A 230,686-nucleotide genomic window follows, 5' to 3' on the forward strand; every position below is an offset into this window, starting at 1 on the left:
GTTGACCCTCACCGGCGGCTGCGGCGGCATGGGCGGCGCCCAGCCGCTGGCCGTTACCCTCAACGGCGGCGCCTGCCTGATCATCGACGTGTCCGAGGAACGCCTGCGCCGCCGCCTGGGCAAGCGCTACCTGGACGACGTCGAGCTGGACCTGGACGCAGCGATCGCCAAGGTCACCGCCGCCAAGAACGAGAAGCGCGCCCTGTCCGTGGGCTACGTCGGCAACGCCGCCGAGGTCTTCCCGGAACTGCTGCGCCGCCAGAAGGCCGGGCAGATCGACATCGACATCGTCACCGACCAGACCTCCGCGCACGACCCGCTGTCCTACCTGCCGGTTGAATTCACCGTCGAGAACTGGGACGCCGAGGCCAAGACCGACGAAGCCGGCTTCACCCTCAAGGCACAGGCTGCCATGGCCGCACACGTGAAGGCCATGGTCGAGTTCCAGGACATCGGCGCCGAGGTCTTCGACTACGGCAACTCGATCCGCGACGAGGCCCGCAAGGGCGGCTACGACCGCGCCTTCGAATTCCCGGGCTTCGTCCCGGCCTACATCCGCCCGCTGTTCTGCGAGGGCCTGGGCCCGTTCCGCTGGGTGGCGCTTTCAGGGGACCCGGAAGACATCCGCGTCACCGACGAGGCACTGAAGAACCTGTTCCCGGAGAACGAGCACCTGCACCGCTGGTTGGATGCAGCCCAGGAGCACGTCGAATTCGAGGGCCTGCCGGCACGCATCTGCTGGCTCGGCTACGGCGAACGCCAGAAGGCCGGACTGCTGTTCAACCAGCTCGTCGCCGAGGGCAAGGTTTCGGCGCCGATCGTGATCGGCCGCGACCACCTGGACTCCGGTTCGGTGGCCTCCCCGTACCGCGAGACCGAGGCCATGGCCGACGGTTCGGACGCCATCGCCGACTGGCCGCTGCTCAACGCCCTGACCGCCACCAGCTCCGGTGCCACCTGGGTCTCGATCCACCACGGCGGCGGTGTCGGCATCGGCCGTTCCATCCACGCCGGGCAGGTCTCGCTGGCCGACGGCACCGAGCTGGCAGCGGCCAAGCTCGAGGCGCTGCTGACCAACGACCCGGGCATGGGCGTGATCCGCCACGTGGATGCCGGTTACCAGCGTGCCGTGGATGTGGCTGCCGAGCGCGGCGTTCGCATCCCGATGGCAAAGTAGGGCGCACCACACTATGGACGGCACTCTCGGAACACTCATTGAACCGGCCAAGACGGCCGAGAAGACCAAGGGGTTGTGGCGATTCTTCGTCTACAGCCTGATCGGGATCTTCATGTTCTTCATCCCCATCAACATCGGCGGGAAAGAGACCATCCCGCTGGACCACCTGGTCAGCGCGATCACCACGGCACTGGGCCCGGTGGTCAAGTACCTGATCCTCGGGCTGATCCTGGCTGGAACGATCTTCCCCTTCGCCTCCGGGCGTTGGCGTGAGTCGCGGATCAAGACGCTGTTCGCGTTCCTGAACATCCTGGGCCTGGCAACGGGCACCATGATGGTGTTCAACGTGGGACCGGCACTGCTCTTCGAACCGGACCTCGGACCGTTCCTGTTCAACAAGCTGGTGGTTCCGGTGGGAATGATAGTGCCCGTGGGTGCCGTCTTCCTGGCCCTGCTCGTGGGCTACGGACTCATGGAATTCGTCGGGGTGCTCGTGCAGCCGGTCATGCGACCGATCTGGCGCACCCCCGGCCGCTCCGCCATCGACGCCGTGGCGTCGTTCGTGGGCAGCTACTCGCTGGGCCTGCTGATCACCGACCGGATGTACCAGTCCGGCCGCTACACCGGCCGCGAATCGGCGATCATCGCCACCGGCTTCTCCACCGTCTCGGTCACCTTCATGCTGATCGTGGCCAAGACGCTGGATATCATGCACCTCTGGCTTCCCTACTTCTTCCTCACCTTCGGCGTGACGTTCCTGGTCACCGCCATCGTGGTGCGGATCCCGCCGCTGAGCCGGGTCGAAGACGAGTACTTCCCGGCTGCCACCGCGCAGCCGGAGGAGAAGGTCACTTCGCGCCGGTTCGCCACCGCCTGGGGCGAGGCCATGGGCATGCTGAGCACCGCACCGAAGCTGGGCGCCAACGTCTGGGTCAACTTCAAGGACGGGCTGCTGATGTCGATGGCGATCCTGCCCTCGATCCTCTCGGTCGGCCTGATCGGCCTGCTGCTGGCCCGCTTCACCCCGGTCTTCGACTGGCTTGGATTCATCTTCCTGCCGATCACCTGGGCCGTAGGCCTGCCTGACCCGATGCTCGCAGCCAAGGCCTCGGCCGTCGGCATCGCCGAGATGTTCCTGCCGGCCACCGTGGTCGCCGGGCACGAATCGGAGCAGCTGCGCCTGGTCATCGCCGTGGTTTGCGTGTCGGCGATCATCTTCTTCTCCGCCCTGGTGCCCTGCATCCTGGCCACCCGGATTCCGGTCAAGGTCTGGCAGCTGTTCGTCATCTGGGCCCAGCGCGTCGCGCTGACCCTGCTGATCACCACCCCGATCGCCTTCCTGATGGTGGGCAACTAGGACAATGAGCGTGCAAACATCAACAGTTAATTCACTGCTGGCGGCCATCGCCGACGTCGGCCGCGACCAGAAGCGCGGGGGCTACTCCCGTGCCGTGTACTCGGACGCCGAGCTGAGCCTGCGCGAATGGTTCATCGCCGAGGCGACCACCCGCGGCCTGGAGGTCTCCACCGATGCCAACGGCATCATCTGGGCCTGGTGGGACCTGCCCGGCGCCACGGACGTCGCAGCATCGCGCCGCGGCGCGCTGGTCACCGGATCGCACCTGGACTCGGTTCCCGGCGGCGGCGCGTTCGACGGCCCGCTGGGCGTGGCCAGCTCGCTGGCGGCCTATGACGTGCTCGCCGCCCGCGAGGCCTCCGGTGCTCTTCTGCGCAACCGCGCCATGGCCATCTCGGTCTTCCCCGAGGAGGAGGGCTCGCGCTTCGGCGTGGCCTGCCTGGGCTCGCGCCTGCTCACCGGCGCCATCGACCCGGTGCGTGCGCTGAACCTGCGCGACGCGGCCGGCAACACGTTCGCCGACGTGGCCAAGGCCAACGGCATGGACCCGGCGGGCTTCGGCCGCGACGAGTCGACGCTGGGGTTGATCGGCGACTTCATCGAGCTGCACGTGGAGCAGGGCAAGGGCCTGAACTCCGAGGCGTTCACCGACGCGGCGGGCCGCGGTCCGGCGCTGGCAGTGGGCGACACCATCCTGGGCCACGGCCGCTGGAAGCTGAGCTTCACCGGCCAAGGCAACCACGCCGGCACTACGCTGATGTCCGACCGCTCCGACCCGATGCTCGCCGCCGCGCAGTGCGTGGTGGCGGTGCGCCAGACCGGTGCCGCGCAGGACAATGCGCGGGCCACGGTGGGCCGGCTGGAGCCGGTGCCCGGCGGCACGAACGTCATCGCCTCGCGCGTGGACCTCTGGCTGGACGTGCGCCACCCGGACGACGCGATCACCGCGATGCTGGTCGAGAAGATCCACGGCCAGGCGCAGCGGATCGCGGCCCTGGAGGGATGCTCCGTGTTGCTGACCGAGGAGTCCTTCTCCAACACGGTTCACTTCGACCCGGCGCTGGCCAAGGCACTGTCGGTCTCGGTGCGCCGCACCGTCGCCGACGCGCCGCTGCTGCCCACCGGCGCCGGCCACGACGCCGGGGTGCTCGCCTCCGAGGTCCCCACCGGGATGCTCTACGTGCGCAACCCCTCGGGCATCAGCCATTCGCCGGAGGAATACGTCGAAAACGACGATGCCCACGCCGGGGTGCTGGCCCTGGCCGACGTCTTGGAGGACCTGCTGTGAGCACCGAGAACCTCGTGACCGTCCCGGGGCCGGTCAATGCGCATTCACATGCGTTCCACCGGATCCTGCGCGGTCGTACCCACGAGGGCGCCGACGGCGGCGCCGGTACGTTCTGGACCTGGCGCGACCAGATGTATGCCGCAGCGGCGGGCCTGACCCCGGCCGGCTACCAGCAGCTGGCCACGGCGACGTTCGCCGAAATGGCGGTCACCGGCTGGACCGCGGTGGGGGAGTTCCACTACCTGCACCACGATGTCGACGGCACCCCCTATGGTGCCGCCGGAACCGGTGAAACCCACGCCATGGAGCGGGCCCTGGCCCGCGCCGCAAAGGCAGCCGGCATCCGCCTAGTGCTGCTGGACACCTGCTACCTGCAGGGCGGACTGGGTGCCGACGGAGCGGCGCTGGAACTCAACGAGACCCAGGTCCGCTTCTCCGACGGCGACGTCGCCGGCTGGCTGGCCCGCCACGACTCGCTGGCCGCCGCGCTGGCGCAGGAGGACGCGGGCGAGGGACTGGTGAGCCTGGGGGCGGCCATCCACTCGGTCCGCGCCGTCTCCCCGGAGGCGCTCGCACAGATAGCTGCCGGGCTTGACCCGACGCTGCCGCTGCACGTGCACCTGTCCGAGCAGCCCGCCGAAAACGAGGCCTGCCTGGCCGCGTACGGACTGAGTCCGACCGGGCTGCTGGAACGGGCCGGACTGCTGGGGGCCCGGCTCTCGGCCGTGCACGCCACGCACCTGAGCGAGGCGGACATTGCGGCGCTGGGTGCGGCGGGCGCCGGCATCGTGATGTGCCCGACCACCGAGGCCGACCTCGGCGACGGCATCGGCCCGGCCCGCGAGCTTGCGGACGCCGGGGCCGTCATCAGCCTGGGCACCGACCAGCACGCGGTGGTGGACCCGTACCTGGAACAGCGCGCGCTGGAACATGGGGAACGGCTGCGCAGCGGGGTCCGCGGGCGCTTCAGCCCCACGGAAATCGCCGCCGCGGCCCGCGCCGGCGGCCTGCGCTCGCTGGGCCTGGCCGAGAACGAGGACCACCTGGTGGTCCGCGCCGACACGATGCGCACCATCGGTTCGCGTGCCGCGCAGCTGCCGCTGACCGCCACGGCGGCGGACATCGCCGAGGTGCACATCAACGGGGTGCTCGTCGCGAAGGACGGCATTCACACGACATTGGGGGACCCGGCAGCACTGTTCGCCGCGTTCCTCGCCGAACACGGGGAGTTTTCATGAGCACCACGCTGATCACCAATATCTCGGAGCTGTTCACCTCCGACGCCGCCGCCGGCATCATCACCGACGCCGCGATCCTCTTCGAGGGTGAAACCATTGCCTGGCTCGGTGCCGCCACCGATGCCCCGGCCGCGGACACGGTACTTGACGCCGGGGGGCGCGCCGCCCTGCCGGGCTGGGTCGACTCGCACTCGCACCTGGTTTTCGCCGGGGACCGCAGCCGCGAATTCGTGGCCCGCATGGCCGGTCAGGACTACGCGGCCGGCGGCATCGCGGTGACCACTGCGGCCACCACCGCGGCATCGGATTACGAACTGACCCGCCTGGTCATGGGCCGGGTCGCCGAGGCGCTGGCCAACGGCACCACCTTCATCGAGACGAAGACCGGATACGGTCTGAGCGTCGAGGAGGAGGCCCGCCACGCGCGGATCGCCTCCACGGTGGTGGACCGGGTCACCTACCTGGGTGCGCACCTGGTTCCGGCGGGCATGGATGCGCAGGAGTACACGGACCTGGTCTGCGGGGAGATGCTCACGCGCGTGCTGCCGTACGTGCAGTTCGCCGACGTGTTCTGCGAACAGGGAGCCTTCAACGAGGCCCAGTCCCGCCAGGTGCTCACTGCCGCGCGCGAGGCGGGCCTTGGCCTGCGCGTGCACGGCAACCAGCTGAACCCCGGCCCCGGGACCAAGCTCGCCGTGGAGTTCGGTGCCGCTTCGGTGGACCACGTGAACCACATCGACGCCTCGGACATCACCGCGCTGGCCGGTTCCTGGAAGAGCTGGGACGCTGTAACGCGCACCGGAACGCCGGGCACCGTGGCCACCTGCCTGCCGGCCTGCGACCTGTCCACCCGGCAGCCGTTGGCCCCGGGCCGGGAGCTGATCGACGCCGGCGTGCAGATAGCGCTGGCATCGAACTGCAACCCGGGCACCAGCTACACCTCCTCGATGGCATTCTGCGTCTCCACCGCCGTGCTGCAGATGAAGCTGAGCATCGAGGAAGCCGTCACGGCAGCCACCTACGGCGGCGCCCTGGCCCTGGGCGTGCAGGATTTGGTCGGTTCGCTGGAGGTTGGCAAGCGCGCCGACCTGCAGCTGCTGAACGCACCGTCCATTGCGCACCTGGCCTACCGTCCGGGCATGAACATGTCCGGCCCGGTCTTCCGCGCCGGCGCATTGGTGGCCGGCTCGCTCTAGGGACACACGTCACTGCACCAGCCACGCGGCGCTCCCGGTTCACATCGGGGGCGCCGCTTCGTGCTCGGGGGTGCAGTCGTGATAGACAGATATGCATGGCTATCACCGCATTCAAAGGCACCCCCGTCCAGACCGTCGGCGAACTTCCCGCCCTCGGCACCACCGCCCCTTCCTTCACGCTGACCGGCGCGGACCTGGGCGATGTCAGCAGCACGGCGCTGGCGGGACGCCGCGTCGTGCTGAACATCTTCCCGAGCGTCGACACCGGCACCTGCGCCGCCTCGGTGCGCCGCTTCAACGAGCTGGCAGCCGGACTGGAGAACACCACGGTGGTCTGTGCTTCCGCCGACCTCCCCTTCGCACTGGGCCGCTTCTGCGGTGCCGAGGGCCTGCAAAACGTGGTTCCGGCCTCCAGCTTCCGCTCGGACTTCGGCGCCGTCTACGGCCTGACCCAGGCCGAGGGACCGCTGCGCGGCCTGCTGGCCCGCGCCGTCGTGGTGCTCGATGAGAGCGGCTCAGTCGTGCACGCCCAGGTCGTCCCGGAAATCACCACCGAACCGGACTACGACGCGGCCATCGCGGCCCTGAACTAACCAGCGCCCAGCGACTGGAACCTTCCGGCCGCCGGCATCGTCCCCACACACCGGGCCGACGCCGGCGGCCGTTTCGTTGCGGGGCGGCGCCCATCTGCGGGTGCCGGCCGTTAGGATCGGGAACATGAGCCGCATACCCCCACCCAGCGACGCCTCCTCACCCGCGCCCCCGGCGATCGGAGCCCGCCCCTCGGCGCGCACGGCGCTGGCCATCGAGCTGCTGCTGGTCCTGGGGCTGTCGCTGGGCCAGTCCGGCGTCTATTCGATCGTGAGCCTGATCAACAAGCTCACCTTGGGGCCGCTCTCGGGCCAGACCACGGCGTTGAACACCCCGCTCAGCCCGCGCCCCGGATTCGACCTGACCTACCAGCTGCTGGACATCTTCTTCGACCTGGTCCCGGTAGCTTTGGTGTTCTACCTGCTGTGGCGGCTGCCCGGCGGGAACCCGTTCCGGCGCCTGGGCTTCGATCGGCGCCGGCCCGGGCGCGATGCCGGCTGGGGGGCCGGGCTGTTCGTGGCCATGGGGCTGGGCACGCTCGGGGTCTACGCACTGGGCCGGACCCTGGGGCTGACCACGATCCTGGTCCCGGCGGCGCTGGATCCGTACTGGTGGACGATCCCGGTGCTGGTGCTTTCCGGGATCCGCCATGGCATCCTCGAGGAAGTCATCGTGGTGGGCTATCTTTTCGAGCGGCTGCGGGCCCTGGGCTGGGGCCGCTGGCAGATCCTGCTTTCCAGCGCCCTGCTGCGCGGCAGCTACCACCTCTACCAAGGGATCGGACCGTTCTTCGGCAACGTGGCCATGGGGCTGGTCTTTGGCTGGTTCTATGAAAAGAAAGGCCGGGTCATGCCGCTGGTCATTGCGCACGCGCTGCTGGATGTCACCGGCTTTGTCGGCTTTGCGTTGATTAGCGGGTTCGTCGGCTTCGGGAAGTAAACGGTTCGTCGGACTGCCACTGCACGGCGCGTCGCCGCGATGCGGTTCAAGCCGTGGCTGCCTCGAAAACCTGATGCAGGAGTCCTCCTGGTGTGATGCCCAAGCGGACAGCTGCCTTCCGGGCGTGATGGCATCAGCCATCCTCCGGGAAGACGGCCGCCAGCGTCCTCGGAGGTTCCTGCCACACATCCACCTGCCTCAGGTGATCTGTCCGCGCGGGTCCCGAAGGTTCCTGCTGCCGCGCGACGCGGTGGGTTTCCTTTACTCTCGCGTCAGCGTCGGGGCCAAACGGGGGACGGGGAATGACCAGAGGAAGACCGGCACGATGCCTTTTCCGGTGCAGCGGAAGCTTCCGGGTTACTCCGCAACGACATCCACGGTCCTGAACCGGCTGGAATATCGGCCGTGGTGGACTCGCCGGGCAGCAAAGCCCTGGTCGACCGGCAGGTCAACGGCTTCATGGGGTTTCAGGGGCAGGCAAGGGGCTCGCCGGACGAGGACGCCGTAGATGCCGTGGCGGGCTGCTGCTTCCGATAGCTTGGTGCCCCAAGCCCCGCTGTTGCCGGCATTCTTGTTTCCCGCATGATTGGATCCGATGGATCCCCGATGGCTGCCCGGACGAAGGATGCCCGGTGCCTGTGTGCAGATCGCTGTCATTTGTGCCAAGAACCCGGCAATGCGGTCCGAGGAGGGCACCGTTACCGTTCGAGCGGTTCGAGCCGGATTTGCTTCGCCAGCGCGTAAGCGGCCGGAAGATCGGCGTCGCTCTCGACGAAGACTCGGCCGATGACAAGCGCCGACTCGGTCGGCGCTGCTATGTGGTTCATGCCTGGGGGCATCGTGCCCCTCCAGCCCGGTCCACTGAGTACGTAGTCGCCGGCGCCCGTTCCCGTCGTGCGTGTGCCGACGTAGGCAAAATTTGCACTGTCCGAGGGTCCAGTAAATTGCACGCTGTAGTAGCGGCCATCCATGTCAGGAGTATGCAGGATTTGAGGGCCTTTCCTCAGGTCGAGCCAGCCACCGATATAGAGCAGGTCGGTGGACCCGGTTGCCATCAAGCCCACGCCCGGGGCCGTGGGCGAAGCAGTCTCGGGCACCGCGTACAGGGTGTTGACGGGGATCGGACCGCCACCGAACCCCCTTTTGAGGAGGGCCCTTTTATAGCCGCTAACGATCATGCGCGGCCAGAAGTAAATGAAGGCCGGGACGCCGAGCGCCCACACGAGGACCGCAGCCACCGCGAGGGGCATGAGCTCGCTCCATCCGAGCGAAATCCGCCGGTAAATCACCCAGGCGAAAATCGCCAAGACCAGCAGTGTCAGGGGAGCTCCATATTTCAAAATAAGGTGATTCATCGTTGCTGTGCCCTCACTGCCGGGGGCGGGCTGTAGCTGCCATCTAGAATTGCCGGGCCGGGCAGGTAGACCCGAAGCATCAGCTTGAAGGTTCCGGCTGGGATCGGGAGCCAGTTCTGTTCGTGTTCCTTCGGCGCCGACTGCTGGAGATAAATATCTGTTGAGCCGTCGGCATTCCCTAAAAGGTGGGACCGGTCGCTCACATCAGGGCGGGGGGACGCGCCGGAGACCATGTATCCGACGATATCGGTCGGAGTCAGGGACCAGAAGGCATCATGTGGCGGGAATTGGCGGGCCGGAATATGGATGACGTACTCAAATTTTCCGTTGAGCTTGAGCCCGGATCCATCCACTGTGGCGACCCAATAGGCAGCCTCTTCAAGAACATTCACGACAGGTAAGGCTTTAGCGCATGCGGCCCGCACGAGGATCCCATTTTCGGGCTTGCCGCAAAGTGGAATGGAACTCCAGCCGTTGACTGTCGTGGTGATGTTTCTGGCTGCTGCATTCAAGATAAAAATCGTCGTCAAGAAGGCGCAAAAGGCCCCGATGATCACGCCTTGTACAACGCCAGATTGTGCGATCCAAGCCAGCACATTCGTCATGACCGAACACTAACATCGTTCACATCGGTGATCGAGTACTAACTTCGCTCAGCTGCAGCCCGTGGCCCCGTAGCCAAGCGTGCTCGGTTCCGGTCAGCACGGCCAGGGCGGATGGGCCGCTGAAGGCAAAAGCCCGCCGGGCTCTTCGCCAAGCGATGCCAGGCAACTGGAGTGACGGACTGGGCGATCCTGAAGGGACCCCGTAACGGAGCGCGGAACAAAGTAGGGGGCTGCCCACGCGCAATGGCGTGGGCAGCCCCTTGTTGCGTAATGGAATGCCTAGAGCGTGACCGGACCGGACGGGGTGTCGAAGGTGACCGAGAGGATGCCCGGCGTGCCGCTGGGGGCCTGCCAATCGACCTCGACGTTGCCGAGCGGTGACTGCTCGGGAGAGCCGAGCCATTCACGGACGCGGTCGCGGGAACCGGCGATGCTGATCGCCGAGATGCTTCCCTTGCCGGCCAGGGCCTTGGAGGGGTGCAGGTCGGCCGTTCCGTCGTCCCAGCGCAGCATGTAGGGAACCTGCGGGTCGGCAATCAGCCCGTGGATGCCGATCTGGCGCCACGTCAGTTCCTGTCCATCGGGGAACTTGCGGTTGCCGGGGACCGACTCGCGGCCCAAGCGTTCCTCGAACGGGGCCAGGTCGTCAACGGCGACGCACCAGCCCATCCAGCCCCCGCCCATTTCGGAGCGGGCGCGAACGGCCTGCCCGAACGGCGCCTTGTCGGACGCCGGGTGGTTCAGGACTTCGACCACTTCCAGGTACTGATCATTCTGCAGCGGGAAAATCACGTTGCGCGTACCAAAGCGCGGGTGTATGCCACCTTTCACAGAATCAAGTCCAAGGGTCTCGCCGATCCGGGCAGCGGTCGCTGCCAGTCCGTCGGGCCCACAAGCATAAGAAACATGGTCAAGCCTCATCATGTGCCCATGATTGCACTTTGTGATCCAGCTCTCGACTTAGGTTTGCCTAACTGGCGAACGAGCTGCCCGGGGTGAATGAGGTCGACACGTCAAATGCCTGTCATATTTCCCCGCGGCTTGCGTGTCGGCGCTTTTCTGGGCCAGACTATCCTCCAAGGTCATGAGTTCCAGCGACAAGCCCCGGCTCGTTGGACGGCAACCCTCCACCGCGGTGGGGTGCCCCGGGTGAAGACCAGGCCCCGCGTCACACAGGCGCGGGACAAGCGCGGGTCATGCACCCTGGAACGCAAATGTGGAGGTCTCCGACTTTCCGCAGGGCTTCCACGGACATACCCCATGACACCCAAGGGGTACAGCACATGTCCAATAACTGGTCCTTCGAAACCCGGCAGATCCACGTCGGCCAGGAGCCGGATGCCGCCACCGGCGCCCGCGCGTTGCCGATCTACCAGACCACTGCCTTCGTCTTCCCGAGCGCGGAGAACGCGGCGGCGCGCTTCGCCCTGCAGACGCTGGAACCGATCTACACCCGCATCGGCAACCCGACCCAGGAAGCCGTCGAGCAGCGCATCGCCTCCCTCGAGGGCGGTGTCGGGGCCCTGTTGCTGGCCTCCGGACAGTCGGCTGCCGCCTTCTCCATCATGAACATCGCCGAGGCCGGGGACCACATCGTGGCCAGCCCCAGCCTCTACGGCGGAACCCAGAACCTGCTCAAGCACACGCTGCGCAAGTTCGGCCTCCAGGTCACCTTCGTCTCTGATCCGGATGACCTCGACGCATGGAAGGCTGCCGTGCGGCCAAACACCAAGGCGTTCTTCGCTGAGGTCGTCTCCAACCCGCGCCAGGACGTGCTGGACATCGAGGGCGTCAGCGGGATCGCCCACGAGGCCGGTGTGCCGCTGATCGTCGACAACACCCTCGCCACCCCGTTCCTGGTCCGCCCGATCGAGTGGGGTGCCGATATCGTGATCCACTCGGCCACGAAGTACCTCGGCGGCCATGGCACGGCGATGGCCGGTGTCATCGTGGATTCGGGCAACTTCGACTTCGCCGCCGACCCGGAGCGCTTCCCTGGACTGAACACCCCGGACGAGTCCTACAATGGGCTGGTCTTCGCCCGCGACCTGGGTGTCAACGGCGTGCTCGGCGCCAACCTGGCCTACGTGCTCAAGGCCCGCGTGCAGTTGCTGCGCGACTTCGGTGCGGCGGTCTCCCCGTTCAACGCCTTCCTGATCGCCCAGGGCCTGGAAACGCTGTCGTTGCGGATGGAGCGCCACGTCTCCAACGCGGTGGCGGTGGCCACCTGGCTCGAATCCCACCCGCAGGTCAGTGGCGTGAAGTATGCCGGGCTGCCCTCCAGCCCGTGGTTCGAGCGCGGCGCCAAATACAGCTCCAAGGGCATCGGCGCCATCGTCTCGTTCGAGATCAACGGCGACCTGGCTGCCGGCCAGGGGTTCGTCGACGCGCTGGAACTGCACTCGCACGTGGCGAACCTCGGCGACGTGCGCTCGCTGGTGGTGCACCCGGCCTCGACCACCCACTCCCAGCTCACCGCGGAGGAGCAGTTGGCGGCCGGTGTCACCCCGGGCCTGGTGCGCCTCTCCGTGGGCATCGAGCACATCGATGACATCATCGCCGACCTTGACGCCGGATTCCGCGCCGTGGCCTCCCTGGGCCGGACGGAACTCCAGGGCGCCCTGTGAGCATAGAGTCCGACGTGTCAGCCCAGGAAGCGCAGTGGTCCGAGTTCGTCGGCAATCATGCCGGCGACGGGATCCTGCACGCCCTGCGCACCGGACCGTATTCATTTGAGACCGGCGGCTTCCTGCCCGAGGTCGTCATCGGCTACGAAACGTGGGGAACCCTGGACGAGCAGGGGTCCAACGCCGTCCTGATCCAGCATGCGCTGACCGGAGACTCCCACGTCTCCAGCGGCGATTCGGCAGAGGCCGGCTGGTGGGAGGGCTTCGTGGGCCCGGGCAAGACGGTGGACACCGAGCGGTTCTTCGTGGTCTGCGTGAACATGCTCGGCGGCTGCTACGGCAGCTCCGGACCATCCAGCCTGGACCCGGAGGGCGTGCCCTGGGGCTCGCGTTTCCCGTTCACCACCGTCAAGGACTCGGTGCGGATCGAGGCCCGACTGGCAGATGAGCTGGGCGTCGATGTCTGGCATACCGTGCTGGGCGGCTCCATGGGCGGGGCCCGGGCCCTTGAGTGGGCCGTCGAATTCCCGCAGCGGGTCGAACGTGCCGTGGTGGTGGCCGCCACCACGGCGTCCTCCGCCGAACAGATAGCCTTTGCCCAGGCCCAATGCGCGGCGATCCGGCTGGATCCGGCGTTCGCCGACGGCGACTACTACGCCGCGCAGGCCCCGGGGCCCGTCGCCGGGCTGGGCATTGCCCGGCGCATCGCGCACATCACCTACCGTTCCGAGCCCGAAATGGAGGTGCGCTTCGGCCGCGCACACCAGCTCGGGGAGAATCCCCTGGGGTCGCCGGCGCGCGATCGCGGACGTTACCAGGTGGAAAGCTATCTGGACCACCAGGCCTCCAAACTGGTGTCGCGGTTCGATGCGAACAGCTACCTGGTACTCACCGAGGCGCTGATGAGCCACGATGTGGGCCGCGGCTACGGCTCGGTTGACGCGGCGCTGGCCCGGACCGCCGGCGTGCGCTTCCTGGTGGCAGCCGTGGACAGCGACCGGCTCTACTGGCCCGAACAGTCCGAGCGGCTGGCCGCGTCTCTGCCGGTTCCGGTTCCGGTCAACTACATCACCTCGCCGATTGGGCACGACGGCTTCCTGACCGACATCGATCAGCTGTCCCCGGTGCTTGAAAGCGATTTCCTGAGCCCTGAGCACTGAGCCCTGAGCCCTGGTGCTCGGCAACGCAGGAGGCCGGCGGGGCTATCGGCCGCCGAGGATCTCCATACGCGCCGTCTCGTGTTCGGCTGCGGAGATCACGCTGCGGACCAGCAGGTCGTCGAGCTCGGCGAGCCGGGCCTCCTTGGAGGGGGCCGGTGCCAGCAGTCCACTGTTCATGACCTTGGCCGCCAGATCCGTCTGCATGGTCGCTGGATTCATCCCGGCGCGGCGGGCGGCCTTGATGTTGCGCAGGATCATGAAGAAGACGCTGAGGACGCCCAATGCGAGGACTGCCGCCACTGCGAGGAAAGCGGCGTCGAAGTTGTTTGCCAGCGTATCCAGGAACGAGTTCCCGGGGGAATCGACGTAGCCGAAGTCCAGCACATCGTCGGTGGATTCTGCCAAGGATGTTGCGGGCAGGTGCATGAGGTCCTCGTTCTGGGTGCGTGCTGAAGGGCTGCCCCGGCGGGACGCTTCGCTAGCTGGTCAGGTTATCAGGCGGACCGGGGGTTTCCGGGAGGTCTGTGGTGAAGGGCGCGGCCATCGGGCGCTTGGCGATGATTCCGTCGCCGCTTGACTGGTGCCGCAATCGGCGCAGTACCCACGGAGCCAAGTGGGAGCGTGCCCAGACGAGGTCCTGGCCGCGGGCCTGGCGCCAGGTCTTGGGATCCAGCGGCTCCGGAACCAGCGGCTTGAGTCCGTGTTCGATGTTCAGCGCCTCCAGCGCCATGATGGCTATGGTGTGGTGGCCCAGCGGCGAGAAATGCAACCGGTCCGGGGCCCACATCTGCTGGGCGTGCAGTTCGCGCAGGGCCCACATGTCAGCTATCACCGCGTCGTGGCGGGCACCCAGCGTGCGCAGGTTCTCGTTGTAGATGGCCACGCGTCCGCGCACGCTGCCCAGTACCGGTGTGTCGCGGATGTCCGGGCCGGTGAACAACAAGATGGTGGCCCCGGTGGTGGAGAGGATCCGCAGCAGCGAGTCCATCTTGTCGGCCAGCACATCAGGGTCCCCTCCGGGGCGGATCACGTCGTTGCCGCCCGCGCAGAGGCTGATCAAATCCGGATGCAGTTCAAGCGCGGCTCCCGCCTGCTCGTCGAGGATCTGGGCCAGCAGCCGGCCGCGAATGGCCAGGTTCGCGTAGGCGAAGTCCTCGGTGCCGTGGCTCAGTTCCTCGGCCACGCGGTCCGCCCAGCCACGGTAGCCGCCGGGGCTCTGCGGATCGGGATCGCCGATGCCCTCGGTGAAGGAATCGCCCAGCGCCACATAGCGGGTCCAAGGATGGTGTCCGTTGCCCGGCGTGGTCGTGGTGTGCACCAGTGGCTTCCCTGTCGGATGCATGCTCATTGCTTCATTCTTACCCCGGTGACCCCGCGGGCGCTAGCGTGGGCGGTCATGGTTGAATGGCCCGATGAACGAAACACCCTGGACTCCCACTGTCATCTGGTCCAAGCCCGAGGCCGAACGTGCCGGCACCCCGCTGCTGGTGCTGTTGCATGGCTACCTCTCCAACGAACAGGACCTGATCGGCCTGGCCCGGCTGCTGCCTGAAGAATTCACCCTCGCCTCGGTGCGGGCCCCGCACGCGCTGGGCCCGGGGTACACCTGGTTCCCGCTGATGCAGGATGCCGACTATTCCTTCGGTGCCGTGAAGGCGGCCGTCGCTGAGCTGTGGTCCTGGCTGGAGCCGGTGGGGAAGAACCACACGTCCGTCTCGCTGCTGGGCTTCTCCATGGGCATGGCGATGGCCACCTCGGTGCTGCGCCATCAGCCGGCGGCCATTACGGCGGTGGTGGGCCTCTCCGGCTTCGCCGTTCCGAACCACGGGGACGCCTTCTTCGACGACGCGGCGGTGAAGGCCGTACAGACCCCGCTGTTCTGGGGCCGGGACCAAGCGGACCCGGTGATCACCCACGACAAGATCGAATACACCCATGCCTGGGCCACCGGGCATGTGGCGCTGACCAAGGTGCTCTACACGGACATGCTGCACTCGGTCAGCGAGCAGGAGATGGCCCACGTGCACGAGTTCCTGACCCATGTGCTGCTTAACGCGGCGTCATCCGGGACGTGATGAGCCCCACCTCCCTTGTGTCATTCGATTGACACAAGGGAGGTGGGGCTGCTTGTATTACTTGAGTTGATACAAGTATTGATCGGAAGAGGACCAGCAGATGATGTCGCTCCTGCCCGTTGCCATGATCATCCTGGTGCCGCTGTGTGCCATCGTCCTGATCGCCGGGTTGTTCGCACGCCCCCGCGCCCGGGTGACCGCCACCGAGGCGGCTGGGTTGCTGCCTCCCGAACGCGAGGCCGAACTGGCCGCCAAGCGCCGCCGCCAGGTGCTGGCCATGGCGGCGGCGATGATCGCCGGCTTCGTCGTCTGCGGCGCAGTGGCATCCCGTGGCCCGGTCGACACCGGGCTGATGGGCCTGCCCTTCGCATTGGCGATCCCGCTGGGAGCCATCGCCGGCCTGCTGGTTTTCGCCTTGATCTGGCGGCTGCGCTGGAACGACGGCGAGGCGCCGCGGCGCAGCGCCGAGCTTCAAACCCGCGAACCGTGGAGCTTCTCCACCCGCGCCCTGCTGCTGACGCCGCTGCTCGGCGGCGGAATACTGATTGCCGCGCTGCTGCTGGCCGGGCTGGCATCGGTGACCGACGAGAGCGGCAAGCACATTGGCCTGCCCGGCATCTCCCTCGCCGGCTGGGCCGAGGAGGACGGGCGGATCTTCGACGTGCAGTACCGCGAGGATGTCTTCGCTCCCTTCCCCGGCTGGTACTACGGGGTGCCGCTGATCATCTGCGTCGTGGTGCTGCTGGCCGGGCTCTACCTGCTCCTGCGCCGCATCGCCGGGGCCCCGCGCCCTCCGGAATCAGGGCTGTTGGCTGCCGACACCTTGCTGCGCCAGGGGGCATCGGAATTCGTCATGCTCTGGGTCGGGATGGCGTTCATCGCCCAGATGGCCGGCCTGGCCATCATCAGCGCGATCGCGTTCCAATCGATGTACCGGCGATCGGTGCCGCACCTGGATCTCGAGGGGATGCCACCGCAGGAAATCCTGCAGCCGGGCTACGGGCTGGGCATCGTGTTGGTATGCCTGGGGTTGGCGCTGCTGGTCGCCGCAGCCGTGCTGCTGGTGCGCCAGATCGTGCAGCTGGCAGCGGCCACCAGGGCCATCCGGTCCACGTCGGGGATGGAAGCCGCCCGGTGATCGTGCTGGATGAGTCCGATGCCCACGGGCCGGCGGAACAGATCCGGGCGCAAATCGCCGCGCTGATCCGCGCGGGGGAGCTGGCCGCCGAGTCCCGGCTGCCCCCGGTGCGCCAGCTGGCGGGGGATCTGCGGGTGGCGCCGGGCACGGTGGCCAAGGCGTACAAGGAACTCGAGGCGGCGGGGATGGTCCGGGCAGGACGTGCCGCCGGAACCCGGGTGAATCCCGGGCAGGTGATTGCCGCCCCGGCGCTCACCGAGGCGGTGGCCTTTGGCCGGGCTGCCCGGGATGCCGGGCTGTCGCTGGCCGAGGCCCAGTCCCTGCTGGCCGCCGGCTGGAACGCCTGAGCCCGCAGGACCCGGGGTTTAGCCGGCTGACTCGATCTGGACCGCTTCACCGTTGACCTCGACCACGTCGCCGGCACGCAGCTGGCGGCCGCGGCGGGTCTCGATGTCGCCGTTGACCTTGACCAGGCCGTGTTCGATCAGTTCCTTGGCCTGGAGGCCATCCTCGGCCAGGGACGCCAGCTTCAGCAGCTGGCCCAGGCGGATGGATTCGTCACGGATCTCTATGGGCTGTGCCTTGGGGGTTCTCATGAAACCATTTTCTGTCACGCTGTCCGCCTGCACCTAATTGCAGTGCCGGTGAGCGGCTGGGTAGATTGTCCGGTGGACGACCACCAGAAGGAGCCGGCCGGTGGCCCGCAGCGCCGACCCGTCGACAGTCCTGCCGCTGGGCCTTGCCGCCGGTGCTGGGCGGCTTCCAGCTGGCTGCTGTCCTCCGGGACGGCACTGGGGCTGATGCTGACCGTTTGGCTGGTGTTCAAGCCCGCGCGGGTCGGCTGGAAACGGGTCCGGACGCTGTGGAGGGAGCGCACCCTTCCGCGTTGGTATCTTGCTGCCGGGCTCATTGGGGCCATCGTACCGTCCATCGGCGCCTCCATCGCGGCGCTGGGCGCGGGGGAACGTGCCCAGATGCAGCCCGGGGCCTGGTGGGGTTTTGCCGCTGCCATCCTCGCCGGGCCGCTGGATATCCTGTTCCTGGGCACCATGCAACTGGTCGGCTCGCTGCTGATGGACCTGGTCCCTGCCCCCGCCAGCGTGGGCCCGGCCGAGGTGATCGGTACGCTGGTGACGCTATGCGCCGTCATTGTCACCTGCTGGCTGCCCAGTTACCGCTTCCACCCCTTTCCGAAAGCTCAGCCGAACCATGCCTGAAACGTCGAACACCGCACCCTTCGCCGCCGGAGCGCGCGGTCAGCTACCGGCGGCCCTCGGGCTCGCCATCGCCTTGGCCGCCGGGGTCCTGATGCCCATCCAGGGCAGGATCAACGGCGCCCTGGGCCGCGAACTCGGCGACCCGGTCGCCGCCGCGCTGGTGAGCTTCGGCACCGGTTTCATCCTGCTGCTCGCCGGCTCACTGGGGCTGCCCGCCGGGCGGGCCGGACTGGCCGGGATCCGCCGGTCGATCAAAACCCGGGCCTTCCCGCTGTGGTACCTGGGTGCCGGCGCCGTGGGCGCGTTCGTGGTCTATGGGCAGGCGCTCGCCGTTCCGCTGGTCGGCGTGGCGCTTTTTACCGTCGCCATCGTCACCGGCCAGACCCTGGGGTCGCTCTTCGTGGACCGGATCGGCTTCGGCACCGGGCGCAAACGGCCGATCACCGGGCTGCGCGCCATCGGTTCGGTCCTCACCGTTGCCGCCGTGCTCTGGGCGGTCTCGCCGCGGCTGGGCGCGGCGCAGGGAGAGGGGCCCGCGCTAATGCTCACGCTGCTGGTCCCGGCCGTGGGCGGCGTGTTCATGGGCTTCCAGGCGGCGATGAACGGGGTACAGGCAATGAACTACGGCACCCCGGTCGCCGCGACATTCGTGAACTTCGCCGTCGGCGGGGCGTTGCTGGGCGTGATCCTGCTGGTCTCGCTGCCGTTCACCGGGGCCCCTAACCCGCTGCCGGGCTCCTGGTGGTACTACGCCGGCGGCCCGTTGGGCTGCGTGGTGATCGGGGTCAGCGCGCTGCTGGTGCGCCATCTGGGCGTGCTGCTGACCGGGTTGGGCATGATCGCCGGGCAGCTGCTGGGATCGCTCGGCATCGACCTGCTCTTCCCCGCACCGGGGGCGATAGTGAACCTGGCGACCATCGGCGGCACGGTGCTGACACTGGCGGCCGTCGCGCTGGCATCGATGCCGTTCAGGTCGGTGAAGACCCGCCGCTGAGCGGGGTCTGGGCATGCCCGGACCCCGGCGCCGGCACGTTAGGCTAGGAGGCGTATGTTTTTCCCTAGCGGACCGCAACCAGCGGCCTCGTGAACCATTGGAGTTGTTATGGCGCCCCAGTCCAAGCTCGATCAAGTCATCTCCCTCGCCAAACGGCGCGGATTCGTTTTCCAGGCCGGTGAAATCTACGGCGGTTCGCGTTCGGCCTGGGATTACGGGCCCCTCGGCGTGGAGCTGAAGGAAAACATCAAGCGCGAATGGTGGCAGACCTTCGTCCGCGGGCGCGAGGACATGGTGGGGCTGGACTCCTCCATCATCCTGCCCAAGGCCGTCTGGGAGGCCTCGGGCCACGTGGCGACATTCACCGACCCGCTGGTCGAGTGCACCTCCTGCCATAAGCGCCACCGCCAGGACCACCTCATCGAGGCCTTCGTCGCGAAGAAGAACCGCCAGCCGGTCGACGGCATGAGCGAAATCGCCTGCCCCGACTGCGGCACCAAGGGCGAGTTCACCGAACCGCAGCTGTTCTCCGGCCTGGTCAAGACGTTCCTGGGCCCGGTCGACAACGAGGCCGGCCTGCACTACATGCGCCCCGAAACAGCGCAGGGCATCTTCGTGAACTTCAACAACGTGCTCACCGCCTCGCGCAAGAAGCCGCCGTTCGGGATCGGCCAGATCGGCAAGGCCTTCCGCAACGAGATCACACCCGGAAACTTCATCTTCCGCACCCGTGAATTCGAACAGATGGAAATCGAGTTCTTCACCTCCCCCGAGGACGCCGGCGCGTTCTTCGATCAATGGGTAGAGGACTGCTGGGCCTGGTTCATCGACCTGGGCATCACCGAGGAAAACCTGCGCCGCTTCGACGTTCCGGATACCGAGCGCGCCCACTACTCGGCCGGGACCATCGATTTCGAGTACCGCTTCGGTTTCAAGGGCTCCGAATGGGGCGAGCTCATGGGCGTCGCCAACCGCACCGATTACGACCTGGGCTCGCACTCCAAGGCCTCGGGCACCGAGCTGAGCTACTTCAACCAGGCCACCGGCGAGCGCTTCACCCCGTACGTGATCGAGCCCTCCTTCGGCCTGACCCGTTCGATGATGGCCTTCCTGGTCGACGCCTACGTCGAAGACGAGGCCCCGAACGCCAAGGGCGGCGTGGACAAGCGCACCGTGCTGCGTCTGGACCCGCGCCTGGCCCCGGTCAAGGCCGCCGTGCTGCCGCTCTCGCGCAACGAGGACCTCTCCCCGAAGGCCAAGGCCCTGGCAGCTCAGCTGCGCAAGGAATGGAACATCGACTTCGACGACGCCGGTGCCATTGGCCGCCGGTACCGCCGCCAGGATGAGATCGGCACCCCGTTCTGCATCACCGTGGACTTCGACACGCTGGAGGACAACGCGGTGACGATCCGTGAGCGCGACACCATGAGCCAGGAACGCGTTGCCCTGGATCAGGTCCGCGACTACCTGGCCAAGCGCCTGCGCGGAGCCTAACCCGATGTCATCGTTGAGCTACCGCCCCTGGACGGAGGGCGACGACCTGGCGCTGCTGCAGGTCTGGGGGGATCCGGCAAGCCCGCATGCCCATCAGGACCGCACCATGTTCCGCCCGTCCACCGATAGGCCCTGGTCCCGCTGCATCGTCGGCGAGGACCAGGGGGTACCGGTGGCCGCGGCCGTGGTCTTCGAATCCTCGCTGCACCCCGACCGGTTGTGGCTGCACGTGGAGGTCGCGCGCGATCACCGCCGGCAGGGCATCGCCACCGAAATGGTGGGCCTGCTGCGCGCCGAGGTGCCGCCCTCGGGCGTCACCGCGCTGAAGTCTCGCTACACCACCGGACCGGTGGACAAGGGGAGCGCAGCGGCCGGGTTCGCCGCCTCCATCGGGCAGCACGAGATCCAGCGTTCGCGCGACGTCGTGGTGGAGCCGGGCGGGCTGAAGCTTCCGTTGTTCAACGACGACGGACTCACGCTCGATGACGCGGCCACCGGTTCGGTCGAACTGACGCAGCTGGTGACGGCGTTCTACAACGCGACCCACGAGTGGGACCGGGCCGCGATGACACTGGGCATGGCGCAGAAGATGCTGCTCAACGACGCCACCGGCGCCAAGGGCGTCGTGATGCTGCGGGACAAGCCGAAGGAAGGCGGCGGGAAGATCCTCTCGTTCGCCATCAGCTACGAGCCGACCCGCATCGACGCCCCGGCCGACGTGTTGCTGGGCTGGGATCCGGAACTGGCCGATGCAGATGCCGCCGAGGCGATCCGCGGACTGCTGGCGATGATCGTGCACCAGTACCCGGTGAAGCTCGAGGTCGATGATTCGATGGTGCTGCTCTCCGGGCTCGTCGACGCGCTGATCGGTGCCGGACATGCCACGGTGATCTCCGAAACGCACATCATGGCCACCGCGTAACCCGCCCGGTTATCGCCAAAGCGGCGCCGCGCTGTTCCCCTTCGATGGGGGAGCGGTGCGGCGCCGTTTTGCGTGGAGGCGGGTTTCAGCGCGAGCTCTGCTCCAGCTCGATGATCCGGAGTTCCGTCGGCCCGTCGATGAGCAACATGACCCGGCGAGCCGCGGGGCCGATGCCAGCCAACGCCGATGCCAGGGCGGCCTCATCCGGGGGCGGCACGCCCGGGACCCCGGCGACGGCCATGACCTCAACCCGGGCACCGGTCAACCGGACCAGCAGCTGCCGCAGGCCAGCGGTGTCCCCACCGGCAACCAAAACCAGCGATTCCAGCGTCCCGGGGTGCTCGGAGATCTCGGTGTCCAGTACTGCACGATCGCCGCCCCAGATGATGAAGTGGTAGCCGGCGGCCAGTACCGTGGCGACGAGCAGGCCCAAGGGAGCCCGGACCGACTCGAGGAGTCCGCTATCGGCATTGGCCGCATCGAAGAGATGCTCGAAGATCCGGAAACCGATGACCAGCAGGGCAACCAGGGCCACGGCGGCGCTGATGCCGAACACGGCAACCAGGTAGACCCGCCGTCCACGCGGATCGGCAGCACGGTCCGGACGCCAGGCCGGCACCCACAGTGCCGCACCGAGTACCAGTGAGACGAGCCCCGCCAGCAACAGGTCGCCCGCGGTATAGCCCGACAGCTGCCGGGAGGAACCGGCGAGGGCTGCATTGATAACTATGCCCAGGCCCGACGCCGCGGCCGCGAGCCCGATGCCCGAGAGCACCAGCCGTGCGGCGGTACGCACTGGTGCCAGCGATTCGCGCAGTACCTTGTGGTGGAAGGCCCAGACGAGGGCGCCGCTCAGCGCGGTGGCCAGCGCGGCGGGAATCACCTGCAAGGCGGGCATCCCGGAACCGAAGGCGAACCTCAACAGCGCATGAATGGTGACGCCGCATCCGCCGAGGGTAGCTGCGGCTGCCACGAGGACCCCGCCCACCACCAGCGCCACGTCGGCGAATCCGCCGCGCAGGACACCGACGCGTTCGCGCGCGAAATGCCACCACCAGATGAGCAACCCGCCGGCCAGCCAGGGCAGCTGGGCCAGCGGAGCGGTGAACCACGGCGTGCCGAACGCAGCGGCCGAGGCCAGGGAGGCAATGGCTGCGGTGAAAAGCGAAGCCAAGGCGGCCGCCAGAGCGCCCCACGCCAGAGCCAGGCCGTACCAGTTGCCCAAGATCCCGGGCAGCGTGGCCAGCGTCTGAGGTGCACGTCGAGGGTGGTGCCAGAGGCGGGCCTGCCACCACCAGACGGCGCCCCAAGCGAGGGCCAGCCCGACCCGCTCCTGCCAAGGGCCGGGATGCCCGGTAATCACATCGGCCAGCACGGAGAGCAGTGAGATGCTGGCGACGATGAGTGCCGCGGTGTACAGGGCGGCCACGTACAGGCCCCAGGCCGGGGCGGTATGCTCCGCAGGTTCCAGCAGGCGTTTGGCCAGCGAGCGCCAGAGCAGCCAGCTCAGTGGCCCGGCGACCAGCACGAAGGCAAGGGATTGCGCCAGCGCGCTACCGCGGTTCTCCGTTGAACCGCCCAGGACGATGGCGATGAGTCCGGAGGTCCCCGCCGCAGTGAGTGAGACCAAGGCGAAGAGCAGCACATAGACGGTGATTCGGCGGACGGTAGGCAGGGCGCCGCCGGTGCGCTGCACCGTGGTGGCGGACATTTACTTCACCTCCGCGCCGCTGCAGGCCAGCAACGGCCAGGGCGTGCTGACGATGGACCAGGAACCATAGGCCCCCTGCAGCTCGAAGGCGTCGGACGAAGTGTATTCGCCGGTCCCGAAAGGGCCGCTAGCCGAGCCCTGGGCCAGAGTGACCGAGACGGTGGACCGGGGACCGTCGATGAGCGTTGAGCCCAGGGTGATCCGCAGATCGGCAGCGCGCCGTTCGGTATCGGCGTACTGGCAGTCCTGCCTAGCCGTGGAGGTCTGATCCAGGAGCGCCGCGGCGCCCGCGTCGTCGCCCGCGAGCAGTGCCTGGGTGTAGCGCTGCACTGTGCCCTCGGGAGTTGCGGGATCCGGTGGCGGGGTGGTGCCCCGGGACAGGACGACGACGATGGAAAGTCCCACCAGGGTGCCGACCACCCCCATCAGCGAATACATAAGCCCATTTTGTGACTTTAGACGAGTGACCATGAGCTCATTCTCCGTCAGCGGGGCACCGGGTCAGTGGCCCGGCGCGCCCAAGAGCTGAGGGCACCCTGCCTATCCATGGTTCGGAACACCTTGGAGGTGATCTTCGCCAGACGGTCCGATAATCGACGCACAGCTGGCTTAGCAGCAGGCGTGCCCATTTTCTCTCGGACAACGTGGCTGTCTTAGTACGAAGTCGCAGCCATGAACCGTGCACTTGGATGCGGCAAGGATGTGAGCCTTGTTGAGCACCGCCCGTCTTCCCAGAGGACATTCTGGGAAGACGGGTGGATGTGCTGGACACATGACATCCTGCCGGCTGGCCGAGCAAATCGAAACCAGTGTGCCGATGGCGCTAGGGCACCCAGCCCAAGGCGGTGCGGCCCTTGAGCCGGATGACGGCCAGCGGCGTAGAGTCTGCACCCTCGGCCTCCAACGGAACCGAGAAGGGGTCATCGCCCTCCAGGATCAGCGCATCGAGCCGGCCCAGCTGGTGTCGTCCCTCGACCAGCAGTCCGGGGCCTCCGGAAAGCAGCACCATGATCTCCTGGGGCTGGCGCTTGAGTTCGGAGCGGGCCCCTACCTGGTGGATTTCCACCGAGGGCACCGCGGCGTGGGGAGAGCTGCGCACCATCACCTGTAGCACGCCGCCATCGGAGAGTTTCAGTTCACCGCTGGCACCCAGCGCCTCGTCCGGGGCTGGCCGGGTCAGCGGTTCCCGGGTGTCCGGGGCCAGACGCACATCCCACTGCCAGCGTTCTCGGCCGTGGGTGTCGGGGGATGCCGCAATTTCCGTCTCTCCTGAGGGTTCTACGCGGTGTGCGTTGGCGCGCAGCAGCAGCCTCACGGTGCCGCTACCTTCTCGGGCACGGCGGCCGCGGCCTTGGCTTCGGCCGAAAGCAGCTGCTTCATCATCCGTCGTGCCTTGGCCACACCGGCATCCTGCGCAATCAACACGTCGGGCAGGTTCGACGGACGGCACTCCATCTTGACCTGCTGCAGCGCCAGGGCATCGGAGTCCTCGGTCAGTACCCCGCCGAGGCTCTCGGTGAGCAGCTCGTTCATCGCCTCATCGCCGACGGCGAAGTCGCGGCAGAAGGCGTAGAAGTACCATGCGGTGTTTTCGGTGATCGGGGTGATGGCGTTGAGTACGCGCAGCAGGTGCCCGTCCTCGCGCTTGCCCCCGACCTCGACCACGCCGGCGTGGATCACGTGCAGCGAGGGCAGCTGGAAGACGGTGGTGTGCCAGCGGTCGACCCGCGTCATGCCGGTGGCCTTTTCAAAGAGCGGGGAGGGGTGGCATTCGGGCATCCACCGGTCCACCGAGACGGTGTTGCCATCGACCTCGACGGTGACCCCGTTTTCGTAGACGGCCTCGTCTCCGATGGTCGACTCGTGCAGGAAGCCCTCGTGGGTCAAATCCAGCAGGTTGTCGTGGATCAGGTCGGCGCTGCATTCGAACACGCGCTCATGGGTGACCCGGTCCCAAGCCGGATCGGTCATCCAGTGCGTGTCGGGTACCTCGGTGGTTTCGGCCAGCGCCGGATCGCCCATCCAGACCCATACCCAGCGGTGGGATTCAACGACCGGGTAGGACTTGACCAGGGCGCGTTCTGGAATGCGTGCCTGGGCCGGGACCCTGACGCACACCCCGGCGCAGTTGTATTCGAAGCCGTGGTATCCGCATTGGATATTGTCCCCGACGATCCGGCCTTCCGAGAGCGGATAGGCGCGGTGGGCGCAACGGTCATCGAGCACCGCGATGGAGTCGTCCTTCTTGCGGAACAGGACGATGTCCTCGCCCAGTGCGGTGCGTTTGAGCGGCTCGCGGGTGACTTCTTCGGACAGGGCGATGACATACCAAGCATTGCGTACGAACATGGGTGGTTCTCCTTTAGCTGTGGTCGCTGGTTTCGAGGTGGTTCAGGGGAAGCAAGTGGTGCAGCGCATCGGCAAGCAGGCCGAGCCCGGCCTCGGTGGGCACGGAAATGCGCACGGTTCCCGGTGCGCCCAGTGCCGATCCGGGCCGGACCGAGACCCCGTGGGCCTGCAAGGCGGCAACGAAGCCGGCCTCGTCGGGAACCGGCACCAGGACGAAGTTTGCCTGGGAGTCGACGGCATGCAGCCGGTGGGATGCCAGTAGTGCGCTCAGTTCGGCGCGCAGCCGCAGCGTGTGTTCACGGACCGCATCGCGGTGGTTGGAATCATTCAGGGCATTGAGGGCGGCGGCCTGGGCCAGGGTTCCCACGGAGAAGGGGGCGCGGACCTTGCGCAGGGTGGCGATGACCTCCCGGGAGGCCACCAGGTAGCCGATGCGCAGTCCGGCCAGCCCATGGATCTTGGAGAAGGTGCGCAGCACGGCTATGCGACCACCCTCGATCAGTGGAATGGCGGTCATGGCATCAGGGTCGTCGGTGAAGTCGATATAGGCCTCGTCGACGACGACCAGTGCCGCGGGGCTTCGTGCGGCGAATTCCTGAATCTCCGCCCTGGACCGGATGGTACCGGTGGGGTTGTGCGGGTTGACGACATAGGCGATGTCGGCTCGAACACGTGCCATGGCGGCCAGATCGTGCTTCCACTCGGTCAAGGGAACGCGGGTGACGCGCGCATTGACCGAAACCGCGCTGATCGCGTCGATTTGGTAGGCCGGGTCTGCGCAGACGGCATGACCGCCCTGTGCCAAGAAGGCGGTGGCCAGCAGGAAGATCAGCTCATCGGACCCGTTGCCGACCAGGATCTGTTCGGGGTCCACGCCGTGCAGTACGGCTAGTTCGGAGCGCAGGTTACCCGCCAGCGGGTCGGGGTAGCGGTGCAGTCCGGAGATGGCATCGGCAAGGGCCTGGCCCAGGTGTGCGCTGGCCCCGAGCGGGGATTCGTTGGCTGCCATGGAACCGTCTTCGGATCCCGAACCGGCTCCGGGCCGGTAGGCCTGGATCTCGTCCACCCAGGGGCGGGGTGCAATGGTCATTCCCGGTACTCCTTCGACTGCGGTATTTTTCGTGGCGGCGTTTCTTCTGAGAGGGTGCCGAATGTGCTGGCATTCCACTGTTCGTTCACATATGTGAATGAAGTACACGTATGCGAACACGCTAGGAGTTGGCGGACTCGCTGTCAACAGGTGTTCCCGAGTGGAAGAAACATTGCGTCCAAAGTGGGAATGGGCGTTGACAGTGAGTTGAGACACACCTAATGTGATTCGACATGTGGCACACCGTTCACATATGTGAATGAACTGATTGCACTCGTCGCCACCAAACACCGGAGGATTACAAATGCGTTCTACCCCGAAGTCACGCAACCCCCGCAAGGCCGCACTGCTCGCCCTGCCGATGGTGGCAGGGCTCCTGCTCGCAGGATGCTCATCATCCGATGCCCCGAAGGAGGACGTGCAGGCCGAGGCCGCAACCAACTCGGCGCCGCTGTTCGCAGAGCTGCCCGAGGCAGTCCAGAAGGCCGGGACCATCCAGATCGGTTCGGCGATCGATTACCCGCCGTTCGAGTACTACGAGGAAAACGGGGACCTGGCAGGGTTCGAGTACGAGCTTTCCAAGGAACTGGAAAAGCAGCTCGGGGTCAGCTTCAAGTGGAACAACGCCAGCTTCGATACGCTGCTGCCGGCGCTGACCACCAAGCGCTATGACATCATCTTCGGCGCTGTCAACGACACCAAGGAGCGCGAGGAAAGTTTCGACATGATTTCCTACCTGCAGTCCTCCCAGGGCCTGGTATCCAAAGCCGGCGTCGATACCGGCATCAAGACGGTTGAAGATCTCTGCGGCAAATCCATTGCGGCGGTCCGCGGCGGCATCCAGCCCCAGTACCTGGAGGAGCGTTCCAAGGTATGCGTCACCGATGGCATGAAGCCCATTGAGGTGTTGACCTTCGACGGCAACTCGCAGGAGCAGCTGGCCGTGAAGCAAGGCCGCGCAGTGGCAATGCTTGAGAACTACCCGACCGCCGCCTACTTCGCAAAGAACTCCGAAGGTTCGCTGGAAGTCGTTCCCGATCTTCAGGTTGAAAAGCGCTTCTTCTCCATGGTGCTCAGCAAGGAGCAGACGGAGCTGCGCGACGTCCTGCAGAAGGGCTGGCAGGCCATCATCGACGACGGCAGCTACGACGAAATCCTGAAGAAGTGGGACCTGGATGCCATCGGCATCAAGACCTCCGTCGTGAACCCGGTTTCAGAAGGCATCGAGCCGTAACCCATGTCGATCCACCCGCCAAGAGACCTGAACGAAACGGAGCACAGCGTGCTTGAAAAGGAAACCACAACGGAGCCGGCCAGGTTGGAGACTCCGGTCCCGGCCAAGAAATACACGGTCGTCCCGCTGCGCTACCCGTGGCGCTGGATTACCGCCGCCCTGGTCCTTGGCGGGCTGGGCCTCGTCGGCCGCGCCTTCCTGGCTGCCGACATCAATTACGACGTGGTCATCAAGTACCTGACCAACGCCGGAATCCTGACCGGGGTGCGCAACACGCTGGTCCTGCTGCTGGCGGCCATGGCCGTGGGCTTGGTCCTGGGCGTACTCACCGCGGTGATGCGCCAGTCCCCGAACCCGGTGCTGCGCTGGGTGGGCGGTGCCTACGTCTGGCTCTTCCGCGGCACCCCGCTGCTGGTGCAGCTGCTGATCTGGTTCAACCTCTCCATCATCTTCGAGACCTTCACCATCCCTGGCCTGTTCTCCATCCCCATGAACACCCTGATGACCCCGTTCGTTGCCGCGTTGCTGGGCCTGGGCATCAATGAAGGCGCCTACATTTCGGAAATCGTCCGCGGCGGCATCCTCGCCGTGGACCACGGTCAGCGCGAGGCAGCCTCTGCCATCGGCATGTCCCGGGCCAAGACCATGCGCCGGATCGTGCTGCCCCAGGCGATGCGGGTCATCGTCCCGCCGCTGGGCAACGAGTTCATTTCATGCCTGAAGTTCACTTCGCTGGCCTACACCATTTCCTACAGCGAACTGCTGCACTCGGCCAACAAGATCTACACGGCGAACTTCAAGGTGATCGAGCTGCTGTTCACCGCCGCCATCTGGTACATCGCATTGACCACCGTGTTCAGCCTCTTCCAGCAGCTGCTCGAAGACCGGTTGAGCCGCGGGGTTCCCGGGGCGCAAGTCGGGTTCATCGAACGCCTGCGCCGCAACCTATCCCTCAGGAGGGCCTCATGAGCACCGACGTCATCGTCCGCGCCGAACAAGTCACCAAGTCCTTCGGGGACCTGCAGATCCTCAACGGCATCGACTTGGAGGTCTCCCGCGGCCAGGTGCTCTGCATCATCGGGCCCTCGGGATCGGGAAAGTCCACGTTCCTGCGTTGCATCAACCACCTGGAAAAGATCGACGGCGGCCGCCTGATCGTCAACGGTTCCCTGGTGGGATACCGGGAGGTGGGGGACAAGCTCTACGAACTGCCGGACCGGGCAGTGTGCTCGGAGCGGGCCAATATCGGCATGGTCTTCCAGCACTTCAACCTGTTCGCCCACAAGACGGCCCTGGAGAATGTCATCGAGGGTCCGATCCAGGTCAAGGGAGTGTCCAAGAAGAAGGCCCTGGCCGATGGCCTGGCGTTGCTCGAACGCGTCGGGTTGGGCCACCGCGCCCACGCTTACCCGCGCTCGATGTCCGGAGGGCAGCAGCAACGCGTGGCCATTGCCCGGGCGTTGGCCATGGAGCCGAGCCTGATGCTCTTCGACGAGCCCACCTCGGCCTTGGATCCGGAGTTGGTCGGAGAGGTACTCGATGTCATGAAGGACCTGGCCGCGTCGGGCATGACCATGGTGGTCGTTACCCACGAAATGGGTTTTGCGCGTGAGGTTGCCGACGGCATAGTGTTCATTGACCAAGGTCGAGTTCTCGAATCGGGGACGCCGGCGGAGCTCTTGGGCAATCCCCGCGAGGAACGCACCAAGGCGTTCCTCAACGCGGTTCTGTAAGAAACAGGGAAAGAAGGAGACGGCCATGAGCACCTCGGTCGTACGGGCCATGCGGATCCTCGAGTCATTATCCGGCGCCAGCCGGCCCATGACGCTGACCGCAATCGCCGATGAACTGGAAATCCCGAAAAGCACGGCGCATTCGATCCTCAAGGCCCTGGCCAGTCGAGGTTTCTTGGACGTCGACGAATACCAGGGATACACGGTGGGGCTCAAGGCCTTCGAGGTGGGTGCTTCGCACCTGCGCTCCACCAATGCCGTGGAAGTAGTGGTTCCCCAGCTCGTCGAACTCACACGGGCGTTGGGCATCACGTCCCACTACGCGATTCTCGACGGTGCCGACGCTGTCTACCTCTGCAAGGAGGATCCCCCCGGGCTGGGCCTGAAACTGGCCAGCTCGGTGGGGGCCCGTCTTCCGGCGCATACGACGGCGGTGGGGAAAGCGGCGCTCGCCTGGCTGCCCGAAGCCAACCAGGAAGGCTATCTCGCGGCCCTTGGCGGCAGGAGGGCGGGCAAATTGGCGGTGGATCGCCTGCGCGGTGAACTGACCGCGGTCCGCGAACGCGGATACAGCAGTGATGACGGGGACACCGCACTGGGCGTGCGATGCGTCGCAGCCCCGGTCAGGTACCGCTCCGGTCCGCCGGGATCCATCGGTGTGAGCTATCTGGTCGGCTCCAAGGTCGAAGACCAGAAGGTCGTTGACGGGGTTGTTCAAGCGGCACGCCGGGCCAGCGAACTCCTCGCGCACCGGACGTAGGAGGGTTCCGGGCCTGGAAGGCCCGGAACCCTCCTACCGCCGCTGATCCCGGCAACGACCATCACGAACCACCGAACGAACGGGTACCGAAATACCATGAACCACACAGTGATGGCCCTGCTGGGCCCGACAGGTAGGACTACACCATGAAGCTTGTCGACGCGCTGGAACTCATCTCCCCACGGTTGCCCAGCGGAACGCTGCAGGAACGCCGGCTGCGCTCCTGCCACACCGTGGATGATCTGCGCCGAGCGGCAAAGCGGCTCCTGCCCCGTTCGGTTTTCGACTATGTGGACGGTGGGGCAGACCAAGAGCTGTCGCTTGCAGCCAATCCGACGGCCTTCACCGGATACCGGTACCATCCCAAAGTCATGCGGGACGTATCGAATCCGAATATCACAGGATCGTTTTTCGGACGCACAGCAGCGCTTCCGCTGGGGCTGGCACCCACCGGTTACACCCGGATGATGCATCCCGAGGGGGAGCCGGCCGTGGGTCGTGCAGCCAATACGCAGCGGATACCCTATGTGCTCTCCACCATGGCCAGTACCTCTATCGAAGACCTGGCCACGGCTGTCGGGCCCGACTCGGATTTGTGGTTCCAGCTCTACGTGTGGAAAGACCGGGAATTGACCCGGCAGATGATCCACCGTGCCCACGCCAGCGGCTACCGGGTGCTGGAAATAGCGGTTGACACCGCCGTATCGGGAAACCGGGTGCGCGATAGGCGCAACGGTTTGACGATCCCGCCGGCGCTGACATTGGGCAGCCTGCTGGACATCGGCATGAAGCCCAACTACTGGATGCGGATGCTGCGCGGGGAAAAGCTCGAGTTCGCCAATGTGCGTTCCGACGGACCCGGTGGCGGCCACACCATCGCGGGGATCTCCGAACAATTCGACCCGTCGGTCAACTGGGACGACCTGGCCTGGATTCGCGAGGCTTGGGTGGGCCCCATGGTACTGAAGGGACCGTTGGGCCCCGAGGACGCACTCCGTGCCAAAAGCCTGGGCATAGACGGGGTTCACCTGTCCAACCACGGGGGACGCCAGCTGGACCGCACCGTGGCCCCGGTGGAATTGATCGCCCCGGTGCGCGCAGCCGTCGGTGATGGCTTTGGCGTCTTCGTCGACTCGGGGATCCGCCACGGCTCGGACATCGCCACCGCCATCGCGCTGGGTGCCGATGCCGCCTTCGTCGGCCGGCCCTATCTGTGGGCGCTGGTTGCCGGGGGCGAAGACGGCGTCGAGCACCTGGTGAACACGCTGGCCGCCGAGTTCACCCGTACCCTGCAACTGCTCGGCGTAGGCTCGGTGGACGAACTGCGTGCTCATGGCCCCGAACTGCTCAGCGCCCTGAGCCCCGCCACCGCTGCGCTGCTGTAACTTCTAGCAATCCCACCCCGAAAGGATCCAGCAACCGATGGACATCGTTGAACAGCTGACCCGAGCACTTCCAGCCGGCACCGTGATCACCGATCCGGTGGCGCTCGACGCCTGCCGCACCGACCGCTCGGGACACCTCTCCTGCGGGCGCCCGCTGGCCCTGGTCGAGGCCCGCAGCATCGAAGACGTGCAGGAGGTCTGCCGGATCGCCACGGCCACCAATACCCCGGTGGTCTCCCGCGGTGCCGGAACCGGGCTGGCCGGTGGCGGAATCGCCGGCACCGGGGAAATCGTGCTTTCCACGCTGCACATGAACCGCATCTTGGAAGTATCCACCGCCAACCAGCTCGCTGTGGTTGAACCCGGAATCATCAACGGGGAGATGAACCGGGCGCTCTTCGAGCACGGCATGTGGTGGGCCCCGGACCCGGCCTCCAAGGACATCGCCACTGTCGGCGGGAACATCGCGATGAACGCCGGGGGATTGCTCTGCGCCAAGTACGGGGTCACCCGAGAAGCGGTCCTGGCTTTGAAGGTGGTACTGGCCGACGGCCGGCTGATCTCCGTGGGCCACCGCACCGTCAAGGGCGTGACCGGATACGACCTGTGCGCGCTGATGATCGGCTCCGAAGGGACGCTGGGCGTGATCGTGGAGGCAACGCTGAAGCTGCGTCCGCTCGTCACCGGGAACGTGGCCACGATCGCCGCCTACCTGGACTCAGTGGAAACCGGTGCCTCCATTGCGGCGCGGATCAGCGCTGCGGGACTGCAGCCGGCGATCATGGAATTGCTGGACCGGCGTTCGCTTGAGTGCCTGGACGCCTACACCGGGGGATCGCTGCTGAGCCGTGGCAACGCGTACCTGCTGATCCAGTGCGACGGGGCGGCGGCCGAGGCCGAGGCGGCTGCCATGCTGGCGATCATCCGCGAGGCCGGGGCACAGGCGGAGACCACCACCGATCCGGTCCTCGCCGACGAATGGGTCCATGTTCGCCGGCAGGTCTTCCCTTCATTGGAGGCACAGGGGACGCTGCTGGTCGAGGATGTGGCGGTGCCACGCGAGCAGATGCCGGCGATGTTCGCCAAGCTCGCGCAGTTGGAGGAAAAGTACGGGATTTCAATCCCCAGTAGTGCCCACGCCGGTGACGGGAACCTGCATCCCTGCTTCATCTTCCAGGGCGAGGACGTGCCGCAGATGATCTGGGACGCCGCAGGGGAGATGTTTGCCCACGCGCTGGAACTGGGCGGTACCCTGACGGGCGAACACGGCATCGGGGTGCTGAAGAAGCGCTGGCTCGGCGATGAGCTCGGCGATGTGCAGCTGATGTTGCAGCGTCAGATCAAGGCAGTGTTCGACCCCGCCGGGCTGCTGAACCCGGGTAAGGTGCTCGATCCGCTGGTGCAGGGGGCACCTGCCGTTTGCTGATCCTGCCGGAGGACCCGATGCCTGACGCGGGATAGGCGCAGGGCTCCGGAAACCGGCGGGTAAATCGCCGGTGGCCGGCAGCCATGCCCGCGGGCGGGGTCCTTCCCCGGGACCTCCGGGGGAGGACCCGGAGCGGTGAGCATTCTCATGGTGATTGATTTGTCCGGGTTTGAGATAATGGAGAAGTGACTGTTACCGCACCCGCCCCCGAAGAATCCGTACCGGCCCCCATTCGGCTGGAGCTGCCCCCGCTGAAGCTGGGCAAGCACACCATTGACGTTCCGGTGATCCTGGCCCCCATGGCGGGCATCACCAACCGCGCCTTCCGCCGGCTTTGCCGCGAGTACGGCGGTGGGGTGTACGTCACCGAGATGGTCACCTCCCGGGCCCTGGTGGAACGCAACGAGGAATCGATGCGCATCATCTCGCACGACCCGGACGAGGAACTGCGCTCGGTGCAGCTCTACGGAGTCGATCCCAAGACCGTCGGCGCAGCGGTGCGCATGATCGTGGAGGAAGACCGTGCCGACCACATCGATTTGAACTTCGGCTGCCCGGTGCCCAAGGTCACCCGCAAGGGTGGTGGCTCGGCGCTGCCGTGGAAGACGGACCTGTTTACCTCCATCATCAAGGCGGCAACCACCGAGGCGGCACGCGGCGAGGTTCCATTGACCATCAAGATGCGCAAGGGCATTAACGAGGACCACCTCACCTACATCGAATCGGGCAAGATCGCCCGCGACCACGGCGTCGCCGCCGTCGCCCTGCACGGTCGCACCGCCAGCCAGTACTACTCCGGCAAGGCCGACTGGGACGCCATCGCCAAGCTGCGCGAATCGTTGCCCGACGTCCCGGTGCTGGGCAACGGCGACATCTTCAGCGCAGAGGACGCGGTGGCCATGGTCGCGCAGACCGGAGTCGACGGCATCGTCGTGGGCCGCGGCTGCATGGGCCGGCCGTGGCTGTTCGGCGACCTGCAGGCCGCCTTCGAGGGCACGGACGTGCGCCACCGCCCGGGCATGGCCGAGGTGGCGGCATCCGTCTACCGCCACGCCGAACTGCTCGTGGACTACTTCGGCGACGAGGGCAAGGGCCTGCGCGACATGCGTAAGCACATGGCCTGGTACTTCAAGGGCTACCAGGCCGGCGGAGAACTGCGCGCCAGCCTGGCCCAGGTCTCCACGCTCGAGGAGTTGAGCGGGCTGCTGGCGCTGCTGGACATGTCCGTCGGCTACCCGGGCAAGGACGCCGAGGGCACCCGCGGCCGCGCCGGCTCGCCCAAGGCCACCAAGCTGCCCGACGGCTGGCTCGATAGCCGCGAAATGGATGAGAAGCACAAGGCCATGATCTCCGCGGCGGAACTGGACATTTCCGGTGGCTGAACCGGCGCTGGAGATCCCCGGCTACACGCCCGAAGACCAGGAGCGCTGGGTCCCGGAGCCGCCGAAGAAGTCCTATCGGACAGCCTTCGAACGCGACCGGGCCAGGGTCCTGCATTCCTCGGCACTGCGCCGACTCGGTGCCAAGACCCAGGTCGTGGCACCCTCCTCCGACGACTTCGTGCGCACTCGGCTCACCCACTCGCTCGAGGTCGCCCAGATCGGCCGCGAGCTCGGCGCCACGCTGGGCTGTGACCCGGACGTGGTCGACACCGCCTGCCTGTCCCACGACCTGGGCCATCCACCGTTCGGGCACAACGGGGAGAAGGCGCTTGACGCCCTCGCGAAGGATATCGGCGGCTTCGAGGGCAACGCGCAGACGCTGCGCCTGCTCTCGCGCCTGGAAACCAAGACGTTCCGGCACACCGGCGCTTCCGCCGGGTTGAACCTCACCCGGGCCTCGCTCGATGCGGCCTGCAAGTACCCGTGGCGGCGTGCCGACGCGCCGGAAAAGAACGGCAAGCAGAGCCGGAAGTTCGGGGTGTACCTCGATGACGGACCGGTGTTCGACTGGCTGCGTGCCGGTCCCGACGCCCCCGACCCGGGTGCCACCTGCATCGAGGCACAAGTCATGGACCTGGCCGATGACATCTCCTACTCGGTGCACGACGTCGAGGACGCGATCAACGCCGGACGCTTCCAGCTGCGCTGGATCAAGGACGCGGACCACCGGGCCCGGGTCATCGAATACACCCGCCGCTGGTACCTGCCCGGCACCGAGGACGCGGTCATCGACGCCGCGCTGTCGCGGCTGGAGGCCACGGCGGAATGGGTCCCGCATACCGACGGTTCGCGCCGCTCGATGGCGGCGCTGAAGGACATGACCAGCCAGTTCATTGGGCGCTTCTGCCAGGCGGCGTTCGATGCCACCCGTACCGAGTACGGACCCGGGCAGCTGACCCGCTACAACGCGAAGCTGATCGTGCCGGCGGACACCGAACACGAGATTGCGGCGATGAAGGGCCTGGCCACCGCATACGTGATGACCAGCGATGAACGCCAGCCGATCTACGCGCGCCAGCAGGAGACGCTCACCGAGTTGGTGCACCTGCTCAACGAGACGGGGGAGCGCTACCTGGAGCCGATGTTCGCCGCCGACTGGCGCGATGCCGGGGACGACGCCGACCGGCTGCGTGCCGTCATCGACCAGGTCGCCTCGCTCACCGACAGCTCGGCGATCGCATGGCACCGGCTCCTGGTGCGCGGCGAGACCTTCGAGGAACGGCTCTTCTAAACCGCGCCGGGCCCCGGCGCGACGTGACTACCCCGACACCCGTCCGCGGGCAGGGGTGAAGACTCACTAGACTGGGGCCCATGGCCGGCCTGATTAAAAGAGAAGACATCGACGAGGTGCGTTCGCGCACCGACATCAAGGAAGTGGTTGACGGCTACGTCACCCTGCGATCGGCCGGCATCGGCTCGTTCAAGGGGCTGTGCCCCTTCCACGACGAACGCAGCCCCAGCTTCCACGTGCGCCCGCAGGTCGGCACGTTCCACTGCTTCGGCTGCGGAGAATCCGGCGACGTCATCGCGTTCATCCAGAAAATGGACCACACCACGTTCTCGGAGACGGTGGAGCGACTGGCCGCCCGCATCGGGTTCGAGCTGCATTACGAGGACGGCGGGACCGGCCCGCGCCGCGAGGACGTGGGCAAGCGCCAGCGCCTGCTCGACGCGCACAAGGTCGCCGAGGAGTTCTTCCGCGACCAGCTCGCCACCCCCGGCGCAGCAACGGGCCAGGAGTTCCTCGCCGGCCGCGGATTCGACCAGGAAGCGGCGGCGCGCTTCGGCGTGGGCTACGCCCCGCAGGGCTGGGACGCGGCGCTGAAGCACCTGCGCGGGCGCGGCTTCCGCGACGAGGAGCTCAAGCTCACCGGCATCTTCTCCGAGGGCAACCGCGGCATCTACGACCGCTTCCGCGGCCGGCTGATCTGGCCCATCCGCGATTTGACCGGCGCCACCATCGGCTTCGGCGCGCGCAAGCTCTACGAGGACGATCAGGGACCCAAATACCTGAACACCCCGGAAACCATGCTCTACAAGAAGTCCCAGGTGCTCTACGGGGTGGACCTGGCCAAGCGCGAGATCACCAAGAACCGGCAGCTGGTCGTCGTCGAGGGGTATACCGACGTGATGGCCTGCCACCTCTCGGGCATCGGCACCGCGGTGGCCACCTGTGGCACCGCGTTCGGCGCCGACCACATCAAGATCGCCCGCCGGCTGCTGCAGGACGACGGCTCCGGCGGCGAGGTGGTCTTCACCTTCGATGGCGATGCCGCCGGCCAGAAGGCGGCGCTGCGCGCCTTCGAGGAGGACCAGCGCTTCATCGCGCAGACCTATGTCGCCGTCGAACCCACCGGCGCAGACCCATGCGACCTGCGCCAGACCCGCGGACCGGAGGCCGTGCGCGAACTCATCGCCTCCAAGCGCCCGCTGTTCGAATTCGCGATCAAGGCCGGGTTGCAGAAATTCAACCTGAACACCGTGGAGGGCCGGGTACAGGCACTGCGCGCCTCGGCGCCGATCGTCGCCGGCATCCGCGACGCGGCGATCCGCCCCGCCTACGCCCGCGAACTGGCGGGCTGGCTCGGCATGGACGTCGATGACGTGGTGCGGGCCGTGGGCGCGGCGGGGCGCCGCGCGAAGGAAACCAAGGGCGCGCCCGAACGGATCTTCGCCGCCCCGGTGGACGCCGTCCAGAGCGCCCCGGAGGCCGAGCAGGAACCAGCTGCCCAGGTCTTCAGCCGCCCAGATGCGCGCGATCCGGTCACCCGGATGGAACGCGAGTCGCTGGAGGTGGTGCTGCAGCAGCCGGCGCAGCTTACTGCTGCCCAATGGCAGGCCTTCTACGAGGCGCGCTTCCTGGCCCCGGCACACGCGGCCATCCACGATGCCGTGCGCGCCGCGGGCGCCAGCGGCGCGACGCCGGCCCAATGGGTGGAGCAGATCCGGCAGGAGGTTCCGGAACCGCTGCGCGGCTTCGTTTCCGAGCTCGCCGTCACGCCGCTGCCGGCCGGCAACGACGACGCGCTCGTGCGCTACTGCTCCGACATCATGAACCGGCTCTTCGAGCTGCAGATCACCCACGCGAAGGCGGAACTGATGGGCAGGCTCCAGCGCATGGACCCCGCATCGGACCCCGAGGGGTTCAATTCGCTGAACCGGCAATTGATGGAATTGGAGATCCAGCGCAGGGCCCTGCGCGCGGACTGAGCGGCCCGGCAGACACCTCGTTTTGCATCCTCGCAAAACCCTGTGTAAGCTTTTACCCGTTGCCTTCCTCCGTAGCTCAATTGGCAGAGCATTCGACTGTTAATCGAAGGGTTACTGGTTCAAGTCCAGTCGGAGGAGCCAAAACGGGAATCCCCGGACCGAAATGGTCCGGGGATTTTCCATTTAATGCATCCCGGTCCGGCCCGGGGAAACTACCATGGGGCCATGGAGTGGCTGGCGGCGAACGACTACGTGGCGGCGCGGGAAATCCTCCAGCGCGGGGTGGCCCTGATCTACCTGATCGCCTTCAGCTCGACGCTCAACCAGTTCCGGGCGCTGGCGGGGGAGCACGGCCTGTTGCCGGTTCCCGAGCTGCTGGCCGGGCGCGGACCCCGCGGCCCGACGCTGTTCAGTCGGATCGGCTATTCGGACAACAAACTGGTGGCAGTCTGCGCCGCCGGCATCGTGATTTCGGCCACGGTGATCGCCGGCCTGCCCCAGGCCGGACCGCCCTGGGGGCCACTGGCTGCGTTCCTGGCCCTGTGGGGGCTGTACCTGTCGGTGGTGAACGTGGGCCAGGTGTTCTACGGCTTCGGCTGGGAGATGCTGCTGCTGGAGGCCGGTTTCACCGTCGGGCTGCTCGGTTCGTACCGGGTCGCGCCGCCGGCCGCCATCTTGGCGCTGAACGTCTGGTTGCTCTTCCGGCTCGAATTCGGCGCGGGGATGATCAAGTGGCGCGGGGACCCGGCCTGGCGCAACCTTACGGCGTTGTACTACCACCACCAGACCCAGCCGATGCCCGGCCCGTTCAGCCGCAACGCGCACCTGGCCCCGAAATGGTGGCACCGGATCGAGGCGGCGGGAAACCACGTGGCCCAGCTGCTGGTCCCGTTCCTGCTCTTCGCCCCGCAGCCCGTGGCGTCCATCGCGGCGGGGGTGGTGATAGCCACCCAGCTCTGGCTCGTGGCGACCGGCAACTTCGCCTGGCTGAACGCGCTCACCATCATCCTGGCCGGCGGCAGGCTCAGCGATCCGGTGCTGCACCGGCTGCTGCCCCGGCTACCGGCTACCGGTGTGCCTGCCCCGGCCGCCCCGCCCTGGTGGGACGCCGTGGTGCTGGCCGGAACGCTGCTGCTGGTGGTGGCATCGCTCCCGGCACTGCGCAACCTGTTCTCCGCGCACCAGCTGATGAACGCCAGTTTCAACAGGTGGCAGCTGGGCAACGCATACGGCGCCTTTGGCACTGTCACCCGCGAACGGATCGAGATCGTCATCGAGGGGACGCTGAAAGCGGACCCGGATGCCGCCGGCTGGATCGAGTATGGGTTCAAGGGCAAGCCCGGGGACGTGTTCCGCCGGCCGCGGCAGTTTGCCCCCTACCATCTGCGCCTGGACTGGATGATGTGGTTCCTGCCGCTGGGCTCGGTGCACCAGCGCTGGTTCCACCGGCTCCTGGTCCGTCTGCTGGAGGCCGATGCGCCGACCCTTGACTTGCTGGACCACGACCCGTTCGCCGGTGCGCGCCCGCGTTTCGTGCGTGTGCTCTCCTACAGGTACCGCTTTGCCGGGAAGGCCCGGCACCGGCGCGACGGCGCGATCTGGGTGCGCGACCGGCGGCGCCTGGTGATCGGGCCGGTGGGCCGCGACGGGGGCGGGAGCGGCGGGCCTCGGTAGGATGGTGCAGTGGCTCATATCGATGTCTCAGACATTCACTACTTCCTTTCCGACGGCACCCAATTGCTCGGCGGCGTCACCTTCAAGGTGACCAGCGGCAGCAAGACGGCACTGATCGGCCCCAATGGCGCGGGCAAGACGACGCTGTTCAAGATCATCGCCGGTGACCTGAAGGCGGACGAGGGCGCCGTCTCGCGCTCCGGCTCCATGGGCATCATGCGCCAGTTCGTCGGCCAGGTCCGGGACGAATCCACGGTGCGCGACCTGCTGCTGAGCACCGCCAGCCCGGACTTGGCGGCAGCGGCGAAGGCCGTTGCCGACACCGAGACCGAGATGCTGGAGACCGGCGACGAGAAGTCGCAGATGCGTTACGCCCAGGCCATCGTCGACTGGGGGGACGCCGGCGGGTACGAGCTGGAAACCGCATGGGACAAGGTCTGCATGTCGGCACTCGGCGTCGAATTCGACCGCGCCCAGTACCGCCAGGCCGCCACGCTCTCCGGCGGCGAGCAGAAGCGCCTGGTGCTCGAAGCGCTCTTCGAGGGCCCCGATGAATTGCTGCTGCTCGATGAGCCGGATAACTACCTCGACGTGCCGGGCAAGCGTTGGCTCGAGGCCACGTTGAACGAATCGTCCAAGACGGTGCTGTTCATCAGCCACGACCGCGAGCTGCTGGACAACGCGGCGACCCGCATCGTCACCCTCGAGCCGGGACTCTCCGGGGCATCGGCCTGGATTCACGGCGGCGGTTTCGGTTCCTACGTCACTGCCCGCAAGGAGCGTAACGAGCGCTTCGAGGAACTGCGCAAGCGCTGGGACGAGGAACACACCAAGCTCAAGGAGCTGGTGAATATGTACAAGAACAAGGCGGCGTTCCGTTCCGACATGGCCACCCGCTACCAGGCTGCCCAGTCCCGGCTGGCCAGGTTCCTCGATGAGGGCCCGCCGCAGGCGATCCCGATGGAGCAGAACGTGCGCATGCGCCTGGCCGGCGGACGCACGGCCAAGCGTGCAGTGGTCATGGACAAGCTGGAACTCACCGGGCTGATGAAGCCGTTCAGCAACGAGATCTGGTTCGGTGACCGCGTTGCGGTGCTCGGTTCAAATGGTTCGGGCAAGTCCCACTTCCTGCGCCTGCTGGCAGCCGGCGGCACCGACCCCGAACGCGAGCACCTTCCGGTCTCCGACTTCGAGATTGCAGAGGTGCCGCATGCCGGCAGCGCCAAGCTCGGTGCCCGCATCCGGCCCGGCTTCTTCGCCCAGACGCGTAGCCGACCGGACCTGGTCGGGCGCACGCTGCTGACCATCCTGCACCGCGGTGACGAGCACCGCTCGGGCTTGGCCCGCGAGGCCGCCTCCGGCGCGCTGGATAACTACGGGCTGGCCGCCCAGGCCGAGCAGAAATACGATTCACTCTCCGGCGGACAGCAGGCCCGCTTCCAGATCCTGCTGCTGCAGCTCTCCGGTGCCACCTTGCTGCTGCTCGACGAGCCGACGGACAACCTGGACCTGCATTCGGGTGAGGCGTTGGAAAAAGCGATCGACGCGTTCGAGGGGACGGTCCTGGCTGTCACCCACGATCGCTGGTTCGCCCGTTCCTTCGACCGCTTCCTGGTGTTCGGATCCGACGGCAGGGTCTACGAATCCAAGGAACCGGTCTGGGACGAAACCCGGGTCCAGCGCGCCCGGTAGCTGTCAGTCGGGGGAGCCGGGCCGCGCCGATTTCACGTTTGCCCGGAACCCCTGATACTGTTTTGACTGCTTCATTCCTCCGTAGCTCAATTGGCAGAGCATTCGACTGTTAATCGAAGGGTTACTGGTTCAAGTCCAGTCGGAGGAGCGTATATAAAGAACCCCCGTCCTCGTCGAGGCCGGGGGTTCTTTGCTGGGTGCGGGAACTCATACCGTGGTAGTACGCCTTGTGGTTGAGTCCCTTCTCCCGGTGCTGGTGGTAGTTTTGGTTGCAATCGGTCAATTGGGGCCGAAGGGAAATGGAGTCATCATGACCGAAGCCGAGTCGACACCCCTGTCGGGAGACCGCACTGCGGCACCCACGACCATCAAGGGCCAGGTGAGCGGGCTAGGCAGGCTCGTTCCGCGGCAGCTCAGGGACGAGCTGAGCCTGGCACTCATCGCGTTGAAGGCCTCCGGCATCCGCCTTGGCATCGCGGCCGGTGCGGCGGTGGTGGCCATCGTCTTCCTGTGCTTCTTGCTGATCTCCCTGGTGGTCGCCGCGATCATGGGCCTGTCCACTGTCATGGCACCGTGGCTCGCAGCATTGATCGTCGGCGCTGCGTTCCTGCTGTTGGCCCTGGCGCTGGCAGGATTCGCCGTGTGGCGGGTCAAGCGCTCCATGCCGCTGGTCCCGGAGGAGGCTCTGCGCGGGCTGCGCCACGACGTGGGCATCCTGCGCGAGGGCAGCTCCTTCAACGAGGCCACGCTCGATGAACCGCGTGAACCGCGGCACAAGGACGAGGATCAGGTGGCGGCGAAGGAAGCCAAGGCTGCAGCACCGAAGCCCACCCATGACGAACTGCTCAAGCGCACCCGCGCCCGCCGCCACGAGATCGCGCTGCTGCGCGACGGACTGGGCTACAAGCTCGAGGCCCCGCGCAAGGCAGCCGAGACGGTCTCGAAGGCGGCGCACTCAGCTGGAGACGGCATCACCCGCATGGCCGAGGCCGCCCACACCACCTTGGTGGCTGCCGGCGAGAAGCTCGAGGCGGGCAAGGAAGCCGCCACGCAAAAACTTGCGGAGGCCTCAGGGCTCTCCGGCGAGAACGCCGGAACCGCCCTGCGCGAACGCTGGGCCCCGCTGGCCGTGATGACCGGATCGCTGATCGCGTTCGTGGTCCTCGTCCGCAAGCTCTTCGGCAAATAACACACCGGCCGTCCACCAGGACGGCCGCGCACTCGGCGCAGGATCAAACGGTAGACGGGCGAAAGGGGGGGGGGGGAGAAATATGCGCATCATCAACGCCGGAACGCGTGATGACCTTGAATGCCGCGTTCTCGATACCTTCTTCACCATCCCCAAGCTCATCACCGTTGGCCGATTCCTGCTGGTTCCGGTGGTTGCCGCCCAGGCTGTCGGCGCACATGACGGTTTGGCCACGCTGAACCTCGCCGTGCCAGGCGGCACCGACTGGATCGACGGCTCCCTGGCCCGGAAACCGGACCAGGTCTCCAGCGTCCGTGCCTGGCTGGACCCGGCCGCGGATCGGCTGGCCCCGATCGTTATCGCCGCGACCTTCGTCAGCACCGGCCTTGCCTTGTCCTGGCTGGTGTACTCCATCATCATCCCCGACGCCGTGTTGATCATCAACGCGCCGGTCATCTTCCGCGGGAGCCCCGGGCTGAAGGTCAGCAACGGCGGTAAGATGCGCACCGCGCTGCTTCTGGTGGCCAGCCCGATGCTGCCGCAGGGAAGCGCCGACCGGGGCGGGGAATCGGCGCTGATTCCGATCTCCACCGTCGTGCTGGCTGTTGCGTGCGTGCTGCACGTAGCCGTCGCCATCGACTACTTCATCCGCGTCCGGGCCAAGGCCGCCGCTCTGAAGAACGGCGTCGCATGGTCTGGGTAGCCGTCCTCTGCGCCGTGACCGCGGCCTTCTTCCTCGCGTTCGGCACCCAGTTCCAGAGCAGTGCGGTCCGCTCCAGCACCGGCGGCCTGAGCGTCTCCACCCAGGGCATACTCAAGCTGGGAACAAGCCCGCGCTGGCTGCTGGGATTGTTCCTGCTGGTCATCGGCATGGGACTGAACGTCTATGCGCTGGCCAGCGCGCCGCTGACCGTGGTGCAGCCGATCGGGGCCATTGCACTGGTGATTACCACCATCGTCAATGCCCGCGAGCAGGACATCAGGATCAACCGCCCGACCATCCTGGCCATCACCACCTGCATGGTCGGCTCGGTCGGGTTTGTGCTGCTGGCGATCAACGTCAGCGCCGAAAATCACGAGATCACCCGTCGTCAGGAACTCACCACCGTGTTGTTCCTGGCCATCGCCGTGGCCTTCTTCGGGACAGCGGTGCTGATGTTCAAACACCGGATCGGGGCCTTCTTCTACATCGTCGGGGCCGGGGTGCTGTTCGGTTTCGTGGCGGTGCTGGTGCGCACCATAGCAGTGGCCCTGATGGACCCCAACGGCAAGTTCCTGGGCAACCTGGCCTGGTATGTCGTGGTCGCAGTCGCAGTCGCCGGGCTCCTGGGCACCTACTTCGTGCAGAATGCCTACTCAAGCGGCCCGCCTGAACTGGTGATCGCCGGGCTGACGGTGATCGACCCGATGGTCGGCATCGCCGTCGGCATCGGCATCCTCGGTGAGCTTCGTCCCGATGTGCACGCCGCCGTGGCGTTGGCCATGGCCGTCTGCGCCCTGATTGCTATCGTGGGGGTCGTCGCCCTTTCGCGGCACCATCCAGACGTGCTGCAACGCCAGGAAGAGGCAAAGCGGCGGGCCAAGGCCGGTCCGCTACCGCAGGACCCCGGCGCAACATCCTGAGCACCATCGACCCCCTTTTCCATCCAAGTAACGACAAGCACGGCCCGCTGCGGCCGTTGAGGAGCCACATTCCCGTGACCGGTGACAAACCACTGAAAATCGTGATTGCCGCGGATACCTACGCACCGGATGTCAACGGGGCGGCGGTCTTCTGCTTCCGGCTGGCCACCGCCATGGCCGAACGCGGGCACGAGGTCCATGTCATTGCCGCCCGCGCGGATTCTGGCCCGACCATCACCGAGCTGCGGCCCGAGGCGACGGTACACCGGCTGAAGTCCTATGCGGTTCCGACGCACGAGACCTGGCGCCTATGCCTGCCCTGGGAGGCGAACAAGGAGCTGCGCCGGCTGCTGGCCGAGATCAAGCCCGACGTCGTCCATGTCCAGTGCCACTACATGATCGGCCAAGCGGCGCTGCAGGAAGCCCGGAAGCTCGGGGTACGCACCGTTGCCACCAACCATTTCATGCCGGAAAACCTGGATCCCTTCCTGCCGTTCCCGAAGTTCGTCAAGCGCATCATCGCGCGCAACTCCTGGCGCGACATGGGCAAGATCATGGGCAAGGCGAACGTCGTGACCACCCCGACGCCGCTTGCCGCCCACGCCATGCGCGAGCGGGGACGCCTGGAGATGGTGCTGCCGCTTTCCAACGGCATCGATTCGAGCCATTACGAGCTGGCCGCGGGCGAAACGGTCGAATCGCGCCCGTACCCGACGATCCTCTTCGCCGGCCGGCTGGCAGTGGAAAAAAATGTCAACGAGCTCATCGAGGCGCTGAACCTGATGAAGCACGTCCCCGACGCACACCTGGAGGTCGTCGGCGGCGGCGAACAGCGGGCACCGCTGGAGAAGCTGGCCCGCGATCAGGGCCTGGCTGACCGGGTGAGTTTCCTGGGCCACGTCGATGACGCCGAACTGCGCAGCGCCTACCTGCGCTGCGACGTGTTCTGCCAGCCCGGCACGGCCGAGCTGCAGTCCCTGGTGACGCTGGAGGCGCTCTCGGCGTCCAAGCCCGTCGTACTGGCCAATGCCATGGCCCTGCCGCACCTGGTCGACGACGGGGTCAACGGCTTCCTGTTCGAGCCGGGTAACCGCTCCGACTTGGCGGCCAAGCTCGACGCCGTCCTGGCCCAGGACGCGGCGGCACGCGCGGCGATGGGCGAGGCCGGACATGCCAAGGCAGCCATCCACAGCCACGCCAAGACCATGGATACCTTCGAGGCCCTGTACCGGGGCGCCAGCGCGGCCCAGTTTCTGCCCTGAGTCGTCAGGATTCCGGACTCGCCGGTCATCGGAACGGGTTCGGGCGCAAACATCCATTAGGATGACTGAGGATGTTCGGGCGTTGCCTTGCGCATCTTGTCGGGGCGGTAGCTCAGTTGGTCAGAGCAGGGGACTCATAATCCCTTGGTCGTGGGTTCAAGCCCCACCCGCCCTACGGCAATACTCCCGGTCGGCACCGGATCGCACCGGAGCCGGCCGGGATATTTTCTTTAATAGCTAGCCGAAACGCATTCGCTTCCGGAAAGGGCCCCATGCACGTCGCCATGTTCATCGATCAGCATCCCGATACCCTGGGCGGAATGCAGACCTCGGTGCGCTTGCAGCGCAGGTTCCTTGAACGTGCCGGACACCGGGTCAGCATCGTTTCCCCGAGGTTCCGGGGTGCCCATGCGGCGGACCCCGCGGTCATCGAGCTTCCATCGCTGCCGCTGGGGCCGGGGGAGTACTCCCTGTCGGTACCGGGACGGCACACCGACAAGGCGCTGCGTGTCGCCCTGGCATTGCGGGGACCGGTGGACCTGGTCCATGTCCAGGCGGATTTCTGGCAGGCGGTCATTGGCTACCGCTTCGCCAAGGCGAGTAACCTTCCCGTGGTGCACACCATGCACAACCGGCTGGACGTGGGCATGGCGGCCACCATGCCGTTCCCGGCAATGATCCAGCGCGGGTTCTCACTTGCCCAGAAGGCCTGGCTGCGCACGGGCGCCCCGGTCGCGGCCGATGCGTGGGAGTACCTGGCCCGCTTCGCCGACAGAGCCGACGCCATCACCGCCCCCTCCAGCCACTTTGCCCAGCTGCTCACCGAGAAGGGCGTCTTCCCCGAGGTCGAGGTGGTCCCCAACGGCATGGACGATGACATCGCCGAGGCGCTGCTCGCTGCCGGCCCCCTCCCGATGAACCCCCGGCCTCGACTGGTCTGGGTAGGACGATTCAGCGCCGAAAAGCGGTTGCTGCCGTTCCTGAAGGCGGTGGCCGAGTCGAATGTCGATGCCGTGATCCAGGTCTTTGGCGACGGCGCCGACCGGGCGAAGGCGGAGGCGCTTTGCCGGAGCATGGACCGCCCCGAAGTGGTGATCCGAGGCAAGGTGCCCTATGCGCAGATGCTTGACGAGCTGCGGCGGGCCGATGCCCTGGTCCAGACCTCGCAGGGTTTCGAGACCCAGGGCATGACCGTCTTTGAGGCGGCTGCGCTGGGCACGCCCTCGCTGCTTAGCGACCACCGGATCGCCGGAGATCTTCCGCTCGGAACCTACTGGCTGACCGGCGACGACACGGTTCAGGGCCTGGCCTCGGCACTGGTCCGGTGTGTCCAGGAGATATCCTCGGGCGTCGGACCGCTGACATCCGACTTCGACCCCGCTTCGTTCCTGCAGAGCCGGCAGACCGGACTGATGCTCGAGGTGTATGGCCGGGCCATGGACGCACACCGCGGCTAGCCGCCGAGCGGCAGCAGGATCGATGGCCTCCTGTCGCTGATCGTCAGCATCGGATCGATGTATTCGTTGTGCAGGCGAAGACCCCAATGCAGGCAGTGGCCATCGCAATGTCCGCCCGTGTCAATCGTCCCGACCCTGTCCCCGGCGGCAACCGCCGTTCCGGGGCGTGGAGTTCCGGCGACGGGTTCGAAGCTGGAGAGCAGTCCGTGGCCGTGGTCGATGACCAGGACCCGGCGATCCACCACCACCGCGGCGTAGGACACGATTCCCGGAGCCGGGGCCAGCAGTGCCTCGCCCCCGGCAGCACCCAGATCAAGGCCCCGGTGTCCGGGGGACCAGCGCTGCGCGGGTGGGTCGAAGAGGCGCAGAAGTTCCGGATGTCCGGCAAGCGGCCAGGACCATGCGCCGGGGTCGGCGGCGGGTGCCGCCAGATCATGGGCCGGTGCCGTGGTGGCCGCGGGCAGCGCGGTCAGGGCTCCGAGCAGGGTGAGGGTCACGAAGAGCCGTGTTTTTGCCATGGAACCAGCATGGAGTGGGCCGAACGCGCCCGATGGCCAAAGCTGCGCCGGTGTGAATAACCGCAAGAAACCCGCTCATGGTTGACGCCGGGCACGCGTCCTCGGGAGGGACAGGGCTGTAGTACACTTTAAACCGCGGTTCGTCGCGTCCTTTTTCCTGTCCGGAAACTGGTCGCCACAGACCGACTTCGCGCATCATGCATCCACCCATGACCCGTTTCTGCGGGTTCTGTCGTGGCCGCATCGCCTGCGGTCCGGAAATCCGGTGGGCGGTGGGGATTGGGTAACCAGTGGCTGAAGCCAGGGGCGATGTTCACCCTGAACATCGACCGTCAACCGAAAACCATGGCAGTTACCGCGGTCCAGCAATGGACCGGACAGCTACTGCCGGAAGGAGTTGCGACATGCCAGTCGTAACCATGCGCCAGCTGCTTGACAGCGGCGTTCACTTTGGCCACCAGACCCGTCGCTGGAACCCGAAGATGAAGCGATTCATCTTCACCGAGCGCAACGGCATCTACATCATCGACCTGCAGCAGTCGCTGTCGTACATCGACCGCGCCTACGAGTTCACCAAGCAGACCGTTGCCCACGGCGGCACCGTCCTGTTCGTTGGCACCAAGAAGCAGGCTCAGGAAGCAATTGCCGAGCAGGCTACCCGCGTTGGCCAGCCCTACGTCAACCAGCGCTGGCTCGGTGGCATGCTCACCAACTTCCAGACCGTTTCCAAGCGCATCTCGCGCATGAAGGAACTGGAAGAAATCAACTTCGAGGATGTTGCCGGTTCGGGCCACACCAAGAAGGAGCTGCTGCTGCTGAAGCGCGAGCTCACCAAGCTTCAGTCGAACCTCGGCGGCATCCGCAACCTGACCAAGGCCCCTTCGGTCCTGTGGGTTGTCGATACCAAGAAGGAACACCTGGCCATCGACGAAGCCCGCAAGCTGGGCATCCCCGTCGTTGCCATCCTCGACACCAACTGCGATCCGGATGAAGTCCAGTTCCCGATCCCGGGCAACGACGACGCCATCCGCTCCGTCAACCTGCTGACCCGCGTTGTTGCTGACGCAGTGGCCGAGGGCCTGATGGCCCGCCACAACAAGGCAACCGGCAACACCGAAGCCCCGGCCGAGCCGCTGGCCGAGTGGGAGCGCGAACTGCTGGAGACCGGCAACGCTGAAGCTGCTCCGGCCGCTGACGCTGCTCCGGCTGCTGAAGCTGCTCCGGCTGCTGAAGCTGCTCCGGCTGCTGAAGCTGCTCCGGCTGCTGACGCTGCTCCTGTAGCCGAAGCTGCTCCGGAAGCTTCCGCAGAGTAGTCAAGAACCAAACCGTGGTGCGCTCCCATCGGGGAGCGCACCGTGGAACAACCGCAGGGGCGGGCCACAACGGCCCGTCCTTCGGCGAAACAGCTCAAAAACCACTTATGAATGGGGTTGCACGTGGCAAACTACACCGCTGCTGACATTAAGGCACTGCGCGAGCGCACCGGCGCTGGCATGATGGACGTCAAGAAGGCCCTCGACGAGGCTAACGGCGACGCCGAGAAGGCCATGGAGCTCATCCGCATCAAGGGCCTCAAGGGCGCCACCAAGCGCGAAGGCCGTTCGACCTCGGAAGGCCTCGTTGCCGCCAAGGTCATCGACGGCACCGTCGGCGTCATGATCGAGCTCTCCTGCGAGACCGACTTCGTCGCCAAGAACGACAAGTTCATCTCACTGGCCGCCAAGGTCCTGGAAGTTGCCGTTTCCTCGGAAGCCGCCGACCTGGAGACCCTGCTGGCCGTTGACGTCGATGGCAAGACCCTTGTCGAATACGTCACCGAAGAGGGCGCAGTGCTGGGCGAGAAGGTTGTCGTCCGCCGGATCTCCCGCGTTGAGGGTGCATCGGTTGATGCGTACCTGCACAAGACCTCCAAGGACCTCCCGGCCCAGGTCGGCGTCCTCGTTGCAGTCAACGGTACCGGCGAAGCCGCAGCAACCGTTGCGCACGACGTGGCAGTCCACACCGCCGCCATGACCCCGAGCGTCCTCTCCCGCGAGGACATCCCGGCCGAGACGGTCGAGAGCGAGCGTCGTATCGCCATGGAGACCGCAGTTGCAGAGGGCAAGCCCGAAGCAGCACTGCCGAAGATCGTTGAAGGACGCCTCACCGGCTTCTTCAAGGAGCACGTGCTGGTCGACCAGGCTTTCGCCAAGGATGCCAAGAAGACCGTTGGAAAGGTCCTCGAAGAGGCCGGCGTGCAGGCTACCGCCTTCGCACGTTTCCGCGTAGGCTCCTAACGAAGCATTCCGGCGGTCGGGTATTCTCCGCCCGCCGACACAGGTAAAGGGGGTGGCCACCATACGGTGGCCGCCCCTTTTTCCTGCAACAGGGCATTTTGCCGCAGACGGTGAACCACACAGAGATCGATGACGGACCTTTGGTCCGCAGCAGGAGGCACCATGGAAACCAGTGAAATGACACCAGCAGAGCCCGCAGCCCAGGCGCCCGCCCGCAGGCGCCGCGTACTGCTCAAGCTCTCGGGCGAGGTCTTCGGCGGCGGTAAACTGGGCGTGGACCCGGTCACCGTGCAGGCCGTGGCTGAGCAGATCGCCCGCACCGTGGGAACCGTCGAGGTAGCCATCGTTGTCGGCGGCGGCAACTTCTTCCGTGGAGCCGAACTCTCCCAGTCGGGCATGGACCGCTCCCGTGCGGACTACATGGGCATGCTGGGCACCGTCATGAACTGCCTGGCGCTGCAGGACTTCCTGGAGCAGGCGGGCGTCGAAACCCGCGTGCAGTCGGCCATCTCCATGGCCCAGGTCGCCGAGGCCTACATCCCCCGCCGCGCCATCCGCCACATGGAAAAGAACCGCGTGGTCATCTTCGGCGCCGGCGCCGGTCTTCCCTACTTCTCCACCGACACCGTCGCTGCGCAGCGTGCGCTGGAAGTCGGGGCCGACGTGGTGCTGATGGCAAAGAGCGGGGTTGACGGCGTCTACACCGCCGACCCGAAGAAGGACCCGGCCGCGGTCAAATTGGAACACCTGACCTATGACGAAGCCCTGATCAAGGACATCCGCGTGATGGATCAGACCGCGATGACCATGTGCAAGGACAACGGCCTGGAAATGATGGTGTTCGGCATGGAGGGCGACGGAAACGTCACCCGCGCGATCCTCGGCGAGGAAATCGGCACCCGCGTCACCGTGTGAACAGCGGCCGCCACCGGCCGTGACATAGGATGAATGAAGAGTCCAGATACACCCCTGACCCGCCGATAGCGGCGTGCCAGACGCTAAGGAGAAAACGTGATTGAGGAAACCCTGCTCGAAGCAGCCGACAAGATGGATCGCACCGTCGAAGCCGCGAAGGAAGACTTCTCGTCGATCCGCACCGGCCGCGCGCACCCGGGCATGTACGCCAAAGTGATGGTGGACTACTATGGTTCGCCGACGCCGCTGCAGCAGCTGGCCTCGTTTGCCATCCCCGATGCGCGAACCATCATGATCACCCCCTACGACGTGACCGCGCTGCGCGAAATCGAAAAGGCACTGGGCGACTCCGAGGTCGGGGCCAACCCGTCGAACGACGGCAAGGCCATCCGTGTGATCATGCCGGTGCTGACCCAGGAACGCCGTAAGGAATACGTCAAGGTCGTGCGCGGTATGGGCGAAGACGCCAAGGTTGCCCTGCGTAACTTGCGCCGCAAAGCCAAGGACGGCATCGACAAGCTGGTCAAGGACGGCGAAGTCGGCGAGGACGACGGTACCCGCGGCGAAAAGGAGCTCGACGCGCTGACGAAGTCCCACTCGGACACGATAGACGAGATGCTCAAGCGCAAGGAAGCGGAGCTGCTGGAAGTCTAATGACCAACACCTCCGAGTCCAGCGAACCCAACCCGAAGCCTTCCGCAACGGAGGCCGAATCGGGTGTCGGTGCCCTGCGGGCCCGGCGGGAACGAAGCGCTGAACGGGGGAAGAAGTCCAAGGCCGGACGCGACCTGCCCGCAGCCATTGCTGTGGGCGTGCTGCTCATCGCCGTGGTCTTCACTGGACTGTTCTTCCTGCCGCTGGCCTTCGTAGCCATCGTCGCGGTGTTTGCCGTGGTCGGTTGCTGGGAGGTGGCGCGCGCGTTCACCCGGAGCGGCGTTGAGGTGCCGCTGGTGCCACTGGCGGTGGCCGGGGTGCTGATGCCCTTCGCAGGGTACTACGGCGGGGTCGAGGCCGTGGGTTTCGCCCTGACCGGCAGCGCGCTGCTGATCGTGCTCTGGCGCATCGCCGAGGGACCGGGCAAGGCCATGGCATCGATCATGGCCTCGCTGCTGATCCTGGGCTGGGTGCCGCTGCTGATCAGCTTCTCCATCCTGCTGTTCAACCAAGAGGGCGGGTCGCTGAAGCTGGCCACCATGCTGTTGCTGGTGGTCTCCAACGACACTTTCGGTTACCTGGTCGGCGCGTTCTTCGGCAAGCACCCGATGGCTCCGAAGATCAGCCCGAAGAAGTCCTGGGAGGGGTTCGCCGGCTCCGTCGGCGGCGCCATGATCGTGGGCATCCTGGCCGCAGTGTTCCTGCTGGATCAGCCGTGGTGGCTGGGCCTGGTGCTCGCCGTGGCGCTGGTCGGCGCGTCGACTGCCGGAGACCTGTCCGAATCGATGCTCAAGCGCGAGCTGGGCATCAAGGACATGAGTAATATCCTGCCCGGGCACGGTGGGGTCATGGATCGCCTGGACTCGGTGGTTTTCGCCGTCCCGGTGATGTATTTCCTCTCCATCCTGCTTTTCCAGGCAGTACCCGGCATGTAGTGCCAACGTCCCGGCCACAGGCTGGGGCATAATGGTTCCGGTGCGGCTCTGTGCCGTGCCGGAACCGCAAAACCATTGATGCCCCCGGCATCGGAACGAACCCGAGGACAACGCAGTGACCCAGGAAAAGGCCCAGCAGGGTAGCCCCTTCGAGCGTGTCGCCGAAAAGGACTACGGGTACAGCACCAAACAGGTCGACGTGTTCCTTTCCCGCGCCCGCGCCACCTTCAACGGCACCGGCGCCGACGACACGATCGTGACATCGCACCTGGTCCGCCGTACCGTCTTCGAACCGCAAAAGGGCGGTTACAACGCCCGCGAGGTTGATGGTGCGCTCGATCGCCTGGAAGACGTCTTTGCCCAGCGTGAACGCGACGCCTTGATCGAGACCGAGGGCGAGGACGCCTGGCTGCAGCAGGTTGGCCGGCTCTCGGCGATCCTGCGCGGACGCCTGCACCGCGACGCGGGGGAGCGTTTCCGCCGCCCGAGCCGTTCAAACGCCCCGAGCTACAACACCGAGGACGTCGACGCGCTGTGTGATCGTCTCATCGAGTACTTCGAGCAGGATGTGGCGCTCAGCGTCGATGTGGTGCGTCGGGTATCCTTCCGCCAGGCACACGGTCAGGACGGTTACGAGGAGAGCCAGGTCGACGCGTTCCTGGACCGCATCGTCGAACTGATGGCCTCCATCGACTGACAAGACCGTCACCTGCCCAAGGGGCATGGACCATGGCCGCCGCCCTCTTTACCGGGGACGGCGGCCGTTTCCGTTTATGGCTGCGTGGCCGGGCCGATCAGGGGGGCGGGGCGCGGAAGCGCAGAAGCGCGTGGAGGCCTCGCGCGGCGTTGACGCGCCTCGGGGCGGCCCGCCTCCCCAACGGGGCGGCATCGCCGAACCCGGGCAGTTACGTTGCCGGGCCGCGTGCTTGCTCCTAGGACAACTCAGGCACGTGCAGCCGGGCCATCACCGAGTCGGTGCCCGGGTGGCGGGATGAACGGGATGCGAGCGAGACGAGGATGGTGGTCAGGAACGCCAGCGGGACGCTCCAACCGGCGGGCTGGCTCACCAGCAGGTAGGCGGTTCCGATCCCCGGATCCAGCAGGGCCGCGGCAATCAATGCGCAACCGCAGGCCAGTGCCCCGGTGACCATGCCGGCTATGGCTCCGGCGGGGGTGAGCCCACGCCACCAGATGCCCAGCAAAAGCAACGGACAGATGGTCGATGCGGTGAACGCGAACACCGAGCCGATGGCTCCGGCCAGAGCGAAGGTGCTGGTGCCCAGGGCGAGTAGCAGCGGCACCGCGGTGGCCAGTACCGTGGCGATCCGGAAACCGCGCACAGTGCCCTGGAACAGGTCTTGGCTGATCACCCCGGCCAGCGAGACGACCAGCCCCGAGCTGGTGGACAGGAACGCGGCGAAGGCCCCGCCGATGATCAGTGCGCTGAGCATGTCCCCGGCCGCTCCGCCCACGATGCGCCCGGGCAGCAGCAGCACCGTGGCATCGGCATTGCCGGCTGCCGCCAGGTCCGGAGCATAGACACGGCCCAGGATGCCCAGCATCGTCGGGAAGAGGTAGAAGATCGAGAGCAGGCCCAGCACGATGGCCGTGGTCTTGCGGGCCGAGGGCCCGTCGGGGTTCGTGTAGAAGCGCACCAGTACGTGCGGCAGGCCCAACGTGCCGAAGAGCAGGGCTATCAACAGCGAGATGTTGTGATAAAGCCCGTGGTCGGCCGAGGCCGGGGCAGGCATGTCGAAAGCGGCGCCGCCGGCTGTGGGGGATTGGCCCTCCATGCCCAGGAACAGCAACAGGAACACTGTCGGGATGGCTAGTGCGGCCAGCTTCAGCCAGTACTGGAAGGCCTGGACGAAGGTGATCGAGCGCATGCCCCCGGAGAGGACAGTCACGCAGACGATGCCCATCACCAGCGTCGAACCCATCCAGCCGGGTAGTCCCGAGCTGATGCCCAGGGTGAGTGCCGCACCATGCAGCTGCGGGACGATATAGAGCCAGCCGACGATCACCACCAGCAGCGAGGTGATCCGCCGGGCGGTGCGCGAGCCGAGCCGGATCTGCGCAAAATCCGGAAGCGTGTAGGCCCCGGAGCGGCGCAGCGGGGCAGCGACGAAGAGCAGCAGCATCAGATAGCCTGCGGTGTAGCCGATCGGGAACCAGAGTGCGTCTTGCCCGCTGACGACTATCAGCCCGGCGATGCCCAGGAAACTGGCGGCGGAGAGGTATTCCCCGCCGATGGCCGAGGCATTCCACCACGGGCGCACGGTGCGTGATGCCACGTAGAAGTCTCCGGTAGTGCGGGAGATGCGCAGGCCGTGGATCGCGATGATGACGGTGGCGATGGACACGACGGCAATGGCGATCAGCGAAATGGTTGAGTTCATGGCCGGGCGATGCTCCGGTAGCGGTCTTCGATGCGGGTGGCCGCCCTGTTGTAGAGCGCGGCCGCAAGCAGGATCAGCGGGTAGACGCCGATGCCCAGCAGCAACCAGGACAGCGGAAAGGTGCCGATGCGGATGTCATGGATCTGTGGCCATGTCCCGACGATGACGGCCAGCCCCATCAGGATCAGCAGGAAGCCCAGCGCCACCGACAGGGCAATGCGCAACTGCGAGCGGATCAGCGAGCGCACGTAGAAGGCAGCGGCGGGATCAGGCGTTCCGCGCTTGGGCAGGTTGAGCACGGCGCCGGCCGGCGCCGTGACGCGCACCCGCCGGGGGATGGCTGGCGCGGATTCCGGTGGGGGAATCTCGTCGCCGGATTCGCTCACAGCGGGCGGACCCGGTTCGCCGCGAGGCGCTCGCGCAGGTAGGGCAGTGCGCGGCGGCTGACCGGAAGGTCGGTGCCGCCGACCATGACCGAGGCCTTGCCGGTCTGCAGTTTCACCTGGTCAACACGGTCCATCGCGACCAGGTAGGAACGGTGGATCCTGATGTAACCAGCCGGTGCCCACTGCTGTTCCAAGTCGTTGAGCGGGACCCGGATCAGGTAGCTGGCGTCGGCGGTATGCAGCCGGGCGTAGTCGCCCTGGGCCTGTACGTAGCGGATTTCGTCGCGGCGGATCATTTTGGTGATGCCGCCCTGATCGACGGTGACGACCTCCGGCTGGGAGGACTCCTCCTCCATCAGCTCCGAGACCCGGCGCACCGATTCGGCCAGGCGTTCGGGCCGGATCGGCTTGAGCACGTAGTCCACCGCCGCCAGTTCGAAGGCCTCCAGCGCCTGGGCCTCGTCGGCCGTCACGAAGACGACGGCCGGCGGCCTGGTGAACCGCGAGATGACCCGGGCGATGTCCAGTCCAGAGAGCGCCGGCATATGGATGTCGAGGAAAAGCGCATCGACCTGGAACTCCTCCAGGGCCTTCAAGGCCTCGGCACCGGAGTTCGCCCGGTGGATCTGGCCGACCCGTGAATCCAAGGACAACAGATAGGCCAGCTCTTCGACGGCGGGCAACTCGTCGTCCGCAACAACCACATTGATCATGACCCCAAGCTTAGCTGGCACTCCGAGCCCCGGTTTCGCCGCCGGGCCGGTCAGGCCCCGGAGGATGCGGGTGCATTGGCCTCCACGCCGGCGCGGAACTTGGGTACCCGGAGGGTGATCAGCGTCCCGGCGCCAGGTGCGGTATCGATGACCAGTCCATGGGCGTCTCCATAGACCTGGCGAAGGCGCACATCGACGTTGCGCAACCCCACGTGCACCGACTCGGTGGTCCCGGCCAGCACCTGGGCCAGTGCCACCGGGTCGATGCCCACACCGTCGTCCTCCACGGTGATTTCCGCGTACTGGCCGCTGTCCTGGGCCACCAGCGTGATCAGTCCGCCGCCGGGCTTGGACTCCAGCCCGTGGCGAACCGCGTTTTCGACCAGCGGTTGCAGCGAGAGGAACGGGATGACTGTGCTGAGCACCTCCGGGGCGATGGAGAGCGAGACCCGGATCCGTTCGCCGAAGCGCGCCTTTTCCAGCAGCAGGTAGCGGTCGATGGCCTGCAGCTCCTCGGCCAGCGTGGTGAAGTCACCGTGCCGGCGGAAGGAATACCGGGTGAAGTCGGCGAACTCGACCACCAGCTGGCGGGCGCGCTGCGGGTCGGTGTTGATGAACGAGGCGATCGCGTTGAGGCTGTTGTAGATGAAGTGCGGGCTGATCTGGGCGCGCAGGGCCCGGACCTCGGCTTCCATGAGCAGGGCCCGGGATTCGTCCAATTCGGCCAGCCCGACCTGTGCCGCCACCCAGGAGGCGACCTCGCTGACAGCACGCACCAGCCCGGCCCCGGCCTTGGGAGTGAAGGCACAGACGGTGCCCACGGCCACCTCGCGCACCATGACCGGCGAGCAGATCATGTCCCCCTGGGCGCCGCGGCGGACCTGGGTGCGCCGGGTGGAGAGCGTGATGGCGGCCAGCGAGAGCGTGTTTTCCTCGGAACCCGGTCCGCTGGGAATGGAACCGTCGGTGGCCAGCACCGAGGTGGTGTCGGTGATGGCCAGCCCGGCGCAGGAGAGCAGCTGGCGCAGGTGCCGCCCGGCCTTGGCGGCCCCCTCCGGCGTCAGCCCGTTGGCCAGGTGAGGGGCCGCGACCGAGACCTGGTGCAGGGTCTCGAACGTTGCCTTTTCGGCGTCGGTGCCCAGGTCCTGGGAGGAACGCATGATCCGGTAGCCGAGGTATGCCACGACGGCGACCGCCACCAAGACGATGGCGACGATGAGCGTGGTCTGCAATGCCGTGGACAACATGGTCCAAGCCTACGGGGCGCCGGAACCGGCTGACCGTTCACCGGATGCCGGTGCCATTGGGCGCAGGGCGGTTACCGCTCGACGGCACCGGGTCGTGATCCGCTTCACGCGGGAACGCCGGCCGGGTGAGAGTGGTCTGAGTCACAAGCGCCATTGGTGCCAGCCAACCCCCGCCCCACCGGGTCCGCGGGGTGGGGCGGGAGCCGCCGGCCAGGGCAATGCCCATCCCACTAGGAGGAATCATGAGCACCACCCACGATTCGGAGCTCGGCTCCGACATCGATTTCCGAAAGGAGCAGGACTCCCCGGAATTCCAGGAACTACGCAAGACGCATCGCAGCTTCGTCTTCCCGATGGCCATCGTCTTCCTGCTCTGGTACTTCGCCTACGTGCTGTTGGCGGACTACGCGCATGAGTTCATGTCGATCAAGGTCTGGGGCAACATCAACATGGGCATCCTGCTGGGCCTGGCCCAGTTCGTGACCACCTTCGGCATCACGGCCGCCTATGTTTCCTTCTCCAACAAGAAGTTTGACCCGAAATCGGCAGCCATCCGCACCCGCCTCGAGGCGCAGCAGGCAGGAGAAGGACAGTGAATTCCCTCTCCCTCATGACGGCCCTCCCGATGGTCGCCGCCGAATCGACCAAGGTCGGCAATCCCTGGGTCAACATCGGCATCTTCGGCCTGTTTGTCGGCGTCACCCTGATCGTGGTGCTCAAGGCCAGCGCCAACAACAAGACGGCGGCCGACTACTACGCCGGCGGCCGCTCCTTCACCGGCACCCAGAACGGCACCGCCATCGCCGGGGACTACCTCTCGGCCGCCTCCTTCCTGGGCATCGTCGGTGCCATCGCGGTCAACGGCTACGACGGCTTCCTGTACTCGATCGGCTTCCTGGTCGCCTGGCTGGTGGCACTGCTGCTCGTCGCCGAGCTGCTGCGCAACACCGGGAAGTTCACCATGGCCGACGTGCTCTCCTTCCGTCTGCGCCAGCGCCCGGTGCGGATCGCCGCCGCCGTCTCCACCCTGGCAGTGTGCGTGTTCTACCTGCTGGCCCAGATGGCCGGCGCCGGAGCCCTGGTATCGCTGCTGCTGGGCATCGACGACCGCCTGGGCCAGTCAATGGTCATCGTCGTGGTCGGCGCGCTGATGATCGTCTACGTGCTGATCGGCGGCATGAAGGGCACCACCTGGGTGCAGATCATCAAGGCCTGCCTGCTCATCGCCGGCGCGTTCATCATGACGATCTTGGTCCTGGCCATCTACGGCTTCAACTTCTCTGCCCTGCTCGGAGCCGCCGTTGAAAGCGCCGGCACCCCGGACATCCTGAACCCGGGCCTGGCCTACGGCAAGACCAATGCCTCCAAGCTGGACTTCATCTCCCTGGCCCTGGCCCTGGTGCTCGGCACCGCAGGCCTGCCGCACGTGCTGATGCGCTTTTACACCGTCCCGACGGCCAAGGAGGCCCGCAAGTCGGTGGTGTGGGCCATCTGGCTCATCGGCGGCTTCTACCTCTTCACCCTGGTGCTCGGCTACGGAGCCGGCGCACTGATCGGCAAGGAGAAGATCATGGCCGCCCCGGGCGGCGTGAACTCCGCTGCCCCGCTGCTGGCCTATGAACTGGGCGGCGCGCTGCTGCTGGGCATCATCTCCGCCGTTGCGTTCGCCACGATCCTGGCCGTGGTGGCCGGGCTGACCATCACCGCGGCAGCATCCTTCGCCCACGACGTCTACGCCTCGGTCATCGCCAAGGGCAAGAGCACCCCCGAAAAGGAAATGAAGGTCGCCCGCCGCACCGTCATCGTCATCGGCGTCTTCGCCATTCTCGGCGGCATCGGCGCCCAGGGGCAGAACGTGGCCTTCCTGGTGGCGCTCGCCTTCGCCGTCGCCGCCTCGGCGAACCTGCCGACGATCCTGTACTCGCTGTTCTGGAAGAAGTTCACCACCCAGGGCGCCGTCTGGTCCATGGTCGGCGGGCTCGGCTCGGCTGTCGTGCTGATCATCTTCTCCCCGGTGATGTCGGGACTGCCGACCTCCATGATCCAGGGCGTCGACTTCTCGTTCTTCCCGCTGGCCAACCCGGGCATCGTCTCGATCCCGCTGGCCTTCATCCTGGGCTGGCTCGGTTCGGTTCTGGACAAGAATTCCGAGGACCGCGACAAGGCCGCCGAAATGGAGGTCCGTTCGCTCACCGGTGTCGGCGCCGAGAAGGCGGTGGACCACTAGCGGCACCGCTTCACCCGCACTCGCTCCACCGCATGCACAGCAGGGTCCAGGCCGACCGGCCGGGGCCCTGCTGCCGTGTGTGGGGCGTGTATCGGCTCAGGGGGCTTGCCGTTCCCACCCGTGACGGAGCAGTGGCAACATCCGGTGTGGGATCAACTCGGCCATGGACAGTGAGGTGTCGGCGCGCTCGACCCCGTCGATGGCCAGGATCCGGCCGTTCACCCGGAAGAGCTCCTGAGCGCCGTCCGCCACCACCCGGGCCAGGATGTCGGCGGACCCGGTGAGGCCGTGCGCCTCGATGAGTTCCGGGATCTGGGACAGTGCCTCGACGATGTCCGCGAGCTGGCGCTGGCGGACGTGGATGTGCACGAACGCGGTGAGCGGGTAGCCCAGGGTCGCCGGATTGATGCGCCGCTCGAACGGCAGCAGCGCATCGGCCGATTCGAGCGCGGCCAGCCGGGCCTGGACCGTGTTACGGCTCAGGTGCAGATCATGGGCGAGCGCAACGGCCGTGGCCTTGGGCGTGGTGGCCAGGGCCTGCAGGATCCGCCGGTCGGTGTCGTCGATCTGATGCATACTGCGCACGTTAGCACCGTCGGATGGGCGCGGACAGTGCATTGTGCACGATCCGAAGGATGGGCATTGTGCCGATTGTTCGGCGTGAGTACGATCACATCAGGTGCCGGTGAGGATGCCGGACACCGATGGAGCGCACCGGCCCACCGGCCGGGCGGACCATCAGAGACCAACCGAAGGATGCCGATCGTGTCCCCGTTTGAAGCCCAGCACCAAGCGCACTCCGGTGCCGCCGAATACTTGCAGATGATCACCCCCGAGGGTGAACGCATCCTGTGTCCGGAGCTCGATGGCCACGTCGCCGACATCGACACCGAGGCGCTCGCCGAACTCTACGTCGACATGGTGGCCATCCGCCGGCTGGATGCCGAAGGCACGGCGCTGCAGCGCCAGGGCGAACTCGGGCTCTGGGCCCCGCTGCTGGGGCAGGAAGCCGCCCAAATCGGGGCGGGCCGGGCGCTCGCGACGGGCGACTACGTCTTTCCCTCCTACCGCGAACACGGCATCGGCTACTGCCGGGGAGTGGAGCCGGGGGACATGCTGCGGATGTGGCGGGGAGCGGCGCCCAGCGGCTGGGACCCGAACGAATTCAACATGGCGGACCAGCAGATAGTCATCGGCGCGCAGACCCTGCATGCTGCCGGCTATGCGATGGGGCTCAGGCTCGATGGGGCACCCGACGCGGCCATCACCTTCTTCGGCGACGGGGCGACCAGCCAGGGCGACGTGAACGAGGCGATGGTCTTCGCCACCAGCTTCGCCGCCCCGCTGGTGTTCTTCTGCCAGAACAACCAGTGGGCCATCTCGGTGCCGGTCGGAGTGCAGGCCCACGCCCCGCTGGCCCGGAGGGCCGCCGGGTTCGGCATGCCGGCGCTGCGGGTGGACGGAAACGACGTGCTGGTGGTGCTGGCGGCCACCCGGGCGGCGCTGGAGCACGCACGCAACGGCCAGGGCCCCTCGTTCATCGAGGCGGTGACCTACCGGATGGGCGCCCACACCACGGCCGATGACCCGTCCCGGTACCGCGACGAGCTGGAACTGGAGACCTGGCGGGCCAGGGACCCGATCGACCGGGTGGCCACGCTGCTGCGGTCCCTGGGAGCCGACCTGGATTCCGTCACCGCCCGCGCCGCAGCGGTCGCCGACGGCCTGGCCGCGGGCATGCGTGCCGCCATCGAGCGGATGCCAGATCCCGGCCCGGACGAACTCTTCGCCCACGTGTATGCCGAACCGCACCCGCTGCTTGAGCTCCAGCAACGGCGCTACGGGCGCTACCTCGATCAGTTCGCCGCGGCGCATGAACGGGGGGGCAGGGGCATGAGCACCATGACCATGGCCCGGGCATTGAATACCGGGCTGCGCGCCGCGCTGGACCATGATCCGAAGGTCGTGCTGATGGGCGAGGACATCGGGGTGCTCGGAGGGGTCTTCCGGATCACCGACGGGCTGCAGAAGGACTTCGGCGCCCACCGTGTCATCGACACCCCGCTGGCCGAGGCGGGGATCGTGGGCACAGCCATCGGGTTGGCCTTCCGCGGCTACCGGCCGGTGGTGGAAATACAGTTCGACGGCTTCGTCTACCCGGCGTTCGACCAGATCGTCTCCCAGCTGGCCAAGATGCACAACAGGACCCGGGGAAGGGTCAGGATGCCGGTGACCATCAGGATCCCGTTCGGCGGAGGCATCGGATCCCCCGAACACCACTCCGAATCGCCCGAGGCCTACTTCGCCCATACGGCCGGGCTGCGCGTGGTGGCCCCGTCGAACCCGCAGGACGCCTGCACCCTGTTGCGCCAGGCCATCGCGAGCGATGACCCGGTGATCTTCCTCGAACCCAAACGCCGCTACCACGAGAAGGGCGAGGTGGACCCCGAAGCCCCCGGCGACCCCTGGGGCAGTGCGGCGGTGGCGCGTCCCGGAACCGATGTGACACTGGTGGCCTACGGCCCGCTGGTGAAGACCGCGCTGGACGCGGCGACGGCGGCTGCGGGGGAGGGGATCTCCGTGGAGGTCATCGACCTGCGCTCGCTTTCCCCGGTCGATTACCCGCTGCTGGCGGCCTCCGTGCGCAAGACCGGGAAGCTGGTCATCACCCACGAAGCCGGGGCCTCGGGCGGGCTGGGCGCCGACATCGCGGCCTCCCTCACCGAGCGCTGCTTCAACTACCTGGAACATGCCCCGGTGCGGGTGACCGGGTTCGACGTGCCGTACCCGCCCTCCAAACTGGAATCGCACCACCTGCCGGACCTGGACCGGATCTTGGACGGCGTGGACCGGGTCATGGGCCGGGACAATTCACTCTCGGGAGAGCAGGAATAGGGAACATGGGCGCGAACAAGACATTCAACCTGCCGGACCTCGGTGAGGGGCTCACCGAATCGGAGATCCTCTCCTGGAGGGTCGCCGTGGGAGACAGCGTGGAACTGAACCAAGTCATTGCGGAGGTCGAGACAGCCAAGGCAGTGGTCGAGCTGCCCTCGCCGTTCAGCGGGGTGGTGACGGGCATCCATGCCGAACCCGGCACTGTGGCCGCCGTCGGGTCCGCGCTGATCAGCTTCGATGTCGGTCCTCCCGACGGATCGGGGGCAGGGGAGCCGGCCGGGCGCGAACCCACGCTGGTCGGATATGGTGCCGCTGTGGAACCGGACGGGCCCCCGGCACGCCGGGCCCGCAAGCCGGCGGCGGCGGCGGCGACTGCCGGGCCAACGGACCAGGTGGCAACCTCGGCGCCGGCTGGCTCCGTGAAGGTCCGCTCCACACCGCCTGTGCGCAAACATGCACGGGACTTAGGCATAGACATCTCCCGGCTGATTGGAAGCGGCCCGGAGGGGCTGATCATCCGGACCGATGTCGATGAGTTTGCCGCCGCCTCGAGGGTGCCCCCGGCACTTGCCGAGGCACCGACGCAACCCGGGGCTCGGGAAATCCGGACCCCGATTCGGGGGGTGCGCAAATACACGGCCGCCGCCGTCAGCTCCAGCGCCTTCACGGCACCGCACGTCACCGAGTTCCTCACGGTGGATGTCACCGAGGGCATGGAACTACTGGAGCGGTTGCGGCCGCTGACGCGGTTCGAGGGACTCAAGCTCACCCCGCTGACCCTGGTTGCCAAGGTGCTCTGCCTAGCCGTGGCCCGGTATCCGGAACTGAATTCGCATTGGGATGAGGCGGCGCAGGAAATCGTCACCTTCAACTATGTGAACCTGGGCATCGCCGCCGCCACCGGTCGCGGGCTGATGGTGCCCCATATCCCCGATGCGCACAAGCTGGGACTGGCCGGACTGGCCGCAGCGCTCACCGGGTTGAGGGAGCAGGCGCGGGCCGGGACGCTGAGTCCGGCCCAGCTGAGCGGAGGAACCATCACCATCACCAACATCGGGGTGTTCGGTGTCGATGCCGGGACCCCGATCCTGAACCCGGGAGAGGCGGCCATCCTCGCCATGGGCCAGGTGCGCTCCACACCCTGGGAGTACCAGGGGCGGATCGAGCTGCGGCAGGTGATGACCCTGTCGCTGTCCTTCGACCACCGGCTGGTGGACGGGGAAGGGGCATCGAGGTTCCTGGCCGAGATCGGCGGGGTGCTGCGGGACCCGGGGATCGCGCTCTCGCTGCTCTGAGCCCGGGCCTCGGACCCCGGACAAGGAGAAAGGGGGATCGCACCGCCATCGGTGCGACCCCCCTGGATCCGGGCGGCGGTGGGGCCTAGCCCAGTTCCATGATCTGTTCCTTGACCACGGTTGCGCGGGCGTTGGAGAAGCCGTTCACCTCGCCGACGACGGTGAAACCGCGGCGCTCAAGCACCTTGATCGAACCAATGTTGTCGGTGACCACACGGGCGCGGATCGGCCGGGTGGTGTACTCGGCGAGGAACGCATCGACTGCCGAAGTGGTGACACCCTGGCCCCAGTACTTGCGTGCCGTCCAATAGCTGATCTCCGGGTAGCCCTCATGGGGGTAGATCAACACCGAACCGGCCACCTCGCCCTCGTGTTCGATGGTGCGCACGATGACACTGGGATCATTGAGGATCATGCCCCAGTGAAGATCGAATACACCCCGGTCCGAGGGGTTGCGGGCGGTGAAGGCGGCCATGATGTTCGCCTCCGGATCCTGCTGGTGTTCGAAGAACCGATCCAGATCCGCGGGCTGCACGGGGCGTAGCTTCACGTTGTCTGCCTCTCTGTCATGCGCGATATACCTCACTAGCCTACCGGTGCCCGCCCTGACTTCCACGCCACCGCGGCCGGTGCCCCTCCGCCGGTGCCGGCTCTGGACAGGGAAGGGCAACGCCGCTAGCGTCGGAAACAGGCAGGGGCGGGTACCGCAAGAAGGAGGAAGCGATGGATTTCGAACTCTCCGAGGAACACGGCGACCTTCGCGCCACGGTCCGGGAATTCGCGAACGAGGTGGTGGCACCGGCTTCCGCCCGCCACGACGCCGAACACAGCTTCCCGTACGAGATAGTGGCGCAGATGGGGGAAATCGGCCTGTTCGGGCTGCCGTTCCCCGAGGAATACGGTGGCATGGGCGGGGACTACTTCGCCCTGGCGCTCGCGCTGGAGGAACTCGGCCGTGTTGACCAGTCGGTGGCCATCACGCTGGAGGCCGGCGTGTGCCTCGGCGCCATGCCGGTCTACCGCTTCGGGACCGAGACGCAGAAGCAGCGTTGGCTGCCCGGGCTCTGCGCGGGCACCGAGCTGGGCGCCTTCGGCCTCACCGAACCCGGCGCAGGCTCGGATGCCGCCGGTACCCGCACCACGGCCGTGCTCGATGACGGGCATTGGGTGCTGAACGGCAACAAGGAATTCATCACCAACTCCGGCACGGACATCACCACGCTGATCACCGTCACGGCCCGCACCGGGGGCGACGGCGCCATCTCCAGCTTCCTGGTTCCGGCACATGCCCCCGGCTTCACCGCCGAGAAGGCCTACGACAAGGTCGGCTGGAGGGCCTCGGACACCCACCCGCTGACGTTGCACAACGTGCGCATCCCCGAGGAGAACCTGCTCGGTGCGCCGGGGCGCGGCTATGCGAACTTCCTCTCCATCCTGGATGAGGGCCGCATCGCCATCGCCGCACTGGCCACCGGCGCCGCGCAGGGCTGCGTCGATGCATCGGTGGCCTACGCCAAGACCCGCACCGCCTTCGGCTCAGCGATCGGCACCAACCAGGGGATCTCCTTCAAGATCGCGCGCATGCAGGCCCGGGCCCATGCGGCCCGGCTCGCCTACTACGATGCCGCCGCCCGGATGCTGGCCGGGGCGCCCTTCAAGGCCCAGGCTTGCATCGCAAAGCTGGTCGCGGGGGAGGCGGCCATGGACAACGCCCGCGACGCCACCCAGGTGTTCGGCGGCTACGGGTTCATCAACGAGTCGCTGGTGGCCCGGCACTACCGGGACTCGAAGATCCTGGAGATCGGCGAGGGCACCACCGAGGTGCAACTGATGCTGATCGCCCGTTCGCTCGGGCTCTAGGTACTTCACCGCCGACACGAGCACCAGGGGAGAGACAGCCGATGACCAACGAGGGCACACCCGCTCCGCACCGGGTTGAACAGCGCGGACTGTACTTCGAGGAACTGGACCCGGAGGCGCTCTACGTGCACAACCCCGGGCGGACCATGACCGAGACCGACAACGTCCTGTTCACCACGCTGAGCATGAACCCGCAAGCGCTGCACCTGGACGCCGCGTTCAGTGCCGCCCAGCCCTTTGGGCGCCGGGTCATGAACTCGATGTTCACCCTGGCAACGCTCGTGGGCCAGTCGGTGGGACAGCTGACCCAGGGCACCATCATCGGGCAGCTGGGACTGGACGACGTGCGCTTCCCGCACCCGATGTACCCGGGGGACACCCTCTATACGGAGAGCAGGATCCGCGAGCTGCGGCCCTCCGCCTCCCGGCCCGGCCAGGGCGTGGCCACCTTCAGGCACGTGGGGCGCAACCAGGACGGCGTCATCGTCGCCGAAGCGACCCGCACCTGCCTGATGTGGACCCGGCAGGCGCACCTGGACAGCCTGCGCGGGCACTTCGAGGAGGACTGGACCTGAGCGTGCCGGGGAGGCTCCCCGGCACCTGCGTGTTCGACGCATCAGGGAAGACTGGGATACTGGGAAAGTGACTTCCCTACCGCACCCCTTCACAGCCCCCGATCCGCAGGCACTGCGCCGGGTCGTGCTGCTGGGCTCCACCGGATCCATCGGAACCCAGGCCATCGACGTGGCAGCCCAGGCACCGGACCGCTTCGCCATCGTCGCGCTCGCCGGGGGCTCGAACCTCACGCAGCTGGCCGCCCAGGCGGTGGCAACCCGGGCCGAAGCCGTCGGCAGCGCCGGACACGGCCTCGACGTCCTGCGTGCCGCCATCGACGATGCGGCACGCGCCGCCTCCGTGACCGGTTACGCGCCCGAACTCTTCTCCGGCCCCGATGCGGCCACTGCCATCGCCGCCTGGCCCGCCGCCGACGTGGTGCTCAACGGCATCACCGGATCCATCGGCCTGGCCCCGACGCTGGCGGCACTGAACGCCGGTCACCTGCTGGCCCTGGCCAACAAGGAATCGCTGATCGTTGGCGGCGAACTGGTTAAGCGGGCGGCGGCCCCCGGGCAGCTGGTCCCGGTCGACTCCGAACACTCGGCGCTGGCCCAGGCGCTGCGCTCCGGTACACCGGACGAGGTGCACCAGCTCATCCTTACTGCCTCCGGCGGTCCGTTCCGCGGGTGGAGCCGCGAGGCACTGCGCCAGGTCACTCCCGCCCAGGCGCTCGCGCACCCGACCTGGGCCATGGGCAAGGTGGTGACCACCAACTCGGCCACCATGGTGAACAAGGCGCTGGAGGTCATCGAGGCGCACCTGCTCTTCGACGTGCCGCTGGGCCGCATCGAGGCGGTGGTGCACCCGCAGTCCGTGGTGCATTCGATGGTCGAGTTCATCGACGGCTCCATCATCGCCCAGGCCTCGCCGCCGGACATGGCCCTGCCCATCGCCTTGGGCATGGGCTGGCCGGCGCGCGTTGCCGGCTCGGCAACAGCCTGCGACTTCTCCGCAGCCGCCGCCTGGACGTTCGAACCGCTGGACGCCGAGGCCTTCCCGGCCATCGAACTGGCCAAGGCCGCCGCCGCCGCCTCGCCCACCCACATGGCAGTCTTCAATGCGGCAAACGAGGAGGCCGTCGAGGCCTTCCACGCCGGGGCCATCGGATTCCTGGACATCGTTGACACGGTGCGCGTGGTGGTGGAGGAATACCAGCCGCAGGCGGCAGCCGGCGGCGAACTCGACATCGACATGGTGCTCGAGGCGGAGTCCTGGGCACGAAACCGGGCACACGATCGTTTGGGACTACTGTGAGCGTTCTACTTTTCATCGTCGGCATCCTGGTCATGGTCGTGGCCATCGCCGTATCCATCGGCCTGCACGAGGTCGGGCACCTGCTTCCGGCCAAGCTGTTCAAGGTCCGTGTCCCGCAATACATGATCGGCTTCGGCAAGACCATCTGGTCCTTCCGGCGCGGTGAGACCGAGTACGGTTTCAAGGCCATCCCGCTGGGCGGCTACATCTCCATGATCGGGATGTATCCGCCGGCGAAGGCCAAGAAAGGCGAGGAAGCCACCGACGCGGACGGTGCCCCGGTGCTGCGCCAGTCGAGCACCGGCATGTTCCAGCAGATGGCCGACGAGGCACGCCATGCGGCTGCCGAGCAGCTGCAGCCCGGTGATGGGAACCGGGTCTTCTACAAGCTGCCCGTCTACAAGCGCGTCATCATCATGCTCGGCGGGCCGCTCATGAACCTGCTCATCGGCACGGTGATGATCGGGATTCTGCTGGTCGGCTTCGGCGTTCCCGAACAGACAAACAAGGTCTCCGAGGTCTATCAATGCGTGGTCCCGCTGAGCCAGCAGCCAACCCGCGATACGGCGGCCAACGGCGGCTGCCTGCCCGGTGACCCGCAAGCCCCCGCCTACGCTGCCGGGCTGCGACCGGGTGACCTGATCACCTCCTTCGGCGGCGTGGCCATCGGGCAGACCCAGTGGCTGGAACTGATCACGTTGATCCGCGACGCAGCGGGCAAGCCCACCCCGGTTACCTTCGTGCGCGACGGCGTGGAGAAGACCGCAACGATCACGCCGCTGGCCACCGAGCGCCCGGCCCTGGACATCAACGGCCAGCCCCTGACAAACCCCGACGGTTCGCTCCAGACCGTCAAGGTCGGATTCATCGGCATGGGTTCCGAATCGGCGACCATCCGCCAGCCGCTGACGGCCGTTCCCGCCGCAGTGGGAGACCAGCTCAAAAGCGTTGCGGGCGTCGTGATCGACCTGCCGGCCCGCGTCGTCGCCGTGGCCCGAGCAGCGTTCTCGAGCGAACCGCGTGACCCCAACGGACCCATCTCCGTGGTCGGCGTGGGCCGGATCGCCGGTGAAATCAGCGCCACCAACCAGATCTCCGTCACTGACAAGGTGGCATCGCTGATCGGGCTGATCGGCGGGCTGAATATCGCGTTGTTCGTCTTCAACTTGATCCCGCTGCTGCCGTTGGACGGTGGACACGTGATCGGCGCGCTCTGGGAGGGCCTGCGCCGCACTGTTGCCAGGACCTTCAAGCGCAAGGACCCCGGCCCGGTGGACATCGCCAAAGCGCTGCCGCTGACCTACGTGGTGGCTTCCCTGATGCTGGTCATGGGCGCGATCCTGATCTACGCCGACATCGTCAAGCCGGTCAAGCTCTTCGGCTAGCCACCCGGTCCTTCACGCCACGACAGCCACAGCACGTTCAGTGCTGTGGCTGTCGTGGCGTGGCGTGTTTTCCGGGCCTCAGGGGCTGTGGTTCCGGCCGGGGTACCGGAACCCGCATTCGTAGGCGAGGACCACTCCCTGGACCCGGTCACGGAGCCCGAGCTTGGCCAGGATCCGGGTGACATGGGTCTTGACGGTGGTTTCGCCGAGATACAGTGCCGCACCGATCTCGGCGTTCGACAGGCCACCGGGCAGCTGGTCAAAGACCTCGAGCTCGCGGCCGGTCAGCCCGGTCAGGACCGCCGGGATGCCTGCCGGTGCCGGTGGCCGTGACACGAACGACTCGACGAGGCGCCGGGTGATTTCCGGGGCGAAGAGCGATCCGCCGGCGTGGCAGGCTCGGATGCCCTCGAGCAGTCGCGCCGCCGGCGTGGTCTTGAGCAGGAATCCGCTGGCACCGGCCCGCAGTGCTGCATAGACGTATTCATCGAGGTCGAACATGCTCAGCATCAGCACCCGGGTCCCGGAACCCGATGCGGCTATCTGTTCCAGCCCGTCGATCCCGCTGCTGCCGGGCATCTGGATATCCATCAGCACCACATCGGCCGCGTTGGCCGCTGCGGCTTCCGCCGCATCCAATCCGTTTGCCGCCTCGGCCGCCACGTCGATATCCGGTGCCGGACCCAGTATCGCCGCGAGTCCGGCCCGGATCAGGTCCTGGTCATCGGCCAACACGACCTTGATTGGACTCATGGGTCCTCCGTCGATGCCGGCCGCAGCCGGGGTGAGAGGATTCCGGTAGCCGGAACGAACACCTCGACCCGGAATCCGCCCCCGGGTGTCGGGCCGTGGTGCAGCGTGCCGCCGGCCAGTGCCGTTTCCTCGGCGAGGCCCAGCAGCCCGAATCCGGTCCCCGTCCCGGGGGCAGTGGTGCCGGGGCCGTTCTCCACCAGGACCCGGGCGCCCGGGACGTCGGATGCCAGCCGCACCCGCACCACGCTTCCCGGTGCATGCCGGGCCGCGTTGAACAGGGCCTCGGCCAGAGCCCGGAACAGCAGCGGCGGCAGCGCCGTGTCATAGGCCGCGGTGTTTTCCAGGTCCAGCACGAGCCCCGCGGCAGACAGGGTTTCCAGCAGCCGGGCCAGGGTGCCGTCATCGACCCGGGTGGCGCGCTCGGCGTCCTCCCGCAGCAGCGCATGGATGGTTTCACCGGATTCCAGCCCCACTGCATCGATGATGGAAAGGGCGCGGCGGGCGCCATCGGGATCGGTGTCGAGCAGCGCGGCAGCGGCATTCGCCTGGATCGCCATCGCCCCGATCGAATGGCTGGTGGCATCGTGCAGGGCCCGGGCCAAGACGAGCTTCTCCCCGGCCAGCGCTGCATCGAAGATGGCGCTGAATTCGGCTTCCAGGTCCCGGGCCACGGCAAGCGCGTCGAGTTCGTCGACCCGGTATCCGGACCAGGCCCGCGCGCAGAAGGCAGACAACGCGACGGTGCCGATGTTCACCGGCAGGTTGACCGGATCGCGCAGCAGCAAGGCGATCGCCAGCGCCGTGGTGAACAGCGCGAAGAGGATCCCCGCGCCCCGGCCCCCGCGCAGCATCAACTGCCAAGTGAGGCAGGCGTACATCGCGGCGATCGCCAGGCACTGGGGCAGCCCGGTGCCCGTCAACGGCACCAGGGCCAGGAAGCAGGCAGCGGCGGCTCCGGCGAGGAGCGGCAGATAGCGGCTCAGACAGGTGGCAAGCAGCAACAGCGCGGCGAGAAGCCGGACCCGGGCGTCCCAGCCCGGGTCGGTGAGCAGGTACTCGGCCACCAGCAGTGTGGCGAGCAGCGTCATGCCGATGACCCAGGGGCCTTCTCGCCGCGAGTTCGACGGCGGCATCGGCCCGGCGGCCGGGGCCGGGGCGGCATGCAGGAAGAGGAGTGCCTCGCGCAGCCGGGAAACTGCGGCCGCGCCGGTGCTCTGGACCGCGTCGATCTTCCCCCGGTCGAGGTCGGCTGCCGCCTCGGATGCCAGCTTCCGGATCAGGGCGACTGCAGCTTCGATATCGGTGACGAACCGCCGCTGCACCTCCTCGAGCCCGGAACCGGCCAGGGACAGGGCGTGCTTGCCCGATCGCGTTGCATCAGCGCCCTGGTCCCGGCCCAGGCCGATCGGGCGCCGTCGGCCCGGCGGCGCACCAGCCTCCCGAAACCGAAGGCGGCGAGGTAGAGCAGCGCGGCGAAGAAGGCGTCGGCCGCTGTGGCCCCCAGCTGCGGGATGGACAGCGTGGCAAGCAGCGGGGCCAGCGCGCAGACGGCAAACCGGTGCCGCAGGTTCCGTCCGCAGCCGAAGGCGATAATGAGCACCGGAATCATCGGGGCAGCGCTTGCGGTGGGGATCCCCAACAACGCCCCGGCCCCGAGCAACAGGGAGGCGCCCACGGCGGAGACCAGCGGTGTGCGGCGGTGCAGCAGCGCCACGGCGGCCCATCCGGCCGCCAGATACAGGTGTCCGTGGCCGTCGAAGGCCAGCAGTCCCGCGGCCCAGAGCCCCGAGCACAGTGCCACCGACCACTCGTCGCCGGAGAATCGGAGCCTGCCCATAGTCAGCAGGGTAGGGGGCTGCGTCGTGTTGCACGAGCGACCCGGGGATGACCCGGCATCCTCCGGGAGTAGGTGTCTGCTCGGTGCCCCGCGCCGGATCACGGGATCCGGGTCCCCGGGGCAGGGTGGCGGCAACGGAACCGCAGGGCCGGTTCCCCTGGACGAAGGCGGCAGGACATGAAAACACCATGCAGGGAACTCGATCCGGTACCCGCGGGAGCCATGGAGCGGTGGGGAGTGGCCTGCCTGCTGGCCGTCCCGCTGTTGGCCGCCGTGATGGACATGCTGCGCATGTGGTCCGAGGGCGATGGCGCGATCACCGGTGGGATCGGGGAGCCCGAGGCCGGGGCGAGGGCCCTGGCCTCGGTGGCGGCATGCCCCGGCCCCATGGCCGCCGCCACCATCCTGGCTTTCGCCACGGCCTTCGTGGCGATCCCGGCGCTGCCGGCGATCTGGAGGCTGACCCGTCCGGGGCTGCCGGTACTTGCCGTGGTGCTTGCCGCAGTGGGCTCCTGCTTCGTGCTGGGCCGCGTCATCCACACCTGCGTGTACTTCACCTGGACCCTGTTCATGGCCACCCGGCTGCCGCTGGAGCAGGCGGTGGGCATCGACTCGGAGATGAACGGATTCTGGCCGGTAAACATGGTCATCGTCCCGACCATCCTGGGCCTGGTGCTGTGGCTGCCCCTGTTGGCTGTTGCCCTCTACCGGGCCGGGCGGATCCCGCTGTGGGCGATGATCCTGATCCTGGTGGTCAATGTCGCGTTGATCGTCTTGGGAAGCTCCTACGCCACGGCTGTGGCCATGGGCCTGGGAACGCTCATCGGGTTGCTGCCACTGGCCCGCGGGGCACTGGATCCGTCACCGGCGGCTTCTCCGGACCGGCGGGCACCGGCGCGGCCCTCCCTTCCCTGAACCGGCGTCGACGCACTTGCCCGGGGGAGCGGCATGGTTCCGGCTTTGGCCGGGACCGCGCCATGTCACATCGCGACCCGAGTTCAGGTCGGTGGCAGCTACAGCGGTTAGGCTGGCCCCATGAGTGTTTTCGCAGTCGAATACGTATATGCAGCAGATTCCGAAGCGGTCCGGGACGAGCACCGCCCCACACACCGGGCCTTCCTGACCGGGCTGACCGCCGAAACCGGGGACGTCGCGTTGATCGCAGCCGGCCCCTACACCGATGGCAGCGGCGCCCTGCTGATGTTCTCCGCACCGGAGGAAGCAGTCCTGGCCGCCACGTTGAAAAACGATCCCTTTGCCGTCCACGGCACCATCAGTGCCCTGCGCATCACCGCGTGGGCGCCCGTGACTGGTGAGCTTAAGCACCACGCCTAAGGCTTCGGCCCCGCCGATGCGGGCGGGAGGCTGGAACCGGGTGGCAAAGACCGTGCCGATCCCGGCCTTTCTTGCCGCAGCGGGGTGGATAATGGATACAGCTTTGCAATAGTCCCCACCACACGGAGGAAACATTGACCTCGGTCAGCCTCGGAATGCCTTCGGCACCGCCACCAGTCCTTGCCCCGCGCCGTAAGACGCGCCAGATCAAGGTCGGATCGGTCGGGGTTGGTTCCGACTACCCGATCAGCATCCAGTCGATGACGACGACCCCGACCACCGACATCAACGCGACGCTGCAGCAAATCGCCGAACTGACGGCGACCGGCTGCGACATCGTGCGTGTTGCGTGCCCCTCGGCCGACGACGCGGCTGCCCTGCCGATCATCGCCAAGAAGTCGCAGATTCCGGTGATCGCCGACATCCACTTCCAGCCGAAGTACGTCTTCGCCGCGATCGAGGCCGGCTGCGCCGCCGTCCGCGTGAACCCGGGCAACATTCGCAAGTTCGATGACCAGATCAAGGAAATCGCCAAGGCCGCCACCGACCACGGCACCTCGATCCGCATCGGCGTCAACGCCGGTTCGTTGGATCCGCGCCTGCTGGCCAAGTACGGCAAGGCCACCCCGGAGGCGCTGGTCGAATCCGCCGTCTGGGAGGCCTCGCTGTTCGAAGAACACGGCTTCCACGACTTCAAGATCTCGGTCAAGCACAATGACCCGGTGGTCATGGTCCGCGCCTACGAGCTGCTCGCACAGCGCGGGGACTGGCCGTTGCACCTGGGCGTTACCGAGGCCGGACCGGCCTTCCAGGGCACCATCAAGTCGGCCACCGCCTTCGGCGCACTGCTGGCCCGGGGCATCGGCGACACCATCCGCGTCTCGCTCTCCGCCCCGCCCGTGGAGGAGATCAAGGTCGCCAACCAGATCCTGCAGTCGCTGAACCTGCGCCCGCGCAAGCTGGAAATCGTCTCCTGCCCCTCCTGCGGCCGCGCCCAAGTGGACGTCTACACGCTGGCCGAACAGGTCACCGCCGGACTCGAGGGCATGGATGTCCCGCTGCGCGTCGCCGTCATGGGCTGTGTCGTCAACGGACCGGGTGAGGCCCGCGAGGCCGACCTCGGCGTGGCCTCCGGCAACGGCAAGGGCCAGATCTTCGTCAAGGGCGAGGTCATCAAGACGGTGCCCGAGGACCAGATCGTCGAAACACTGATCGAAGAGGCTATGCGCCTCGCCGAGGAAATGGGAGGCCCGGATGGCGAGAATACTGTCCAGGGTGGCCCCGTGGTTTCCGTCAGCTAAAAGCCGGCGTACCCCCGGGGAACCCCTCACGGAGTCCATCCGCGTCCTAGCAGACGCCGACACTCCGGCCCTGCGCGCGCTCATCGCACGGGACCCGGTATCCAATATTTTCATGGACGCCCAGCTCGATGCCATCGGTGGCGCGGGGCCCGCTTCCTCGGGCTCCTTCGTCCTCGGACGCTTCGACGGCGGCCTGTTGATTTCAGCCTGCTGGGTGGGCGCCAATCTGGTGCCGATCCAGATGACCGGGGAGGACGCCGCCGAGTTCGCCCGGGTGCTGGTCCCCATGGGACGGCACTACGCCTCGATCTTCGGCCCTTCGGCCGCCGTCCTTGGACTGTGGCAGGGGCTGGGCGAGGGCACTCAGCGGGCCTTCGACGTGCGTGAGCACCAGCCCCTGATGGTGCTGGATGCAGCCCCGCAGGTGGCGCCGAACAAGGCCTTGCGGATCAGCCACGAGGGCGAGTTCGAGTTGCTGCTGCCGGCCTGTGCCGCCATGTTCGAGGAGGAACTGGGCTACTCGCCACTGGCGGCCGGTGGGTCCTACTACCGTTCGAGGGTGCGCAGCCTGATGCGCCAGGGGCACTCGATGGTTGACATCAGGGACGGAGAAATCAGGTTCAAGGCCGAACTGGGCACCGTCTCGGCCAGGGCAACCCAGATCCAGGGCGTCTGGATGAACCCGAAATACCGCGGCCAGGGTTCAGCGGCGGCCTACATGTCGGCCGTGGCCGGATACGCGTTGTCGCTGGCCCCGGTGACCAGCCTGTACGTCAACGACTACAACGCCCCCGCCCTGGCCACATATAAAAAGGTCGGATTCGAAGTGGTCGGGGAATTCGCCACCGTGCTGTTCTGAGCGGCGGGTGGCTTGTTGCCCGCTCGGGAGACCCCCGGGATTTCGAGAGCCGGCACGGGTAGAATGGCAACCCCATGACAGATTTCACCGCCCCCGTTTTCCTCCGCCCGGCTTTCAAGCGATCCCTCGGCATGTCCATGGCTGTTTCGGCGTTGGGGCTGGCCCTGCTGCTGTCCGGCTGTTCCTCGGGAAACCCTGTTCCGGATCCTTCGGGGGGTACCGGCACTGTGACCCCGCCGGCGGAACTCGGGAAACTCGACGCATCTGTGCTCGAGGACGTGGCACGGACTTTCGCCGCTGAGCATCCCGGTTCCAAGATGCTGGACGGGGCCCAGATCCGCGCCCAGATACCGGCGACCGAGAAGTGGCTCAAGACGGTGGTCATCGAACCCGAGCGCTGTGGCTACTATGGCGGGCAGAGCCTGACCGAGCAGCTTGCCGTGGCCGAGCTGGCGGTCGTGACGCTTCCGCGAGCCGAGGGGCAGCAATCCGCGCAAATCACCGTGTCCTCCTATCGGGAGGCCGAAACGCTGGTCGCCGACATCTCCACCCAGCAGTACCTGGACAAGGACTGCGGGACGTTCAGCGTGACCAGTGGCGGCCAGACGGTGAAGAACAGGATCGAGGCGGTCCCCGTTGATTCTTCCGCGCCGTACGGTTCGGGCATCCTGGCCACGGCGACCAGCGGGAAAAAGACCACCAGGAACCTGACGGTCAGGGCAGTCGATGGGAACGTCATGGTGACCTCCACCCGTGATGCCGGTTCCGATGTCGCCGCGGCCACCCAGGCGGCGCAGACCGACGTCGAGCGGATGCTCGAGCTCCTGCGCGCCCGCGGCTAGGAGTCCCCGGACGGCCGGAGGGTAGTTCTCCCCATTCAAAAGGTCGGGATGGTCGCCACCGGGCCTGTAGGGTTTAGCGCAAGAGGAAGTTAGGCCAATCAATCGCCTAAGTCCAGTCCCAGGAACTCCAGCACGAGGTAACGATCATCATGAAGAAGACAGCTTTCCTTGCCCTTCCCTTCGCAGCAACACTCGCACTGACCGGTTGCGGCGCTCTGGGCTTCCCGGCGGCGAGCCAGACCGCGACGACGCAGGCGGCCGCTCCCACTACCGAAGCCGCCGCGGCACCCTCGGCCGTGGTCCCGTCCCCGGCGCCGACCACCGGGGCTCCGTCCCCGACCCCTGCGGATCAGCAGCCCACGACCGAGGCGGCTCCCGAGGTGGCTGTGACACCGGACGCCGAGGCGCCCGCCACCGGCGCCTCAGAGCAGCCCACCGGAACGAGCTATGTCCCAGCCGCGGGCTCTGGCCAGCTCACCGACGCGCAGCTGGCCTCGGTCATGGATTACGTGAAGAGCAGTTTCCCGAGCAATGGCGCCGTCATCCTGGACAGCGCCACGATCAAGGATGCCCTGCCGATGGCCACTTCCCTGGCCGAGAGCATGGACGTCGAGCCGGCGTCATGCGGCGCGCTGGCCAGCACCAGCACCCCGGCAGGCTTTGAATCGCTGACCATGTCTGCCCTGTCCTGGCCGGGCGCACAGCTCGGCGCCGTGAACACCGTGGGCATCAACTCCTTCCCGAACGCCGCGGCGGCATCCGACGCCGCCCGGGAAAACAAGGCCTTGGTGGCCGCCTGCCCGAGCTTCACCATGAACATGGCGGGCATCAAGGTCAAGGCCACCACGAAGCCGGACAACGCCTTCACGGGCAAGGCCGGCTTCGTCGATGCCTGGGTCAAGGGCATCGAGGTGGACGGTGCTGTCGTGAACACCGCGTCGGTGACCTACCTCGTGGGCAACAACGTGGTGACGGCCACCGTTTCCGGCACCGGCGATGGCATCGAGCTGATGACCGACGCCGAGATGATGTCGGCTACGACCCTGAGCGGCCTCCAAGAGAACAGCTAATCGGCTGGCCCTTACCCGTCCTGGCAACCTCCCGGGATGCCCAGGCGGTGTCCCGGGCGGTGCGCGTTGGGTGCCGGGCCGGGGTACGGGTAAATTGGGTAGGTGCCCTACCGGGGCAGTCCCACCGATTAGCGGCTCCCGGGCCGCGGAAACGGATAGTTAGCGTGGTCCTTCGACTTTCCTCACTGTTCCTGCGCACGCTGCGCGAAGATCCCGTCGATGCCGAGGTCGCCAGCCATAAGCTGCTGGTTCGCGCCGGATACATCCGCCGTGCCGCCCCGGGCATCTACACCTGGCTGCCGATGGGCCTGCGCGTGCTGGCCAAGGTCGAGGCCATCGTCCGCGAGGAAATGAACTCCATCGGCGCCCAGGAAGTCCACTTCCCGGCACTGCTGCCGCGCGAACCCTACGAGGCGACCAACCGCTGGACCGAATACGGCGAGGGCCTGTTCCGCTTGCAGGACCGCAAGGGCGCCGACTACCTGCTGGCCCCGACCCACGAGGAGATGTTCACCCTCCTGGTCAAGGATCTGTACAACTCGTACAAGGACCTGCCGGCGTACCTGTACCAGATCCAGAACAAGTACCGCGACGAGGCCCGTCCGCGGGCAGGCCTGCTGCGCGGGCGCGAATTCATCATGAAGGACTCCTACTCCTTCGACATCGACGACGATGGACTGGAGGCCGCATACCAGGCACACCGGGCCGCGTACATCAAGATCTTCGCCCGTCTGGGCCTGGAGGTCCTGCCGGTGTTCGCCACGGCCGGTGCCATGGGCGGATCCAAGTCCGAGGAGTTCCTGCACCCGACCCCGGTCGGCGAGGACACCTTCGTGCGCTCGGCCGGGGGATACGCTGCCAACGTCGAGGCGGTGACCACCGTGGTGCCGGCGGACATCGACTTCACCGACGCCCCGGCGTTCGAGGTCATGGACACCCCCGACACCCCGACCATCGACACGCTGGTCGCCGTCGCGAACCAGATGGCGGCCCGCCCCGAAGGGCCTTGGGAAGCCATTGACACGCTCAAGAACGTGGTGCTGGCCGCCAAGCTTCCCACCGGTGAGCGCCAGCTGGTGGTCCTGGGCGTGCCCGGTGACCGCGCTGTCGACTTCAAGCGCGTCGAGGCGAACATCGCCTCGCACCTGGAGGTCGGCGGCGAGGTGGAAATCGAGGCGGCGACCGAGGCCGACCTGAAGAAGCACCCGACCCTGATCAAGGGCTACATCGGCCCGGGCAACGGCCTGGACCACGCAGTGCTCGGCTCCCAGGGCGCCAGCGGCATCCTCTTCCTGGTCGACCCGCGCGTGGTCTCCGGGACCAGCTGGATCACCGGCGCCAACGAGGCGGGCAAGCACGTCTTCGGCCTCGTCGCTGGCCGCGACTTCACCTGGGACGGCACCATCGAGGCCGTCGAGGTCCGCGCGGGTGACCCCGCACCGGACGGATCCGGTCCGCTGGAAACCGCCCGTGGCATCGAAATGGGCCACATCTTCCAGCTGGGGCGAAAGTACGCCGAGGCGCTGGACCTGAAGGTGCTGGACCAGAACGGCAAGCTCAAGGTCGTCACGATGGGCTCCTACGGCATCGGCGTCACCCGCGCCGTCGCAGCGCTGGCAGAGTCCAACCACGACGAGAACGGCCTGGTCTGGCCGCGCAACGTGGCACCGGCCGATGTGCATCTGGTCGTTACCGGTAAGCAGGCCGAACTGTTCGAGGCGGCCGAGAAGATCGCTACCGAGCTCGAGGCCCGCGGCATCGAGGTCATGTACGACGATCGTCCCAAGGTCTCGGCCGGTGTGAAGTTCTCCGACGCCGAACTGATCGGCGTGCCGACCATCGTGGTCATCGGCCGCGGCCTCGCGGAAGGCGTTGTCGAGGTCAAGGACCGTGCCACCGGCGAGGCGGCCAACGTCGCGGTGGACGAGGTAGTGGAACTGCTCGTGACTACGGTCAACGGCTAATAATTCCGATGCTCGACTGGGCGGTTTTTTTCGGGGGTTCCGGTCTGCAGGACATGCAGACCGGAACCCTCGTGCTCATTTTGCTGGCGGGTTTTGCCGCCGGCTGGATCGACGCGGTGGTCGGTGGCGGCGGTCTGCTGCAGCTGCCGGCGTTGCTGCTGGTTCCCGGGATCTCGCCGGTACAGGCGCTGGCCACCAACAAGTTGGGTTCCCTCTTCGGGACCACCACCAGCGCCATCACGTATTACCGGCGGGTGCATCCGGATCTGCGCACGGCGCTGCCGATGGCCGCCGTGGCACTGGCCGGCAGCTTCGGCGGGGCGATCCTGGCCACGCTCCTACCGGCCGAGGTGATCAAGCCCGTCATCATTGCCGCGTTGATCGCCGTCGGACTGTTTACGATGCTGCGGCCCACCGCCGGTGAACTCACGGCGCTGCGCTATTCCGGGGCCAGACACCACGCGACGGCTGCCGTTATTGGGCTGGTCATTGGCGGCTATGACGGGTTGATCGGCCCGGGCACCGGTTCCTTCCTGATCATCGCGATGGTCACGCTGCTGGGCTATGACTTCCTGGCTGCCAGCGCGAAGGCGAAGATCGTGAACATGGCCACCAACCTCGGCGCGCTGGCCTTCTTCGTGCCCACCGGGCACCTGCTGTGGGGGATCGGGCTCGTCCTCGGTATGGCGAATATGCTCGGCGGCTATCTGGGTGCGCGCATGGCGGTGAGCCGCGGCAGCAAATTCATCAGGATCGTGTTCCTCTGCGTCGTCGGCGTGCTGATAGTGCGCCTGGGCTACGACGTGTTGTTCCCGGAAGCCTAGGTCTCCCGGTCCGCCTTCGGCAGGTTCAGCCGGATGCCTCGCGGCTACTGGCTTGGAGCCGTGGGCGACCCCATGGTGGTTTCCGGGGACTCCTGTGTGCTTTGAACCCGCATGAAGTCCGGCACGATGCCGGTGACCTGGCGTGCCTGCAGGGCCTGGAACCAGGTGGTCCGGAGCAGGAAGCTGCGTGCCTCACCGCTTTGCGTGGCCGCGGCATCCCGCAAAAGCAGCGCAAGTTGGCCCTCGCCGCTGCGCGCGGCGTCCAGCGGATTTTGGCGCGCGTCGGCCGGCAGCTGATAGGCGGCCTGCCGCAGTGGTGCACAGTTCCATGAGGCATCGACTTGGCCTTCTAGGGTGCTGGCGAAACCCACCAAGACCTTTTCCCGGTCCCAAGCCGCTGTGCGCAGCGTCCCGGTTCTCCGGGCGCCGGCAACGTCGTAGGCGTATCCCATCGAATAGGCGGCATCAATGACTTGCCCGAGCAACAAGCCGGATTGGCCCGCAGCCGGGTCCAATGCTGCGTCGGAAGCCGACTGTTCGGTTGTCGGACAGGCACCGAAGGTGAGCTCGGGCAATCCTTCCTGCGCCGAGAGCCCGATGCTGGCTCCCGTCGAGGGCGCCTCTTCCCCGGCAACTGCCGAGGACTGCGCATCAACCGGCCAGTTGGTGGCGGGACTGGGCAGCCCGTCGATGTCTGCGGCGCTGGCCCCGGCCGCGGAAGCGATGTTTCGGGCTTGAAGGATCAGCTCGATGCCGGAGCCGGAAAGTCGCCGAGCTTCCTGCTCGGGGGCCTGAATGCCGGCCTTCAGCAGGTTGTTTCCCACCTTTGCCAGATTAGTGCTGAACGCGGAGACCGAGAGCGGGGGAAGGGCCGCAACGGGTGCATCGGTTGCCGGCGCGCTCCTCGGGTCCGCCTCGGCCGCGGCCGAGGCCCCGGGTGTGAGTAATTCGACATGCTTCTCCAACATCGCCACGCTGGCCTGCAATGCGGCCGTGGTCCGGGCGTTGGTCGAGGACTCCGGGTAGGCGATCATGTATCGCAGATCGGCGAGCAGCGGCCCGAGGTCATCGGTGGGCGCGGGATCCGGCACAACAACCGGCGTGTTGCCCCAAAAACGTTGCCATTCGGGGGTATCGCGCTGCAGGTACATGCCGCCACCGGTTACCGCCACGGCGCTCAGGAGCGCAACGAGGATCCCCGCCGTGAGCAGGGGAGCCCGGCCCTTGCGCCGTCGGGGTCGGGTAGTGCCGGGGGAGCTGGGATCATCGTGAATTGCCATCAACATGATCATCCCATGCCGCGTCGGGGAGGATCGAGGCATGCCGTGACGGGAGATAGCCGATACTCTTGGATGACAACATCATTACGTGGGAGGAAATGCCATGACCGGCACGCCGGCAGATACCCAGCTTGAGGCTAATCGCCTAAAGAAACTACTGGAGCCCACCGTTGCCTCCCACAGCCTGTACCTCGAGGACGTCGAGGTACGCAACGCGGGCGCCCAGCGCATCGTACACATCGTGGTCGACCTGCTTGAAGGCACCGGCGGAGTCCAGCTCGATACCATCGCCGAGGTTTCACGCTCGGTGTCCGACGTCCTTGACGCAGACCCGCTGGATGGGGCCACGCCCTACGACCTCGAGGTCTCCTCGCCGGGCGTATCGCGTCCGCTCACCGAGCTGCGCCACTGGCGCCGCAACGTGGGCCGCATGGTGAAGATCAACATGATCGGGGAGGAAAACCTCATGGGACGCGTCATGGCGGTCACCGAGGACTCCATCACCGTGGTCCCCGAGCTTGAGGTTAAAAAAGGCATGAAGGCCAAGCAGGGCCCGGAGCGGGTCCTGGAATTCAGCGGCATCCGCCGCGGCAACGTCGAAGTCGAATTCACGCATGTCGACGACGCGGACCTTGAAGAACTAGACATCGACGAAGAGACTGAGGAGGCCTGAGTTGGACATTGATATGAGCGCACTGCGCATGCTCGAGCGCGAACGGGAAATCCCGTTGGAAGTGCTGATCCCCACCATCGAGCAGGCCCTGTTGCTGGCTTACCACAAGTCACCCGGTGCAGTGCCGCAAGCTCGTGCCCAGGTCGACCGCAAGAGCGGCCGCGTGACGATCCTCGCCACCGAGATGGACGACGACGGCACCCCGATGCCCGAATTCGACGACACCCCGACCGGTTTCGGCCGCATCGCCGCCTCGACGGCCCGCCAAGTCATCCTGCAGCGCCTGCGCGATGCCGAGGATGACAACATCCTGGGCGAGTTCAAGGGCAAGGAAGGCGAACTCGTCTCCGGTCAGATCCAGCAGGGCAACAACCCGATCATGGTCCAGGTCAACCTGGGCGTCGTCGAAGGCCTGCTGCCGCCGCCGGAGCAGGTTCCGGGCGAGAAGTACGTCCACGGCAACCGCATCCGCGCCTACGTCGTCGACGTGCACAAGGGCCCTAAGGGCCCGTCGATCACGCTTTCGCGTTCACACCCGAACCTGGTCCGCCGGCTCTTCGAGATGGAGGTCCCGGAGATCGCCGACGGTGCCGTGGAAATCATGGCCCTGGCCCGCGAAGCCGGACACCGCACGAAGATCGCGGTGCGCGCCACTGCAGCGGGAGTCAATGCCAAGGGCGCCTGCATCGGCGAAATGGGTTCCCGCGTCCGTGCCGTCATGACCGAGCTGAACGACGAGAAGATCGACATCGTCGACTTCAACGAAGACCCGGCAAAGTTCATCGCCTCGGCGCTCTCGCCGTCCAAGGTGAACTCGGTGACCATCGTTGATCCGGCCACGCGGTCGGCCCGCGTCGTGGTTCCCGACTACCAGCTGTCGCTGGCGATCGGCAAGGAGGGGCAGAATGCCCGCCTCGCGGCCAAGCTCACCGGCTGGCGCATCGATATCGTTTCCGATGGGGTAGTGCGCTCCTAGCGCGCCGCGCCTTCCGGGCCGCCGCCCGCCATCCCTCCGGGGTGGCGGGCGGCGGCCTTTATCGGAGCGTGCGGTGCCGTAGTGGCCCACGGCACGCCACATCGTCCCGGGAAACGCGCTAGACTGGTCTGTGGCCCCGGGTGGGGGCGGTAATCGAATGCAGGAGTGAATCCGAACGTGAGTGCGCAACATACGCCGCAACGCACGTGCATTGGATGCCGTCAGACCCGGGACCAAGATCTGTTGATGCGCTGGGCCGTGGAACAGGGAGATGGCCGTAGCGTCGTCGTTCCCGATCCACGCCGGTGCATGTCCGGCAGGGGCGCATGGCTGCACCCCACGCCGGAATGTGCCGCTCTGGCCCTCAAGCGCCGGGCATTCCCACGGGCCTTCAAGAAGGCCGTGGACGATGCCGGTGTGCTCACGGCGATGGCTGCACATGATTCCTCAACCGGAGGAAACATCAACACGAGAATCCAACCTGAGAGCGGGTCAGCGAACTGATGGAAACCCGATGAGTTCCAAGCGATGAGCGCCTGAAAATGACTCGTCATTTAAGCGCCGAAGTGCCCATGTCGTCCGTCCCGGACGCCGGGCGAAACAAGCAAGAGTTGGCTCGTACTTAAGACTTTTTCACAAAGTGGTGGTGCGGGCCGAGACAGGAGAAATGTGGCCAAGGTCCGCGTACACGAGCTCGCCAAAGAGCTCGGAATCACTTCGAAGGATGCAGTGGCAAAGCTGCAGGAACTGGGCGAATTCGTCCGTTCGGCATCCTCCACCATCGAGGCACCCGTCGTGCGCAAGCTGCGCGACGCGTTCCCCGATGCGGTAGCACCCGCTGCCGCTCCCAAGGCACCCTCGGCTCCGAAGCCGGGCAACGCCGCCCCGAAGCCCGCAGCGGCAACCCCGGCCCCGGCCGTGGAAACCCCCGCTCCGGCACCCGCAGCAGCTCCGGCGGCAGCAGCCCCGGCCGCCGCTCCGGCAGCAGCAGCTCCGGAAGCTCCCGCGGCATCGGCTCCGGCCGCCGTTCCGGGCGCCCCGGCACCGAAGCCGGCAACGGCACGCACCGAGGCTCCGCGCCCCGGCGCCAAGCCGGGCGCTCCGCGTCCGGGCAACAACCCGTTTTCGTCCCAGCAGGGCATGCGTTCGGCAAACGACAACGACCGGGCAACCAGCGAGCGCCCCGGCGGCCCGCGTCCGGGTGGACCGCGCCCCGGTGGCCCGCGTCCGGGTAACAACCCGTTCTCATCCCAGCAGGGCATGCGTTCGGGCGGTGCTCCGCGTCAGGGTGGCGCCCCGGGTGCAGGTGGACCGCGTCCGGCAGGAGCCGGTGCGGCAGGTCCCCGCCCCGCAGGCGGAGCCAACGCCCGTCCGGGCGGTCCCCGTCCGGCCGGTGCCGGCGCAGCAGGCCCGCGCACGCCCGGTGGTGCTCGCGCTACTCCGGGCATGATGCCCAACCGTACCGAGCGTCCGGCTCCCGCAGCCGGCGCAGGTCGTCCGGGTGCAGGCGGCCGTGGCGGCGCAGCCCGTCCGGGTGGCGCTCCGGGTGCCGCAGGCGGCGCTCCGGGTGCAGGTGGCGGCTTCAAGGGCGGCGGCGGTCCGAACCGCGGTCGCGGTGGAACCCAGGGTGCTTTCGGTAAGGGCGGCGCCGGCCGCGGCAAGCAGCGCAAGTCGAAGCGTGCCAAGCGCCAGGAACTCGAGCAGATGAGTGCTCCGTCGCTGGGCGGCGTGAGCGTGCCCCGCGGCAGCGGCACCACGGAGATCCGTCTTCGTCGTGGCGCCTCGATCACCGACTTCGCCGATAAGATCGGTGCAAACCCGGCATCGCTGGTCACCGTGCTCTTCCACCTGGGCGAAATGGCAACAGCCACCCAGTCCCTGGATGAGGCGACCTTCGATATCCTCGGAGCCGAGCTCGGCTACAAGGTTCAGGTTGTTTCCCCGGAAGACGAAGAGCGCGAACTCTTCGAGTCCTTCTCGATCGACTTGGACGCCGAACTCGAGGCCGAAGGCGACGACGAGCTCGAAGCCCGCCCGCCGGTTGTCACCGTCATGGGCCACGTCGATCACGGTAAGACCCGTCTGCTCGATGCAATCCGTAAGACCAACGTCATCGAGGGCGAAGCCGGCGGCATCACCCAGCACATCGGTGCCTACCAGGTCCACCACGAACACGAAGGCATTGATCGCCCGATCACCTTCATCGATACTCCGGGCCACGAGGCGTTCACCGCCATGCGTGCCCGTGGTGCCAAGGTCACCGACATCGCCGTGCTCGTCGTGGCGGCGGATGACGGCGTCATGCCGCAGACGGTTGAGGCGCTTAACCACGCCCAGGCCGCAGGCGTGCCGATCGTGGTCGCGGTCAACAAGATCGACAAGCCGTCCGCCAACCCGGACAAGGTCAAGGGCCAGCTGGCCGAATACGGCCTGGTTCCTGAGGAGTACGGTGGCGACACCATGTTCATCCACGTCTCCGCTCTCAAGGGCGAAGGCGTCGACGACCTGCTCGACGCAGTGCTGCTGACCGCAGACGCCGCGTTGGACATGCGTGCCAACCCGAACAAGGATGCCCGCGGCATCGCGATCGAGGCCAATCTGGACAAGGGACGCGGTGCCGTGGCAACCGTCCTGGTCCAGTCCGGTACCTTGAACGTCGGCGACACCATCGTGGCCGGTACGGCACATGGCCGCGTGCGTGCCATGTTCACCGAAGACGGCACCACCGTCACCCATGCACTGCCCTCGCGCCCGGTCCAGGTCCTCGGCCTGTCCTCGGTTCCGCGTGCAGGCGACACGTTCCTGGTCACCGCCGACGAGCGCACCGCCCGCCAGATCGCCGAAAAGCGTGAAGCAGCGGACCGCAACGCCTCGCTGGCCAAGCGCCGCAAGCGCATCACCCTGGAGGACTTCGACCAGGCCGTCGCCGACGGCAAGATCGATACGCTCAACCTCATCCTCAAGGGCGACGTGTCCGGTGCCGTCGAGGCCCTGGAAGACTCGCTGCTCAAGATCGACGTGGGCGAGGGCGTGCAGCTGCGCGTCATCCACCGCGGCGTGGGTGCCATCACCCAGAACGACGTCAACCTGGCGACCGTCGACTCGGCCATCATCATCGGCTTCAACGTCAAGCCGGCCGAGCGTGTTGCCGAACTGGCCGACAAAGAAGGCGTCGACATGCGCTTCTACTCGGTCATCTACGGCGCCATCGACGACATCGAACTGGCACTCAAGGGCATGCTCAAGCCCGAGTACGAGGAAGTCGAACTGGGTACCGCGGAAATCCGCGAGGTATTCCGTTCCTCCAAGCACGGCAACATCGCCGGTTCCATCGTTCGGTCCGGTACCATCCGCCGTAACTCCAAGGCACGCGTCTTGCGCGCCGGCAAGATCATCGGTGAGAACCTCACCGTTGACTCGCTCAAGCGCTTCAAGGATGACGCAACCGAGGTCCGTACGGACTTCGAGTGTGGCATCGGCCTGGGTTCGTTCAACGACCTGCAGCCCGAGGACATCATCCAGACGTTCGAGATGCGCGAAAAGCCGCGCAACTAGTCCTTCGTGAGTAATGGCTGACGACGACGGAGCCCCACCCGCAACGGCGGGGCTCCGTCGTCGTTCACCCTTAACACTTCATCCGTAGCCAATCACACCAAGGAGCGATCATGGCTGATTCCGCACGCGCCGCCCGTTTGGCGCAACGCATCAAGGTGGTTGTCGCCCAAGCACTGGGCAAGGCCGTCAAGGACCCGCGCGTCGAGGCCATCACGGTCACCGACGCCCGCGTCACCAACGACCTGCAGCACGCCACCATCTACTACACCGTCTTCGGCGATGCGGAGGCCAAGGCGGACGCCGCGGCAGCCCTGGAGAAGTCCCGAGGGGTGCTGCGCAAGGAGGTCGGCCGCAACGTCACCGTTCGCCTGACCCCCACCCTGGAATTCGTCCCCGACGAGATCCCGGTCAACGCCTCCAACCTCGAGGCACTGCTGCGTTCCGCCAAGGAAAAGGATGCAGCAGTGGCTGCCCTTGCCGAGGGCGCGACGTTTGCAGGGGACGAAGATCCCTACAAGCGCGACGAGGAAGAGGACGAGCAGGCCTAGCCTGGCCGTCCCCGCAACGTGCATCGGACCGACCAGCCCCACCCCTTGCAGGGAGGGCCCGGTCGGCCCGATGTTTGTTTAAGCCCGGCAGTCCGTTCGACGGGACCCCAGGAGCTTCTACCAGCGGATCTTGGCGGTGACCAAAGATCCACCTTCAGGAGGATCGGCCATGACATTGGTCGTGACGGCCATCCTCTTGCCGCTGATGGCAACGTCGCCGGTCATGGGCGCCTTGAGTACCGTGATCTTTCGGCCACGGTCCAGTTTCACTACTCCATCTCCCATGAGCTGGCTGACGTACGCGCCTCCGGTGCCGGAGACGGCGATTCCGGTCGGTGCCGACAGCCCGGTGGCCAGCGTCTGGGTGTGGTGGGAGCGCAGATTCATCCGATAGGCCTTTCCCGTGGAAAGGCCTTCACCCGGAACCCCGGGAAGAACCGTGTAGTACAGCCAATCGCCCCGGACATCGACGTCGGTGGGCACTGCCTGTGCGTAGTAGGTGAGCCCGAGCATGCAGTTGGGGACCACCGCGCCCATCTCGGCGAAGGCGGCCGCCACAGCAGCGGTGATCTTGATCGGTTCCGCCGGCAGGGCCTTAACCAGCGAGACCTTCCCACGCTTGTTCACGTGAAGGATGGTGTTTGCCCCTGCATCGCCGACATAGAGCCCATTGCGGGTTGCGGTGGACGAATACGGGTGCGAGTAGACCTCTGCCGTATTCCCGAACTCCGGTGCTTGGGCCAGGCAAGCCTTTGAGGCCTTCCGCACCCCGTACACGGTCTTGCGGTCGGGGTTGTACTTCTTCTCGAAGACCGACAGGTCGGCCACGGTGCGTACCTTGCCGCGCTGGTCGATGGTCTTCAGCAGTGCCGGAAGCAGCTCGGTTGGCGGTTGCTCGGGGTTGTCCCCCTGTTCGTTGTCGAAGAAGTAGGTGGTGCCCGACCGGTACGAGACCCCGGCGATTTCATGGCCCGGAGCAGAGTACATGGTGCTCTTCTTGCCCGATGCGCTGATCCGGGTCAGCTTCCCGATGAACGACTCGGCCACCAGATAGCTGCCGTGGGGACCAAAGGCAACCTTCAGTGGTGAGGCCAGCCCGGAGGCCAAGGTCTTGACGTGCGAGACCGGTGGGTTGGGCGGATGCGGCTGCCGGTGGGCTTGGGCCGGAGCGGAGGTGAGGGTGACGGCCAGGGCCGCAGCGGCAATAGATGCCGCAATGGTGCGAGGTTTCATGAGAATCCCATCAAAGAGCTTCCCTGCTGTGCAGAGGCGCAAATGTGCAGGGCGCAAACGAAAAACACGGAATCCGTCACCGGGCCACGGGACCAGTGGTGCAAAAAGTGATGATTCTCGATTGGTGGTTCGGCATGGCTGGTGACGAGTGGGTGCCGCTATCGGCGATGGGGGAGAGCGCCAGCTCGCTGTCCCGGCACGTGCTGTGGCGCGGTGCGTGAGCCACATATGGCGCAACCATAGCCATCGGAAAAATGGGTGTCAACAGCAGGGGTCAGCCGATTGAGGAACAGAGGGGTGGCCGAGGGGACCGGAAAATGGCGAGGGTAGGCACCGGGGTGCTGCTCTTGAGGCGCAACGGGGGACTCGGCGGAATTGCCGCATCCGAAAGCCGCCTATACTGGAGTGCGTGAAAACAGGCCACGAGAACAACACCGACGGAATCGGCTCCGGATTGGTGATCATCGACAAACCGCAGGGTTGGACCAGCCACGATGTGGTGGGTCGTACCCGCCGTCTTGCGGGCACCCGCAAGGTCGGCCATGCCGGCACCTTGGACCCGATGGCCACCGGAGTGCTCGTGCTGGGCATCAACAAGGCCACGCGCCTGCTGACATACATCGTGGGCGCGTCCAAGACCTATACGGCCACCATCCGGCTCGGGGAATCAACGATTACCGACGATGCCGAGGGTGAGGTCATCGAGCGCCGCATCGCCGCAGCAGTCACCGAGGAGCAGATCCACGCGGGCATCGCCGCCCTGACGGGGGAGATCGAACAGGTGCCCTCATCGGTCAGCGCGATTAAGGTCAATGGCGAACGCTCCTACGCCCGCGTGCGTGCCGGCGAGGAAGTGAAGCTCAAGGCCCGCCCGGTCACGATCAAGCGCTTCGAGGTCCACGACATCCGCCGTGAACGCGGCGGCAAGGTGCTGGACATCGATGTGACGGTCGATTGCACTTCCGGCACCTACATCAGGGCACTGGCCCGAGACCTGGGCGCCGCACTGAACGTCGGCGGGCACCTGACCGCGCTGCGCCGCACGCAGGTCGGCCCCTACACGCTTGAGCAGGCCCACACGCTTGAGGAGCTGGCTAAGGAATTCAGCTACCTCGAGCTGGACGACGCCGCGGCTGCCCTCTTCCCACGCCGGGACCTGACCGAGGCCGAGCGCGTCGAGCTCTCCTACGGACGTCGCATTGCCGAATGCGATACGGACGAGATCACCGCCGCCTTCGCTCCCGACGGCTCGCTCGTTGCGCTGTTGAAGAACAAGGCCGGCCAGGCAAAGCCGGAACTGGTCTTCGCCACAGCCTGAGGTACCGCCCCACCCAACACCACCGAAAAGAGGACAGGTCCGCCGTGATTGTTGACGGATTCTTCATCGCTGGCGCCCTGATCTGTGCTGTCACAGTGCTGCTGGGAGTTATCGCCGCGATCGCCCGCGACTACCCGGATGACTTCACTCTGGTCTCCGTCGCCGTGCTCGAGCTGTTTTTGCTGGTCTATGGGGTCTCGGCGGCCATCAGGCAGGCCGGTGGGCAGGCGATCTCCGGTGAGTCCTGGGAGTTCTGGGGTTACCTCATCACGGCCCTGTTCGTGCCGGCGCTGGCCTTCATCTGGGCCGTGACCGACAAGTCGCGCTGGTCCAACCTGGTGCTGGCGGCCTCCGGCCTCACGGTCTTTGTCATGTTATTCAGGATGGAACAGATTTGGGATGGAGTGGTGGCAGCATGAGCACAGCAGGGGAAAACGGCGCATCTGCGCCGGCAAAGCGCTCACGTATCGTTGATGCGGCAGGAGCCAAGCGGCATCCCGGCAACGGGCGCAGCTCCGGGCTGGGACGGATCATCATCGCCGTCTACGGCATTCTGGCCCTCTCCGCCACGGTGCGGGCCGTCTACCAGATCCTGATGGATTTCCAGGGGGCGCCACTTGCCTACCTGCTCAGCGCCTTGGCGGGTGTCGTCTATATCGTTGCCACCCTTGCCCTGGCATCGCGGAAGCCGGGGTCCTGGAAGCTGGCCTGGTACGCGGTGCTGTTCGAGCTGGCTGGTGTGCTGGTCGTCGGAACGCTGAGCTTCGCGCTGCCGGCGCTCTTTGCGCACCCGGCCGTGTGGTCGCACTTCGGTGGCGGATACGGCTACGTCCCGTTGTTGCTGCCGCTGGTGGGCCTGTGGTGGTTGAACAAGCACCGCCCTCAGGCGCCGGCCGCCACGGCCTAAGCCTCCGATAGAGGGGACGCGGTCTCGGCTGATGACCGCTCGGCTCGGGGGTGTCTCGGGCCCGAACGTGCATGTCACGGTTCATGGACAGTGAACTTTTCGGCCATAATGGAAACGGCTGTCTTGAACCGGCTGGCCGCACCACCGATCAAAGGAATACCGTGCACTATTGGAAAGGCCTTGAAGCCGTCCCTGCTGGCTTCGGTCCATCTGTAGTCACGATCGGGAACTTCGACGGGGTCCACCGCGGCCACCGCGAGGTCCTGCAGGCAGTGGCGGAAACAGCCAAGCGCCATGCCGCCAGCGCCGTCGCGATCAGCTTCGACCCGCATCCGGCACAGGTCCACCGCCCCGAATCGGCGCCCGAACTGATCATGGGACTTGCCGACCGGATCGAGACGCTGGCGAACGAGGACCTCGATGCGCTGCTGATGATCCGCTACACGCTCGATTTCGCCCAGGCGAGCCCCGAGGAATTCGTCAAGTCCATCATCGTGGAACTCCTCGGCGCCTGTGCCGTGGTCGTCGGGCACGACGTGCGATTCGGCCATGGCAATGCCGGAGACTTCGCCACCATGTGCGAGCTGGGCGAGAAGTACGGCTTCGAGGTCATCGGCGTCGAGGACATCGGGGACCATCGCCGCTGGTCATCCACCTGGGTCCGCGAGGCCCTGAACAGGGGCGACGTGGAAACGGCGGCGCAGATCCTTGGCCGACCGCACCGAATGCGCGGCGAGGTGGTGCACGGTGCTGCCCGCGGTCGCGAACTGGGCTTCCCCACGGCGAACCTGGAAACCGCTGCCTCCGGCATCATCCCGGCCGACGGCGTCTATGCCGGTTGGCTGGTCGATGAGGCGGAGGTCCGCTGGCCCGCCGCGATTTCGGTGGGTTCCAACCCCACCTTCGAAGGCGTCAGCCGCCAGGTCGAAGCCCATGTGATCGACAGGCCCAGCGAGGGCGTCGAGGACTTCGACCTCTACGGCCAGCAGGTCGTTGTCGAATTCGTTGCGCACCTGCGCCCGATGGTCGCCTACCGAGGCGTCGAGGCGCTGATCGAGCAGATGCGCGAGGATGTCGAGCGCACCCGCGGCGTGCTCGTCAACGCCTGACCCGAATCCCCTGGAACACCATGTCTGACACACCCGAGATCCCGGCGTTGCCCGGACGCGCCTTCGAGCTGGACCCCGGCCGCCGCGAAACCCTGGCCGCCGCGTTCTCCGCCGGCGGCGACCACTACGACGCCGTACGCCCCGACTACCCCGAAGCCATAGTCGACTTCATGGTCCCCGCCGGGGCCCGCGCCGCGGCGGACGTGGGAGCCGGTACCGGGATCTTCACCCGGCACCTGATCGAGCGCGGCCTGGAGACCTGGGCCATCGACCCCTCGGTGGACATGCTTGCCGTGCTGGCCCGCAACCTGCCGGCCGCCCGGGTGCTCGAGGGCACGGCGGAGGCCACCGGGATCCCGCCGGCAAGCGTCAACGTGGTCTCCGTGGCCCAAGCCTGGCACTGGGTGGATCCGCTGGCAGCGAGCGCCGAAGCGGCACGGATCCTGCGCCCCGGAGGGCGTATCGCCCTGGTCTGGAACCAGCTGGACGTCTCGGTGCCGTGGGTGCACCGGCTGGCCCGCATCATGCATGCCGGGGATGTGCACCGCCCCGGCTTCGCCCCGCCGCTGGGCGCCGAGTTTGGGACACCGGTTTCCCACGAGGTCCGCTGGAACCAACCCGCAAGCACAAACGGCATCCTTGAACTGACCAAATCGCGCAGCTACTACCTACGCGCCTCGGCGGCAACCCGGGCCAAGGTCGAAGCGAACCTCGACTGGTACCTGCACGAGCACCTGGGTCATGGACGGGGCGCCGCATTGGAGCTTCCCTACCTGACCCACGCCTGGATCGCTGACCTGCGATAGCCGCCACATTCTGGGCCTGGCCCCGGATAACCGGTGTTAGACTGGTTGGCGGTGCCCGCTGCAGTCCGCGGTTGCGCGGTACCTTGCCGGAAACGGTGATTTTTTGAATCGCGGTACAACTCTAGGAGTTACTGTGGCACTTGACGCTGCTATCAAGACCGAAATCATGCAGGCCTACGCCACCAGCGAAGGCGACACGGGTTCACCGGAGGTACAGGTTGCTGTACTTTCCCGCCGTATCGCCGATCTGACGGAACACCTGAAGATGCACAAGCACGATCACCACACCCGCCGTGGCCTCATGGGCCTGGTTGGTCGTCGTCGTCGCATGCTCGGCTACCTGAAGAAGACCGACATTGCCCGCTACCGTGCGCTCATCGAGCGCCTCGGCCTGCGTCGCTAGGTTTGGTTGAGGGCGGTGCCGCCGGTACGGGAATTCCCGTACCGGAGGTACCGCCCTTAGTCTAGTAACAGGGTGTTTTGCACCCTGAACGCACCACCCCGATTATCAGGAGCAGCCAGACCACGGCATTCGCGGTCCTCGGTAGTGGTCTCCGGGATGCATACGGCATCCCGTGGGCCTCGATCGAAGACCGGGCGCCGGCGCACGGACCCATTCCGGGCATCAGGACAATGGCTGTCTCCGCACCAACAGAAATGGAGGTGACTCTCTTGGAGGGTCCCGAGATTCAGTTCGCCGAGGCAGTGATCGACAACGGTCGTCACGGCAAGCGCGTTATCCGCTTTGAAACCGGTCGCCTGGCCCAGCAGGCTGCTGGCGCCGCAATGGTCTACATCGACGAAGAGACCGCCCTGCTGTCGGCCACCACGGCCGGCAAGCACCCGCGTGAGGGCTTCGACTTCTTCCCGCTGACCGTGGACGTCGAGGAGCGCATGTACGCTGCCGGCCGCATCCCGGGCAGCTTCTTCCGCCGCGAAGGCCGTCCGTCAACGGAGGCCATCCTGGCTTGCCGCCTGATGGACCGCCCGCTGCGCCCGGCATTCGTCAAGGGCCTGCGCAACGAGGTCCAGATCGTCGTCACCGTACTGGCGATCAACCCGGACGAGCTCTACGACGTGGTGGCCATCAACGCCTCCTCGATGTCGACCCAGCTTTCGGGCCTGCCCTTCTCCGGCCCGATCGGCGGCGTCCGCGTTGCCCTGATCGACGATGGAAACGGCGCCCAGTGGGTTGCCTTCCCGAAGCACAGCCAGTTGGAAAACGCCGTGTTCAACATGGTCGTTGCCGGCCGTATCGCCGGCGATGACGTCGCGATCATGATGGTCGAGGCAGAAGCCACCGACAACTCCTGGAACCTCATCAAGGAACAGGGCCACACCGCCCCGACCGAAGAGGTCGTTGCAGAGGGCCTGGAAGCTGCAAAGCCGTTCATCAAGGCTCTGTGCGAGGCCCAGTCGGACTTGGCTGCCCGCGCCGCCAAGGAAACCGTCGAGTTCCCGGTCTTCCGCGACTACGAAGACGATGCCTTTGCAGCCGTCGAGGCAGCAGCGGGCACCAAGCTGGCCGGGATCTACACGATCGCCGGCAAGCAGGAGCGTGACAACGCAGCTTCGGCACTCAAGGACGAAGTAGTTTCCGCACTGATCGCCGAGGGCGCTGGGCTCGAAGGCCGTGCTTCCGAGGCCTCCAAGGCCTTCGGCGCAGTCACCAAGCAGGTCGTGCGCCAGCGCATCCTGCGCGACCAGGTCCGCATGGACGGCCGCGGGCTTTCGGACATCCGTAAGCTCACCGCCGAGGTCGAGGTCCTGCCGCGCGTCCACGGTTCGGCCATCTTCGAGCGTGGCGAAACCCAGATCATGGGCGTCACCACCTTGAACATGCTGAAGATGGAACAGCAGATCGACTCGTTGGGCCCGGTAACGCGCAAGCGCTACATGCACAACTACAACTTCCCGCCGTACTCCACCGGTGAGACCGGCCGCGTGGGTTCGCCCAAGCGCCGCGAAATCGGCCATGGTGCCCTCGCAGAGCGCGCCCTCATGCCGGTGTTGCCGTCGCGTGAGGAATTCCCGTACGCCATCCGCCAGGTCTCCGAGGCGCTGAGCTCCAACGGCTCCACCTCCATGGGCTCCGTTTGCGCATCGACCCTGTCGCTGCTCAACGCCGGTGTCCCGTTGAAGGCACCGGTTGCCGGCATCGCCATGGGCCTCGTCTCGGACGTCGTCGACGGTCAGACCCGCTACGCGGCACTGACCGACATCCTTGGTGCCGAAGATGCCATGGGCGACATGGACTTCAAGGTCGCCGGCACCGCCGAGTTCGTGACTGCCATCCAGCTTGATACCAAGCTCGACGGCATCCCGGCATCGGTTCTTGCAGCAGCCCTGAAGCAGGCACGCGAAGCGCGCCTGCACATCCTCTCGGTGCTCAACCAGGCTATCGACGCCCCGGACGAGCTCTCCACCTACGCGCCGCGCATCATCTCGGTGAAGATCCCGGTGGATAAGATCGGCGAGGTCATCGGCCCGAAGGGCAAGATGATCAACCAGATCCAGGAGGACACCGGCGCCGACATCTCGATCGAAGATGACGGAACGGTCCTCATCGGCGCGACCAACGGCGAATCCGCCGAGGCCGCCCGCTCGGCGATCAACGCGATCGCCAACCCGATGGTCCCCGAGGTCGGCGAACGCTACCTCGGCACCATCGTGAAGCTGACCACCTTCGGTGCGTTCGTTTCGCTGACCCCGGGCAAGGACGGCCTGCTGCACATCTCCGAGCTCCGTAAGCTCGCCGGTGGCAAGCGCGTCGATGACGTCGAAGACGTCGTTTCCGTGGGCCAGAAGCTCCAGGTAGAAATCACCAAGGTCGACGATCGTGGAAAGCTGTCGCTTGCCCCGGTCGTGGCAGAGGAAGAGCCTGCTGCCGAGGAAGAAGCGTAAGCTTCCTAGCTGGGTAAGACACCCCTTCGTCCGTTGAAAAACGGAGGAAGGGGTGTCTTGCTTTGTTAACCGGTACTGGTCAGCACGGGTGTGGTCACCGGGGCTGCCGGCCGACGCGGCAGTTTGAACACGCTATGGGATAATGGAAACCGTATGTTCGCGTCAGCGTAACTATGTTCAGACCTTCGTCGAATAAAGGACTTTCTCAGTGGTAATGATTCCGCTGCCGCTTGCCGGCTCCGGTGTACCCCCGGCTTCGCTGGGGGATACAGGCAACGGTGCCCCCGCTCCCATCGAAGCCGGGGACCCCACGATCCTGCACGGGGAGGCCGGCGGCGCACTAGTACGCCGCTCGGTCCTCCCCGGCGGGGTCCGGGTGCTCACCGAGGCAATGCCCGGCCAGCGCTCGGCCACGATCGGCTTCTGGGTCGGCGTCGGTTCACGCGACGAGGCCCCGGGCCAGCATGGTTCCACCCACTTCCTTGAGCACCTGCTGTTCAAGGGCACCAAGCGGCGCACGGCCATGGAGATCGCCTCGGCGTTCGACGAGGTAGGCGGCGAATCCAACGCCGCAACGGCGAAGGAAAGCACCTGCTACTTTGCCCGCGTGCTGGATAGCGACCTGGGCCTGGCCATCGACGTCATTGCCGACATGGTCACCTCGGCAGTGCTCGATCCGCATGAACTCGAGCAGGAGCGCGACGTCATCCTCGAGGAAATCGCGATGGATAACGACGATCCGGGCGACGTCGCACACGAGAAGTTCGTCGCGGCGGTCCTGGGCGACCACCCGCTGGGACGTCCCATCGGCGGCACGCCCGAGGCCATTCTGGCCGTTCCGCGAGAGTCCGTCTGGGAGCACTACCAGCGCTACTACAAGCCCGGTGAACTGGTCATTACGGCTGCCGGCTCGCTCGATCACGACGTGGTCTGCGAACAGATCATGGATGCGCTGCGCACCGCCGGCTGGGACCTGACCGAAGGGGTAGAACCCGAACCGCGCCGCAGCACCGCACCGGCCAAGATCGAGGGACAGCACACGATCGACGTTTTCCGCCGCCCGGTGGAACAGACGAACATCATCATGGGCTGCCCCGGCATCGTCGCCACCGACGAGCGCCGCCACCAGATGAGCGTGCTCAACGCCGTACTGGGCGGGGGCATGTCTTCGCGCCTGTTCCAGGAGATCCGTGAGAAACGGGGGTTGGTCTACTCGACCTACTCCTTCTCCGCGGCCTACTCGGATGCCGGATACTTCGGCATGTACGCGGGCTGCTCACCGGCGAAGACCAAGCAGGTCATCGACCTGCTTGCGGACGAGCTGGAGAAGCTGGCCGAGCACGGCATCACGGAGGAAGAACTGCGCAAGGCCATCGGCCAATTGTGCGGCGGAACCGTGCTGGCGCTCGAGGATCCGGGATCGCGCATGTCGCGCCTGGGTCGTGCTGAACTGGTGACCGGTGTCTTCCACGACATCGATGACACGCTCGGCCGTGTCAAGGCAGTGACCTGCGGGCAGGTCCAGGAGCTGGCCCGAGAGCTGGTCTCCCGCCCGCGCACGATCACCGTCGTGGGACCGTTCGATTCACCGGCCGACTTCGGCATGTGATTCGACCCCGGGTCCCGGGACTATCAGGACCGCTCCCGCATCCCCCCATGAGGGGTGAAGCGGGGGCGGTCCTTTTGTGTGGGCATATTAAGCGTCCTTCGACCGCTTATCGCCAGAAATGGACCGCTGATCGCCGCTCATGGCGCAGAGGGTGGCGATTGGCACATCGGGAGTCGCTGGATCGCGTAGAATGTTCTCTTTGTGACGAAAGTCACCGATACTCAATTCGCACCCTCTCGAGAAGGATTGGACCAGTCACATGGACGATCTCGCAACAACCCTCGGTGACATTTCGTCTGTCATCTGGGGGCCCTTCCTGTTGATCCCACTGCTTCTGGGCACCGGGCTCTACCTGACCATCCGCCTCGGCGGGCTGCAGTTCTTCAAGCTGGGCGTCGCACTGCGCCTGGGCCTGCTCAAGCGCAAGGACCCGGGATCTGTTGGTGACATCTCCCAGTTCCAGGCGCTGACCACCGCACTGGCGGCCACCGTCGGCACCGGCAATATCGTCGGCGTGGCAACTGCCATCGGCATCGGCGGTCCGGGTGCCCTCTTCTGGATGTGGGTGACCGGTCTGGTCGGCATGGCAGCCAAGTACTCCGAGGCGTTCCTCGGCGTGCGCTACCGCGCCACCGATACGGCCGGGGAGAAGTCCGGCGGCCCGCAGTACTACCTTGAACGCGGCATCAGGGGCCCGCTGGGCAAGGTCCTGGCATTGACCTTCGCCGTCTTCGCGACGCTGGCCTGCTTCGGCATCGGCAACATGACCCAGGGCAACTCGATCGCCGCAAACATGGAAAAGAGCTTCTCCGTGACCCCTTGGGTCACCGGCGCCGTGCTGACCGTGATGGCCATGGTTGTCCTGGTCGGTGGCATCAAGTCCATCGGCAAGGTCACCGCCGCATTCGTGCCGGTCATGATCATCTTCTACGTGGGCGCAGCCATTTACATCCTGATCGCCAACGTCGCAGCCGTCCCGGCGGCCTTCGGCCAGATCTACTCCGAAGCCTTCACCGGTACCTCGGCGGTCGGCGGATTCGCCGGCTCGGTCATCATCATCGCCGTACAGTTCGGTGTGGCCCGCGGCATCTTCTCCAACGAGTCCGGCATGGGCTCGGCAGCCATCGCCGCAGCAGCAGCCCAGACCTCGCACCCGGTGCGTCAGGGCTTGGTGTCCATGACACAGACCTTCATCGATACCATCATCGTGGTCACCTGCACCGGCCTGGTCATCGTGACCACCGGTGTATGGAACCTGCAGGTTGCTGATCCGGATAAGCCGGGATCGTTGATGCAGATCCCGGCGGCGCTGATGACCGGCGAGGCATTCACCAACGGTCTGCCCGGCCAGTGGGGCCACTGGATTGTGACCATTGGCCTGGTCATGTTCGCCTTCTCCACCATCCTGGGCTGGTGCTACTACGGTGAGCGCAACATCGAACGCCTGATCGGACGCCGTGCGGTGATGCCGTTCCGCGTGGCCTTCTCACTGGTCGTCTTCATTGGCTGCACGGTCAAGCTTGAGGTCGTCTGGAACTTCTCCGACATGATGAACGGCTTGATGGCGCTTCCGAACCTGATTGGCCTGCTGATCATGTCCGGACTCATCGTGCGCGAAACCCGCCACTACCTCAAACACGATCCAAAGCTCGAGGCCACGAAGGACGAGATCGAGGCCTTCATGGCAGACCAGGACAGCTGGGCCGAATGGAAGTCCGGCGATGTCGTCGGCTCCAGCCACGCTTACCGCAAGACCGGCAAGCTCTCCGAAGCTGCGGAGCGGCACTAGTTAGTTGCATTGCCAAGTAGTACAGTGACGAAGCCCGTCGCCTTCCCCGAGCAGGGTGGGCGGCGGGCTTCGCTGTTTCCGGCAGGGCGTGACTGTCCGCAACTCAAGGATTCCGGTCATTGATGTGCCTAGTGGCGACGGGGTTGGGCTCGGCGGGGTTGGGTTCGGCGGCGATGGCGTCCGGCCTGGGCCGCGATCACCGCACCGTCTTCCTGCCCGAGCGTAAACCCCTCCGCGGCGGCTGGTTTCCGAGCGCTGCGGGGCATAGGATTCCAGCGCGATGATCGACGGAGATCGTGGGCCCCGGGTCGGATGCAGTCATCGAAACAAGGAACAAGGAACAAGGAGCAAGCGCATGGCCAAATACCTGATTTCATTCCCCGGCAGTGCGATGGACGTCTCGGCCGAGGAGCTTCCCGCGGTTTCGGACGCGTCGCATGCCGTCATCCAGGAGGCCAAGGACGCCGGCGTGTACGACTTCGGCGGCGGGCTGGACGAGGACGCAGCACCCGTCCTGGTAGCGGGTGATGGGTCAGCCGCTCCGGGCGCGTACCCGCAGCACAGGGAGCTCAGCGGCGGCTTCACCGTCTTGGAGGTGGCAACCCGACCGGAGGCGCTGGGCTGGGCCGCGTAGATCGCGGCCGCCTGCCGCTGCGCGCAGGAGGTCCGGAAGTTCGGGTTCGACCCGATGTCCTGACCTCGGCGTCCGGGAGGGTTATCCGCCGGCGAACGGCGGCAGGACGTCGAGCACGTCGGAGTCGTGCAGCACTCGGGAGTGGTCCTGTTCGGAGACCTGGTTGACCAGGAAGCTGGAGCGGCGCAGCACGCCGGCCAGTGAGGGCGCCTTGCGCACCAGTGTGGAGCCCGGTGCCAGCGGCTGTGCCGGGGTTTCCGGATGGAGTTCCTCGGCGAGGTGCACGAGTACGTCGGCCAGAGTCGGGTGCTCCAAGCCCAGTGTGGAGAGCCCGAGTTCCTCCTCCTGACGTCCTGCTGCTGCGGCTGCCGCCGCGAAATACCTGATCTGCACTTATCCTCCGATGGCGCTCATGGAGCGGTCCGATTGTACGAAATCCTTGGAACCCAGCCCCACGTGGTCCATGCCGTGGGCCCGGGGCTTGCCCCACATGGCGGCGCGCCAGCGTTCGCCGACGGCCGTGTCGTCAGAACCGTCGCGCAGCAGCGCGCTCAGGTCCGTTTCCTCGCGGGAGAAGAGGCAGCTCATGACCTTGCCTTCCGCCGTGATGCGAGTGCGGCGGCAGTCGGAGCAGAACGGTTCTGAGACCGAGGCGATGATCCCCACCGCGCCGAGGATCACCTGCGGATCATCAGGGGTGGAGACCATGAAGCGTTCGGCCGGGGCCCCATCGCGCGGGCGCGTATCCGGGCTGAGCAGGAAGCGGGTTTCCAGGTAGCCGCGCAACTGGGCGGCGGTGACCATGTTGTCCTTGCGCCAGGTGTGGTCGGCGTCCAACGGCATCTGTTCGATGAAGCGCAGCTCCAGGCCGCGTTCCAGCGCCCAGGCGAGGAGCTCGGGCGCCTGCACGTCGTTGATCCCGCGCATCAGCACCGCATTGATCTTGACCGGGGCCAGACCGGCGGCCAGTGCCGCATCGATACCCTCGAAGACCGAATCGATGTGGTTGCGGCGGGTCAGCGTGGCGAAGGTTTCGGCATGCAGCGTATCGAGGGAAACATTGATGCGGCTGAGGCCGGCCTCGGCGAGGGCCGCTGCCTTTTTAGCCAGTCCCACGCCGTTGGTGGTCAGCGAGATGGGCAGGTCAGGGTGTTCGGCCCGGACTGCAGCGATGATCTGGGCCAGGTCGACGCGCACCAGTGGTTCCCCGCCGGTGAGGCGCAATTCGCGGATGCCGAGGTCGCGCACGCCGATGCGCACGATCCTCGTGACCTCCTCCAGAGTGAGCAGCTTCGACTTGGGCAGCCAGGCAAGACCATCGGCTGGCATGCAATAGGTGCAGCGGAGGTTGCACTTGTCGATCAGGGAGATGCGCAGATCGGTGGCCTGCCGGCCGAACTTATCGCCCAGCCCGGGGGAGTCGGCCGGGGCGGGTGCCAGGAAGGTGGGGATGCCGAGGCTGATCGGCGCGCGCGCGGCCGGGGTGGTTGGTGCTGTGGTAGGTCCCATTTGTTAAGGGTAGGCCACCGCGGGCAGAGTGATGGCCTCCCCGCTTGCCTGGTCGGCCGCAGGAGTGGATGGCGGGAATAGCGCTTCATGAAACAAATCAGGCGTGACATCTCATCTGCGTGTATATACCGTGTTTACATGACGCAATTGAGGATTTCTGAGGCGGCCCGCTTTCTGGGTGTCAGTGACGATACGGTCCGCAGGATGGTTGAGTCCGGGACGCTGAGTTCCCTGTCCGACTCGTCCGGGCGAGCCGTGATTGACGGCAGCGAGCTTGCCGCCGAACTACGCCGTGCTGCCAGCACTCCGGAAGACCCCGCACGGGTAGCCAGTTCCGCTCGCAACCGCTTCGTCGGGCTGGTCACGGAGGTCATCATGGACAAGGTCATGGCCCAGGTGGAGCTTCAATGCGGGCCGTTCCGCGTCGTGTCGCTAATGAGTAGCGAAGCCGTCAGGGCGCTGGACCTGAAACCGGGAGCCGTTGCCACAGCCGTCATCAAGTCAACAAACGTAATGGTCGAGACAGGAAAACCATGATTTCAAAGAAGGGCGCAACCGCTCTCCGGACCCGCCAGTGCATCGCTGTAGCGGTTCCGCTGCTCGTGGGCCTCGTGCTCGTGACCGGCTGCCAGAGCTCGGCTGCCGGCAACGACACCGGCGGCGCCACCGTGACCTTTTCTGCCGCCGCGTCGCTGACCGACCTGGGCCCGGAGCTGATCTCCGCCTATGGCACCGAAACCGGCAGCAAGGACAAGATCGTGTTGAACATCGGTTCCTCGGCGCAGCTGGTCCAGCAGGCGAACGCAGACAAGGCACCGGACGTGCTGGTCACTGCCGATACCCCGGCCATCGACGGCCTGGATCACTTGGATGAGTTCGACCGGATGGGCGACGTCGCTACCAACAAGCTGGTTCTTGCTGTCCCCGCAACCTCCTCCGTTGACTCCGCGGCCGAACTGCCCGCGGACGCCACGGTGGCGCTGTGTGCGCCGAGCGTCCCGTGTGGCCGTGCGGCAAACAGCTACCTGGAATCCAGGGGACTGAAACTGGCCAGATCCAGCGAGGAGGACAACGTCCGTGCGGTGCTCACCAAGCTCACCTCCGGACAGGTCGATGCCGGTTTCGTCTATGCCACGGATGCCGCGGCCGCGGGGGACAAGGTGAAGGCGATTATGCTGGACGGACTGGCACCGAACGTCTACCCGCTGCTGGTCGCCAAGACCGCTCCGGCCGGTGCCATGGAGTTCGCGCACTGGCTTGAGGGAGACAGCGCCGGGGCCCTGTTCGAGCAGGCCGGCTTCGAGCGGCCGTGACCGGCCGCGAACATTTCTCCCCGCGGCTGAGGAGGGCCACCACTCCCGGGTGGCTGTGGGTTCCGTCGCTGCTGGCTCTGGCTTTCCTCGCCGGACCGCTGATCGCCCTGGGTGCGGCAGCCGACTGGGGGCGGCTGGGCGGGCAGCTGACAGACCCGAGCACCCGCGAGGCGCTGTGGCTCTCACTGCGGACCTCCACCGTGTCCACCGGGCTCTGCCTGGCACTGGGAATACCGCTGTCGGTGTTGCTCTCGCGGCTGCACGGACCGCTGCTGCAATTGATGCGCGGAGTGCTGCTGATACCGCTGGTGCTCTCTCCCGTGGTCTCGGGCCTGGCCCTGCTGTATTTCTGGGGCCGGCGAGGCACGCTGGGTGGTTGGCTGGAATCCATGGGCTGGGGCGTCGGGTTCAGCCCAGCGGCCGTCGTGCTCGTGCAGGTGTTCGTGTCATTGCCCTTTTTCGTGGTCGCGGCGCTGAGCAGCATCGAATCGGTGGATGCCAACCTCGAGCTCTCGGCGGCCAATGCCGGGGCCAATGCGGCGCAGATCGTCCGCTACATCACACTTCCGCTAGCGGCACCGGGCATCATCGTGGGAACGCTGCTGGCGTTCGCCCGTTCGCTGGGCGAATACGGTGCCACGATCACGTTCGCCGGTTCGGTAGCCGGAGAAACCAGGACCCTGCCGCTGCAGATCGAATTGGCGCTGAATTCAAACGCTCCATCGTCCGCCGTCGGCATCTCGATCATGCTCGTCGGGCTCTACCTGCTGGTGCTCATCGCGGCCGGAGCCGGGGTGCAGCGGATCTTCGGCCGCCGCTCCTGAAACCAACCGATTCCCGCCCCGACGGGACCCCGGCTTTAGGATGGGAATCATGACCCCCAGTTTCCGGCGAACAGTCGCCGAACATCAAGAGGCAGTTTCGGCGTTGTTGGAGCCGGTCCTGACCGGGCTCGGGAGCGAAACGCTCATGCTAAGCCGGGCACTGCACCGCACCCTGGACGCCGACGTTGTCGCACCGCGCCAGCTCCCCCCGTTCGATAACTCGCAGATGGACGGCTACGCGGTCAGGACGGCGGACCTGGCAGCCGGCCTGCCGCTCGGGGTAGGGCGGCCGATCGCCGCTGGCAGCATGCCCGAGCCGCTCGAATCCGGACAGGCGGCACCGATCATGACCGGGGCGCCGATACCCGAGGGTGCCGACGCCGTGGTCCCGATCGAGGCCGCCGAGCCGTCGGCCTTCCCCGGTTTCGTCGGCGACCGGCAGCCCTACGTGCCGGGAACCACCGTGTTGCTCCCGGCCGTGGTTGCCCCCGGCAGCTACATCCGGACCCGTGGCAGCGACGTGCTGACCGGGCAGCCGCTGCTTCCTGCCGGAACCCGGCTGGGCCCGGCGCAACTGGGCCTGCTGGCGGGACTGGGCATCGAATCTGTCACCGTACGGGTCCGTCCCCGCGCGCTGCTGCTGTCCACCGGTGATGAACTGGCGGCCCCCGGAGCGGACCTTGCCCCCGGGCAGATCCATGATGCCAACACCACCATGCTTTCCGCCGCACTGCTGGAGGCCGGCTGGGACGTGGAGGGTACCGACATCGCCATCGATGATGCCCGGTCATTCACCGAAGCGCTGGCTCGGCGGCTCGCCGGGGCAGGGCAAGCGTCGGCGGAACGCCGGGGGACCCCCGATCTGGTCCTGACCAGCGGCGGCATCAGCCAAGGCGCCTTCGAGGTGGTCAAGCTGGCACTTGCCGCCCATGGCGTGGAATTCGGTTCGGTGGCGATGCAGCCCGGCGGCCCGCAGGGGGCCGGCCTGCTCGCGCTGCCCGGAACCGCTGAAGTGCCCCTGCTCGCGTTCCCCGGCAACCCGGTCAGCAGCTACGTCAGCTGGGAAGTGTTCCTGCGCCCGGCCTGCTGCGCATATCTGGGCCTGCCAGCCCGCCGCATGCTGTCCCTCCCGCTGGCTTCGGGGCTCGCCTCCCCGCACGGCCGCGAACAATACCGCCGGGCCACGCTCGTTGCCGATGCCGTGTCGCTGACCGGCGGTGAAAGTTCCCACTTGCTCGGGTCCCTGGCCCAATCCAATGCCCTGATCCGGATCCCCGCGCACACCACCTCCGTGGCGCCCGGGGAAATGATCGACGTTCTCTTGATCGGAGATGCCGCATGAACGTGCAAGATCCCGGAGCCCCGGCGCTCTCCCACGTCCGCGAGGACGGCAGCGCCCACATGGTCGATGTCTCGGCCAAAACCGAAACCAGCCGCCAGGCCACGGCCCAGGCCGTGCTGCGCACGCGACCGGAAATTATTGGTTTGATCACCGACGGAACCCTGCCCAAGGGGGACGCGCTGGCCGTGGCCCGGGTCGCGGGGATCATGGGTGCTAAGAAGACTCCCGAATTGATCCCGTTGTGCCACCCGCTGCCGATTTCCAAGGTCACCATCGACTTCGAGCCCGATGCCGTGGCCGGTACGGTGCGCATCCTCGCCACGGTGAAGACCCGTGGCGTCACCGGCGTCGAAATGGAGGCGCTCAGCGCCGCCAGCATCGCCGCGCTGACGCTGTACGACATGCTCAAGGCAGTGGACAAGCACGCCTCCATCGGAGGCATCCTGGTCCTGGCGAAATCCGGGGGCAAATCCGGTGACTGGTCCATTGAACCATCGACCGAAGGGGAAAATCGGTGAGCGCCTGCGAACCCGGCGCCGCGCCGCGCCGCGCCTGCATCCTGATTGCCTCGACTCGTGCCGCCACCGGCATCTACCAGGACGCCAGCGCGCCGGTGATCACCGACTGGCTGAACGAGCACGGCTTCGAGGTGGCCTCCTCGGTGGTCGTCCCCGACGGACCCGCCGTGGGGTCCACCCTGCGCGGCATGCTGCTCGGTGCCCCGGCCATGATCATCACCAGCGGGGGAACGGGGCTCAGCCACGACGACGTGACACCGGAGGAAACGCGGGTCCTGCTCGAACGCGAGATCCCCGGCATCATGGAGGCAATCCGTGCCGCCGGTGCCGCCAAGACCCCGATGGCGGCGCTCTCGCGCGGACATGCGGGTACCGTCGGTAAGACCTTTGTCATCAACCTGCCCGGCTCCCCGGGCGGGGTCATGGACGCCCTGGGCGTGCTGGACCCCATCATCACGCACCTGTGCGACCAGTTGGAGGGTGGACATGGCCACTGATCAGAACCCGGCAACCATCGTCCACGCGGCAGTCAGCAGCGTGCCCATCGACGCCGACACGGCCTGGACCGCGGTGGAGACGGACACCACCGGTGCGGTCGTGACCTTCGGGGGTGTGGTGCGCAACCACGATGGGGGGCGCGACGTCACCCGGCTGACCTACACCGCCCATCCCACGGCGAATGCCACGATGCGTGAGCTGGCCGAACAGGTAGCCTCCCGCCACCCCGGCACCCGGCTGTGGGTGGCCCACCGGATCGGCGAGCTCGCCATCGGCGACAGCGCGTTGATTGCGGCGGCGGCCAGCTCCCACCGGGGCGAGGCGTTCGACGCCTGCCGCGACCTGGTCGAAACCGTCAAGCACGGGATTCCGGTCTGGAAGGAGCAGTTCTTCGCCGACGGCGACACCGAATGGGTGGGGAGCGCCTGATCCCGATATCCTAGGAACCATGAGTGCACCACTGAAAGTCGCCGTCATCGGCGCGTCCGGACGAATGGGAGCCGAAGCCGTCAAGGCCGTCTCCGCCGCCACCGACATGGAACTGGTCGCGGCGCTGGGTCGCGGCGACAGCCTCGAGGCGATCCTCGAGGCGGGCGCCACGCACGTGGTGGACCTGAGCATTCCGGCCAGCACCGAGGCAAACGTCCGTTTTGCCGTCGAGCACGGGCTGCACGCAGTGGTCGGAACCACCGGGTGGGACGATGCCAAGCGCGATTCGCTGGGGGCGCTTCTTGCCGCCCATCAAGGCACCGGGGTGCTCATCGCGCCAAACTTCGCACTGGGCTCGGTGCTGGCCAGCGCCTTCGCCGCCTCGGCTGCACGCTACTTCGAATCGGTGGAGATCATCGAGCTGCACCATCCCAACAAGGTTGACGCCCCCTCCGGCACAGCCGTGCGCACCGCCGAACTGATAGCAGCGCAACGCGCCGCGGCCGGCGTGGCGCCGAGCCCCGACGCCACCGAAACCCAGCTCGAGGGAGCCCGTGGCGCCGTGGTCGATGGCATCCACGTGCACTCGGTGCGCCTGCGCGGCTTGGTTGCCCACCAGGAGGTCCTGCTCGGCGGGCCGGGTGAACAGCTCACGTTGCGACATGACTCCTACGACCGCGCCTCCTTCATGCCCGGCGTCCTGCTGGGTTTGCGCACCGTGGCATCGCGCCCCGGGTTGACCTACGGCCTTGACGGCTACCTCGAGTTGGGACGCTAAACGATCATGAAAACCAAGATCTGGGTCGGGGCCATTATTGCCCTGTTCGTGTTCTACATCGTCGCCTCCTTCTCCTCCTCGCTGCGCTTCCTGCAGGCTGAGGAGCCGATGGCGAAGGCCATCGGCGCCGCGGCACTCGTGTTGCCGATCATCGCCGTTTGGATTCTGATCCGCGAGGTGCTTTTCGGCACCCGCACCCAGCACATGGCCAAAATCCTGGAATCCGAGGGCCTGCTGCCCGAGGACAACCTTGAGCGCACCCCGTCGGGACGCATCGTGAAGGCTGCGGCCGATGCCGACTTCGTCCAGTACAAAGAAGAGGCCGAGGCCAACCCGGAGTCCTGGCGTTCCTGGCACCGCCTGGCCCTGGCCTATGACGCGTCCGGTGACCGTCGGCGAGCCCGTGAATCCATGCGCACGGCGATCGGTTTCTACCTGAAATCCAGCGACAAGTAGCGCACCAAGCGCCAGGAAAAGAAGCACCGGCACCCGGGGTCGCCTCAGTCGAGGCGGCCCCGTTGGCTTACGGCGGAGGGTGCCGAAGCCGCGGAACGCGCCACGGCATGGACCGCGGACTCGAGCGGTCCACGGCGCCCCAGCAGCCGCAGCAGCAACCCGAAGGCAAGTGCTGCCGCGACGTAGATGGCGAAATGCGTCGTGGCTGAAAGCCCGGATTCCCCGACGGGGACCAGGTGCAGCGCCAGCAGATGCGCCGAGTAAAGGGTTAGCGTCGCCGATCCGGCACCGGCCAGCGGCCACAACAGCACCATGGCCCTGCCCCGGCCCGTCGCGGAGAGGGCCATGGCCAGCAACTGGCAGGCCCCCAGCACGGCAACGGCGGTTCCGGCGACCAGCAGCACATCGAGCAGTGAGCCGGAATGGGGTGCGGCGATGGCTTGGAACCACTCGCTGTTCCCCACCCCACCGAGATGCTGGCCGGTGCGCAGATGGGTTGGCAGCGCCGCCGGATCCCCGTCGGTGGCCCGGGCCAGTGATCCCAACGCACCCGGAAGCCCGAGCAGCAGGTCCGAAGCCAGCCGGGCACCTGCTGCCAGCACCGTCCCGCAGCACAGCAGCAGGACCGCCGTTGCCGGGCGGTTCAGCCTGAGCCGGCCCAGGAACAGGCCCAACAAGATGAACCCGGTCCACAACAGCACCGGATAGAAGCCACCCAGCAGCAGGTCCCCGGCAAACGACGCCGGGTCGGCCAGGTCGGTGAAACCCGGCGATCCGTCCAACCGGCCGGGGGAGAGCAGCGTATCAAGGCCCGCCAGTAGCCACGGGGCAAGCAACAGCCAGCCGACGGCCCAGCGGGCCAGCGCCCGGGCTCCGAGGCCCAGGAACGGCAGCGTCACGATGAACAGTAAACCGTAGTGCGCCAGGATGATTGCCACCGGAACATCCAGCGCCGCCAGCCCCAGCCCCAGCACGGCGATGATTCCCGCGCGCGCGGCAACCGAGCGGCGAACCACCGCCAACCGGGCCCGGGCAAGTGGAACCGCACCCCCGGCCAGCAACCCCAAACCGGTGCCCGCCAGCACGGCGAAAAGAGTGGAGGCCTTGCCAGCAAACCACAGTGCGGCCCAAGTGGGTTCCGGCACCCCGCCGGGCCCCGGGCTCTCCAACGGCAGCAGGTGCACTGCGACCATGCCCAGCAGGGCCAGGCCCCGGGCCACGTCGATGCCCGGGATCCGGGCCCGCGGACCGGGATCTCGGCCCAGGACGGAAGTCGGTTCCGGGAGGGGTGATCTCATGCCATCCAGCGTATCGGGGAGTCGGTGCCGGGCCGGTCACGATGCGGGAGCCGCCGCGCCACCGGGTAACCTTGATCCCATGGCTGATTCTGCATTGAGCACCTCCGGAACCGAATACACGTTTGGAACGGTCCTCACCGCGATGGTGACCCCGTTCAAGGACAATGGCGACGTCGACTACGTCGCCGCGGCCGCACTGGCCACCAAGCTCGTCGACGACGGCTGCGACGGCCTGGTCGTCACCGGCACCACGGGTGAGACCTCCACGCTCACGGACGAGGAAAACCTCGGCATGTTCTCCGCCGTGCTCGACGCCGTCGGGGACCGTGCCAAGGTCATCGCCGGCACAGGCACCAACGACACCCGCCACTCCATCTCGCTGTCCACCCGCGCAGCGGCGCTGGGCGTGCACGGACTGCTGCTGGTCACCCCGTACTACAACAAGCCCTCGCAGGCCGGCGTCAAGGCCCACTTCGAGGCCATCGCTAACGCAGCGAAGCTGCCGGTCATGATCTACGACATCCCGGGACGTACCGGCATCGCCATCAGCACCGAGACGATCATCGAGCTTTCGGCCAACGAGTACATCGTGGCGCTGAAGGACGCGAAGGCCGACTTCATGGCTACCACCCGCGTGCTGGCCGAAACCGACCTGGACGTCTACTCGGGCGACGACGGGCTGACCCTGCCGCTGATGGCCGCGGGGGCCGTCGGCGTCGTCTCGGTAACGGCCCACGTCGCCACGGCCCAGTACCGCGCCATGGTCGATGCGATGCACGCCGGCGACCTGGCCACCGCCCGCCGGCTGCACTTCGAGCTGGACCCGATCCAGCGCGCCGTGATGACCCACATCCAGGGCGCCGTCGCCGCGAAGACCGTCCTGCACTGGCAGGGCGTGCTGACCAACAACGTCGTCCGCCTGCCGCTGGTCACCCCGACCGAAGCGGAACTCGAGCCCGTCCGCGCCGACCTGCGCGCCGCCGGGTGGGACCTCTAGGAAGGCTGTAGCCATCATGGGAGTTACTCCGGTGGACATCGCGGAGCCCTCGCTGCTGGGCCCGCCGCCGGCACTTGAGCGCGGAACGCTGCGCATCGTGCCACTTGGCGGCCTGGCGGAGATCGGCCGGAACATGGCCGTCTTCGAAATCGATTCGAAACTGTTGATCATCGACTGCGGGGTGCTCTTCCCGGAGGAGTTCCAACCCGGCGTGGATGTCATCCTGCCCGACTTCAGCTACATCAAGGACCGCCTCGACGACGTGCTCGGCGTCGTGCTCACGCATGGCCACGAGGACCACATCGGCGCCGTCCCGTACTTGCTGCGGCTCAAGAAGGACATCCCGCTGATCGGGTCCCGGCTCACCCTGGCACTGGTCGAGGCGAAGCTCGCCGAACACCGGATCACGCCCTTCACCCTCACCGTGAAGGAGGAACAGGTCGAGAAGATCGGCCCGTTCGAACTCGAATTCATCGCCGTGAACCACTCCATCCCCGACGCGCTGGCGGTGTTCATCAGAACCGCGGCCGGCACCGTGCTGCACACCGGCGACTTCAAGATGGACCAGCTGCCGCTGGATGGGCGCATCACCGACCTGCGCCACTTCGCCCGGCTCGGCGAGGAAGGCGTGGACCTGTTCATGCCCGACTCGACGAACGCCGACGTGCCCGGCTTCACCACGGCCGAAAAGGAAATCGGACCGGTGCTGCAGGGGCTCTTCGGCCACGCCGACAAGCGCATCATCGTCGCCTCCTTCTCCTCGCACATCCACCGGGTGCAGCAGGTGCTCGACGCGGCGCAGATGCATGGGCGCAAGGTGGCTTTCATCGGCCGCTCGATGGTGCGCAACATGGGCATCGCGGCGAAACTCGGCTATCTCAAGGTTCCCGAGGGCTTGGTGATCGACATCAAGGAAGCCGACGCGCTGCCCGACGAACAGGTCGTGCTGATGTCCACCGGTTCGCAGGGCGAGCCGATGGCGGCGCTCTCGCGCATGGCCACCGGTGACCACCGGATTCAGATCGGCACCGGGGACACAGTGATCCTCGCCTCATCGCTGATTCCCGGCAATGAGAACGCCGTCTTCCGGGTGATCAACGGGCTGATGCGCATGGGCGCCGAGGTGATCCACAAGGGCATGGCCAAGGTGCACGTCTCGGGCCACGCTGCCGCGGGCGAACTGCTCTACTGCTACAACATCCTCAAGCCGGCCAACGTGATGCCGGTGCATGGGGAAACCCGGCACCTGATCGCCAACGGCAAGCTTGCCGTCGAATCCGGAGTGCCCCGGCAGAACGTGCTGCTCACCGAGGACGGCTATGTCGTCGACCTCGTGGCCGGGACGGCGTCCATCGTCGGCCAGGTCGACTGCGGCTACGTCTATGTCGACGGCAATAAGGTCGGCACCATCACCGACGACGACCTCAAGGACCGGGTCACCCTGGGTGAGGAGGGTTTCATCTCGGTGATCTCCGTCGTCAACCGACGCACCGGCACCATCGTCTCGGGACCGGACATCCACGCCCGCGGCGTGGCGGAGGACGATTCGGTGTTCGAGGAGATCAAGCCGAAGATCGCCGAGGCCCTGGCCGAGGCGGTGCGGAACAATCCCGGACACACCACGCACCAGCTCCAGCAAGTAGTCAGGCGCGTGATCGGGGCCTGGGTGGCACGCAAGTTGCGCCGCCGCCCGATGATCGTCCCGGTGGTCCTGGAAGTCTGACCCGGCGCACCACGGCATGACCGGCGCCCGCTTTCCGGCTCCCGCCGGAGGGCGGGCTTCTTCGTGCGCCTCCACCTGCCTGTTGCCGCGTTCCGGTAACCTAGCGGGTATGGCCACCCGAACTTCCTCCGGCCAGTCGAAGTCCTCCGGACGTCCCACGACTGGCACCTCAGCGTCCCGATCCAAGGGCACAGGCACCTCCACGCCCCGAGGAAAGAAGCCCGTGGTGCCCGAAATCCCCGACGTGCCGCTGCCGCTGCGCATGGTGCGCGGAGCGTGGATGGGCATCGCCCGGGTCGTCGGTGGCGCCTTCCGGAAGATCGGGCACGACGTGCACCCGGAGTACGGGATCCGCCGCGACGGGACCGGGCTCTTCCTGGTCATCATCGCCGTGATCGTCGCCAGCGTCGAATGGTGGGGGCTGCGCGGGATCGGCTGGTACGGCGGCTTCGTGCACTCGGTCGCCGGCGGCACGTTCGGCTTCATGGCCACCGTGCTGCCGATCGTCCTGCTGCTCGGAGCCATCAGGCTCTTCCGCTGGCCCGAGGACTTCCGGGCCAACAACCGCATCGGCATCGGGCTGGCGCTGGGTACCGTGGCCGGTTCCGGCATAGCCGCCGTCGCCGGCGGAATGCCTCCAATCAACGCGCCCTTCGATGAGCTCTGGAACGCCGGCGGCGTGATCGGCTTCCTGGTCACCGCCCCGTTTGCCGCTCTGCTGAAGTACTGGGGCACGCTGATCCTGATGATCGGCCTGCTGTTCCTGGCGTTGATGATCACCACAGCAACGCCGTTCAGGCACATCGGTTCGCGACTGCGCGAGGCCTACGAGCGGCTTATGGGCCAGCGCTCGGACGCGCCGGCCGGATCGGTCACGGGAGAGCACGACCAGAGTTACCTCTATGACACCGAGGTCCCGGTGAAGAAGCCACGCCGCAAGCGGAGCCTCTTCGGCCGCGACAAGGACGCCGACGCCACCACGGCGCTCGATGAACTGGGCTACACCGGCGACCAGGCCTACGACACGGCCGTGATCGGCGACCACGACTACGCCGAAGCGGCCGACTACGAGCCCGAAGACATCGAGCCGGCGGAACCGGCAATCCGCCCCGGCGTGCGCCGTCCCACTAAGGCCGAACGCGACATGGCCGAGGTCATGGCAGCCGTCGGGCTGGGAGGGGAGGCCGAACCTGCCACCGAGGCCATGGCCGTCATCCCGGACCCCGACGCCACCACGGTGGTGCCGAGGATCCCCAACGTTGCCCCACGCATGCCCGAAACCCCGCTGCCCCCGATCCCGCAGCGCACCGAACAGCTCCAGCTCTCCGGAGACGTGACCTACACGCTGCCGCAGTCCGACTACCTGCCCGCCGGCCCGCCCTCGAAGGAACGTTCCGAGGCAAACGACGCCATCGTCGCTGCACTGACCGACACGCTGAACCAATTCAATGTCGACGCGCAGGTCACCGGCTTCAGCCGTGGGCCAACGGTCACCCGGTACGAGATCGAACTCTCCCCGGGCACCAAGGTCGAACGAGTCACCGCTCTCGCGAAGAACATCTCCTACGCCGTCGCCTCCTCCGACGTGCGCATCCTGTCCCCGATCCCGGGCAAGAGCGCCATCGGCATCGAAATCCCGAACGCCGACAAGGAAATCGTCGCCCTGGGCGATGTGTTGCGCAGCCACAACGCCCGCAAGACCGACCATCCGATGGTCATGGGGGTGGGCAAGGACGTCGAGGGCGGCTTCGTCGTGGCCAACCTGGCCAAGATGCCTCACCTGCTCGTGGCCGGTGCCACCGGTGCCGGCAAGTCCTCGTTCGTGAACTCGATGATCACCTCGATCCTGATGCGCGCCACGCCCGACGAGGTGCGCATGGTCATGGTCGACCCCAAGCGCGTGGAACTCACCGCCTACGAGGGTGTCCCGCACCTGATCACCCCCATCATCACCAACCCGAAGAAGGCGGCCGAGGCGCTGCAGTGGGTGGTGAAGGAGATGGACACCCGCTACGACGACCTGGCCAACTTCGGCTTCAAGCACGTGGACGACTTCAACAAGGCAGTCCGCGCCGGCAAGGTCATTCCGCCCGAGGGTTCCAAGCGGGTCATGAAGACCTACCCGTACCTGCTGGTCATCGTCGATGAGCTCGCCGACCTGATGATGGTCGCCCCGCGCGACGTCGAGGACTCGATCGTGCGCATCACCCAGCTCGCCCGTGCCGCGGGCATCCACCTGGTACTGGCCACCCAGCGTCCCTCCGTGGACGTGGTCACCGGACTGATCAAGGCCAACGTGCCCTCGCGCATGGCCTTCGCCACCTCATCGGTCACCGACTCCCGCGTGGTACTTGATCAGCCCGGCGCGGAGAAGCTGCTGGGCCAGGGTGACGCGCTCTTCCTGCCCATGGGCCAGTCCAAGCCAATGCGCGTGCAGGGCGCCTGGGTCACCGAATCGGAGATCCACCGCGTCGTCGAGCACGTCAAGGGCCAGCTCGCCGCCGAATACCGCTCAGACGTTGCAGTCGAGGCGCCGAAGAAGCAGATCGAAGACGACATCGGAGACGATCTTGAGCTGCTGCTCCAGGCCACGGAACTGGTTGTCACCACGCAATTCGGGTCCACCTCGATGCTCCAGCGCAAGCTGCGAGTGGGCTTCGCGAAGGCTGGCCGGCTGATGGACCTGCTCGAATCCCGAGGCGTCGTGGGGCCCTCCGAGGGTTCCAAGGCCCGCGACGTCCTGGTCAAACCCGATGACCTGCCGGCTGTGCTTGCCGCAATGCGCGGGGACGAGGCGGCCGCCGAGGACGTCGTCCCGACGGCCGTGGAGGCGGCCCTGGCGGAGAACGCCAACGCGAACCACTACGGAGTGGACTTGGTGGCGCAGGATCTGGACAACAGGGAACAGGCGGTCGACTACTTTGACGGGGACGACGAGGGCGGTAGCGAGGACGCCTGGAACCTCACCGGAAGGTAGCCTTGTCAGGTGACTGATCAAACCCCGGCTCCCGGCCAAGCGCCCGTGCCGAACCTCAATATCGCCAATGTGCTCACGACGCTGCGCATCATCATGGTGCCGTTCTTCGTCTGGGCGTTGCTGGCAGACGGGCAGGAGTACGGCTGGTTGCGCTGGGTGGCCTTCGGGCTGTTCGCGCTGGCCATCTATACCGACAAGCTCGACGGGGACCTGGCCCGCAGCCGGAATCTGATCACCAGCTTCGGCAAGATAGCTGACCCGATTGCGGACAAGTTGCTGACCGGCTCAGCGCTCGTAGTGCTCTCCTGGATAGGCGAGCTGCCCTGGTGGATCACCATTCTCATCCTGGTCCGCGAATGGGGCATCACGGCCCTGCGCTTCGCCGTGATCAGGTACGGGGTGATGGCCGCATCGCGCGGCGGCAAGCTCAAGACGGTGCTGCAGGCCATCGCCATCCTGCTCTACCTGCTGCCCTGGTCCCAGACGGTGCCGTGGCTGGGTGGCGTGGCATTTATCGTGATGCTCATTGCCTTGGCGGCCACGCTGGTTACCGGAGCAGACTACGTCGTCAAGGCGCTGGCGCTGCGATCGCGCACGCTGACCAAACGCAAGGGCACGGGAAACTAGCATGGTGGGCTCCCCGGTGAACGCGGCGCGGCCAGTAGATCCTGCACAGCGGATCGTGGAGGCTGCTGGTGCGCACGCACTGAGCGTGGCAACAGCCGAGTCGTTGACCGCCGGGTTGGTGGCGGCACGTATCGCCGACGTCCCGGGGGCCTCCGCCGTCCTGCGTGGGGGAGTGATCTCTTATGCGAACGAGGTCAAGGAACGGCTGCTGGGCGTCGACGCGGACCTGCTCGATCGAGCCGGTTCGGTGGATGGCGAGGTGGCACGGCAGATGGCCGTCGGGGCGCTGAGCGCCTGCGGTGCCGTGGTGGCGGTTTCCACCACGGGGGCCGCCGGCCCGAGCCCCCACGATGGCAAGCCCGTCGGCACGGTGTTCGTGGGTTACGCCGACGCGGCGGGCAGCGGGTTCACTGAATTCCATTTCGCCGGCGACCGCGTCTCGATCCGGAATCAAGCATGTGACGAGGCGTTGCGAATTCTCGCGGACCACCTTGAGGGTTAGGTCACATTCAGTGACAATTCAATGCACTTCCAGTGAGTTTGCCCTAAATAGCATCTCCGTGTGGCAATTCGGGGTCGGCTGTGGTTAGGGTGGTTCTGCGGGAACAAAATTGAAACCCCGTGAGTTGAAGAAGTAGACGGGCACAAAAAGCGGCCCGCACCAACCGCCCCACAAGGCACATGGACCGGAGAAACAAAGACAATGCACATGGTCAAGCAACCCGTATCGGTAAACGGTGTGGTCCGGTGGCGCGATGTGGGTCTGGCGAACGAGGTCCGACGCGAGCAGGAGGAGCGCAAAATGGTAGTCCTTCGACACGAGATTGGCGACGTCTTGCGAGACGTCCGCCAGCGCCAGGGTCGTACGCTGCGCGAGGTTTCACACAGCGCCCGCGTTTCCCTCGGGTATCTCTCAGAGGTCGAGCGCGGCCAGAAGGAGGCATCCTCCGAGTTGCTCTCCTCGATCTGCTCAGCCTTGGAGATCCCGATTTCCATCATGCTCCGCGAAGTCAGCGACCGCGTCGCCATCGCCGAGGGAATCATCATTCCCGACACGGTTCCGGTGGAACTGGCCAGCGAATTCGCCGGTGACATCCCCGTTGAGCTGCCGGCCTCGCTAGCGAGCCGCATGGCGCCGAGCCACTAGGCATATACCTACCCCCCCCGACGGGGAACCGGCCGGTGTCCGGTTCCCGTGGAAAACGGCCACCTCGCAGATGTCTTGATCTGCGCAGGTGGCCGTTTTCGCATCTACCCGAGGCTGCTCCCCTAGGCCTGCTGGTCCCGGTGGCCGCGATAGGATTCGTTGAGTTTGGTCAGCAGGCGGCCGAGGTCTGCCAACTCGGAGTCGTCCCATTCCTCGAGGATCCCGTGGAAGATCTCCCGCCGGGCGCCCTGGGCGGCGGTGAGCTTGTCGAGTCCCGAAGGTGTCAGCGAGAGGGCCTGGGCGCGGCCGTCCGATGGATCGGCCGTTTTGGACACCACGCCCAGCTTTTCCAGCATGCTGATCTGGCGGCTCAACGAGGGCTTCCCGACTCCGATCTCGGTGGCGAGTTCGGTCAGCCGCAGTTGGCCGCACCGCTGCAGGGTTGCCAAGAGGCCGTAGGCTCCCGGTTCGATGTCGGGGTGGACGCGGCGGGCTATCTGGTGCGCGTTGGAGCGCGACTGGCGCCAGAGGAGGCTCAGCTGGTCTTCCAGTACGCCGATGTCGTCGTTTCGATCAGCCGGGGGTGCCGGGTGGCGTAGTTCATTCATGGTTAAAGCTTATGCGCCGGGGGTGGGCTCGGAGGCGTATCGCCAAGGGCATAGCGCGAGTTGTTGGTTGTTGCAGTTGCCGCCTGCTGGGCATGGAAGAATTGAGCTGTGCGAAATAGTGAATTCTGGCGGCTCATGGAAGACGAATTCGGCCCAGGCTATGCCCGGGTGCTGGCCTCGAGCCTCGCCCTGACCAAGCTCGGCGGCGACACCGCTGAGGCGGCGCTGAGGCGCGGCATCCGTCCTAAGGCGATTTGGCTCGAGGTCTGCGAAATGCAGGACGTGCCAATGGAGCGGCGTTTGGGTCGAGATCTGCCGTTGAAGGAATGAATATACGAAGAAACACCCGAGCATATTCGAAGATCTGTTCGTAAGGGTGTATTCTCGTCACTAAGAGTTCGCGGAGTTTCGACTCCGGTTTTCCACAAGGTGCCTCTGGGCCCGGCAAAATGTCGGAGTGCTGGCATAACCTTCAGGGAAGAATGAATAACGGCCGCAAGGCTCCAAACAACCGAGGTGAATGATGGCTGCAGCAAACGACCGCGAGAAGGCCCTGGAAGCGGCGCTCGCCCAAATCGATAAGCAGTTCGGCAAGGGTTCGGTCATGCGTCTGGGTGACAAGGCCATCGTCCCGACTGCCGTGATTCCCACCGGCTCGGTTGCGCTGGACCTCGCCCTGGGCATCGGTGGACTGCCGCGAGGCCGCGTCGTCGAAATCTACGGACCGGAATCCTCGGGTAAGACGACCGTGGCGCTGCACGCGGTGGCTAACGCGCAGAAGCTGGGCGGCATTGCTGCGTTCATCGATGCCGAGCACGCGCTTGATCCGGAATATGCCAAGAAGCTGGGCGTCGATACCGACGCGCTGCTGGTCTCCCAGCCGGATACCGGCGAGCAGGCCCTGGAAATCATGGACATGCTGGTGGGCTCGGGCTCCATCGACATCGTCGTGATCGACTCCGTTGCCGCACTGGTACCTCGTGCCGAAATCGAAGGCGACATGGGCGATAGCCACGTCGGCCTGCAGGCGCGCCTGATGAGCCAGGCCCTGCGTAAGATCACCGGCCGCCTGGCCCAGACCAAGACCACGGCGATCTTCATCAACCAGCTGCGTGAAAAGATCGGCGTGTTCTTCGGCAGTCCGGAGACTACGACCGGCGGCAAGGCGCTGAAGTTCTACGCGTCGATCCGCATCGATGTCCGCCGCATCGAAACGCTGAAGGAAGGCACCAACGCCGTCGGTAACCGCACCCGTGCCAAGATCGTCAAGAACAAGATGGCCCCGCCCTTCAAGCAGGCCGAATTCGACATCATCTACGGCCAGGGCATTTCCCGTGAGGGTGGCCTGATCGACATGGGTGTCGAGCACGGCTTCGTGAAGAAGTCCGGCGCCTGGTTCACCTACGACGGAGACCAGCTGGGCCAGGGCAAGGAAAATGCGCGTAAGTTCCTGCGCGACAACCCGGATCTGACCGACGAGCTGGAACGCCAGATCAAGGACAAGCTGGGCATTGGTCCGAACTCCGGGATCATTGACGAGGGCGATGACTCGCTGCGCGTCGTGGGTACGGACTCCTGATTCCTTGAACGAATTGCACGCTCCGAAGCGGCCAACCGACACCCCGCAGGGTGCCGGTTGGCCGCTTTCGGCGTTTCCCGCCACCGGGGACGACAGCTGGGGCTCACCTGATCAAATTCCCGGCTGGGCCGATACTCCCGAAGCTCACCAAGCCCAGCCGCTGGAGCCGACTTCTGCACCGGAGTGGGCACCGCGGGGCACCGGCGGCCATCCGTCAGGGAAGAAGCGGGCCCGCACCTCCGGGTTTGGTTCCGGGCCGGCGGGTGGCCAGAGGCGCAAGACCGGCGGGGAGACGAGCGCCGAAACAGTGGAACGCCGCAGGACGCCCCAGTCCGAAATCGACCCCGCGTCCCAGGCCCGGGACATCGTGCTGCGTCAGCTCACGGCATCTGCCAAGAGCCGGGACCAGCTGCGCAGGAAGCTCGCCGAAAAGGAGATCCCCGAGGATATCGCCGAGCAGGTCCTTGACCGTTTCGAGGAAGTGAACCTGGTCGACGATACGGCTTTTGCCGACGCCTGGGTTCGTGGACGAGCCCGCAGCCGCGGACTGGCCCGCAGCGCGATCCGCCGCGAGCTGCGCCAAAAGGGGATCGACGACGAGCAGGCTGAGGAAGCGCTGGAGCAGCTTACCGACGAGGATGAGGCGCAAACGGCCAGGGAGCTGGTGGACAAGAAGCTGCGCTCTCCCTCCATGGGCGCGGACCGCGAGAGGGAAGTGCGACGGCTCGTGGGGATGCTGTGCCGCAAGGGATACGGCCCCGGGCTGGCGTTCAGGATCGTCGGCGAGGCCTGGGACGAAACGTATTCCGCACAGTACTAGGAAGACCGGGTCCTGACCCGTGATTGGGTAACCTTGAAAGGTGACTCATCCCAGCCCAGCCTCCGAGAAGCAAACCAACGCCAGCCCCCGCACCTACGAGGTGCGGACCTATGGTTGCCAAATGAACGTCCACGACTCCGAGCGGCTCTCCGGGCTGCTTGAGGCCGCCGGACTGGTAGCCAAAGACGAGAGGGAACCGATTGCCGACGTCGTGGTCTTCAACACCTGCGCAGTGCGGGAGAACGCGGACAACAAGCTCTACGGGAACCTGGGCCTGTTGGCCAAGGTCAAGGAAGCCCGCCCGGGCATGCAAATTGCCGTCGGCGGCTGCCTTGCGCAGAAGGACCGAGAGACCATCCTGAGAAAGGCCCCCTGGGTCGACGCCGTCTTTGGGACCCACAATGTTGGTGCCCTGCCTGCCTTGCTGGAACGTGCCCGGCACAACAACGAGGCACAATTGGAGATCCTCGAATCCTTGGAGGTCTTTCCCTCCACCCTGCCCACCAAACGCGAATCGGTGCATTCCGGCTGGGTCTCCATCTCCGTGGGCTGCAACAACACCTGTACCTTCTGCATCGTCCCCTCACTGCGTGGCAAGGAACGGGACCGCCGCCCCGGTGAGATCCTGGCCGAAATCGAGGCGCTTGTCTCCGACGGGGCCATCGAGGTCACTCTCCTCGGCCAGAACGTGAATTCCTATGGAGTCGAATTCGGGGACCGCCTCGCCTTCGGAAAGCTGCTGCGCGCCTGCGGGAAAATCGAGGGCCTGGAACGGGTGCGCTTCACCAGCCCCCACCCGGCTGCCTTCACGGACGATGTCATCGAGGCCATGGCACAGACACCGAACGTCATGCCGCAGCTTCACATGCCACTGCAGTCCGGATCGGACAAGGTGCTCAAGGACATGCGCCGCTCATACCGCTCGAAGAAGTTCCTCGGCATTCTGGATAAGGTGCGCGAACAGATTCCCGATGCCGCGATCAGCACGGATATCATTGTTGGCTTCCCCGGTGAAACCGAGCAGGATTTCCAGGCGACACTGGACGTGGTTGAACGCTCCCGCTTCGCCACGGCCTTCACCTTCCAGTACTCGAAGCGCCCCGGCACCCCGGCGGCCGAACTTGAGGAGCAACTTCCCAAGGCTGTCGTGCAGGAACGCTTCGAGCGGCTTACTGCGCTGCAGGACAGGATCTGTGCCGAGGAAAACGCGAAGAAGCTCGGTGCCCGGGTGGAGGTTCTTGTCACGGCCCACGCCGGCCGGAAGTCCTCCGAAACGCACCGGCTCTCGGGCCGTTCCAAAGACCAGCGGCTGGTGCACTTCTCGGTCCCCGAGGGCGCGGATACGCCTCGACCCGGAGACCTGGTCACCGTGACCATCACCGAGGCGGCGGCCTTCCACTTGGTCGCGGATCCGACCGGGGCTCAGGATTACGAACTGCGTCGCTCGCGGGCGGGCGACGCCTGGGACAGGGCGCAGGCCGATTCCTGCGGGGTTCCGGGACAGGGTAGCGTCGGCACGAAAGGTGGCGTGTTGCTGGGCATGCCGGCGCTGCCGGTGCGCGGTTAGCATGGAAACGATTCCGCTGATCGCCGTCGTCGGCCCCACCGGCACGGGAAAATCAGACCTATCCATAGCGTTGGCCCGCGAGCTGGGCGGGGAGATCGTCAATGCCGACGCGCTGCAGTTCTACCGTGGCATGGACATTGGTACGGCCAAGCTGCCCCCGGCCGAACGCGGGGGCATCGAGCACCACCTGCTCGACATCATGGACGTGCGTGAGGAGGCCTCGGTGGCGGACTTCCAGCTCCGTGCCCGCGAGACCTTCGAGCTGATCCGCGCCAAGGGGTCCGTGCCGATTCTGGTCGGAGGCTCCGGGCTCTATGTGCGCGCGGCGCTGGACGCGCTTCATTTCCCGCCCACCGACCCGGTTGTGCGCGCCTCGCTCGAGGCCCGTGCTGCGGCGGAGGGCATCGGCCCACTGCTCAACCGCCTGCGTGAGGTCGACCCGGCCTCGGCCGAGCGCAACCTCGATGATCGACGCGTGGTCAGGGCGCTGGAGGTGTACGAGATTAGCGGCAGGCCGTTCAGCGCCTACATGCCGCAGCGCGACTACGTGCAGCACACCGTGCAGCTGGGCTTGGACCTGGAGCGCAAGCAACTTCACGGACGGTTGGAGGCCAGGGTCCACGGGATGGTCGCCAAGGGGCTCGCCGATGAGGTGCGGGAACTGGCCGGGCGGGGCCTGCGAGAGGGGAAGACGGCCGGACGCGCAATCGGCTATTCCCAGTTCCTGGGTTTGATCGACGGAACTCTCGATGAAAAGACCGCCGTCGAGCAGACGGTCATCGCCACCCGCCAATTCGCCCGCCGGCAACTGACCTGGTTCCGTGCCGATCCGCGGGTGCACTGGCTGGATGCGGCAAGTGACGGCCTGGTTGCCCGGGCGCTGGCCGTGGTGCGCGAACAAGCATCGGCACGGGGCTGATGCAAATCGCCTGTGCCGCTGTGGCCGACCGTGCATCGTAGGCTTAATCCATGAACAAAGCAGTGCTGCGCGGCCAAGTGTCCACGATCGACCCAGTGGAGGTCCTCTCCGGGCTTTCCGGTTTGGCCTTTGCCAAGGCCCACGCCACCGGAAACGACTTCGTGCTCCTCGCTGATCCCCGGAACGACTTCGACCCGAGCCCCGAGCAGGTCGCGGCAATTTGCGACAGGCACCGGGGCGTCGGGGGAGACGGGCTGATCAGGGCGGTGCCCTCCTCGGCGATCGAGGAGGGACGCGACCTGCTGCTCGGTGATCCGAGCGCCTACTGGTTCATGGACTACCGCAATGCCGACGGGTCGTTGTCGGAAATGTGCGGCAACGGCGTTCGCGCTTTCGTGCATTTCCTGGTTACCGAGGGGTTCGTGGAGCTGCCCGCCGGCGCCAGCCTGAGTATCGCAACCCGTGCCGGGATCAAGACGGTCACCCGGTCCGTGAACGGATACGCGGTGGGCATGGGGCCGTGGGCCTTCGCATTCCCTGCCGAGGCACTGGCGAACGACCGGGACTCGGTGGTCGATGCCGAGGGGCTTAAGGCTCCGCTCCCGGGCCTCAGCATCGACATGGGCAACCCGCATACCGTCGTGACCGTGGCCACCGCCGGGCAGTTGGCCGGGCTCGGCCTGGTCCGTTCCCCCCGGGTGGATCCCCTGCCCGCGGCGGGAACCAATGTGGAGTTTGTGTTGCGGGCCGAGCCCCTGGTCCACGACGGCATCGGGGAGATCAGCATGCGCGTGCATGAGCGCGGCGTGGGCGAGACGCTGTCCTGCGGCACCGGCGCATGTGCCGCGGCATTGGCGACCCGGCACTGGGCCGGGGACGCGGGTATCGGCGAATGGAATGTTGCCGTGCCCGGCGGAGTGGTCAAGGTTCGCTTTACCGTGGACTCGGCGGGCGACGAGCAGGTCGAACTCAGCGGCCCCGCAGTGATGACGGGCCGCGGCGTGCTGGCCTAGGGGCTCAGGCTCCGGGGCGCTGGACCTTGAGGATTCGGAAGGCGTTGTCCGTGGAAACGCGATCGACGGACCAGTCGGAGGGGAGCTGGCCGATGATCCACTTCTGCAGGGAATCGGCACCCAGGTTCTTCTGCACCACGAGCCAGGCGTTGCCGCCCGGTGCCAGCCGCGGAAGCCACAGCATCAAGAGTTCATGCAGTGCCTCCTTGCCCACGCGGATGGGCGGGTTGGACCAGATGGTATCGAATTCAATCGCGGGGTCCACGGACTCCGGCATGCCGGCCCGGACATTGCCCAGGCGCAGCGAGGCTGCGTTGTCGCGGGTCAGGGCGATGCTGCGTTCGTTGACGTCGACGGCATGGACCGTGGCATCGGGTGAGGCGATGGCCATGCTCAAGGCCACCGGCCCCCAGCCGCAGCCGAGGTCCAAGAGATTCCCGGCCGGCGAGGGGGCGGGGACTCCGCCCAGCAGGATGGCAGTTCCCTTGTCTAAGCGGTCCGGGCTGAAGATCCCGCCGGAGGTCTGGACCTTGCGGGTGGCACCCCCGAGAGAGACCTGAATGGTCTTTCGCTTCTCCGGGGTTGACTGTTGCGTGCTGAAATAATGCTCCTGGCTCATTCAGACAGATTAACCGGATTTCGCGCACATCCCTATTCGTCGCAGTGCCGCTGGCGGCCGGGGATCCCAATCCGGGAAGTGATAGAGTTTTCCCTATGACTTACATCTAGTCCCCGCACCGGTGGACCGGGCCGCTTCGGCACCTCCCCAACCCGCCGCTCCGGAAGCCAAGCGCCAGCGCGCCGAGGATCCTTGGGGTGCTGGCGCCCCGGCGACAGGCCCGCCCTGCGCTCAGCTATGACGGCCGCGACCCCGGCACTTTTCCCGCACCCGCACCCGCACCCGGCCCTTCTCAAGCGGAACCCGGTGATTCGACGCATCCCAGGCAGGACCCCATGCATTCACAGACAGGCAATCCCTTCACCGAGGGCTCCGATGGCGGTGGCGGGCACTATTCTGGAAGACAGCGGCAGACGAAGGAGAACATGACCAGCTCACAGCAACCAGACCCACAGGACCACAACGGTGACGAGGCCGAAATCCAGGCCGTCATCCAGAGGATCCTGGCCAACGATAGGGCGGCGCAGGAAGCCACCGCGGTGGTGCCGGACGCCGGACTGCTTTCGGGCGGGCAAGCGCAAGCGCTTGACCGATCATCCCACGGGCACTCGGTCTTCGACGGGGCCCAGGAAGATCTGGCCGAACGCCGTGCTCTGGGTCGCGTATCGGCGAGCCACTCCACCGAGCTGGAGGATGTCACCGAGGTCGAGAACCGCCAGCTGCGACTCGAACGCGTGGTCCTGGCGGGGATCTGGACCGAGGGCACCTCTCAGGATGCTGAGAACTCGCTGCTTGAACTCTCCGCCTTGGCCGAGACAGCCGGTTCCGAGGTGCTGGACGGGCTCGTCCAGCGTCGTTCGAAGCCCGACCCGGCAACCTTCCTGGGCAAGGGCAAGGCCCAAGAGCTGCGCGATATCGTCGAGGCGACGGGCGCGGATACCGTGGTCATCGACTCCGAGCTGGCCCCTTCGCAGCGGCGTGCGCTGGAAGACATCGTGCGGGTCAAGGTCATCGACCGCACTGCGCTGATCTTGGACATCTTCGCCCAGCATGCCCAAAGCCGCGAGGGTAAGGCCCAGGTCGAACTGGCCCAGCTCGAATACCTCTTGCCGCGACTGCGTGGCTGGGGCGATTCGATGTCCCGCCAGGCCGGCGGCCGGGTCGGTGCCGCCGGTGGCGGCATCGGTTCGCGTGGTCCGGGTGAGACCAAGATCGAGCTGGACCGCCGGCGGATCCGCGACCGGATGGCGAAGCTGAAGAAGGAAATCAAGGCCATGAAGCCGGCCCGCGAGACGAAGCGGCTGAGCCGCAAGCGCAACGCTGTCCCTTCTGTCGCCATCGCCGGCTACACCAACGCCGGGAAGTCATCGTTGCTGAACTGGCTCACCGATGCCGGGGTGCTGGTGGAGAACGCGCTGTTCGCGACGTTGGACCCCACCGTCCGCAAGACCGAGACCTCCGACGGGCTGGGCTACACCCTGGCCGACACCGTCGGGTTCGTGCGCTCGTTGCCGACGCAGCTCGTCGAGGCTTTCCGCTCCACGCTGGAGGAGCTCTCCGACTCCGATCTGATCCTGCATGTGGTTGATGTCTCGCACCCGGATCCGGAAGGGCAGATCCATGCCGTTCGCGAGGTCCTTGGTGAGATCGATGCCCTGGGGATTCCGGAAATTATCGTGCTGAACAAGGCCGATGCGGCTGATCCGTTTGTGGTCGAGCGGCTGCGCCAACGCGAAGCCAACCACGTGGTGGTCTCGGCACGCACCGGCGAGGGCATCGCGGAGCTGTTGGAGCGGATCAGCGAGGCCATCCCGCGCCCCGATATCCAGCTAGAATTGTTGATTCCGTATGACCGCGGGGAGATGGTGAACCGGCTGCACAGCACCGCCGCGGAAATCCTGCTCACCGAACACCTGGAAACCGGTACGCGGTTCATCGTCAAGGTACGCGAGGGATTGGCCTCGGAATTGGAGCAGTTCAACATTAATGGCTGATGAAACCAAGGTCATCGAATTACTCGACACCGCAGTTGCCGCCATGGGCGGGCAATCCCGCCCGGGCCAGCATGAAATGACCCGCCAGGTCGTGCAGTCGCTCGAAAGCGGCAAGCACCTGCTGGTCCAGGCCGGCACCGGCACGGGCAAGTCGATGGCCTATCTGATTCCAGCGCTGGCGCATGCGTTGGAGTCGGAAAAACCGGTGATTATCTCCACCGCGACACTCGCGCTGCAGGCCCAGATCGTGGGCCGGGACGTGCCGCGGCTGTTGGAGACGCTCAAGAACGAGCTGCCCCGGCCGATGAAGGTCTCGCTGGTCAAAGGCCGGGCGAACTACGTGTGCAAGTACAAGCTCGGTGGCGGCTACCCGGACGAGGACGAGGGCGCGCTGTTCTCGCTCACCGATGAGGCCCCGATGCGCCTTCCCGGAGGAGACGGGCCCGGTTCGGCGCTCGGCCAGGAGATCGTGCGCGTGCGCGAGTGGGCCGAATACACCGACAGCGGGGACCGGGACGACCTGACCCCTGGGGTCAGTGACCGGGCCTGGCGCCAGGTCTCGGTCAGCGCCATGGACTGCCTAGGCGCACAGAAGTGCCCGATGGCGGCCGAGTGCTTCAGCGAATTGGCCCGCGCTCAGGCGGCCGACGCCGACGTGGTGATCACCAACCATGCGATGCTCGCTGTCTCGGCTTTCGAGGGCCTTGCAGTGCTTCCAGACTTCGACACCGTCATCATCGACGAGGCCCACGAGCTGCAGGACCGGGTGACCAGCTCAGTGACCCGCCCGCTGTCCGTCTCACTGGTGCAGACGGCGGCTTCGGCGGCCCGAAAGAACTGCGCCGTGGCCGTCGAACCGCTCAACCAGGCGGCCAAGGCCCTGGCCCGGTCCCTGGAGGGCGTCCCCACCGGCCTGCTGCCGCAGGGGCTCAATGAGGAGCAGTCGGCCGCCATCCAGCAGGTTGGCGAGGCCGCACGAGTGGCGCTCTCCGATTCCAAACCGGAGCCGAACAACGCCGTCGATGGCGGACGCCAGATGGCACGCTCGCAGCTGACCTATCTCGTCGAGCAGGCCAGCCGCTTGCTCGAGGCCCAGGATGCGCGCGAGGTCGTGTGGGCCTCGCGGCCAGGACAGTTCACCCCCGGACAGGGCTATGTCCAGCCTGATGAAACCACCCAGCCGACACTGAACGTCGCTCCGCTCTCGGTGGCCGGGCGCTTGCGTGAGGGACTCTTCGACGGGCGCACCGTCGTGCTGACATCGGCGACACTGGCCATTGGCTCGGCCTTCGAACCGGTTGCCGGGGCACTGGGCCTGCTCGGGGAGTCTGCGCCCGAATGGTCGGGGATCGATGTGGGCAGCCCGTTCAACTACGCCCAGCAGGGCATGCTCTACGTTGCGGGGCACCTGCCCAAGCCCGGACGGCAGATGGCGCCGGAGCTGCTCGATGAGATCGAGGACCTGATCCGGGCCTCCGGGGGCGGGGCGCTTGCCCTGTTCACCTCGCGCAGGGCCGCCGAGGAGGCTGCCGAGGCACTACGCCCGCGACTGGAATACGACATCCTCTGCCAGGGAGACTCAAGCATGAAGTCGCTGGTCGACCAGTTCTCGGCCGAACGCGATACCTGCCTGTTCGGAACGATGACGCTTTGGCAGGGCGTTGACGTTCCCGGGCCCTCGTGTCGGCTGGTGATCATCGACAAGATCCCGTTCCCGCGTCCGGACGACCCGTTGTCCTCGGCGCGGAGCCGGGACATCGCCCGCCATGGCGGAAACGGCTTCATGGCCGTTGCCGCGACATTCGCCGCGGTGCGCCTGGCCCAGGGTGCCGGCCGGCTGATCCGTGCCATGGACGACAGGGGAGTGGTGGCGGTGCTGGATCCCCGGCTGGCCACCGAACGCTACGGTTCGTTCCTGCGTTCCTCGCTGCCGCCGATGTGGAAGACCCAGGACAAGGCCACCGTGCTGGGCGCGCTCAAGCGCTTGGCCGGAACACCGGCGGCCTAGGCAAGAAACGACGAAGGCGTGGCATCTTCCCCCGGTGGGGTTGATGCCACGCCATCGTCATTTTCGGGACAATGTGCCGCGAGGTACTCCTAGATCGAGCGCATCACCGAAACGACCTTGCCCATGACGGTTGCCTTGTCGCCAAGGATCGGTTCGTAACGGCTGTTCTGCGGCAGTAGCCAAGTGTGGCCGTCGCGTTGGCGGAACGTTTTTACCGTGGCTTCCTCGTCGAGTAGCGCCGCAACGATGTCCCCGTTGGCGGCTGTCTGCTGGCGGCGGACCACGACCCAGTCCCCGTCGCAGATGGCGGCGTCGACCATCGAGTCACCGCTGACCTTCAGCATGAAGAGCTCACCGTGGCCCACCAGCTGCCGTGGAAGGGCGAAGACGTCTTCGACTGACTGGTCGGCCAAGATCGGGCCGCCAGCCGCGATGCGGCCGACCAGCGGGACCATGGCGGTATCCGCCGAGGTCGACAGTTCGGTGACTGCCATGCCGTTTGCCGCTTTCAGGTGCGGCTGGTTGGGCGAGACGTCCAACGTATGTGCTTCCTTGAGCTGCAGCGGCAACAGGATTTCCATCGCACGGGGGCGTCGGGGATCGCGCCGGATATAACCGAGTTTCTCCAGCTGGCTGAGCTGGTGGGTCACGCTCGAGAGGCTGGCAAGCCCCACCGAATCGCCGATTTCCCGCATCGAGGGCGGGTATCCGTTGTCGGTGACGGCACGCTGGATGGTTTCCAGAACCTTCTTCTGCCTGATCGTCAGGCTCTTGGCGTCGCGCCGTGGCGTTCGCTGTTCCGTGCTCATTTTCTGCCTCATCCCGATCGTTGCCGGTTGCCCGGGTTGTCCCATTTTGTCGGAGGGGACTGTTGAAATGATTCCAACCTTCCGCTGACTCCATGCTAGTTGAACCGAACCCATCTTTCAAAGATTTGTTCGAACCTGTCTGGACACGTGTCGGTGATGAATGCTACAAATGAAATGCGAACATCGAAGAGATGTTCGAAATATACTTTCGAACCGAGTGATTGTTCGATCCCTACTAGCCAGACGTCGAAACGACGAGGCAGGAAAGGCGAGATCATGGCAGACATGGCACTATCGGCCCCTATTTACATCAGCGCCGCAGCAGAAGCGGCAACACTTGCCGACCGTTTGGACCGGGCGGAAAGGGCAATCCTGCGGGACCTGCCCCCATTGCGGTTGACCCGCCGCGGCCGGTTCGTCCTGATCGGATTGCCGGTCATGTTGGTGACCACGGCACTTCTGCTGGTCGCCGGGATCTTCACGGCTCCGGTCATGGCAGCCGACCGGGAATCCGCGGGCGTAGAGAGCACCGAGGTGGCAGTGCTGGCAGGGGACAGCCTCTGGGGCCTTGCCGCGGAATTCGCGCCTAATGCCGATCGCCGAACCGTGATCAAGGAGATCATCGAGCTCAACAACCTCCGTGGCAAAGCCCTGCAGCCGGGCCAGATCATCAATATCCCAGTCCAGCGATAGGGTTCCGGGCCGCGCGAAAGCGAAGGCCCGAATCGAATGTTACCGCCCGCAGATCGCGTGATTCGGGGCCAAAGTCCCAAACGGACTAAACTTGAAGCGTGAACGAGCGGCTTGAACGACTGTCAAACCTTCCCCTGCGCGATAACCTCAAAGGCCTTGCGCCCTATGGGGCACCGCAAATAGATGTTCCGATTCAGTTGAACGTCAATGAGAACACCCATCCGCTTCCGGCGGAGGTGCTCGAAGCCATCGGCATCGAGGTGGCTGTTGCGGCAACCGGCCTTAACCGCTATCCGGACCGTGAATTCACCGAGCTGCGTACCCGCCTCGCCGGGTATCTCGGGCACGGACTGACTGCCGAGAACATCTGGGCCGGCAACGGCTCCAACGAGGTGCTGCAGCAGATCCTGCAGGCCTTTGGTGGTCCCGGCCGCACGGTGATGGGGTTCCCCCCCACCTATTCGATGTACCCGCTGCTGGCCAGCGGGACCGACACCACCTACGTCGCCGGCATCCGCGAGGCCGATTTCCAGCTCAGCGCCGCTGAAGCGGCCCGCCAGGTGCGAGAGGTGGGTCCTGATATCGTCTTCCTTTGCTCTCCGAACAATCCCACGGGCACCGCCCTGCGCCTTGATGTGGTCGAGGCCGTCTACGCTGCCGGCATGGCCAGCAACACCGTGGTCATCGTCGATGAGGCCTACGCCGAGTTTGCCCACAACGGCACCGCCTCGGCGCTGACCCTGCTGCCGGGCCGCGAAAGGCTGATCGTCTCGCGCACCATGAGCAAGGCCTTCGCGCTGGCAGGGGCACGCCTTGGCTACCTTGCCGCCGCTCCGGAGGTCACTGACGCGCTGCGCCTGGTCCGCCTGCCCTACCACCTCTCCGCCGTCACCCAGGCGACGGCCAACGCCGCGCTGAAGCACGTTGGCGCGCTGCTGGCCAACGTTGAGGCCATCAAGGGCCAGCGGGATCGGATCGTGGATGAACTGACCCGGATGGGACTCAAGCCGGCATCCAGCGATTCGAACTTCGTGTTCTTCGGCGGGTTGAAGGACCCGCAGGCGATCTGGTCCGGACTGCTCGAAGCCGGAGTCATCATCCGCGACGTCGGAATCCCCGGGCACCTGCGCGTCACGGCGGGTACCGAGCCGGAAACCACGGCCTTCCTCACCCGCCTCGAAGAACTCCTGGCCAGCGGCCTGTAGTCCACCCCGGCTAAACTTGACCCGGGGACCTCCTTCGGGGACCCACACCACCTGAATCCTAAGGAACGTGCATGTCTGCAGAATTGCTCACCGGTCGCCGTGCTCGACTCGAGCGCAATACCAGCGAGTCGTCTGTCTTTGTCGAACTGGACCTGGACGGAACCGGCAAGTCGGAAATCAGCACCGGGGTGCCGTTCTACGACCATATGCTCACGGCACTGTCCAAGCACTCGCTGATCGACCTCACGGTCCGGGCCACCGGCGACATCCAGATCGACGTCCACCACACCGTCGAGGACGTGGCCATCACCATCGGCGAGGTCCTGCGCACAGCGTTGGGCAACAAGGCCGGGATCACCCGGTTCGGCGAAGCCACCGTCCCGTTGGACGAGGCACTGGCGCACGCCGTCGTCGACATCTCCGGGCGCCCTTACCTGGTCCACGGTGGCGAGCCCGCCGGACAGGAATACCATCTGATCGGTGGCCACTTCACCGGTTCGCTGACCCGTCACGTCTTCGAATCGCTCACGCTGCACGCCCAGATCTGCCTGCACATGACGGTCCTGGGTGGGCGCGATCCCCACCACATCGTGGAGGCCCAGTTCAAGGCCTTGGCCCGGGCCCTGCGTCAGGCGGTCGAGCCCGACCTTCGCATCGGCAACGCCATTCCCTCCACCAAGGGTGCGCTGTAAATGAGTGAAGCGAAGAAAAAAGTCACGGTGCTGGACTACGGGTCGGGCAACATCCGCTCTGCCGTCCGCGCGCTGGAATATGCGGGTGCCGAGGTGACGCTCAGCGCGAAGGCCGCGAACGTGCTCGAATGCGACGGACTCTTTGTTCCGGGCGTCGGCGCCTTTGCCGCGGTCATGAAGGCCCTGCGGGAGGTCGGAGCGCTTCAGTGGATCGGCCGCCGCATTGCCGGAGGCCGTCCGGTCCTGGGCATCTGCGTGGGGCACCAGGTGCTCTTCGAAGAGGGTGTAGAGCATGGCATTCGCACCCGGGGCATGGGTGAATGGCCCGGCGTTGTCGAACTGCTCGACGCGCCAGTCGTCCCGCACATGGGTTGGAATACCGTCACCCCACCCGCCGACAGCAAGCTCTTTGCCGGCATCGAAAGCGAACGCTTCTACTTCGTGCATTCCTATGCCGTGCAGAAGTGGGAATTCGACGTTGCCCAGCCGAAGATGAAGCCACCGGCGGTGACCTGGTCCGAACACGGGGTTCCCTTTGTGGCGGGTGTGGAAAACGGCCCGCTCTCGGCGCTTCAGTTCCACCCGGAGAAGTCCGGCGAGGCCGGAGCGCAGTTGCTGCGCAACTGGCTGGCCACGCTGTGATCTATACCTTCCTGCTGCTGCTCCTGGGCGGAGTCCTGGCCGGCGGTGCCATTTCACTGCGCCAGCAGAAGGCACACGTCTCCTGGATCATTGCCTGCTGGATCCTGGCCGGGCTCTCGCTCCTCGCCGGATACCTGCTGACCTTCTAAACACCCGGGGTCCGCCCGGACGCGGATCCCCGCCAAAACAAAGGAACACCCGATGAGCATCACCGAAACATCGATTCTCGAACTGCTCCCCGCCGTCGACGTCGTGGACGGCCAGGCGGTCCGCCTAGTTCAGGGCGAAGCAGGCAGCGAAACTGGATACGGCGACCCGGTCGTCGCCGCTAAGGCCTGGGCTGACCAAGGCGCCGAGTGGGTACACCTGGTGGACCTGGACGCCGCCTTCGGCCGTGGTTCCAACACCGAGATCCTGCGCCGGGTTGCCACCGAACTGAACATCAAGGTGGAACTCTCGGGAGGCATCCGCGACGATGCCTCGCTGGAGCGGGCCCTTGAATTCGGTGCGGCCCGCGTGAATCTGGGCACTGCCGCCCTGGAAAACCCGGAATGGACCGCCCGCGCCATCGCCCGCCACGGCGACAAGATCGCCGTGGGGCTCGACGTGCGCGGCACCACGCTTGCCGGTCACGGCTGGACCAAGGAAGGCGGGGACATCTGGGAGGTCCTGGCTAGGCTGGAAGATGCCGGCTGCGCACGATACGTCGTCACCGACGTCACCAAGGACGGAACGCTGCGCGGACCGAATGTGGAGCTGCTGCGCGAAATGTGCTCCCGCACGTCCAAGCCGGTCGTCGCCTCCGGTGGCATCTCCAGCCTCGAGGACCTGCGCGTGCTGCGCCAACTGGTTCCCGCCGGCGTCGAGGGTGCCATCATCGGCAAGGCGCTGTACTCCGGCCAGTTCACGCTGCCCCAGGCGCTGGACGTGGCCGGCCGGCGCTAACTGCGGCCCCGATGGTGCGATTTCCGCCACGGACTTAGCCTGGAATCGGTGCATCACTCCAAGTCAGAGCCGTAACAATGGGCCGGTCTTCCCTGGGTGGAAGATCGGCCCTTCGCGTCCAGAGGATACGATTCTTGCATGACTGCTCACGACCACTCCGCTTCGCGCCCAGCAGGCACCGCGACGCCGAAACACTTGCCGGGGCACATTTCCGCGGCACTGGCCCGAGCAGGCGGAGGGACCGATTCCGCAGGACAGGACTGGGCCGGCCGGGATCTGTCAGGCGAGGGAAACCCGCTGCATAATTTCGATGCAGACGATGGACGGGCCGATTCCGGCTACCTTGCTGCCATCGGTGCGCTCATCGCCGGAACCGGCACCGAGCAGGAGGTTCACGCCGCACTCGCCACGGCCCGGGTCTTCATCGCCGTCGTCGCCCAGCTCGCGGAGGGTGGGCTCGGAGAACACGGCTTCACCGAGGACAAGGAGGCCGACATGGCACTGGTGACGCTCACTGCGCCCGACGGCCGCACCGCGCTTCCCGTGTTCACCACCGTCGAAAACCTCCAGTCCTGGCACGCCGAGGCCCGCCCCGTGGCGGTGTACGCACCACGGGCGGCACTTTCGGCCGTCAGCGAGGAGGCCCAGATGCTGGTCATCGATCCGGGTGCGGACTTCACTTTCGTCCTGCGCCGCCCCGGCATGTGGGCCCTGGCCCAGCAGCAGGACTGGCTGCCCAGCTACACCGACGAATCCCTGCTGGCGATCCTGCATGATCTGGCCGCCGGGGAATCGGCCATTGCCGGAATTTCGCTTGCGCCGGGCCACGGAGTGGGGAGCCGTACCGGCAGTGGACAAATCGTCCCAGGAGGAGGGCCGGGGCCCGAACTGCGCCTAGAAATCACGTTCCGGGCCGGAACCTTGGGCGAGGACGCCCGGGAATCTGCAACGCGGATCCAAGCGGCACTAGCCGGTAATGCGGTATTCGCCGAGGCCGTGGATTCGCTGGAGCTGGCACTGACGGCAGAGCCCGGGCGCGGCGGCAACGCCCAGTGAGCGGCGGACCCTACAGTACGCTCCTGAAGCAACGGGGGATCGCCAGACTGCTGGGCGTGGGCATGATCGCCCGGCTCCCGCACTCCGCGCTGGGCATGCTGCTGCTCCTGCACCTGGTCAACACCCTGGGCAAGGACTGGGGCTCGGCCGGGCTCGTCGTCGCGCTGATGACGGTGGGAATCGCGGTGGGCGCGCCTTGGCGGGGACACATGGTGGACAAGCACGGGCTACGCCGCGCGCTGGTACCCTCGATCATCGTCGAACTCGTCGTGTGGATGCTGGCGCCGCACGTGGGATTCACCCTGCTGATGCCGCTGGTATTCATCGGCGGGCTGTTCTCGCTACCGGTCTTCAGCGTGGTCCGTACCTCACTTGGCGTGATGACCACCGGGCAAAACCGCCGCTCGGCATTCGCCTTGGACGCGATCAGCACCGAAATGGTGTTTATTATCGGCCCCGCCGCGGCGGGCATCGTTGCCACGCAAATCAACACCTCGGTCGGCATGACGGCCATCGCCATTGCCGCATCGGGAAGCGGGCTGCTGCTCCTCTGGCTGAACCCGCCCACGAGCTCGGAGCATCCCGGTGCCGTGCGCGTCCGCGACGCCGACGCCGAATCGGCCGGGGCGGAAGTGGCCATGATCGCTTCCGCCCCGGCGCACCTGGCCATGGCCGAGGGCGAGCTGCTGACGGCCGGGCTCAAGTCCACCAAGGCCCGGGTTGCCCGGCGCGGCCGGTCCTTCAAGAGCCGCTTCGGTTGGGTGAGTGCCGGGGTGATCGCAGTGTTCATAGCCGCCTCGGGCGCCGGATTGGTGCTGTCGGGAAGCGAAGTCGGCATCGTTGCACTGCTCGATGAGCACGGCAACTCCGGCCAGTTGGGCATCGTGTTCTTCTTCTGGTGCTTCTCGTCCTTGATCGGCGGGCTGATCTACGGATCGCTGAAGCGCAGCATTTCCCCGATAGTGCTGCTGCTGGCGATGTCGGTCCTCACCATCCCGATGATGTTTGCCACCGACACCTGGACCCTGGCCATCCTGTCGATCTTCTCCGGCATGCTCTGCGCACCGGTGTTGTCGGCCGCCTCGGAACGGCTGACCGAGCTGGTCCCGGAGAAGCGTCGCGGGGAGGCCATGGGCTGGTACGGTTCGGCGCTGACCGGAGGCACGGCCCTGGGCTCGCCGCTGACGGGCATGACCATCGATGCCATGGGCCCCGGTGCGGGCTTTCTGGGCGTAGGAATCCTGGGGTCGGCCATCTGCCTGGCCGCCCTGTTCGTGCAAAGCCTGCGCCGCCGCCGGGCCATGGCCCGGGTCTTGGCCTCCCGGTAGTTCCGGGGATGCGCAAGGGGCGCCCGGTTCAAAGCCCTGCCGCCCCTTTGGCGTATTGCGGTGGACGCCGGTTAGCTGACCGGCCCGGTGAGCTTCTCGCCCGGGCCCTGACCCGGTGCATCTTCGATGACGGAGGCCTCACGGAAGGCCAGCTGCAGTGCGCGCAGTCCGTCGCGCAATGGACCGGCGTGCTGGCTGCCGACCTCGGGGGCAGCCGAGGTGATCAGGCCGGCAAGGGCGGTGATCAGCTTGCGTGCCTCGTCGAGGTCCTTGAGTTCTTCCGCGTCGTTGCCCTCGGCAAGGCCGCACTTCACTGCTGCGGCGCTCATCAGGTGCACGGCAGCGGTGGTGATGATTTCAACGGCTGCGACCTCGGCGATGTCGCGGATCTGCTGCTCTGGATTGTTGGAACGGGTTTCCGGATTGGTTTCGGGGGTACTCATACTGCTAAGCTTTCCATAGACCGACCGGATCTGTGTATTCGGTTGCCACTGTGCGGCTAGCCAATCAGTGGTGATCGACGATAGGATTCGGTATGCAAGTGGAGGCCACTCCCACCCGCAGCAGCCGAATCAGGCGGCCGGGTACTCATTCGGTGCAGATCCCGTCAGGGGTCTGTGAGCTTCGGCTCGCCGATCGAATTCCGAGGCCTCCGCCTGCACCGCAGCCGGAGGCCTTTTCTTGTCTGCGGTCGGCCTCGAACCACGACTTTCAGGAGCTACACATCAGCGATCCACGCATTAATGATCGAATCCGCGTCCCCGAGGTGCGGCTTGTCGGCCCGAACGGTGAACAGGTTGGCATCGTCCGCATCGAAGACGCCCTCCGCCTTGCTGTCGAGTCCGACCTTGATCTCGTTGAGGTGGCGCCCACGGCGAAGCCTCCCGTGTGCAAACTGATGGACTTCGGCAAGTACAAGTACGAGGCGGCCGTCAAGGCTCGTGAAGCGCGCAAGAACCAGACCAACACGATCCTGAAGGAAATTCGTTTCCGCCTCAAGATCGACACGCATGACTACGAGACGAAGGTCGGCCACGCGCTGCGCTTCCTCGGCGCCGGCGACAAGGTCAAGGCCATGATCCAGTTCCGAGGCCGCGAACAGCAGCGTCCGGAAATGGGTATCCGCCTCTTGGAGAAGTTTGCCGCTGCCGTTTCCGAGGTTGGCGTCATCGAGTCCAGCCCGCGCATCGATGGCCGCAACATGGTCATGGTCGTTGGCCCGTTGAAGAACAAGGCCGAAGCAAAGGCGGAAGCCCGACGCAACGAGCAGCGCGAAGCCGACAAGGCCCGTGGCAACGAGCCGAAGGAACGGATCGACACCTCGCAGGAGCAGGACAGCTTCACCCAGTCGCTGGGCGAATCCCTCGAGGCCGAGTTCCGAGCCAAGCTGGCAGCAGTCCAGGAACGCTCCGCGGCCGAGGCGCTCTTGCCGAAGGCTCCGGTCGTCGAAGCCAAGGCACCAGTCACGGCACCGGCCAAGGCTCCCGCAGCCAGCCGCCCGGTGACCAAGGCCCCGGCCACCAGCCGCCCGGCCGTTGCACGTCCCGCTGTCTCCCGGCCTGCCGCTACCGCGCCAGCCAAGCCAGCCGTTGCAGCCACTCCGGCCGTTCCGGCAGCCGCGCCGAAGCCGATGGCGGCTCCCAAGCCGGTCGCCATCCCGAAGCCGGCTCCGAAGCCCGCGGGCAAGCCAGGTCCCAAGCCTGCTGTCCGCGCAACCAAGCCCGGTCCGGCTGCCAAGTAGTCGACCTGGGCTGGTGCCCGCAAGGGCAACACCCGAACCACGGGCTTTCGACACCGGAAGCCCGCAAGATCCCCGGCCCGCAAGGGTAACGGGAGCACGTAAGGAGAACGGCGGATATGCCGAAGTTCAAGACTCACAGTGGCGCCAAGAAGCGTTTCAAGCTCACCGGCAGCGGCAAGCTGCGGCGCCAGCAGGCTAACCGCCGCCACTACCTGGAGCACAAGCCCTCCAGCCTCAAGCGCAAGCTCAAGGGCGATCTGATCGTGTCGAAGGCTGACACGCGTGTCATCAAGAAGATGCTCGGTCTCTAAGCTTTTCCCCCGGGAACCGCTTGGTTCCCAACCCCGAATTTAGATTTCCTCGTCGTTCCCGCATCGGGAGCAGGCCGGGCAGAAACAAAGGAGTACACACGTGGCACGTGTGAAGCGGGCGGTTAACGCCCACAAGAAGCGTCGCGTCGTTCTGGAACGCGCAAAGGGCTACCGCGGACAGCGTTCGCGTCTGTACCGCAAGGCGAAGGAGCAGCTGCTCCACTCGTTCGTCTACAGCTACGGCGACCGCCGCAAGCGCAAGGGCGACTTCCGTCGCCTGTGGATCCAGCGTATCAACGCTGCTTCCCGCGCCAACGGCCTGACCTACAACCGCCTGATCCAGGGCCTGAAGGCTGCTTCGGTCGAGGTTGACCGCCGTATGCTCGCCGAGCTGGCCGTCTCCGACGCCAACGCCTTCGCCACTCTGGTTGCCGTTGCCAAGGCCGCACTGCCGGCCGACGTCAACGCCCCGGTTGTCCGTGAAGCCCCGGTTGCACCAAAGTCGAACAAGGCTGCCGACAAGAAGGCCGCTGCCGCTGAAAAGGCTGTAGGCAAGAAGGCTGCCGAAGGCGCAGCCAACCCGGAAGGCTGGGTTGTCAAGGGCAACGCACAGTCGAACAAGTACCACGTCCCGGGCTCGACCTGGTACGACCAGACGGATGCCGAAGTTTGGTTCGAGACCACCGATGCAGCCAAGGCTGCAGGCTTCGAGCCGGCCGGTGGCGAATCTCGCCAGCAGATCAAGGACGCCTAGTTTCTAGGTTTTAGCCTGATCAGCCGTCAAGGACGGGATCCCCAAAGGGGGTTCCGTCCTTGACGCTTTTAAGCCCTGGGGTGGCGTTTGGCCGTGAAACCGGCTGTGCGGCTAGAGTCTTCTTTATGATTTCTGCCGGATTCTCCTCTGAAACGATGTCCAACCCGCGAGCCGAGCGCGTCCGCGAAGTCGCGCACCTTGCAACACGTGGCGGCCGTGCCAAACTGGACCAGTTTCTGGCCGAAGGCCCACAGGCCGTGCGCGAGGCGCTTAAGCTGCACGCCGCCCGTGCCGCAGCCGACCAGGACCCCGTGGTTGCCGCCGTCTACGCCACCGAACACGCGCTGGAACGGTACCCCGAGTTCATCGACCTTGTTGCGGCCATTCCGCACCTGTTCGCGCGGATCGTCACCGACGAGGTCCTGGCCGCCATGGCCGACACGGTAACCCCGCAGGGCATCGTCGCCGTCTGCTATCTGCCCCAGACCACCCTCGCCGAGGTCCTCGAACTTGAGCCCAAGCTCGTTGCCGTGCTGTGCAGGATCCAGGATCCCGGCAACGCCGGGACGATCCTGCGCGCGGCCGACGCGGCTGGAGCAGACGCGCTGATCCTCACCTCGGGAAGCGTTGACATCTACAACCCCAAGGCGGTGCGCTCCACCGTCGGCTCGCTCTTCCACCTGCCCATCGTCACCGGTGTCGACTTCGAGGAAGCCGTCGAATCGCTGCGTGCCGCGGGGCACAGCGTGTTGGCCGCCGACGGCTATGGCGACCGCAATCTGGATGACTTCCAAGATGCCAGCACCCGCCGCCGTCTGGGCGAGAGCACCGACCCGGATTCCGGTGCCGCGATCCGGCTGGAGGATCCCACCGCGTGGCTGTTCGGAAACGAGGGAGCCGGCCTGACCCCGGAGGAACTCTCCGCGGCCGACGAACGCGTGGCCGTTCCGCTCTACGGCGTGGCCGAATCGCTGAATGTGGGGACAGCGGCCACCGTGTGCATGTATGCCTCGGCGCGGGCGCAGCGCGGCAATCGGGACAAGTAGGACCGAGGATCCGGGGTCGGCGGCGCCGCCGGCCCCGGAACGCGCTAACGTAGTTTCCTGGTGAGCGTGGCGCAAGGCCGTCGCACCAGAATGAAAGGCATGGACGATGGCCGCATCCGGAGGAACCAAGGCGGTGGTCGCCGCGTTGGCGGCCAACCTGACCATTGCCGTATTCAAGTTTGTGGCCTGGGCGATCACACTGTCCTCTTCGATGCTCGCCGAGGCGATCCACTCGGTTGCCGATTCGGGAAACCAAGTGCTGCTGCTTGTCGGCGGCAAGCGGGCGGGGCGCAAGGCGGACCTCGAGCACCCCTTCGGCTATGGCCGTGAACGTTATGTCTACTCGTTCATTGTGTCCATCGTGCTCTTCAGCGTCGGCGGGCTCTTCGCCCTGTACGAGGCCTACCAGAAGTTCCAACATCCGCACGGCATCGAGGGCCCCTGGTGGTGGGTGCCGCTGGCTGTCCTGGGCGGGGCCATCGTCGCCGAGTCCTTCTCCTTCCGCACGGCGATCAAGGAATCGAACCACGTGCGTGGCAACCAGGACTGGGTGCGGTTCGTGCGCACGGCCAAGGCGCCCGAGCTTCCGGTGATCCTGCTCGAGGACCTGGGCGCCCTAGTGGGCCTGTTCTTCGCCCTGTGCGGCGTCACGCTGACGCTGATCACCGGCAACGGGATCTTCGACGCCGCGGGCACCGCGATGATCGGCCTGCTGCTGGTGAGCATCGCCGCCATCCTGGCCGTAGAGACCAAGTCGCTGCTGCTGGGGGAGTCGGCCACCGCGGACAATGTGCGGCACATCATCGCGGCCATCCGCGCCGATGGCACCCGCGTCATCCACCTCAAGACGCTGCACCTGGGTCCTGACGAGCTGCTTGTGGCAGCCAAGATCTCGGTCGAACGCGACGCCACCGGCGAACAGATCGCCGCGGCCATCGACCAGGTCGAGGCCAGGATCAGGGATGCAGTGCCGATTGCGAGGGTCATCTACCTGGAGCCCGACATTTACCGCCCGGGTACGGCCTCCGCGGGAGAAAACGCGTGAGCGGGCTGAAACAAATCGTCGGGGCGGCCATCGTCGACTCGCTGCACCGGCCCACCCGGCTGCTGGCGGCGCGCAGGACGCAGCCGGCTCACCTGGCCGGGCTCTGGGAATTCCCCGGCGGCAAGGTCGAACCGGGTGAGGAATGCACGCAGGCACTCACCCGCGAGGTCCGGGAGGAACTGGGGGTGGAATCGGTGCTTGGCGCCGAACTTCCCGGCCCGCTGGAGCAGGGGTGGGATCTGGGCAACGGAGCGGCCATGCGGGTCTGGCTGTGTGAAATCAGCTCCGGCACCCCGCAGCCGCTGGAGGACCACGACGCGCTGAGCTGGGTGGGTCTGGATCCGGTCGAACTCCACGCGCTGGAATGGATTCCCGCGGACCGGCCGATCGTCGATGCGCTGCTGGCGGCCATCATCGACCCGTTCGCCGGTCGATGATCCTCCTTACCGGTTTCGAGCCCTTCGACGGGGCAACAACGAACCCCTCCATCGATGCCGCACGCGCCGCGGCGACGTTGCTGAACGCCGCCGGGCACCATGCCGTGGCCATCGAGCTTCCCTGCGTCTTTGCCACGGCGCCTGCGGCCTTGGAGGCGGCCATCGACGCCCACGCCCCGGACCTGGTGCTGTGCGCCGGGTTGGCCGGGGGACGCGCCGCCGTCTCGCTCGAGCGTGTGGCGGTGAACCTGATCGATGCGCGGATCCCGGACAACGCCGGGGACCGTCCCGTCGATGTCCCGGTGGAGGCCGGGGGACCGGCAGCTCGGTGGACCACGCTGCCCCTCAAACGGGCGCTGTCCCGGTTGCGTGGCGAGGAGCTGGCTGCGGAACTGTCGCTGAGCGCCGGAACGTACGTCTGCAATCAGGTGTTCTACGCGCTGCTGGGGCTCCTGCCCGCCCATGGCGGTGTGCGCGGCGGATTCGTCCACCTGCCACCCGCCGGGGCCGGAGGCATCGGGACCGGCCAGGGAGCCAGGGCGTTGGAGCTCATCGCGCTGGCCTCGCTGGACCCGGCACCGGATGACAACTATGCGGCGGGAACCGTATACTAGCGCGCTAGATCAGTTCCCAGCGCACCGAGACTCCCGCCCCGACCTGCTTCTCCCCGGCCATCACAGGCATCGAGGCGAGCTTCATGTCGCGGCCGGCGGCCCGCAGCGGTGACACGGTGTTTTCCCCGATCTCCTCGATGACCACGGCGGCCCCGAGGGTACGGCCGGCCAGCTGGGCGAGTTGCCCGGCCTTGGCCCGGGCATCGGCAAAGGCGTCCTCGCGGGCGCCGTTGCGGGCCTCGTGCTCGTCGGCCAGCTCGTACTCCAGCGATTGGATCCGCACGTCATCCCCACCGGCCGCGACTGCTGCATGCAGCACGGCGGATGCCGCGTCGATGGGCAACCCGGAAACCAGCAGCGTCGAATCCGAGACGTACCCGGTCACCACCGTCTGCTCGTCGCGCCAGGCAGTTTCGGCCCGAAGCCCCACCCCGCGGGTGGTCAGCAGCGCCCCCGGTGCCGTTTCGCCGATGGCGGCCAGCACCCGGGCCGCTGCCGTTGCGGCTGCGTCGAAGGCACCCTGCGCGCCGGTGTGGCGGCATTCCACAGCCAAGGTGATGACTGCCAAGTCGGGAACGGCGGCGATTGTCGCGCTACCGATGGTGGTGACCGTGTGCTCGAGCTGATTCAAGGGGTGTCCTTTCGGGTTCTTGATGCGGTGGGTTTCGCGAGCCGCGCCAGCAGGCCTCCGGGACTCCGGGGGCCGTAGCCGCCGGCTTCGAGCCCGGCCCTGCGTTCGAAGGGGTTCAACGCTGCCGGATCCCCGCACAACAACAGTGAGGCGCCGGCGGTAGCGAAGTACAGGGGCAGGAACGGCAGCCCCAGGCACCAGGCGTATTGCCCGGCGTGTGATTCCTCATGTTCGAGAAGTCTCAGGTGCAGCGGGGGATCCGATATCGGGGGCCTGAAGAACAGGACGCTGCCCACGGTGAAGGCCCGCGCGTTCGGCAGCGCCTTGCCGTATTCAAGCGCGTAATGCAGGTAATGACGGCCGGGTTCAAGGCGGCACCCGGTGGCCCTGGCCAGCGCCAGGCCCAGCGGGGTGCTCAGGTTTACCCAGTTTGCCACGCTGCGGATCCGGTGCCGTGCTCTCATGCTGCCCAGTGTAGCGAGCGGCACCGGGGAGTTGTGCCCATGTGCTTGATGCCGCAGCTGATCCATCGTGCGGATAAAGTGGGGCGGGTCCGGCGCAGCAACTAACCGGTGCTGCCGCAGCCGCTCCCTGAAGGAAAAACATGAAGAAACCATTAGCCGTCATCGGACTCCTGCTGGGTCTGGTCATTGCCTTGACCGGCTGCGTGAAAATGAACATCGACATCGTGATCAAGGATCAGGACACCGCCGACATCTCGATGGTGATGGCATTCAAGCAGGAAGTACTCCAGGGCAAGAGCGTCGAAGAGTTCCTTGGCACGATGGGTGTCGATGACCCGTTCGCAGACATGCCGGCCGATGCGAAGCGCGAGGAGTACAACCAGGACGGCTTCCAGGGCTACCGCGTCGTGCTGAATGACCAGAAGCTGACCGACTCGGGTGTCCCGGGTGTCGATGGCATTACCCAGGATTCGGGGCTGGAATACGCCGATGGCAAGTACACGTTCCATGCCCCCATCGAATCGGGCAATGAGGCAGGCAAGGAAGCCATCACCGAATCGACAATGAGCATCACCTTCCCGGGCAAGGTGCTTGAGGCTTCCGAGGGTGCCATCATCGAGGGGAATAAGGTCAGCTTCGACATGTTGACGGCCTCGGGTACCGAGGTTTCTGCAGTGGCGGAAGGCAAGCCGGCCGGCATCGCCGGGCAGTTCTCCGGATCGTCAATGGGCTGGATCTGGTGGGTGCTCGGAGGACTTATCCTGGTCGCCGGCGCACTGGTGGCCTTCCTCGTCATCTATCAGCGCAGGAACGCGGTAGCCGCCGCAGCAGCATCCCCTGCCTACCCGGTTCCGACTGGTGATTCCGGGCAGGAAACCATGCGCTTCGCCGAGCCGGGATGGGCCGCCGGCCAGGCTCAAAGCCAGGCACCGATGCCGCCGATGCCGCCGATGCCGCCGGCGCCACCTGCTCCTCCGGCCTAAGCGGCCAAGGTCCCCGAAACACCACTGTGCCCCGGGCACATCCAGAGTTCAGCCTGGATGTGCCGGGGCACAGTGGTGTTTCGGGCAGGTGGAGCCGCCCCTACTTGGGCAGGCCCGTGAGGAATCCCTTGACCAGGGGTCCGGCGGTCTGCGCGCCGCCGCTGCCGTCCTTCACGAAGGCCGCCACGGCCAGGTCGCCCTGGGCTGCGATCACCCAGGCGTGGGCATTTCGCTCTGAGTCGTATTCGGCCGTGCCGCTCTTGCCGAAGACCGCCGGGCGCAGGGTCCGCAGGTCCTTGAGCGTGCCATGGTCTACGACCTCGGCCATCATCGATTTCAGTGCCTTCGCCTCGATGGCGGTCAGCGGCTTGGCCGGTGCCGTACCCGCCTTGGGCGCGGGGTCGGCGACCAGGTGCGGGGAGACGGTCTTGCCCGCTGCCACGGAGGCCGCCACGGTGGCCATGCCCAGCGCCGAGGCCTCCACGACACCCTGCCCGATGGCGTTTGCGGCGAGCTCGGTGCCGGTGGAGGTCGAGGGGACCGAACCCAGGAACGACGCGGCGCCGGTGGCCGCTTCCGCGGCCAACCCCAGGGCGCCGGCGGCATCGGTCAACTGCGCTGCCTTCATCGAGGTGGAAGCATTGACGAAGACCGTGTTGCAGGACTGGGCGATGGCCTCCGAGAGCGGGATGGTGCCCAGGGCCGCGGACGGGTAGCCGTTGTAGTTCTTGAAGGACTTGCCATCGACCGTCGTCGTGGCGGGACATTTGACCGTCGATGTCGGCGTCTTGCCGCCGCGCAGCATGGCCAGGGCCGTGATGACCTTGAAAGTGGACCCCGGGGCGAACTTACCGAGCATCGCTGTGTTCAGCCCGGCATCGGCCGGGCCGGAGGCGGCGGCGAGCACTGCCCCGTCCGAGGGGCGGATGGCCACCAGCGCCGCCGTGCCCCCGGCTCCGTCGACCATCTTCTGGGCCAGGTCCTGATACTCGAGGTCCATGGTCAGCTGCAGGTTCGCCCCGTCGACGGCGGGGGACTCGAACAGCTTCTCCACCGGCTTGCGGTCCGTGGAGTAGGTGGAGATCGTGTAGCCGTTGCTGCCCGCCAGCTCCTTCTGGTACTGGGCCTGCACACCCGATAGCCCGACCAGTGTCCCGGGCTTGATGGTGCCCTTCGACTGATCGACGATTTCGGCCGTCGCCTCGCCCACGACGCCCAGGATCGGCCGCGCGAACGAACGGGTCGGGGCCAGCGGAAGCACGTCGGGCTTCACGAGCGTACCGGGAATGGCTTCGACCGCCTCGTTGGTTACAGTGCGCTCGAAGTCATCGCGCAGCACGATGGCCTCCACGAAGGCCTTGTCGCCGGCGGCCCTGACCCGGGCCGCATAGACGGCCGGGTCGATATCCACCAGTTTGGCCAGCTTCATGGCCGAGTCCTCCAGTTTCCCGCCAGGCACCTCCGGCTTGTTGATGCCGATGCGCACCACGGCGCGGTTGGACACCAGCGCGGCGTTGTCCGCGCCGCGGATTTCCCCGCGGGCGGCCTTCGTGGTCTTGTACGCGACGTACTGGCCGGTCTCGAGCCCGGGGACCGACATCTCCGGGGTGAAGGGGACTGCCCAGGCATCGGCTTCGGCGTCGAAGGAGAGCCGCGCAGTGGTCTCGTACTCCCAGTCCTTGGCCGTGGAATCGATGTCCCATACGGTCTTCAGCACGGCGGTGGCCGAGGGTTGCTTCGCATCGACCGGCTCCGGATCCATGCTCACCGAGAGAAGCGTGGTGGTGCGGGGTATGTCCTTGAACGCTTCGAGCGCGGTGCCCAGCAGCGTCGCGGCGTCGGCTGCCCCGGTGCCAGTGACATGCACCGCGGAGAAGTCGTTGGTGGCCAGCGCGCCGGCCAAGGCCTCCGCGGCAGGCCGGGGATCCGGAACCGCTGCCGGGCTGCAGGCCGAAAGAGGGGCGATGGCCAGGGCCAGCAAGGCGCCGGTGAGGGCGTAACGCGGAACTCGTTGCATGGCTCCCAGTATTCCGATCAGGCGGCGTAAACCACAAGTCGGGCGGGTCCGGGTAGCATTCGGCCCGGTTCTTGGGGCCCGGGCGCAAGCAACTAGACTAGTGGCAGCAACCGGACAGCATAACAACAGTGAAAAGGGCCGTAGAACCCCATGTCTGAATCCACGTCACCGGAGGCCGGCGTCCATGACGCTCAAGCCCCGGCCGTACCGCATCCCACGGATGAGAACGCCATCGGCCGCGCCGTTGAGGCGGCCCTGGCCGCGTTCGAAGCCGCATCCAACCTCGACGAGCTGAAGGCCGCCCGCCTGGCACACACCGGGGAGAAATCCCCGCTGTCGCTGGCAAACCGCGAAATCGGCCGCCTGGACAAGGCCGAGAAGGCAGTGGCAGGCAAGCTCATGGGCGCCTCGCGCGGCCGCGTGAACAAGGCCCTGGCCGCCCGCACCAGCGTGCTCGAGGAAGCGGACGCGGCACGCATCCTGCTCGAGGAGACGGTCGATGTCACTGCCGCACCGCGCCGCCGCCGCGCCGGTGCCCGGCACCCGCTCTCGATGCTGCAGGAACGCGTATCGGACATCTTCGTGGGCATGGGCTGGGAAATCGCCGAGGGCCCCGAGCTCGAATCCGAGTGGTTCAACTTCGATGCGCTGAATTTCCCGCCGGACCACCCGGCGCGTGAAATGCAGGACACCTTCTTCGTCGACCCGCCCGAATCGCACCTGCTGCTGCGGACCCAGACCTCCCCGGTCCAGGTCCGCTCGATGCTCGAACGCGACGTGCCGCTGTATGTGCTGTGCCCGGGCAAGACCTTCCGCACCGACGAACTCGATGCGACCCACACCCCGGTCTTCCACCAGTTCGAGGGCCTGGCCATCGACAAGGGCCTGACCATGGCCGATTTGCGCGGCACGCTGGAGTACTTCGCCCGGCAGATGTTCGGCGCCGAGGCCGAGGTGCGCCTGCGCCCGAACTTCTTCCCGTTCACCGAACCGAGCGCCGAGCTGGATATCTGGCACGCCGGCGCCAAGGGCGGACCGCGCTGGATCGAGTGGGGCGGCTGCGGCATGGTGCACCCCAATGTGTTGCGCGTCGCCGGCATCGACCCCGGGCAATACTCGGGCTTTGCCTTCGGCATGGGCATCGAGCGCACGCTCATGTTCCGCAACGACGTCCCCGACATGCACGACATGATCGAAGGCGACGTCCGTTTCAGCGAGCACTTCGGGATGGAGATCTAGGACATGCGTATTCCCCTTTCATGGCTGCGTGAATTCGCGCAGGTACCGGCCGATGCAACGGCTGAAGACGTCATGGCCGACCTGGTCAAGGTCGGCCTCGAGGAAGAGGACGTGCACCGTCCCACCGAATCGATCACCGGGCCGATAGTTATCGGCCAGGTGCTCTCGATCGAGAAGGAAGCCCAGACCAACGGCAAGACCATCAACTGGTGCCAGGTCCGCGTCGTTCCCGAGGGTGCCATCCAGACCCTGAGCCACGAGGGCATCGACCCCTCGGGCGTACAGGGCATCATCTGCGGTGCGCACAACTTCGTGGTCGGTGACAAGGTGGTGGTGACGCTTCCGGGCGCCGTCCTGCCCGGCGACTTCCGGATCAGCGCCCGCAAGACCTATGGCCACCTCTCGGCCGGCATGATCGCCTCGGTGCGCGAACTAGGCATCGGCGATGACCACGACGGCATCCTGGTGCTCTCCACCCTCGGGCTGGACCCGGAGCTGGGCACCGATGCGATGGACCTGCTGGGCCTCTATGACCAGGCAGCTGAAATCAACGTCACCCCGGACCGCTCCTACGCGTTCTCGATCCGCGGCGTTGCCCGCGAATACGCCCACGCCACGGAAACGCCCTTCATCGACCCCGCCGCGGGGATCACTGTGGACGCCTCCACCGGTGCCGGCTACCCGGTGGTGCTGGCCGATGGCGCCGGGATCTACGGCAAGGACGGCTGTGACCGCTTCGTGGCCCGCACCGTCACCGGGATCGACGCCGCGGCGCCGACCCCGCCGTGGATGTCCTCGCGCCTGCGCCTGGCCGGGATGCGTTCGATCTCGCTGCCCGTGGACATCTCCAACTACGTGATGCTCGAACTCGGCCAGCCGCTGCACTTCTACGACGCCGACAAGCTCACTGGGACGATCACCGTCCGCCGTGCCAACGCCGGCGAGAAGCTGGCCACGCTCGATGCCAAGGAACGTGCGCTGGACACTGAGGATCTGCTGATCACCGACGGGTCCGGTCCCATCGGCATCGCCGGCGTCATGGGTGGGGCCTCCACCGAGGTCTCCGGCACCACGTCCACCGTGCTGATCGAGGCCGCGCACTTCGAGCCAGTCTCCATTGCCCGCTCGCGTCGTCGGCACAAGCTGCCCTCCGAGGCCTCGAAGCGCTTCGAGCGCGGCGTGGACTGGGAGGTCGCCGACAAGGCCGCCCAGCGCGCCGTGAACCTGCTGGTCGAGTTGGCTGGCGGCACGCCCGTCACGCTGATGACCGACATCGGTACCCGTCCGGCACCGGTGCTCATCGAGCTGCCGCGGGACTTCGCCTCGAAGCTGATCGGCATCGACTACACGGCCGAACAAGTCACCACGGCGCTGGAAGACATCGGAGCCGATGTCGTTGCCTCGGCCACCGGCTACACCGTCACCGTGCCGAGCTGGCGCCCGGACTTGAGCATCCCCGAGGACCTCACGGAGGAAATCGCGCGCCTGGTCGGTTACGACTTGATCCCCTCCACCCTCCCGGTGGCACCGGCTGGCCGTGGGCTGACCCGCGTGCAGGGCCAGCGCCGCCGAGCCGTCCAGGCGCTGGCAGATGCCGGCCTGACCGAGGTGCTGTCCTACCCGTTCGTCACCGCCGTGCAGAACAACACCTTCGGCGCTGCCGAGGCCGGTGAGGTCGCAGCGGTCAAGCTGCAGAACCCGCTCTCCTCCGAGTATGGCTTCCTGCGCACCTCGGTGCTGCCGGGCCTGCTGGGCATCGCCCGCCGCAACCACGGCCGGGGCTTCCGCGACCTGGCCCTGTACGAGGCCGGACTGGTCTTCCTGCCCGGCGACACGCTGGGCACGGCGGTGCTTCCGGCCGTTGCCACCCGCCCGGCGGAGGCCGAGCTGGATGCGCTGGATGAGGGCATGCCGGAGCAGCCGCAGCACATCGCCGCTGTGCTCACCGGCCATGATTCGCCGGTCGGCGCCGGGCACACCCCGCGCCAGTACGACTGGGCCGACGCGCTGGACGTGGCAAAGCTGGTTGCCGATGTGCTCGGCGTCGAACTGGTCATCGGGCAGGGCGCTCACCAGGCGTTCCACCCCGGACGCACGGCGGCGCTGAGCCTGCGTGATGGAACGGTAGTCGGTTACGCCGGCGAGCTGCACCCGAAGCTGCTGGCCGAGCTGGACTTGCCAGAGCGCACCGTCGCCATGGAAATCGACGCCGACATGCTCTTCGCCGCCGCCGCCGATGTCATCGTGGCCAAGTCGATCTCGACCTTCCCGATCTCCACCCAGGACGTCGCCCTCGTGGTCGACTCCGCCGTGGTGGCTGGTGAGGTGCTCGAGACGCTGCGCGAGGGAGCCGGTGAACTGCTCGAGGACATCGCGCTGTTCGACGTGTACACGGGCAAGGGCATCGAAGAGGGCAAGAAGTCGCTCGCCTTCGGGCTGCGCTTCCGCGCCGTCGACCGTACGCTGACTGCCGATGAGGTATCGGCCGCCCGCGCCGCTGCAGTGGAGCTGGCTGCAACCCGCCACGGTGCTGTGCAGCGCTAAGCGGGAACCCGATGAAACACCGCCGGCCGGTGGCACCGCTTCCCTGCAGGAAGTCGGAGCCACCGGCCGGCGGCGCATTCGCCCTCCACTGCCGGAGGGCGGCTGCTACTCGTCGTCGCCGACGTTGACCTCGATGAAGGCCGCAAGCGGCGAACGGACGACCGGCGGGACAATCAGGTCTTCCCCGGCCATGGCCAGGATCCCGGCGTCCCGTGCGGCCTTCAGGTAGGGCAGTGCAGCGCGCAGTTCCTCCACGGCCTCGGATTCCTGGCGCATCGCCTCATCGTCCCAGTCCATCTCCAGGGCCGTTGCCGGTGGCGGCTCCTCGCCAGCAGCAGCAGTGAGGAAGCCCAGCATGGTGTCACCGATGGTTTCCTCCAGTTCCTCATCGGCTGTTCCGTAAACCAGCATCGTGAGCTGGTCGATCAGCAGGTCGAAGCAGACCTGAGCGAATTCGGTGGCGTCCTCGCCGAGGATGGCCAGTCCCTTCGCGGTGGGGGTGGCACGGGTCCCCTCGACGGAGATCAGCTCCGTCTCCTCCAGGGACTCCCACAGCGTGGAAAGCGGCAGGATGCCGTCCGGATCGGGTGCCTCATCTCCCAGGGCAGCGGCAGCTTCCAGCAACTGTGCGGGGCTCAGGTCGCCGGCTTCCGAGACGTCGATTCCTGTCCCGATCCAACGGATCATGCCGATGGCGCGGCGCACGATCGGCAGCTCCCTAGCTTGGGCGCCAATCTCTTCCTCATCCAGTTCCGGAACATCGAAGCCCGGATCGGACATCGGGTTGGCGAGCATCGAATGGATGGCCTCGAAGTTCTCGTCGCCGCTGCCCCAGAGCCCTGAATCATCGAGGAAGTGCAGGTATCGGTCGAGCAGGAAGGAGACCTCGGCCAGGATCGTGCGGTTGTGCTCGGTAATGGATTCAAGCAGCTCGAAGACGGCGTCCGGGTCCAGCGCATCGATTGATCCGAAGCTGAACTCCTCGGAGTAGGCGGCCAGGACATCACCGATGCCGGAGAACTCCTGCGAGGCTTCGGCCGAGGCCGAGTCCTCGGAGGCCCACCGGATGAAGCGGGGTTCCAGCGCCCGCATCTGGGCCAGGCCGATGCTGCGCGCCGAGGACCCCGTGGCGCGGGCGTCCTTTGCCGACTTGGACCGGTTTTTGCTCTTTGACGTGTTCTTCTTGGACATGCGCGTCCCTCTCGATCCTGATGGTGTGGCTTCAAGCTTGGCATAGGGGCACCATAACGGGGAATACGGGGCGGTGCCGGCTAGGCCGGTTTCGGCCCGCGCAGGGTCTGCGAAGGCGGAAATCCGAAGTGCTGTCGGTAGGACTGGGAAAAACGGCCCAGGTGCCCGAACCCGCACACCTGGGCGATGGCGGCGACGCTGTCGGTGCGCACATCGGCAGCCAGCAGCAGTGCATGCGCGCGGCGCAGGCGTTCCTCACGCAGCAGCTGCGACGGGGTCGAGCCCAGATCGGCAGCCAGTGCCGCCTGTAGCGTGCGGATGGAGACGCCCAGCGCCTCGGCCAGATCCCTGACCCCGAGGTCCTCCCCGCTGTGCATCTGGAGCAGGCGGGTGAAGGCGGCAGTCAATGACGAACCGCGGGCTTCACCGGCGGGCAAGTCCCGGTCAGCTGGCCCCGAGTCCGCATTGGTCTTCGCCGCCAGGAGCCAGCGGGCCAGGACGGTTTCCTCCTGCAGATGCCGGGTGTAGGGAGCCGGTGCGCTCAGCGGGTCGTTGATCAGGTCGTGGTATTCGAAGACGGCCCGGACAAACGACCGGCCCTGCGGGGTGTCCACGTTCATGGAGTGCGCCATCCTCAGCGGCCCGTCGAGCCGGGCACCATAGAGCGACTTGGCCGCCGTGGCCAACATCTCGCGTGGTGCCGTCACTATCAGCTGGGGCGTTCCCTGTTGCCAGGTCATGGAGAAGTCCTGGTCGATCGGGGGAATCGAGGCCACGGTGGGCGTCGATTCGATGGTGGCAGCCGAACACCGTAATTGGGCCCGCCCGCTCAGCGGCAGCTGCACCATGTAGAACGAGCCCAGCGGACCCGGGTCGATCCGCACCGTTGTCCCGTAATCCAGCAGGTGGACACCGAAGCCGCCACCGCTGGAACGCAGGTTCAGCTTCACCGTGCCGCGCATGGAGAGCGGGCGCAGCGTGTGCTCGCAAAAAAGCCGGCTGATCCGTTCCTGGGCCTCGAGCGGGTCAGGGGTCCGCAGTGTCGGCAGTCCGTCGAGTACCTGATGCGCCTGTGGCACGGCGGGCTGCAGGGTCAACATTGCTCACGGACTCCTTCTGGCTGGTGGTCATACGTGAATCGGATAGGCGATGCGCAATGGGGATAGAGACAGGAAGCATGCGGGGGATAGGTTCTCAACAGACCACTTGATTATGACATGGATCACACGCCGTTCGGCGGGGAGGAAGCTGATGAAAATTCTTGAAGACCGCGTCGTGCTGTTGACCGGAGGCGCAACACTCGTGGGCGCCGGGGTCGCCGCCTCCCTGCTGGAGTCCGGTGCCCGGGTCGTGGTGGCCGACATCGACGAGTCCGGCGGCCGGGAACTGGTTCAACGCCACCCGGACGTGGACTTCCACGCTGTGGACGTCACCGACGACGCGGCGGTGGAAACACTGATCAACCACATCTCGAGCATCCACGGCCGGCTCGATGGCCTGGTGAACCTGGCCTGCAGCTACCTCGACGACGGCATCGCCTCACCCCGCGCCGACTGGCTGACCGCCCTGGACATCAACGTCGTGTCGGCAGTGATGCTTGCCCGTGCAGCACGCGGCCTGCTGGCTGAATCCGGCCACGGCGCCATCGTCAACTTCACCTCCATTTCAGCTGGCATCTCGCAGACCGGGCGCTGGCTCTACCCTGCAAGCAAGGCCGCGCTGGTGCAGGTCACCCGCTCCATGGCCGCGGACCTTGCCGCCGAGGGCATCCGGGTGAATTCGGTGAGCCCCGGCTGGACCTGGTCCAAGATCATGGACAACCTTTCCGGGGGCGACCTGGCCAAGACCGATTCGGTGGCTGCCCCCTTCCACCTGCTGGGTCGGGTCGGGCGTCCGGCGGAGGTCGGCAACGTGGTCTCCTTCCTGCTCTCGGAGCAGGCATCGTTCGTCACCGGTGCCGACTGGGCTGTCGACGGCGGCTACTCAACGCTCGGCCCCGAACGCAATGAACCGGCCATCACGCTGCTGGCGGAAAACTAGCAACACCCGTCGCACCACGCCCCCTCCCCATCCACCGTTTAGCGAGAACAAAGGAACCAAGACCATGGCAGCACGCAGCATCACCATCGTGGGAGCAGGGCAATCAGGCCTCCAGCTCGGCATCGGCCTGCTCGATGCCGGCTTCGAGGTCACCCTCGTGTCCAACCGGACGCCGGAGCAGATCCGCGATGGATCCATCGCCTCCAGCCAATGCATGTTCGACCAGGCGCTGGGCCACGAACGGGCACTGGGACTGGACCTGTGGCCCGACGCTCCTGTCGTTGAGGGCATCGGCTTCACCGTGGCACCACCGGAGGCACCCGGGGTGCAGGCCATGGGCTGGTCCCACCGCCTGGACTCCCCAGCGCAGTCCATCGACCAGCGGGTGAAATACCCGGCCTTCATGGAGGTGTTCGAAGCCCGCGGCGGCACGCTGCTGATCGAGGACGCCGGGGTAGCCGAGTTGGAGCGTTATGCGCAGGCCAGCGACCTGGTGATCGTCGCCGCCGGCAAGGGCGAGGTCGCCGGGCTCTTCACCCGCGATGATCAGCGCAGCCACTATGCCGCACCGCAGCGTGCGTTGGCCCTGACCTACGTGCATGGGATGAAGCCGCGCGAGGAATACTCCGCTGTAAACTTCAACCTGATTCCCGGCGTCGGAGAGTACTTCGTCTTCCCGGCGCTGACGCTCTCCGGTCCCTGCGAAATCATGGTGTTCGAGGGCCTGCCGGGTTCAGACATGGACTCCTGGAAGGGCCTGACGCCGCAGGAGCACCTGGAAAACTCGCTGCGCATCCTGAACAAGTACCTGCCCTGGGAGGCCGCGCGCTGCACCGACGTCAAGCTCACCGACACCCACGGAATACTGCAGGGGCGTTTCGCGCCGACGGTCCGCCACCCGCTGGCAACGCTGCCCTCGGGCCGGACGGTGCTGGGCATGGCCGATGTGGTGGTGCTCAACGACCCGATCACCGGGCAGGGTTCAAACAACGCGGCAAAGTGCGCCGCGGCCTACCTTGAGGGCATCATCGAGCACGGCGAAGCGGGTTACGACGACGCATTCAAGCAGGGATTGTTTGAGTCCTACTGGGATTACGCCCAGCATGTAGCCGGCTGGACCAATGCGATGCTCTCACCGCCACCGGAGCACGTGCTGCAGGTGCTCGGCGCGGCCCAGGAAAACCCGCAGATCGCCCAGCGCTTCGCCAACGGCTTCGACTACCCTCCGGATTTCGCGCAGTGGTTCATGACGCCGGATGCGGCGCAGGATTATCTCGGATCCTTCAACCCGGTACATTAGCCACACCCGGCCATCCGGCCTGCCACCGGCATCCACCACGCCTATCCATCACCTACTGGAGCATCACATGCGCACCATTGCCATCGTCGGGGCCGGAGAATCCGGTGCCCAACTTGCGCTGTCGCTGCAGCGTTCGGGACACAATGTCACCCTGTTCTCCGACCGTTCGGCCCAGCAGATCCGCAGCGGCTCGATCACTTCGAGCCAATGCGTCTTCTCCTCGGCGCTGCGTGTGCAGCAGCCGCTGGAGATTCCCGGGGCAGTTACCACGGAACTGGGCATCACCGGAATCCGGCTGAGCATCAAGGGGACCGACGGGCGTGAAGGGATCGACTGGCAGGGCACGCTGGATAACCCGGCGCTATCGGTGGACCAGCGGGTTAAATGTGCGCATTGGATCGAAACGTTCATCGGGCGCGGGGGAGACTTCCGCATCGAAAAGCTCTCGGTGCGCCGGCTCGAGGAGGTGGCGGCGCTCTTCGACCTCGTGGTGGTGGGAACGGGCAAGGGCGAACTGGGCCAGATCTTTGTCACCGACCGGGCCAAGTCGCCCTTCGACCGACCGCAGCGGGCGGTGGCAGTCACCTACGTCAGGCCCGCTCAGAGTGCCATCGAAGGCGCGGACCCCTCGCAGATCAGGATGAGCATGGTCCCCGGCGTCGGGGAGTTCTTCACGTTCCCCGGGCTGAGCACGCAGGGTCCGTGCCAGATGATGGTCTTCGAGGGGCTGCCCGGAGGCCCGATGGACTGCTGGGACACCATAGATTCGCCGGAAGGGCACCTGTCGACGTCCTTGGGGATCCTGAATGAGCACTTCCCCCACGAATACGTTCGGTTTGCCGGCTCTACATTGAATGACCCCGGGGCCGGCCTGCGCGGACGGATCACCCCCGTGGTCCGTTCGGCCGTCGGCACACTGCCCGGGGGACGGACCATCATGGGCATCGGGGACGCGATCATGCTCAACGACCCGCTCACCGGGCAGGGGTCGAACAACGCAACGCTCGCCGCAGACCACTACGCCCGCGCCATCGATGCGCGGGGTGATGAACCTTTCGACGATGCGTGGATGCTGCATACATTCGACGAGTTCTGGCGCGGGTGGGGACAGTTCTCGACTGTCTGGACCAATTCGATGCTGCGCGAACGCAAGGACTGGCAGCTGGAGTTGCTCGGGAAGGCGCAGCGCCACGATTCCCTGGCTACTGCACTGGCCAACGGGTTCGATGACCCGCGCATGCTCTTCCCCTGGTGGTTCGAGCCGGAGGAGGCAGCTGCCTTCTCCGAGCGTGCGGCAGCGGAGGAAGGAGCCGCCCTGGACCTGCGCGATTTCCGAGCGGCGCTGGGGCAGTTCGCCACCGGTGTCACCGTGGTCACTACCCGCACCCCGCAGGGCACCAAGGCGGGAATGACGGCCAACTCGTTTACCTCGGTTTCGATGGATCCGCCCCTGGTGCTCTGGTGCCCGAGCAGGTTCGCGCCCTCGCTGGAGGACTTCGAGGCCTCAACGCACTTTGCCATCAATGTGCTCGAGTCCTCCCAGCATGTGCTTTCGCGCCAGTTCGCCACCCCTGCCGATGACAAGTTCGCCGGTGTCGCCTACACCGATGGCATCGCCGGGCTCCCGCTGCTCGACGGAGCCATAGCCACCTTCGAATGCCGCACCGTGGCCAGGCACCAGGCAGGGGACCACGTCATCTACGTGGGCGAGGTCGAAAAGTACTCGCGCGGCGCGGGGGATCCGCTGGTCTTCCATGCAGGTGCGTACCACCGCACCGCACTGCACCCCGACTTCAGCTAGACGCCCCTACCAGACGGAGGAAACACATCTTGGACACCGACTACGTGGTGATCGGCTCGGGCATCAACGCGCTGGTGGCGGCCGTCGAACTGGCCCGCTCCGGAGCCAGCGTGACGCTGCTTGAGGAACGGGAGAAGCTCGGCGGCTTCATCGGCTCCGCGGAGCTGACGGTGCCGGGATTCATCCACGACACCTTCTCCTCCTGGCACCCGTTGTTCGTTGCCGGCGCCGCCTACGCTGAGCTGGGTGCCGAACTCCATGCCCGCGGGCTTCAATACCTGAACACCGAGGATACCGACACCCCCTGGGTTTGCGCGTCGGTGGGAACCGACAGCCGGGGAAACACCTCGGTGGTGCTGGCCCAGCGCGATCCCCAGGCTACCGCTGCAGCGTTCGGGCAGCAGGAAGACGGCGCCGCCTATGCCCGGATGCTCGATGATTTAGGCGCCCAGGCGCCCGTGGTCTTCGGAACGCTGGGTGGTGAGATGGATGTTCCCACGCTGTCGAGGCTCGGCCTGAAGACACTGCGGATGGGCCTGGTACGCGCCCAGGAACTGGCGCGCCAAGCACTGATGAGCGGAAGGAACCTGACCCGCAGCCGTTTCCGCGGCACCGAGGTGGACCAGCTGTGGGCCCCCTGGCTGCTGCATGCCGGTATCGGCCCCGAACAGGCAAGCGGCGGGGTGATGCTTCCCGTCATGGCGGCCACCATGCACCAATTCGGGCTGCCGGTGGTCAAGGGCGGGGCTGCGGGGTTTGTCACGGCCTTCGAATCACTGCTCCGGGACCATGGCGTGGTGATCCGCACCGGAACCCGCGCCGAGTCCATCGAGGTGCGTGAGGGCAGGGCGGTCGCGGTGAATACACCGGAGGGGAGCATCCGGGCCCGCAAGGGGATCCTCGCCTCCGTCTCGGTGCCCGAACTCTACGGAGAGCTGCTGAAGGCCCCGGACCTGGCCCCCGGGGTCGCCGAGCAAGCGGCGACCTACCGGCCCGGACGCGCCGCCATGCAAATCCACGTGGCGCTCGCCGGGCCAGTGCCCTGGACCGATCAGAGGTTGGCCCACACACCGTTGATCCATGTTTCATCCGGCTCCGATTCCACCGCCATCGCCTGCGCCCAGGCCGAGGCCGGACTGCTTCCGGGCAACCCCACCATCGTGGTGGGTCAGCAATGCGTACTCGATCCCTCCCGTGCGCCAGCTGGGCAGGCGACGCTCTGGCTGCAGCTCCAAGAGCTGCCCTACGAGCCCTCGGGTGATGCTGCGGGCTTCCTGGATACCTCCAAGGGTTGGGACGAGCAGCTGGTCTCCGACTATACGGACCGCGTGCTGGACAAGATCGAGGTCTACGCGCCGGGCCTACGCGCGTTGGTGCGGGGCATCAGGGCCATCAGTCCGTGGGAGCTGAGCAAGCTGAACCGCAATGCCGTGGGGGGAGATCCTTATGGCGGAGCGGTAGAGCTGTATCAGAACCTGTTGTGGCGTCCGCTGCCGCGCATGGGCAGGGGGCGCTCGCCGGTGAAGGACCTCTGGCATATCGGTGCGGCGACGCATCCTGGCCCGGGGTTGGGCGGTGGGTCCGGGCACCTGGTGGCCCAGCGCCTGATCCGTCGGGCCAAGCGCCCTGGATTGCGAAAATCCACCACGTGAGCAGGGGTTTTGTTCACCTTGCAGCACGAGTAAGTTAGCCACCATGTCCTGATGCGCGACATATCCATTTGAAGCCGAAAAACAGCTGCTGGGTCGCATATGCGACCCAGCCACACCATGGGAGAACCGATGAGTCCTGTACATGAAGTCCTGACCTCACTTGCCAGCGGCGCGGTCGTGATCCACGACCTGACAGCACCGCTATCGGCCGACACCCCGACGCTGGTGCTCCCCGAACCGTTCGCGAACTTGATTGATTTCAGTATCGAGCAGGTCTCCGCCTACAACGAGCCCGGCCCCTACTGGAAGCACCACAACATCCACACCGGGGAACACATCGGCACGCACATCGATGCCCCGATCCACTGGATCTCCGGGCGCGAGGGCAAGGACGTCTCGCAGCTGGACCCGGCCCGCCTCGTCGGCCCGGCAGTGGTGCTGGACTTCAGCGCCGAAGCGGCAGCGGATCCCGACTTCCTGATCGATATCGAACACCTGGTGACGTGGCAGGAGGAACACGGGGCCTTCCCCGCAAACTCGTGGCTGCTCTTCCGCACCGGATGGGACCAGCACGGGCATGACCAGCAGGCCTTCCTGAACCTCGACGAGAACGGTTCCCATACCCCGGGCTTCACGGCCGATTGCGCCAAGTGGATTGCCGAGGAACTGGATATCTCCGGCATCGGCGTGGAAACGGTGGGCATCGACGCGGGCAACGCCGGAGCACTGAACCCGCCGTTCCCGATGCACTACTTCCTGCTGGGTGCGGACAAGTACGGGATCACCTCGCTGAAGAACCTGGATAAGCTGCCCACCCACGGGGCGATGATCGTGGTCGCCCCGCTGCCCATCGTGGGTGGCACCGGTGCTCCGGCCCGCGTGCTGGCCATGGTTCAAAAGTAGGCCAGCATCCGAACCATGCCGGAAATTCCGGCCCGCAGTCCCGTGGTGGATGTCGTTTCGTCTCCGGCATCCACCACGCTCACGCATGCCACGGGCACGAAGGAGAACAAGAGAATGAACGTCGCACAACTTGTCGGCAAGACACTCGCGGACCTGGGCGTGGGCCACTGCTTCGGCGTGGTCGGTTCGGGAAACTTCACCATCACCAACACGCTCATGGAGCACGGGGTGCCCTTCACTGCGGCCCGGCACGAGGGTGGTGCCGCTACCATGGCCGATGCCTTCGCCCGGATCAGCGGGCAGGTCGCGCTGCTCTCGGTGCACCAGGGCTGTGGCCTGACCAATGCCGCCACGGGCGTCGGCGAGGCGGCCAAATCCCGCACCCCGATGATAGTGCTTGCCGCCGAGGCCGCACCCAGCGCCGTCTACTCGAACTTCGCCATGGACCAGGACGGCTTTGCCGCCTCCGTCTACGCGGTGCCCGAACGCGTGCATTCGGCCGCCAGCGCCGTCGCCGACACGGTGCGCGCCTACCGCCGGGCTGTCAACGACCGCCGGACAGTGGTGTTGAACCTTCCGCTGAACGTCCAGGCGCAGGAGGTCGCCGACGAGCAGGCGTCCGCTCCGGTTGCCATCGCACCGGCCGAACCGATCCGCCCCTCGCATGCCTCGGTTCAGGCGCTGGCCGGGTTGCTGGCCGGGGCCCAACGCCCGGTCTTCGTCGCAGGCCGGGGCGGTCGCGGGGCCAAGGACGAGATCCTTGCCGTGGCCCGGCACGCAGGCGCCCTGGTCGCCACCTCGGCCGTGGCGAAGGGACTGTTCAATGCGGATGACTTCAACCTCGGCATTTCGGGCGGGTTCTCCTCCCCGCTGGCGGCCGAGCTGATCACCGGCGCAGACCTGGTCATCGGATTTGGCTGCGCCTTGAACATGTGGACGATGCGCCAGGGGCACCTGATCGGAGCCGAGGCCAAGGTCGTCCAGATCGACTTGGAAGACCTTGCACTGGGCGCCAACCGCCCCATCGACCTCGGCGTCGTTGGCGACGCGGCCCAGTGCGCCACCGACGTCCTGGCAGAGTTGGTTGCCTTAGGTGTGGCTCCCCGCGAGGGCTACCGGCGTGCCGACGTGCGGGCCCGCATCAGCGAATCGATCCACTGGGGACAGGTCGGCTACGAGGACCTCTCTGATAGCGAGCGGATCGATCCGCGCACACTGACGAAGGCCCTGGATCAGCTGCTGCCATCCGAACGCATCCTCAGCATCGATTCGGGAAACTTCATGGGCTACCCGAGTCAGTTCCTTTCGGTTCCAGATGAGTTCGGCTTCTGCTTCACGCAGGCGTTCCAGTCCATCGGGCTGGGCCTGTCCACGGCCATCGGTGCGGGTTTGGCACAACCCGGACGCCTGCCGGTGCTCGGTACCGGAGACGGCGGATTCCACATGGCCATCGCCGAACTGGATACGGCGGTGCGGCTGCAGTTGCCACTGGTGTGCATCGTCTACAACGACGCTGCCTACGGCGCCGAAGTACACCATTTCGCCATCGATGACCCGGATGCCGACATGAGTTCGGTCCAGTTCCCGGACACCGACTTCGCCGCCATCGGCCGTGGTTTCGGTGCCGATGGCATCACGGTGCGCACCCTGGCGGATCTGGACGAGGTGAGGGAGTGGGTGGCGTCGAATCCGAGCCGCCCGCTGGTGATCGATGCGAAGATCGCCTCCGATAAGGGTTCCTGGTGGCTGGCCGAGGCGTTCAAGGGGCACTGATTCCGGGATGCGCACTGCGAAGCGGGTGGTCTTGGCCGGGGCGTCAGTCGCCGAAGGCAGGCCGGCCGGCAGCAGGGGGTGACTTCTGTGGATCTATCCGGCTGCCGGGCCCGGGCATCTTGGGCACGGGTACGGTCCCGATGAGGTTTTTGAGGGCTGTGGTGTTGATGTCGCCGGCGTTCACCGCGTCGTAGAGGGCCCCGTAAACGCGGTGGTGTTCGGGTTCCAGGGACAGGTGGGCCAGGCCCGTGACCTTCCCTTCGGTGCACAAGAGGGCGTCGGTGGGCTCGAAGAGGGTGTCGGCCCGGCGGGTGAGGCAGCGGTAATAGCCTTGGCGGAACGCGTCGAAGGGCCCGGTGGCCGTGGTGCCTTGTGGTGGAATGGAGCCCTTATGGATAATCATGGTTACGGCCACCGGATCCTTCTCATGCTTCGTTGTTTGGTAACACAAAGCACAGTCGCAATCGAAACACGCTGTACCTTCCACAGCCCTACGACATCACCGATGTCAACTCGTTCTACTGAGCCGTCAGGAGGCACCATCATGAAGTACATCTCGAAAGCACTCGCCGGCTGCGCCCTTGCAGGCTCTGCCCTTCTCGCCATGACGTCTTGCGCGGCAGCACCGGCACACGAGACCGCCACTGCTCAGCTGCAGCCTGACTATCCGTCCTACGCCACCATCCAGGATCTTGCCAAGCGCTCGACGTTGGTCGTCGAGGTCACCCTCGGAGCGTCTTCTCCGGACAAACTGCTCCCGAAGTACGAAGGCGACGATTCGGAGACCAACCCGTTGGCCGGCACCACAGAGAAGCCCGACCGTGCAGCGGGAGCCGTGCCTATCACTGTGTTCGCCGCGACGGTGAACACGGTTTACCTGGGCGAAGTGAAGCCCGGCGAAGTGATCAACGTCGGTCAACTCGGTGGGACCATGGACGGCACCGAGTACACGGTCACTGGGTCCCGTCCACTGCAGGAAGGACAGACTGTTATCCTCTTCCTCGCAACCTATCCCGATGCTCCGGCATCGATCTTGGGCGGCGATGCGGGTGTGTTCACTCAGGTCGGCGATGAGTACCAGTCACACGCTGAACAGCCCCTGACGATCACCCTCGACGAACTCAAGACGCTGTAGCTTAACTCACACGATCACATGACACCCTGGAGTGTTGTAATCACCCGCTTCATGGTTCACACGCACTCATCACAGTATGGTGATCAGTAACGAGGCCCGTCTACGCGCTCGTGACACGACGAGCAAGGCTCCGAAAGTCAAGGAATTTTCCGCCAGAGGTTAAATGCCATGCTTAGGGTCGGGAACGCGATGGCCATTGTTGATCCGGTATCGGGCATCGATGAAGAATCAGGAGGGGAGCAATGACGCATGGTGCGGCGCGGAGTAGTGTTTGCCGTATCAGTCCCGCATGGACGGGGTGCCCTGTCTCAAGGTGGTGAAAAACGTGGCTTCTGAACCATGGCCGAGTCCGTCGAGTGAGCCTACCCCCGGCCCGCATTCGGCGAAGAAACCCACGCCTTCCAAACCGAAGATCCCGTCCAAGCAGCCTACGCAGCCTCGAAATGAGGACGTGACGCGGGCCGGAGTCATCTGGGTGGCCGTCAGCGCGGGGCTGGTCCTCTTGGTATTGCTCATCATCCTCATCCTGCAAAACCAGGAACGTGTGACAGTGAACTACTTTGGCCTGGCCGGCGAACTTTCACTGGGGATGGCGCTTTTCGTCGCTGCGGTGGCGGGCGGGATTTTGGTGGCTATCGCCGGTGCGGTGCGGCTCCTGCAGTTGCGACGCCGACGCCGACGCGGCACCCGAAGGACGCTTCGTGGGGACCCGTAACGACAGGGCGGCAGGAACCTCTTGCTGGGTGACCGAGCCTTCTGCCGTGTTGTGGAGACTTCGTCGGGTGGCGGTCCGGAAAGCGGTTCACATCGTTAGGTCTCTTCGAATTCCTTCGGGGTTTGGTGGTCCACCGCCATCCAAGGCGTGTCCAGTGGCATCCCAGTTCCCAGGAACCGGGGTGTGGAGATGCCCCTGATCTGCTGGTTGAACCCACCAGCATTTCGAATGGCCATGATGCGACGAGGTAGTACCACGGCCTGCAAGGTTTACTCCGTCCCGATGAGGTTAACCGTTTCGGCTAAACCCTTCTCAGGTCGCTGCCCCGGTGAAGGTTCCCGGAGCGGGCTGGTGGCATGGTGCCGTTCCGCATCGGCTCTGCCAACATGGGGTCATGGAAGCAAACGAACCACGCGCCCGGGTCTTGTGGAAGGTTCTGCCAGCGCTCGGGCTCCTGCTCGTCGCCTGGATGCTTATGTGGCTCGCGCAGAGTATCCCGACAGTGTGTGCGTTGGCGTTTCCGTGCCCAGCGCCGGATGTCAGGGCTGCTCCAGCGATCATCTTTGGCGGGCTCATGCTCGTGCCGATGCTCATGCTTCTTGTGGTCTCCGCTACGGGCGGGTCAGGGTACCAGTGGGTGTCAAGGGTGTCCTACGTGGCGCTTGTCAGCCTGGCAATCGTGGGCTTGGGGACAGTCCTGTTTTCTGGCGGATTCGGCATTCCGTCGTTCTAGTCGTATCCGGGTTCGGCCGCAGTCGCGTGATCGTGACCTGGGCATCCCATGCGAGGTTCCGCTTGCGGGCGTAGATTCGCCGCGCAGAGGGCTTCGGATGTCTAGTGCAGCCGACTTTGGAAAATGGCCCCCCTGGTTGAGGGCATTAGTTCCAGCCATCTGGAGCGTCTGTGGACACTGAGACCTTGGCTCCGGTCAGACACGGTGGCGAATGTGGTCTAGCTCCTAGGTGCGTGGGTCGGTAGTCGGGTGCCGGGCTCAAATGATTCTTAAAACGCCGAGGAATTAACCAGGGCCGCAAAGGGGTCGCTGGAAGAATGAGGGGTATGAACTCCCCTTCTTCTTCCATCCCGCAGGACGGCTTGTTCGACGCATCCCTGGTGGAGCGCCTCGAGCCCGTTGATGACGGGCTGATGGATGCCAACGGCGGGGAGCGGAAGCGGTTCAGGGCCTTTGAACCCGATGCGGTGATGCTGGTGCCACCCTCCCTGGAGGAGTGGCTGCCCGAGGGGCACCTGGCCCGGTTCATCGCCGAACTGGTCGAGAACGAGCTGGACCTGACCCGGTTCTACGCCTCCCACAAAAAGGCCAAGGGCCAGCCGCCGTACGACCCGCGGCTGATGCTGCGCATCGTGCTCTACGGCTACTGCACCGGGGTCCGCTCCTCCCGCCAGCTGGAGCGCGCATGCACGGATGTGGTCGCGTTGCGCTGGCTGGCTGCCCAACAGGCCCCGGATTTCCGATCCATCGGCCGCTTCCGCCAACGCCACCTGGCCGCCTTGGCCAACGTGTTCCTGCAGGCGCTAGAACTCTGCCGGGCCGCGGGCATGGTCAAACTCGGGATGGTCGCGCTGGACGGAACGAAGCTGCGGGCCAACGCCTCTCGGCACAAGGCGATGTCCTACGCGCGGCTGACCGAAAAGCAGAAGGTCCTGGCCCAGGAGATCAGCGATCTGATGGCGGAGGCCAAGACCGTGGACGAGTCCGAGGATGCGAAGTTCGGTCCCGGTAAGCGCGGGGACGAGCTGCCGGTGGAACTGGCCAACCGGCAGGCCCGGTCCAAGGCCATGGCCGCCGCGCGGGCTTCCTTGGAGCAGGAGGCCGCGGACAAGGCACGGGTAGAAGCCGAAGAGAAGGCCGCCAAGCGCGGGGATGACGATGATGAGATCACCGGTGCCGGTGACACCGCGGCCCGGGAATCGGAACCGAGGCCCGCGGCGCAACGGAATTTCACGGATCCCCAAGCGCGGATCATGAAGACCGCCGACGGGTCCTATCACTATTGCTATAACGCGCAGGCGGTGGTGGACGCCGGGCATCAGGTCATTGTTGCCGCCGAGTTGGGCCAAGGGGCCAACGATTACGGACAGCTGGTCCCCATGGTCGAGCGGGTCCAGGAAAACCTGGGCATGATGCCCAAAACGTTGAGCGCCGATGCCGGGTACTGCTCGAAGGCGAACCTGGTGGAGGCGGGGCGGATGGAGGCGGAGCACGGGACCGGGTTCTTCATCTCCACCGCCCGGGTGAAGCACGCCACCCCGATCCCGGAGTCCCCGCGGGGCCGGATCCCGGCGAACGCCACCTTGGGTGAGCGGATGGCCCGGAAGCTGAAGACCAAGCCCGGCAAACAGGTCTACTCGCGCCGGAAGGTCATCGTGGAACCGGTGTTCGGGCAGATCAAAACCCGTCAGGGTAAGCACTTGTTGTTGCGCGGACTTCAGAACGCGCAGGCGGAGTGGAAGTTGTTGGCGGCAGGGCATAACCTGCTCAAGTTGCATGCGTTCCGGGCCCAGGGTGCCGGATAGCCAGGGTCGGAGGTGGGCCCTGGCGCTGCGCGCCAGAACCCACTGGTCCGGTTTGAGGGCCCCGGGGAAGGGCGGATGCGCCCGAAGGCCTTTTTCTCCGTGGTGTGACCCTGCGGCGGCCGGGCCGGGCCGGTATTCCTTCGTGGGTGGTGCCGTTGGTCAAACGACTACCGACCCACGCACCTAGGGTGTGGATGTCTTAGAGCGACGTTGTGTCGAATCTTCGGCTGTGGTGGCAGCACCAGACGGATAGCCTGGGCTTGACCGATCCCGCGAAGCGGGCACCGGCCATGAACGGCCGTGTCGCTGCCGGGCTCATGACGCTCTTCGGGGTGATCGGTATAAGCCAACTGGTTGTTGTCATCTTGGAAATCGTCTCCGGACGGAACTAGGTCCTTGGTGCAGGGTTATCCGTTTGTTGGCTGCTCGCGGCTGCTGGGTATTGTCTCGAGTGGAGACGCGCCAAGCGTTTGGCGAGGGATCCTTGACGTGGTCGCTCAAGTGCTTTTCCGTGCGGTGCGCGTTTGTCGTTTTCAAAGGTAATTTGAGGTCCGGAGACGGCGGGGGTGGCGCATTGGGCAGAACTCCGCCTGCCGGGCAACTCTGCGTTGTCGAGTAGAAGCAGTGACGTCCGACGCATGTGCTCTCTGCGTCAAGGTTCGGTATCCGGGATCGCGCGGATCCGCGATCGCGTGCATCTGGCGCTGGTCCCGCTCTGTTCGACCTTAGAGGAGCGGTCCATAATTGGGAGATCAGCTCCGCGAGGACCGCAGAGAGACGGCACACTGGGCCTGCGTCTGTTGACCGTTTCCGATCATCGCTTTAGTGCGAAAGGAATGCCATGACTGACAACCATGAGACCCGTGAGGCCGAACTCAACACTGGGAGCCCGGAAGGGAAGTGCCCGGTGGTGCACGGGCGGGGGCTTCACCCCACCGAGGGTGAGCGTAGTTCCGGCTGGTGGCCCGGCCGCCTCAACCTCAAGCTGCTCGCCCGCAACCCGGCCGTGGCCAACCCGCTCGGCGAGGACTTCGACTACGCCGCGGCGTTCAACTCTCTGGACTTGCCGGCCGTGAAGCAGGACATCGAGCAGGTGCTTACCACGTCGCAGGATTGGTGGCCAGCCGACTTCGGTCATTATGGCCCGCTTGTCATCCGGATGGCATGGCACGCTGCGGGCACGTATCGCATCGAGGATGGCCGCGGTGGCGCGGGCGCGGGCCAGCAGCGCTTCTCGCCGCTTTCCAGCTGGCCGGACAACGTGCTGCTGGACCGGGCCCGGCGTGTGCTATGGCCGGTGAAGCAGAAGTACGGCGCGAAGCTGTCGTGGGGCGACCTGATGGTGTTGGCTGGCAACGTCGCGCTCGAGTCGATGGGCTTTGATACCTTCGGCTTCGGCGGCGGGCGAGTGGACGAGTGGGAGCCGGATGAGTCTGTCTACTGGGGCCCGGAGACCACCTGGCTCGGCGACGAGCGCCACAACGGCGAGCATGAGCTCGACAAGCCGTTCGCCGCGACGCAGATGGGCCTCATTTACGTCAATCCCGAGGGCCCGAACGGAAACCCGGATCCGCTTGGAGCGGCGCGCGACACCCGTGAGACGTTCAAGCAGATGGCGATGAATGACGAGGAGACGGTCGCACTCATCGCCGGAGGCCACACCTTCGGCAAGACCCACGGTGCCGCCGACCCCGAGCAGTATGTCGGGCCTGAGCCGGAGGCTGCGGGCCTGGAACAGATGGGACTCGGCTGGAAGGGCAGCTACAGGAGCGGCAAGGGCCGGGACGCGATCGGTAGCGGCCTCGAGGTCACCTGGACATACACGCCCACCTCCCCGTTAACCGGCTAATACAATCGTTCACCCCCGCTAACCCGCTGGCATTCCTTGACTTCCAACCGGACGAGGCGGACCCTTTTGACCCATGGAGACCGACCCGGACCTGAGCCTGGAAGCCTCCGGCGGAACATGGCAGATCGCCGGTGCCGGCTCGGCCGCGTTCACCACGGTCAACGACTACCTGGGCTATCTGGCCGACCGGAACTATTCGCCGGCGACGGTGCGCGCCTACGGGTTCGACCTGCTGGCCTTCTGCCGCTGGCTGGCCTCCGAGGGACTGGGGCTCGGTGGCGTGGATACCGATGTGATGCTGCGCTACCTCACCGCCTGCCGCCACGCCACGGTCCCGGGCCGCCCCGGACCCAACGTCCTGACCCTGCACGGCCAACGCACCGACGGCTACGCCCCGGCCACGGTGAACCGCCGCCTGGCCGCCGCCTCTGGCCTCTTCACGTTCATGGTGATGCGCAACCCGGCCTTGAAGAACCCCATCCCCCGAGGAACAGAAAACAGGTGGCAGGGTTCAGGAAACCGTTCCGGGCTGCTCGGGCACCTGGCCCGACCCCAACCCCGCTCCGCCCTGCGGCTGCGCGAACCCCGCCGGCTTCCCCGCGCCCTGGACCACCAGGAGGTCGTGGCCCTCTTCCAGGACCTGAAAACCTGGCGGGACCGGGCCATGGCCGGGCTGATGCTCTATTGCGGGCTGCGCGCCGGGGAGGTGCTGGCACTGGCGGTCGGCGACGTCGACATCGGCGCCCGCTGGCTGCTGGTCCACGGCAAGGGAGCCAAGGAACGGCGGGTCCCCTTGGATACCGACGTCGCTGCAACCATCCAAACCTACCTGCTGATCGAACGCCCCGAATCGGCAAGCCGCATGCTGTTCCTGGTGGCCAAGGGCAAGACCCGCGGCCAGCCGTTGACCCCGGCCGGGCTGCGGACCATCTTCCGCTACCACCGGGAAATCTCCGGCGTCGCCGACGCCCATCCGCACGCGCTGCGTCACACCTTCGGCAGTGCCCTGGCCGAGGCCGGGGTCGACTTGGCGGTTATGCGCGAACTGCTGGGCCATACCCACGTCAATACCACCGCCCGCTATATCCATCTGGCCCCCGTCCACGTGAAAGCCGAATACGATGCAGCCCGCAAACGCCAGCAATCCCCTGACTGAGGATCCCTCCCTGGTCGTGGACGCCTTCCGCGACTACCTGGCCGCGCGCGGGCACGGTTCCACACCGGTGTTCTCCGGCGCCCGGACGTTCATGGCCCGCTGGCCGGAGCCCGGGGACTGGCTGGATGAACCCCTCGAGCAGCGCGTGGAAACCAAATACCACACGACGGGCTTCATCCTTTTCCTGATGCTCACCGGGCGGATCCACGGGGACTACGGGTATCTCCTGAATACCAAACTCACCAATATTCTCAGCGCCTGCGTTGGCCAAGCACTGGAAACGGATCTGCTTTTCTTCCTGGGCCGGGCCCGCACGCTGGGTTTCAGCGAACGCGTCGGGCGGGCGATGACTACCGGGGTCGTGGCCCGGGTCCTCCTGCACACCGGCTCCCCGCTCTGCGCGGTGGGAAGCGGGGAGCTGGAGGAATTCGAGACCGCCTGCCGGGCCCGGGAGCAGCGCACCGGACGCTCCGCGCACCCCTACCTGGTGCTCAGTGCCAACGTCCGCAGGGTGCTTTTCCATGCCGAGCTGATGCCCGAACCGGCGCCGAAGCCAGATACTCGCGCCACCTTCAGCCAGCGGATGGAAACGGTCCACGGACCCCTGGCCCAGACGTTGGAGCGGTATCTGGAGCGCAAGACCGTGACCTGCGTGGCCCATACCGTGTCCTCGCTGGCCACCCGGCTGGCGCACTTCGGTGCGTATGCCACCACCTTGGACCCGGATCTTTCCGGACCTCACGGGCTGGAGCGGTGCCGGCATATCGAGCCGTACCTGATCATGTTGAGCCGGGCTCCGAACACCAAATCCGGGGGCATCCTCTCGCCCGCGGAGCAGGCCCGGCGGATTCATGCCGTGTCGAATTTCCTGCGTGAAATCACCGAATGGGGGTGGCCCGATGCCCCGGCGAGGCAACTGCTGTTCCGCTCCGATATTCCCCGCCTGCCCCGGCCGCTGCCGCGCTACCTGCCACCGGACAGCGACCGGATGCTGGCCCGGGCCCTGGTGGAGTCCTCCAACCGGTTGGCCGCCGATGCCTTGTTGCTGCAGCGGGCCTGCGGCCTGCGGATCGGTGAACTGCTGGACCTGGAAATGGACTGCGTCCACCAGCTTGCCGGCAACGGGGCCTGGCTGAAGGTCCCGCTGGGCAAGATGAAGACCGAACGGATGGTGCCGTTGGACGAGGACAGCCTGGCGCTGTTGGATCGGATCATCGCCACCCGGTCCCCGGGCCAGGCGATCACCCACCCCGTGAGCGGCAAACCCGTGCAGTTCCTCTTCACCCATTACGGGAAGCGGTTGCAGGTCAGTGGGCTGCGCAACGAGTTGGACCGTGCCGCGGCCAGCGCCGGGCTCGGGCACGTGACCACGCACCAGCTGCGCCACACCTATGCCACCGCACTGATCAATGCCGGGGTCACCCTCCAGGCCCTGATGAGCCTGCTGGGGCACGTCTCGGCAGAGATGAGCCTGCGCTACGCCTCGCTCTTCGATTCCACCGTCCGCACCGAATACGAGCGTGCCTTGGACCTGGCCAAGACCCGCATCGGCACCACCACCGGAACCGGACGGGTACTGCTGCCCATCAGGAACATCACCGACGGCAACTGGCGTGAGACCCCGACCATCAAGTCCCGGCTTGCTGGCGGCTACTGCCTGCGCGCCCTGGCCCAGGAAGCCTGCCCGTACGCGAACATCTGCGAGCATTGCCCCAGCTTCCGCACCGAGAACAGCAATCTTCCCGTGCTCGAGGCCCAGCGCAAAGATGCCGCCCTGCTGGCCCAGGATGCCAGGGGCCGCGGTTGGGACAGCGAGGCCCGCCGGCACCAAGCCCTGGTGGCCCAGCTAGAAAAGCTCATCGATGAAGCCAGCCCGGCATGAGCGCGGAACCGCTGAAGGAACGAATCGAGACGGCGCTGCAGGAGCTGACCGGCCAGGGCGCCCGGATCAGCATCACCGCGGTGGCCGCCCGGGCCGGGATCCCGCGCTCAAGCCTCTATCGCAATGCCCAGGCCCGTGAACTCATTGCCCGGCGCATCGCCGAAACACACCTGCACGCGGATATGAACCTGGCCGCCGAGGTGACCCGGCTCCGTATCCTGATCGAGACGCTGGCCGCACGGGTCCGCAACCAAGAAGAACGCCTCCGGCATCTCGAAGGCAGGCCCCACACCACACCGCGCTGAGGCTCTGTGATTAGCCGGTTATGGCCCAAGCCAAGCAAATATTAGCCGGTTAAACATGGGACAACAGCTTCTTTGAGATCCTGTTCGGCTACGAGTGGGAACTGACCAAGAGTCCAGCCGGCGCATACCAGTGGCAGCCGAAGGACGGGGCCGGTGCAAACACGGTGCCCGACCCCCAAGACGGCTCGCTGAGCCGCCCGCCGACCATGCTGACGACCGACATCGGTCTGCGGGAAGACCCGATCTACGGGAAGATCTCGCGCCGGTTCATGGAGAACCCGGACCAGTTTGCCGACGCGTTCGCGCGGGCATGGTTCAAGCTCACGCACCGTGACATGGGCCCGATCGAGCGCTATCTCGGCCCGGAAGTTCCCGAGGAGCAGCTGCTCTGGCAGGACCCGGTGCCCCCGGTGGATCACGAGTTGGTCGACGACGCGGACGTCGCAGCGCTCAAGCACGACATCCTCGCCACGGGACTGGCCGTGCCCTGGCTGGTGCGGACCGCATGGGCATCGGCGTCGACCTTCCGTGGCGGCGACAAGCGCGGTGGCGCCGACGGGTCGCGCGTCCGGCTGCTGCCCCAGAACGGCTGGGCGGTCAACGACCCGGCTCAGCTTGCGACCGTGCTGAGTGTGCTTGAGGGTGAGCAACAGAAGTTCAACTGCGCCCAGACCGGTGGCAAGAAGGTCTCGCTCGCAGACCTGATCGTCCTCGGTGGTGCGGCCGGCATCGAGAAAGCCGCCAGAGACGCCGGGCATGAGGTTCAGGTGCCCTTCACTCCGGGCCGCGCAGACGCGACACAGGAGCAGACGGACATCGAGTCGTTCGCCCCGCTCGAGCCGGCGGCGGATGGGTTCCGCAACTACCTTGGTGAGGTCAACAGCCTGTCGGCGGAGCATCTGCTCGTCGACCGGGCCAGCCAGCTGACGCTGACCGCCCCGGAGATGACGGTGCTGGTCGGTGGTATGCGGGTGCTGGGAGCCACCATGCAGGGCTCGACCGACGGTGTCTTCACCGACAAGCCCGGAACCCTGACCAACGACTTCTTCGTGAACCTGCTCGACATGGGCATCACGTGGAAGAGCATCGGGGAGGGGCAGGAACGTTTCGAGGCGACCGACGCGCAGGGCCGGCAGAAGTGGACCGGCACGCGTAACGACCTCGTCTTCGGCTCCAACTCCGAGCTGCGTGCGCTGGCAGAGGTTTACGCTGCCGACGATGCGAAGGAGAAATTTGTCGTGGACTTCGTCGCCGCGTGGACCAAGGTGATGGAACTCGGCCGCTACCGCCGGGCCTAACCCCATTGCCGATGAGGGATGCTCAGGGTACCCGGCCGACCCGTAACGGGTTTCCATTAGAAAATGGCTATAGCAGTCGATCATCCCCGCCGGGTATGGCTGCGCCGCGCAAGCGAGAGAAATTTCTGTACTCGCCGTATGGAAACTTTCAATCCCACGACATACCGGGTGCTCTTTGATGTCGGGGAAACCGTCGCAGCTCCCTTGGGCATACTTGTTTAGCGGGTAAGCGCATTGACAGGTTCTCGGCGCGCTGCCCACTACCGCTAGGGAAACCAATCCCCAGCCGATGACAGGCGCCCAGTTGTTGGCGACGCTGATCGACATGAGCACAACGACGCCAAGGGCTGACCACATGAGGCCTCCTGCCACTCCCAACGGCCCTGCCGCAGCCACAGCACGGGGGTAGCATCAGGCCGTCGATGCGCTGGCGGCTCGGACACTTCCGGAACTCCAACGCTCGATGAAGTGGGGCATGCCGGACTGCGGCGTCGGTGACGGCTGGTGTTTCAGCTGCGGTGGCTTCGCAGGCCACCGCAAGTTCATTTTCGTCAATGGTGCAGCGCTCTATCAGGCTCCACCGGTGATATCCGTGGGCATGGGCAAGCCGAGCCGGGGTGTTGAGCCCGTGTCCGTGGGCTACCTCGATGAACGCCAGCTCGGGGTGTGGCTGAAACGCGTCGCGTCCGCACCGGGAATTCGGGACAGGAAGCACCGAATCCCGGCGCGGACGCCGCATATCCAGGGCCCCGTACGCATTTGCTTCCACGCTCAGTGCTGTCCGCCTCCAACGGGCCATGCCGAAACCCGCTGTAAGCGTTCGTTTCGGCATGGCGCGGGACGCTCAGCAGTGGCGGAGAATCCCGGCTACACGCTGGGCACCAAACCCCCGTCGGCTTTGTCCTGCGCCGGGGTCCAGCGCAGGTGCACCTGCTCGTCGATCTCCTCCTCGCGCAGCAGCGACAGCCGCGGACGGACCGCATCGGTGCGGGCACTGGGTGGCTTGCGGCGTCCGGCCTTGAACGGCAGCGGCCAGTGCGCTCCGGCCCCGGCGTATTCCTGTTCGGCCGCCGCCTGCAGGGTCCACTGCGGGTTGTACAGGTGAGTGCGGCCCAATGCCACCAGGTCGGCGCGCCCGGCGAGCAGGATCGAGTTGACGTCGTCGTACGAGGACACCGCGCCGACGGCGATGACTGCGACACCGGCCGCGGCAGCGACCTGGTTGCGGATCTTGTCGGCGAACGGGGTCTGGTAGCTGCGGCCGAATGCAGGGCGTTCGTTGCGCACTATCTGCCCGGAGGAGACATCGATCGAGTTGATGCCGTGTTCGATGAATGCGGTGGAGATGAGCAGTGCATCCTCCTCGGTGTTGCCGCCCTCGACCCAGTCGGTGGCCGAGATGCGGACTCCGATCGGCTTGTGGGCAGGCCAGGCGGCGCGGACCGCATCGAGCACCTCAAGGGGGTAGCGCAGGCGGTTTTCCAACGAGCCGCCGTACTCATCGGTGCGCGTATTCGACAGCGGGGACAGGAAGGAGGAGAGCAGGTAGCCGTGGGCCGCGTGCAGCTCCAGCAGGTCGAAGCCGGCCGTATCCGCGCGGCGGGCAGCGGCGACGAACTGCTCGCGGACCTCATTCATCTGGGCGCGGGTGATTTCCCGGGGAACATGGCAGCCCTCGCCGTAGGGGATCGCACTGGGGGCCAGTACCTCCCAGTTGCCTTCCTCGAGTGGCTCGTCGATGCCGTCCCACATGAGTCTGGTGGAACCCTTGCGCCCCGAATGTCCGATTTGCGCGCCGATCTTGGCGTTCGAGTTTGCGTGCACGTAGTCGGCGATGCGCTTCCAGGCGGTGGCCTGTTCGTCGTTGTAGAGGCCGGTGCAGCCGGGGGTGATGCGCCCGATGTCCGAGACGCAGACCATCTCGGTCATGACCAGTCCGGCGCCGCCCATGGCCTTGGAGCCCAGGTGCACCAGATGGAAGTCCCCGGGTACCCCGTCAACCGCCGAGTACATGTCCATGGGGGAGACAACGACGCGGTTCACCAGGTCCAGCTCGCCGAGCTTGTACGGCTGGAACATCGCCGGTGCCACCTCGGCGGAGCCGGCCCGGCGGGCGAAGTCGGCATCGACCGTCTCGGCGAAGCCGGTGTCGCGCAGCTTCAGGTTGTCGTAGGTGATGCGGCGGGAGCGGGTGAGCAGGTTGAAGCAGAACTGCACCGGATCCTGGTCCTTGTACTGGCCGATGTTCTCGAACCACTCCATCGAGGCCTGGGCAGCACGCTGGGTCGATTCGACCACCGGACGGCGTTCGGTCTCGTAGGCTTCCAAGGCGGCCTCGACGCTCGCGTGTTCGTGCAGGCAGGCGGCCAGGGCGAGGGAGTCCTCCATGGCCAGCTTGGTGCCCGAGCCGATGGAGAAGTGCGCCGTGTGGGCCGCATCCCCGAGCAGCACGATGTTTCCATGGCGCCAGTTCCGGTTGCGCACGGTGGTGAAGTTGATCCACTTGGAGTTGTTGGTCAGCACCTCGTAGCCGGCCAGCTCCTCGGCGAAGATCTCCTTGATCCGGGTCACCGACTTCTCATCGCTGACGCCCGGGGCGAACGCAACATCTTCGGTCTCGTCGAACCCGGCGGCACGCCACACGTCCTCGTGCATTTCCACGATGAACGTCGAACCCTCCTCCGAGTACGGGTAGCCATGGATCTGCATGGTGCCGGCTTCGGTTTCCTTGACGAAGAATTTGAACGCCTCGAAGACCTGGTCGGTGCCCAGCCACATGTACTTCGAGACGCGCGGGTCCAGCGATGGACCAAAGGATTCGGCGAACTCGGTACGGATCGCCGAGTTAAGCCCGTCCGCTGCCAGCACCAGGTCGTAGTTTGCCGAGAGCTCGGAAACATGCGGGGCCATGGTGGAGAATCGTACGTCGACGCCGAGTTCGATGCACCGGCGCTGGAGCAGTTCGAGCAGTTCCTTGCGGCTCATCGCGGCGAAGCCCTGGCCGCCGACGGTGTGCATCTCGCCGCGGAAGTGGATGTCGATGTCGCTCCAGCGGGCAAAGCGGCGGGACATGTAATCGGCCACGACGGTATCGGCGTTGCCGATGCCGCCGAGCGTCTCGTCCGAGAAGACCACGCCGAAGCCGAACGTATCCGATGCCGCGTTGCGTTCCCACACGGTGACCTCGTGGGTCGGGTCCAGCTGCTTCATCAGTGCGGCGAAGTACAGGCCGCCGGGCCCGCCGCCAACGATTGCGATTTTCATGTCTGGTGTCCTTTCGATGGCCCGGGGGTGCCGGGCCGGGCAGAGGCGATCCGGTTCCGGTTCAAGCGGAGGTTCGGGGCCGGCCTGCCGGGGTACGGGGGATTAGGGGGCGCTGGTCCCGGCGAGGGATTCGCGCAGCTTGAAGTGCTGCAGCTTGCCGCTGGGATTTCTCGGCAGCTCCGCGACGAAGCGGATGTCACGCGGGTATTTGTAGGGCGCGATGGTTGCCTTGACGAAGTCTTGGAGCTCCTTGACCTTTTCCGGGCCGGACCCGGCGCCGTCGACCAGGACGACGAAGGCGCAGACCACCGAGCCGCGCTGCTCGTCCGGCCGGGCCACCACCGCGTTTTCCAGTACGTCGGGGTGCTCGTTCAGGGCGGCTTCGACCTCCGGGGCCCCGATGTTGTAGCCCGAGGAGACGATCATGTTGTCGCTGCGGGCCTGGTAGGTGAAGTAGCCATCGGCATCCATCACAAAGGTGTCGCCGGTGACGTTCCAGCCGTTGGACACGTACGCGTGTTGGCGTTCGTCGTCGAGGTAGCGGCAGCCGGTGGGGCCGATGACAGCCAGCCGGCCGACCTCGTTGGGGCCGAGTTCGTTGCCCTGCGCATCGAGGATGGTGGCGCGGTAGCCGGGGACGGCTGTGCCCGTGGTGCCGGGACGGATGTCGGCACCCGCTGCCGAAATGAACACGTGCAGCATTTCGGTGGCGCCGATGCCGTTGACCAGCGCCAGCCCTGTTTCATCGTGCACATGGTGCCAGGTTTCAGCTGGCAGGTGTTCGCCGGCGGAGACCGCCATGCGCAGCGACGTGAGCAGCTCGGCCTTCCCCTCCTTCAAGATGGCCCGGTAGGCGGTCGGTGCGGTGAACAAGATGGTGGCACCGGCAGCATGGGACTGCCTGGCCAGTTCCACCGGCGTGGTGCGTTCGGTCAGCAGCGCGCTGGCCCCGAAACGGAGGGGAAAGACGACCAGGCCACCAAGTCCGAAGGTGAAGGCCAGCGGCGGGGAGCCGGCGAAGACATCCTCGGGAGTCGGCTTGAGGATGTGGCGGGCGAACGTGTCGGCATTGGCCAGGATGTCCCGGTGGAAATGCATGGTGATCTTCGGTGTGCCCGTGGTGCCCGAGGTGGGACCTAGCAGGGCCACGTCGTCTGCAGCCGTCTGCACATTCGTGAAGTCCCCGGGCTTGGATGCCGAGAGCGCCACCAGGTCACCGGCTGCCTGGGAGCCGACGGAGACGACGGGATAGCCGCCGGTCGCGGCCTCCTGTGCGTCGGACAGGAAGCGGTGGTCGCATAGCATCAGGGCAGGCAGGGTGAGGGCCGCGAGCTTTTCGATCTCAGCGGCGCGCAGTGCGGGCATGGTGGTCACCGCCACGGCTCCGGCCTTGAGCACCCCGAGCCAGCAGGCGACGAGCCAGGCGTTGTTGGGGGCGCGGAGCATGACCCGGTTGCCCGGCACGATCCCGTAATCCTCGACCAGCACCCGGGCTACCTGGTTGGAGCGGATGAGCAGCTCGCCGTAGCTCAGGGCCGAACCGTCCGGTGCCAGCAGCGCGGGGCGATCGGCCCCGAAGGTTGCCACGGCGTCGTCGATGAGCACGGTGGCGGCGTTGAGCTTCTCCGGGTATTGGAGTTCGGGCAGCGTGAATTCCAGCGTCGGCCACAACTCGTGTGGCGGCAGATGGTCTCGAGCGAAGGTGTCCCGATGTGCCGAGGACGATAGTTCCATGACGTCTCTTTCCAAGAGTCGGTGATCAATGGTTCTGCTGGACGAATAAAGCCTTAGCCCCGGGGGCCGCGGATCATGCCCTCCTGGGCGACAGTGGCCAGCAACATGCCCGCCCGGGTGTAGAACCGGCCCAGTGCAAGGCCCCGGTTGTTCTGGCTGGAGACGGCTTCCTGGACGTAGAGCACCCAGTCATCGACGCGGCCATCGCGGTGGAACCACATGGAATGATCCAGGCTGGCAGTCACCAGGCCCTCGGTGCCCCAGGCCAGGTTCTGCGTGCGCAGCAATGGTTCAAGGATGGTGTAGTCGCAGACGTAGGCCAGGGCGGCCTTCTGCGTGATCTGGTCATCGGGAAGTCCGGTGAAGGCCTTCACCCAGACCGCCTGGTGGGCCGTGCTCGCGCCCTCGACGTCCAGATACAGGGCACCGGGAACATGGCGCATGTCGAAGCTGCGACCGGTCGCCCAGTAGTCTGCCGCGGCGCCCTCGGCTCCGGCCAGGACCTCGGCGGCGCTGGCCAGTGCCTCCGGATCCAAGTCCAGGTATTCGGCCGGGGCGCTGGAGGCCTGCTCCGGACCATCCTCGGGGACGTGGAAGGAACCGAGCGCCGTGTAGACGGGTTTGCCGTTCTGGAAGCCGCGCACCTGGCGGGTGGAATAGCCGCGGCCATCGCGCAATAGTTCGACCTCATAGCGGACCGGTACGTGCATGTCGACCGGCCGCAGGAAGTAGGAGTGCATCGAGTGCAGCGAGCGGTCATCGGCGACCGAGCGCATCATGGCCGAGGCGCCCTGGGCCACCATGTCCCCGCCGTAGGCCTTGGGCCACGGAACGTACTGCGGGACGGCGGTGTAGGCCTGGTCGAACACTTCAGGCTCGCAGGGGCTCAGGTCGATGGCGTCGAGGAAGATCTGTGAACTCATGCCCGGCGGTATCCTTCCAGCGATGCGTCCGCCACGTCTTCGAGGTTGACTACGATGTTTTCCGGCGTGCGCGCGGTCAGCCAGACCAGGTCCCCGGTGATGGACATGTTTGCCTCCACATGCGGCATGTACGGCGGCACAAATACCCAGTCTCCGGCGGTCATGTCCAGGAACTGCTCGTAGTTCTCACCGAAGTAGATGCGGCCGTGGCCGCGCAGCACGTATCCGCCGGTTTCGGCCTCGCCGTGGTGGTGCGGCAGCGAGCGGTAGCCGGGGGTATTGGAGACCTGGCCGAACCAGAGCTTGGTGGCGGGGGTGTGCTGGATTGAAACGCCGGAGACGCGGATGCAGTCGCCGGACTGAGCCGTGTTGGTGTCTTCGGCGCCGGCGCGGGTGACCACCGGGACGACGGCTCCGTCCGCGCCGGCATAGATCGAGTTGTCGCCTTCGGTGCTGTAGATCGTGGGGCTGGTGTTCATGGGTATGTCTCCTTCGACTGCGGACGGTGTGGTCAAACGGACTGGATAGTGGCCCTGGTGCGGATCCTGACGGTGTTGGTCAGGGTGCCGATGCCGGGGATCTCGGTGCGCAGCAGGTCCCCGTCGCGCAGGAAGCGCTGCGGGACCATTCCCATGCCCACGCCGCCGGGTGTGCCGGTGAGGACCACGTCCCCGGGGCGCAGCGTGGTGAACGTAGAGATGTAGGACAGGAGCCGGGCGCAGGAGAAGACCAGGGTCATGGTGTTGCCGCGCTGGACTTCCTCGCCGTTGAGCGTGCAAATGACCTGGACCCCGGCTTCCGGGTCCAGTTCGTCCGGTGTTACCATCACTGGGCCCAACGGGGTAGTGGCGTCAAACGCCTTGCCCTGGAACCACTGCAGGGTCCGGCTCTGCCAGTCGCGCATGGAAACGTCGTTGGCCACCGTGTACCCGGCGATGGCGGCGGCGGCCTCCGCTTCGTCGGCGTCCCGGAGCGTAGTGCCGACGATGACCGCGAGTTCGGCCTCCCAGTCGAGGCTCTGCGAGTGTTCGCTGGTGATTTCGGCATCCGGATCGGTGAGCGTATCGGCGAACTTGGCGAAAAGCGTGGGATATTCAGGCAGGTCGCGGCCCATTTCAAGGATGTGGTCTGCGTAGTTCAGTCCGCAGCAGATGACCTTGGCCGGGGCCGGTACCGGGTTCAGCAGCGTCGCCTCGGTGCGGGGAATGACATCGGGGGAGCTGTGGCTGGAGGTGGCCACGCGAACCAGGTGCTTCCATTCCGGGGTGCCGAGCAGTTCGCTGAGGTTGCGGGCAGGCAGCGGCAGGTAGCCGCCGTTCACCGCCACTGCTGCTGTGGTGGTGGCACCGTGGCGAATCGTTGCGAGTTTCATGTACTGCTCCCTTGGGGTGTTTCCTGGTCATACCTGTGTCGACTTTTTGACTGCCGTCACGTATCCTCAATGTAACACGCGTCACAAGTGTGGCGCTAGGGGTGAATCCACCACAAAAACACGACGGCCCTCAGGGAGTGCGACATGACCCAGACCACGGTTCACGAAAACCTCACGATCAATCCCGTTTCATTGCCCAAGCCCTCCGGATATGCCCATGGCATGCTCGCCGGCAGCACCGTCTATCTCGGTGGACAGACCGCTCTGGATGCTGACATGCGCATCGTTCCCGGCGGCATCATCGAACAGTTCACCCAGGCCTTTTCGAACGTGTTGGCCACGCTGGCCGAGGCCGGCGGCCGACCCGAGGACCTGGTGTCGGTGACGATCTACCTCACCGATGTCGACGACTATATGGCCAATGGCCGTGAGATCGGCCGGCTCTGGCGCGAGATGGCGGGTACGAAATACCCGGCGATGGCGGGAATCGGGGTCAATCGGCTCTGGCAGAAGGAGGCCCTGATCGAAATCCAGGGCGTCGCGGTGATTCAGGACCGCGACAACTGATCCCCGGCCCCGGGGAGCCGGCCCCGACCGTTTGACCACAGGGCGTGCCCGGGTTCGGCATGATGCTGGCCTTGGCTTCCGCCGGCCGCCGTGCTCCATCGGAAGCCTGCTTGCCCGGAACCGCACCACGCCGAGACCCCTCAGCGCTAGTGTCTCCTTCCTCGTGATCACGGCGGCGGCCACGGTGGGGCCCGTAGCGGGCAACGTCCCGACCGGGCTCACCCGCACCAACGGCAGCGGGCTGCCCGTCGCGTTCGTGCTCGCCGCGGTGATCGGGCTGCGCTTCTTCGTCGGCTACGCGGCGAAGGACGGGCAGGAGGTCAATTCCGGCGCTTTCCATGCCCAGGCGGCCCGGGCCTTGGGCAAGCCCGCCGCTGCCACGTCCCGCGGCTGGCCGGTCCGGAGTGCTTCGCCGTCCGGATCCGGCACTCGTGAACCTTCGGCGACGGCCCGGAACTGCGCGGCAGGCAGGCCCTGGTGATCGGCGGCGGAAACTCCGGTACGTTCATCGCCTGCCCCGGCGCGTGGCGTGCCGAGCGGGCCTTCGCATCGGTGAGGCGCCGCTAACGCTACTTCCCGAAACGCAGCGGCGTGCGGCCTGCCGAAGCGTGGTTGCCGGAATCCTCGAACCGCCCCGGCGGATCGGAGCGGCCGGGGGCCTCACCGGGTAGGGAGCGGTATTCCTCGACTGATCCACCGGGCAGGCCCATGGGATCAGGCTGGCCACGGGTTACGACTGCCTGATGCCGCTCCTTGACCTGCAGCTGCTCGATATGAAGGCCCGCCACCCGAGGCTGTAACTGAACGTGTTCCCGTGCCGGTCCGGCCCGCTCTGCATCCGGGGATTCATCGGGGTCGCCGACGCGGCACGCCGGCGCTTCGGCGACATGGTTCAGCTGGTGCTCATGGAGATTCGAGCCCGGGAAGACGGCATGCACCACAGCCCGGGGCCCGACCTGCGTGCGGCGCGCGGGCAGTGCTAGGCGCCGGCGAGGCCCGCGTCGATAACCCGGCCTGCGTGCCTTTCGGCGCGGGGTGAGAGCAGGGCGTGCAGTTCTTGGAAAAGCCGCTCGGCGCCCAACGCATTCCAGTCCGCCGGCAGGAACGCGATGGGCAGTCCCGGGTCGAGGTAGGGCAGCCGGCGCCACTGGGTGATCAGGACCAGGTAATCGGCGAAGGCGCGGGCATCGGCAGCGGGGTCGGTTATCGATGCATCGGTTTCCCGCCACGAGGCGAGCAGGCCCGCGTTGTTGAGCAGGAAGTCCGAATACAGGGCGTCCAGAGCCGGAAGGTCCCACCAGGAGTCGATGTTCCGGTGCAGGTCGGCACCCCCGACGTGGTCGGCCATGAAGAACTCGAGGTATTCGTTGAGCCCGTGCTGATCGAAGTGCGCCAGGACCTCTTCGCGCAGGTGCCCCGGGGCGATCCAGAGCCCGGGGGTGACCGAACCGAAGCCCATGCGGATCAACGATGAGCGGATCTTGTGGCGGATGTTGCGTTGGGACTCCGGGACGGTGAAGGTGGCTAGTAGCCATCGGTCGGTGGCCGTGGCCCGGCGCGGGTGGAAGATTCGTTCGTCGCCCTCGATGAACGTCTCGATGACGGAAGAGGCCAACGCATATCCGCTGCGGCCGTTGACCGCAACGCTGTCGATGACCCCGCGCTTCTTGAGCCGCGAAATGGACGAACGCGTCCCCGCCGGTTCCACGCCGATGTCCTGCATCAGCGAAATGATGGCCGCCACCTGCAAGGCGCCGCCATGGCGCCGGGCGTAGAGCCCGAAAAGAGAGACGATGAGCTGGTGATGCCGCGGAGCGGGCGCCTCGGCCTGGGCCGGGGGCCCGCCTGCGTGGGAAGTCATGTGCCAACCCTATCCAAGGGGTCGTGGCGATCCGGGGGAAGGCCCCGGGATTGCCCCATGTGTCGCCTTCATGACGCCCGGCCCTGAAACGCGTTGCGCCAGGGTGCCGGGCAAAAGGCGGGCCTGCTAGGGAATGAGGATGACCTTGCCGGTGGTGGCCCGGGATTCGAGCGCCGTATGGGCGGCGCCCGCGTCCTCCAGGGCAAAGCGCGCGCCGATGCGCACATTCAGTTTGCCTTCGGCGGCCAGGGCGAACATCTCGCCGGAGCGCCACCGGCGTTCCTCGGCGCTGAGCAGGAAATCCCCGATCTTCGGGCGGGTGACGGTGAGCGATCCATGGGCATTGAGCTGCTGCAGGTCGAAGGGCGGGACCTGGCCCGAGGCACCACCGAAGAGCACCAGGGTGCCGCGGATCGCCAGGGCGTCGAGCGAGTCCTCGAAGGTGTCCTTGCCGATCCCGTCGTAGACCACGTCAACGCCGCGCCCGCCGGTCAGTTCGCGGACCCGCGCCGGCACGTCGGCGTATCCCAGTACGTGGTCGGCACCGGCCGTCCGGGCCAGCTCGGCCTTCGCCGGCGTGGAGGTCGTGGTGATGACGGTGGCCCCGCGCAGCTTGAGCAGCTGGATCAGCAGCAGCCCGACCCCGCCCGCCCCGGCGTAGGTCAGCACGGTGTCGCCGGGACGCACGTGGTAGCTGGAGTTGACCAGATAGTGGGCCGTCATGCCCTGCAGTGGCAAGGCGGCGGCGACATCGTCGGGCACGGCGTCGGGGACGGGCAGCGCCTTGTCCGCCTCGAGCAGCGTGAACTGGGCGTAGGTGCCGCTGCCCTCGGCCGTTGCCACGCGGTCGCCCACGGCAAAGCCGGTGACTCCGTCGCCGAGCGACTCGACGATTCCGGAGCATTCGCCGCCGGCAATGAAGGGATAGGAGACCTGGTAGACGCCGGAGCGCTGATAGGTTTCAATGAAGTTCACACCTACAGCGGAGACCCGGAGCAGGAGTTGGCCGGGGCCGGGAACGGGGACCGGGAGCTCGACCCGTTCGAAGGCTTCGGCTCCGCCGGCCGCAGGGACCTGGACTGCGTATGACACCATGGACTCCTTTGTGTGTGCTGTTTGGCTTCGCCTCCATCTTAACGCCGGGGCTGCTCCGCCGGGCCCGTGGCGACGCGGGATGACAAACCGGCCGAAATAGTGTGAATATTTATTAGCCGTAGTGCATAAATCAGTAGTAGGGTTTCCGTATGACGATCTCTGTAGCAGTCTCCGGTGCCAGCGGATACGCCGGCGGCGAGGTCCTGCGCCTGCTGACGAACCACCCGAACGTTTCCATCGGCGCCATCACGGCGCACAGCAACGCCGGGGCGCGCCTCGGCGATGTCGCCCCGCACCTGCACTCGCTCGCCGACCGCGTTCTGGTCGAGACCACGGTGGAGAACCTTGCCGGACACGACGTCGTGTTCCTGGCACTACCGCACGGAGCCAGTGCCGCCATTGCCGCGCAGCTGCCGCCCGACACCCTGGTCATCGATGCCGGAGCCGACCACCGGCTCGAATCGGCCGCCGCCTGGGAGAAGTTCTACGGCTCGGCCCACGCCGGGACTTGGCCCTACGGCTTGCCCGAACTGCCCGGCGCCCGCGCCGCGCTCGCCGGTGCCAAGCGCATCGCCGTACCCGGCTGCTACCCGACCAGCGCCCAGCTGGCGCTGGTTCCCGGCTTCGCCGCAGGGTTGCTTCAGCCGGAGGATGTGGTCATCATCGCAGCTTCAGGAACCTCCGGCGCGGGCAAGGCGGCCAAGGTCAACCTGATCGGCGCCGAGGTCATGGGCGGCATGAGTCCCTATGGCGTCGGCGGGTTCCACCGCCACACCCCCGAAATGGAACAGGGCTTCTCCCATGCGGCGGGGGAGCCGGTCACCGTTTCCTTTACCCCCACGCTGGCCCCGATGCCGCGCGGCATCCTCACCACGGCCACGGCCAAGGTGCGCCCGGGCGTCACAGCCGCCGCCCTGCGCGACGCCTGGGAAAACGCCTACGCCCACGAGCCGTTCGTGAAGCTGCTGCCCGAAGGCCGGTGGCCGCACACCAAGGCCGTGCAGGGAAGCAACTACGCACAGGTGCAGTTGGCACTCGACGAGCATGTAGGCCGGGTCATCGTCACCGTGGCCATCGACAACCTGACCAAGGGCACAGCCGGCGGGGCCGTCCAATCCATGAACATCGCCCTCGGACTGAGCGAAACCGCCGGCCTGATGATTGAAGGAGTAGCACCGTGAGCAACCCCACCATCGGCGTGACGGCCCCTGCAGGATTCTCCGCCTCCGGCGTGACGGCCGGACTCAAGGCCTCGGGCAACCCCGACCTCGCCATCGTGCGCAACGACGGTCCGCTGCACCATGTGGCAGCCGTCTTCACCTCCAACCGCGTCGCGGCGGCACCTGTGCACTGGTCGCGCCAAGTGGTCGGCGACGGCCGCGCCGACGCGGTGCTGCTGAACTCCGGCGGCGCCAACGCCTGCACCGGCCCGGAGGGCTTCGCCAATACGCACGCCTCGGCCGAACACGCGGCCAAGGTGCTGGGCATCGGCTCCGGCGACATCGTCGTCTGCTCCACCGGCCTGATCGGCGAACAGCTGCCAATGGACAAGATCATCCCCGGCATCGATGCGGCGGCGGCTGCGCTGGGCAGCGGCAGCGAGTTCGACGGCGGCGGCGCCGCGGCGACCGCCATCATGACCACCGATACCGTCTCCAAGCAGGCCGGCTTCGCCGGAACCGGCTACAGCATCGGCGCCATGGCCAAGGGCGCCGGCATGCTGGCGCCGGGCCTGGCCACCATGCTCGTGGTCATCACCACCGATGCCGTGGTCGAACCCGCCGGATTGGAGGCCGCCCTGCGCGGCGCGACCCGGGTCAGCTTCGATCGCGCCGACTCCGACGGCTGCATGTCCACCAACGACACCGTGGTGCTGATGGCCTCCGGTGCCTCGGGAACCGTGCCGGACCCGGCGGAATTCGCCACCGGGCTCAAGGACCTCTGCATCGACCTGGCCCTGCAGCTGATTCGCGATGCCGAGGGCGCAGCCCACGACATCACCATCCGCACGTTCAACGCGGCCACCGAGCAGGACGCCGAGGACGTCTCGCGCACCGTCTCGCGCTCCAACCTGTTCAAGACGGCGATCTTCGGCCAGGACCCCAACTGGGGCCGTGTGCTCTCCGCCGTGGGAACCACCAAGGCCGTCTTCGAGGCCGATGAGCTGAACGTGTCGATCAACGGGGTGCAGATCTGCCGCAACGGCGGCGTGGGGGATGACCGCAACCTGGTCGACCTCACCGGCCGAGAGGTGCTGGTGGAGATCGACCTGAACGCCGGCGACGCCGAGGCCGCCATCTGGACCAATGACCTCACCCACGACTATGTCCACGAGAACTCCGCCTACAGCAGCTAGCGGTGTCCGGCAGTGAGGAACTACCTATGAGCAGCACCCAGACCACCCCCATGGACGTGGCCCAGCGCAAGGCCGAGGCCCTGATCGAGGCCTTGCCCTGGATCCAGCGCTTCGCCGGGACCACCATGGTCATCAAGTACGGCGGCAACGCCATGGTCAACGAGGAATTGCGCCGCGCGTTCGCCGAAGACATCGTCTTCCTGCGCCACGTCGGCATCAACCCCGTCGTCGTCCACGGCGGCGGACCGCAGATCAACTCGATGCTCAAGCGACTGGGCATTGAATCCGAGTTCAAGGGCGGGCTGCGAGTCACCACGCCCGAGGCCATGGATGTGGTGCGCATGGTGCTCACCGGGCAGGTCCAGCGCGAACTGATCGGCCTGATCAACTCGCATGGGCCCTACGCCGTGGGACTCTCCGGAGAGGACGGGGCGCTGCTGCGTGCCGTGCGCACCGGAACAGTCATTGACGGGCAGGAAGTGGACCTGGGCCTGGTAGGCGAGGTTACCGGTGTCGCCCCCGAGGCGATCCTGGACCTGCTGCAGGCCGGGCGCATTCCGGTCATCTCCACGATCGCCCCCGAGGTCGATGCGAACGACGACCCCACTGGGCAGGTGCTCAACGTCAACGCAGACACCGCCGCCGCGGCACTGGCCTCGGCGCTGGGAGCCTCCAAGCTGGTGATCCTTACCGATGTGGAGGGGCTCTATGCCAACTGGCCGGACAAGTCGTCGCTGATCTCCAGCATCACCGCATCCGAGCTCGAGGTGATGCTGCCCTCGCTCGAATCCGGCATGATCCCGAAGATGGCCGCCTGCCTCAAGGCCGTTGCCCAGGGCGTCGCCCAGGCCCACATCGTCGATGGCCGCCAACCGCACTCCATGCTGCTGGAGGTCTTCACCTCCGCCGGCGTGGGCACCCAAGTCGTTCCGGAGGAACTTACATGAGTGACATCGTCGCAGCAGACATCAACGAGCTGGCGCACCTGCAGGGCACCGAGCTGCTCGCCCGCTACCAGGCCTCGCTGATGGGGGTCTTCGGCACCCCGCAACGCGTGCTGGTGCGCGGCACCGGGTCCCTGGTCTGGGACGCCGACGGCAATGAATACCTGGACCTGCTGGCCGGCATCGCGGTCAACGCGCTGGGCCACGCCCACCCGCTGCTGAACTCGGTCGCCACCAGCCAGATGGCCACGCTGGGGCACATCTCCAATTTCTTCACCTCCCCGACGCAGATCGGGCTGGCCGAGAAGCTGCTTGAACTCACCGCCGCCCCGGCAGGCTCCAAGGTCTTCTTCACCAACTCCGGCACCGAGGCAAACGAGGCGGCCTTCAAGCTGGCCCGCCGCAATGCCGGAACCCCGCAGAAGCCGCGTACCCGGATCGTCGCCCTGGAGCAGGGTTTCCACGGGCGGAGCATGGGCGCACTGGCGCTGACCTGGAAACAGGCCTACCGCGAACCGTTCGAACCGCTGCCCGGCGGCGTCGAATGGGTGCCGGCCGGCGACGTGGACGCGCTGCGCGCAGCCGTCGATGATTCAGTGGCGGCCATCTTCATCGAACCGATCCAGGGCGAGGCCGGCGTGGTCCCGCTTCCCGCCGGTTACCTGGCGGCGGCGCGGGAGATCGCCTCTGCCGCCGGGGCCCTGCTGGTCTTCGACGAGGTACAGACCGGCATCGGGCGCACCGGCAAGTGGTTTGCCTCCGAGGGAGTGCTGCCCGATGCGATGACCCTGGCCAAGGGCCTGGGCGGCGGCTTCCCGATCGGCGCCCTGGTCACTTTCGGCGATACGGCCTCGACGCTGCTGTCTGCCGGCCAGCACGGCACCACCTTCGGCGGCAACCCCGTCGCCACCGCGTGCGCGCTGGCGACGCTGCACGTGATCGAATCCCAGCAGCTGCTGGCCCACGTTCAGACCACCGGTGCGGTGCTGCGCGAGCAGCTCGCCACGCTGGACTGCGTCACAGAGGTGCGCGGGGAAGGCCTGCTGATCGGCTTCGACCTCGCCGCGGACGTGGCCCCGGCACTGGTGCGCCACGCACTGGATGCCGGCTTCATCATTAACGCCCCGGGACCGCGCACCCTGCGCCTGGCCCCTCCACTGATCATCACCGCCGAACAATTGGGCACCTTCGTGGAGGCGCTGCCTGCGCTCTACGTGGCCGCCCTCGCAGAAAGCCAGGAACAGGCATGAGCCCAGCGAACACCACCCCCGTACGTCACTTCCTCACCGACCTGGACCTTAGCCAGGCGGAACAGTCCGAGGTGCTGGATCTCGCCGCGGCCATGAAGGCCGACCGCTACGGGTACCGCCCGTACGCCGGCCCGCAGACCGTCGTCGTGTTCTTCGACAAGACTTCCACCCGCACCCGGGTCTCCTTCGCCGCGGGCATCGCCGAGCTGGGGGGCACACCGCTGATCATCAACTCCGGCGAGTCCCAGCTGGGCCACAAGGAATCGATCGCCGATTCCGCCAAGGTGCTCGAGCGCATGGTCTCCACCATCGTCTGGCGTACCTACGCCCAGGCCGGGCTCGAGGAAATGGCGCAGAATTCATCGGTGCCGGTCATCAACGCGCTCTCGGATGACTATCACCCGTGCCAGCTGCTGGCCGATCTGCTGACCGTGCGTGAACATAAGGGCGCCCTGGCCGGGCTGTCGATGGCCTACCTGGGCGACTCGGCCAACAACATGGCCAATTCCTACCTGCTTGCCGGCGTCACTGCGGGCATGCATGTGCGCATTGCTGGCCCCGAGGGCTACCTGCCCTCGGCTGCGATCATCGCCGCCGCCGAGCAACGCGCCGCACAGACCGGCGGTTCGGTGCTGGTGACCACCGATGCGACGGCGGCGTTGGCCGGAGCCGACGTAGTCGCCACCGACACCTGGGTGTCGATGGGACAGGAAGACGAGAAGGCTGCGCGCCTGGAGCTCTTTCGCGACTATGCGGTGGATGCGACCGCGATGGCCCATGCGCACGAGGACGCGATCGTGCTGCACTGCCTGCCGGCTTACCGCGGCTATGAGATCTCGGCCGAGGTCATCGATGGCCCGCAATCGGTGGTCTTCGACGAGGCAGAGAACCGTCTCCATGCGCAGAAGGCACTGATGGCCTGGCTCATGGCCAAGTCCAACCTGGCCGAGGTTGCCGGGGTGCGGCAGTCCTGCGACGGAGTACGATGAGCAACCTCCCGGCTTCACAGCCGTCTACCAAGACCGCGCGTCAGGCCCGCATCACGGCGGTCCTTGCGGCCCGGGCGGTACGTTCGCAGGCAGAGCTTGCCGTGCTGCTCTCCGATGAGGGGCTGCAGGTTACACAGGCCACGCTCTCGCGCGACCTGGTGGAGCTCGGTGCGGTGCGTGTGCGCGGCGTCGAAGGAGCTCTCGTCTATGCGCTGCGCGCCGAGGGCGGAGACCGCAGTCCACAGGTGGTACTCAGCCAAGAGGTGCTCGATGCCCGCCTCTCCAAGCTCTGCGCCGAACTGCTGGTCTCCGCCGAGGCCAGCGGGAACATGGTGGTGCTGCGCACCCCGCCAGGTGCTGCGAATTTCCTGGCCCTATCCATCGACCACTCGCTGATGCCCTCGGTGCTGGGTACCATCGCCGGGGATGACACGGTCCTGATTGTCACTCGTGACCCCGGAGGCGGGCAGGCGCTGGCCGCACGCTTCCTGGAATTGGCCGAATAGCGTCGATTCGTGAATCAAAGCTGTTGCCATGGGCCGTCGTTCCCACCAAGATGGTGGGCAACGGCGGCCCGTTTCCCTTCAGGAGGCAGATGATGCACGAACTCGAGGACAGCATTGAAATGCGCACCGTCGTCAGGACAGATGCGCAGAAGCTGTGGCAGCTGGTCAGCGAGCCGGGCTGGTTCGTCAACGACGGGGAAATTGTTGAACACCGGATCACCATGGAGGGGGACCTGGCCACGGTGACGGATCCGGTGCACGGCACCTTCCGGATCCGGGTCGTCGACATCGATCCCGGATATTACGTCTCCTATCGCTGGATCGGATCCTCCTTGGGGGAGGGCGACGGAACCGAGGACCCGGTTCCGGTAGCGACTCTGATCGAGTTCAGGCTAAACGACCATGGCGACGGCGTGGAACTGCTGGTGCGCGAAAGCGGGATCACCGCCCTGGACCTGGACGCCGATGCGCATTGCAGGTTCCTGCTGGATAACCGTGAGGGGTGGGAGATCGAATTACGGGCAGTGCATGAACACCTGCACGCCGACTGATGGCCAGCGCCCCGCAGGAGGATGAACGAGGAACTGCCCGGACCTTGACGGGTCCGGGCAGTTCCTCGTTTGTTCAGTGTCCGTGCACGAGTCGCATGTCGCTGAGCGGAGTGTCGAAGGCCCGGTGGAATTCGGCCTCCACCTCGGGCTGAAGCGCAACCATGGTCACCTTATGGATGGAGGTGGAGTGTGCGTAGGTCTCGAACCAGCCGATGATGGCATGGGCGGCGATGTCGGCTGCTTGCGCCGGATCCCACCCGCAAGCTCCGGCCCCGATGGCAGGGAACGCAATGCTGGTGGCTTCCAGATGGTTGGCCGCGTACAGGCTGTTGATATAGCAGTTGGCCAGCACCTTGGGATTGACCTGTCCGACGTGCCGGTTCGGCCCTGCGGTATGGATGACCCAGCGAGCCTTGAGGTTTCCCGCGCCGGTGGCGACTGCCAGCCCGGTGGACAACCCGTCGGGGTGTGAGGTGGCCAGCAGTCGACGGCACTCGGCCAGTAGCCGGGGACCTGCGGCTGCATGGATGGCCCCATCAACGCCACCGCCGCCCAGTAGGGAGGGGTTGGCCGCATTGACGATGACATCGACCACTTGCTCGGTGATGTCTCCCTGCACGATGTCTATATGCATCTTGTATGCTCCTGCCCTAGTCGTTTGTACCTCTGAACCAAACAATACGCTGAGCTGGTGGGCTTTACTCTAGACGCTCAGCGTATTCATAGGGTCGCTCCTGGTTAGAGCCCCGGGACAGCTACCGTTTCAGCCTTCGAGGGTGCGGTGTGTGGTTTTACGGCGTTCCATTCAGCGAAAGAAACAGTGCCTGAATCCTTGCCTGTGGAATCCTTGGGCTCCATTTGCAGGAGGTACGGATCGCCTTCGGCGGCAATCCAAAGGATTCCCTTTTTTGCCGTGTATTTGAAGGCCTTGGCACCGTTGAGGTCGACGACTGACTTGCCTGTCATTTTGCCCAGATCGGATTCTTTGATGTCCTCCGCACCCAAAGATTCCAGCAGTGTGCCGATGCTGAGGTCGCCGAACTGACTGGTGTCTTTCACTGAGATCCATTTGCCATGTGCCAATGAATCAACCATTTTCGCGGCATCCTTGCCGACATTCTGGGTAAAGAACTTCTGATCGGCCTTGACATAGGAACCTCCGTCGGCGGTGAGCAACTCGACAGTGGCGCCATCCCTGGTGATCTGGGCGCGTGAGTTGGATCCATCGCGGGTCCCTGACAATTTGACCTTCGCTGACTCCGAGCCCCGGGTCATATCGGCATCAATGGAGACGGACGTGGCGCTCCTCAAGGCAGCGGAGACCTTCGGGAAGATCTCCTTTGCTTCGGGAGCAATGAGAGCCTCGACGGGAGTGGCAGGAGCAGCCTGGGTAGCTGTGGTTTCACTCTCTTGAGTGGGAGTGGCAGTGGGGGTGGGAGCCTCTTGGGCGCCGCCACATCCGGCCAAGGCCAGCAGCAGCGAAGCGGTGACGGGCAGGAGAAGGGTCTTGTTCTTAAGGGTATTCATGAAGGCGTCCTCCACGGTGCGTCCAAGTGGTGAGTAGGTGGCGTGCCGGTGCTGCATCCTTTGGGGAACATCGACACGCCAACTACTCTACCGTGTGGAGTAATCCGTTTGCCGCGCTCGGATAGTTCTATCCATGACGACCACGGCTGGTCCCCGCACCCTTGCGGCGCCATGCGGGACGGCTTCGGAGCGACGGAATATCTCCTAGAGGTATTCCTCGATGACCGAGCGCATCTCGGCCAGAGAGAACATCTCCGTGACGGCCAGTGCGTTCTGCGGCCCGAGCTTCGGATCGGCGCCTCGGCCCAGGAGGAAGCGGGTCAGGGGTTCGTTCTTGCGGAAGACGGAGCAGGTCAGCGCTCCCTGGCCCTTGTCGTTCAGGCGGTTGATCTCGGCGTTGCGGGCCACGAGCGCCTCGACCAGCTCGTTGTGGCCGTTGTAGGCGGCGAGGATCAATAGGGTGTCGCCCTTGGAATCGGTGAGGTCGACCGGGATGCCCTGGTCGATCAATGCCATGAGTTTGCTTGTCTCGCCTGCGCGGGCCAGGTCGAACAGCGAATGCAGGAAGGCGAGTTCGGCCTCGCTCAGCTCGGTCGGTGCCGCCGGTATTTCTTCAGTCATGCTCAAAAGATTACCGGGAGGCGCAGGCGGCGTGGATTTCCTCTTGTGCATAATTATGTAGACTTATGCATAAGAAGTGAATGTGTCGTTATTGGCGAACCTCTACGAGTTCGCCGCAGAAGGAGAACACAGTGAAGGAACGCATCGTCCTGGCCTACTCGGGCGGACTGGACACCTCGGTGGCCATCGGGTGGATTGCCGACGCAACGGGAGCGGAAGTCATCGCTGTCGCGGTAGATGTCGGACAGGGCGGGGAGTCGCTGGAAACCATCCGCCAGCGCGCCCTGGGCTGCGGGGCCGTCGAGGCCTATGTCGCAGACGCCCGCGACGAGTTCGCCAACGAATACTGCATGCCCACGCTGAAGGCCGGCGGCCTCTACCAGAACCATTACCCGCTGGTCTCCGCCATCTCCCGTCCCGTGATCGTCAAGCACCTGGTGGCGGCGGCCAAGCAGTTCGGAGCCACCACCGTCTCCCACGGCTGCACGGGCAAAGGCAACGACCAGGTCCGCTTCGAAGTCGGCATCCAGACCCTGGGCCCGGAACTCAAGTGCATCGCTCCCGTGCGCGACCTGGCCCTGACCCGCGACAAGGCCATTTCCTATGCCGAGGCCAGGAACCTCCCGATCGAAACCACGAAGAAGAACCCGTACTCGATCGACCAGAACGTCTGGGGCCGCGCGGTGGAAACCGGCTACCTCGAAGACATCTGGAACGCCCCCACCGAGGACATCTACGACTACACCGCCTCCCCGGAGTTCCCTCCGGCGCCCGATGAAGTGCTGATCAGCTTCCGCGAGGGCATTCCGGTGGCCATCGACGGGGTGGCCGTCACCCCGCTGCAGGCCATCGAGGAACTCAACCGACGTGGCGGAGCCCAGGGCATCGGCCGCATTGACGTCGTCGAGGACCGCCTGGTCGGCATCAAATCCCGCGAGATCTACGAGGCGCCCGGCGCCATGGTACTGATGGAGGCGCACAAGCACCTGGAAAACGTCACCCTCGAACGCGAGCAGGCACGCTTCAAGGCCACCGTTTCCCAGCGTTGGAGCGAGCTGGTCTACGACGGCCAGTGGTTCTCCCCGCTCAAGCGCTCGCTGGACACATTCATCGACGACACGCAACGTTACGTCTCGGGCGACATCCGCATGTCCCTGCACGGCGGGCGCGCTACGGTTGAGGGGCGCCGTTCGGATACCGGACTGTACCGCTTCGACCTCGCCACCTACGACACCGGCGACGCGTTCGACCAGTCCAGCGCCCGCGGCTTCATTGACATATTCGGCCTGACATCCAAGGTCGCCACCGAGCGCGATGAGCGCGTAGCCGGAGAGGCCAAGTAAATGGCATCCTCAACCAACGAAGGCGCCCTGTGGGGCGGACGCTTTGCCGGCGGTCCCGCCGATGCACTGGCGGCACTGAGCAAGTCCACCCACTTCGACTGGAGGCTGGCCCGCTACGACGTAGCCGGATCCCGTGCCCACGCTCGCGTCCTGCACACTGCCGGCCTGCTGGATGATGCCGAGCTCCAGGGCATGATCGCCGCCCTGGACCAGCTCGACGCCGATGTCGTCTCTGGCGCTTACACCGCCTCGGAGTCCGACGAGGACGTCCACGGCTCGCTGGAACGCGGTCTGATCGAACGTGCCGGCACTGCCCTGGGCGGCAAGCTGCGCGCCGGACGCTCCCGCAACGACCAGATCGCCACGCTGGGCCGCATGTTCCTGCGTGACCACGCCCGCATTATCGCCCGCGGCGTGTTGGACACCATCGATGCACTCATCGCCCAGGCCGAGGCGCACCCGAACGCCGCCATGCCCGGACGCACCCACCTGCAGCATGCGCAGCCGATCCTGCTCTCGCACCACCTGCTGGCCCATGCCTGGGCCATGCTGCGCGACGTGCAGCGCCTGGCCGACTGGGACAAGCGCGCAGCCGTTTCCCCCTACGGCTCCGGCGCGCTCGCCGGCTCCTCGCTGGGGCTGGACCCCAATGCGGTCGCCGCCGAGTTGGGCTTCGACTCCGCCGTGTGGAATTCCATCGACGGCACCGCCTCGCGAGACGTCTTCGCCGAGTTCTCCTGGGTCGCCGCGATGATCGGCGTGGACCTGTCCCGCGTCTCGGAGGAGGTCATCCTCTGGGCAACCAAGGAATTCTCCTTCGTCACGCTCGATGATGCCTACTCCACCGGTTCATCGATCATGCCGCAGAAGAAGAACCCGGACGTGGCCGAGCTGGCCCGCGGCAAGGCCGGACGCCTGATCGGGGACCTGACCGGGTTGCTGGCAACGCTCAAGGGCCTGCCGCTGGCGTACAACCGCGACCTGCAGGAAGACAAGGAGCCGGTCTTTGACGCGGCGGACACCCTTGAACTGCTGCTGCCCGCAGTTTCCGGCATGATGGCCACGCTGGTGTTCAACACCGAGCGCATGGCCGAACTGGCTCCGTTGGGCTTCGCCCTTGCCACCGACATCGCCGAATGGCTGGTCCGTCAGGGCGTGCCGTTCCGCGAGGCCCACGAGCTCTCCGGCGCAGCGGTGAAGCTGGCCGAGTCCAAGGGCGTCGAGCTGTGGGACCTGACCGACGCCGAGTACGCCGGCATCTCGGAGCACCTGACCCCGGAGGTCCGTTCCGTGCTCAGTACAGAGGGCTCGCTGAACTCCCGAAGCGCCCAGGGCGGCACGGCCCCGAGCGCCGTTGCCGCACAGCTGGATGCATTGAAGGAACAGCTCGACGCGGTGCGCGGCTACGCGCTGTAGCCTCCGTATGATGCGACCGCCCGACGGCGGCGGGCTGGAGCCCGCCGCCGTCGGGCGGTCGGCGGGAGGACCACGGCAGAACGAGTGAGGGAGCAGACGATGACGGAAACGACGGCACCACCGCGGGCCGGGGCCCCCACGACGTGGACGCTGGATGACTACCACGGCGGAAGATGTGCCCTGGCCGACTTGCTGAAGCCATTGCCGATGGAGACCTCGCGCGAGTATGAGCTCCTGCTCATGGGCATCGCGCTGAAGGCCGACCGGGCGCGGCTTCGCCCCGAACTGCTGGTGGCCGTACGCGACGCCGACGAGGACGTGGCCTTCGCCGCGTTCTACTGCGGAACCATCCTCCTGCGCCGGATGAAGGACTTCACCGAGCTGGAGAGCTGGTTCATGATCTACGGGCCGCGGTTTGCCGGCCGGCCCGCCTATGGCCACACGCGCGTCATGTCTGATCTGGAGCGCGGATTGCGCAACGTGGACGTGTCACAAACACTTCGGCTGTCCCGCGGCTACGCGCAGGGCTTCCCGAAACATACCGGCTTCGTCCACCTCTACGCCGACGTCGTGGCTACCGCGCGTGAACTGGCACGGGAGAACGGGGATGAGCAACCTCCCGTGGATGCGATCGAGTCAGGGCTCAAGGCCGTGGACGACGCCATAGCGCTGGAGCCCGGCTATGCGAAGTTCTACGCAACCAAGGCCAGACTGCTGGCGCTGCGGCATGATTACGGCGAGGCCCTGATCTGCATCACCTTCGCCATCGACCGGGAGGACTCGTCACGGTCCGACTACGCCATCAGGATCGGCAACTACCAGTCGCTGAGGCTCTCGATTCAGTCCCAGGAGAACGACCGGAAGCTGCGGAACCGGATCGAGGAATATTCCCGGGAATTCGATCGGAAACATGACGAGGCCGAAGCCAAGCTGGCCGAATCGGTCAGCCGGATGGACGGCTCCACCCTGAAGAACCTCGAGTTCCTTGGTTTCTTCGCGGCGCTGATCTCCTTCACCATCGGCAGCGTGCAAATGGCGGTGTCATTTCCGCCGCAGGATGCGGCCGGTCTGATCGTCGTCCTGATGGGGGCCCTGCTGGTGGCCTTCTCCGGATTCAGCTTCATCCTCGAACGGCATCTGAGCACCAGCAGCTGGAGAGTGCTCATCGCCGGTGGCGTGGGCCTGCTGGCCTGTGTGGGAGGTGCCTTGATTTGGCTGCGCTGACGGTAGGAGGCGAGCTGTGCAGGGGCGCGGGCCCGTGCAACGAGGACGGGTTGTTCCACAAACCGGAATACGCGGTCGTCTTTGACGGGGCCTCGCCGCTGGCGGGATCCGTCACTGCGGACTGTTCCGACGCGAAGTGGCTGGTGGATGCCCTGTGCGTTTCGCTGCCCAGGTATCTGGCAGATGCCTCTCTTGACCTTGCCGGTTGTCTTGCCCTGGCCCTGGAAGGGATCCTGCCGCGCTACCTCGGGTGCGAGGGGGCAGCATCGGTTCCCGCCTACGGCGTGCCTTCCGCCGGGGCCGTGATGGTTCGAGTCGTCGATGCCGAGCTGGAGCTGCTGCGCATTGGTGACTGCTCGCTGGTGGTCGGGCTCCGGTCCGGCGAATTCATCACGATGGAGGATGAGCTCCTGCCCGCCCTGGATGCCAATGCCCTGTCAGTGCTGGTGGAGACCGCCGCGCGGCAGGGAATCGAGGCCAGGGCGGCCCGGCCCCTGATCAACGATGAGCTCGTCGCGAACCGGCAACGCATGAACGAGCCCGGCGGCTACTGGATCCTCGAGCCCTACGGGAAAGGGGTTTCCCAGGCCAGCGTCCTTCGGGTGCCCCTGGGCGAGGTGCGCGATGTCCTGCTCATGACCGACGGATTTTCCTCGGCCCACGACACGCTCCATCTGTATGCCAACGCGCCGGAGCTTTTGGTGGCGGTGCGGGACACCGGCGTGGAAAGCGTGTTTGGCGCCATCGAAGCAGGGTTCGCGGCCGACCCGACCTGGAACCGCTATCCGCGGTTCAAGCAGATCGACGACATCACTGCCGTGCATGTGGTCGTTGGCGATGTCCGAGCCGTCGGTGGCACCGGGACGCAGTGACGCTGTCCGGGTAGCGGGCGCGGTACCCCAGGTGCCCTCGACGCCGGACGACGCCCGGTTCGGGTTTCTCCGAAGCGGTGAAACGGCCGAACCGGGAGGATAAGGTGGGCCCATGACTCAGATCACCGATTCCGACCTGGCCGGCTCCGTCTCGAAGGCACTTGCCGGCTGGGAAAAGTTGCTGCCGGCCATCGCCCCCGTACAGTACACCCAGGCCTCCCAGCTGCCGGGCTGGGACAGGGCGCACGTGCTGGCACACGTGGATGGCTTTGCCCGGGCCATGGCCCGCCAGCTCTCCTCGGCCCGCACCGGTGAGCTCGTGCCGATGTACGACGGCGGTCAAGCCGGACGCAACGAACGGATCGAGCTCGCGGCGCTGATGGCCCCCGAGGCGCTGCGGGCCCGGGTCACCGAGGCACTGGGGCTGCTTGCAACCGGCCTTCACGCGATCCCCGCGGGGGGGTGGGCGGCCGAGACCGGATTCCGCCCCGGCAGCGTGGTGCGCGACTGCGTCTTCGCTGCCTGGCGCGAACTGGTCATCCACGCGACCGACCTCGGTCTGGGGCACACGCCGCTCGACTGGAGCAGTGATTTCTGCGCGCACCTCTTCGACGCCCTCGCCGGACGGATTCCGGCGGACAAGCGCGTGGTGTTCCAGCCGACAGGCGGTACCCCGTTCACCCTGGGCTCCGGACTCGAGGCGGTGGTGGTGACCGGCATGGAATATGACCTCGCGGCGTGGCTTGCCGGCCGGACACCGGTGGGTCCGGTGCGTGCCACCGCGGATGCCGACGGCGCTGATTTACCCGAACTGCTGCCCTGGGCGGCGGGCCCGGGCAAGAAGTAGCTTGGCCATGGGTGCCTCCGGATTCGGCTTGCTCGGGGACGGGGCCACGATCGTGGCCCCGCGGCTTCTCGGCGCGGTCCTGCGGGTCAGCCTGGACGGGACCTCGGTTGCCGTGAGGCTGACCGAGGTGGAGGCCTATGAGGGCGCCCTGGATCCGGGGTCCCATGGATACCGCGGCAAGACGGCCCGCAATGCGGCGCTCTTCGGGCCTCCGGGGACCCTGTATGTCTATTTCACCTATGGGATGCACTTTTGCGCCAGCATCGTCTGCGGCACCGACGGGAATTCCTCGGCCTGCCTGATGCGCGGCGGGGAGGTCATCGAGGGCCGGGACGTGGCAGTGGCCCGCCGGGGTGCGATCCCGCGCACGGCGCGGGACCTGGCTTCGGGCCCGGCCCGGCTGACCCAATGCCTGGGCCTGCGGGTGGAGCACAGCGGGGCCCGGCTCGAACCGATGGGCCTGGCCGACAGCTCCGCCCCGGGACCGCACTTCGAACTCGGTTCCCTCAGTGCCACGCCCCTGGAGCACCACGCCGGTCCACGGGTCGGCGTCGCGGGGGAGGGTGGCACGGCCGCCTACCCGTGGCGGTTTTGGCTGCCGGGGGAGGACAGCGTGTCGACCTACCGCCCGGCCACCGTGCGCGGGGCCCGGCGGTAGCGTGCCCCGGCATTGCCCGGTGATGGGTGCGCGTAGGATTGTCGGGTGAATATTCAGCGTGAATCCATTACCGAACTCCTGGACCGGCTCTCCGAGGTCGTGCCCGACTATCCCAGCGCGGGGATCTCCTTCAAGGACCTCACCCCCGTCTTTGCAGATGCCGTGGGACTGAGGCGGATCACCGACGCGGTCATCGAACCCTTCTCCGGACAGTTCGATGTGATCGCCGGGCTCGAGGCCCGCGGATTCGTGATGGCCGCCGCGGCAGCCTACGCCTCGGGCACCGGCATGGTCACCGTGCGCAAGGCCGGTAAGCTGCCGCGCCCGGTGCATTCCATGGACTACACGCTGGAGTACGGCACGGCAACGCTGGAGCTGCACCGCGACGACGTCGCCCCCGGTACCCGGGTGCTGATCCTCGATGACGTGCTGGCCACCGGAGGCACCGTCGGCTCCGCCGTGAAGCTCTTCGAGATGGCCGGCGCCCAGGTCGTTGGCATCGGCGTAGTCCTTGAACTTTCGGCCCTTGGCGGACGCGGGAGCCTGGGAGCCAACAAAGTCCATTCGCTGCAACTGGTCTGATCGAAGCGGTTGTAGACTGGTCTGTCCATGATTTTGGCTGAGGGAGAATCCATGCACGAGTCCACGGCGGTCCAACTCGAGGCCGAGCTCGAACGCACCTACGTCGCCCGGTTGTACAACCGTCTCGATGAGTTGCGCGCCGAAAAGGAGGAGCAGCTCAAGCGGGTCCGGGGTACCGGTGCCGTCGGCACGCTGCAGAACGTCTCCGAGCGCGACGCCTTCGCGACCCTGTACGAGGACCGTCTCGCCCAGCTCAACGCGGTCGAGGACAAGCTGGTCTTCGGCCGGCTTGATGTCGATGCCCCCGCCGATGGCGACGCCCCGGCCCGGGGCGATGCGGGCACGACCCGCTACATTGGGCGCATCGGCATGACCGATGAAGAACAGACCCGGCTGATGATCGACTGGCGTGCACCCGAGGCCGCCGCGTTCTATCAGGCCACGGCACTTCACCGCATGGGAGTGCGCCGACGCCGGCACCTGATGCTGCAGGGCCGCACCGTGCTCGGCGTCGAGGATGAAGTGCTCGATTCCGGCCTGCTGGCCGATGAACACGGACACCAGGGCGAGGGTGCGCTGATGGCCGCGCTCAGCTCCAAGCGCACCGGCCGGATGCATGACATCGTCTCCACCATCCAGGCCGAACAAGACCGGATCATTCGTGCGCCGCTGCCCGGGGTACTCGTCGTCCAGGGTGGACCGGGAACCGGCAAGACGGCCGTCGCCCTGCACCGGGCGGCCTTCCTGCTCTACGAACACCGTGAACGGCTGAAGACCGCCGGCGTGCTGCTCGTGGGCCCCTCGCCGTCCTTCATGCGCTATATCGAACGCGTGCTGCCTTCGCTCGGCGAGACCGGCGTGGTCATGTCGTCGTTGGGCCAGCTGATGCCGGGCATCCACGCGGTGTCCGAGCACAACCGCGAGGCCGCCCGGGTCAAGGGCAAGCTGTCCATGGCCAAGGTCGTGGCCCGCGCCGTGGCAAACCGCCAGCGACTTCCCGCAGCGGACCGCCGTGTGGTGGTCGAGGGAACTGCGCTGATCCTCACCCGCGCCCAGGTCCGCCACGCCCGCGACAAGGCCCGCGGAACCCACAAGCCGCACAACGATGCACGGCAGACATTCGTGAAGGTGCTGTTGCGCGAGCTGGCCAACCAGATGCAGGAGATCCTCGAGGAGTCGTCGGGTGGCGGCAACGCAGCTGACCGCAGCTACCTGTTGGAGGACGTGCGCAGCGCCCAGGACGTGCGCATCGCGCTGAACCTGTGCTGGATGCCGATGACGCCGCAGCGGCTCATCGAGGAACTTTATGCCCGTCCGGACTTGCTCGCCGCCGCCGCACCGCAGCTGAGCGCCGCTGAACGCAAGGTCCTGTACCGCGCACCGGGCTCGCCCTGGACCGAATCCGACGTGCCTCTGCTGGACGAGGCAGCCGAGCTGCTGGGCGAGTTCAACGTCTCCAGCGGCCGCGAGGACGCTGCCCAGGAGGCGCAGCTCGAAAGGGACGTGGCGAACGCGGAGCAGACGCTGCGCAACGTCAACGAGATGTTGTTCAATGCCGGCATGGATGGGTTGGTCGAGGCTTCGGACCTGGCCGCCATGAACCAGGAGACGGCCATCTCCAAGACGGCGGCCGAACGGGCCGCACTGGACCGCGATTGGGCCTATGGCCACGTCGTGGTCGATGAGGCCCAGGAACTGTCGCCGATGCAGTGGCGCCTGTTGATGCGCCGCTGCCCGTTGAAGTCATTCACCATCGTGGGCGACATCGCCCAGTCCAGTTCGGCCGCCGGAGCCACTAGTTGGGCCGGCGCCATGGAACCGTTCGTGCGCGAGCGATTCACGTTGGAGGAGCTGACCGTCAACTACCGCACCCCGACCCAAATTGCCGAGGCGGCAACCAGGGTGGCCCACGCCGCGGGGCTGACCATCTCCACCCCGCAGGCCGTCCGCGACGGACGGTGGCCACCGGTCATCGATCGCTTGGCCCCGGGCCGGCTGCTCCCCACATTGATCGAGGTGCTTCCCGGCGAGGTCCAAATCGCCGATGGGGGATTGCTGGCCGTCATCGTGCCCGAGTCCAAGCTCGATGCGGCGCGCGCTGCCGTCATTGGGCTCTATGGAAAGCGCGTGGGCCGCGGCTCGGGCGGGCTGAGCCAGGACATCGTGGTGCTCGGCGCCCGCGAGGCGAAGGGCCTTGAATTCGATGTCGTCGTGGTGCTGGAACCGCAGGAACTCGTCGACGAGGTCGATGGAACCGTCGGTGACCTGTACGTCGCGATGACTCGGGCAACGCAGCGGCTGCGCGTGCTTGCCGAGGGCGGCATACCGGCGGGAATGGAATAAAGCGGCGCAAGGGCGGGGCTCCTGCTAGGTTTAAGGCGTGTCTTTAACCCAGCAGAACCCCGCGCTTACGGGGCAGAGCAATGATCAGTCGTTCGAGAATGTCTGGCAGGAACTGAAGTGGCGTGGCCTGGTCCACGTTTCCACCGATGAAACCGAGCTGGAAAAGGCCCTGGCGGGGGACCCGATCACCTATTACTGCGGGTTCGACCCGACGGCCCCCTCGCTGCACCTGGGCAACCTGGTCCAGTTGCTGAACATGCGCCGCCTGCAGCTGGCGGGCCACAAGCCACTGGGCCTGGTAGGCGGCTCCACCGGCCTGATCGGTGATCCGCGCCAGACCGCCGAGCGCGTGCTCAACACCAAGGAAACCGTCGCCGATTGGGTCGGCAAGCTGCAGGCCCAGGTCGAGCGCTTCCTTTCCTTCGAGGGAGACAATGCCGCGCGCATGGTCAACAACCTCGATTGGACCGCCCCGCTGAGTGCGATCGACTTCTTGCGCGAGGTCGGCAAGTACTTCCGGGTGGGCACCATGATCAAGAAGGAAACCGTATCGGCGCGCCTGAACTCCGATGAGGGCATCAGCTACACCGAGTTCAGCTACCAGGTCCTGCAGGGCTACGACTACCTCCAGCTGCACAAGCTCTATGGCTGCTCCCTGCAGACCGGCGGCTCGGACCAGTGGGGTAACCTGACCAGCGGCACCGACCTGATCCGCAAGGTGGAGGGCAAGTCCGTCTTCGCCTTCGGCACACCGCTGATCACCAACTCGGACGGCACCAAGTTCGGCAAGTCCGAGGGAAATGCGATCTGGCTCGATGCGGAGATGTGCAGCCCGTACACGTTCTACCAGTTCTGGCTGAACACCTCCGACGCCGATGTGATCTCCCGGTTGAAGGTCTTCACCTTCATGAGCCGCGAGAAGATCGAAGAGCTGGAGCGCGAAGTCGCGGAGCGTCCCTTTGCCCGTCGGGCGCAGAAGGAACTCGCTTACGACGTCACGTCCCTGGTCCATGGAGTGCAGGCAACCGAAAGCGTGATCGCCGCTTCGGCGGCGCTTTTCGGCCAGGGCGAACTGACCGAGCTGGATGAACCCACGCTTCGTGCCGCAACTGAGGAACTTGACAGCGTCACCGTGCCAGCCGACTCGATGGGGATCATCGACCTGCTGGTTGCCTCTAAGCTTTCGGATTCCAAGTCATCTGCCCGTCGCACGGTCACGGAGGGCGGCGCGTACGTGAACAACGTCAAGGTCACCGATCTCGACGGTGTCATTACGGCGGATCAGCTGCTTCACGGTCGTTACCTTTTGGTTCGCAGGGGAAAGAAGAATTTGGCCATGGTCGAAGTGGCCGGCTGATTTTCAGGCCGATGTAGCAGTAGGGAGAAAGAACCACGCTGGTGGGCGAGTCGCGAATCACGGCTTTCACCAGCGTGGTTCTTCTTTTAAGCAATGCCTAGCAAGCCGAATTGCCCGGAATCCCGGGCTACATCACTGGGGCGTATGGCCGATTTGCATGATCTCGAAAACTCCCGTAATGTTTTCCAAGTCGCCGAGGGGCACAGCGGATAACCGCTGGAGCTACGGACGGCAAACCAACCAAAACACCGGAATTTCAGGGCATTTCAGATGCCCGAAGAATCCGGAGACCGGTTGGGTCATCGAATCAAAACGAAGCAAATCGCAGAAAATGACGATTTGACAATGACGAAACGATGACATAAATTATAAACATCGCCACGGACGAAAAACATAAAGAATTCGAAAGAATCCAACTTGTTCGGAACCGTGCGCTGTCTGTTGTTTGAGAACTCAATAGTGTGCCAAATTTGTTAACACCGATTTTATTATGTAATTGGTGAATGGTTTCGGGCTCCGCACCCCCGTGTGGAGGCTCGAGGCAATTTGCCGGGATTTTTTTACTTGGTGCAACCCGGTCGGCTTTTTCCAGTCGGCGTGTTGGTTGTGTCTGTATTTTTTTACGGAGAGTTTGATCCTGGCTCAGGATGAACGCTGGCGGCGTGCTTAACACATGCAAGTCGAACGATGAGGGGAGCTTGCTCTCCGATTAGTGGCGAACGGGTGAGTAACACGTGAGTAACCTGCCCTAGACTCTGGGATAAGCCCGGGAAACTGGGTCTAATACCGGATATGCACCGTAAGCCGCATGGTTTTTGGTGGAAAGATTTATCGGTCTGGGATGGACTCGCGGCCTATCAGCTTGTTGGTGAGGTAATGGCTCACCAAGGCGACGACGGGTAGCCGGCCTGAGAGGGTGACCGGCCACACTGGGACTGAGACACGGCCCAGACTCCTACGGGAGGCAGCAGTGGGGAATATTGCACAATGGGCGAAAGCCTGATGCAGCGACGCCGCGTGAGGGATGACGGCCTTCGGGTTGTAAACCTCTTTCAGTAGGGAAGAAGCGAAAGTGACGGTACCTGCAGAAGAAGCGCCGGCTAACTACGTGCCAGCAGCCGCGGTAATACGTAGGGCGCAAGCGTTATCCGGAATTATTGGGCGTAAAGAGCTCGTAGGCGGTTTGTCGCGTCTGCCGTGAAAGTCCGGGGCTCAACTCCGGATCTGCGGTGGGTACGGGCAGACTAGAGTGATGTAGGGGAGACTGGAATTCCTGGTGTAGCGGTGAAATGCGCAGATATCAGGAGGAACACCGATGGCGAAGGCAGGTCTCTGGGCATTAACTGACGCTGAGGAGCGAAAGCATGGGGAGCGAACAGGATTAGATACCCTGGTAGTCCATGCCGTAAACGTTGGGCACTAGGTGTGGGGGACATTCCACGTTTTCCGCGCCGTAGCTAACGCATTAAGTGCCCCGCCTGGGGAGTACGGCCGCAAGGCTAAAACTCAAAGGAATTGACGGGGGCCCGCACAAGCGGCGGAGCATGCGGATTAATTCGATGCAACGCGAAGAACCTTACCAAGGCTTGACATGTTCCGGATCGCCGTGGAAACACGGTTTCCCCTTTGGGGTCGGTTCACAGGTGGTGCATGGTTGTCGTCAGCTCGTGTCGTGAGATGTTGGGTTAAGTCCCGCAACGAGCGCAACCCTCGTTCTATGTTGCCAGCGGATTATGCCGGGGACTCATAGGAGACTGCCGGGGTCAACTCGGAGGAAGGTGGGGACGACGTCAAATCATCATGCCCCTTATGTCTTGGGCTTCACGCATGCTACAATGGCCGGTACAATGGGTTGCGATACTGTGAGGTGGAGCTAATCCCAAAAAGCCGGTCTCAGTTCGGATTGGGGTCTGCAACTCGACCCCATGAAGTCGGAGTCGCTAGTAATCGCAGATCAGCAACGCTGCGGTGAATACGTTCCCGGGCCTTGTACACACCGCCCGTCAAGTCACGAAAGTTGGTAACACCCGAAGCCGGTGGCCTAACCCCTTGTGGGAGGGAGCCGTCGAAGGTGGGACCGGCGATTGGGACTAAGTCGTAACAAGGTAGCCGTACCGGAAGGTGCGGCTGGATCACCTCCTTTCTAAGGAGCAACTAGCAGGTACGGTTCATCCACAGTGGTGTTCACGGCGTGTTCAGTGCTGCCCGTTTCCACCACTTGTGTTGGTGGACGGGTGCTCATGGGTGGAATGTTAACAGGTAATGGCCGGGTTTCTTCCTGGTTGGTTTTCCTAGTACGCCGCACTTGTGTGGTGGGAACGGGGAGCTGGTCGGTGGGGGGTTCGGTCTCTTGGCACACTGTTGGGTCCTGAGGCAACAGGACATGCATGTTTACTTGCTCGTCTCTCACCGTTGTGGTGGGGGTGAGTGGTGGTGTGTGTGGGCTGTTTGTTTCTGGTTGTCCCCGCGCATGGCCTAAGCCGCGCCGAATCATCCCGTGACGGGGTGGTGGTGCTGGTGGTGGGTGTGATGGGGTTGTTGTTTGGGAACTGCATAGTGGACGCGAGCATCTTGTATGCCACGTATCGTTGATCGCCTGCTTCTTCGGGAGGGGGTGTGAGAGGGTCGTGGAGCATGCAAAATAGCAATTTCTTTGATGATAGAAGACCCTGGACCGCACCTCGTGTGTGGTTCCGTTGGTTTTCTCGATATAAGTTAGTGTCTTTTTGATTTGACCTGTTTGTGGTCAAGTTTTTAAGGGCGCACGGTGAATGCCTTGGCATTGGGAGCCGAAGAAGGACGTGGGAATCTGCGATAAGCCTGGCGGAGTCGATAACCGGACGTTGATGCCAGGATTTCCGAATGGGGAAACCCCGTGCGGCGTCATGCCGCATGACCCGCAGCTGAACACATAGGCTGCGTGGAGGGAACGGGGGGAAGTGAAACATCTCAGTACCCCCAGGAAGAGAAAACAAAAGTGATTCCGTGAGTAGTGGCGAGCGAAAGCGGATGGGGCTAAACCGGTCCATGTGTGATAGCCGGCGGGCGTTGCATGGTCGGGGTTGTGGGACTATCCATGCCAGTGCTGCCGCACTGGCGGGGTGAGGTGCGAACATATAGGAGAACCTGTTTGAATGCAGGACCATAGGGGGTGAAAGTCCCGTATCCGTAATGTGTTTCGCCGCCCTGTGATGGTATCCCAAGTAGTACGGGGCCCGAGAAATCCCGTATGAATCTGTCAGGACCACCTGATAAGCCTAAATACTACCCAATGACCGATAGCGGAAAAGTACCGTGAGGGAAAGGTGAAAAGTACCCCGGGAGGGGAGTGAAATAGTACCTGAAACCGTGCGCTTACAATCCGTTGGAGCCTCCTTGTTGGGGTGACAGCGTGCCTTTTGAAGAATGAGCCTGCGAGTTAGTGTTACGTCGCGAGGTTAACCCGTGTGGGGAAGCCGTAGCGAAAGCGAGTCTGAATAGGGCGAGTTAGTGGCGTGATCTAGACCCGAAGCGAAGTGATCTACCCATGGCCAGGTTGAAGCGCGTGTAAGAGCGCGTGGAGGACCGAACCCACTTCAGTTGAAAATGGAGGGGATGAGCTGTGGGTAGGGGTGAAAGGCCAATCAAACTTCGTGATAGCTGGTTCTCCCCGAAATGCATTTAGGTGCAGCGTTGCGTGTTTCTTACCGGAGGTAGAGCTACTGGATGGCTAATGGGCCCTACAAGGTTACTGACGTCAGCCAAACTCCGAATGCCGGTAAGTGAGAGCGCAGCAGTGAGACTGTGGGGGATAAGCTTCATAGTCGAGAGGGAAACAGCCCAGAGCGCCAACTAAGGCCCCTAAGCGTGTGCTAAGTGGAAAAGGATGTGGAGTTGCGAAGACAACCAGGAGGTTGGCTTAGAAGCAGCCATCCTTGAAAGAGTGCGTAATAGCTCACTGGTCAAGTGATTCCGCGCCGACAATGTAGCGGGGCTCAAGCACACCGCCGAAGTTGCGTCATTCAGGTATGTGGTAGGCCTTCGTGGTCCAGCCGCCTGGATGGGTAGGGGAGCGTCGTGTGGGCAGTGAAGTCGCGGTGTAAACCAGCGGTGGAGCCCACACGAGTGAGAATGCAGGCATGAGTAGCGAAAGACGGGTGAGAAACCCGTCCGCCGAATGATCAAGGGTTCCAGGGTCAAGCTAATCTGCCCTGGGTAAGTCGGGACCTAAGGCGAGGCCGACAGGCGTAGTCGATGGACAACGGGTTGATATTCCCGTACCGGTAAAAAACCGCCCATACTAAGCCGGCGATGCTAACCGCCCCGAGCACCCACCAGATGACCTTCGGGTCATCTACCGGGTGTAAGGCGCGGGACCCGAGCCGGGGAGGTAAGCGTATTAACAGGTGTGACGCAGGAAGGTAGCCGAGCCAGGCAATGGAATTGACCTGGTCCAAGGATGTAGGGCGAGTCGTAGGCAAATCCGCGACTCATCTAAGCCTGAGACCCGATAGGCGCCCCCCTCGGGGGGTGATTCGGTGATCCTATGCTGCCAAGAAAAGCATCGACGCGAGGTTTTAGCCGCCCGTACCCCAAACCGACACAGGTGATCAGGTAGAGAATACTAAGGCGATCGAGAGAATCATGGTTAAGGAACTCGGCAAAATGCCCCCGTAACTTCGGGAGAAGGGGGGCCCCAACCTTGATGGAACTTCGCGTTCCGGAGGGGATCGGGGCCGCAGAGACCAGGGGGAAGCGACTGTTTACTAAAAACACAGGTCCGTGCGAAGTCGCAAGACGATGTATACGGACTGACTCCTGCCCGGTGCTGGAAGGTTAAGAGGACCGGTTAGCCGCAAGGCGAAGCTGAGAATTTAAGCCCCAGTAAACGGCGGTGGTAACTATAACCATCCTAAGGTAGCGAAATTCCTTGTCGGGTAAGTTCCGACCTGCACGAATGGAGTAACGACTTCCCCGCTGTCTCAACCATGAACTCGGCGAAATTGCACTACGAGTAAAGATGCTCGTTACGCGCAGCAGGACGGAAAGACCCCGAGACCTTTACTATAGTTTGGTATTGGTGTTCGGTGCAGCTTGTGTAGGATAGGTGGGAGACTGTGAAGCCGCAACGCTAGTTGTGGTGGAGTCATCGTTGAAATACCACTCTGGCTGTACCGGTCACCTAACTTCGGCCCATGATCTGGGTCAGGGACAGTGCCTGATGGGTAGTTTAACTGGGGCGGTTGCCTCCTAAAAAGTAACGGAGGCGCCCAAAGGTTCCCTCAGCCTGGTTGGCAATCAGGTGTCGAGTGTAAGTGCACAAGGGAGCTTGACTGTGAGAGCGACAGCTCGAGCAGGGACGAAAGTCGGGACTAGTGATCCGGCGGCACGTTGTGGAACGGCCGTCGCTCAACGGATAAAAGGTACCTCGGGGATAACAGGCTGATCTTGCCCAAGAGTCCATATCGACGGCATGGTTTGGCACCTCGATGTCGGCTCGTCGCATCCTGGGGCTGGAGTAGGTCCCAAGGGTTGGGCTGTTCGCCCATTAAAGCGGTACGCGAGCTGGGTTTAGAACGTCGTGAGACAGTTCGGTCCCTATCCGCTGCGCGCGCAGGAAATTTGAGAAGAGCTGTCCTTAGTACGAGAGGACCGGGACGGACGAACCTCTGGTGTGTCAGTTGTACTGCCAAGTGCACCGCTGATTGGCTACGTTCGGAAGGGATAACCGCTGAAAGCATCTAAGCGGGAAGCCCACTTCGAGATGAGATTTCCACGCACAATTTGTGTGAGAGGCCCCCAGCAGACCACTGGGTTGATAGGCGGGACGTGGAAGCGGGGACCAAAGACCCGTGAAGCCGACCCGTACTAATAGGCCGATGACTTACACCACAAACACCACCCTTCATGGGTGGCAAGATACGCTGCGTCCACTATGCGGTCCCGAGACAACAACCGTCTTGCAGGACTGAAAACACCGTACCGGTGCACACCCTCCCCTTCACGGGCAGGTGCGCACGCGGTATGAGCAACCACAGCATGACTGTGACCATGATTTTCCCCACCCGGGTCCCCCCGGGTGCGTGGAGCACGGGTTACGGCGGTCATAGCGTGGGGGAAACGCCCGGTCCCATACCGAACCCGGAAGCTAAGCCCCACTGCGCCGATGGTACTGCACTCGGGAGGGTGTGGGAGAGTAGGACACCGCCGAACATCTTTTCAGAGCCCATCCCCGGACCACCAGGTCCGGGGATGGCGCCGTTTAACCAGAAAACCAATCTGAGAGTGCAGCCTGGGACTAGTTGTGTTGGGCACTAATTACCCATTTTCAGGGTGACTCGTCGATCGCTCGACTACGATGGTATGAGGCGTATTCGATCCAGGTTTGGATCAAAAGTTTTATTGGCGGTCATTGCTATATTCAGCGATTGGTCGTGCACATTTAGGGTGCTTCATATTGAGTGCATCCATGAGAGGAACACACCAGTGTCTGAAGACAACAAGGGCTATAACCGCGATCGCAATGAAGGCGGTTTCCGTGGTGGAAGTGACCGTCGCGAAGGTGGTTTCAAGCCTCGTGAAGACCGCGGCGGCAGCGACCGTCGTGAAGGTGGCTTCAAGCCCCGTGAAGACCGCGGCGGTTTCAAGCCGCGCGAAGACCGTGGTGGATTCCGTGGCGGCGATGACCGCCGTGAAGGTGGTTTCAAGCCTCGTGAAGACCGCGGCGGCAGCGACCGTCGTGAAGGTGGCTTCAAGCCCCGTGAAGACCGCGGTGGTTTCAAGCCGCGCGAAGACCGTGGTGGATTCCGTGGAGGCGATGACCGCCGTGAAGGTGGTTTCAAGCCTCGTGAAGACCGCGGCGGCAGCGACCGTCGTGAAGGTGGCTTCAAGCCCCGTGAAGACCGCGGCGGTTTCAAGCCGCGCGAAGACCGTGGTGGATTCCGTGGCGGCGATGACCGCCGTGAAGGTGGTTTCAAGCCGCGCGAAGACCGCGGCGGCAGCGACCGCCGTGAAGGTGGTTTCAAGCCGCGCGAAGACCGCGGCGGCAGCGACCGCCGTGAAGGTGGCTTCAAGCCCCGTGAAGACCGCGGCGGTTTCAAGCCCCGTGAAGATCGCGGTGGATTCCGTGGCGGCGATGACCGCCGTGAAGGTGGATTCAAGCCGCGCGAAGACCGCGGCGGCAGCGACCGCCGTGAAGGTGGCTTCAAGCCCCGTGAAGACCGCGGTGGTTTCAAGCCCCGTGAAGATCGCGGTGGATTCCGTGGAGGCGATGACCGCCGTGAAGGTGGATTCAAGCCCCGTGAAGACCGCGGCGGTTTCAAGCCCCGTGAAGATCGCGGTGGATTCCGTGGCGGCGATGACCGTCGTGAAGGTGGATTCAAGCCGCGCGAAGACCGCGGCGGTTTCAAGCCGCGCGAAGACCGTGGTGGATTCCGTGGCGGCGATGACCGCCGTGAAGGTGGATTCAAGCCGCGCGAAGACCGTGGTGGATTCCGTGGAGGCGATGACCGTCGCGAAGGTGGATTCAAGCCCCGTGAAGATCGCGGTGGATTCCGTGGAGGCGATGACCGTCGTGAAGGTGGATTCAAGCCGCGCGAAGACCGCGGCGGCAGCGACCGTCGCGAAGGTGGATTCAAGCCCCGTGAAGATCGCGGTGGATTCCGTGGAGGCGATGACCGTCGTGAAGGTGGATTCAAGCCGCGCGAAGACCGCGGCGGCAGCGACCGTCGTGAAGGTGGATTCAAGCCCCGTGAAGACCGCGGTGAAGGCGGCTTCAAGAAGCACCTGAACAGTCCGGCATTCGGCGACTCCTCGGAGATCTCGCGTACCGGACACAACCCGGCTGACCTGCGTAGCTCGAACCGTGCCGATCGTGGCCGCTCACCGTTGATCGATGACGACGTCACCGGTAAGGAACTCGACAGGATCACCCGCGCTGAACTGCGGTACCTGGACGAGAAGAACAACGAGTGGGTTTCCAAGCACCTGGTTATGGCCGGCCGATTGATCGACTACGATCCGGAACTCGCCTACGACCACGCCTTGGCTGCTAGCCGGCGCGGTGGACGAGTTGCAGTGGTGCGCGAGGCCGTCGGCCTGACCGCCTACGCCGCCGGTGAGTACGCCGATGCACTTCGTGAATTCCGTACCCACCGCCGAATCAGCGGGTCCAACATGCACCTTCCGGTGATTGCAGACTGCGAACGCGGTTTGGGACGCTCCGAAAAGGCACTGGAAACCGCCCACGGCGAAGACGCACAGACGCTGGACACCGCGGGCAAGGTCGAAATGGCCATTGTCGCATCGGGTGCCCAAGTTGACCTTGGCAACCTCGAGGCAGCAGTCACCGAGCTGGAGATCCCGCAGCTGGACCTGAACCGTGCGTTCTCCTTCAGCCCGCGACTTTTTACCGCTTACGCCAATGCGCTGGAAGCGGTTGGCCGTGACCAGGAAGCACTGATCTGGCGTGACCAGATCACCGTTGCTGAGAGCGCACTGGGCGTTGGAGAGTTCGAAGAACCGGAAATCATCGACTTCGGCGAGGACGACGAGGAACCTGCGCGCAAGCCGCGTGCCCGCGATTTCGTTCCTGCCGAGCCGGCTCCGGCCACCGATTCCGAGGAAGCCGCCGCTGGCGACGTCGTTGAAAACGGTTCGGTCGAGGACGACAAGCTGGAATCCGTGGTTGCCGGCGAATCCGCCGACGCCGAGGAGAACCCGGAAATCGACGAGGCCGAGGACTTCTCGGCCGCCGACGTTGAATTCGGTGATGGTGCTTCTCCTGAAATCGACGCCGAAGAAGAGCGCTAGGCGGGACGCAACACCATGTTGATCTCCGGGTTCGACGCCGTCCTGACCGATCTCGACGGTGTTGTTTACGCGGGGGCCGGGGCGATCGAGGGAGCGGTAGAATCCCTCGATCGCCTGGCCGGCCTCGGCGTTTCATTGGCGTATGTCACCAACAACGCCTCGCGTTCCCCGGAGGTCGTCGCAGGGCACCTGCGTGCGCTAGGGGTCCCTGCCCGGTCCGACCAGGTTTTCGACTCGGCCAGTGCAGGAGCTGACCTGCTGGCCAAGCTGGTAGAGATAGGGTCTGTGGTTCTGGTCGTGGGAAGCGCCTACCTGCGCGAATGCGTCACAGCACGTGGCATGGTGCTGGCTTTGAGCGAACATGAACGGATCGATGCCGTGATCCAGGGCTTTGATCCGACCTTGGGATGGAAGGACCTGGCAGCGGCCGCGTTCGCCATCAACAAGGGTGCCCTCTGGGTAGCCACCAATACCGATCTGACCATTCCCCGCGCCGAGGGCATCGCCCCGGGCAACGGTTCGCTGGTTGCCGCAGTCACCAATGCCACGGGCATCAACCCCCATGTGGCGGGCAAGCCGCAGCCGCTGCTGTTCCAACGCGCCGCTGAGCGTTTTGAATCGGCTCACCCCCTGGTCATCGGGGACAGGCTCGACACGGACATCCTCGGTGGTAACCAGGCCGGCTTCAAGACAGCAGTGGTGCTCACCGGGGTAGAAACCACCGCATCCCTGCTCGCTGCCAGGACTGCCGAACGACCTGACTTCATCCTGCGCGATCTCACTGAGCTCTATGACGCCTATCCGGTCCTGGAAGCCACAGGTTACGGGATCCGTTGCGGAAGTGCCATTGCATCGGTGCGAGACGGAAGAATCAGCGTAACTGGCCGCCGCGAAGACCTCGACGCGTGGCGGGCGGCCTGCGAGGCATGGTGGTTGGCGCACCCCCATGTCGAAAGCACCACGAATCCGGAGATCGAATTCATCAGGGGTTGCCCCCCCCCTACGCACTGCCAGCAACAACAACCGAACACATTCGCCTTGGAGGCCAGGTGCAGCCCACCGACAGTTCCCGCCCAGTTCCGGGCCCCCGCCCACCGGCAACCCCGGAACCGCTTCCGATGGACCCCGCCGGCGCGGTGGACCTGGAGGTCCTTGAAGCTCTGCTCGGCCTGCCTGTTGCCGGCCACCTGCCGGTCTACGAGGAATTACATGAACGGCTGATGTCGGCGCTGGACGAGAACGTGGAGCTGGGACTGTGAGCCGGCTCGACCAGGAACTAGTGGGCCGCGGCCTGGCCCGCTCACGTACCCACGCCGCCAGCCTCATCGCCGACGGCCGCGTTCTCCTGGACGGCGTCACTGCGGTCAAAGCGGCCAAATCAACGACCTCCGATACTGTACTCGTCGTGCTGGGCGCAGAAACAGAGGAATACGTCAGCCGTGCCGGCCATAAGCTTGCCGGTGCCCTGGACGTCTTCACCGAGGTCCTCGTCGTTTCACGGCGCTGTCTGGATGCCGGGGCCTCCACCGGAGGATTCACCGACGTGCTCCTGCGCCGTGGAGCGGACGTCGTCGAGGCGGTAGACGTCGGACACGACCAGATGGTCGCGCAGCTGCGTGCCGACCCGCGCGTTCATGTGCACGAGGGTGTCAACGTGCGGTATCTGGAGCCCGAGTCCATCGGCGGCCAAGTGGATCTGGTCGTCGCCGACCTGTCCTTCATCTCGTTGACCAAGGTCATTGGCCCCTTGGCCGCGGCGACCCGTCCCGGCGGGGAACTGGTGCTCATGATCAAGCCGCAATTCGAGGTCGGACGTGACAACCTCGCCCGCACTGGAGTGGTGACAAGCCCGATAATGCGCCGCCGGGCGGTGGAACTGGTGCTGAAGGGTGCCTTCGGAGCCGGACTGGAAACCCGCGGCCTGGCCCGCAGCCCACTTCCCGGGCAAGACGGAAACGTCGAGTTCTTCTTGTGGCTGCGCCGCCCGCTGGAGACCGAAAGCTTTTACCCGGATGCCCGCGCCGCAACAGACGCCGCGTCCTGGGTTGACTATTCTTGAACCCGGAAGGCGCCGCCATGTGGCAGGGCGCCCTTCCGCTCCCGCCGATGGAAGGAACGCTTTGAGAAGGATCCTGGTCCTTACCCACACCGGACGGACAGATGCACTGCTTGCCGCATTGGATACCTGCAACAGGTTGCGTGAAGCCGGGCTGATTCCCGTAATGCGCCGGCTCGAGGTGCAGAACCTGCGCAATACCGCCGAGGGCGAGCACCTCCAGGTGGAGATCCTCGACGAGGACGTGAGCCTGGACGGCATCGACCTGGGCATGGTCCTCGGAGGCGACGGCACCGTCTTGCGCGCGGCCGAACTTGTTCGAAATTCCAGCGTCCCGCTGCTCGGCGTGAACCTCGGCCATGTCGGCTTCCTGGCCGAGAGCGAACGCGCCGACCTGGACCAGACCGTCGAATGGGTGGTGAACCGGCACTACACCGTCGAGGAGCGCATGACCATCGACGTACAGGTCTGGCTGGGCAACAAGCGCATCGCCCACACCTGGGCGCTGAATGAGGCGGCCATCGAAAAGGCGAACCGCGAACGCATGATCGAGGTCGTGATGGAGGTCGACGGGCGTCCGATCAGCACCTTCGGCTGCGACGGCGTGGTCATGGCGACGCCTACCGGCTCCACCGCCTACGCCTTTTCCGCCGGGGGACCGGTGGTCTGGCCCGAGGTCGAGGCGCTGATCATGGTCCCGATCAGCGCGCACGCGCTCTTCGCCAAGCCACTGGTGGTGGCGCCCACCTCGCGCTTGGCACTCGAACTGCTCACCCGCACGGACGCGAAGGCGGTGCTCTGGTGTGATGGACGCCGGACCGTCGAGCTGCCGCCGGGAGCGCGAGTGGAAATCACCCGCTCTAACAAGTCGGTGCGCCTGGCACGGGTCAACCAGACGCCGTTCAGCGAACGTCTCGTGAACAAGTTCGAACTGCCGATCCAAGGCTGGCGCGGACCCGTTCTGCCCAAGGACCGGGAAACGGCTACCACGGCGTTGCCGATCATCACGCCACCACTGCAGGTCATCGAGCCACGGCACCACGCGCCGAAGCCGCCTGTAGAGCACCTGCGTCATGAGCAGGCCAACCCGAACGAGGAAGGTCAGGGACAATGATCCAGGAAATCAGGATCAGCGACCTCGGTGTCATCACGCGGGCCACGCTGCCGCTGGGCCCGGGGCTGAGCGTCGTCACCGGAGAAACCGGTGCCGGCAAGACCATGGTTGTCACCGCGCTGGGATTGCTCCTGGGACGCCGTGCCGATGCCGGAGCCGTTCGCCGCGGAGCCAAGCAAGCGGTGGCAGAGGCCACCGTGCTGCTGCCCGCCGACAGCCCGGTGCTCACGCGGGCCGAAGAAGCCGGAGCCATCATCGAACGCCTCGAGGACGGGGCCGAGCTGATGCTCACCCGCATCCTCAGCGCCGAGGGACGCAGCCGGGCAGTCGTGGGCGGTCGCGGTGCCCCCGTGGGACTCTTGGTTGAGCTGGGGGAGGACCTGGTGGCAGTGCACGGCCAGACCGACCAGCTGCGGTTGAAGGAAACCTCTGCCCAGCGTGCCTCGCTGGACAAATTCGGAGGCCCCAAGCTGGCCGCCGCGCTACGCGCCCATTCCGACTGTTTCGACCGCTGGGCAGCAGTGCGCAAGGAACTCGAGAACCTTCTCACCGCCTCGCGGGACAGGTTGCGCGAAGCGGAGGGCCTGCAGGCTGCGCTGGAGGAAATCGATGCCGCGGAGCCGCAGCCAGCCGAGGACGAAACCCTGAAAGCCGAGGCGCAGAAACTCTCCAACGTCGAGGGACTGCGTTCGGCCGCCGCGCTGGCGCACGACGCGCTGGCAGGGGAGGAATACGACGCCGGACCGACGGTGGTGGCACTCGTTGAGACGGCCCGCCGCGCCCTCGAACACGTGCAGAACGACGATCCGGAGCTCAAGTCGCTGGCGGACCGGCTCGGCGAGATCGGCTTCTTGGTGTCCGACGTGTCCACCGAACTGGCAAGCTACGGTTCGGACCTCGACACCGAGGGCCCCGAACGCCTGGCGGCCATCGAGGAACGCAGAGCCGATCTGAACCGTTTGATCCGCAAGTACGCTCCGAGCATCGACGAGGTCTTGGCCTGGGCTGAAAATGCCCGGGCCCGGCTCGAGGAACTCGAGGGCGATGACGGGCGGATCGAATCGCTCCAGGCGGAGTCGCTGAAGCTGCAGGCCGAACTCGAGGTGCTCGGGGCCAAGCTGACCAAGCTGCGCACTGCCGCGGGGACGGACTTGGCCAAACGCGTCACGGCGGAACTCGCGGCGCTGGCAATGCCGGACGCCAAGTTCGTCGTGGAACTGAGCCCGCTTGCCGAACCGGCGCGGCATGGCCGTGACGGCATCGCCCTGCTGCTGCAGCCACACGCCGGTGCGGCACCGCGGCCGCTGGGCAAGGGAGCCTCCGGAGGCGAGCTATCTCGCGTCATGCTCGCCCTCGAGGTGGTCCTTGCCGCGGTGGACCCGGTTCCGACCTTTGTCTTCGACGAGGTGGACGCCGGCGTCGGCGGTAAGGCGGCAGTTGAGATCGGCAAGCGCTTGGCCATGCTGGCCCGCCACGTCCAGGTGATTGTCGTCACTCACCTGCCCCAGGTGGCTGCCTATGCAGACCGGCATATCAGGGTGATCAAGAACTCGGATGCCACCGCCGCGGACGGTGCTGGCTTCACCGCCAGTGACGTCGTGTTGCTGGATGAGGGCCAGCGGGTGCGCGAATTAGCGCGGATGCTCGCGGGCCAAGAGGAATCCGGGACGGCGCAGGCCCACGCCGAGGAGCTGCTGGCGGATGCCCAGAAACTCGTCGCCTCGTTGAGCTAGATAAGTTTTCCATCCGACCCTGCGGCCAACCTGTAGAGTCGTTTCAAAATGTCCATTGTCCAAATGGTGATAGGATCGAACCCCGTGGTGCAGCGTAATCTTTCCCCCGAGTCCAGGTCGTCCAAGACGACAAAGCAGATCTTCGTCACCGGTGGCGTCGCCTCGTCCTTGGGTAAGGGGCTGACGGCTTCAAGCCTCGGTCACTTGCTTCGAGCCCGTGGCCTCTCAGTCACGATGCAGAAGCTCGACCCCTACCTCAATGTCGATCCCGGCACGATGAACCCGTTCCAGCATGGCGAAGTGTTCGTCACCGACGATGGTTCGGAAACCGACCTAGACATCGGACACTACGAGCGTTTCCTCGATGAGAACCTCGATGGGTCCGCCAACGTGACCACCGGCCAGGTCTACTCGACAGTCATCGAAAAGGAACGCCGCGGCGATTACCTCGGTGACACCGTCCAGGTCATTCCCCACATCACCGACGAAATCAAGCGCCGTATGCGCCTGCCTTCCGAGTCCAAGAAGGCACCTGATGTCATCATCACCGAAATCGGTGGCACCGTCGGGGACATCGAGTCCCAGCCGTTCCTGGAAGCCGCACGCCAGGTGCGCCAGGATATCGGCCGTGCAAACGTCTTCTTCGCCCACGTATCGCTGGTTCCGTACATCGGCCCGAGCCATGAGCTGAAGACCAAGCCGACCCAGCACTCAGTCGCCGCGTTGCGCTCCATCGGTATCCAGCCCGATGCCCTCGTGATCCGTTCGGACCGCGAGATCCCGCCGGAAATGCGCGTCAAGCTCGGCAAGACCTGCGACGTTGACCCGGAAGCGGTCATCAACTGCGCCGATGCCGCGAGCATCTATGACATCCCGGTGGTCATCCACTCCCAGGGCCTGGACGCATACATCGTCCAGCACCTCGGGTTGAAGTTCAAGGATGTGAACTGGTCGAAGTGGAACAAGCTGCTTGACGCCGTCCATAACCCGAAGCACCACGTGGAAATCGCGCTGGTTGGTAAGTACATCGATCTTCCCGACGCCTACCTTTCGGTCACCGAGGCGCTTCGTGCCGGAGGCTTCGCCAACAAGACCAAAGTCCAGATCCGCTGGGTCGCCTCCGACGATTGCTCCAGCCCGGAAGGCGCCGCCAAGGCACTGGCCGGAGTGGACGCCATCTGCGTGCCCGGCGGCTTCGGCATCCGCGGCCTGGACGGCAAGCTCGGTGCGTTGAAATTCGCTCGCGAGAACAAGCTGCCGACCCTGGGCCTGTGCCTGGGCCTTCAGTCGATGGTCATCGAATACGCCCGCAACGTGCTTGGCCTGGTCGGCGCCTCATCCACCGAGTTCGAGGCGGATACCAAGTACCCGGTCATCGCCACGATGGAAGAGCAGCTGGCCATCGTTGACGGCAAGGGCGATCTGGGCGGCACCATGCGCCTGGGACTCTACGACGCTACCCTGCTCGAAGGCTCGGTCACCGCTGAAACCTACGGCAAGACTGAAGTCGCTGAGCGCCACCGGCACCGCTACGAGGTCAACAACGCGTACCGCGAACAGCTGTCCGAGAAGGGCCTGGTCTTCTCCGGCACTTCCCCGGACGGCAAGCTGGTCGAGTTTGTTGAGCTGCCCGCCGCAGTCCACCCGTTCTACGTCTCCACGCAGGCGCACCCGGAACTGAGCTCGCGCCCGACCCGTCCGCACCCGTTGTTCGCGGGCCTGGTCAAGGCTGCACTGGCCCACCAGAAGGGCGAAACCGTCCCCGCAAAGGCCGGTAAGTAACGATGTATCCGCATGATGGCGGGGAACTGGCCGATGGGCTTAGTCCCCGCCGTCTGCTTTCTTCCACCCCGGTCTACGAAGGCCGCATCTGGAACGTGGTGCAGGACCGCTTCGTCTTCGACGAGGCCACCGAACCGCTGACCCGCGACTATATCGCCCACCCGGGTGCCGTTGCCGTGGTGGTGTTGGACGACGAGGACCGGGTGCTGCTGTTGAACCAGTACCGCCACCCGGTGGGGATGACCCTCTGGGAGATTCCCGCCGGGCTCATGGACGTTGCCGGTGAGCCGGCCCAGGCCGGGGCGGCCCGCGAACTTGCCGAGGAAGCCGACCTTGAAGCAGCTGAATGGTCGGTGCTGGTCGATATGTTCAACTCCCCGGGTTCATCCTCCGAGGCGCTGCGGATCTTCCTGGCCCGCAAGCCGTCGAAGATCCCGGCGGAACTGCGCCATGTGCGCACCGAGGAGGAAGCCGACATGCCGGTGGCCTGGGTGCCGCTGGATGAGGCAGTCACCGCAGTGCTGCGCGGACGGATCCACAACCCCTCGGCGGTTGCGGGCATCCTGGCTTGTGCCGCCGCGCGGAACAACGGCTATGTCGACCTCTCACCGGCCGATGCGCCGTGGGAGGCCCATCCCGGGCTGCGTTCGGCGCCCGCCGGACCGAAGGCCCCGTGACGCCCGACCATGGATGAAATACTGGCCACCCCGGTGGCCCACGGGAACACCGGCGGGATTCCCGGGGGTGTTCCCGCAGCCCCGGCGGCACCGGCCAATCCGCTGCAGCGGCACCTCGACGCCTACCTGCAACACCTCGGTGTGGAACGCGGTATGGCCCGCAACACCGTTTCTGCCTACCGCCGGGACCTGTTGCGCTTCGCCGCGTTCCTGGCCTCGCAGGGCGTCACGGCTCCGGGGCAGGTCCAACTCCGGCACCTGACCGGTTTCGCGCAGGCGGTACGCGACGGCGCCGACGGCGGCTCGGTGCTCAGTGCCCGCTCGGCCGCCCGAACCATCGTCGCGGTACGCGGCCTGCACCGCTTCTGGGAGCTCGAGGGCACCACCGTTGACAACCCCGCGGTCGACCTCCACCCGCCGCAGCCCGGCAAGCGCCTGCCCAAGGCGATCAGCGTCGCCGAGGTCACCGCGATCCTCGAATCGATCAACACCGAGACCGAGGCGGGCCAGCGCGATCGTGCCCTGCTCGAATTCCTCTATTCCACCGGCGCCCGCATTTCCGAGGCCGTCGGCCTGGACGTCGATGACCTGCACCTGGAACGGGTCTCCGACGGACCGGCAGTGGTACGGCTCTTCGGCAAGGGCTCCAAGGAACGCATCGTCCCGCTGGGCTCCTATGCCGCAAACGCGCTTGACGCCTATCTGGTGCGTGGACGCCCCGCGCTGGTGGCCAAGGGCACCGGAACCCCGGCGTTGTTCCTGAACCTGCGCGGAGGACGGCTCAGCCGGCAATCGGCCTGGACCGTGCTCACCACGGCAGCCAAACGCGCCGGAATCGAAAAGGACGTTTCACCGCATACGTTGCGCCACTCCTTCGCCACCCACCTGCTCGAGGGCGGGGCGGACGTCCGCGTGGTCCAGGAGCTGCTGGGCCACGCCTCCGTCACCACCACACAGGTCTACACGCTGGTCACGGCCGATACGCTGCGTGAGATCTATGCCGCGGCGCATCCCCGCGCCCACGCCTGAGCCAAGGAGGAGCACGATGCCGAAGCGGGAACATCCAGTGAATGTGGTGCTGTGCCTGCCCGTCCGCGGCGCGGGAACAGGTGCCGAGGTCCTGCTGGGGCTCAAACGCCATGGCTTCGGCGCCGGTAAGGTGGTCGCCCCGGGAGGCAAGATCGAACCGGGGGAGGCCCCCGCCGATGCCGCAACGCGCGAACTCCGCGAGGAGACAGGGTTGGGCGCCCTTCCCGACTCGCTGGAACCCGCTGCCCGGGTGCTCTTCCGTTTTCCCGCAGCCCCGGCGGCCGACATGGACTGCACGGTGTTCCTGACCCGGGTGTTCACCGGTCATGCGGTACCGACAGATGAACTGCTTCCGGAATGGCACCCGGTTTCCGCGCCGCCCTACCCGCGCATGTGGGACGACTCGGCATATTGGTTGGGCCTGCTGCTCGACGGTCGGCGCTTCGACGCCCGGATCGTGCTGGCTGAGAACAACCAAGCGGTGGCACGGTTCGACCTGGTCGACTGGATGAACGAAAAGATTCCGTCCCATCCCGCAACCGCAACTGCATTCCCGGACATTACCTAGATATACGGGCACGCAGAACCACGTGCCATGAAGGGGGACATGGTCGAGGAAGCACGCACCGCATCGGCCGTGGAGCAATTGCACCGGCTGCATGCCGGCCGCGTCTACGGCTACGCCTATCGGCGGGTCCGGGACATCGAGCTTGCCCGGCAGGTCACCAATGACGTGTTCCGGATCGCCTGGCAACGAGAGCTGGAACCGGGCCCCGAGGCGCTGCCCTGGTTGCTGGTCACGGCCCGCAACCTGGTGGCCAACGAGGTGCGTGCCCTGGGCCGGGAGGCGAAGCTGAGGCTCAAACTCGCGGCCGAACACATGGCAGCGGGCCGTGCCTCGGATGCAGATGCCTCAGCGGCGGTTCACGAGGTCCTTGGCTCGATGCGGCCCAAGGACCGCGAGGTCCTGATGCTCGCGTACTGGGACGACATGGACATGGCCCAGATGGCGGCCCTGCTTGAATGCTCGGTGGAGTCCGCCAAGTCCCGGCTGTTCCGTGCGCGCAAGGCCTTCGGCCGCTTGGCACCAACGACGTTGTTGAAGGGTGGGAGCAAATAATGGATGACATTGAACGCCTCATGAGATCGGCCGATCCGGCTGCCGAGAGTGGTGGGCCCGGGCCGCTGCGCCTGGAGGCCCCGGTCCCGGTCTTCACCCAGGCCCGGAACCCGGGTGACCAGGAACATGCGCCGCGCAAGCCACGGGCACAACGCAATGGCTGGCGCTTTGCCCTGGCCGGTACCGTCGTGGCAGCCGTCGCCGTCGGGGCCATCGCGCTCTCGTCGCCGCTGAACGGGCCGCCACCGAATCCCGGACCTGCAGCACCGGTTGTCCCGGAGCCGGAGAATCCCTCGCAGAGCGCCTCCGCCGAGCGTCCACCGCTGGGACCGAACGGCAGCGGTCTGCCCCATGGGCTGGTCCCGGCCTACCCGGGGGTGGAGTTCGACGACTCGGCCGCCTGCATGGCCCTGGATCCGGCCAAGGTCAGGGTCACTCGGTTGGACGGCAGCACCGTTGTGCTGCCCGGTGAGGCGGTGGACCACCCGGTGGTCGGCTGTGCGGATGACAAGGCCACGTTCATGGTCTCCGACCAGGGCGGCACCCATGCGGCAGACCCCGGTATCCCACCCGGCGTGCTCCTGGCCACCTGGCAGGACAAGGCCTGGAGCATCGACGCGGCAGCGGCCCACGGTTTCGATGACGGCCCCTTGCTGACCTGGCCGCAACTTCGGGCCAGGACCCTGGCCGGAGGCCCCGATGCCCAAACGCTGATGAAGGAACAGCTGCGGGGAATGGGGTTGAAGCCATCCGCTACCGCACGGCTGATGGGCCCGGACACGGCGTCCTGGATGGTGAAGGCCAAGCCGCTGGAATTCATCACCAGCGGCACCGGCGCGCTGGAGATCACCTACCCGCTATACGCGGGATCGGATTCCTGGATGTGGGAGGAGATCAGCACCGACGCCTCCGGTGCCCCCGGGGACATGAAGGTGGAGCTCGGTGAATCTGCTTTGCACACGATGCGGATGTTCGACGCCGCGGGCAAGCAGGTCTTTGCCTTCGCCAGCCGCGAGCCCGGGATGCTTCAGCCGGTAACCTGCCAGGACCCCGAAGCCAGCTACCGGCTGGAGGGGGTCTCGCCCAGCGCCACTGTCGTGGATGGCGGAGCGCTGGAGCTGGCACTGATCACGGTCACGGGTTCCAACGGCGTGGTGTTCCCGGAGCTGGGATCAAGCGTGGGGCTCTTCCCCGCTGATACCCCGGCCACCGGCAGGTACTGCGACCTGCCACGGGAGGTCCCCTTCAACGGGCGGATGCTCGAGGCGGGACGCTGGATGGCTCCGATGGCGTTCAAGGACGAGGCGGAACGCAAGGCTTACCTCGAATCAACCGAATACAGGATGGCGGTCACTGTGGCCTCGAAGCTGGTGCTCAGTCCGATGTGATCCATCGGCGGCTTCGCAAAAACAGGCCGTATTGTCTCCTGGTTTCCCGGGTGACAATACGGCCTGTTTCACTGTGGGTGGCGTGGCTAGAGTGCGCGCTGCTCCGGGCCGTTGTAGGCCGAGAGCGGGCGGATCAGCGCATTTGCCGCACGCTGTTCCATGATGTGTGCGGTCCAGCCGGTGATGCGCGAGGCGATGAACAGCGGCGTGAACATCTGCGTGTCGAAGCCCATCAGGTGGTACGTCGGTCCGGCCGGGTAGTCGAGGTTCGGCTTGATCGCCTTTGCCTCGTTCATTGCGGCCTCCAGCCCGTCGTAGAGCCCGAGCATCTCGGCGCGGTCGTAGTGCTCGATCATCTTGTCCAGCGCGGCCTTCATGGTCGGGACCCGGGAGTCGCCGTTCTTGTAGACGCGGTGGCCGAAGCCCATGACCTTCTTCTTGGCGGCCAGCGCGGCCTCCATCCAGGTCTTGGCCCGGGCGGCGGCATCCTCGCGGGATTCGGCCTTGTCGATGCCGATCTCCTCGAAGGTATGCATCACCGCCTCGTTGGCCCCGCCGTGAAGTGGACCCTTGAGCGCACCGATCGCGCCGGTAACTGCCGAGTGCAGGTCCGAGAGCGTGGAGGTGATCACGCGGGCGGTGAACGTGGAGGCGTTGAACGAGTGCTCAGCGTAGAGCACCATCGAGATGCGGAACGCGTCGACGACCTCGGGCGCAGCCTCCTCGCCGAAGGTCATCCAGAGGAAGTTCTGCGAGTAGTCAAGATCCGCACGCGGTTCGATGACGCCCAGGCCACGGCGGCGGCGCTGGTCGTAGGCCACGATGGCGGGGAAGGCGGCCAACAGGTCCTTGGCCTTGGCCAGCTCGGCCTCCGGAGACGAGTCCTCGGCCAAGGGGTGGTTGGCACCCATGACGGAGACCGCGGTGCGGCCCACGTCCATCGGGTGGCAGGTTGTCGGCAGCAGGTCGATGGCCGCCTTCACGTTAGGGACCAGTGCACGGCCTGCACGCTCGAGTGCCACGAAGTCGGCCAGTTCCCCGGCGGAGGGCAGTTCACCGTTCCACAGCAGCAGCGCCACTTCCTCGAAGCTCTTGGAGGCGGCCAGGTCCTGGACCGGGTAGCCGCGGTAGAGCAGCGAGTTCGTGTCCGGATTGACTTTCGAGACGGCCGTGTAGTCCACGACGACCCCGGCCAGGCCCTTCTTGATATCCGTTTCAGTCATCAGGTCGCGCTCCCTCTACAGGTTCGAGTTGTTGCTGTCGATGTCCAGGTCCGGGACCTGGAAGTTGAAGATCCCGGTGTCGAAGCGGTTGTACGCCTCGTAGTCCACCAGTTCGTACAGTCTGGCACGGGTGAGCATCCGATTCACCTGTGTTTCCTGAGTTCCATCTTCGGCTATCGCGTCAAGCACCCGTTCGGCCGCTCCCATGGCGCTGCGCAGCAGCGTCACCGGGTAGATCACCATGGCTACCCCGGCTTCGGCCAGCTGGCGTCGGGTGAACAGCTCGGACTTGCCGAACTCGGTCATGTTCGCCAGCACCGGCACGTCCACCGCGTTGCAGACGGCCTCGAACTCCGCGACGTCCTTCAGGGCCTCGGGGAAGATCGAGTCGGCACCGGCGTCGACCAGTGCCTTGGCCCGGTTGATCGCGACATCCAGCCCATCCACCGCGCGCACGTCGGTGCGGGCCATGATCAGGAAGTTCGGGTCCCTGCGGGCATCGGCCGCGGCTGCGATGCGCTTGACCATGGTGTCCAGGTCAACCACGTTCTTGCCATCCAGGTGGCCGCAGCGCTTCGGATTGAACTGGTCCTCGATGTGGCAGCCGGCCAACCCGGCGTTCTCCAGTTCCTGGATGGTGCGGGCCACGTTCATCGGCTCGCCGAACCCGGTGTCGGCATCGACGATCGACGGCAGGTCGGTCATCCGGGCGATCTGCCCGGCACGCAGGGCCACCTCCGTGAGCGTGGTCAGCCCGATGTCGGGCAGACCCAGGTCGTTGGCCAGGACCGCACCGGAGATGTACACCCCGTCGAAGCCCTTTTCGCCGATCAGCCGCGCCGAGAGCGGGTTGAAGGCACCCGGGAACTGGCGTGCGGTGCCGGGCATCAGCAGCTCGCGCAGCGTGGCACGCTTCTGTTCGGGAGTGACCTTTGAGTACAGCATTTAAAACAGTCCCTTGGGTGCCGCGGCAAGGTCGATGACGCCCGGGGCTGCGATGATGTTCAGCTGGTCCAGTTCACCCGCTGCCAGGTTCGGCAGGTTCTCGGCCGCAGCGATGAAGCGCTCGATCTCCTCGTCGGTGACCAGGCCCGCGGCCAGGGTGCGGAACTTGTTGATGTACTGCTCGCGGGCGAACGGCCTGGCACCCAGCGGGTGCGCGTCTGCGACGGCGATCGAATCGGTGATGAGCGTGCCGTCAACCAGCGTGATGACCACGGTGCCGCCGAAGGCCTTCTCGGCGATGTCCAGCGAGTGGTAGCGCCGGGTCCATTCGGCGTCCTCCTCGGTGGTGACCTTGTTCCACAGTTCGACCGTGTCGGGGCGGTTGGCGCGTTCGGGGGAGTAGGAGTCCACGTGGTGCCAGGAGCCGTCCTGCAGGGCGACGGTGAAGATGTACGGGATCGAGTGGTCAAGCGTCTCGCGCGAGGCGCTCGGGTCGTACTTCTGCGGGTCGTTTGCCCCGGAGCCGATCACGTAGTGGGTGTGGTGACTGGTCTGGATCAGCACCGAAGCGACGTTCTTCGCCTCGGTGGCTTCCGGGTGTTCGCGGTTCAGCTTGCGGGCCAGGTCGATCCAGGCCTGCGCCTGGTACTCGGCCGAGTGCTCCTTGGTGTAGGTGTCCAGGATGGCGCGCTTTGCCTCGCCGGCGGCGGGGAGCGGTACCGTGTAGGCGGCGTCCTTGCCATCGAGCATCCAGGCAATGACCCCGTCCTCACCCTCGTAGATCGGAACCGGTGAGGTCTGCCCACGCATGGCACGGTCCGCCGCCTCGACGGCCATCTTCCCGGCAAACGCCGGTGCGTGGGCCTTCCAGGTGGAGATCTCGCCCTTGCGCGACTGGCGCGTGGCGGTGGTGGTGTGCAGGCCCTGGCCGACGGCCTGGAAGATGGTCTCCACGTCGAGGCCCAGCAGGGTGCCGATGCCGGCGGAGGCCGACGGACCCAGGTGCGCCACGTGGTCTATCTTGTGCTTGTGCAGGCAGATGGCCTTGACCAGGTCGACCTGGATCTCGTAGCCGGTGGCGATGCCGCGGAGCAGGTCCGCACCGGAGGCGCCGGTGTGCTGGGCGACGGCGAGGATCGGCGGGATGTTATCGCCCGGGTGGGAGTAATCGGCGGCGAGGAAGGTGTCGTGGTAGTCGAGTTCGCGCACCGCCACGCCGTTGGCCCAGGCAGCCCATTCGGGGGAGACCTTTTCGGTGATGCCGAAGACCGAGGCGCCGGTGCCGCCGGTGGACGGGGCGTGGGACAGTGCCTGGGCGCGGGCGGCGATGATCGGTCCGCGGTTCAGCGAGGCGATGGCCACCGCGGCGTTGTCGATGACGCGGTTGATGATCATCTCGGTGACCTCGGGGTCCACCGCCACCGGGTCGGCCGCCACGACGGCGATCTTGTGGGCCAGCTGGTCCTCGCGGGCCAGGTTTTCTTCGCTGCGGTAAACGCGTACTGGGTGGTTGATCATGTCGTTTCCTCTCGGGTTCCTGCGTGGTTCTTTATGTGTTCAAGGCTGTGGTGCAGATGCAGCAGGGTTGCCGCGGCGGCAAGCTCCGGGTTCCTGGCTGCGATGGCCGAGGCGATCTGCGCATGTTCCCCGGCCGAAGTGCGCAGCCGTTCGGGGTCGTCCTGCGCCAAGCGGCGCACGCGGGCCAGGTGCACACGCAGCGAGCGCAGCGACTGCTCCAGGTAGGGGTTGCCGGTGGCGTGATCTATGGCCCCGTCCAGATCGGCTGCCAGCTGGTAGTAGTCATTGCTGTTTCCTGCGCCGGATAGTGCTGCAGCCCGGGTAAAGCGTTCGGCCAGGTCGGTGAATTCGCCAGTGTCCCCGGTGGCCGCGGCCGTGCGGGCGGCTTCGATCTCCAGGGCGCGGCGCAATTGGAACAGGTGGTCGATGTGCTCCAGCGAGACATCCGAGACGACCACGCCGCGTCCCCGTTGCTGGACGGCGAGCCCGTCGGAGACCAGCCGGGCGAGCGCTTCGCGCAGCGGGGTACGGGAAACGCCGAGGCGTTCGGCCTGGTCGACCTCGCCCAGCACGGCCCCGGGAGCCAGGCGCCATTCGACGATGTCGCGGCGGAGCTCCGTGTAGGCCTTCTCGCTTGCTCTCATGGCCTCATTGTATACACAGATGTTCAGATGCGGGTCAGTCGTCTCGATATCTCGGTATTTCAGCGCAAACGAACAGCTGAATGTATACACAACCATTGTTTTCGCTTGACCCGAACCGTAGACTTCCGGGCAAGCACATCCACAGCAAAGGAAGCCCGACATGAGCCGTTCCCATAGCGAAACCTACGCCCGCAGCAGTAGCGATCCCGCCGGCTTCTGGCTCGAAGCAGCGGCCGGCATCGACTGGGACACGGTGCCGGAAACAGCGATCGACGACTCGGCCGCCCCGATCTACCGCTGGTACCCCGACGGCATGCTCAACATCTGCCATAACGCGCTGGACCGCCACGTGCAGGCCGGCCGCGGCGATGCAACGGCCCTGGCGTACGACTCGGCGATGCTCGGCATCCGGCACAGCTACAGCTATGCCGAGCTGCTGCACGAGGTGGCCACCTTCGCCGAGGTGCTTGCCGCCCGCGGCATCGGCAAGGGCAACCGGGTGCTGATCTACCTGCCGATGATCCCGCAGGCGGTCATCGCCATGCTCGCCTGCGCCCGCATCGGTGCCGTGCACTCGGTGGTCTTCGGTGGCTTCGCCCCGAAGGAACTGGCGGCCCGCATCGACGACGCGACACCCGCCGCGATCATCACTGCCACCGGCGGCATGGAGCCGGCCCGCCGGGTCGAATACCTGCCCGCTGTCGCCACCGCCCTGGACCTGGCCACGCACCGCGTGCCCGATGTCATCGTCGGACACCGCGACGGCTTCACCCATGCAACGGCCGACTTCGCCGATACTGACACCACCTGGCTGGACTGGGACGCGCTGGTTGCCACTGCCGTTCCCGCGGCTGCCGTTCCGGTGCGCTCCACCGACCCGCTCTACGTGCTCTACACCTCCGGCACCACCGGCTCGCCCAAGGGCGTGGTACGCGATACCGGTTCCTACGCCGTGGCCATGAACTGGTCGATGGAGAACATCTACGGGGTCGGGGCAGGGGACACCATGTTCACCGCCTCCGATGTCGGCTGGGTCGTCGGGCACTCCTATATCGTCTACGGTCCGCTCATTGCCGAGGCTACCACCGTGCTCTATGAGGGCAAACCGGTAGGTACGCCCGATGCCGGCGCTTTCTGGCGCATCATCGAGGACCACAAGGTCGACGTGCTGTTCACCGCTCCCACCGCGCTGCGGGCCATCCGCAAGGCGGACCCGGAGGCGGAGCTGCTGGCAGACCACGTCATCTCCACCCTGCGTGCGCTTTTTGTCGCCGGCGAACGGCTGGACCCGGACGCCTTCACCTGGGCGGGGGAGAAGCTCGGGGTGCCGGTGATCGATAACTGGTGGCAGACCGAGACCGGGTGGCCGATCGCCGCCAACCCGCTGGGCCTTGAACCGCTGCCGATCAAACCCGGTTCGCCCACAGTCCCGGTGCCCGGATTCCGGGTCGCCATCCTCGATGGGTTCGGGACCCCGGTCCCGGCCGGCACGGAGGGCAACATCGGCATCGAACTACCGTTGCCTCCGGGCACGCTGTGTACGCTGTGGGGCAACGACGAGCGTTTCATCTCCACCTACCTCGAGCAGTTCCCCGGCTACTACGCCACCGGGGATTCGGGATACCTGGACCATGACGGCTACCTGTTCGTGATGGGCCGCACCGATGACGTGATCAACGTGTCCGGGCACCGGATCTCCACCGGCGCACTCGAGCAGGTGCTTTCCAGCCACCGGCACGTCGCCGAATGCGCGGTGATCGGCCTGGCCGACGCGCTCACGGGCCAGCGCCCCAGCGGCTACGTCGTGCTCAAGAGCGGGGCGCAGATCAGCGAGGAAGAGCTGCGCGCCGAGCTGGTGGCGATGGTCAGGGACCAGATCGGTCCGGTGGCGGACTTCCGCGAGGTGCGGGTGGTCGAGGCGCTGCCCAAGACCCGCTCGGGAAAGATCCTGCGCAAGACCATGCGCGAGATAGCCGATGGCCGGCCCTACGTGGTTCCATCGACCATCGAGGACCCGGCAGTGGTCGAGGCGCTGCTGCCGTTCCTGCGCCCGGGGGCCTGAGTGCCGGGGACGGCGCGGTGTTGTGGAACCGGTCCTTCATTGCGCATCTTGAAGGCGATCAGGCCCAGTCGCAGCAGGCCCAGTCGCAGCAGGACCGAGAGGCTTATCGCCGGCAGGGCGTAGAGCACGATCTTGAAGGACGGCGTTGAAGCCGTTCCGTCCGGCAAACCGCGTAGTTCCGCCTGGGTGACCAGGGCCATCGACATGGTGGGCGGCATCGCCAGCCAGGAAACCAGCATGGTGGACTTTCCCGGGATCCCGTTGGCCAGCACCTGGCCCTGCAGAACCGTCGTGGTGATCAAAAACATCATCCACCCCAGGGAGAGAAGCCTGTCGATGCCGAACGCATCGGCTGGGTCGAAGGCCAAGAGCAGCAGTGCGGCATGGGACAGCAACAGCAGGCCGGATTGGATAAGGAATTCCGAGCGGAGGTTCAACTTCATATCCGCTTTCAGCTGGCCTGCCCGGTCTGCGCGGCTAACCCGGTAGTCCATCGATTTACTGTCTGACAAGTGAAAACGTGGTGAAACGAAGAGTCCTTTCGGGTCGGGCATGGCGTGTGAAGTGTGCCGTGTGGGAGGGGCCCGCCGGGAGGAGCAAGCCGACGCGGATGCGCGGTCGGCTCCCAGGGGTCGGGGCTGTGGTCTGACGCGGCTCGTTCAAGCAGCCGCGGGGCCACTTCGGCGGCCTAACATTCCACCTTTAGTACAAGGTAAAGGCTCGCCGTCGACGCGCCAGCGTGCCCCTGATGGACGGCGGCGGACGATAGGCTAAAGGCCGAAGGCCAAGTAGAGACTTATTACAAACGGAAGCGTGGTTTACACCGTGAGCGAGGAACAAGGTTCAAGGACTCGGGCAACAGGATTGCTCAAGGAACCTGCGGCAATGGGGGCGACTGGGCGCCCACTGACGGAGTTCCCCGAACCGGCTCCACTGGAGGGTCATGGCCCGGCGCGGGTCATCGCCATGGTGAACCAGAAGGGCGGGGTTGGCAAGACCACCTCGACCATTAATCTGGCAGCGGCCTTGGCTGAATACGGGCGCAAGGTCCTGCTGGTCGACTTCGACCCGCAGGGTGCACTCAGCGCCGGCTTCGGCACCAACCCGCACGAGCTGGACTGCACGATCTACAACGTGTTAATGGACCGTAAGGTCGATATCCGCGACGCCATCCTGGAAACCGGTATCGAGAACATCGACCTGCTTCCGGCCAACATCGACCTCTCCGCCGCCGAGGTGCAGCTGGTCAACGAGGTCGCCCGCGAGCAGGTGCTCGAGCGCCAGCTGCGTAAGGTAACCGACGACTACGACGTGGTGCTCATCGACTGCCAGCCCTCGCTGGGCCTGCTGACGGTCAATGCGCTTACCGCGGCGCACGGCGTGATCATTCCGCTGACTGCCGAGTTCTTCGCCTTGCGCGCCGTCGCGCTGCTGGTGGAAACCATCGAAAAAGTGCAGGACCGCCTGAACCCGTCGCTGACCATCGACGGCGTCCTGGCAACGATGTACGACGCACGCACCCTGCACGGCCGCGAGGTCATTAGCCGGCTGATCGAGGCCTTCGGAGATACCGTCTTCGAAACGGTGATCAAGCGGACCATCAAGTTCGCCGATGCAAATGTCGCAGCGGAACCGATCACCAGCTACGCCACCAACCACCCTGGTGCCGAGGCCTACCGCAGTCTGGCCAAGGAACTGATCAGCCGCGGCGGCGCCCCGTAATGAAGGCTGCGGCGCCGGATGCCGGGGCCGTTGCCGAAACCGGGACAAAGGACCACGGCAACGGGTTCGAACTGTCACTGGCAAACTTCTCCGGACCCTTCGATCTGTTGCTCGGACTGATTGCCAAGCGTGAACTCGACATCACCGAGATCGCGTTGGCCGAAGTAACCGACGAGTTCATTTCCTACATCAAGGCCTTGCGCGTGGACTCGGGGGACCGGGCACTGGACGAAGCGACCGAGTTCCTTGTCGTCGCCTCCACGCTGCTGGACCTGAAGGCGGCCAGGCTGCTGCCCAACGCGGCGGCCGAGGAAGCGGAGGACTTCGCACTTCTTGAAGCGAGGGACCTGCTTTTCGCACGGCTGCTGCAGTACAAGGCCTTCAAGGAAATTGCGGGCTGGCTGGGAGAGCGCTTCATCGAGGAAGCCGACAGCTTCCCACGACAAGTTGCGCTCGAGCCGGACTTCGCCGCGCTGCTGCCCGACCTGATCTTTAACACCACGGCGGAACAGCTGGCCGAGATGGCCCGCAAGGTCTTCGCCCCGAAACAGGTGGTCCCCACAGAGGTGGCGCTGGACCATCTGCATTCGGCTCCGGTCAGCATCCGCGAGCAGGCCGAGTTGCTCGCCGAGCGGCTGAAGTCCGGGGTCCCGGTGCGGTTCTCGGCGCTCGTGGCCGATGCCGGAAGCCAAACGGTGGTCATTGCCCGTTTCCTGGCACTGCTGGAGCTGTACCGGGAACAGGTCATTTCCTTCCACCAAGAGGCGCCGCTCGGGGAACTCGAAGTGCAGTGGAGAGCCGATGATCCGCACTGGAATGCCGGTACCCTGATTGAAGAATACGAAGCAACGGCCTCGGATGCCGATACCGGATCGGGGCCACGGGAGGACCCACTGTGAGCTCAGGAAACCATCCGGCCCCGAAGCCCGGGAATCGAGCCGAAGTCGATGATTTGCCCGGTGGGCTGGGAGCCGGAATCGAGGCGGTGCTCATGATCACCGATGAACCGGTCACCGCCGGTACCCTTGCCGACGCCTTCGAGGTCGGCGTGGAACGGATCACAGTTGAACTATTGCGGTTGTCCAGTGAGTACAATTGTGTTGATACACCCCGTGGATTCGAGCTGCGGGAGCTTGCCGGGGGTTGGCGACTCTTCTCCCGACGTGATTTTGCTCCCTTTGTCTCCCGTTTCGTCATTGATGGTCAGACCTCCCGTTTGACCCAAGCGGCACTGGAAACACTGGCCGTGATTGCCTACCGGCAACCCGTTTCCCGCGGGCGGATAGCTGCGATCCGGGGGGTAAACGTCGATTCGGTAGTACGCACCCTGACGCAGCGTGGTTTGATCGAAGAAGCGAGCATTGAACCGGAATCCGGGGCGGTGCTCTACCAGACCACATCGTATTTTCTGGAAAGATTGGGTATGGGCAGTGTTTCCGACCTGCCGCGCCTCTCTCCACACCTACCCGGTTTGGAGCATCTCGACGAGTTCGACGTCGACTCCATTTAGACCTGTCTAGCAGTAACAACGTAGTAACAACAAAGGATGAAAAATGACCCAGGATCCCCGTTCCGGCCGCGGTAATCAGCGCCCCGGAGGCTCCGGCGACGGCCGCCAGTCCGGCCGCGGAGCTCAAGGCGGGGCCGGTCGCGGCAACTCCGACGGCTACCGTGGCAATTCCGACCGCGGCGGTTCGTCCGACGGTGGCTACCGTGGCGGTTCCTCCGCTGGTGGTTCTTCGCGTGGCGGTTCGTCCTCCGAGGGTGGCTACCGTGGCGGTTCTTCTGCTGGTGGTTCTTCGCGTGGCGGTTCGTCCGAGGGCTACCGTGGTGGTCCTTCCCGTGGCGGTTCGTCCTCCGAGGGTGGATACCGTGGCGGTTCTGCTGCTGGTGGTTCTTCGCGTGGCGGTTCGTCCGAGGGCTACCGTGGTGGTCCTTCCCGTGGCGGTTCGTCCTCCGAGGGTGGATACCGTGGCGGTTCTGCTGCTGGTGGTTCTTCGCGTGGCGGTTCGTCCGAGGGCTACCGTGGTGGCTCGTCCTCCGAGGGTGGCTACCGTGGCGGTTCTTCTGCTGGTGGTTCTTCGCGTGGCGGTTCGTCCGAGGGCTACCGTGGTGGCTCGTCCTCCGAGGGTGGATACCGTGGCGGTTCCTCCGCTGGTGGTTCTTCGCGTGGCGGTTCCTCCGCTGGTGGTTCTTCGCGTGGCGGTTCGTCCGAGGGCTACCGTGGTGGTCCTTCCCGTGGCGGTTCGTCCTCCGAGGGTGGATACCGTGGCGGTTCTGCTGCTGGTGGTTCTTCGCGTGGCGGTTCGTCCGAGGGCTACCGTGGTGGCTCGTCCTCCGAGGGTGGCTACCGTGGCGGTTCTTCTGCTGGTGGTTCTTCGCGTGGCGGTTACGGAAAGCCGGGCGCAAAGAAGGGTGCACCCAAGAAGGGTGGCGCCCAGCGTCCCGCTCGGAAAAGCCCGAATCAGCCCTTCGGTGGCGAGCGCTTCGGCCAGAACCTCGGCCCGGTAACCGACCGCCCGCGCACCACACAGCGGGCCCGCGCCCAGGCAGATACGACGCCGTCGGATCTTGATGGCGTCCGCCTGCAGAAGGTCATGGCCAACGCCGGCGTCGCATCTCGCCGCGTCTGCGAGGCAATGATTGAAGAAGGTCGCGTTGAGATTAACGGCGAGATCGTCACCGAGCTCGGTGCCCGTCTTGACCCGGCAGTTGATACCATCCACGTCGATGGCATGCGTGTGCAGCTGGACGCCGAGATGAAGTACTTCGTCTTCAACAAGCCCCGCAACGTCGTTTCGACGATGGAGGATCCCGAGGGCCGCAAGTGCATCACGGACTTCTTGCGCAAGCACGGCCAGGAACGCCTGTTCCACGTCGGTCGCCTGGATTACCAGACCGAGGGCCTGCTGCTTCTGACCAATGATGGTGAAGCAGCAAACCGCCTCTCGCATCCGTCCTACGAGGTTCCGAAGACCTATCTGGTCCAGGTCCGCGGCCCGATGGGCGCTGGCATCGGTGCCCAGATGAAGAAGGGCATCAAGCTTGAGGACGGCTGGGCAAGCGTCGACTCGTTCCGCCTGATCGACTCCACCCCCGGCCGCGTGCTGGTCGAAGTCATCCTGCACTCGGGACGCAACCGGATCGTGCGCCGCCTGTTCGACTCGGTCGGACACCCGGTCATGCGCCTGGTACGCGTCCAGGTCGGCCCCATTCGCCTCGGTGACCAGAAGCAGGGTACTGTCCGCCCGCTGGGTCACCAGGAGGTCGGCCACTTGCTCTCCCTGGTGGGGATGTAACCCATGCCGGCTACCCATCTTGCCGGACCGATCCTGGTCATCGGCACCGGCTTGCTGGGTGCAAGCATCGGGTTGGGCCTGAGCCAGCGCGGACTCTCCGTCTGGCTTCAGGACCCGTCACCCACGGCGCAGACGGTTGCGCAGGACATCGGTGCCGGCAGGATCCTCACGACGGATCAGCGACTGGCTCCCGAGCTGGTTGTCGTAGGAGCACCACCGGACGTGACCGCCCAGGTGGTCGCACAGGCGCTGCTTGACTACCCTGCTGCAACGGTCTTGGACATCGCCTCGGTGAAGTCCTCGATTCTTGCCGCGCTGCTGGCCGATGACCGCCTCGACGCCGCAGCGCTGGCTCGCTATGTGGGTACGCACCCGATGGCGGGACGCGAGAAATCGGGTCCCGCCGCGGCCCGCGGTGAGCTATTCACCTCGGTGCCCTGGGTGATGTGCAGCCACGAGCGGACATCGCCGGAATCCTTGAAGACGGCCGAGGCGATGGCCATCGACCTGGGGGCCACCGTCTCGCGGATGAAGGCGAAAGAGCACGACGAATCGGTTGCGCTGATTTCTCATTTCCCGCAGGTCGCTTCGTCGATGATCGCCTCACGGCTGCTCAATGCACCGGGGCATGCGCTTGCGCTGGCCGGCAACGGACTGCGCGACACCACCCGGATCGCTGCTTCAGACCCGAAGCTGTGGATCCAGATTCTGAGCCACAACGCCCCAGCGCTAGTGGACATCCTGCATGGAATGCGCGATGACCTAGGCC

The 230,686-nt window shown here is 65.9% G+C and carries 211 protein-coding genes, 3 tRNA genes, 3 rRNA genes, 4 pseudogenes and 1 riboswitch (2 of these 222 running past the window's edge); of the genes and pseudogenes, 168 read left to right on the forward strand and 53 right to left on the reverse strand.

Translation table 11 applies throughout. The features are described 5' to 3' along the window. The 7 genes from hutU to E9229_RS11055 all read left to right on the forward strand — a co-directional run. Nucleotides 1–1,177, forward strand: partial view of a urocanate hydratase gene (hutU, locus tag E9229_RS11025; protein WP_183511264.1) — the 3' portion only. Its footprint begins 503 nt before the window's first position; the window shows 1,177 of its 1,680 coding nt (coding positions 504–1,680); the start codon falls outside the window, past its left edge; it ends in the stop codon at nt 1,175–1,177. Between the two features lie 13 nt (nt 1,178–1,190). Beyond that, on the forward strand, nt 1,191–2,534 hold the full coding sequence (locus E9229_RS11030; RefSeq protein ID WP_183511265.1) for a YjiH family protein: 1,344 nt from the start codon (nt 1,191–1,193) through the stop codon (nt 2,532–2,534). Between the two features lie 10 nt (nt 2,535–2,544). Next, complete coding sequence (locus tag E9229_RS11035) at nt 2,545–3,822, forward strand: allantoate amidohydrolase (RefSeq protein ID WP_407671335.1); 1,278 nt, start codon at nt 2,545–2,547, stop codon at nt 3,820–3,822. Then, nucleotides 3,819–5,060 (forward strand): formimidoylglutamate deiminase, encoded by a 1,242-nt coding sequence (locus tag E9229_RS11040; RefSeq protein ID WP_183511268.1) that lies wholly within the window; start codon nt 3,819–3,821, stop codon nt 5,058–5,060. The genes E9229_RS11035 and E9229_RS11040 overlap by 4 nt, the downstream gene beginning before the upstream one ends. Then, nucleotides 5,057–6,256, forward strand: coding sequence for an imidazolonepropionase (gene hutI / locus E9229_RS11045; RefSeq protein ID WP_183511269.1), 1,200 nt, complete (start codon nt 5,057–5,059; stop codon nt 6,254–6,256). The genes E9229_RS11040 and hutI overlap by 4 nt, the downstream gene beginning before the upstream one ends. 95 nt (nt 6,257–6,351) lie before the next feature. Then, nucleotides 6,352–6,849, forward strand: coding sequence for a thiol peroxidase (gene tpx, locus E9229_RS11050; protein WP_183511270.1), 498 nt, complete (start codon nt 6,352–6,354; stop codon nt 6,847–6,849). Nucleotides 6,850–6,973: 124 nt separating this feature from the next. Next, complete coding sequence (locus E9229_RS11055; RefSeq protein WP_183511272.1) at nt 6,974–7,786, forward strand: CPBP family intramembrane glutamic endopeptidase; 813 nt, start codon at nt 6,974–6,976, stop codon at nt 7,784–7,786. Between the two features lie 698 nt (nt 7,787–8,484). Here E9229_RS11055 and E9229_RS11060 read toward each other — a convergent pair. The 3 genes from E9229_RS11060 to E9229_RS11070 form a co-directional block, all read right to left on the reverse strand. Further along, complete coding sequence (locus tag E9229_RS11060; protein ID WP_221184437.1) at nt 8,485–9,141, reverse strand: DUF1254 domain-containing protein; 657 nt, start codon at nt 9,139–9,141, stop codon at nt 8,485–8,487. Continuing rightward, a complete protein-coding gene (locus E9229_RS11065) occupies nt 9,138–9,746 on the reverse strand; it encodes a DUF1214 domain-containing protein (RefSeq protein WP_183511273.1) in 609 nt (202 codons plus the stop codon). Before E9229_RS11065 ends, E9229_RS11060 begins: the two co-directional genes overlap by 4 nt. Nucleotides 9,747–10,025: 279 nt before the next feature. Further along, nucleotides 10,026–10,670: a VOC family protein gene (locus tag E9229_RS11070; RefSeq protein WP_183511274.1), complete on the reverse strand. Its 645-nt coding sequence runs from the start codon at nt 10,668–10,670 to the stop codon at nt 10,026–10,028. 156 nt (nt 10,671–10,826) lie between these two features. Continuing rightward, a riboswitch (SAM riboswitch) is annotated at nt 10,827–10,942 on the forward strand. An 87-nt stretch (nt 10,943–11,029) separates the two neighbouring features. Between E9229_RS11070 and E9229_RS11075 the strand changes: the two genes are divergently transcribed. Continuing rightward, nucleotides 11,030–12,373, forward strand: a complete 1,344-nt coding sequence (locus E9229_RS11075; RefSeq protein WP_183511275.1) for a bifunctional o-acetylhomoserine/o-acetylserine sulfhydrylase — start codon at nt 11,030–11,032, stop codon at nt 12,371–12,373. Nucleotides 12,374–12,387: 14 nt separating this feature from the next. Further along, nucleotides 12,388–13,533, forward strand: coding sequence for a homoserine O-acetyltransferase MetX (gene metX / locus E9229_RS11080; RefSeq protein WP_407671336.1), 1,146 nt, complete (start codon nt 12,388–12,390; stop codon nt 13,531–13,533). Nucleotides 13,534–13,575: 42 nt separating this feature from the next. Here the strand turns inward: metX and E9229_RS11085 are convergent, their stop codons facing one another. Together E9229_RS11085 and E9229_RS11090 are read right to left on the reverse strand one after the other, a co-directional pair. After that, nucleotides 13,576–13,959 (reverse strand): hypothetical protein, encoded by a 384-nt coding sequence (locus tag E9229_RS11085; RefSeq protein WP_183511277.1) that lies wholly within the window; start codon nt 13,957–13,959, stop codon nt 13,576–13,578. Nucleotides 13,960–14,011: 52 nt separating this feature from the next. Beyond that, entirely contained in the window at nt 14,012–14,875 is an 864-nt protein-coding gene (locus E9229_RS11090) for an SGNH/GDSL hydrolase family protein (protein WP_183512015.1), read from the reverse strand. 70 nt (nt 14,876–14,945) lie between these two features. On the opposite strand from E9229_RS11090, the gene E9229_RS11095 reads away from it, so the two are divergent. From E9229_RS11095 to E9229_RS11105, 3 genes are all read left to right on the forward strand, one after another. Further along, complete coding sequence (locus tag E9229_RS11095; RefSeq protein WP_183511279.1) at nt 14,946–15,608, forward strand: alpha/beta hydrolase; 663 nt, start codon at nt 14,946–14,948, stop codon at nt 15,606–15,608. 100 nt (nt 15,609–15,708) lie between these two features. After that, nucleotides 15,709–16,746 (forward strand): DUF485 domain-containing protein, encoded by a 1,038-nt coding sequence (locus tag E9229_RS11100; protein WP_183511280.1) that lies wholly within the window; start codon nt 15,709–15,711, stop codon nt 16,744–16,746. After that, nucleotides 16,743–17,093 carry a GntR family transcriptional regulator gene (locus E9229_RS11105; RefSeq protein ID WP_312855670.1) on the forward strand — a complete coding sequence of 117 codons (351 nt, stop codon included), beginning with the start codon at nt 16,743–16,745 and terminating at the stop codon, nt 17,091–17,093. Before E9229_RS11100 ends, E9229_RS11105 begins: the two co-directional genes overlap by 4 nt. A gap of 18 nt (nt 17,094–17,111) precedes the next feature. On the opposite strand, the gene E9229_RS11110 is transcribed toward E9229_RS11105, so the two are convergent. After that, nucleotides 17,112–17,342, reverse strand: a complete 231-nt coding sequence (locus tag E9229_RS11110; RefSeq protein ID WP_183511283.1) for an RNA-binding S4 domain-containing protein — start codon at nt 17,340–17,342, stop codon at nt 17,112–17,114. A gap of 72 nt (nt 17,343–17,414) precedes the next feature. Here E9229_RS11110 and E9229_RS11115 point away from each other — a divergent pair, with 72 nt between their 5' ends. From E9229_RS11115 to E9229_RS11130, 4 genes are all read left to right on the forward strand, one after another. Continuing rightward, nucleotides 17,415–17,963 carry a hypothetical protein gene (locus E9229_RS11115; RefSeq protein ID WP_183511284.1) on the forward strand — a complete coding sequence of 183 codons (549 nt, stop codon included), beginning with the start codon at nt 17,415–17,417 and terminating at the stop codon, nt 17,961–17,963. Beyond that, the gene (locus E9229_RS11120) at nt 17,956–18,957 is read left to right on the forward strand and encodes a DMT family transporter (protein ID WP_183511285.1); all 1,002 of its coding nucleotides are present in this window, start codon (nt 17,956–17,958) and stop codon (nt 18,955–18,957) included. Before E9229_RS11115 ends, E9229_RS11120 begins: the two co-directional genes overlap by 8 nt. A gap of 108 nt (nt 18,958–19,065) precedes the next feature. Then, complete coding sequence (locus E9229_RS11125; protein ID WP_183511287.1) at nt 19,066–20,451, forward strand: glycine--tRNA ligase; 1,386 nt, start codon at nt 19,066–19,068, stop codon at nt 20,449–20,451. A 4-nt stretch (nt 20,452–20,455) separates the two neighbouring features. Continuing rightward, a complete protein-coding gene (locus tag E9229_RS11130) occupies nt 20,456–21,373 on the forward strand; it encodes a GNAT family N-acetyltransferase (RefSeq protein ID WP_183511288.1) in 918 nt (305 codons plus the stop codon). 85 nt (nt 21,374–21,458) lie between these two features. Here the strand turns inward: E9229_RS11130 and E9229_RS11135 are convergent, their stop codons facing one another. The 5 genes from E9229_RS11135 to E9229_RS11155 form a co-directional block, all read right to left on the reverse strand. Next, on the reverse strand, nt 21,459–23,084 hold the full coding sequence (locus E9229_RS11135) for a DUF5671 domain-containing protein (protein WP_183511289.1): 1,626 nt from the start codon (nt 23,082–23,084) through the stop codon (nt 21,459–21,461). Next, on the reverse strand, nt 23,085–23,522 hold the full coding sequence (locus E9229_RS11140) for a hypothetical protein (protein ID WP_183511290.1): 438 nt from the start codon (nt 23,520–23,522) through the stop codon (nt 23,085–23,087). A 385-nt stretch (nt 23,523–23,907) separates the two neighbouring features. Continuing rightward, nucleotides 23,908–24,399: a hypothetical protein gene (locus tag E9229_RS11145; RefSeq protein ID WP_183511292.1), complete on the reverse strand. Its 492-nt coding sequence runs from the start codon at nt 24,397–24,399 to the stop codon at nt 23,908–23,910. Next, complete coding sequence (locus E9229_RS11150) at nt 24,396–25,433, reverse strand: aromatic ring-hydroxylating dioxygenase subunit alpha (RefSeq protein WP_183511293.1); 1,038 nt, start codon at nt 25,431–25,433, stop codon at nt 24,396–24,398. Before E9229_RS11150 ends, E9229_RS11145 begins: the two co-directional genes overlap by 4 nt. A 13-nt stretch (nt 25,434–25,446) precedes the next feature. After that, nucleotides 25,447–26,523 (reverse strand): pyridoxal phosphate-dependent aminotransferase, encoded by a 1,077-nt coding sequence (locus tag E9229_RS11155; RefSeq protein WP_183511294.1) that lies wholly within the window; start codon nt 26,521–26,523, stop codon nt 25,447–25,449. Between the two features lie 304 nt (nt 26,524–26,827). Here E9229_RS11155 and E9229_RS11160 point away from each other — a divergent pair, with 304 nt between their 5' ends. The 19 genes from E9229_RS11160 (at nt 26,828) to E9229_RS11250 (ending at nt 46,610) form a co-directional block, all read left to right on the forward strand. Further along, the gene (locus tag E9229_RS11160) at nt 26,828–27,757 is read left to right on the forward strand and encodes an ABC transporter substrate-binding protein (RefSeq protein WP_183511295.1); all 930 of its coding nucleotides are present in this window, start codon (nt 26,828–26,830) and stop codon (nt 27,755–27,757) included. A 48-nt stretch (nt 27,758–27,805) separates the two neighbouring features. After that, nucleotides 27,806–28,726, forward strand: coding sequence for an amino acid ABC transporter permease (locus E9229_RS11165; RefSeq protein WP_221184438.1), 921 nt, complete (start codon nt 27,806–27,808; stop codon nt 28,724–28,726). Continuing rightward, nucleotides 28,723–29,490, forward strand: a complete 768-nt coding sequence (locus tag E9229_RS11170) for an amino acid ABC transporter ATP-binding protein (RefSeq protein WP_221184439.1) — start codon at nt 28,723–28,725, stop codon at nt 29,488–29,490. The genes E9229_RS11165 and E9229_RS11170 overlap by 4 nt, the downstream gene beginning before the upstream one ends. 25 nt (nt 29,491–29,515) lie before the next feature. Then, nucleotides 29,516–30,250 carry an IclR family transcriptional regulator gene (locus E9229_RS11175; RefSeq protein ID WP_183511297.1) on the forward strand — a complete coding sequence of 245 codons (735 nt, stop codon included), beginning with the start codon at nt 29,516–29,518 and terminating at the stop codon, nt 30,248–30,250. A 146-nt stretch (nt 30,251–30,396) separates the two neighbouring features. Next, nucleotides 30,397–31,635: an alpha-hydroxy acid oxidase gene (locus E9229_RS11180; RefSeq protein WP_183511299.1), complete on the forward strand. Its 1,239-nt coding sequence runs from the start codon at nt 30,397–30,399 to the stop codon at nt 31,633–31,635. 37 nt (nt 31,636–31,672) lie between these two features. Then, the gene (locus tag E9229_RS11185; protein ID WP_183511300.1) at nt 31,673–33,061 is read left to right on the forward strand and encodes an FAD-binding oxidoreductase; all 1,389 of its coding nucleotides are present in this window, start codon (nt 31,673–31,675) and stop codon (nt 33,059–33,061) included. Between the two features lie 185 nt (nt 33,062–33,246). After that, nucleotides 33,247–34,443 carry a tRNA dihydrouridine synthase DusB gene (dusB, locus tag E9229_RS11190; RefSeq protein ID WP_183511301.1) on the forward strand — a complete coding sequence of 399 codons (1,197 nt, stop codon included), beginning with the start codon at nt 33,247–33,249 and terminating at the stop codon, nt 34,441–34,443. Further along, nucleotides 34,436–35,734, forward strand: a complete 1,299-nt coding sequence (locus E9229_RS11195) for a deoxyguanosinetriphosphate triphosphohydrolase (protein ID WP_312855671.1) — start codon at nt 34,436–34,438, stop codon at nt 35,732–35,734. Before dusB ends, E9229_RS11195 begins: the two co-directional genes overlap by 8 nt. Before the next feature lie 80 nt (nt 35,735–35,814). Then, nucleotides 35,815–37,713 (forward strand): DNA primase, encoded by a 1,899-nt coding sequence (dnaG, locus tag E9229_RS11200; RefSeq protein WP_183511303.1) that lies wholly within the window; start codon nt 35,815–35,817, stop codon nt 37,711–37,713. Nucleotides 37,714–37,778: 65 nt separating this feature from the next. After that, nucleotides 37,779–37,854 (forward strand) — tRNA-Asn (locus E9229_RS11205). Between the two features lie 45 nt (nt 37,855–37,899). After that, a complete protein-coding gene (locus tag E9229_RS11210) occupies nt 37,900–39,387 on the forward strand; it encodes a lipase maturation factor family protein (RefSeq protein WP_407671338.1) in 1,488 nt (495 codons plus the stop codon). Between the two features lie 9 nt (nt 39,388–39,396). Further along, a complete protein-coding gene (locus tag E9229_RS11215; protein WP_183511304.1) occupies nt 39,397–41,079 on the forward strand; it encodes an ABC-F family ATP-binding cassette domain-containing protein in 1,683 nt (560 codons plus the stop codon). A gap of 75 nt (nt 41,080–41,154) precedes the next feature. Next, nucleotides 41,155–41,227, forward strand: a tRNA-Asn gene (locus tag E9229_RS11220). 162 nt (nt 41,228–41,389) lie between these two features. Next, nucleotides 41,390–42,268: a phage holin family protein gene (locus E9229_RS11225; protein ID WP_183511305.1), complete on the forward strand. Its 879-nt coding sequence runs from the start codon at nt 41,390–41,392 to the stop codon at nt 42,266–42,268. A gap of 82 nt (nt 42,269–42,350) precedes the next feature. Then, nucleotides 42,351–42,971 carry a CDP-alcohol phosphatidyltransferase family protein gene (locus E9229_RS11230; RefSeq protein ID WP_183511306.1) on the forward strand — a complete coding sequence of 207 codons (621 nt, stop codon included), beginning with the start codon at nt 42,351–42,353 and terminating at the stop codon, nt 42,969–42,971. After that, nucleotides 42,959–43,891, forward strand: coding sequence for a DMT family transporter (locus E9229_RS11235; protein ID WP_183511307.1), 933 nt, complete (start codon nt 42,959–42,961; stop codon nt 43,889–43,891). The genes E9229_RS11230 and E9229_RS11235 overlap by 13 nt, the downstream gene beginning before the upstream one ends. A gap of 74 nt (nt 43,892–43,965) precedes the next feature. Next, nucleotides 43,966–45,153, forward strand: coding sequence for a glycosyltransferase (locus E9229_RS11240; protein WP_183511309.1), 1,188 nt, complete (start codon nt 43,966–43,968; stop codon nt 45,151–45,153). A 101-nt stretch (nt 45,154–45,254) separates the two neighbouring features. Then, nucleotides 45,255–45,328: transfer RNA gene (locus E9229_RS11245), tRNA-Ile, on the forward strand. Between the two features lie 109 nt (nt 45,329–45,437). After that, nucleotides 45,438–46,610, forward strand: coding sequence for a glycosyltransferase (locus E9229_RS11250; RefSeq protein WP_246380474.1), 1,173 nt, complete (start codon nt 45,438–45,440; stop codon nt 46,608–46,610). Here the strand turns inward: E9229_RS11250 and E9229_RS11255 are convergent. Beyond that, nucleotides 46,607–47,128 carry a M23 family metallopeptidase gene (locus E9229_RS11255; RefSeq protein WP_183511311.1) on the reverse strand — a complete coding sequence of 174 codons (522 nt, stop codon included), beginning with the start codon at nt 47,126–47,128 and terminating at the stop codon, nt 46,607–46,609. The genes E9229_RS11250 and E9229_RS11255 overlap by 4 nt on opposite strands. Before the next feature lie 404 nt (nt 47,129–47,532). Between E9229_RS11255 and rpsB the strand changes: the two genes are divergently transcribed. The 6 genes from rpsB (at nt 47,533) to E9229_RS11285 (ending at nt 52,605) form a co-directional block, all read left to right on the forward strand. Next, nucleotides 47,533–48,441, forward strand: a complete 909-nt coding sequence (gene rpsB / locus E9229_RS11260) for a 30S ribosomal protein S2 (protein ID WP_183511312.1) — start codon at nt 47,533–47,535, stop codon at nt 48,439–48,441. A gap of 123 nt (nt 48,442–48,564) precedes the next feature. Further along, the gene (gene tsf / locus E9229_RS11265; protein ID WP_183511313.1) at nt 48,565–49,404 is read left to right on the forward strand and encodes a translation elongation factor Ts; all 840 of its coding nucleotides are present in this window, start codon (nt 48,565–48,567) and stop codon (nt 49,402–49,404) included. A gap of 177 nt (nt 49,405–49,581) precedes the next feature. Continuing rightward, nucleotides 49,582–50,319, forward strand: coding sequence for a UMP kinase (gene pyrH / locus E9229_RS11270; protein ID WP_183512019.1), 738 nt, complete (start codon nt 49,582–49,584; stop codon nt 50,317–50,319). 96 nt (nt 50,320–50,415) lie between these two features. Continuing rightward, a complete protein-coding gene (gene frr, locus E9229_RS11275) occupies nt 50,416–50,973 on the forward strand; it encodes a ribosome recycling factor (RefSeq protein WP_183511314.1) in 558 nt (185 codons plus the stop codon). Beyond that, nucleotides 50,973–51,908 (forward strand): phosphatidate cytidylyltransferase, encoded by a 936-nt coding sequence (locus tag E9229_RS11280; RefSeq protein WP_183511316.1) that lies wholly within the window; start codon nt 50,973–50,975, stop codon nt 51,906–51,908. Before frr ends, E9229_RS11280 begins: the two co-directional genes overlap by 1 nt. Nucleotides 51,909–52,023: 115 nt before the next feature. Next, nucleotides 52,024–52,605: a DivIVA domain-containing protein gene (locus tag E9229_RS11285; RefSeq protein WP_183511317.1), complete on the forward strand. Its 582-nt coding sequence runs from the start codon at nt 52,024–52,026 to the stop codon at nt 52,603–52,605. 235 nt (nt 52,606–52,840) lie between these two features. Here the strand turns inward: E9229_RS11285 and E9229_RS11290 are convergent, their stop codons facing one another. From E9229_RS11290 to E9229_RS11305, 4 genes are read right to left on the reverse strand one after another with little or no spacing between them, the layout of a single operon-like run. Beyond that, nucleotides 52,841–54,307: a sodium/solute symporter gene (locus E9229_RS11290; RefSeq protein ID WP_183511318.1), complete on the reverse strand. Its 1,467-nt coding sequence runs from the start codon at nt 54,305–54,307 to the stop codon at nt 52,841–52,843. Then, nucleotides 54,304–54,693, reverse strand: a complete 390-nt coding sequence (locus E9229_RS11295; protein WP_246380475.1) for a DUF485 domain-containing protein — start codon at nt 54,691–54,693, stop codon at nt 54,304–54,306. The genes E9229_RS11290 and E9229_RS11295 overlap by 4 nt, the downstream gene beginning before the upstream one ends. Then, on the reverse strand, nt 54,690–55,406 hold the full coding sequence (locus E9229_RS11300; RefSeq protein WP_183511319.1) for a LytR/AlgR family response regulator transcription factor: 717 nt from the start codon (nt 55,404–55,406) through the stop codon (nt 54,690–54,692). Before E9229_RS11300 ends, E9229_RS11295 begins: the two co-directional genes overlap by 4 nt. 50 nt (nt 55,407–55,456) lie before the next feature. Beyond that, entirely contained in the window at nt 55,457–56,653 is a 1,197-nt protein-coding gene (locus tag E9229_RS11305) for a sensor histidine kinase (protein ID WP_183511320.1), read from the reverse strand. A 242-nt stretch (nt 56,654–56,895) separates the two neighbouring features. On the opposite strand from E9229_RS11305, the gene E9229_RS11310 reads away from it, so the two are divergent. Together E9229_RS11310 and E9229_RS11315 are read left to right on the forward strand one after the other, a co-directional pair. Next, the gene (locus tag E9229_RS11310; protein WP_183511322.1) at nt 56,896–57,249 is read left to right on the forward strand and encodes a DUF485 domain-containing protein; all 354 of its coding nucleotides are present in this window, start codon (nt 56,896–56,898) and stop codon (nt 57,247–57,249) included. 14 nt (nt 57,250–57,263) lie between these two features. After that, nucleotides 57,264–58,880 carry a solute symporter family protein gene (locus tag E9229_RS11315; protein WP_183512021.1) on the forward strand — a complete coding sequence of 539 codons (1,617 nt, stop codon included), beginning with the start codon at nt 57,264–57,266 and terminating at the stop codon, nt 58,878–58,880. A 96-nt stretch (nt 58,881–58,976) separates the two neighbouring features. Here the strand turns inward: E9229_RS11315 and E9229_RS11320 are convergent, their stop codons facing one another. After that, the gene (locus E9229_RS11320) at nt 58,977–59,456 is read right to left on the reverse strand and encodes an Lrp/AsnC family transcriptional regulator (RefSeq protein WP_183512022.1); all 480 of its coding nucleotides are present in this window, start codon (nt 59,454–59,456) and stop codon (nt 58,977–58,979) included. 246 nt (nt 59,457–59,702) lie between these two features. Here E9229_RS11320 and E9229_RS11325 point away from each other — a divergent pair. The 3 genes and pseudogenes from E9229_RS11325 to E9229_RS11335 all read left to right on the forward strand — a co-directional run. After that, nucleotides 59,703–60,656: pseudogene (locus E9229_RS11325) on the forward strand (thiamine pyrophosphate-dependent enzyme); the annotation flags it as partial. Between the two features lie 117 nt (nt 60,657–60,773). Then, nucleotides 60,774–61,775: an alpha-ketoacid dehydrogenase subunit beta gene (locus E9229_RS11330; protein WP_183512023.1), complete on the forward strand. Its 1,002-nt coding sequence runs from the start codon at nt 60,774–60,776 to the stop codon at nt 61,773–61,775. Between the two features lie 5 nt (nt 61,776–61,780). Beyond that, nucleotides 61,781–63,073 carry a dihydrolipoamide acetyltransferase family protein gene (locus E9229_RS11335; RefSeq protein ID WP_183511323.1) on the forward strand — a complete coding sequence of 431 codons (1,293 nt, stop codon included), beginning with the start codon at nt 61,781–61,783 and terminating at the stop codon, nt 63,071–63,073. An 85-nt stretch (nt 63,074–63,158) separates the two neighbouring features. Here the strand turns inward: E9229_RS11335 and E9229_RS11340 are convergent, their stop codons facing one another. After that, entirely contained in the window at nt 63,159–63,623 is a 465-nt protein-coding gene (locus E9229_RS11340; RefSeq protein WP_183511324.1) for a GNAT family N-acetyltransferase, read from the reverse strand. Between the two features lie 173 nt (nt 63,624–63,796). On the opposite strand from E9229_RS11340, the gene E9229_RS11345 reads away from it, so the two are divergent. From E9229_RS11345 to E9229_RS11360, 4 genes are all read left to right on the forward strand, one after another. Then, a complete protein-coding gene (locus tag E9229_RS11345) occupies nt 63,797–64,933 on the forward strand; it encodes an acyl-CoA dehydrogenase family protein (RefSeq protein WP_183511326.1) in 1,137 nt (378 codons plus the stop codon). Between the two features lie 41 nt (nt 64,934–64,974). Continuing rightward, a complete protein-coding gene (locus E9229_RS11350; RefSeq protein ID WP_183511327.1) occupies nt 64,975–65,508 on the forward strand; it encodes a MaoC family dehydratase in 534 nt (177 codons plus the stop codon). Nucleotides 65,509–65,620: 112 nt separating this feature from the next. After that, on the forward strand, nt 65,621–66,805 hold the full coding sequence (gene dxr / locus E9229_RS11355) for a 1-deoxy-D-xylulose-5-phosphate reductoisomerase (protein WP_221184606.1): 1,185 nt from the start codon (nt 65,621–65,623) through the stop codon (nt 66,803–66,805). Continuing rightward, nucleotides 66,802–68,190: a M50 family metallopeptidase gene (locus E9229_RS11360; RefSeq protein ID WP_312855672.1), complete on the forward strand. Its 1,389-nt coding sequence runs from the start codon at nt 66,802–66,804 to the stop codon at nt 68,188–68,190. Before dxr ends, E9229_RS11360 begins: the two co-directional genes overlap by 4 nt. A 78-nt stretch (nt 68,191–68,268) precedes the next feature. Here E9229_RS11360 and E9229_RS11365 read toward each other — a convergent pair whose 3' ends face one another. The 3 genes from E9229_RS11365 to E9229_RS11375 are packed head-to-tail and all read right to left on the reverse strand — an operon-like array spanning nt 68,269 to nt 70,780. Beyond that, the gene (locus tag E9229_RS11365) at nt 68,269–68,943 is read right to left on the reverse strand and encodes a response regulator (RefSeq protein ID WP_183511328.1); all 675 of its coding nucleotides are present in this window, start codon (nt 68,941–68,943) and stop codon (nt 68,269–68,271) included. Further along, nucleotides 68,940–70,265, reverse strand: coding sequence for a sensor histidine kinase (locus E9229_RS19870; RefSeq protein ID WP_183511330.1), 1,326 nt, complete (start codon nt 70,263–70,265; stop codon nt 68,940–68,942). The genes E9229_RS11365 and E9229_RS19870 overlap by 4 nt, the downstream gene beginning before the upstream one ends. Next, on the reverse strand, nt 70,220–70,780 hold the full coding sequence (locus E9229_RS11375; protein ID WP_183511331.1) for a hypothetical protein: 561 nt from the start codon (nt 70,778–70,780) through the stop codon (nt 70,220–70,222). Before E9229_RS11375 ends, E9229_RS19870 begins: the two co-directional genes overlap by 46 nt. Before the next feature lie 177 nt (nt 70,781–70,957). On the opposite strand from E9229_RS11375, the gene E9229_RS11380 reads away from it, so the two are divergent. The 8 genes from E9229_RS11380 (at nt 70,958) to E9229_RS11415 (ending at nt 78,975) form a co-directional block, all read left to right on the forward strand. Continuing rightward, complete coding sequence (locus E9229_RS11380; protein WP_183511332.1) at nt 70,958–71,695, forward strand: hypothetical protein; 738 nt, start codon at nt 70,958–70,960, stop codon at nt 71,693–71,695. A 120-nt stretch (nt 71,696–71,815) separates the two neighbouring features. Beyond that, nucleotides 71,816–72,115: a YciI family protein gene (locus tag E9229_RS11385; RefSeq protein WP_183511333.1), complete on the forward strand. Its 300-nt coding sequence runs from the start codon at nt 71,816–71,818 to the stop codon at nt 72,113–72,115. 134 nt (nt 72,116–72,249) lie between these two features. Continuing rightward, nucleotides 72,250–73,416, forward strand: coding sequence for a flavodoxin-dependent (E)-4-hydroxy-3-methylbut-2-enyl-diphosphate synthase (gene ispG, locus E9229_RS11390; RefSeq protein WP_183511334.1), 1,167 nt, complete (start codon nt 72,250–72,252; stop codon nt 73,414–73,416). Further along, complete coding sequence (locus tag E9229_RS11395) at nt 73,370–74,275, forward strand: GNAT family N-acetyltransferase (protein ID WP_183511335.1); 906 nt, start codon at nt 73,370–73,372, stop codon at nt 74,273–74,275. Before ispG ends, E9229_RS11395 begins: the two co-directional genes overlap by 47 nt. A gap of 74 nt (nt 74,276–74,349) precedes the next feature. After that, nucleotides 74,350–75,117, forward strand: a complete 768-nt coding sequence (locus E9229_RS11400) for a hypothetical protein (RefSeq protein WP_183511336.1) — start codon at nt 74,350–74,352, stop codon at nt 75,115–75,117. Nucleotides 75,118–75,266: 149 nt separating this feature from the next. Then, nucleotides 75,267–76,187 (forward strand): hypothetical protein, encoded by a 921-nt coding sequence (locus E9229_RS11405; RefSeq protein ID WP_183511337.1) that lies wholly within the window; start codon nt 75,267–75,269, stop codon nt 76,185–76,187. A gap of 164 nt (nt 76,188–76,351) precedes the next feature. After that, on the forward strand, nt 76,352–78,151 hold the full coding sequence (locus E9229_RS11410) for a proline--tRNA ligase (protein WP_183511338.1): 1,800 nt from the start codon (nt 76,352–76,354) through the stop codon (nt 78,149–78,151). 53 nt (nt 78,152–78,204) lie between these two features. Then, a complete protein-coding gene (locus E9229_RS11415) occupies nt 78,205–78,975 on the forward strand; it encodes a sulfite exporter TauE/SafE family protein (protein ID WP_183511339.1) in 771 nt (256 codons plus the stop codon). 44 nt (nt 78,976–79,019) lie between these two features. Here the strand turns inward: E9229_RS11415 and E9229_RS11420 are convergent, their stop codons facing one another. Then, nucleotides 79,020–80,261, reverse strand: coding sequence for a hypothetical protein (locus E9229_RS11420; protein ID WP_221184443.1), 1,242 nt, complete (start codon nt 80,259–80,261; stop codon nt 79,020–79,022). Nucleotides 80,262–80,358: 97 nt separating this feature from the next. Between E9229_RS11420 and rimP the strand changes: the two genes are divergently transcribed. The 5 genes from rimP to rbfA all read left to right on the forward strand — a co-directional run bounded on the left by rimP (nt 80,359) and on the right by rbfA (nt 86,007). Continuing rightward, nucleotides 80,359–80,928: a ribosome maturation factor RimP gene (gene rimP / locus E9229_RS11425; RefSeq protein ID WP_183511341.1), complete on the forward strand. Its 570-nt coding sequence runs from the start codon at nt 80,359–80,361 to the stop codon at nt 80,926–80,928. 1 nt (nt 80,929) lies between these two features. Next, nucleotides 80,930–81,904: a transcription termination factor NusA gene (nusA, locus tag E9229_RS11430; RefSeq protein WP_183511342.1), complete on the forward strand. Its 975-nt coding sequence runs from the start codon at nt 80,930–80,932 to the stop codon at nt 81,902–81,904. Between the two features lie 177 nt (nt 81,905–82,081). Then, complete coding sequence (locus tag E9229_RS11435; protein ID WP_312855703.1) at nt 82,082–82,408, forward strand: YlxR family protein; 327 nt, start codon at nt 82,082–82,084, stop codon at nt 82,406–82,408. Between the two features lie 165 nt (nt 82,409–82,573). Further along, complete coding sequence (gene infB / locus E9229_RS11440; protein ID WP_183511345.1) at nt 82,574–85,459, forward strand: translation initiation factor IF-2; 2,886 nt, start codon at nt 82,574–82,576, stop codon at nt 85,457–85,459. A 110-nt stretch (nt 85,460–85,569) separates the two neighbouring features. Then, nucleotides 85,570–86,007 carry a 30S ribosome-binding factor RbfA gene (rbfA, locus tag E9229_RS11445; RefSeq protein ID WP_183511346.1) on the forward strand — a complete coding sequence of 146 codons (438 nt, stop codon included), beginning with the start codon at nt 85,570–85,572 and terminating at the stop codon, nt 86,005–86,007. Between the two features lie 117 nt (nt 86,008–86,124). Here the strand turns inward: rbfA and E9229_RS11450 are convergent, their stop codons facing one another. Continuing rightward, nucleotides 86,125–87,240 (reverse strand): ScyD/ScyE family protein, encoded by a 1,116-nt coding sequence (locus E9229_RS11450; RefSeq protein ID WP_183511347.1) that lies wholly within the window; start codon nt 87,238–87,240, stop codon nt 86,125–86,127. 442 nt (nt 87,241–87,682) lie between these two features. Here E9229_RS11450 and truB point away from each other — a divergent pair, with 442 nt between their 5' ends. The 10 genes and pseudogenes from truB (at nt 87,683) to E9229_RS11500 (ending at nt 98,379) form a co-directional block, all read left to right on the forward strand. Beyond that, complete coding sequence (truB, locus tag E9229_RS11455) at nt 87,683–88,558, forward strand: tRNA pseudouridine(55) synthase TruB (RefSeq protein ID WP_183512026.1); 876 nt, start codon at nt 87,683–87,685, stop codon at nt 88,556–88,558. Nucleotides 88,559–88,602: 44 nt separating this feature from the next. Further along, complete coding sequence (locus E9229_RS11460; RefSeq protein WP_183511348.1) at nt 88,603–88,977, forward strand: hypothetical protein; 375 nt, start codon at nt 88,603–88,605, stop codon at nt 88,975–88,977. Next, nucleotides 88,974–89,465: a hypothetical protein gene (locus E9229_RS11465; protein WP_183511349.1), complete on the forward strand. Its 492-nt coding sequence runs from the start codon at nt 88,974–88,976 to the stop codon at nt 89,463–89,465. Before E9229_RS11460 ends, E9229_RS11465 begins: the two co-directional genes overlap by 4 nt. A 161-nt stretch (nt 89,466–89,626) precedes the next feature. After that, complete coding sequence (locus E9229_RS11470) at nt 89,627–90,574, forward strand: bifunctional riboflavin kinase/FAD synthetase (RefSeq protein WP_312855673.1); 948 nt, start codon at nt 89,627–89,629, stop codon at nt 90,572–90,574. 20 nt (nt 90,575–90,594) lie between these two features. Continuing rightward, on the forward strand, nt 90,595–91,380 hold the full coding sequence (locus tag E9229_RS11475; RefSeq protein ID WP_183511353.1) for a class I SAM-dependent methyltransferase: 786 nt from the start codon (nt 90,595–90,597) through the stop codon (nt 91,378–91,380). A 133-nt stretch (nt 91,381–91,513) separates the two neighbouring features. Then, nucleotides 91,514–91,783, forward strand: a complete 270-nt coding sequence (rpsO, locus tag E9229_RS11480; RefSeq protein ID WP_183511355.1) for a 30S ribosomal protein S15 — start codon at nt 91,514–91,516, stop codon at nt 91,781–91,783. 269 nt (nt 91,784–92,052) lie between these two features. Next, nucleotides 92,053–94,284 carry a polyribonucleotide nucleotidyltransferase gene (locus E9229_RS11485; protein ID WP_183512027.1) on the forward strand — a complete coding sequence of 744 codons (2,232 nt, stop codon included), beginning with the start codon at nt 92,053–92,055 and terminating at the stop codon, nt 94,282–94,284. 208 nt (nt 94,285–94,492) lie between these two features. Continuing rightward, nucleotides 94,493–95,893: a M16 family metallopeptidase gene (locus E9229_RS11490; RefSeq protein WP_312855674.1), complete on the forward strand. Its 1,401-nt coding sequence runs from the start codon at nt 94,493–94,495 to the stop codon at nt 95,891–95,893. Nucleotides 95,894–96,152: 259 nt separating this feature from the next. Continuing rightward, complete coding sequence (locus tag E9229_RS11495; protein WP_183511357.1) at nt 96,153–97,682, forward strand: alanine/glycine:cation symporter family protein; 1,530 nt, start codon at nt 96,153–96,155, stop codon at nt 97,680–97,682. Nucleotides 97,683–98,037: 355 nt separating this feature from the next. After that, a pseudogene (locus tag E9229_RS11500) lies at nt 98,038–98,379 on the forward strand (YciI family protein). Nucleotides 98,380–98,397: 18 nt separating this feature from the next. Here E9229_RS11500 and E9229_RS11505 read toward each other — a convergent pair. Both E9229_RS11505 and moaA read right to left on the reverse strand, forming a co-directional pair. Next, nucleotides 98,398–98,709 (reverse strand): MoaD/ThiS family protein, encoded by a 312-nt coding sequence (locus E9229_RS11505; protein ID WP_183511359.1) that lies wholly within the window; start codon nt 98,707–98,709, stop codon nt 98,398–98,400. Then, nucleotides 98,710–99,825 carry a GTP 3',8-cyclase MoaA gene (moaA, locus tag E9229_RS11510; RefSeq protein WP_183511361.1) on the reverse strand — a complete coding sequence of 372 codons (1,116 nt, stop codon included), beginning with the start codon at nt 99,823–99,825 and terminating at the stop codon, nt 98,710–98,712. A gap of 138 nt (nt 99,826–99,963) precedes the next feature. On the opposite strand from moaA, the gene E9229_RS11515 reads away from it, so the two are divergent. The 9 genes from E9229_RS11515 to E9229_RS11555 are packed head-to-tail and all read left to right on the forward strand — an operon-like array spanning nt 99,964 to nt 105,983. Then, nucleotides 99,964–100,362, forward strand: coding sequence for a TOBE domain-containing protein (locus E9229_RS11515; protein WP_183511363.1), 399 nt, complete (start codon nt 99,964–99,966; stop codon nt 100,360–100,362). Then, entirely contained in the window at nt 100,359–101,138 is a 780-nt protein-coding gene (gene modA / locus E9229_RS11520; protein WP_183511364.1) for a molybdate ABC transporter substrate-binding protein, read from the forward strand. The genes E9229_RS11515 and modA overlap by 4 nt, the downstream gene beginning before the upstream one ends. Beyond that, nucleotides 101,135–101,962, forward strand: a complete 828-nt coding sequence (locus E9229_RS11525) for an ABC transporter permease (RefSeq protein WP_312855675.1) — start codon at nt 101,135–101,137, stop codon at nt 101,960–101,962. The genes modA and E9229_RS11525 overlap by 4 nt, the downstream gene beginning before the upstream one ends. A gap of 49 nt (nt 101,963–102,011) precedes the next feature. After that, entirely contained in the window at nt 102,012–103,304 is a 1,293-nt protein-coding gene (locus tag E9229_RS11530; protein ID WP_183511366.1) for a molybdopterin molybdotransferase MoeA, read from the forward strand. Next, nucleotides 103,301–103,822, forward strand: coding sequence for a cyclic pyranopterin monophosphate synthase MoaC (gene moaC / locus E9229_RS11535; RefSeq protein ID WP_183511369.1), 522 nt, complete (start codon nt 103,301–103,303; stop codon nt 103,820–103,822). Before E9229_RS11530 ends, moaC begins: the two co-directional genes overlap by 4 nt. Beyond that, nucleotides 103,819–104,319, forward strand: coding sequence for a MogA/MoaB family molybdenum cofactor biosynthesis protein (locus E9229_RS11540; protein ID WP_183511371.1), 501 nt, complete (start codon nt 103,819–103,821; stop codon nt 104,317–104,319). Before moaC ends, E9229_RS11540 begins: the two co-directional genes overlap by 4 nt. Then, nucleotides 104,309–104,749 (forward strand): molybdenum cofactor biosynthesis protein MoaE, encoded by a 441-nt coding sequence (locus tag E9229_RS11545; protein WP_183511373.1) that lies wholly within the window; start codon nt 104,309–104,311, stop codon nt 104,747–104,749. Before E9229_RS11540 ends, E9229_RS11545 begins: the two co-directional genes overlap by 11 nt. 19 nt (nt 104,750–104,768) lie before the next feature. Continuing rightward, a complete protein-coding gene (gene dapB / locus E9229_RS11550; RefSeq protein ID WP_183511375.1) occupies nt 104,769–105,527 on the forward strand; it encodes a 4-hydroxy-tetrahydrodipicolinate reductase in 759 nt (252 codons plus the stop codon). Between the two features lie 6 nt (nt 105,528–105,533). Continuing rightward, nucleotides 105,534–105,983 (forward strand): hypothetical protein, encoded by a 450-nt coding sequence (locus E9229_RS11555; RefSeq protein WP_183511377.1) that lies wholly within the window; start codon nt 105,534–105,536, stop codon nt 105,981–105,983. Between the two features lie 44 nt (nt 105,984–106,027). On the opposite strand, the gene E9229_RS11560 is transcribed toward E9229_RS11555, so the two are convergent. Next, entirely contained in the window at nt 106,028–107,281 is a 1,254-nt protein-coding gene (locus tag E9229_RS11560) for a heparan-alpha-glucosaminide N-acetyltransferase domain-containing protein (RefSeq protein ID WP_183511380.1), read from the reverse strand. 79 nt (nt 107,282–107,360) lie between these two features. On the opposite strand from E9229_RS11560, the gene dapA reads away from it, so the two are divergent. From dapA to E9229_RS11590, 6 genes are all read left to right on the forward strand, one after another. Continuing rightward, a complete protein-coding gene (gene dapA / locus E9229_RS11565) occupies nt 107,361–108,278 on the forward strand; it encodes a 4-hydroxy-tetrahydrodipicolinate synthase (protein WP_183511381.1) in 918 nt (305 codons plus the stop codon). Between the two features lie 16 nt (nt 108,279–108,294). Next, on the forward strand, nt 108,295–110,001 hold the full coding sequence (locus tag E9229_RS11570) for a ribonuclease J (protein WP_183511382.1): 1,707 nt from the start codon (nt 108,295–108,297) through the stop codon (nt 109,999–110,001). A 109-nt stretch (nt 110,002–110,110) separates the two neighbouring features. Beyond that, on the forward strand, nt 110,111–112,978 hold the full coding sequence (locus E9229_RS11575; RefSeq protein ID WP_183511384.1) for an FtsK/SpoIIIE family DNA translocase: 2,868 nt from the start codon (nt 110,111–110,113) through the stop codon (nt 112,976–112,978). Between the two features lie 9 nt (nt 112,979–112,987). Beyond that, nucleotides 112,988–113,605, forward strand: a complete 618-nt coding sequence (gene pgsA, locus E9229_RS11580) for a CDP-diacylglycerol--glycerol-3-phosphate 3-phosphatidyltransferase (protein WP_183511386.1) — start codon at nt 112,988–112,990, stop codon at nt 113,603–113,605. Nucleotide 113,606: 1 nt separating this feature from the next. Beyond that, nucleotides 113,607–114,107 carry a CinA family protein gene (locus E9229_RS11585; protein WP_183511388.1) on the forward strand — a complete coding sequence of 167 codons (501 nt, stop codon included), beginning with the start codon at nt 113,607–113,609 and terminating at the stop codon, nt 114,105–114,107. A 207-nt stretch (nt 114,108–114,314) separates the two neighbouring features. Beyond that, a complete protein-coding gene (locus E9229_RS11590; protein WP_183511390.1) occupies nt 114,315–114,752 on the forward strand; it encodes a helix-turn-helix domain-containing protein in 438 nt (145 codons plus the stop codon). 122 nt (nt 114,753–114,874) lie between these two features. On the opposite strand, the gene E9229_RS11595 is transcribed toward E9229_RS11590, so the two are convergent. Beyond that, entirely contained in the window at nt 114,875–115,360 is a 486-nt protein-coding gene (locus E9229_RS11595; protein ID WP_183511391.1) for a MarR family winged helix-turn-helix transcriptional regulator, read from the reverse strand. Nucleotides 115,361–115,468: 108 nt separating this feature from the next. On the opposite strand from E9229_RS11595, the gene E9229_RS11600 reads away from it, so the two are divergent. The 6 genes from E9229_RS11600 to dapF all read left to right on the forward strand — a co-directional run bounded on the left by E9229_RS11600 (nt 115,469) and on the right by dapF (nt 121,258). After that, nucleotides 115,469–115,690 (forward strand): DUF3046 domain-containing protein, encoded by a 222-nt coding sequence (locus E9229_RS11600; RefSeq protein WP_183511392.1) that lies wholly within the window; start codon nt 115,469–115,471, stop codon nt 115,688–115,690. 193 nt (nt 115,691–115,883) lie between these two features. Continuing rightward, nucleotides 115,884–116,939, forward strand: a complete 1,056-nt coding sequence (recA, locus tag E9229_RS11605) for a recombinase RecA (protein ID WP_183511394.1) — start codon at nt 115,884–115,886, stop codon at nt 116,937–116,939. 4 nt (nt 116,940–116,943) lie between these two features. Beyond that, nucleotides 116,944–117,759 carry a regulatory protein RecX gene (locus E9229_RS11610; RefSeq protein WP_246380476.1) on the forward strand — a complete coding sequence of 272 codons (816 nt, stop codon included), beginning with the start codon at nt 116,944–116,946 and terminating at the stop codon, nt 117,757–117,759. 40 nt (nt 117,760–117,799) lie between these two features. After that, nucleotides 117,800–119,326 carry a tRNA (N6-isopentenyl adenosine(37)-C2)-methylthiotransferase MiaB gene (miaB, locus tag E9229_RS11615; protein WP_183511398.1) on the forward strand — a complete coding sequence of 509 codons (1,527 nt, stop codon included), beginning with the start codon at nt 117,800–117,802 and terminating at the stop codon, nt 119,324–119,326. Nucleotide 119,327: 1 nt separating this feature from the next. Beyond that, nucleotides 119,328–120,245: a tRNA (adenosine(37)-N6)-dimethylallyltransferase MiaA gene (gene miaA, locus E9229_RS11620; RefSeq protein WP_183511399.1), complete on the forward strand. Its 918-nt coding sequence runs from the start codon at nt 119,328–119,330 to the stop codon at nt 120,243–120,245. Between the two features lie 50 nt (nt 120,246–120,295). Continuing rightward, nucleotides 120,296–121,258: a diaminopimelate epimerase gene (gene dapF, locus E9229_RS11625; RefSeq protein ID WP_183511402.1), complete on the forward strand. Its 963-nt coding sequence runs from the start codon at nt 120,296–120,298 to the stop codon at nt 121,256–121,258. A 4-nt stretch (nt 121,259–121,262) separates the two neighbouring features. Here dapF and E9229_RS11630 read toward each other — a convergent pair whose 3' ends face one another. After that, entirely contained in the window at nt 121,263–121,877 is a 615-nt protein-coding gene (locus E9229_RS11630; RefSeq protein ID WP_183511404.1) for a class I SAM-dependent methyltransferase, read from the reverse strand. 425 nt (nt 121,878–122,302) lie between these two features. Between E9229_RS11630 and hflX the strand changes: the two genes are divergently transcribed. Next, nucleotides 122,303–123,871 (forward strand): GTPase HflX, encoded by a 1,569-nt coding sequence (gene hflX, locus E9229_RS11635; protein ID WP_183511405.1) that lies wholly within the window; start codon nt 122,303–122,305, stop codon nt 123,869–123,871. Then, nucleotides 123,864–125,879, forward strand: coding sequence for an ATP-dependent DNA helicase (locus E9229_RS11640; RefSeq protein WP_183511407.1), 2,016 nt, complete (start codon nt 123,864–123,866; stop codon nt 125,877–125,879). Before hflX ends, E9229_RS11640 begins: the two co-directional genes overlap by 8 nt. An 89-nt stretch (nt 125,880–125,968) precedes the next feature. Here the strand turns inward: E9229_RS11640 and lexA are convergent, their stop codons facing one another. Next, entirely contained in the window at nt 125,969–126,688 is a 720-nt protein-coding gene (gene lexA / locus E9229_RS11645) for a transcriptional repressor LexA (protein WP_183511408.1), read from the reverse strand. 276 nt (nt 126,689–126,964) lie between these two features. On the opposite strand from lexA, the gene E9229_RS11650 reads away from it, so the two are divergent. The 8 genes from E9229_RS11650 (at nt 126,965) to E9229_RS11685 (ending at nt 133,249) form a co-directional block, all read left to right on the forward strand. Further along, the gene (locus E9229_RS11650) at nt 126,965–127,381 is read left to right on the forward strand and encodes a LysM peptidoglycan-binding domain-containing protein (protein WP_246380477.1); all 417 of its coding nucleotides are present in this window, start codon (nt 126,965–126,967) and stop codon (nt 127,379–127,381) included. A 98-nt stretch (nt 127,382–127,479) separates the two neighbouring features. Then, nucleotides 127,480–128,586: a histidinol-phosphate transaminase gene (locus E9229_RS11655; protein WP_183511410.1), complete on the forward strand. Its 1,107-nt coding sequence runs from the start codon at nt 127,480–127,482 to the stop codon at nt 128,584–128,586. A 71-nt stretch (nt 128,587–128,657) separates the two neighbouring features. Beyond that, a complete protein-coding gene (gene hisB, locus E9229_RS11660) occupies nt 128,658–129,278 on the forward strand; it encodes an imidazoleglycerol-phosphate dehydratase HisB (protein WP_183511412.1) in 621 nt (206 codons plus the stop codon). Further along, complete coding sequence (gene hisH / locus E9229_RS11665; RefSeq protein WP_183511413.1) at nt 129,279–129,920, forward strand: imidazole glycerol phosphate synthase subunit HisH; 642 nt, start codon at nt 129,279–129,281, stop codon at nt 129,918–129,920. Beyond that, nucleotides 129,917–130,069, forward strand: coding sequence for a hypothetical protein (locus E9229_RS11670; RefSeq protein WP_183512063.1), 153 nt, complete (start codon nt 129,917–129,919; stop codon nt 130,067–130,069). The genes hisH and E9229_RS11670 overlap by 4 nt, the downstream gene beginning before the upstream one ends. A 52-nt stretch (nt 130,070–130,121) precedes the next feature. Further along, complete coding sequence (gene priA, locus E9229_RS11675) at nt 130,122–130,865, forward strand: bifunctional 1-(5-phosphoribosyl)-5-((5-phosphoribosylamino)methylideneamino)imidazole-4-carboxamide isomerase/phosphoribosylanthranilate isomerase PriA (RefSeq protein ID WP_183511415.1); 744 nt, start codon at nt 130,122–130,124, stop codon at nt 130,863–130,865. A gap of 138 nt (nt 130,866–131,003) precedes the next feature. Further along, the gene (locus E9229_RS11680; RefSeq protein ID WP_183511418.1) at nt 131,004–131,921 is read left to right on the forward strand and encodes an SseB family protein; all 918 of its coding nucleotides are present in this window, start codon (nt 131,004–131,006) and stop codon (nt 131,919–131,921) included. Next, nucleotides 131,918–133,249 carry an MFS transporter gene (locus tag E9229_RS11685; protein WP_407671339.1) on the forward strand — a complete coding sequence of 444 codons (1,332 nt, stop codon included), beginning with the start codon at nt 131,918–131,920 and terminating at the stop codon, nt 133,247–133,249. Before E9229_RS11680 ends, E9229_RS11685 begins: the two co-directional genes overlap by 4 nt. A 71-nt stretch (nt 133,250–133,320) precedes the next feature. On the opposite strand, the gene E9229_RS11690 is transcribed toward E9229_RS11685, so the two are convergent. Then, nucleotides 133,321–133,692: a DUF1844 domain-containing protein gene (locus E9229_RS11690; protein WP_183511420.1), complete on the reverse strand. Its 372-nt coding sequence runs from the start codon at nt 133,690–133,692 to the stop codon at nt 133,321–133,323. A 323-nt stretch (nt 133,693–134,015) separates the two neighbouring features. Here E9229_RS11690 and infC point away from each other — a divergent pair, with 323 nt between their 5' ends. The 7 genes from infC (at nt 134,016) to E9229_RS11725 (ending at nt 139,197) form a co-directional block, all read left to right on the forward strand. Beyond that, nucleotides 134,016–134,990, forward strand: coding sequence for a translation initiation factor IF-3 (infC, locus tag E9229_RS11695; protein ID WP_407671340.1), 975 nt, complete (start codon nt 134,016–134,018; stop codon nt 134,988–134,990). A 116-nt stretch (nt 134,991–135,106) separates the two neighbouring features. After that, on the forward strand, nt 135,107–135,301 hold the full coding sequence (rpmI, locus tag E9229_RS11700; RefSeq protein WP_183511423.1) for a 50S ribosomal protein L35: 195 nt from the start codon (nt 135,107–135,109) through the stop codon (nt 135,299–135,301). 100 nt (nt 135,302–135,401) lie between these two features. Then, nucleotides 135,402–136,055, forward strand: a complete 654-nt coding sequence (rplT, locus tag E9229_RS11705; protein WP_183511425.1) for a 50S ribosomal protein L20, sunset domain variant — start codon at nt 135,402–135,404, stop codon at nt 136,053–136,055. Nucleotides 136,056–136,180: 125 nt separating this feature from the next. Continuing rightward, nucleotides 136,181–137,101: a TrmH family RNA methyltransferase gene (locus E9229_RS11710; RefSeq protein WP_183511426.1), complete on the forward strand. Its 921-nt coding sequence runs from the start codon at nt 136,181–136,183 to the stop codon at nt 137,099–137,101. Between the two features lie 106 nt (nt 137,102–137,207). Continuing rightward, nucleotides 137,208–138,146, forward strand: coding sequence for a cation diffusion facilitator family transporter (locus E9229_RS11715; RefSeq protein WP_183511427.1), 939 nt, complete (start codon nt 137,208–137,210; stop codon nt 138,144–138,146). Next, nucleotides 138,143–138,583, forward strand: a complete 441-nt coding sequence (locus E9229_RS11720; protein ID WP_183511428.1) for a (deoxy)nucleoside triphosphate pyrophosphohydrolase — start codon at nt 138,143–138,145, stop codon at nt 138,581–138,583. Before E9229_RS11715 ends, E9229_RS11720 begins: the two co-directional genes overlap by 4 nt. Further along, nucleotides 138,580–139,197, forward strand: coding sequence for a pyroglutamyl-peptidase I family protein (locus E9229_RS11725; RefSeq protein ID WP_183511430.1), 618 nt, complete (start codon nt 138,580–138,582; stop codon nt 139,195–139,197). The genes E9229_RS11720 and E9229_RS11725 overlap by 4 nt, the downstream gene beginning before the upstream one ends. Before the next feature lie 4 nt (nt 139,198–139,201). Here the strand turns inward: E9229_RS11725 and E9229_RS11730 are convergent, their stop codons facing one another. Continuing rightward, nucleotides 139,202–139,828: an SIMPL domain-containing protein gene (locus E9229_RS11730; RefSeq protein ID WP_183511432.1), complete on the reverse strand. Its 627-nt coding sequence runs from the start codon at nt 139,826–139,828 to the stop codon at nt 139,202–139,204. Continuing rightward, nucleotides 139,825–140,265 (reverse strand): hypothetical protein, encoded by a 441-nt coding sequence (locus tag E9229_RS11735; protein ID WP_183511434.1) that lies wholly within the window; start codon nt 140,263–140,265, stop codon nt 139,825–139,827. The genes E9229_RS11730 and E9229_RS11735 overlap by 4 nt, the downstream gene beginning before the upstream one ends. 167 nt (nt 140,266–140,432) lie before the next feature. Here E9229_RS11735 and E9229_RS11740 point away from each other — a divergent pair, with 167 nt between their 5' ends. Then, on the forward strand, nt 140,433–141,275 hold the full coding sequence (locus tag E9229_RS11740; RefSeq protein ID WP_183511436.1) for an LppM family (lipo)protein: 843 nt from the start codon (nt 140,433–140,435) through the stop codon (nt 141,273–141,275). A 100-nt stretch (nt 141,276–141,375) separates the two neighbouring features. Here the strand turns inward: E9229_RS11740 and E9229_RS11745 are convergent, their stop codons facing one another. Next, complete coding sequence (locus E9229_RS11745) at nt 141,376–143,292, reverse strand: penicillin-binding transpeptidase domain-containing protein (protein WP_183511439.1); 1,917 nt, start codon at nt 143,290–143,292, stop codon at nt 141,376–141,378. A 150-nt stretch (nt 143,293–143,442) separates the two neighbouring features. Between E9229_RS11745 and pheS the strand changes: the two genes are divergently transcribed. After that, nucleotides 143,443–144,531, forward strand: a complete 1,089-nt coding sequence (gene pheS, locus E9229_RS11750; protein WP_183511441.1) for a phenylalanine--tRNA ligase subunit alpha — start codon at nt 143,443–143,445, stop codon at nt 144,529–144,531. A gap of 3 nt (nt 144,532–144,534) precedes the next feature. Next, entirely contained in the window at nt 144,535–147,075 is a 2,541-nt protein-coding gene (gene pheT, locus E9229_RS11755; protein WP_183511443.1) for a phenylalanine--tRNA ligase subunit beta, read from the forward strand. A 105-nt stretch (nt 147,076–147,180) separates the two neighbouring features. Here pheT and E9229_RS11760 read toward each other — a convergent pair whose 3' ends face one another. Further along, on the reverse strand, nt 147,181–148,266 hold the full coding sequence (locus E9229_RS11760; protein ID WP_183511445.1) for a hypothetical protein: 1,086 nt from the start codon (nt 148,264–148,266) through the stop codon (nt 147,181–147,183). A gap of 80 nt (nt 148,267–148,346) precedes the next feature. Beyond that, nucleotides 148,347–149,366 (reverse strand): AraC family transcriptional regulator, encoded by a 1,020-nt coding sequence (locus E9229_RS11765; protein ID WP_183511448.1) that lies wholly within the window; start codon nt 149,364–149,366, stop codon nt 148,347–148,349. Nucleotides 149,367–149,517: 151 nt separating this feature from the next. Between E9229_RS11765 and E9229_RS11770 the strand changes: the two genes are divergently transcribed. The 6 genes from E9229_RS11770 (at nt 149,518) to E9229_RS11795 (ending at nt 157,735) form a co-directional block, all read left to right on the forward strand. Continuing rightward, entirely contained in the window at nt 149,518–150,306 is a 789-nt protein-coding gene (locus E9229_RS11770) for an SDR family oxidoreductase (protein ID WP_183511450.1), read from the forward strand. Between the two features lie 64 nt (nt 150,307–150,370). Further along, the gene (locus E9229_RS11775; RefSeq protein WP_183511452.1) at nt 150,371–151,606 is read left to right on the forward strand and encodes a styrene monooxygenase/indole monooxygenase family protein; all 1,236 of its coding nucleotides are present in this window, start codon (nt 150,371–150,373) and stop codon (nt 151,604–151,606) included. A gap of 67 nt (nt 151,607–151,673) precedes the next feature. After that, the gene (locus tag E9229_RS11780; protein WP_183511454.1) at nt 151,674–153,407 is read left to right on the forward strand and encodes a flavin reductase; all 1,734 of its coding nucleotides are present in this window, start codon (nt 151,674–151,676) and stop codon (nt 153,405–153,407) included. Nucleotides 153,408–153,436: 29 nt separating this feature from the next. Beyond that, nucleotides 153,437–155,059, forward strand: coding sequence for a phytoene desaturase family protein (locus tag E9229_RS11785; RefSeq protein ID WP_183511457.1), 1,623 nt, complete (start codon nt 153,437–153,439; stop codon nt 155,057–155,059). A gap of 129 nt (nt 155,060–155,188) precedes the next feature. Further along, complete coding sequence (locus E9229_RS11790) at nt 155,189–155,962, forward strand: cyclase family protein (RefSeq protein ID WP_183511459.1); 774 nt, start codon at nt 155,189–155,191, stop codon at nt 155,960–155,962. Nucleotides 155,963–156,076: 114 nt separating this feature from the next. Further along, nucleotides 156,077–157,735: a thiamine pyrophosphate-binding protein gene (locus tag E9229_RS11795; RefSeq protein ID WP_183512032.1), complete on the forward strand. Its 1,659-nt coding sequence runs from the start codon at nt 156,077–156,079 to the stop codon at nt 157,733–157,735. Nucleotides 157,736–157,778: 43 nt separating this feature from the next. Here the strand turns inward: E9229_RS11795 and E9229_RS11800 are convergent, their stop codons facing one another. After that, on the reverse strand, nt 157,779–158,138 hold the full coding sequence (locus tag E9229_RS11800) for a hypothetical protein (protein ID WP_183511461.1): 360 nt from the start codon (nt 158,136–158,138) through the stop codon (nt 157,779–157,781). Between the two features lie 141 nt (nt 158,139–158,279). Between E9229_RS11800 and E9229_RS11805 the strand changes: the two genes are divergently transcribed. From E9229_RS11805 to E9229_RS11840, 9 genes and pseudogenes are all read left to right on the forward strand, one after another. After that, entirely contained in the window at nt 158,280–158,870 is a 591-nt protein-coding gene (locus tag E9229_RS11805; protein ID WP_183511463.1) for a hypothetical protein, read from the forward strand. A gap of 451 nt (nt 158,871–159,321) precedes the next feature. After that, complete coding sequence (locus E9229_RS19460; RefSeq protein WP_312855676.1) at nt 159,322–159,585, forward strand: LapA family protein; 264 nt, start codon at nt 159,322–159,324, stop codon at nt 159,583–159,585. Between the two features lie 1,146 nt (nt 159,586–160,731). Next, nucleotides 160,732–162,123 (forward strand): IS1182 family transposase, encoded by a 1,392-nt coding sequence (locus tag E9229_RS11815; RefSeq protein WP_246380726.1) that lies wholly within the window; start codon nt 160,732–160,734, stop codon nt 162,121–162,123. 260 nt (nt 162,124–162,383) lie between these two features. After that, a complete protein-coding gene (locus E9229_RS19705) occupies nt 162,384–162,515 on the forward strand; it encodes a hypothetical protein (RefSeq protein WP_281369527.1) in 132 nt (43 codons plus the stop codon). A 449-nt stretch (nt 162,516–162,964) separates the two neighbouring features. Then, nucleotides 162,965–163,954 (forward strand): annotated as a pseudogene (locus E9229_RS11820) (peroxidase family protein); the annotation flags it as partial. Nucleotides 163,955–164,045: 91 nt separating this feature from the next. Next, nucleotides 164,046–165,128 (forward strand): tyrosine-type recombinase/integrase, encoded by a 1,083-nt coding sequence (locus E9229_RS11825; protein WP_183511472.1) that lies wholly within the window; start codon nt 164,046–164,048, stop codon nt 165,126–165,128. After that, on the forward strand, nt 165,094–167,010 hold the full coding sequence (locus E9229_RS11830; RefSeq protein ID WP_246380479.1) for a tyrosine-type recombinase/integrase: 1,917 nt from the start codon (nt 165,094–165,096) through the stop codon (nt 167,008–167,010). Before E9229_RS11825 ends, E9229_RS11830 begins: the two co-directional genes overlap by 35 nt. Next, nucleotides 167,007–167,315 carry a DUF6262 family protein gene (locus E9229_RS11835; protein WP_183511474.1) on the forward strand — a complete coding sequence of 103 codons (309 nt, stop codon included), beginning with the start codon at nt 167,007–167,009 and terminating at the stop codon, nt 167,313–167,315. Before E9229_RS11830 ends, E9229_RS11835 begins: the two co-directional genes overlap by 4 nt. Nucleotides 167,316–167,371: 56 nt before the next feature. Next, a pseudogene (locus E9229_RS11840) lies at nt 167,372–168,613 on the forward strand (peroxidase family protein); the annotation flags it as partial. Nucleotides 168,614–169,480: 867 nt separating this feature from the next. Here E9229_RS11840 and E9229_RS11845 read toward each other — a convergent pair. From E9229_RS11845 to E9229_RS11865, 5 genes are all read right to left on the reverse strand, one after another. Beyond that, entirely contained in the window at nt 169,481–171,877 is a 2,397-nt protein-coding gene (locus E9229_RS11845) for a bifunctional salicylyl-CoA 5-hydroxylase/oxidoreductase (protein ID WP_183511476.1), read from the reverse strand. Between the two features lie 102 nt (nt 171,878–171,979). Continuing rightward, complete coding sequence (locus tag E9229_RS11850; protein ID WP_183511478.1) at nt 171,980–173,611, reverse strand: AMP-binding protein; 1,632 nt, start codon at nt 173,609–173,611, stop codon at nt 171,980–171,982. 53 nt (nt 173,612–173,664) lie between these two features. Further along, a complete protein-coding gene (locus E9229_RS11855; RefSeq protein ID WP_183511480.1) occupies nt 173,665–174,534 on the reverse strand; it encodes an acyl-CoA thioesterase in 870 nt (289 codons plus the stop codon). After that, complete coding sequence (locus E9229_RS11860; RefSeq protein WP_183511482.1) at nt 174,531–175,013, reverse strand: cupin domain-containing protein; 483 nt, start codon at nt 175,011–175,013, stop codon at nt 174,531–174,533. The genes E9229_RS11855 and E9229_RS11860 overlap by 4 nt, the downstream gene beginning before the upstream one ends. A 32-nt stretch (nt 175,014–175,045) precedes the next feature. Continuing rightward, nucleotides 175,046–175,906: a fumarylacetoacetate hydrolase family protein gene (locus E9229_RS11865; RefSeq protein WP_183511484.1), complete on the reverse strand. Its 861-nt coding sequence runs from the start codon at nt 175,904–175,906 to the stop codon at nt 175,046–175,048. A 144-nt stretch (nt 175,907–176,050) separates the two neighbouring features. On the opposite strand from E9229_RS11865, the gene E9229_RS11870 reads away from it, so the two are divergent. Next, nucleotides 176,051–176,473, forward strand: a complete 423-nt coding sequence (locus E9229_RS11870) for a RidA family protein (protein ID WP_183511486.1) — start codon at nt 176,051–176,053, stop codon at nt 176,471–176,473. A gap of 163 nt (nt 176,474–176,636) precedes the next feature. Further along, on the forward strand, nt 176,637–176,954 hold the full coding sequence (locus E9229_RS11875; RefSeq protein ID WP_183511488.1) for a hypothetical protein: 318 nt from the start codon (nt 176,637–176,639) through the stop codon (nt 176,952–176,954). 88 nt (nt 176,955–177,042) lie between these two features. Here the strand turns inward: E9229_RS11875 and E9229_RS11880 are convergent, their stop codons facing one another. After that, nucleotides 177,043–177,261 carry a hypothetical protein gene (locus E9229_RS11880; RefSeq protein WP_183511491.1) on the reverse strand — a complete coding sequence of 73 codons (219 nt, stop codon included), beginning with the start codon at nt 177,259–177,261 and terminating at the stop codon, nt 177,043–177,045. Between the two features lie 18 nt (nt 177,262–177,279). Between E9229_RS11880 and E9229_RS11885 the strand changes: the two genes are divergently transcribed. Further along, nucleotides 177,280–177,456: a hypothetical protein gene (locus E9229_RS11885; RefSeq protein WP_183511493.1), complete on the forward strand. Its 177-nt coding sequence runs from the start codon at nt 177,280–177,282 to the stop codon at nt 177,454–177,456. Here E9229_RS11885 and E9229_RS11890 read toward each other — a convergent pair. Further along, nucleotides 177,453–178,334, reverse strand: coding sequence for a PaaX family transcriptional regulator (locus E9229_RS11890; protein ID WP_183511496.1), 882 nt, complete (start codon nt 178,332–178,334; stop codon nt 177,453–177,455). The genes E9229_RS11885 and E9229_RS11890 overlap by 4 nt on opposite strands. Before the next feature lie 126 nt (nt 178,335–178,460). Further along, nucleotides 178,461–179,426, reverse strand: coding sequence for a quinone oxidoreductase family protein (locus E9229_RS11895; RefSeq protein WP_407671363.1), 966 nt, complete (start codon nt 179,424–179,426; stop codon nt 178,461–178,463). A gap of 152 nt (nt 179,427–179,578) precedes the next feature. On the opposite strand from E9229_RS11895, the gene argC reads away from it, so the two are divergent. The 7 genes from argC (at nt 179,579) to E9229_RS11930 (ending at nt 186,025) form a co-directional block, all read left to right on the forward strand. Then, nucleotides 179,579–180,610: an N-acetyl-gamma-glutamyl-phosphate reductase gene (gene argC, locus E9229_RS11900; RefSeq protein ID WP_183511501.1), complete on the forward strand. Its 1,032-nt coding sequence runs from the start codon at nt 179,579–179,581 to the stop codon at nt 180,608–180,610. Between the two features lie 11 nt (nt 180,611–180,621). After that, entirely contained in the window at nt 180,622–181,785 is a 1,164-nt protein-coding gene (gene argJ, locus E9229_RS11905) for a bifunctional glutamate N-acetyltransferase/amino-acid acetyltransferase ArgJ (RefSeq protein ID WP_183512035.1), read from the forward strand. Nucleotides 181,786–181,811: 26 nt separating this feature from the next. Then, nucleotides 181,812–182,732, forward strand: a complete 921-nt coding sequence (argB, locus tag E9229_RS11910; protein ID WP_183511504.1) for an acetylglutamate kinase — start codon at nt 181,812–181,814, stop codon at nt 182,730–182,732. Next, nucleotides 182,729–183,979, forward strand: a complete 1,251-nt coding sequence (locus E9229_RS11915; protein WP_183511506.1) for an acetylornithine transaminase — start codon at nt 182,729–182,731, stop codon at nt 183,977–183,979. The genes argB and E9229_RS11915 overlap by 4 nt, the downstream gene beginning before the upstream one ends. Next, entirely contained in the window at nt 183,976–184,968 is a 993-nt protein-coding gene (argF, locus tag E9229_RS11920) for an ornithine carbamoyltransferase (protein WP_183511508.1), read from the forward strand. The genes E9229_RS11915 and argF overlap by 4 nt, the downstream gene beginning before the upstream one ends. After that, nucleotides 184,965–185,474: an arginine repressor gene (locus E9229_RS11925; protein WP_183511510.1), complete on the forward strand. Its 510-nt coding sequence runs from the start codon at nt 184,965–184,967 to the stop codon at nt 185,472–185,474. The genes argF and E9229_RS11925 overlap by 4 nt, the downstream gene beginning before the upstream one ends. Nucleotides 185,475–185,563: 89 nt before the next feature. Continuing rightward, nucleotides 185,564–186,025, forward strand: a complete 462-nt coding sequence (locus E9229_RS11930; protein WP_183511512.1) for an SRPBCC domain-containing protein — start codon at nt 185,564–185,566, stop codon at nt 186,023–186,025. 73 nt (nt 186,026–186,098) lie between these two features. Here the strand turns inward: E9229_RS11930 and E9229_RS11935 are convergent, their stop codons facing one another. The 3 genes from E9229_RS11935 to E9229_RS11945 form a co-directional block, all read right to left on the reverse strand. After that, complete coding sequence (locus tag E9229_RS11935; protein WP_183511514.1) at nt 186,099–186,659, reverse strand: macro domain-containing protein; 561 nt, start codon at nt 186,657–186,659, stop codon at nt 186,099–186,101. A gap of 104 nt (nt 186,660–186,763) precedes the next feature. Beyond that, nucleotides 186,764–187,567: a hypothetical protein gene (locus tag E9229_RS11940; protein WP_183511516.1), complete on the reverse strand. Its 804-nt coding sequence runs from the start codon at nt 187,565–187,567 to the stop codon at nt 186,764–186,766. A gap of 189 nt (nt 187,568–187,756) precedes the next feature. Beyond that, the gene (locus tag E9229_RS11945) at nt 187,757–188,173 is read right to left on the reverse strand and encodes an ankyrin repeat domain-containing protein (RefSeq protein ID WP_183511518.1); all 417 of its coding nucleotides are present in this window, start codon (nt 188,171–188,173) and stop codon (nt 187,757–187,759) included. Nucleotides 188,174–188,304: 131 nt separating this feature from the next. Here E9229_RS11945 and E9229_RS11950 point away from each other — a divergent pair, with 131 nt between their 5' ends. The 12 genes from E9229_RS11950 to rrf all read left to right on the forward strand — a co-directional run bounded on the left by E9229_RS11950 (nt 188,305) and on the right by rrf (nt 205,007). Further along, nucleotides 188,305–189,516 (forward strand): argininosuccinate synthase, encoded by a 1,212-nt coding sequence (locus E9229_RS11950; RefSeq protein WP_183511520.1) that lies wholly within the window; start codon nt 188,305–188,307, stop codon nt 189,514–189,516. Continuing rightward, a complete protein-coding gene (argH, locus tag E9229_RS11955; protein WP_183511523.1) occupies nt 189,517–190,932 on the forward strand; it encodes an argininosuccinate lyase in 1,416 nt (471 codons plus the stop codon). A 99-nt stretch (nt 190,933–191,031) separates the two neighbouring features. Continuing rightward, on the forward strand, nt 191,032–192,156 hold the full coding sequence (locus tag E9229_RS11960) for a hypothetical protein (protein WP_183511525.1): 1,125 nt from the start codon (nt 191,032–191,034) through the stop codon (nt 192,154–192,156). After that, a complete protein-coding gene (locus tag E9229_RS11965; protein WP_183511527.1) occupies nt 192,144–193,028 on the forward strand; it encodes a protein phosphatase 2C domain-containing protein in 885 nt (294 codons plus the stop codon). The genes E9229_RS11960 and E9229_RS11965 overlap by 13 nt, the downstream gene beginning before the upstream one ends. Before the next feature lie 112 nt (nt 193,029–193,140). Further along, entirely contained in the window at nt 193,141–193,875 is a 735-nt protein-coding gene (locus E9229_RS11970; RefSeq protein WP_183511529.1) for a maleylpyruvate isomerase family mycothiol-dependent enzyme, read from the forward strand. Between the two features lie 7 nt (nt 193,876–193,882). Continuing rightward, nucleotides 193,883–194,533 carry a DNA-3-methyladenine glycosylase gene (locus E9229_RS11975; protein ID WP_183511532.1) on the forward strand — a complete coding sequence of 217 codons (651 nt, stop codon included), beginning with the start codon at nt 193,883–193,885 and terminating at the stop codon, nt 194,531–194,533. A 45-nt stretch (nt 194,534–194,578) separates the two neighbouring features. Beyond that, on the forward strand, nt 194,579–195,115 hold the full coding sequence (locus E9229_RS11980; protein ID WP_183511533.1) for an adenine phosphoribosyltransferase: 537 nt from the start codon (nt 194,579–194,581) through the stop codon (nt 195,113–195,115). Between the two features lie 51 nt (nt 195,116–195,166). Next, entirely contained in the window at nt 195,167–197,458 is a 2,292-nt protein-coding gene (locus E9229_RS11985) for a HelD family protein (protein WP_183512036.1), read from the forward strand. Nucleotides 197,459–197,495: 37 nt separating this feature from the next. Further along, nucleotides 197,496–198,815 (forward strand): tyrosine--tRNA ligase, encoded by a 1,320-nt coding sequence (tyrS, locus tag E9229_RS11990; protein WP_183511534.1) that lies wholly within the window; start codon nt 197,496–197,498, stop codon nt 198,813–198,815. A 619-nt stretch (nt 198,816–199,434) separates the two neighbouring features. Next, nucleotides 199,435–200,958, forward strand: a 16S ribosomal RNA gene (locus E9229_RS11995). Between the two features lie 601 nt (nt 200,959–201,559). Next, nucleotides 201,560–204,687, forward strand: a 23S ribosomal RNA gene (locus E9229_RS12000). A 203-nt stretch (nt 204,688–204,890) separates the two neighbouring features. Then, nucleotides 204,891–205,007 (forward strand): 5S ribosomal RNA (rrf, locus tag E9229_RS12005). The 16S, 23S and 5S rRNA genes sit together here, the layout of an rRNA operon. Before the next feature lie 186 nt (nt 205,008–205,193). Here the strand turns inward: rrf and E9229_RS12010 are convergent. Then, nucleotides 205,194–206,579, reverse strand: a complete 1,386-nt coding sequence (locus E9229_RS12010; RefSeq protein WP_183511536.1) for a hypothetical protein — start codon at nt 206,577–206,579, stop codon at nt 205,194–205,196. Between the two features lie 102 nt (nt 206,580–206,681). Between E9229_RS12010 and E9229_RS12015 the strand changes: the two genes are divergently transcribed. The 11 genes from E9229_RS12015 (at nt 206,682) to E9229_RS12065 (ending at nt 218,504) form a co-directional block, all read left to right on the forward strand. Further along, nucleotides 206,682–207,605, forward strand: a complete 924-nt coding sequence (locus E9229_RS12015; protein WP_183511537.1) for a hypothetical protein — start codon at nt 206,682–206,684, stop codon at nt 207,603–207,605. A gap of 15 nt (nt 207,606–207,620) precedes the next feature. Next, nucleotides 207,621–208,826, forward strand: a complete 1,206-nt coding sequence (locus tag E9229_RS12020; protein WP_183511539.1) for an HAD-IIA family hydrolase — start codon at nt 207,621–207,623, stop codon at nt 208,824–208,826. Nucleotides 208,827–208,860: 34 nt separating this feature from the next. Then, nucleotides 208,861–209,664 carry a TlyA family RNA methyltransferase gene (locus tag E9229_RS12025; protein ID WP_183511540.1) on the forward strand — a complete coding sequence of 268 codons (804 nt, stop codon included), beginning with the start codon at nt 208,861–208,863 and terminating at the stop codon, nt 209,662–209,664. A 61-nt stretch (nt 209,665–209,725) separates the two neighbouring features. Beyond that, the gene (locus E9229_RS12030) at nt 209,726–210,775 is read left to right on the forward strand and encodes an NAD kinase (protein WP_246380481.1); all 1,050 of its coding nucleotides are present in this window, start codon (nt 209,726–209,728) and stop codon (nt 210,773–210,775) included. Further along, nucleotides 210,772–212,508, forward strand: coding sequence for a DNA repair protein RecN (recN, locus tag E9229_RS12035; protein ID WP_183511542.1), 1,737 nt, complete (start codon nt 210,772–210,774; stop codon nt 212,506–212,508). The genes E9229_RS12030 and recN overlap by 4 nt, the downstream gene beginning before the upstream one ends. Nucleotides 212,509–212,574: 66 nt before the next feature. After that, nucleotides 212,575–214,290: a CTP synthase gene (locus E9229_RS12040; RefSeq protein ID WP_312855705.1), complete on the forward strand. Its 1,716-nt coding sequence runs from the start codon at nt 212,575–212,577 to the stop codon at nt 214,288–214,290. Between the two features lie 2 nt (nt 214,291–214,292). After that, complete coding sequence (locus E9229_RS12045) at nt 214,293–214,967, forward strand: NUDIX domain-containing protein (RefSeq protein WP_183511545.1); 675 nt, start codon at nt 214,293–214,295, stop codon at nt 214,965–214,967. Between the two features lie 9 nt (nt 214,968–214,976). Next, the gene (gene xerD, locus E9229_RS12050; RefSeq protein WP_183511546.1) at nt 214,977–215,996 is read left to right on the forward strand and encodes a site-specific tyrosine recombinase XerD; all 1,020 of its coding nucleotides are present in this window, start codon (nt 214,977–214,979) and stop codon (nt 215,994–215,996) included. A gap of 16 nt (nt 215,997–216,012) precedes the next feature. Then, nucleotides 216,013–216,564 (forward strand): 8-oxo-dGTP diphosphatase, encoded by a 552-nt coding sequence (locus E9229_RS12055; RefSeq protein ID WP_183511548.1) that lies wholly within the window; start codon nt 216,013–216,015, stop codon nt 216,562–216,564. A gap of 27 nt (nt 216,565–216,591) precedes the next feature. Then, the gene (locus E9229_RS12060) at nt 216,592–217,116 is read left to right on the forward strand and encodes an RNA polymerase sigma factor (protein ID WP_221184446.1); all 525 of its coding nucleotides are present in this window, start codon (nt 216,592–216,594) and stop codon (nt 217,114–217,116) included. Beyond that, on the forward strand, nt 217,116–218,504 hold the full coding sequence (locus tag E9229_RS12065) for a hypothetical protein (RefSeq protein WP_183511551.1): 1,389 nt from the start codon (nt 217,116–217,118) through the stop codon (nt 218,502–218,504). Before E9229_RS12060 ends, E9229_RS12065 begins: the two co-directional genes overlap by 1 nt. 86 nt (nt 218,505–218,590) lie before the next feature. Here the strand turns inward: E9229_RS12065 and E9229_RS12070 are convergent, their stop codons facing one another. Genes E9229_RS12070 through E9229_RS12085 form a run of 4 tightly spaced genes read right to left on the reverse strand, consistent with a single transcriptional unit; the run spans nt 218,591 to nt 222,834 of the window. Next, on the reverse strand, nt 218,591–219,727 hold the full coding sequence (locus E9229_RS12070) for a bifunctional 2-methylcitrate synthase/citrate synthase (RefSeq protein ID WP_183511552.1): 1,137 nt from the start codon (nt 219,725–219,727) through the stop codon (nt 218,591–218,593). 15 nt (nt 219,728–219,742) lie between these two features. Then, nucleotides 219,743–220,672, reverse strand: coding sequence for a methylisocitrate lyase (gene prpB, locus E9229_RS12075; protein ID WP_183511553.1), 930 nt, complete (start codon nt 220,670–220,672; stop codon nt 219,743–219,745). Continuing rightward, nucleotides 220,673–222,190: an MmgE/PrpD family protein gene (locus E9229_RS12080; protein WP_183511554.1), complete on the reverse strand. Its 1,518-nt coding sequence runs from the start codon at nt 222,188–222,190 to the stop codon at nt 220,673–220,675. Beyond that, complete coding sequence (locus tag E9229_RS12085) at nt 222,187–222,834, reverse strand: GntR family transcriptional regulator (RefSeq protein ID WP_183511556.1); 648 nt, start codon at nt 222,832–222,834, stop codon at nt 222,187–222,189. Before E9229_RS12085 ends, E9229_RS12080 begins: the two co-directional genes overlap by 4 nt. 160 nt (nt 222,835–222,994) lie before the next feature. On the opposite strand from E9229_RS12085, the gene E9229_RS12090 reads away from it, so the two are divergent. Continuing rightward, nucleotides 222,995–224,896: an AMP-binding protein gene (locus E9229_RS12090; RefSeq protein ID WP_183511557.1), complete on the forward strand. Its 1,902-nt coding sequence runs from the start codon at nt 222,995–222,997 to the stop codon at nt 224,894–224,896. On the opposite strand, the gene E9229_RS12095 is transcribed toward E9229_RS12090, so the two are convergent. Then, nucleotides 224,821–225,339 (reverse strand): hypothetical protein, encoded by a 519-nt coding sequence (locus E9229_RS12095; protein ID WP_183511558.1) that lies wholly within the window; start codon nt 225,337–225,339, stop codon nt 224,821–224,823. The two genes, E9229_RS12090 and E9229_RS12095, sit on opposite strands and share 76 nt — an antisense overlap. A 382-nt stretch (nt 225,340–225,721) precedes the next feature. On the opposite strand from E9229_RS12095, the gene E9229_RS12100 reads away from it, so the two are divergent. The 5 genes from E9229_RS12100 to E9229_RS12120 form a co-directional block, all read left to right on the forward strand. Beyond that, a complete protein-coding gene (locus E9229_RS12100) occupies nt 225,722–226,618 on the forward strand; it encodes a ParA family protein (RefSeq protein ID WP_183511559.1) in 897 nt (298 codons plus the stop codon). Beyond that, nucleotides 226,618–227,517 (forward strand): segregation and condensation protein A, encoded by a 900-nt coding sequence (locus E9229_RS12105; RefSeq protein ID WP_183511560.1) that lies wholly within the window; start codon nt 226,618–226,620, stop codon nt 227,515–227,517. The genes E9229_RS12100 and E9229_RS12105 overlap by 1 nt, the downstream gene beginning before the upstream one ends. A 92-nt stretch (nt 227,518–227,609) precedes the next feature. Then, nucleotides 227,610–228,128, forward strand: a complete 519-nt coding sequence (scpB, locus tag E9229_RS12110; protein WP_183511562.1) for an SMC-Scp complex subunit ScpB — start codon at nt 227,610–227,612, stop codon at nt 228,126–228,128. 43 nt (nt 228,129–228,171) lie between these two features. Further along, nucleotides 228,172–229,917, forward strand: a complete 1,746-nt coding sequence (locus E9229_RS12115) for a pseudouridine synthase (RefSeq protein WP_183511563.1) — start codon at nt 228,172–228,174, stop codon at nt 229,915–229,917. A gap of 3 nt (nt 229,918–229,920) precedes the next feature. Then, nucleotides 229,921–230,686: the 5' portion of a prephenate dehydrogenase gene (locus tag E9229_RS12120; RefSeq protein ID WP_183511564.1), read on the forward strand. 338 nt of this gene lie beyond the right edge of the window; the window shows 766 of its 1,104 coding nt (coding positions 1–766); it begins with the start codon at nt 229,921–229,923; the stop codon falls past the right edge of the window.

Source organism: Paeniglutamicibacter cryotolerans, from assembly GCF_014190875.1.
Classification (GTDB): Bacteria; Actinomycetota; Actinomycetes; order Actinomycetales; family Micrococcaceae; genus Paeniglutamicibacter; species Paeniglutamicibacter cryotolerans.

Bases quoted from the DNA above. Each gene is read 5' to 3' on its own strand.
- E9229_RS11030 (WP_183511265.1), top strand. From the start codon at position 1,191: ATGGACGGCACTCTCGGAACACTCATTGAACCGGCCAAGACGGCCGAG.
- hutI (WP_183511269.1), top strand. From the start codon at position 5,057: ATGAGCACCACGCTGATCACCAATATCTCGGAGCTGTTCACCTCCGAC.
- tpx (WP_183511270.1), top strand. From the start codon at position 6,352: ATGGCTATCACCGCATTCAAAGGCACCCCCGTCCAGACCGTCGGCGAA.
- E9229_RS11055 (WP_183511272.1), top strand. From the start codon at position 6,974: ATGAGCCGCATACCCCCACCCAGCGACGCCTCCTCACCCGCGCCCCCG.
- E9229_RS11060 (WP_221184437.1), bottom strand. From the start codon at position 9,141: ATGAATCACCTTATTTTGAAATATGGAGCTCCCCTGACACTGCTGGTC.
- E9229_RS11065 (WP_183511273.1), bottom strand. From the start codon at position 9,746: ATGACGAATGTGCTGGCTTGGATCGCACAATCTGGCGTTGTACAAGGC.
- E9229_RS11070 (WP_183511274.1), bottom strand. From the start codon at position 10,670: ATGATGAGGCTTGACCATGTTTCTTATGCTTGTGGGCCCGACGGACTG.
- E9229_RS11075 (WP_183511275.1), top strand. From the start codon at position 11,030: ATGTCCAATAACTGGTCCTTCGAAACCCGGCAGATCCACGTCGGCCAG.
- E9229_RS11085 (WP_183511277.1), bottom strand. From the start codon at position 13,959: ATGCACCTGCCCGCAACATCCTTGGCAGAATCCACCGACGATGTGCTG.
- E9229_RS11090 (WP_183512015.1), bottom strand. From the start codon at position 14,875: ATGCATCCGACAGGGAAGCCACTGGTGCACACCACGACCACGCCGGGC.
- E9229_RS11095 (WP_183511279.1), top strand. From the start codon at position 14,946: ATGAACGAAACACCCTGGACTCCCACTGTCATCTGGTCCAAGCCCGAG.
- E9229_RS11100 (WP_183511280.1), top strand. From the start codon at position 15,709: ATGATGTCGCTCCTGCCCGTTGCCATGATCATCCTGGTGCCGCTGTGT.
- E9229_RS11110 (WP_183511283.1), bottom strand. From the start codon at position 17,342: ATGAGAACCCCCAAGGCACAGCCCATAGAGATCCGTGACGAATCCATC.
- E9229_RS11120 (WP_183511285.1), top strand. From the start codon at position 17,956: ATGCCTGAAACGTCGAACACCGCACCCTTCGCCGCCGGAGCGCGCGGT.
- E9229_RS11125 (WP_183511287.1), top strand. From the start codon at position 19,066: ATGGCGCCCCAGTCCAAGCTCGATCAAGTCATCTCCCTCGCCAAACGG.
- E9229_RS11130 (WP_183511288.1), top strand. From the start codon at position 20,456: ATGTCATCGTTGAGCTACCGCCCCTGGACGGAGGGCGACGACCTGGCG.
- E9229_RS11135 (WP_183511289.1), bottom strand. From the start codon at position 23,084: ATGTCCGCCACCACGGTGCAGCGCACCGGCGGCGCCCTGCCTACCGTC.
- E9229_RS11140 (WP_183511290.1), bottom strand. From the start codon at position 23,522: ATGTATTCGCTGATGGGGGTGGTCGGCACCCTGGTGGGACTTTCCATC.
- E9229_RS11150 (WP_183511293.1), bottom strand. From the start codon at position 25,433: ATGTTCGTACGCAATGCTTGGTATGTCATCGCCCTGTCCGAAGAAGTC.
- E9229_RS11155 (WP_183511294.1), bottom strand. From the start codon at position 26,523: ATGACCATTGCACCCCGCCCCTGGGTGGACGAGATCCAGGCCTACCGG.
- E9229_RS11160 (WP_183511295.1), top strand. From the start codon at position 26,828: ATGCGTTCTACCCCGAAGTCACGCAACCCCCGCAAGGCCGCACTGCTC.
- E9229_RS11170 (WP_221184439.1), top strand. From the start codon at position 28,723: ATGAGCACCGACGTCATCGTCCGCGCCGAACAAGTCACCAAGTCCTTC.
- E9229_RS11175 (WP_183511297.1), top strand. From the start codon at position 29,516: ATGAGCACCTCGGTCGTACGGGCCATGCGGATCCTCGAGTCATTATCC.
- E9229_RS11180 (WP_183511299.1), top strand. From the start codon at position 30,397: ATGAAGCTTGTCGACGCGCTGGAACTCATCTCCCCACGGTTGCCCAGC.
- E9229_RS11185 (WP_183511300.1), top strand. From the start codon at position 31,673: ATGGACATCGTTGAACAGCTGACCCGAGCACTTCCAGCCGGCACCGTG.
- dnaG (WP_183511303.1), top strand. From the start codon at position 35,815: ATGGCCGGCCTGATTAAAAGAGAAGACATCGACGAGGTGCGTTCGCGC.
- E9229_RS11210 (WP_407671338.1), top strand. From the start codon at position 37,900: ATGCATCCCGGTCCGGCCCGGGGAAACTACCATGGGGCCATGGAGTGG.
- E9229_RS11225 (WP_183511305.1), top strand. From the start codon at position 41,390: ATGACCGAAGCCGAGTCGACACCCCTGTCGGGAGACCGCACTGCGGCA.
- E9229_RS11230 (WP_183511306.1), top strand. From the start codon at position 42,351: ATGCGCATCATCAACGCCGGAACGCGTGATGACCTTGAATGCCGCGTT.
- E9229_RS11235 (WP_183511307.1), top strand. From the start codon at position 42,959: ATGGTCTGGGTAGCCGTCCTCTGCGCCGTGACCGCGGCCTTCTTCCTC.
- E9229_RS11250 (WP_246380474.1), top strand. From the start codon at position 45,438: ATGTTCATCGATCAGCATCCCGATACCCTGGGCGGAATGCAGACCTCG.
- E9229_RS11255 (WP_183511311.1), bottom strand. From the start codon at position 47,128: ATGGCAAAAACACGGCTCTTCGTGACCCTCACCCTGCTCGGAGCCCTG.
- rpsB (WP_183511312.1), top strand. From the start codon at position 47,533: ATGCCAGTCGTAACCATGCGCCAGCTGCTTGACAGCGGCGTTCACTTT.
- pyrH (WP_183512019.1), top strand. From the start codon at position 49,582: ATGACACCAGCAGAGCCCGCAGCCCAGGCGCCCGCCCGCAGGCGCCGC.
- E9229_RS11280 (WP_183511316.1), top strand. From the start codon at position 50,973: ATGACCAACACCTCCGAGTCCAGCGAACCCAACCCGAAGCCTTCCGCA.
- E9229_RS11290 (WP_183511318.1), bottom strand. From the start codon at position 54,307: ATGAACTCAACCATTTCGCTGATCGCCATTGCCGTCGTGTCCATCGCC.
- E9229_RS11300 (WP_183511319.1), bottom strand. From the start codon at position 55,406: ATGATCAATGTGGTTGTTGCGGACGACGAGTTGCCCGCCGTCGAAGAG.
- E9229_RS11305 (WP_183511320.1), bottom strand. From the start codon at position 56,653: ATGTTGTCCACGGCATTGCAGACCACGCTCATCGTCGCCATCGTCTTG.
- E9229_RS11310 (WP_183511322.1), top strand. From the start codon at position 56,896: ATGAGCACCACCCACGATTCGGAGCTCGGCTCCGACATCGATTTCCGA.
- E9229_RS11315 (WP_183512021.1), top strand. From the start codon at position 57,264: ATGACGGCCCTCCCGATGGTCGCCGCCGAATCGACCAAGGTCGGCAAT.
- E9229_RS11320 (WP_183512022.1), bottom strand. From the start codon at position 59,456: ATGCATCAGATCGACGACACCGACCGGCGGATCCTGCAGGCCCTGGCC.
- E9229_RS11330 (WP_183512023.1), top strand. From the start codon at position 60,774: ATGAGCACCATGACCATGGCCCGGGCATTGAATACCGGGCTGCGCGCC.
- E9229_RS11335 (WP_183511323.1), top strand. From the start codon at position 61,781: ATGGGCGCGAACAAGACATTCAACCTGCCGGACCTCGGTGAGGGGCTC.
- E9229_RS11345 (WP_183511326.1), top strand. From the start codon at position 63,797: ATGGATTTCGAACTCTCCGAGGAACACGGCGACCTTCGCGCCACGGTC.
- E9229_RS11350 (WP_183511327.1), top strand. From the start codon at position 64,975: ATGACCAACGAGGGCACACCCGCTCCGCACCGGGTTGAACAGCGCGGA.
- E9229_RS11365 (WP_183511328.1), bottom strand. From the start codon at position 68,943: ATGAGTCCAATCAAGGTCGTGTTGGCCGATGACCAGGACCTGATCCGG.
- E9229_RS11375 (WP_183511331.1), bottom strand. From the start codon at position 70,780: ATGGGCAGGCTCCGATTCTCCGGCGACGAGTGGTCGGTGGCACTGTGC.
- E9229_RS11380 (WP_183511332.1), top strand. From the start codon at position 70,958: ATGAAAACACCATGCAGGGAACTCGATCCGGTACCCGCGGGAGCCATG.
- E9229_RS11385 (WP_183511333.1), top strand. From the start codon at position 71,816: ATGAGTGTTTTCGCAGTCGAATACGTATATGCAGCAGATTCCGAAGCG.
- E9229_RS11395 (WP_183511335.1), top strand. From the start codon at position 73,370: ATGGCGAGAATACTGTCCAGGGTGGCCCCGTGGTTTCCGTCAGCTAAA.
- E9229_RS11400 (WP_183511336.1), top strand. From the start codon at position 74,350: ATGACAGATTTCACCGCCCCCGTTTTCCTCCGCCCGGCTTTCAAGCGA.
- E9229_RS11405 (WP_183511337.1), top strand. From the start codon at position 75,267: ATGAAGAAGACAGCTTTCCTTGCCCTTCCCTTCGCAGCAACACTCGCA.
- E9229_RS11415 (WP_183511339.1), top strand. From the start codon at position 78,205: ATGCAGACCGGAACCCTCGTGCTCATTTTGCTGGCGGGTTTTGCCGCC.
- E9229_RS11420 (WP_221184443.1), bottom strand. From the start codon at position 80,261: ATGTTGATGGCAATTCACGATGATCCCAGCTCCCCCGGCACTACCCGA.
- rimP (WP_183511341.1), top strand. From the start codon at position 80,359: ATGACCGGCACGCCGGCAGATACCCAGCTTGAGGCTAATCGCCTAAAG.
- rbfA (WP_183511346.1), top strand. From the start codon at position 85,570: ATGGCTGATTCCGCACGCGCCGCCCGTTTGGCGCAACGCATCAAGGTG.
- E9229_RS11450 (WP_183511347.1), bottom strand. From the start codon at position 87,240: ATGAAACCTCGCACCATTGCGGCATCTATTGCCGCTGCGGCCCTGGCC.
- E9229_RS11465 (WP_183511349.1), top strand. From the start codon at position 88,974: ATGAGCACAGCAGGGGAAAACGGCGCATCTGCGCCGGCAAAGCGCTCA.
- E9229_RS11475 (WP_183511353.1), top strand. From the start codon at position 90,595: ATGTCTGACACACCCGAGATCCCGGCGTTGCCCGGACGCGCCTTCGAG.
- E9229_RS11495 (WP_183511357.1), top strand. From the start codon at position 96,153: ATGGACGATCTCGCAACAACCCTCGGTGACATTTCGTCTGTCATCTGG.
- moaA (WP_183511361.1), bottom strand. From the start codon at position 99,825: ATGGGACCTACCACAGCACCAACCACCCCGGCCGCGCGCGCGCCGATC.
- E9229_RS11515 (WP_183511363.1), top strand. From the start codon at position 99,964: ATGACGCAATTGAGGATTTCTGAGGCGGCCCGCTTTCTGGGTGTCAGT.
- modA (WP_183511364.1), top strand. From the start codon at position 100,359: ATGATTTCAAAGAAGGGCGCAACCGCTCTCCGGACCCGCCAGTGCATC.
- E9229_RS11530 (WP_183511366.1), top strand. From the start codon at position 102,012: ATGACCCCCAGTTTCCGGCGAACAGTCGCCGAACATCAAGAGGCAGTT.
- moaC (WP_183511369.1), top strand. From the start codon at position 103,301: ATGAACGTGCAAGATCCCGGAGCCCCGGCGCTCTCCCACGTCCGCGAG.
- E9229_RS11545 (WP_183511373.1), top strand. From the start codon at position 104,309: ATGGCCACTGATCAGAACCCGGCAACCATCGTCCACGCGGCAGTCAGC.
- dapB (WP_183511375.1), top strand. From the start codon at position 104,769: ATGAGTGCACCACTGAAAGTCGCCGTCATCGGCGCGTCCGGACGAATG.
- E9229_RS11555 (WP_183511377.1), top strand. From the start codon at position 105,534: ATGAAAACCAAGATCTGGGTCGGGGCCATTATTGCCCTGTTCGTGTTC.
- E9229_RS11560 (WP_183511380.1), bottom strand. From the start codon at position 107,281: ATGAGATCACCCCTCCCGGAACCGACTTCCGTCCTGGGCCGAGATCCC.
- dapA (WP_183511381.1), top strand. From the start codon at position 107,361: ATGGCTGATTCTGCATTGAGCACCTCCGGAACCGAATACACGTTTGGA.
- E9229_RS11570 (WP_183511382.1), top strand. From the start codon at position 108,295: ATGGGAGTTACTCCGGTGGACATCGCGGAGCCCTCGCTGCTGGGCCCG.
- E9229_RS11575 (WP_183511384.1), top strand. From the start codon at position 110,111: ATGGCCACCCGAACTTCCTCCGGCCAGTCGAAGTCCTCCGGACGTCCC.
- E9229_RS11585 (WP_183511388.1), top strand. From the start codon at position 113,607: ATGGTGGGCTCCCCGGTGAACGCGGCGCGGCCAGTAGATCCTGCACAG.
- E9229_RS11590 (WP_183511390.1), top strand. From the start codon at position 114,315: ATGGTCAAGCAACCCGTATCGGTAAACGGTGTGGTCCGGTGGCGCGAT.
- E9229_RS11595 (WP_183511391.1), bottom strand. From the start codon at position 115,360: ATGAATGAACTACGCCACCCGGCACCCCCGGCTGATCGAAACGACGAC.
- recA (WP_183511394.1), top strand. From the start codon at position 115,884: ATGGCTGCAGCAAACGACCGCGAGAAGGCCCTGGAAGCGGCGCTCGCC.
- miaA (WP_183511399.1), top strand. From the start codon at position 119,328: ATGGAAACGATTCCGCTGATCGCCGTCGTCGGCCCCACCGGCACGGGA.
- dapF (WP_183511402.1), top strand. From the start codon at position 120,296: ATGAACAAAGCAGTGCTGCGCGGCCAAGTGTCCACGATCGACCCAGTG.
- E9229_RS11630 (WP_183511404.1), bottom strand. From the start codon at position 121,877: ATGAGCCAGGAGCATTATTTCAGCACGCAACAGTCAACCCCGGAGAAG.
- hflX (WP_183511405.1), top strand. From the start codon at position 122,303: ATGACCAGCTCACAGCAACCAGACCCACAGGACCACAACGGTGACGAG.
- E9229_RS11640 (WP_183511407.1), top strand. From the start codon at position 123,864: ATGGCTGATGAAACCAAGGTCATCGAATTACTCGACACCGCAGTTGCC.
- lexA (WP_183511408.1), bottom strand. From the start codon at position 126,688: ATGAGCACGGAACAGCGAACGCCACGGCGCGACGCCAAGAGCCTGACG.
- E9229_RS11650 (WP_246380477.1), top strand. From the start codon at position 126,965: ATGGCAGACATGGCACTATCGGCCCCTATTTACATCAGCGCCGCAGCA.
- hisB (WP_183511412.1), top strand. From the start codon at position 128,658: ATGTCTGCAGAATTGCTCACCGGTCGCCGTGCTCGACTCGAGCGCAAT.
- hisH (WP_183511413.1), top strand. From the start codon at position 129,279: ATGAGTGAAGCGAAGAAAAAAGTCACGGTGCTGGACTACGGGTCGGGC.
- priA (WP_183511415.1), top strand. From the start codon at position 130,122: ATGAGCATCACCGAAACATCGATTCTCGAACTGCTCCCCGCCGTCGAC.
- E9229_RS11680 (WP_183511418.1), top strand. From the start codon at position 131,004: ATGACTGCTCACGACCACTCCGCTTCGCGCCCAGCAGGCACCGCGACG.
- E9229_RS11690 (WP_183511420.1), bottom strand. From the start codon at position 133,692: ATGAGTACCCCCGAAACCAATCCGGAAACCCGTTCCAACAATCCAGAG.
- rpmI (WP_183511423.1), top strand. From the start codon at position 135,107: ATGCCGAAGTTCAAGACTCACAGTGGCGCCAAGAAGCGTTTCAAGCTC.
- E9229_RS11710 (WP_183511426.1), top strand. From the start codon at position 136,181: ATGATTTCTGCCGGATTCTCCTCTGAAACGATGTCCAACCCGCGAGCC.
- E9229_RS11715 (WP_183511427.1), top strand. From the start codon at position 137,208: ATGGCCGCATCCGGAGGAACCAAGGCGGTGGTCGCCGCGTTGGCGGCC.
- E9229_RS11725 (WP_183511430.1), top strand. From the start codon at position 138,580: ATGATCCTCCTTACCGGTTTCGAGCCCTTCGACGGGGCAACAACGAAC.
- E9229_RS11740 (WP_183511436.1), top strand. From the start codon at position 140,433: ATGAAGAAACCATTAGCCGTCATCGGACTCCTGCTGGGTCTGGTCATT.
- E9229_RS11745 (WP_183511439.1), bottom strand. From the start codon at position 143,292: ATGCAACGAGTTCCGCGTTACGCCCTCACCGGCGCCTTGCTGGCCCTG.
- pheS (WP_183511441.1), top strand. From the start codon at position 143,443: ATGTCTGAATCCACGTCACCGGAGGCCGGCGTCCATGACGCTCAAGCC.
- pheT (WP_183511443.1), top strand. From the start codon at position 144,535: ATGCGTATTCCCCTTTCATGGCTGCGTGAATTCGCGCAGGTACCGGCC.
- E9229_RS11760 (WP_183511445.1), bottom strand. From the start codon at position 148,266: ATGTCCAAGAAGAACACGTCAAAGAGCAAAAACCGGTCCAAGTCGGCA.
- E9229_RS11765 (WP_183511448.1), bottom strand. From the start codon at position 149,366: ATGTTGACCCTGCAGCCCGCCGTGCCACAGGCGCATCAGGTACTCGAC.
- E9229_RS11770 (WP_183511450.1), top strand. From the start codon at position 149,518: ATGAAAATTCTTGAAGACCGCGTCGTGCTGTTGACCGGAGGCGCAACA.
- E9229_RS11775 (WP_183511452.1), top strand. From the start codon at position 150,371: ATGGCAGCACGCAGCATCACCATCGTGGGAGCAGGGCAATCAGGCCTC.
- E9229_RS11780 (WP_183511454.1), top strand. From the start codon at position 151,674: ATGCGCACCATTGCCATCGTCGGGGCCGGAGAATCCGGTGCCCAACTT.
- E9229_RS11790 (WP_183511459.1), top strand. From the start codon at position 155,189: ATGAGTCCTGTACATGAAGTCCTGACCTCACTTGCCAGCGGCGCGGTC.
- E9229_RS11795 (WP_183512032.1), top strand. From the start codon at position 156,077: ATGAACGTCGCACAACTTGTCGGCAAGACACTCGCGGACCTGGGCGTG.
- E9229_RS11800 (WP_183511461.1), bottom strand. From the start codon at position 158,138: ATGATTATCCATAAGGGCTCCATTCCACCACAAGGCACCACGGCCACC.
- E9229_RS11805 (WP_183511463.1), top strand. From the start codon at position 158,280: ATGAAGTACATCTCGAAAGCACTCGCCGGCTGCGCCCTTGCAGGCTCT.
- E9229_RS11815 (WP_246380726.1), top strand. From the start codon at position 160,732: ATGGATGCCAACGGCGGGGAGCGGAAGCGGTTCAGGGCCTTTGAACCC.
- E9229_RS11825 (WP_183511472.1), top strand. From the start codon at position 164,046: ATGGAGACCGACCCGGACCTGAGCCTGGAAGCCTCCGGCGGAACATGG.
- E9229_RS11830 (WP_246380479.1), top strand. From the start codon at position 165,094: ATGCAGCCCGCAAACGCCAGCAATCCCCTGACTGAGGATCCCTCCCTG.
- E9229_RS11835 (WP_183511474.1), top strand. From the start codon at position 167,007: ATGAGCGCGGAACCGCTGAAGGAACGAATCGAGACGGCGCTGCAGGAG.
- E9229_RS11845 (WP_183511476.1), bottom strand. From the start codon at position 171,877: ATGAAAATCGCAATCGTTGGCGGCGGGCCCGGCGGCCTGTACTTCGCC.
- E9229_RS11850 (WP_183511478.1), bottom strand. From the start codon at position 173,611: ATGGAACTATCGTCCTCGGCACATCGGGACACCTTCGCTCGAGACCAT.
- E9229_RS11855 (WP_183511480.1), bottom strand. From the start codon at position 174,534: ATGAGTTCACAGATCTTCCTCGACGCCATCGACCTGAGCCCCTGCGAG.
- E9229_RS11860 (WP_183511482.1), bottom strand. From the start codon at position 175,013: ATGAACACCAGCCCCACGATCTACAGCACCGAAGGCGACAACTCGATC.
- E9229_RS11865 (WP_183511484.1), bottom strand. From the start codon at position 175,906: ATGAAACTCGCAACGATTCGCCACGGTGCCACCACCACAGCAGCAGTG.
- E9229_RS11870 (WP_183511486.1), top strand. From the start codon at position 176,051: ATGACCCAGACCACGGTTCACGAAAACCTCACGATCAATCCCGTTTCA.
- E9229_RS11890 (WP_183511496.1), bottom strand. From the start codon at position 178,334: ATGACTTCCCACGCAGGCGGGCCCCCGGCCCAGGCCGAGGCGCCCGCT.
- argC (WP_183511501.1), top strand. From the start codon at position 179,579: ATGACGATCTCTGTAGCAGTCTCCGGTGCCAGCGGATACGCCGGCGGC.
- argB (WP_183511504.1), top strand. From the start codon at position 181,812: ATGAGCAGCACCCAGACCACCCCCATGGACGTGGCCCAGCGCAAGGCC.
- E9229_RS11915 (WP_183511506.1), top strand. From the start codon at position 182,729: ATGAGTGACATCGTCGCAGCAGACATCAACGAGCTGGCGCACCTGCAG.
- argF (WP_183511508.1), top strand. From the start codon at position 183,976: ATGAGCCCAGCGAACACCACCCCCGTACGTCACTTCCTCACCGACCTG.
- E9229_RS11925 (WP_183511510.1), top strand. From the start codon at position 184,965: ATGAGCAACCTCCCGGCTTCACAGCCGTCTACCAAGACCGCGCGTCAG.
- E9229_RS11930 (WP_183511512.1), top strand. From the start codon at position 185,564: ATGATGCACGAACTCGAGGACAGCATTGAAATGCGCACCGTCGTCAGG.
- E9229_RS11935 (WP_183511514.1), bottom strand. From the start codon at position 186,659: ATGCATATAGACATCGTGCAGGGAGACATCACCGAGCAAGTGGTCGAT.
- E9229_RS11945 (WP_183511518.1), bottom strand. From the start codon at position 188,173: ATGACTGAAGAAATACCGGCGGCACCGACCGAGCTGAGCGAGGCCGAA.
- argH (WP_183511523.1), top strand. From the start codon at position 189,517: ATGGCATCCTCAACCAACGAAGGCGCCCTGTGGGGCGGACGCTTTGCC.
- E9229_RS11960 (WP_183511525.1), top strand. From the start codon at position 191,032: ATGACGGAAACGACGGCACCACCGCGGGCCGGGGCCCCCACGACGTGG.
- E9229_RS11970 (WP_183511529.1), top strand. From the start codon at position 193,141: ATGACTCAGATCACCGATTCCGACCTGGCCGGCTCCGTCTCGAAGGCA.
- E9229_RS11975 (WP_183511532.1), top strand. From the start codon at position 193,883: ATGGGTGCCTCCGGATTCGGCTTGCTCGGGGACGGGGCCACGATCGTG.
- E9229_RS11985 (WP_183512036.1), top strand. From the start codon at position 195,167: ATGCACGAGTCCACGGCGGTCCAACTCGAGGCCGAGCTCGAACGCACC.
- E9229_RS12020 (WP_183511539.1), top strand. From the start codon at position 207,621: ATGTTGATCTCCGGGTTCGACGCCGTCCTGACCGATCTCGACGGTGTT.
- recN (WP_183511542.1), top strand. From the start codon at position 210,772: ATGATCCAGGAAATCAGGATCAGCGACCTCGGTGTCATCACGCGGGCC.
- E9229_RS12045 (WP_183511545.1), top strand. From the start codon at position 214,293: ATGTATCCGCATGATGGCGGGGAACTGGCCGATGGGCTTAGTCCCCGC.
- xerD (WP_183511546.1), top strand. From the start codon at position 214,977: ATGGATGAAATACTGGCCACCCCGGTGGCCCACGGGAACACCGGCGGG.
- E9229_RS12055 (WP_183511548.1), top strand. From the start codon at position 216,013: ATGCCGAAGCGGGAACATCCAGTGAATGTGGTGCTGTGCCTGCCCGTC.
- E9229_RS12060 (WP_221184446.1), top strand. From the start codon at position 216,592: ATGAAGGGGGACATGGTCGAGGAAGCACGCACCGCATCGGCCGTGGAG.
- E9229_RS12065 (WP_183511551.1), top strand. From the start codon at position 217,116: ATGGATGACATTGAACGCCTCATGAGATCGGCCGATCCGGCTGCCGAG.
- E9229_RS12070 (WP_183511552.1), bottom strand. From the start codon at position 219,727: ATGACTGAAACGGATATCAAGAAGGGCCTGGCCGGGGTCGTCGTGGAC.
- prpB (WP_183511553.1), bottom strand. From the start codon at position 220,672: ATGCTGTACTCAAAGGTCACTCCCGAACAGAAGCGTGCCACGCTGCGC.
- E9229_RS12080 (WP_183511554.1), bottom strand. From the start codon at position 222,190: ATGATCAACCACCCAGTACGCGTTTACCGCAGCGAAGAAAACCTGGCC.
- E9229_RS12085 (WP_183511556.1), bottom strand. From the start codon at position 222,834: ATGAGAGCAAGCGAGAAGGCCTACACGGAGCTCCGCCGCGACATCGTC.
- E9229_RS12090 (WP_183511557.1), top strand. From the start codon at position 222,995: ATGAGCCGTTCCCATAGCGAAACCTACGCCCGCAGCAGTAGCGATCCC.
- E9229_RS12095 (WP_183511558.1), bottom strand. From the start codon at position 225,339: ATGAAGTTGAACCTCCGCTCGGAATTCCTTATCCAATCCGGCCTGCTG.
- E9229_RS12105 (WP_183511560.1), top strand. From the start codon at position 226,618: ATGAAGGCTGCGGCGCCGGATGCCGGGGCCGTTGCCGAAACCGGGACA.
- scpB (WP_183511562.1), top strand. From the start codon at position 227,610: ATGATCACCGATGAACCGGTCACCGCCGGTACCCTTGCCGACGCCTTC.
- E9229_RS12115 (WP_183511563.1), top strand. From the start codon at position 228,172: ATGACCCAGGATCCCCGTTCCGGCCGCGGTAATCAGCGCCCCGGAGGC.